This is a genomic window from Edaphocola aurantiacus (assembly GCF_019797745.1).
GTDB classification, from domain to species: domain Bacteria; phylum Bacteroidota; class Bacteroidia; order Chitinophagales; family Chitinophagaceae; genus Edaphocola; species Edaphocola aurantiacus.
In genome coordinates, this window is record NZ_VOSI01000001.1 from 362,270 (window position 1) to 592,955 (window position 230,686).

Here is a 230,686-nt window from a genome sequence, read left to right on the forward strand (position 1 = left end):
CGTTTACATAACCCGTGATGTTTCCATTACGTTTTACGGTAACCGCGATATGATTCCATTTGCCATAATCCAAGGTCATATTCATATCCTTACGGGTACGACCCGCAGCGCGGAAGTTAAAGCGAAGGGTGTTCGTGGCATAACGGCACCAGACGATACCGGTATTGGCCCCACTGGCCCAGTTTTTATTACCCAGGAATACCGGGTCAGAACTATTGCTTCTGACTTTTACCCACATTTCTATGGTAAAGTCAGATTGTGACAGGGAGCGGGATAAGGAGTCGCCCATATTCACATGGCTGCTGCCATTAAAACTCAGTGCCTTTGCAGCACCCTGCCCGTACGAAGACAAGCTTTGCCCCAGACCTATGCTCATAAACAGCAAGGCCAGTACGCGTACCAGTAATTTTGTGTTCATTATGATTTGTTTGAAATGAGCTTAAAGAAAAGCGGATGCCCTGCGACATCCGCTATAAAATGTTATTGTAATACGATTTTTCTTACGGTCTGTTTACCATTATTCATTACCTGCATGAAGTAAATACCTCTTGGCAGAACAGTCAGATCGAACGGTACAACCGTTAAGCCTGCAGTGCCTTGCGTGGTTTTGCTTTGTACCGCTACACCATTCATATTCTGAATGCGGATGTCAATTTTACCGGCAACATCTTTAAAGGCTACTTTGAATACACCATTGTTCGGGTTAGGAAAAATACCGAATTCAATAGCCGCATTGCGTACATCTTCTACATAAGTAGGATTACCGGTTGTATCTGTAGTATCGGTTACCGGCAGCAACCAGGACTTACCGTCAAGATTCCATGCAGGATTCGTTTCCGGGCTCTCGCAGGCAGATCCTTTCATGATGTGTGCCAGTGCGGTAACCGCGATGTCGGTCAGTACGGGAGTATTGTTCAGTAAAGTAGTATCTACAGGATTGGTCGGCATGTAATAGCTGCCCGGATCTGGTCCGGTGATCTGCAGGTGCGGTACACTTGGTCCGGAAGCCACCCACCAGATATGACGCTCTGTGTTTGATTGTCCGCCGTGTGTGGTACCAATACCACCATGATCTGTAGTCAGCAGGATCAGCCAGTCTTCCTGGTTGTAGGTAGGACGCTGGTATAATTTCGCGATCACTTCACCAATCTCAGCATCTACGGTCTGAATAGCATTCATATACTGGGGATTGGCCGGATTGAAGCCTGAAGAGTGGCCCGCTGCATCACATTCATCATAGTGAATGAACAGGATGTCCAGGTTAGGATCATTCAGCTGAATTTTTGCCGCTGCAGTTACCGCACCCTGCCCGTGTGTACCGGCATCGATAGATTGGTTGAAACCGCTGTTGAATACGAATCCGGCAGTGTTATTACTGTTGGTCGGATCATTCATCGGGTCCCAGGTAATGATCTGTACTGCTTTCAGGTTCGGCAGACATTCCTTGGCTCTCTTAGGGAAATACGGATAGTTAGCATAGTTAGGATTGGTATAACTATTGTTGGTCACCTGGTGTTTGGCTTCCCACACACCGGTCATCATTGTAGACCATGACGCACCGCTGGAGGTCGCACCACAATGCCAGGAGTCGAAGGTATACAAACCATGTGCCATCAGGGTATCAATATTAGGTGTATTGGCCTGCAGTAAAGCATCTGCGCGTACACCGTCGATACCGATAAATAATACTTTAGGCTTTTTAGGCGTGCCTGTTTGTGCCGATACGGTTACTGTGGAACCGATCAGTAAAGCGCCGGTCAGTAATTTTTTAATCATTTTCATTTCTGTTTGATTGTATACGTTGTTAATATTTTATATTGAATGGATTAATGAATAAAGATTGATTTAGAAACTATAGCGCAGCCCTACCAATCCTCTCACAGAATAATACTCTGTTTTTAAGGGACGCTCCTTTTGCCCGCGATACATGGTGTATGGTGTATTGGTCAGGTTATTGACCTCTGCGAATAGGGAAAAATGATCTTTAAAACTGTAAGCGAATGAGTAATCCAGCGTAAGGCTACGACCTACATATACATCATAGTCATTGTTCTGGTGCAGGATCAGCATCTTTTCAGAAGCAGGATCTTTTACGGCATACAGATTCAGCTCATACAGATAAGGATCGCGGTAGTTAAGACCTATACGGGTAGTGATGTGTTTGTTCTCGAAGTACAGGGCTACATTCAGCACATTAGGAGATTGTCTTGGTAAAGCCTGCGGCTTGTCTCTGGCTTCAATGCGCATCTGAGAATAGGTATACGAATAGTTGATATTCACCCCCAGGTTCTTCCATATGCCCGGCAGGAAACGCAGCTTACTCATCAGCGATGCTTCTATACCTGTTGCAAAGGCCTCCGGTGCATTCTGAAACTTCTTGGCGATTACCCCACCCGGAATCTGGAATTCATTCGATACACCGTTATTATCCGCACTACTGCTTTCAAATGCCGTGTAGATGTGGTCTTTGACTTGTTTGTAGAAACCTGAAACACTCAGCATACTGGTGGCACTCAGGTAACGTTCATAGGCAAGGTCATAGTTCCATGAATAAGTCGGTTTCAGATTCGGGTTGCCATATACCAGGTCATTATTGGAATAGTTGATGGCAGCAGCACCAGGTTTGATCTCGTTAAAGTTAGGTCTGCGGAATGTGCGGGTTACCGCCAGTCGCAGGTTCTGCTTATTACTAAGGGTATATTTTGCATTCAGCATCGGTAATACAGACCAGTAGCTTTTGCCGGAGCGAACCGGTGTCAACGCAACCGTACCCAGTGCCGGATCTATGGTAATAATACTATCTGCCTCAACAGTAGGACTGGTATACTCTACCCTTACACCAGGCACCAGTGTCAGCTTCGCCACAGGACTCCATTCCGCCATAGCATAGCCTGCATACACAGTTTCTTTGTATCTATAGCTAGACCCGACCATCTGCTGGAAGTAAGGCGTTTGTGTACCGAAAGGAATATGGCGCAAGGTATCGCCCAGGCCGGACACGAAATTATCGATCTGGTCTCCGCTCAGGAAAGGCAATAGCTTACCGGTATACGGACTCCCCAGCTCAGCAAGGAAACCACCACGCTCGTTGAATTGCGCCGGTTTAAATGTATTGTAGAGAATAGACGAACTCAGGTCTTTATTGCGCTCCCACAGCTCCAGGCCTACATTACGGCGACCTTCTTTCATACGCATTTTTCCGCCGAATTTTATTTTTAGGTTACTCTTTGCAGCGTATTGCAGATCGATCTGTGCGGTAATGGGATCTTTCTCCCAGGTATTATTGGTTTCTGAGTAGGCGCGGGTAAAGGCAAAAGAGGTATCGGAAGGATTGACCAGCGGTACATTTTCATAGACCGGTTGTATGTTGCGGTAATGATCTCCATAACCCGGCTCAGGACTATCAATATCCAGGAGTTTCAAGCGGTCATAGGCATTGCGCTCATCCGTTACTTTTCCGTTCTCATCGAGGTAGATAAAATCTTTAAAATTGACAGACTTTTCAAACTCTACTACATGATAACCGTTACGGGGATCTCCTTTTTCAAAAGGCACAGGACCGTACTGAAAATGGTTACTGTAGCTCGCGATGCGCCAGTTGGCCGATAGCTTGGCAGATGGCTTCAGCTCCCCGCCCAGCTCTGCTCCCCAGAAATCGGTGAGCATGATATTGTGGATATTCTGCAGCTTGATCGACTGTCCCCAGCCGGTGCTCCAGTTATACATGGTCTTGCGGTTGTACTCCTCATCTTTCATATGACCATACACCCCTTTGGCATATATCCTGGCACGATCATTAAATTTATACTCCAGTGCAGCATTAGCACCCAGTGTATTTCGCTGTCCTTCATAATCTCTCAGCTCCAGGCGCGATAAAGACTGGTCTATATTGGAACCATAAAACACCTGGTAATTATCTGTAGCCCAGTTACGGCTGTATAAAGAGCCTCCGGCGAAGTACCCGAATTTTCCATTCTTACTGCGGTTCCCAAAAGACAGTGCTGCATTATATATAGGCTTCTGTGCCTGTGCATTGAAACCGGCGCCTATAGAAGCTTGTATCGCTTTTTTAGCCGGTGCATTTTTAGTAATAAAGTTGGCACTCCCCCCGATCGCATCCGCTTCCATATCGGGAGATAAGGTTTTAGATACTACGATATAATCGACCAGGCTGGAAGGAAAAATATCAAAGTTCATAGCACGGGTCTTAGACTCCTCATCTGCCACCGGCATACGATCACCATTGACCAGTGCCGCACTCCAGTCAGAAGGTGTACCACGGAAAGAGATAAAACGCCCCTCACCCTGATCTGATTCCATAACCACACCCGGCAGGCGTTGTACCGCCTCGGCCACATTACGATCCGGCAGTTTAGCCACACCCTCTGCCGATACGATATTGGAAAACACCATTGAAGACTTCATCATATTCAAAGCCTTGGTCTCGGTGCCTTTCATGTCTGCAACAACCGTAACTTCATTCAACTCTTTTTCACTCAGTTCAATGCTGCCCAGGTCTGTATCTGCAGTCAGTACAATGTCTTTCGAATATTCATTATAGCCCATAGACGATACCTTAAGTGTATACTGTCCCAGGGGTACACCTACCAGTGCGAAGGAGCCATCCAGTTCTGTAACCGTATGGTATTGCTTACCGGCCAGTGATATAATAATACCGGGCAGGGTCTCCTGCTTATCTTTCACCACACCCTTAATGGTAGCGGTCTGTGCGATAGCTGCTCCGGGTAAAATACTACAAACAATATATGTAGCTATATTTTTCATTATTACAGATTATATTATTGATGTATTAATTATGTGTATGATCTCCGCCTGCTTCATGATGCTTCGGGTCCGGCGCTTCCGGTCTGGGATGCAGGGCATTTTTATGTGCGATCATCATGCTGGCATATTCCGGTGTTCTGAAATACTGTACTACCGGGATTACACTGATATAAAAGTCCTCTTTAAAGAAGGAGGCTCTTTCCGCTTCCGGCAGAGAAGTATATAATTGTTTATAGGTTTCCATGCAGGATGCAAATACTGTTTCTGCCTTTTCTGTAACCTGTACAGGCAATTGATACTTTTGCACTTTATACAGATCACCGGCAATACCCAAACGATGCTGCAGCATATCTACCTGCACCTCAATGGCCATTTGCTCCCGGTTACTCCGCTTTTCCTGTGCAGCAACCTGAACACCCAATACCGTAAAACTCAGCAGGTATACCAGTTTCTTCATAACACGTTTGAATTATTGTTTTGATAGCGCAAAATTAATAAACACATGTTTACATATGCTTAACTCTTGTTTACCAAATTGTTAATAAAAGAAGTAAACAAATATTTACACAATGGTATTATGCCAAGTAAAAAAGACATAATATCTTTGATGTTTACAGATACTATACATGGAAGGAGCATTTCTACTTGAAGTAAGCCGGAGGATTAAAGAATTCCGATACGAGAAACGATTAACGATACAGCAGCTGGCCGATCGTTCGGGTGTGAGCAAGGGCCTGATCTCCCAGATTGAGAACGGAAGAAGTATCCCCTCCCTGCCGGTACTGTTCAGCATTATACAATCACTGGAGATGGCGGTAAGCCATTTCTTCAGCGGCATAAACCTGCAGACGCCTAATGTAATCGTACAACGTAAAAAAGACTACGAATCCTTTACCAAAGAGGATGCCAAGGGATTTTTATACAAGCGCATATTCGTCAAAAGTCTTGCAGCTTCTACGGTAGACTTTGTGATCCTGGAGCTGAGTAAAAATGCAAAAAGAGAAGAAGTGACCACAGATGCCTTCGAATATAAATATATTATACAAGGCGAATGTGAGTATATGATCAATGGTGAAACGTATTCTTTATCGGAAGGAGACTCTTTATTTTTTGACGGACGACTGCCTCACTTACCTAAAAATACAGGTACAGATAAATGTATTATGCTCATTGTTTACTTCTTCACCCAAAAGTAAACAAATACTAAACATAAATTTAGCATTAAGATAACATAGGGATTTTACCTTCGCAGCGAGATACAAATACTAAACTTTAGTTTAATGAATATCAAGCGCAGACTGGAAGCAAACTCCCTATTTTTTATATGCTTTGCCACACTGGCCTCTTTCCTGACCTATACCGCCATGTACGCGGTACGTAAGGCTTTTGCAGCCGGTACTTACGACGGACAAGCTTTTCTCGGTGTTGATTATAAGATATGGCTGGTGAGTGCACAGACTATCGGTTATACCTTATCTAAATATTTCGGCATCAAAATCGTTGCGGAGAACACACCCAGGCAGCGTCCCCGATATATTGTAGGGCTAATCTTAACCTCAGTGCTCGCCCTGGCACTGTTTGCCCTCATTCCGGCACCATATAATATACTGGCCCTATTCCTGAATGGCCTGCCTATTGGTATGATCTTCGGTTTAATCTTCAATTACCTGGAAGGGCGCAGAAGTACAGAGATCCTGGTTGTCGGATTGACCATTACACAAATTGTCTCCTCCGGTTTTATTAAAAGTATCGGGCAATATTTCATCCATACATTAGGTGTATCCGATATCTGGATGCCTTTCCTGGTTGGGATCTGCTTCCTGCCGGTATTATTACTGGCCGTATGGATGCTGGAGCAGCTCCCACATCAGACTGCAGAAGATATTGCCTTGAAATCGGAACGGGTGCCGATGAGTAAAAAGGAACGCCAGGCTTTTTTCCGCTTCTTCTTTATGGGCCTGGCTATATTCATGGTAAGCTATATCCTCATGACCAGCTACCGCGACTTCAGGGACAATTTTGCGCCGGAGATATGGCGTGGACTTGGATTTGAAGGGAATGCTTCTATTTTCACGATCAGTGAGATTCCGGTTTCGGTCATCATACTCCTGCTCATGATTGTGATGCAGCGCATTCGTGAAAACCTGAAAGCATTTATGTTTATACATGCCATTAGCTTTATCGGTGCCATCATTATGCTGGCCGGAACCCTTGCCTATGGGGCACATATGATCAGCCCTCAGGTATGGATCTGTGCAACCGGTATCGGATTATATATAGCTTATGTACCTGCCAATACCATATTCTTTGAACGTATGCTAGCGGTATTCCGCTACCCGGGCAATGCGGGTTTCATTGGTGTAATGGCCGATTTCTTTGGCTATTGCGGCAGCATCGGTGTATTGTTTTACAAGAATTTCTATGACAGCAAAATGAGCTATGTCGATTTTTTCTACCATACCACCATTTTTATTGCCGTACTGCTCCTGATCAGCCAAACCGCTTCTGCATTGTATTTCCTGCGAAAAGCAAGAGCCGAACGCAAAGCCAATAGTTTACAATTACTAAATAAAAGTTTAGTATAAATAAATATTTGTTTTACCTTTGTATACCATATCAATTTAAAAATTTAATATGCACAACGAATCTATTAAGCTCGCCATTTTTGACATGGCCGGCACTACGGTCTATGATGATGATTTTGTAACCAAAGCCTTATGCAAAGCCCTGGAAACACATGAATATATTGTTCCGCTATCTGCTGCCAATGAAGTAATGGGCATCGCCAAACCAGTTGCCATCAAAATGTTGCTGGACCGCTTCTATCCCGACACGGATCATATCTCTATTGATACACTGCATGCTTCTTTCCTGCAGATCATGACAGACTTTTACCGCAATGCTCCGGATATTTGTGAGATTGAAGGTGCTACAGATACCTTTAGAACATTGCAGGCAAAAGGCATAAAGGTAGGACTGGATACGGGTTTCAGCAGAGACATTACCGATATTATCATCAACAGGCTGGGATGGGAAAGTATCCTGGATGTAAGTGTTGCCAGCGATGAGGTAACTCATGGTCGCCCCTACCCGGATATGATCCTGAAAGCTATGGAACTGACCGGCATACAGGAAGCGCAACAGGTGGCTAAGGTGGGCGATACGCCTGTAGACCTGGAAGAAGGTCACCGTGCCGGTTGTGCACTGGTGGTAGGCGTATTGAGCGGCGCCAATAATAAAGAGGTACTGGAGCAATACCCGCATACCCATATTATAGACTCTATTACTGACTTCACGGGCCTGATCAGCGAGTATGAGCTGGCTACTGTAAAATAATGTAAAGTACCCTTATAGTTTCATTAATCAAAACGGGCTGTGGTGTCTACCACAGCCCTGCTTTTATACTCTATTTTACGTCAAGTTCATTCCACCATTCGGTAAATACCTGTGCGGTATCTCCCAGGTGAACTGGCTCTCCTATACGGGGTGTAACCAATGGTATCTGTCCGGCATTGAGCCTGGAGATCTCCCGCAGGGGCTCGTTCCAGTCATGCAGGGCCAGGGAGAACTTACCGGAGTGTACCGGCATTATTCTTTTCGCATTCAATTCTTTCGCGGCTTTCAGTGTTTCTTCGGGCAGACAGTGTATGGCCTGCCAGGCCACATTATACTGGCCGTTTTCCAGTATCGCCAGGTCTATGGCACCAAATCGCTGGCCAATGGCCTTAAAGCGATCATCATATCCGCCATCACCACCCAGGAATATTTTTACCTTGGGTGTTTCCAGCAGGAAGGATAACCATAAGGTATTGTTGCGTTTGAAGGTGCGGCCGGAAAAGTGACGTGAGCTAAGGGTGTGCAGTTTCATGCCATGCTCCAGCGGTATGGTTTCCTCCCAATCTCTTTCTATGATCTTATCTGTGGCATAACCCCAATATTCGAAGTGGGCACCAACACCAAGACCGCATACAACTTTCTTAACCTTGCCCTTAAGTGCTTTGATGGTTTCATAATCGAGGTGATCGTAGTGATCGTGACTAATGAGTAAGTAATCGATCTCCGGCAGATCAGCTACGGTATAGGCATCTGAGCCTTTAAAGGCTTTTGTAGAGCCTGGTACCGGCGAGGCATTTCCACTGAACACCGGATCTACCAGGAATTTTACGCCATCCATTTGCAGGAAATAGGAAGAGTGTCCGAACCATACCACTATATTACTGTCTGCAGGCAGGTGCTTCAGATCGGTATGTACAGAAGGGATATCCTGGTGTGGTTTCTGATTTGGATTTTTAGAGAAAAGGAACTCCCACATTACCTTTGTCATAGAATAGCCTTCGGTAAGTGAAGGGGTATGGGTTTTGTTTTCAAAAACCCCGTTTTTAAAATTCGGGGACTGCTTCATTCGCTCCAGTCTTGCGCCAGATGGTGCTTTACCGAATTTTGGTTGTTGCATATATAATAATACAGTCAATACCAGCAACAGCAGTATTACTCCTATAATTGCGATCATACGTTTTACTATTTTAAAAAATCTCTTCATTACTATTTCAGGGCTTTGGCCGTTATACTTACCGGGCCAGTGTTTTAATGTCTTCTATTTCCAGTATCTGTTTGGTATAGCCTTTGGTTACCGCATGGATCATGGCCTGCCCTACCTGGTGCAGGCTCAGCGATTTTTTAGGCAGTAATAAAGGAAACAATGCTATTACGGGTTTAAAGAACCAGCGTACATTACGCTGTCCCTTTACGGGTTTCATAAATCCCGGACGGAAGTTGTATTGTCCTGCAAAACCCAGTTGCATCAGGGCCTCTTCGGTACGTCCCTTTACTTTCTGCCACATCTGTTTCCCATTACTATCGGTATGTGCACCGGTAATATAGTTGAAGACCATATGCGGAGCGACCTGCTGCAGCGCTGTAGCAAAACTTACCGTTGTATCATAGGTAATGCTGGTATAGTCTGCTTCATTCATACCTACAGAACTGATGCCGGCACAGAAGAAACAGGCATCATAACCTGCAAGGGCAGCGGCATGTTCTCCCAAATGTTTAAAGTCTTTTACCAGCAGTTCTTTCAGCTTAGGATGCTGCATATCATAATGTCTGCGATTGACCATAAGCACTTCCGATACGGCTTCGCTCTGCAGGCAATGCAACAGTACACCCTCTCCTACCATTCCGGTAGCACCTGTTATAATAACTTTTATCTTTTTCATATTGTCTGATTCAAATGGACTGAATATTCATTCCAAAAAATGATTAAATATTTATTCTTTAATGGCATCCCAAACCAGGCGTAATTGCTGCTCCAGGTGTTGTTTGTGCTTATCCTTGCCGGCGCTGATCATCCAGCGCACATAGGTAGTTACGGTACCTGCCAGGAAATACAGGATAGCTTCCATATCTATATTTTTGATAATACCTTCTTTCTGTCCCTGTTCTATCAAGGCAAAAACGGGTATAAACCCGGCCTTACCCTGCTCTTTGGTACTATCCAGTATCAAAGGAGAATGCTGGAATTGATCCATGAAAGCAAAGCCCTCCGGATGTTTCAGGTAGAAGTTGATAAATGCGGTATAGTAAAACAGGAAGCGGGTTTTTAAGGGTGTTGCTTCATCAATGCTTTTGGATACGAGGTTTATTTCAGAACCTTTAATGTACAGGTATATGGCATTGATCAGCTCTTCTTTGGTGGCGAAATAATTATAGATGGTACCCATACCGGTACCGGCTGCTTTTGCAATAGCTGACATGGGCGTAGCCTGTGCGCCATGCTCAGCCAGCAGTTTCATGGCTGCTATTATAATTTGCTCTTTCTTATCCACAGGGCAAAGGTATATAAATTGGAATGAATATTCCAATTTGTTCACAACATTTTAAGAATACTTCCCTTGAGCCAACAAAAAGAGCAGATCATGAGATCTGCTCTTTTATTATCAGTTGCCCTATCCGGTACCGGAATAAGTACGTTCTATTTAAAGTATTTATTAATTGCTTCGGTACGATTCTTGGCCTGTAACTTCTTGTATATATTATACACATGCCACTTGATTGTCGTTATCTTGATCGTCATTTCGGTAGAAATCTCTTTATAACTATGCCCTTTGGCGAGAAGCTCCAGCAATTCAGCTTCTTTCAAAGTAATAGAATAGGAAACCTCCTCCTCCGGCTTATCCTCTTCCTCTGTGGACTGAGGCATATAGTTCAGTATCTTGGTAGCGATACAGCTGCTTATAGGCATTTCTCCATCATAAACTTCCATGATGGCATCAATGATCTGGTAAGGTTTGCTCTTCTTGACTATATAGGAATTCGCACCGGCTTTCAGTGCTTCAAATATACTGTCGTCTTCTTCATTGATGGTGCATACCATAAATTTGGTATCCAGCCCCAAAGGCTTCAGCTGCCGGATGCATTCAATACCGGAAATATCAGGCAGGCCCAGGTCCATTATAACTACATCAGGTTGTTGCTCTTTGATTACCTTAACAGCTTCCTTTCCATTACGTATAATACCGAGATACTTAAATTTTTCATTGCTCAGCACAATGCTTTTAAAGTACTGCTGATGTTCTGGCTGATCCTCGACAATAAGAATTTTTATCATATGTGTAGTCTAAGTTAACATTTCTATACGGACCTCCACCCTGGTCCCAATCCCGTTTCCTCCATCGGTCCAGTTCACCGTACCAAAGAGGTTTGAAATATTCCGGTGAATATTGGTCATTCCGTATCCCTGACTGCTTTCAGGTGATTTCTTCTTCCTCTGTAATCCTATTCCATTATCACTAACAGCAAAATAATACATTTTATCGGCACAATTGATTTCCAGCGTAACTTTTGTAGCCATGGAATGCTTAACAATGTTATGGATGATCTCTTTAAAAGAAAGATATAATGCCCTGCGCTGAAATGACTGGATCTCGGTGTTTTCATCGCTCACCTGCTCTTCCCAGCTGAATTCAATACCAGCCTGCTCCAGAAAGTTCTTTGCAAACCGGATCATATAATGATTCAGGCTACGCAGGTTATCGTTCTGCACATTCAGGTTCCAGATAATTTCATTGATCTGCTGGTGCAGGCTCTGTGAGCGTTCTTTGACTATGTTTAAATGTTCTTTCTGTTCCGGAAACTGCTCTGCGATTTCTACAGCCATTAATGTTGAGGTCAGCGTAGAACCAAGATCATCATGCATCTCCCTGGATATACGGTTACGCTCTTCCCAAAGCCGGTTGCGGTATTCTGAATCGCGGCGCATCTGTAACTGCATCCAGTACTGTTGCTCGATCAGTCTTTTCTTTCTCTTATAGTAAAGAATAGAAATGGTAAAGCCAAACATGAGGATGGTGATAATGGTGGAAAAAATAACATAATTTTTCTGCCGCTTCATATCATATTCTTTCGATTTGATCTCCAGCTCGTTGGCCATGTATGTCATCTTCGCTTCATAATCAAGCAGCAGTTTATTATTCTCGGCCTGGTACATTTCATCTGTCAGCGCAGCATATCGCTCCTGATATACTACTGCATGCTCCAGTTGATGCTGTTTCCTGGCCAGTAAATAAGCGTATTTGTAATAGGTTCTCAGATCGCGCCTGAAATATTTGGCCGTATCTGTAGAGGTAAGTAACTGCTGCAGCAATACTGCAGCACTATCTGTCTGATCCTGTTTTATGTAGTGGTTAATCAGCATGAGGTAGGACAATTCCGGCTGATTATTTGGTGAAGGATGGTCCTCCATCTCTTTTATGGATAATTGTGCATACCACCGACCGCTATCGCTCTGTTGTTTATCGTAATAATAACTGGCCAGGTTGGTATACAGAATGGGCTTCAATCCATCCAGGTGCAGCGAATCCACTGCATGCTTTGCAGCAAACAGGTAGGTGGTCGCAATATTTTTAATGGAATCTGAGGCTTCTGCAAACCTGCAGTACCCATTCAGAAGAATAACAGCATCTCTCGCCGGATTTTTCAGTTGCAGTGCCTGCCGGATAAAATATTTATAGTATTCCGATGCTTTTTTCAGATTGCCCTGGTAGGCATACAGATCAGAGATGGTACCGTATATGTTGTATAACAGCGTAGAATCAGTTGTATGCTGCAATAGATCCAGCGCTGACAATGCATTATTAACGGCAGAATCGTACAGCTCGCTCCCCTGGAAATAAAGGGCTTTGGAGAAGGCGGTTTTTGCTTTAAGATTATCAGCATCCAGTTGCCCCTGTTTAAGCATCAGAAATTGGCTATCCAGGAACATTCTTGCCGAATCGGGATTTTTCTTAATATTCGAAAGCAGGAATACCTGAGAGCTATAGTAGTTCTGGTTTGCAATAGCAGGATCATACTTTTGCTCTATTCTGCGGACTTGCTGCAGGATGGACGGCACTTGATCAGGTTCATTATACCTGATCTCAAATATTTTACGGACCAAGGAATCCTTAACCAAGGAGTCATTATAAGAAAGATCAAGTACTCTTGTCTGTGGCGAACGGGAACGACAGCTCCCGAATACCATTGTTATACTTATCAATAAAAGTAAAAATCCGCTGCGCATATATCCCCTGAAGCATTATCGGTCAACCACAAAGATACAGCTGAAATGTCAGTGAACCTCCATACAACAAAGCCATTCCGGCATGAAAGCGCCCACACATGTCATCAGCTGCCGTACAACATGGACTGGCAGCCTGTTCAGGAATTATTTATTCCGCTTGAAATAAACATTGATCGCCTCTGTTCTGTTAGCAACATTTAGCTTCTGGTATATATTATGTATATGCCATTTGAGGGTATATACACTGATAAACAACTGTTTAGACATCTCGCGATAATTCAGCCCCTGATGCAACAATTCCATAATTTGCGCCTGCCGTTTAGAAAGCTGAAAATCAACAACTTCTACATTTTGATCTTCTGTTTGATCATGCAGATATTCCCATATATTTTTAACTATACTGCTGCTTATGGGTCTTTCTCCTGCGTACAGGTCCTTAATAGCATCAATAAATTGGTAAGCCTTACTATTTTCCAGTACGAAATAGGCATCCGCGCCGGCTTTTATGGCCTCCAGTGAATTTTCATTTGATTTATACCTGGAGCACACCATAAACTTAACCTCTTCAGATTGGACCTTTATCCGCTCAATACTTTCCAGTCCCACAGACTCGATTACATCAATGTCAATAAGCACAACGTTCACCTGTTGCAATCCGATCATCTCAATGGTCTCTTGTTCATTGCTGGTGCAACCGATGTAATTAAACTCCGGGTCACTTTGTGCAATGGTTTCCAAGAGCAGCCTATTCTCCTCATTGACAGCTACAATTGCTACATTTATCATACAGTCTTCATTACTGATTTTACATTATTACCGATCTGTCATACCTTACAGGAGCTCTACCCATAAGTGTACCATAACAATACAAGCACACAGAACACAACTGAAATTTATGCAATATAAACACAATTCAAACACTGTAGCTTAATGAACCATATGGAATATAAGAAAAAATATTCCCTACTGAGAGATAAATTAAAGTTCCCAAAAAACTACAAAAGCGATTCATCACTCTGAACCGCTTTATATCTGATATTAAAAATTGCTGTACATTAAAGAGCGTCCTTTGTGACATCAGAAGGCAGACAGGTCTGCAGATCCTTTGCTCAAAGCCAGGAAGCCATTTCAACAAAACAGCCGCCTGTATTCAAATTACACATCTCAATTGGATTATACAAACATACGGGTAAAGGCTATTTTTTAACTGATCATCCTGCAACTAACCTGCACATTATAAAGTATATAATTAGAAACGTGTTACACTATAATAATAGCGGCCGGAAGGCCGCTATCTTAACTGACTAATCCGGATTCATATCCCATTATGAACATCCGGCAACAAAAATAGAAGCATTATATAGTGTATGGATTAGGGCGACCCCTAACTTTTGTACTGTTTATTGTCCAAAAACCATACCCTACCCATACTTTTCTGCAAAAACAGAGAATACCCCATACTTTTGTACGGGTACCCCATACATGCAAGAAAGACATTACCCATAACAATCCGTGCAGAAATCACTTATACGCAGCACAGCGCTACACAAGCTTTTACACTGCAGCAAAAGGACATACCAGAGTACAGCACCCGCTGCAATACAAGCCAGCAATAGGTTTCATGTGCAGGCATAAAAAAAGCAGTTCTAAAAAGAACTGCTATCTCCTCTAAATTATACCCTTTAAGTCGGGTAACGAACTAACTATTACTGATATTACAAAGCTATTCAGCAGTCTGCATAAGTTTGCATGACGAGAACTAACTTTTGTACTGTTTTTTCCCATACCAATCTTCATTAGCTGAACGAAAAAGTAAGCACAACAGTGAATGTAAAATCCACGAAACATAGTCCCACACTGCATTACGCACGAATAAAGGGGAAATAAAGGGCTCAAACAGTCAATTCTGCAACTAACTTATGTACTGTTTTTGCCTATCCAATTAAGGATGTACACCTTATTGATATACTTTTGTTCAAATACGTCAGAAATCTATACTACGCTCAAACTAGAGACTTACCCATTACGATCTACACCGTGCATTTATTAAGTCAAACACATTGTTGATTTTTATAATTTTCATGAAAATGCTTACCATTAATTCAACAGAAAAGAAAGCTAAAGTCCTGGACGGGGCATTACTAAAATTGTATTATAAACTCGAAGAAGCGAGAATCAGTGAGAAGCTTACCGCATTTAACATCGTCAGATACCTTCCGCTCAAAAGTGGCTTCCAGGTAAAGATTGGCGGCCTATATGGCTTTATATCCATTGAGGATATGCCCTGGGAGTATGACAAGAGATCATTCTGGAAATCAGCAGCACCACACCTTACCCAGAAAAGATTCAGGGGAAAGATCGCCGAGTTATCATCTAAACCGCTGAGCATCCGCGTGTCTATTGACAAGGGCGAACCGACCAAACCCCGGCTGGCCAGAAAAATATCGTACAAAGGGGTCATACTGCATAAAACACCCCAATACCTGGTTATTGATCTTGGCATGTACACTGACTGGAAATCGGGATCTGTAATCGGTATTGCATACCGGCATTCATATGCCAATGAAAGGATGTTTGACCAGTTGAATATAGGTGATACCTGTATCTCCTCTTTCCATGGGCTTACAAAAAAAGAGACCCCCATTCTGGAAATCAGGCGGGCAGTATAATGCAGTACTTTTCCCATACTTTTTGAAGAAAATCTGTGTTTTTAGCAGATAAACCATACTTAAGATTGTGCCGACGATAACGTTAACTGTAATACATATTCTACTTTTGTATGGAGTTAACCATCGAAAAATTATTTCAAACTCGTTGAGTTCAACTCAATCTCTTCATTACAGCTCAAGAGGCGATCTTTTCTAAGATTGCCTTTATTTTTACCCTGAGGCCTTATGATAGCCGTACCCGTTTAGCAGATAGGCACATGCGGTTTACACCAAAATGAAATATGCGTATATTAAAATCTGTAATTTTTTACTTATTTTTGACAGAATAAGCAAAAACGGAACCATTGCCTGCAAGAAAACACATATTATATTTTCTGTTCATGATCATATTATCATGTGTCCCTTCTTTAATGCAGGCCTGTGGTAAGCACCAGGCAAAATCAGATCCGGCCAAAGCGCTATCTGCAACGCAAACGACAAAGAAAGAAAAATCATGCTGTAAAAAGGCTGCTCCTTACAAGCGTTGTCATCAGTGCTCCCGTTCCGGTTGCGGCAAGACCTGCCATTGTGCTCCTTATGCCCACCAGTTTATTGTACTCACCAATAGTGCTTTTAAAACCCATAGTTACAAGCCTGTTTATGTAAACAATTTCAATCTGTTTACCCACACATTCCTTTCTTCAGACTATTCTTTTATCTGGACACCGCCTAAAATAGGCTAAACAGTACTTGTACAGCCCATATTGCGTTCTGTACTCAATACGCATCAAACTACATGAAGTACAGCATACTTTGCTGCTGCTGTTATATGCTGCCTCAAGACAGGCAGATAATTGTACTATATTCACATAAAATATCACTTATTCAAATGAAAAATATACTGTTCATACTGGGCTTCCTGTGCACCGCACTGATTGGAAATGCTCAGAAAAATATCACCTTAAAGATCAATCACAAACTGGGCAGCAATAGTTTTGCGTTTAACCAGACGGCACAGAATGATCTTAATCAACAGTTCCAGATAACCCGTATTGATTATTATATTTCCAAAATCACCCTGATCCATGACGGGGGAATGACCACGGCCGTTCCAGATCGTTACATCCTGGCCAAAGGCAGTAATACGGTAAGCGAGTTGCTGGGCAATTTCAACATTACTAATATTGAGGGCATCCGCTTCTCTATAGGTGTGGATAGCCCCGCCAATAATGCCGATCCGTCTTTGCAACCTGCGTTGAGCCCTTTGTCCTTCCAGTCTCCTTCCATGCATTGGGGTTGGTCGGCCGGCTATCGTTTCGTAGCACTTGAAGGCAAAACCGGAACTGGCTTCAGTACTGTATTTGAGCTGCATGGCTTATGGAATGCCAATTATTTTGAGCAAACCGTTATGGTAGCTGGTGTAAACAGTGGTAATAATATCAACATTTACCTGGATGCAGATTATACACAGGCGCTGAAAGGTGTGAATGTAAGTACGGGACCATTAGAACATGGTCATAATGGTGCTGACCTGACTGTGCTTCAAAATTTCAGAGATCATGTATTTACAGCTGGCAGCCCTACTGCATTATATGATATGACGCTCGACAAAGGTGTTACCGTATACCCTAATCCGAGTAAAGGTCAGTTCCGCATCAACTATACCCAGGCCAATATTAAAGCCGGTAGCTACCAGTTAATGGACCTGAATGGCCGGGTGATCGAAAGCAATAAACTGTCCCACCAGGACCAGATTACACTTTCCGGAAAATACTCCGGCACTTATTTCCTGGTACTGTTCCAGGAGGCACAACCGGTATGGGGTAAAAAAGTAGTACTGGAATAGTTACATGTATACCCGGTCTGTTATATATACATTTTGCGCTGGCCTCTTGCTGACTGTTGTTGCAGTTAGCTGTAGCAAGACGTCCATACCTGTCGGTTCAGAACCGGCACTAATGGCTATTCCCAAAGGCTTTACCCAGATGAGTATTCCTGCGGATAATGCCTTTTCGATGAGCCGCTGGCAACTGGGCAAACGGCTGTTTTATGACAAAACACTTTCGGTTAATAATACGATCAGCTGTGGGTCCTGCCATAAAGCTTCGCTGGCGTTCAGCGATTCTGTCGCCCTCAGTAATGGGGTGAATGAAGCCGCTGGTACCAGTAATGCCCCTACGCTGGCCAATGTCGGTTACCAGACCTCCTACACCCGTGCGGGAGGGGTACCTACGCTGGAAATGCAGGTACTGGTGCCTATACAGGAGCATAATGAATTCAATACGTCCATACTCGATATTGTGCAGAAACTTTCTGCTGATACTACCTACCAGTCTATGGCACAGGAAGCCTATAGCCGCAGTATAGATCCGTATGTAATTACCCGGGCCCTGGCTTGTTTCGAGCGCAGCCTCATCAGTGGCAACAGTCGTTTTGACCAGTATTATTACCAGGGGAAAAGTAATGCGCTATCTGCCGAGGAATTACAGGGCATGCAATTGTTTTTTTCTGAAAGGACCAATTGTTCCGGCTGTCATAGTGACTTCAACTTTACCAACTATCGTTTTGAGAATAATGGTTTGTATCAGCAGTACAGTGACAGTGGCCGTATGCGCTTTACCCATCTCGAAAGTGACCGTGCCCGATTCAAAGTACCCACCCTGCGTAATATTGCCTTTACAGCACCTTATATGCATGATGGCAGCATCAGCAGCCTGGAAGCGGTCATTGAGCATTATAATTCCGGAGGAGTCGCGCATCCCAATAAGAGTGCGCTGATCAGGCCCCTGCAACTTAGTCCGCAGGAAAAAGCAAGTCTGGTCGCTTTCCTCAAATCCTTATCTGATTACACATTTATCCGTAATAAAAAATTCAAAAATGAATAAGCTTAAAGTACTGCTGTTCATCCTTCTGTCTGCCTTCATTGTATCGGTGAATGCCTGTACCAAAGACAGAGATGATACCGCAAATGAACCCTATACCCTGGCATACGGAAACTTTCCGCCGCCTAACCTACCTGCCGACAATGCGCTGACCAAAGAAGGCGTAAAACTGGGCCGGATGCTGTTTTACGACAAGATCCTCTCCCGCACCAATACCATATCCTGTGCTTCCTGCCATATGCAACAGTTTGCCTTTACCGATACGGCTACCCTGTCTATAGGGGTACGCGGACTGCATGGTAAGAGACAGGCCATGAGTGTATTTAATATGGCTTGGCATAACAATGAATTCTTCTGGGATGGCCGTGCGCATCTCCTGCGCGATCAGTCGCTGATGCCGATACAGGATGAACTGGAAATGGACGAGACGCTGGATAATGTCCTGGCCAAGCTTAATGCCAGCGAGACGTACCGCAAGCAGTTCAAAAAAGCATTCGGCACAGATAATATTAATTCCCTGCTCCTGTCTAAAGCCCTGGAACAGTTTATGCTGACCATCGTCTCCCAAAATTCTAAGTACGATGATTTTATGGCGGGCAAAGCCACACTGACGACTGAAGAAGAGCGTGGCCGCTTCCTGTTCTTTACGGAATACAATCCGGGCTTCCCGAATGCATCCGGTGCGGACTGCCGACACTGCCACAGCGGGGCTGACTTTGAGAATAATCAGTTTATGAATAATGGCCTGGATGCCGATGGCGCCATTACAGATTTCGGAAGAGAGAAGGTTACGCACAATAGTAATGATCGTGCGAAGTTTAAGGTACCTTCTTTACGCAATATTGCCCTGACTGCTCCGTATATGCATGACGGCCGTTTCAAGACCCTGGAGCAGGTAGTGGATCACTATAACCTGGTGACCGGCTCTGCCACACTAGACCCGTCCTTCCTGCAGCAATTGCCCAATGGTTTACAGTTAACCGCTGCAGACAAAGCTGCACTGGTAGCCTTTCTTAAGACATTAACCGATACCAAGCTGACCACTAACCCGGAGTACAGCAGCCCGTTTTAAGTAACAGCAATTTATTTATCATATAAAAGCCCTCACTAAACATAGTGAGGGCTTTTATATGATATACAGATGTATTACTTACAGCCATACACTGTTTCAACCAGACTATCTATACCAGAGTAACTAATGTACATATTTTCAGCAGTACCAAATGAAAAGGTAATAGCACCCCCTATCGGCACAGTACATTTCCATTTATACATATACTATAGCTCATTATCGAAATGGGAGGATGAAAATACATTTGTAATCCCGGGCAAAAAAGGTGAACTCGAGCGTAAGAGACACTATTAATCAGCACATTTAGTAATCTCTCTTGTGTGCAATAAAGTTCATTCATGCACGTATATTGTATCTTTACACCCTCCGCCGGGCATGTTCCGTTGATGGATCCATAATATTAATGCCAATGGGTATAAAATCAACAATAGCTAACTGTTTTATGTATAAACTCATCTTCAGGTTAACCTGCATAATCGCTATATTATTATTTTACAGTTGCAATTCCGATCGATCGAAGGCTGCAATTGTACATCTTTCTCCTATAGATTCTGCACTGGTCGACTCTTTATCAAATGTTTATTATTCCGATCGTTATTCAGATCAGCAAAAAACGCTATCTATATTGCGCGCCCAGAAAGCAATATACGACAAGTACAATCCAGAAGTTAGCCAGGTTGATTTTTATCACAGCATAGTGTCCTATTTTTCTCAAATCGGAATGTTTGATTCGGCAAGAATCTACGTGGATAGTCAATGGCAGTTCTCACAACATAACCATTTGCTGGCAAAAAATCTTAAAGCTGCGGTGTACGCTACTAAAGCGGATTACTTTGCAGGGCAGCAATTGTGGGATTCTGCAATCAGTAATAACCTGCAAGCATTGGCATTACTGAAGGAATGTCCGGATAAAAAACAGTCATTGAATATTGCTGATGCCATTTCTTTAGCATATATGCATCAGGGAAACTTTGAAAGAGCTTTTTATCATTACCGGCCTTATATTGACCGGTTGAATGAACCTGATGCTCCATCCCGAAAGCTTGATATCTTAATGAATATTATCTCGATGGGCATTGAATCTGGAAACGACTCTTTAGCAAAAATTGGAGAAAAATGTCTTTTTATGGCAAAGTCCCTTGCCGACTCTATATATCTGGAGAATGCACAACCTGCACTTGACTACAACCTGGCATGTTATTATTTTGGAATCAATAGTATTGACAGTGGTTTGTATTACAGTAATAAGGCACTTGCCAATATTCAAACCCAAAAAGGAGCTGAGCTTAATCCTGAGCTTATCTATGTATTGATCCTGGAAAACCTTATCCCCAAAGGTCGGTATAAAGAGGCGGAGACTATATATAAAGAAATGCAACAAAATACAGATACAGCAAAGTACTCAAGAGAAAGTAAACATAATTACTATGAATTTGGTTATCAACTGGCTCTAAAAGCGGGTTCTGCAAGTAATGCACTAAAAGCACTACAGAGACTCCAGGCTATTGACGAGGAAATGTATAAATACACGAATAGCGATCAATTGCTGAAGTATGAAGTAGAAATGAAGCGTTTAGCTAATGAGAACTTTGTCAGAGAAAAGGAGTACGAGGCGAAGAACCAGCGGAATTACGTATGGTCCGCTACCATCATTGCTATCCTGGCATTAGGATTCAGCATTTATATATATTACCACTGGAAGAAAAAACGATTACTGGAGCATAAGTATTGGCAGCAGCAGCAAAAGCAGCAGATAGTAGAACATAAAAACCAATTGCTGGAGGAGCGTAACCGAATAGCCAGAGAAATGCATGATGACCTTGGCACTACACTGACTACTACGTTCATGGCAGTGGAAATGGTCGAGCTTTTCCCAGAGAACAAGGAGCATCTGCAAATGATACGCAATACCGCCAATACATTGTATCAGCAGGTAGGCGAGGTGATCTGGAATTTGAATGTACAGAATGATGATATCGGTAGTCTTAATAGTTATATGATTCGTTTTGTCCGTGAATTTCTCTCTACTGCCGGGATAAAACTAAATTGGAATACCCAAATAGACAATATATCAAAGTTTATACCCTCATTTCAGCGGCGGATGATCTATCTCTCTGTTAAGGAAATAATCAATAATATCGTAAAACATGCTCAGGCAACGGTAGTCAACATAAACGTTGTGCAAGATGGTGATTTGTATAAATTAATTGTCGAAGATGATGGAATAGGGATACAGTCCGGTAAGGAGCAGGCAAATAGCAAATATGGAAGCAGTGGGTACGGGATGGCTAATATTAACCTTAATATATCACGGATATTAGGAACAGTGAACTGGCAGCAGGTAAGTCCTGCAGGGGGAAGCCGTGTAACAATAAGTGTATTGATCGCTGATGAGTAGTTGACCAGGGCATTTTAACAGGCGTCAGGAGCGTTAATCACCCAACAATTGAAAAAAGTATAGTATGGTTAATCAATCTGGGTCAAAAACAGTACAAAAGTTATTGCGCTTCTTCTTTTTTCAAGATGCAATATAGACGATATTTACAGTATGATAACAGTAGTAATAGTTGAAGATCAGCCAGATCATCAACATCTCTTTAAAGCTATTATAAACAAAAGTCAATTCTTTAACTGTATTGGCATTTACAGTAATGGGAAAGACGCGATTGAAGGTATTATAAACACTAGACCTAATGCTGTAATAATGGATATTGGGTTGCCTGATATGTCCGGGGTTGAATGTATAAGGGTATTAAAACCATTGGTCGAAGATGTCAAATTTATGATTTGTACCGTGTTTGAAGATGATGCTAGTATATTTGAAGCCTTAAAAGCAGGTGCCGATTCTTATATTGTAAAGGAAAGTAAGTCATATCAAATAATTGATGCTCTATTAGCAATGCACAATGGAGATATGCCCATTAGTAGTTGTATTGCAACTAAATTGCTTAGTTATTTGCCTAAATCCGATGAATCGTCGTTACAAAAACAAATAGAATATTCAATTACGGACCAAGAGGTTACTATTCTTGAACTTCTTGCTGAGGGTTACTGTTACCAGGAAATAGCTGATAAACTAAAGCTAAAACTCCATGTTTTAAAACGGCATATTTATAATATATTTATTAAAATGAAGGTAAAGAACAGAACGACTGCTATTAATAAGTACTTCTCAAACAAAGAATAAAGACCAAATGGGTTGCCTGTTGCAACCCATTTTTAATTGTTATACATATTAAAATACCTATCAAATAATTGCAATTGCAATTATTGTGCCATACGCTCAGAAAAAAGCAGAAACAGTACTTTAGTTATTTTGTGAAATTTATTTCATTAAATACCACTCTCTCGTAAATAACTGATTATCAATAAAAGCATTGTGAAATCTTAAGCTGATAGTCAATTTCATTCTATGAATATCTATCTCATTAACAACCTGTTACGAATAAACAGTACTTAAGTTCTCCAGCACTCTAATCAATTGAGCGCAAGCCTCATATAATTTTGGACAGAATTTTAAATATGATCAAAACCAAATGTTATGAGTAAAATGAACAACAAACTATTTGCGCTTTATGCTATTGGGAGCCTTGCCTTAACAAGCAAAATATATGCTCAGGTACAGCCTATTACTTCTATTGATGCTTACTATGAAACATCATTATCAGGTAATGTATCCTATAATGTAAATTCAAACTTCACCCAATATTTTGGGACTACGGGCAATAGCAACCAGAATGATCTTCAGCTACAAAGCTATATGGCTGGGGGTAAAAACTATGTATTATCTACATTGCTGCCATCTACCGTTAAATTTAGAAGGGTTGACAATGCGAATGCTACCGGAGATAAAATCATCTTATTTTTCGAAATCAATGACGCTATGTATACTGCTCCTGTAGCAGGCAATTGGTTATCGGCAAGTAATAAATATATGAGATCATCTTACATGGACTCAATGGAGCTGGCATTTACCGGACGTACTATTAACCGGGGTAGTGATAATATTTTAGGCAATGAAGGTAATAACCAAGGTAATAATAACAATATTGAACGTATTGATGTAGTATTCGATACGCCAAGGGATATTAAAGCGAATAATGGCAATGGTATTACTTTGTTTGAACGTGGTACTCCGACAAATCATGGTGGCATAAAAGTTGCCTTAATTTTATCGGTTGATGCTCAGGGAAATCCGACAAGTTATAGTAACATTTATACCGTAACAAATTCGGCATGGGGGGCTACAGATATTATTGCAGATAAACCATATGGAATCATGAATAGTACGGCATTTGGAGGTTCCGCAATACCTGCACCGTATCAAATTGCTGCTATTGATGCCGTGACCCAATCTATTGGCGGAGTGTTTATTCCATTTGTAGGCAGCTTTGGCCTTGCAGCAACAAGTACACCAACAGTATACGGCTATTCTATTATGGCCGGAGATGTTACTGCGACAAACAGCAGTGAGATATTAGATTTTACAAATTCCAGCATTTTCCCCACTAATACCGATGGAAATGACAATACCATTGGTGGTATGGATCTGATCGCAGTTACAATGGACTTTGAAGATGCGACTCTTGATCCGGTTACAATAGGCGGGAATGTATTTGATGATGGTAATGGTCTGGCTGATGCCACTATTAATGGCACTCCTGTTAACACCGTTTCCGGCCAACAATTATATGTAACACTATTTGATCGTAATACCGGGTTGGTAATTGCAAGTGTTCCTGTGGCTGCAAACGGTTCATGGACCATGCCGAATATTCCTAAAAACTCGACTTACAACCTTTCAATCGGTACTACACTGGGTACAGTTGGGAGTGCTAATCCCGGAGCAAATATTCCTTCTGACTGGAAGCATACTGCGGAATGGCAGGGAGCAAATGTATCCGGCACTTTCCCGGGTAATGTGCAGGGTGATGGATTCCTTCTTATTACAGTCGGCTCTACTGATATTCTTGACCTTGACTTTGGATTAGACAAAAAGCCTGTTCCAAATTCTCAAACCTATACTTTAGATGCTCCACCAGCAATGAACTCAACCTTAACCTTAAATGGTACTGGTGCTATCAACAGCCCTGCAACACTCAGTGGAACAGATGCTGAAGACGGTGCAAAAGGATCTGGAAGTACTTTTGTAATTACAACTATTCCGGCTCAGAATGAACTATGGTATAATGGTGTTAAGATCACAAATACTGATACTATACCAAACTTTAATCCGGCCTTATTATCCGTAAAATTCACCAGTGGAGGTACAAGTTCTGTGAGCTTTAATTATACAATTTTAGACAATGCAGGTGTTGCTGGTGCGTCGGTACAATATTCTATTACATTCCCGGGTGCTTTACCAGCGATCTTGACTGGCTTTACAGCGCAATTAAAAGGTAAAGATGTACAAGTTAACTGGACTAGTGCATTAGAAATGAATGTTGGTCGTTATTTGATTGAGCACAGTATTAATGGTACTGACTTTGAAGTGATCGGAAGCCAGGTGGCAAAAGGAAATAGTGTAGATGTTAATAATTACAAATTCATTCATAACAACGTAACGAATGGCACTCATTATTACCGCCTGCGTATTCAGGACAATGATGGAAGTAGCGCTTTATCTGCTGTTAAGGCGGTAAGATTGAATTCCGTTGATCAGATCAGTGTTAGTCCAAATCCGGTTTTTGACAAAGCATCTGTTAAGGGATTGAACGAGAAGGATGTTGTTTCTGTATATGATATAAATGGTCGTGTTGTTTATACCTCTGTTGCTAAAGAATCTTCAGTTATTGTAGACTTTTCTTTACTTAATCCAGGAGTATACTTCATCAATATAACAGATGTACAGTCAACTGTAAAATACACAGGAAAAGTGATTAAGAAATAAGAGTGAGTACCTTCATAAACCTCTAATTTTTACCCCTATAAACAAAAAGCTTTCAAGTTTCTACTTGAAAGCTTTTTGTTTACACAATACATAAAGACTGTCAGTTGATAGTTATAATAAATGGATTGAAATTGGTTTCCAACAAAATCCAAATACAGATTACTGGAACATAAAGGAGGAGATACAAGTACAACTTCGAAAACTATTACCACTGGATCATTTAATGGAAATAAAATTGACCAGGGGAATTCCCGGGGAAATTTGACGATAGAGCTATAGCCTCTCAAAGTATAAAACCGCAAATGATGCAAGTTATGCACAACTATTATAATAATATGATGCATGAAGCGGTTGAAGCATACGAAGGTGTGGTAGAGACACAGAGAACAGGCTACCCGGCATTGTCATCTGATATTGATGTAGTATATTACAATCCAAATAGAGGGAAATAGATTATGTTATTGATGATGGAACATAAGCGCCAATTAACATTCAATCCACCCCTTAATTCATAAGCAATGAAATACATCACATTGATTACAATCCTATTTTTTTTATCATGTAATATGACAAAAAGAAATAAACAACCTCTAGAGCATAAACAGCAACATAAGGAAAATGAATATTTAGTAACAAAAATCGATTCTATTCCCAAAGCTTATATCATTTATGTTGAGAGAAATGATTCAATATTTAAATTAGTATCTTTAAAGGAGGGCAATAATTTATGTACAAAAATTATTGCCGGTAATTATTATGAACTTAATTTAGGTTCCTGGCTTAATGCTGACAAACCATCATTAATTCATTCCGATGGATTATATGTTTCTGGGGTAGGTGTATCATTTAGCGATGAAAATATTGTGCAGAATATATTTTATGCAAAGAACTTAAAAGGATTATGTATATCCAAGACTAATTAACTACAATAATTTATATTTTGACGATCGCATTAAGGTATTTCATTTCAGTAAATAATTAAAAGGTTGAGACCTTTAATAGATAACCTATTTTTAATGTTCAATTAAACAAAAATGAAAAACTATACCTTACCCTACTTCGGAACAATAGATTTTGATAACATGGAAAGCGAGTATTACGCGAACATGACATTAAGCAATGACCAGATTGTACTGGAATTAAACCTATTGGATGATACTATAGATTTAGAGCAGTTGGATGCAATTAAAACCTTTTTAAATAATATTGAGCATATCCTTAAAAAGCCCAAAGCTTATATTGAGCATGCAAGTGCGGACGGTTCAGAAGAAGGTGTTGAGATGTATGTCGACCATCATCTGCAGGAATTCAACAATGAAACATTGAAGGAAATACTTGCCTATTCCCATCCCGATACTGATCTCAAAACAGCAATGATCAAAGCCTTAAGGCCCGTTCGTATTAGTATTGATATAGAAGATACAGAGCACGAACCTACAGTCGTCATTGACTATACTATTGACCCGGACAAAACGCAGTATATTCTTGTTTGTGAAACAAAACTTGATGGATCAGTATTATCGACTTCAATGGAAAGTTAGCATTCCTAGCTAAGTTCATTTTTGGATAATCGAAGCAGCGTCAACAGGAAAGCTAATTCATAAACAAGGCCATTGAAATTGCTGTCAAACTCACTATGATATTGGGATTCAGGAAATGTATGGTAAAATGAAATATTACAAGCCTGTCTGGATTTTCTGATAGCACTAAAAACGAAAAAGTCATCCAAATGGATGACTTTTTCGTTTTGTAGGGAAGACAGGGTTCGAACCTGCGACCCCCTGGTCCCAAACCAGGTGCGCTACCGGACTGCGCTACTTCCCTATCCGGTCTTTCAATCTTAATCAAAAGTGCGGTGAGGGGGGGATTCGAACCCCCGGTACAGTTTGACCCGTACGGCAGTTTAGCAAACTGCTGATTTCAGCCACTCATCCACCTCACCAGACCATTAAGAACTTTGTTTCTTTCGCTATCGAAAGGAGTGCAAAGGTATATTTTACTTTTTAGAAAAACAAATTTTTGTTGAACTTTTTTTCTCCTACATCGCCGCCAGCTGCACTTTATGCTGGATTTCAAGGAATGACTCGCGATACTTTTCATCTGTCTTCAGGAAGTCTTCTACTTTCTGTACAGAGTGGATCACCGTAGTGTGGTCGCGCTTACCGAAATGGTCTCCGATTGTCTTTAAAGAACACTTGGTAAACTTCTTCGCCAGGTACATCGCAATCTGTCTGGCGTTCACCACATCACCCGTTCGGGTCTTCGATTGCAGCTTATCATAATCGATCTTGAAATAGGTACAAACCATCTTCTGGATATCTCCTATACCAATTTCTTTTTCCGGCGTTTTGATCAGGTTTTTCACCACACGTTTTGCCAGCTCCAGGTCTATATCTTTCTTCAGTAAAGTAGACTGTGCCAGGATGGAAATAACGGCCCCTCTCAGGTCACGGATATTGTTCTGAATATTGAATGCAATGTACTGTGCTACCTCTTCAGAGATCTCTGTACCCTCATTGCGCATAATCACCTCAAGGATAGCCTTACGCGTTTCAAAGTCGGGCTGCATCATCTCTGCCGTCAGTCCCCAGCGGAAACGACTCAGCAGGCGCTCCTGCATGCCATCAAGGTCCTTAGGTGCCGTATCGCTCGTCAATACAATCTGCTTACCATTCTGGTGCAGGTGATTGAAGATCGCGAACAGCGCATCCTGTGCCTTAGGCGCATTGGTAAAAATATGAATATCATCCAGCAGCAAGACGTCGATCAGTTGGTAGAAATTAATAAAATCTCCTACTTCACGATTTTTGGAATGCTCGATATATTGATTGATAAATTTTTCGGCACTTACATACAACACCGTTTTGTTCGGATGCTGCTTGCGCACTTCATTACCAATAGCCTGCATCAGGTGGGTTTTACCGCAACCGGTACCACCAAAGATCATCAGGGGATTGAATGAAGTTTCGCCTGGTTTTTGTGCGACACGCAGACCGGAGTTGCGGCAAAGAATGTTACACTCTCCTTCGATAAAGTTATCAAAGACCAGATTTACATTCAACTGCGCATCAATCTGCATACGCTTCATACCCGGAATGGCAAACGGATTCTTGATCTTGGAAGGATCCTCTACCATCAGCGGCATGTCTATATAATTACTCTCTTTGCTCGGTCTTGCATGACTGCTTGCAGGCAGTTGCATGGTAGCCGGTTGCTTCTGAGAGTTGTTCTCCATCTGTATGCGGTAAGCAAGCTGACCGGAACGGCCTAAGACTCTTTTGATGGTTTTGGCCAGCAACTCAACATAGTGCTCTTCCAGCCATTCGTAGAAGAACTGGCTTGGCACCTGTATGGTGAGGATATTATTGGTCAAATCAACCGCGCGGATCGGCAGGAACCATGTCTGATAAGCCCTTCTGTTGACATTATCTTCAATGATAGACAAACATCTCTCCCAAGCGATGGCAGGGTCGAGGTGCTCGTGCTGAACGGTAGGTTGAGGTTGATTCATTTAGTTATAATAGAGGTTGCTGATATTCAGAAAAATATGTCTTAAATGCTATTCCTAATTTACAGAGGCGACAAATCCACGTCAGTATGACTATTACTTTTAAAAAAAGTTGCATACTGAACAGTTAATTGGCTTACTAAAACTAGTAAATTGTTTCGCTACTTACCCCTCATTACAAGGGCCGGTCTTCACGGAAGAGTTGTCGAATCTCTCTGCATTTAGGAATTCAAAATTCTAAACAAAATGTGTAAAAAAAAAATTTTTTCCTCTTGTTTATTTGCTCAGAATTACAGTGTGGGCTTTCATGTTTTTTAATTCATTCTTATGATTAAAAACAAAATCTATCCTGCCTAAACGGAGTCCTGCCCAGCCTACCTGGTTGACCAGCACATCCTTGCCCACCTTGTTTTTCAGGCTTACAGGCTCCGGCAAAAAGGTATGCGTATGCCCCCCGATAATGAGATCAATATCGGTTGTTTCTGCAGCTAAAACATGGTCGCTGACTTTGTCACTTTCATACCTGTAACCCAGGTGTGATAAGCATATGATCATATCACAACCTTCTTTATTTTTCAACAGGTGCACCACCTCTTTTGCAGTCACTACAGGATCATTATACCATACCTTTCCGTAATTCTCCCTGGCTACCAAGCCATGAAGCTGGATACCCAGTCCGAATACGCCTATTTTCAACGGTCCCCGGCGAAATACTTTATAAGGTTTTACCTTGCCCTCCAGCAGGGTATGCTTAAAATTATAATTGGCTACCAGGAAGGGAAAGTTTGCATGCGGCAATTGCGCTGCAAAACCCTCCAGGCCTATATCAAAATCGTGATTACCCATGGTGCTGGCATCATAGCCCATACGGCTCATAGCCATTATTTCCGGCTCTCCTTTATACTCATTAAAGTAAGGCGTGCCCTGAAAGATATCACCGGCATCCAGCAGCAGTATATGCTCCCGCTCTTTGCGAATGCGGGCGATCTCGGTTGCGCGGGCTACAATACCACCCTGCCCCGGATAGTTGCGATCATCTTCCGGAAAAGGATCGAGGCGGGAATGTGTATCATTGGTATGCAATATGGTCAGGCTGATATCCTGCGCCGCCAAAGCCTCAAAAGGAAAGCTCTGTGTAGCCAGCAATCCACTGCCTATGGCCACTTTCTTGATAAAATCTCTTCTATTCTGCATTGCGTACTCTGTTTTGAAGGTCCTGGTAAATTGTATTTCCTTTCAGGGCGCCCGAGCGCACCTTATCCATAAGCGCATCTCTCAGGAAAACGGATGAGGGGTATTTCTTGCAGGATTTCAGGAAATCACAATCATCACCCCCATTGGCTATATAATCAGAAACGGCTACTTTATAGACCAGGTGCGGATTTACAGGTTTGCCCTGTACCAGTACCTGCTCTGCCTGCCCATTCCGGATGACATACGCCATACCGCTGACCGGCCATCCTTTTCGTTTCGCCATATGATTGCAGAACTGCAGCAATACCTGACCCGGCACCTCCAGTATAGTCACCATATTATCAAAGGGCATCAGCTCATATATACGACCTTTGGTAATCGCGCCTTTAGGGATAAAAGGAATGCGTAAGCCACCATAGTTCACTACAGAAACCTCTACGCCATCCTGCAGTTTTCGCGCTGCATCCAGCTGTGCGTCTGCTGCAAAATTGCCCATGTTACATTCGGGCAATGCCTTGGTCAGGCTCACATCTGAATAACCGATTACCTGATTCATATTACTGTCCATCTTTTGCTTGTAAGGGCTCAGGAACCTGACCATGCCCGTGTCTGCAGGGATCGTATCAGATATAGTCAGATTTACCGCCTGATGACGGGTATTCAGATACTGTTGTTTCGGGCTGCAGGCTGCGATAAGCGCTACTCCGGCCAGGCTCAGGAAACGTGTTATTTTTTGGCGCATGATCTGCTTATTTGTAATCGTAAAATTGCAGTAATTTATATTAACAGGGATTAAAAAATTTTTACTTTTTGTTTGGAATAACAAGACCGTAACTTTGCATTCCGGCCGGCAAAAAGCTAGTTTGCTATATCGGCATTCCGTATATTTGAACAGCCGAACATTATACATTACATTTAAAATACCATCATGTTACTTTCCGCCATTATACGCTCCCTGTCCCTGCCTGCACTACACTCCGAAACGGATATAGACATACAGGAACTGATCATTGACAGCCGCAAGGTTGTTAATGCTGCACATGCGTTGTTTGTAGCATTAAAAGGGCATAAAAGAGACGGACATGAGTACCTGGACAATGCCTATACAAAAGGCATACGCAACTTCCTGGTATCGGATGCGCAGATAGACACCACTTCCTTTCCAGATGCAGTGTGGATTACAGTACCGGATACACTGGTTGCACTACAGGCAATCGGACACTATAATCGGATACAGTACCAGTACCCGCTGATCGGTATTACCGGCAGCAATGGAAAGACTATTGTGAAAGAGTGGTTGTACGAATTATTATCTCAATGTGCCCCTTATAACCAGCATGCAGGACCGGTGCGCAGTCCGAAGAGTTATAACTCGCAGATCGGGGTACCGCTTTCCCTCTGGATGATGCAGCCTGAGCATACCATAGGCATCTTTGAGGCAGGCATCTCAGAACCCGGAGAAATGGCAGCTCTGGCCGCGATGATTCGTCCGGAGATTGGCCTGCTGACCAATATTGGAGATGCACACAGCGAGCACTTCCGCAATAAGGCGGAAAAGATCCGCGAAAAGTTATTGCTGTTTGCCGAAAGCAAAGTACTGATCTATTGTTCGGACAATGATGAGCTACATGCAGAGGTGGCTGCAATGGTAGCACAAAGACACCAGACCCACCCTTTATCTTTATTTACCTGGTCTTATTACAAAGAAGCAACCCTCCGTATAACCCATACCCGTACAGAAGACCATATAACCCATATTACAGCCTTACACCAGGGAACGGAATTACAGATCTCCATTCCCTATACGGACCGCGCTTATATAGAAGATGCTATTCATTGCTGGTGTACTTTACTGCAGCTGGGCATTGCCGCAGAACGGGCAGCACAGCTGATTCCGATGCTGCATCCGGTAGCGATGCGCCTGCAACTGGTAGAGGGTATCAATAACTGTACCCTGATCAATGACTCTTATAACGCTGATTATACCTCTCTGCAGATCGCCCTGGACTTTCTTAACCAGCAACAGCAACATGGGCGCAAGACCCTGATACTATCCGATATCCTGCAGGTAAAAAAAGACTATCATACCTTTTATGAAAAAGTAGCGGCACTGTTACAGCAAAAAGGCATCAACCGCCTGATCGGGATCGGACCACGGTTGAATGAGCATAAAGCCGCATTCGGCGCATATCCGGAAATGGAGCAACAGTTCTATACCGATACAGATGACTTCCTGAACAAAAGCAATACCGCTATGTTTCATGAAGAGACCATCCTGCTGAAAGGCGCGCGCGAGTTCGCTTTTGAGCAGATAGAAGCCATGCTGGAAGAGAAGAAACACCAGACCGTAATGGAGGTAGATTTATCTGCCATGCACCATAACCTGAAGGTGTACCAGAATATGCTGCAACCGGGTGTAAAACTGATGACTATGGTTAAGGCCTTCTCCTACGGAACCGGTAGCTTTGAGATTGCGAACCTGCTGCAATATGCCGGCGTAGACTACCTTACGGTGGCCTACCTGGACGAGGGCATTGCCCTGCGCAAATCGGGCATTACCATGCCTATTATGGTCATGAGCCCCGAGCTGGCCTCTTATGAGCAGATGATCTCCTGGAAGATAGAACCGGAAATCTTCAGCCAGCTATCGCTTGAACAGTTTATCAGGGTTGCTGCACAAAAAGATGCTGAGGCCTATCCGATACACATTAAGCTGGATACGGGCATGCACCGGCTGGGCTTTAATGAAAGCGAATTGCCCCAACTGGTACAAACCTTACTAAACCATCCGCAGGTCGAGGTTAAAAGTATATTCAGTCACCTGGCAGGTAGCGATGAGGCCCGTTTTGATGACTTTACACAACTACAGGCAGAACGATATACCCGCATGAGCGATTACCTGCTGGAAGCCCTGCCTTACCGTCCCATACGACACTTATGCAATACTTCAGCCATATCGCGATTCCCGGATCTGCAGTTTGATATGGTGCGCCTGGGGATCGGCTTGTATGGCATTGACCCCAATCCATCGACCAGCAGCCTCTTACAGCCTGTCGGATCGCTTAAGACTACCGTAGCACAGATACGTACTTTAAAGGCCGGGGAAACGGTTGGCTACAGCCGCAGAGGACAGATCAACCAGGACAGTACCGTAGCAACTGTGCGTATTGGCTATGCAGACGGCTATTTCCGGAACTTCGGGAATGGCAAGGGGGGAATGCTCATCCACGGACAGTTCGCCCCTACACTGGGCTCTATCTGCATGGATATGTGTATGCTGGATATTACAGGCATCTCTAATGTGCAGGTAGGCGATACCGTAACGGTATTTGGCACCGGGCTACCGGTTACCCGCCTTGCAGGCTGGGCCGACACCATTCCTTATGAGATCATGACTTCGGTATCTCAAAGGGTAAAAAGGGTATACACTAATGAGTAAGTAGAAAATACTGAGCTGTACCCTGCTGAACTCTTGCTGGGCATAGTACAGGTGGACAGCAACAACGAAACTATAAAGATCCATAATAAGAAAGGCCCCGGAAATGTTCCGGGGCCTTTCTTATTATGGTGTACAAACAGAATAGATTATTTCTGATCGTACAGTCTTAATGACTTATCGGCTTGTTCCAGCCATTGATTAATTTTTTTGGTCTCGAATTCTTTCAAACCACTGATCCAGCTCTGGTTGTCGGTTTTCCAGGTACTGATCTTGGCTTTCAGATCGGCCAGCTTAGCGGTTTCGTTCTTTTTAGCAGCAACAACATACTGCTTAAAGTACTGATCCAGCTGTTCCATTTTCTGGTTAGATGCCTGATCTTCAACATAAGGCACGTCCTGTGCATAATGAATGTTGTAAGTCTGGCTGTTTTTGCCTGCCTGCTGGGCGGATACTTGTACGCTAAGGGTGGTAGCAAACAAGAGGGCGAAAGGGAGAATCATTCTTTTCATGTTGAACACTTTGCATACAAATATATAAAAAAATCAATAAATATCAAATTTTAGACAGCAAAAAGTCCTGTACAAAAATTGCACAGGACTTTTTTTATAGTAAAAAACGTTTTGTCTATTCTGACATTTCAAATTTGTAGCCTACCCCTTTTACGGTGGTGATGAGGTCAATACCCATCTTCTGACGGATTTTACGTACGTGTACGTCAATCGTACGGTCGCCTACAATCACATCTGTACCCCATACTTTCTGCAGAATCTCATTACGCAGGAACACACGGCCCGGTTTGGAAGCCAGCAGGTTCAGCAATTCGAATTCTTTTTTAGCCAGGATGATTTCTTCTTCTTTATAAGTAACCGAGAATTTGGTTTTATTGATCACCAGGTCACCGAAGCTGATCACCGATTCTTCATCACGATCTTTCTTCACGCGGCGCAGGGCAATATTCAGACGGGTTACCAGCAGATCCGGCTTTATCGGTTTGGTAATGTAATCGTCTGCCCCCAGCTCCAGACCCATGATCTCTGATTTCTCATCGCTCATCGCTGTAAGGAAGATCACGATAGTACTGTCGAGGCTCGGGATCTGTCTGAGTTCTTTAATGGTTTGAAAACCGTCTTTTCCCGGCATCATTACATCGAGCAGGATCAGGTCAGGATTAAAATGTCTGGCTACACGTACCGCATCATTACCGTTGGTAGAAGAGGATACTTCGTAACCCGCTTTTTCTAAATTGTAACAAATGAATTCTACAATGGGTTGTTCATCGTCTACAACCAGTATTTTACCTTTTGGAAGCATCAGGATTTGTATTTTTAAAATTGTACCGCAATATTAAAGACTCTTAACAAATAATTCATATTATGTTATTGTAAACATCGGGTCCTGTATTTCATTTCAGCTAAAAATATAGACAATTACACACTGTTCAATTGCATTTATTAACCCTTTTGCAACGAAAATGACTCACAAATCTGTGATCAATATACAGATTTTTACCGGTAATCAGCAAGAAATCGATCCAAAAAAATATCTGGTAAATACTAACATACACTTCAGTATTACACAGCGTATTTGCCTTATCTATGCAGGTGTATTTAGAGTGCCCATAATATTATATAGAAACAAAGATTTGCCTTTTTTCTCGAGTTCCTTTTTATGGCTACCTTTTGCCTTGATGCAAAAGGTACCGCCAAAAAATCAAGGCTGTATAAATCCCTGGCTAAAAATCAATGTGTCGGCCGGTCGCAAACCAGACTCGCTGCGCTCAGACAGTGGTTTACGACTTTATCGACCGAGCCAATGATTTTATGAACGCCGGATTTATAAGGCCTTTCGAGCGATCTGTTCTGTACGGATCGCTTATTGTTTTCATCACAGCGATAGCCATTTTGGAGTGGAGCTGCGATCGTTGAGCAGTGAACGCGTCACACGTTAAGCTCAGACGATCAATGCACGCAACGATACAAAATGGCGGTGCCCCGCAATCGCCTTGATGAAAACAAAGGCATTTTTGGTCCTTTTGTTGCCGGACAAAAGGACGAATAAAATAGTTGACTACATGCAGATAGTCAGTTAATCATTATTACAGCGTACATACCCGACAGATAATAACCTTTAAATAGAAAGAGGTACACAATAATTGTGTACCTCTTTCTATTTATTAAAACCTGTATTACTTCAGATAATCATCAAAATAATCAGCGATTTTCTGCATCAGGTGTACCCTGTCTTTACCACCAACATTATGCGGGTGACCAGGGTATACGAAATAGTCCAGCTGTACATTTTTATCTACACAAGCCTTGATAAATTTCATAGAGTGCTGCCATACCACTACATCATCCTGCGCACCATGAATCATCAATAATTTACCTTTCAGATTCTCCACTTTGGTCAGCAGGTTATTATCTGCATAACCTTTAGGATTTTCCTGAGGAGTGTCCATATAACGCTCTGTATACATGATCTCGTACATGCTCCAGTCGATTACCGGACCACCGGCTACAGCTACTTTAAACACACCCGGATGACGCAGCATCAGAGAGGTCGTCATAAAGCCACCAAAGCTCCAGCCATGTACACCCATACGGGAAGCATCTACAAATGATAAACCTTTCAGGTAGTTTACACCCACCAGCTGATCATTCATCTCTACAGTACCTAACTGACGGAAGGTAGCCTGCTCAAATTTCTGACCACGATTACCACTGCCACGACCATCCATAGTAAAGATCACATAACCACGCTGTGCCATATATTCGTACCACAGATTACCGCTGGCCGGATAGTTATCCGTGATCAGTTGTACGTGAGGGCCGTTATATAAATATACAATTGTCGGGTATTTTTTAGCCGGATCAAAGTTTGTCGGGTAGATCAGTTTACCAAACAGCGGTGTACCATCATCAGCCATCAGGGTTACTTCCTGTACTTTAGGACGCTCGTAGCTTACCAGCGGGTCTTTAGCGGTAAGAATATTCTTCACCAGCTTACCATTGCTTTGCACCACATTGATATTACGCGGCGTAGTGGCATTACTGTAACGGTCGATCAGGTAACTGCCGGATTGGCTCAGGTCTACCGTATGCACACCATTACCCTGGTCCAGGCGCTTCATGGCACCAGTACTCAGGTTTACTGCATAAGCATGTTTTTCTTTTGCAGACTCTTTTGTTGAAGAGATGATCACTTCATTAGACTTCGTGAAGCCAATCAGCTCATTCACCACCCATGATCCTGAAGTAACAGCGTTCAGTAATTTACCGCTGGTGTTGTAACGGTATAAATGGGCGAAACCATCACGCTCACTCCACCATAGGAACTCATTGTTCTTACCCGGGATAAAGGTCAGCGGATGCTGCGGTTCTACATACTTGTCATTCTTTTCTTCAAATAATGTTTTTACCAGATCACCGGTACGGGCATCATACTGGTTCAACCACATATGGTTCTGCGCACGGTTCAGTACAGCTACATAAATATGCTGCTCATCAGGACTCCAGGTCACGGCAGTCAGGTACTGGTCCTTAGGCGTGCCGGTTTTCAGGAATACTGTTTTACGGGTAGCAATATTATACACGCCGATAGTCACCTCATGTGATTTACCACCGGACATCGGGTATTTAATGTTTTCATTTTTTGCAGGCGTAACGGCCCAGTTGATAACCGGATAGTCATTCACCATACTTTCATCCATGCGGTAGAAAGCAACAAAGTTCTGCTTAGGTGAAATGAAGATACCACCATCGATACCAAATTCATTACGGTGTACACTCTGACCGTTCTTGATATGTGCGGTCTCCGCATCATTGGTGATCACGTGTTTGTTCTTCTGTGCATCTACCAGTTGCAGGTTATTACCAACAGTATAAGCCACCATACGGCCGCTCACTTTCAGGTTCTCTGCTGCACGATCGATAGAGAATGGTCTTTCTACCAGTAAATTATTGCTGGCATTACCTAAGAAATACAGATCGTTTTTCAGCTGAAAATAAGGCACTTCATTATCCCAGTGTATGGCCGGAATGGTACGCAGACTATCTTTCCCGAATACCAGCTGGTTAAAACTGCTTAAAGAGATCCATGGTGTCTCTTTCATAGAAGGCACTGCCGTTTTGAATACCTGGTTGTTTTTGGTAAACACATAGGCATCTTCATTCGGCAACCAGCTCAGCTGGCTCAGGTTCTCTACCGCAAGATTGGTGCGTAAGCCCAGTACGGCATCATTCATGCTGAACTGTTTGTTCTGTGCCGAAAGACCGAATGCTCCGGAGACAAAACTTAAGAGTAATAAATATTTTTTCATGTATTTAAATCTTTCTGAATAATGATAAAAACAAAATGCTACGACCGATAATGATCGTAGCATTGTATATGGTTGCAAGCTTATTTTACGACCTGCATTTCTTCGATCAGGTTTTTCGCGCCACCCAGTTTATCAATGATAAACAGTACGAAACGAGAATCTACAACGATCGTTCTTTTGTATTGTTTGTCGAAAGCGATATCACCGCTCATCGCTTCCCAGTTACCGTCAAATGCCAGACCAATCAGTTCTCCGTTCTTGTTGATCACCGGACTACCGCTGTTACCACCGGTAATGTCATTATTGGTAATAAAACAGGTTACGATTGTACCATTCGCATTTGCATACTCTCCGTAGTTTTTATCATTGTATAAATTGATAAATTCTTTAGGCAGGTCAAACTCATAGTCATTTGGTTTGTACTTAGCCATCAGACCATCGATAGTTGAATAGTAGTTATAAGTAACCGCATCCTGAGGGTTATAACCACCAACAGAACCGTAGGTTACACGCATAGTGGAGTTCGCATCCGGAGACCATGCTTTTTCTGGCTGCATTTTCATCAGGCCATCGATATAATCTTTAGCCAGTTTACCTTTAGCCAATTGGTATGTTTCCAGTTTCTCTTTAAAGTTTTTATCCTGGTTGTCCATGAAGCTACCCATATATTGTACAGCAGGATCATTTTTCAGCACATCCGCATTCGGGTTGGTTACGAAGAAATCAAATTTCTTGTTGTCCAGTAAAATGGTGTTATCTGCCAGGTACTGTGCATAGTTTTTGAATGCTTCAGCAGGCTTATTGCTGTCAAATTTCTTGAAGATAACCGAATTATAGATAGTCGGCTGCTGGCTTGCAGGAATCTCCATATAATACATCTCCATAGTTTTAGCCAGGATCTCCTGGTCAACCTGTGCAACATAATCTTCCATCAGGCTGTTACGGTATGATTTCAGACCATTTACCGCTTTAGTAATGTCTTCTTTTTTACCGGTTTCAATCACCTTCAGTACGCTGTTTGCTCTGGCAGCCAGTTTAGCCAGTACCGGAGCCGAAATACCTTCTGACAGGTATACGTTTTGTTTCGCGTAAGGGCGGTAAGCCGCATAGATCTTACCGAAATCTGCCATAATGTTTTTATAACCCGGACGGTTTTTAGCAGCCCAATCCGTGAATGCAGCTTCGTTCTTTTGCTTGTCTGCAATTACATTCAGGCGTTTCAGCTGTTCTGTCTGACCGATATAATATTTCCAGTAGTTCGCAATGCTTGCATAGCTGGAAGCCAGTTTCAGGTTCACCGCTTTATCCTGACGCATGTATTTACGCATAATAGCCAGGCGGGCATCACGCAGCTCCACGATAGAAGGGTTCACTTCATTGATCGCCATATCTACACCGTAAGAAGTTTCATAACGGTTAGTACGGCCAGGATAACCCATAACCATAGCATAGTCGGTATTTTCTACACCCTGAATGTTTACAGGTAAGAATTTTTTAGGCTTGTATGGAACGTTATCTTTAGAGTATTTAGCCGGTTTGTTATCCTTGTTGGCATACACACGGAACATAGAGAAATCCGCAGTATGACGAGGCCACATCCAGTTATCGGTATCACCACCATATTTACCTAAAGATTTAGGAGGGGTACCTACCAGGCGCACGTCAGTATATACTTCATACACCAGCAGGAAGTATTGGTTACCGCCAAAGTAAGAAGAGATTTGTGAAGCATATTTACCACCTTCGTTTGCCTCGGCAGTGATATCTTCTAAGATTTTATCGGTTTTCTTTGTTTTCTTCTGAGCAGCTACAACCTTCTCTGTCACATCTTCCATACGTACCAGGAATTTCACACTCAGCCCTGCAGCTGGTAATTCCTGATCCATAGACTTAGCCCAGAAACCGTCTTCCAGATAGTTTTTATCAACAGTACTCAGGTCAGCAATATTACCATAACCACAGTGATGGTTAGTGATCAGCAAACCGCTCGCAGAGATAATCTCTCCGGTACAGCCACCTCCGAAATGTACGATTGCATCTTTCAGGCTAGCCTGATTAATGCTGTATACGTCTTCAGCAGACAGGCGGAAACCCTTAGCTTTCATTGAATCGATATTTTTACCGATCAGCATAGGGATCCACATCCCTTCATCAGCACGCGCACTGAACAAAGTACAGGCAGCGGCAAAGGATAATAAAATTTTCTTCATTATTCTTGATTAGATTTAAAATAGAAATCAACGCAATTTACAACGCTTTTCGCAGGCATAAAAGCATTAAAACAAAAATCCCCCAGAAAGGGGGATAAGTATATTTTTACTGAACAGTGAAAAAGTGGTGTTCGAAATCGTAATCCTTTTCGAGGAACTGCACCAGTTCATTAAAATGTTCATCACTTTCAAAATCAACATTATTCATTTCAACCATCAATACCTTAGAATGTTGCTTCAGGAAAGGCTGGTAAGCATTCTGTACCTTCTCAAGGTATTCTGTACTGATATGCTGTTCGTAGCTACGTCCGCGTTTCTGTATATTCTGCTTTAATTTACTGATAGAAGCATGGAGGTAGATGAGCAGATCCGGTTTCATGACCGGTGGCTTGAGGTTATCCATTACCCGTTTAAACAATTCCATCTCGTGTTGCGTAAGCGTCACTCCGGCAAACAGGTTGGATTTTCCATATAAGTAATCTGCAACAATCATCGGTGCATCTGCGTCCAGTTTGCGTAACTGTTCAAATCGGTCCAGCAGGAAGTGCAGCTCAACCGGCAATGCATATTGTGCCTGATTTTCGTAGAAGGAAGAGATAAATGGATTTTCAGAAAAAGTCTCCAGCACCAGCTCTGCATTATAATGTGCGGCCAGGCGTTTTGCCAGTGTCGTTTTCCCCGAACCTATATTCCCTTCAACTGCAATAAAACGATAATGCGACATCTCTAATTTTCCGAATTTTGGAGCACAAAAGTAACAAAGCAGGCGAGCAGATAAAAAAATAGTTGTACACATTATCATATTTTAATTATTAAGCATCAATACTTATTGGTTTCAGATAATACAATTATTTTTGCCGCCTTGACATCATGCAAAACATTTTTCTACATATTTTCGACTACTTCCAGAAGCACCGCAGCGCCTACTGGATACTGCTGTGCTTTTGTTTTATACTCATTGGTTTCGGCGCCAGCCGCATTCGTTTTGAGAATGATATAAATAAAATGATCCCTCATGATACCCGTATAGAGGCCATGAGCCAGATCCTGAACAAGACAAAGACCGGCGAGCAACTGGTCTTTACCATGCACTTTACCGATACAAGCCTGCAAAACCCGGACAGCCTGATTGCCTTACAGGAAGCATTGGAGCATAAAATGGCTGCCTTACAGCCTCAGTACATCAGTAGCATCCAGAGCCGTAACGATGACAATAAGGAGCAACAATTTTCTGACCTGGCCATGCAGTACCTGCCCTTGTTCCTGACAGAGGAGGATTATAAAAGAATAGACAGCCTTACACAACCGGCACAATTGCGCAGCAGCCTGGACCAGCAGCACAAACTCCTGCTCTCCCCTGCCGGCATGGTAGCCAAAAACTGGATTGCTGCCGACCCTGTAGGCATGATGCCCCTGGCCTTTGCCAAAATGCAAGCCCTGAGTTTTGATCCCAATTACGAATTGTACAACGGATATATATTTAATAGTACCTTAAGCAAACTCACCTTCTTCCTTACCCCCCGATATGCTTCAGGCGAAACCGGAAAGAACAAGCAGTTCATCAGGGAGCTGGATAAAATCATATCTGGTTTCCAACAACAGCATCCCGGCATCGCGACCGAATATTTCGGAGGCGTGGCCGTTGCCGCAGCCAATGCAGACCAGATGCAGCGTGATACGATACTGACCTTAAGCATAACGATTGTGCTTTTGCTCGCCCTCACCTATTATGTATTCCGCAGAAAGCGTACCCCGCTGATTATCATTATACCGGTAGCCTTCGGAGCCTTATTGGGACTGGCTGCTACAGCATTAATCCAGGGAACGGTTTCCATCATCGCGATTGGTGCCGGTGCCATCATATTGGGTATTGCCGTTGATTTTTCGGTGCACTTTATGAGCCATGCCCGTACGCATCCGGACCGGAGAGAGAATGTAAAAAGCCTGACCGCCCCGCTGACACTGGGTGCGATTACCACCATAGGCGCTTTCTTTGCCCTGCGCTTTGCACATGCCCCTCTCCTGAAAGACCTGGGTACATTTGCCGCATTCAGCCTGTTAGGCGCCTCCTTATTTACCCTCATCTTCCTGCCACACCTTAGTCCTAAAGAAAAACCGGTCACTGCTCCGAAAGAAAACCTGATTGACAAGCTCGCCAACCTGCGTCCGGAAGGCAATAAATGGTTGCTGGCACTGGTGATCCTGCTGACACCGGTCTTATGGATCTTTGCCAAAAAAGTACAGTTTGACGGAGACCTGATGAAGCTGAACTATATGAGCCCGAAATTGCAGGCGGCTCAGGAATCGCTGAATAAAGACAATGCCTTTGCACTGAGTTCGGTGTTCCTGGTGGCAGAAGGAGCAACAGCGGAGAGCTCTTCCCGTACCCTGGAAGCACAGGTAAACAGTCTGCAGCAACTGGCGCAAAAAGGCGCTATCCGCAAAACAATTAACCCCGTAAGTATACTACCTTCTGAAGCAGAACAGCAAAAACGCATTGCCCGCTGGCAGGCATACTGGACACCGGAAAAAGTAAAAGCCGTTACGGAAACAGTACGCGCAGAAAGCACAAAGGCAGGCTTCAGTGCAGATGCATTTGACGGACTGGAGCAAACCCTTACCCAAACCTATACGCCTTTTGATACCGCAACGATCAGCTTCTTCAAAAGCATATTACCCAGCTCTTATGCTGAGGATAATGGTAAATACTTTACCATCGCTACCCTTAAAGTAGCTCCGGAACACCGGAAAGAAGTGCTTCAAACATTAGGGCAGCAGAAAAACATTACGGTAACCGATCGTCAATCTGTCTCAGAACGCTTACTGGATCTGCTCCAGAATGATTTTAATAAAATACTGCTGATCTCCGGGAGCCTGGTATTCCTGGCACTACTGATCGCTTACGGACGTATAGAACTGGCTCTGATCTCCTTCCTGCCTATGGCCATTTCCTGGGTATGGATATTAGGCATCATGTCGCTGCTGGGCATCAGCTTTAATATTGTCAACATCATCATTGCGACCCTGTTATTCGGTCTGGGAGATGATTACAGCATTTTCATGATGGACAGCCTTATGGAAAAATACCGTACGGGCAAGAACCATATCCGTTCTGCCCGCTCTGCGGTATACCTGTCTGTACTCACCACCGTTACCGGACTGGGCACACTGATTTTTGCGCAACATCCGGCACTGCAATCCATTGCGCTGATCTCTGTAGTCGGACTGGTCTGCGTAGTATTTATCTCACAGGTATTACAACCGTTCCTGTTCAATTTCCTGATTCAGAAGCGGGCTGACAAAGGCTTTATGCCTTTTACACTCTGGAGCCTTGCCAAGTCTGTATTTTCCTTTTCCTATTTTGTACTGGGATGTATTATTGTGAGCATCTCCGGCTTCTTCCTGATCAAATTGAACATTATCGGTAAACGCCGGGGTAAATATGTATTCCATGCATTCCTGAGTAAATATACCCGCAGTGTAATGTATATCATGACCAATCTCACAAAGATTGTTCGCTTTCACCCGGATATCAATTTCGACAAGCCTGCGGTATATATCGCAAACCACAGCTCATTCCTGGACATCCTGATCACTACCATGCTGCATCCTAAACTGGTTTTACTGACCAATAAATGGACCTATCACTCCCCTATTTTTGGTGCAGTGGTGCGTATGGCTGAGTATTACCCCGTGGCTGATGGTGCCGAAGAGAGTATTACCCCGCTGAAAAGCCTTATTGACAGGGGCTACGGTATTGTTGTATTCCCGGAAGGCACCCGCTCCAAAACGGATAAGATGGGCCGCTTCCATAAAGGAGCATTTTATATTGCAGAGGAATTAAAGCTGGATATTGTACCGATCATTTTACATGGAGTGCATTACTCCATGCAGAAAGGTGATTTTCTGCTGAAGGACGGAACCTGCCGTGTACTGGGCCTGGCCCCTATCCGTTACGAAGACCGAAGCTGGGGAGAAACGGTTAAAGAACGCAGCAAAAGCATTTCGCGTTTTTTCAAAGCCGAATTTGAACAGGAAAAAATCAAAAACGAAACACCGTCTTACTTCCGTGAACAACTGATCCGTAGTTATACCTACAAAGGACCAGTAGTAGAATGGTACTGCCGCATTAAAAGCAAGCTGGAAGGTAATTACGAGGTATTTCATAATTTACTGCCACGCACCGGAACCTTTTATGACCTTGGCTGCGGATATGGTTTTATGACCTACATGCTGCACTGGGCAGCTAATAGCAGAGTATTTACCGGTGTTGATTATGATGAGGACAAAATCGTAACAGCACAACATAACTACAAACGTGACCCAGAACGCATCTGCTTCGAGCATGCAGACCTGAACCAGTATACACTGAATCCTTGTGATGGCATCATCATCAGTGATGTACTGCACTACCTGTTACCGGAACAGCAAGAGGCATTGCTGGATCGCTGCTATGCCGCACTGAATGCGGAGGGTATGCTGATCATCCGTGACGGGGTAACAGAACTGTCGGAGCGACATAAGGGAACAGAACAAACTGAAAAATATTCTACACAGATTATCGGGTTTAATAAAACGCAGAACGAACTTCATTTCCTCAGCCAGCAATCTATCGAAGCATGGGCCCTGGCAAAAGGAATGAGTGTACAGGTCATTGACAATACCAAGCGTACCAGTAACCTGATCTTTGTACTAAGAAAAAGCAATTAATATTTACTGTCTGTCCACATGTAGTCAACTCTTTTATCCGTCCTTTTGTCCGGCAACAAAAGGACCAAAAATGCCTTTGTTTTCATCAAGGCGATTGCATATCACCGCCATTTTGTACCATTGCGTGCATTGATCGTCTGAGCTTAACGTGTGATCCGTTCGGTGCTCAACGATCGCAGCTCCACTTCAAAATGGCTATCGCTGTGATGAAAACAACAAGCGATCCGTACCATACAGATCGCTCGAAAGGCCTGATAAATCCGGCGTCCGACTTTATCAGGATAGTTAAGCAAGTGCTGATACAATCGAAATACCAAGTTCAGACAGTACAAAAAAATAAACGCCGGAGTAGACACTCCGGCGCTTTTTGCATTTACTCCTCTATGTTATGGTCTTTCCCAAAATATTTTGTTACAAATCATACAGCTCCGTCTGATTCTGTAAAGAAGAATACTAAAAAAATTACTTCATACTATAATTAACCCCTATACTTAAATCTGTAAAGTTCACTACTGATTACAATATGATATATGCCAATAGTGTGCCAAAACAAATAACAATTGAAAATCAGTCACTTACAACAATGAAACACTATTATATATTCCATTTTCCGGAAATGGATTCTCCATACCGGAATACCATGACCCGTTTTTGTCCGCAATGGTTGTATAAAACATTAGCGGCCCCAGAATTTGGGGCCGCTAATGTTTTATGTCGTTTCAATATGTTAATCCTGGTAATATTCCCAGACCTTGCCGGCCACTTTCTCCCCGTCCATTGCAGCAGAGATAATACCACCGGCATAACCGGCACCTTCTGCGCAAGGAAATAATCCTTTGATCTGCGGATGCTGCAGACTATCCTCATTTCGAGGAATACGTACCGGGCTCGAGGTACGGGATTCCGTAGCCAGAATCATTGCATTTTCGGTATAATAACCTTTCATCTTTTTCCCGAAACTGACAAAAGCCTTGACCATAGAATTGTATACTTCTTCAGGCAGGATCTCACTCATCAGGGCACTATTGGTACCCGGAAGGTAACTGCAATCCAGTAGCGTATTGGACACTTTATTGCGTACAAAATCAGTCATGCGCTGTGCAGGGGCCACCAATTTTCCGCCACCGGCCTGCCAGGCTTTACGCTCTACCATCTGCTGGAACTGCATCCCGGCCAATGGTCCGGTAAATCCGTAACGGGCAAAGTCCTGTTCGTCGACAGTTACTACCATACCGGAGTTGGCAAAAGTTCCGTCCCGTTTGGATGGAGACCATCCGTTCACCACCAGCTCACCCTCTGTCGTACTGGCTGGAGCTATAATGCCTCCTGGACACATACAGAACGAAAACACACCACGATCCAGCTCCTGGCTAACGAGTCCATAGGAGGCAGGAGGCAGGTATTCGCTCCGCGGCTGATCGACCGGACAATGATATTGTGTAGCATCGATCAGTGCCTGCTGGTGCTCGATCCGTACACCTAAAGCGAAAGGCTTACTTTCAATACTAATATTTTTACGGTGCAGTAATTCAAAAATATCACGGGCAGAGTGTCCGGTGGCCAATATCAGTGCATCAGCCAGGATCTGTTCATTTTCATTAACCATTACACCCTTCAGTGTATCTCCTTCCAACACCAGGTCGGTCACTTTGGTATCAAACAATACCAGTCCGCCACAGGCTTCTATGGCCTCCCTCATGGCTACGATGATATGTGGCAATTTATTGGTACCGATATGCGGATGGGCTTCGTACAGGATTTTCTCTGTAGCACCGAAGTAGTGAAACCATTGCAGGCTGCGGTAAATGCTACCTCGTTTATTCGAACGGGTATAGAGTTTTCCATCACTATAAGTACCGGCCCCACCCTCACCGAAACAGTAATTCGACTCGGGGTTTACGATTCCCTGTTTATTCATGGCAGCAAGGTCACGGCGGCGGTTACGCACATCCTTTCCCCGTTCTACGATGATCGGCCTCAGGCCCTTTTCTATTAATTGTAATCCTGCGAAAAGGCCTGCAGGTCCGGCTCCGGCGACTATTACCGGACGGGCATGCTCTACCTTCTGTAATGCCGGGCTAAAAGCATAAGCATCCTGAAACGGCTCCTCCACAAATACATTTACCTGCATCTGCACCAGGATATTGCGGCTGCGCGCATCAATCGAACGGCGTAAGATCTGGTATGCATTTATACGACGGGGTGCAACATTAAGCTTCTGTGCCAATGCTTTTTTAAACTGCTCCTCGTCCTGGGCCATTTGCGGGCTTACCCTGATGTCTACTTTTTGTGGCATCCTGCAAAAATAATATTATCCTTTCAATCGGCAACGGTTTGAAAATATGCTCCACTTTTCAGTACTATAAATCCCATTTTCCCCTCCTGGCTTTTCACTTTTTACTTCAGAGACGCGCGCTGCTGTGTGCTCTGCCTCATTTTCAGTAACTTCGCAACATGTTGAATAAGGAACAAATAAAGATTGTTTTCCTGGGCACACCTGATTTTGCCGTAGCTTCTTTACAGGCACTGGTAGAAAACGGATTCCGGGTAGTTGCTGTTGTTACCGCACCGGACAAGCCGGCTGGCAGAGGGATGCAGCTGAAAGCATCAGCCGTGAAAGAATATGCCGTAAGCCAGAACATTCCGGTATTGCAGCCGGAAAGACTGAAAAATCCTGAATTCCTTGCGGAACTACGCAGCTACAATGCAGATCTGCAGGTTGTTGTAGCCTTCCGCATGCTGCCGGAAGCGGTATGGAATATGCCTCCTATGGGTACCATCAATGTGCATGGCTCCTTATTGCCTTATTACCGTGGTGCTGCCCCAATCAACTGGGCTATCATCAACGGGGAGACAGAAACCGGTGTCACTACTTTCCAACTGAAACATGAGATTGACACAGGAGACATCCTGCTGCAACATAAAGAAGCCATCTTACCGGAAGATAATTTCGGAACGATGTATTACAAATTAATGCAGGCCGGCGCCCAACTCCTGGTCACAACGATTAACGGATTGATGGAAGGCGGCATTAAGGAGCAGCCACAGCACCTGGTAGATAAAGAGACGCATGCCCCGAAAATATTCAAAGAAACCTGTCGCATTGACTGGAACCAGCCGGTTATGGCTATTCATAACCTGATACGGGGACTGGCACCTGTACCGACGGCATTTACCACGCTCGGCGATAAGCAGCTGAAGATATTCAGCTCCAATGCAGCAACAGCTGCACATGAGGTTGCACCGGGTACTGCAGACAGCGATGGTAAGACTTATCTGAGATTTGCGACACCGGACGGTTGGTTGTCCTGTACTGAAGTGCAGTACGAAGGCAAGAAAAAGATGCCTGTAGCGGACTTCCTGAGGGGATACCGGTTTTAGTATACATAATTAGAAGTCCTATATTTGCGTTTATCAATAGTAAATCACATATTACCTGAATATTCATGTCGCTGATCAAAAAATATAGTTTCCCTTTACTGCTCTGCATCACTGCATGGCTTTGGTTGTACAATAGCTCCTGTATCCGCAGGGACAATTTCCGCACCAATGGCGGCACTATTGCGTTCTCGCAGGATACCCTGCTGTTTGATACCGTCTTTACGGCAATGGGTACCTCTACCCGCAGTATCAAGATTATCAATAAAGAAAAGGAAAGATTGAAAATCGAATCTATACGGCTGTTCAGAGGCAGTTCCTCTCCATATTTCCTGAATGTAAACGGGGTATCCGGAAAATCGGTTTCCGATGTATCTATAGAAGGCAATGACAGCCTGTATGTATTTGCTTCTGTATTCATCGATCCGACCAATACCGACAATCCGTTTATCGTAGAGGATCGTATCGTGGCCCGTGTAAACGGACAGGACTTTACCTTACCGGTACTGGCTTACGGACAGAATGCAATCTATGTGACCGACAGTGTACTGCAAACACAGACCTGGACAAAGAACAGGCCTTATGTGATCATTAAAAATGCTCTTGTGGAAGAAGGACATACCCTGACCCTCAATGCAGGTACAAGAGTATATGTGCATGCCGATTCACGCCTGTTTGTGCAGGGTACGCTGAAAGTAAACGGCACCAAAAACGACAGTGTAGTATTCCAGGGTGATCGTATAGACCGCAGGGTTTATTTTGATGATGAGGACTTCGTCAATGGTGTTGGCGGTGAATGGGGCGGCATCAATCTCCTGAAAACAAGCTATAACAATACGATCAATTACCTGCTGCTGAAAAACGGCGGAGCCAGTACCATGCTGGGTGAAAATGTGATTACTGATGCCAGCCTGCAGGTAGATCCTGATACGGTTAACAATGGCACTCCGAAACTGACGATTACCAATTCTACGATCCGGAATTCGGGTGGTTATGGCTTACTGGCATTTGCTTCCAGCATTAAATCGGAAAATAACCTGTTCTTTGCCTGTGCCAAAGAGAATGTAGCCCTGATACAAGGTGGCCGTTATGACTTCTTCGGCTGTACCATTGCCGGCTTTGCCAGCAGAATCAATACCGCTACAGACAAGCATTACAGCATGGTTGCATTAAACTTCCTCAGCACAGGCAACAATGCATATATTGGTGGCAACCTGTTCCTGACTTTACGTAACTGTATTATTTATGGTAATATGGAGGATGAGTTCTTCCCTAATAAGGTAGATGATTTCACCGCACAGGTGACCCTGGACCACTGCCTGATCAGAAGCAATGCTGCCCTGCCATCCTGGGTGACACAACAAAGTGTACTCCTGAACCAGGATCCTTTGTTTGAAAATACCAATGCCAATAACCTGCACTTTAACGACTATCATTTAAAAACCGGTTCTCCGGCCAAAGGTGCGGGCATTACCTTCTCTGGTATGGCTGGCCTGGATATGGACGGAACGCCAAGAAATAATCCACCAAGTATAGGCTGTTATGAATAACAGCCTATACTTGTAATTATATTTAATCCCTGAAAACAAATACAATCATGATAAAAAAATTACTTTGTGCTTTCTTATTATTCAGTGCGGTACCTGCCATGGCGCAGTACACTAACCAGAAAATAAAAGTAGGTGATCAGGCTCCTGAGTTATCTTTCAGCAATCCTGAAGGCAAGACCCTCAGCCTGAAATCGCTGAATAAAGGCCGTTATGTGCTGGTTGATTTCTGGGCAAGCTGGTGTGGCCCTTGCCGCAGAGCGAATCCAAGCCTGGTTAAATTCTATACTACCTATTCTAAAAAGAACTTCACCGGTGCGAAGAAAGGATTTGACATCCTGAGTGTATCCCTGGACAATAATAAAGAGGCCTGGACCACGGCTATTGCGAAAGATAGCCTGTACTGGAAAAACCACATCAGTGATCTGAAGTCCTGGCAATCGGAAGCAGCCGACATCTACGGTGTGCAATTTATTCCGCAGGCATTTCTGCTGGACCCTAATGGCAAAATCATCGGCACTTACCTGACAGCTGACCAGGCCATTCCCGATATCGAAAAGCTAGTATCTACCCGTAAAAAGAAGAAATTCCTGGGCATTTTCTAAACTGACAAGCACATTATATTTTGAGTAAAATTTTAATTATTACTGCCCCTTCCGGATCGGGCAAGTCTACTATTATTAAAGAAGTATTAAAGTCTTTCCCCCAGATCTGCTTCTCTATATCGGCCTGTACCCGCAGCCCGAGAGGCAGTGAGCAGCATGGCGAGGATTATTATTTCTTAACCGTGGCAGAGTTTGAGCAAAAGATCAAGGAAGATGCATTTGTAGAATATGAAATGGTATATGCCGGCAAGTATTATGGTACACTCAAATCAGAGCTGGACCGTATCTGGCAGGAAGACCATGTACCTTTGTTTGACATAGATGTACAGGGTGCTATAAATGTAAAAAAACAATACAAACAACAGGCTTTATCTATTTTCATACAGGCTCCGTCTGTTGAAGAATTACGTAAGCGCTTGATATCAAGAGGTACGGACCCAATGGAGGCTATTGAAGAACGCATTGAAAAAGCGGCATCTGAACTGACCTTTGCACCGCATTTCGACCATACGGTTATTAACGACACGCTGGAGCATGCAGTCGCAGAGGTTTCCAGGCTGATCGGAAATTTCCTGCATGAGTAAGATGATCTATTAAATAGGAAAAAAGTGAGGCGCTGTTACAGTGCCTCACTTTTTTCTTACCGGGATATAAATATCTTCTTCCGAGGCAGGATCGCCCTGTTTATATTTTGCGCCTAGTATCTCGAAATGAGGTCTTGCATCCAGCGCATAAAAACCATTCTGCGGCAACCATTCCCGGAAAATATAGTCAATCGTACGCATATCGGTATGTGCACCTACATGCCGAAAAACGGCATACAAGCCACCCGGAATGATCCATTCTTCCATATCCGGCAGCAATACCGTTGCTTCGTTCATGCATACCGCCGCTCTGCGCTCAAACAGCTTGCCCGGTTGCATACCCTCAAAAAAATCTTCCGGATAAACAGCAACAGAATACAGGTTATCGTCGGCCGGTAATTGTATTTGCTTCCGTTGTGGCATAAATCGTCCCCATAGTTGTGCCAGGGTATTAACAAGGTAAGATGTCTGAGTACTGTAGCCTCCTATCCGTATCGGTTCCAGCATGACAACCTGGGGTTCCATAAGCATATAATTTTTACGGACGAATGTAACCGTTATCCGGCTATTGGCAAAAAAGAAGTAATTTTCAGCATTCATTTTTACTCATCTGCATGATTCTATGAACGACGAAAGCCTTAAGAAATTTAACCGCATCATTACGATACTGATCCAGTTGCAGTCCAAGAAAGTTGTAAAAGCCAGTGACCTGGCCGAGCGCTTTGATGTGAGCCTGCGTACCATCTACCGGGATATACAGGCCCTGGAAAAGGCTGGTGTGCCGGTGATCGGAGAACCGGGTCTGGGCTATAGTATCATGGAGGGTTATCGTTTGCCGCCGGTTATGTTCAGCAGAGAGGAAGCGATGAGCTTTGTGACAGCCGAGAAGCTGATGCTGCAACTCAGCGATAAAGGCATTGGCCGTCATTATGAATCGGCCATGACTAAAATCAAATCGGTACTGCGCAGTACACAAAAGGAAATGCTGGAAGGGGTATCATCTAACATTGCGGTACACGCACGCAAAGACCGGGCACCAAACACGGTACCCAATGCGCTGGAGCTGGTACTGGAGTGCATCGTAAGCAAAAAGCAACTACGCATGCAATACCGTGCATTTTCGGATAGCGAGACTGAGCGAGTTATTGAGCCGGTGGGTATTTTCTACGAGTACAGCAGCTGGTATATTCTGGGCTATTGCCTGTTGCGGGAAGATTACCGCCAGTTCCGTACCGATCGTATTTTGTCTATGCAGATTACCGAACAGCCCTTCAGCCGGGAACATGGCAAACTGGAGGAGCATCGCCAGGACAATACGGATTGTGCAAAGGAAAAAGTTATTATTGTAGTAGACCGCAATACGGCCAAATACATTGCCCAGGCCAAACTGCACTATGGCTTTGTATCTCAGCGGGAAGTGGCGGATGGTATAGAGATGACCTTTATGATCGGTGATATAGAGCAGCACTTTTCCCGCTGGATGATGATGTTTGCCGATAAAGCAACCGTCATTGCTCCTGAAATTCTGAATACATACCTGCTTAAACTGACGCATAACATTCAGCAGCGCCACGCAAAAGCCGGGGCGTAGAAACACCCCGGCTTTTGCGTGAAATAGTATTAAAAAATATTGCTGTTTATCTTTCCCAGAAGAATGGTGGCTCAATATTCAGGGCTCTCAGGTATACATAACCCTGGCCTCTGTGGTGATTCTCGTTATCGATGAAGTAAAAGATGCTCTGAATGATCTCATTTTTGTACTGACCAAACAGGTTAAATACTTCTGAGAAGCGCTCTGCAGGAATCTGTGCGTAATAAGTATTGATCACCTCCGTTTCTTCATCCCATTTCTGTAATAAAGCCTCTTTGGTATCGCAGGTAAATCGCTCTTCGGTATACGGATTTTCGTCATTCGCAACGATCGCTTGCAGTGAAGGACCGGCAATGCTCAACAATTCTGTAGCCAGTTGTGCAAAAGTACGCATACCACCGATAGAGAAATGGAATAATTCATGTTCCGGGAATTTTTCGATCACTCTGCGGGTCAGGTTACGATGTCCCTGCCAGTGCTTTAATAATGCTTCAGGTGTCAGGATTACAGACGGTTGTGTCAGTGTTTGCTGTGTCATAATATTTGGTTTTAATGTTTACAACACAAAGGTAGAATGGCCCTGTGACAAGGGTATGTCAGCAGTAAAAACGACCCCACAAAATTACGCCACATTATTTCAGTTGTTCCTTTATCCATTGTAGTAATTCCTCCGGATCGATGATTGACCAGGAGTGCGGATGCCGGAAACCTTCTATACGGTAGCCTTTACCAAAAGCATTGATGAATTCGGCCTGTGTATTGCCCATTTGCTGCAAAGCAATGATCATTGCCGTCTGATCCAGTGCATTCAGTTCATACATATCTACTCCACGGTTTTCCATCCACCAGACAGGATCAACGTCGTTATAGATGCGCACTGCAGTTTTATTCAGGAAGCGGGCATTACCACCTTCAGGCTGATCATGGCTATAGCAGGAATAATATACATACCGCTCCGGTACTGCATCCGGCGTACCACCACAGTATTGTTCCAGCTCCCTTATACCATAGGTCGGTTCTGCAGCTCCGGGCTGTTGCTTCAGTTTACGCTGAAAACTGTAATAGATGTTTTTAATATCACAGGGACCGTCACAACTAAAGACTGCCAGAGGTTTGACCGCCGTTTTGCCGGGCTGCTCATTGGCCAGCTCTGTATACCTCAGGCTAAAGAGGCCACCTGCAGACCAGCCGCCCATTACACATTTATCCTGGGGCAATTTAAATTGTATCATCGCATCTGAAATCATGGTATTCATTACGGAGCGTAACTCATCAGTAAGCGTAATCCGCTGATTTACGGAGAGGACAATCACGGCAATACCCTGATCATAGGCCAGCTCACAGATAGCCTTCGCACTGCTGATGAGGTGTTCGGTACTTTGCCAGGTACCCGGCAGCAACACTATAAACCCCTTAACCGTTCCGGCAGGCACCAGTGCATGATAATATAAACGGCGGTCATTTTCGTCTCCGATATAAAAATTAGTTTCATCTTCCACCGGGATGTACTGCTTTTTTAATGCAGCCAGACAGTCCTTTCTTAAATTGAGGAATACCCCTTGTTCAAAATGGCCTTCCAGCTTCAATCCTGAGCCAAAAGTATACACCCCTTCTCCCTGCGGCTTTCCCGACTGCATCATTCCTGTATACTGAGATTTAGGTTCGCCTTGTACAAAGCACTGTAACGTTCCGGGACCCTCTGCCTTACCCTTTGTACACTTACCGCTCCAGCTTATGCTGTCGGTGGCATATTGTGGTGCAATCCATACGGAACAACCACTCCGCTTGTCCTTCATCCATTTCCCGGTAGCATCCTGTGCATAAGACGGGTTGGAAAGGAGTAAGAGTAAACTTAAAATTGCTGATATAATTTTCATGATTTAATCGTAGCACTGGTGATAAAAATAGTCTCTAAGGACAGGTATCAAAAATAGTTTCTATTCCTGTAAATATGTGTAAAACTTGCTGTGCTTTGCGCATAGTTTGGCAAATTTTTCGCATCTTTTTTCCTTACTTTTGGTTTTGGTAAACAGGTAATTATACAATGAACAAAAAGATCCTGATCGGCATTATTGCTGTCGCCGCCCTGGCTGCAGGGGGCTATTTTTATATGCTGCGCTATGCTAATAATGTTGCGCAGAAAGGTTACCTGTATATCCCTACCGGCGCGCGCTTTGAGCAGATACTGGATTCGGTGCAGCCCTTACTGAAAAGTAATGCGACCTTTAAACAAGTGGCCAGGCAGAAGGGGCTGGATCAGCATTTTTATCCGGGACGTTATACCCTGAAACCTGGTATGAGCAATGCTGAGATTGTCAATATGATCAAGCAGGGCAAGCAGGATGAAATAGCCATCCGCATCGGCAACTATGCAAGTATTTATGAGCTGGCCGGAAAAGTGGCCCCATTCCTGGAGGCCGATTCTGCCCAGATCGTGGAGAGCATTGCTACTGCAGCTTATACACAAGGAGTAGACACACCTTCTATGCTCCACTTCTTCATGCCGAATACGTACAACTTTCATTGGAATACTTCCGGTGCTGATTTTGCACAAAAAATGAAAAAAGAATTTGACCAGTTCTGGACGAGTGATCGCCAGGCTAAGGCACAGGCCGCTGGCATGAGTACTGAAGAAGTGATTACCCTGGCATCCATAGTACAACTGGAATCTTCTAAAGAAGACGAGCAGGCAAAAGTGGCTGGTCTTTACCTGAACCGTCTGCGCATAGGTATGAAGCTGGATGCCGATCCAACCATCATCTTTATCAAGAAAATGCAGTCCGGTTTCCGCACTAAAATTTCAAGGGTTTATTATAATGACCTGAAGATCGCTTCGCCATATAATACTTATTTAAACCGGGGTTTACCGCCAAGCCCGATCTGTATGCCTAATCCATCGGCGATAGATGCGGTACTGAATCCGGTAAAGCATGATTACATCTATTTCGTTGCTGATCCACAAAAGCGGGGCTACCATTGGTTTGCCCGTACCCTTGCAGAGCAGGAGCAGAATGCAGCCCGCTATCGTGCCTGGCTGGATGAACACAATATCAAATAGCATACCTTATGAAAACATACACCAAAAGAGAATTTCTCCGCATGATGGGACTGGGCATTGCTTTTATGCCATTCATCTCCTGCTTCGGCAACGGAAATAACAACGAAACCAAAACAACCGGAAAACCCGACCTATCCGGCAGCAAGCTGCCAGAAAAGAGTGAAGAAACCATAGACCTGACCAAGGCTGATCCGGCTGATGTAATCCTGCTCACCCGTTCTGACAAGGATTATGCTGTGTTCAATAAAGCATTCAATGCAAGGGTAAAAAAAATGCCTAAATACATTGCCCTGTGTAAAACAGAAAAAGGGGTAAGCCTTGCCGTAAATTATGCAAAACAGCAAAAAATGCCTGTAGCCGTAAAGAGCGGTGGACACAGTTTTGAAGGATTTTCAGGTAATGACGGCGGTATGGTGATCAATGTATCGCAGATGAAAAAAGTAACCTGGGAGGCGAATGATGTGGTTACAATAGAACCGGGCTGCGTACTGGAAGAAGTACAGGCAGCACTATTTGCTAAAAGACAACTGATACCCTCCGGCAGCTGCGGGACAGTAGGCATCTCTGGGCTTACCCTCGGTGGCGGTTATGGTTTCTTCAGCCGTAAATATGGCCTTACCTGCGACAGCCTTAAAAAAGTGCAGATGGTAGCCGGTGACGGCAAATCCTATACTGCAGATGAGCAATTGCTCTGGGCCTGCCGTGGTGGTGGCAATGGCAACTATGGGGTGATCACTAAACTGACCTTCAAAACACATCCTATGCCGGCAACGTTCACCAGTATTGTGCTGAAATTCCGGAACCTTACACCGGAACGTTTTACAGAAGCAATTTCTACCTGGTTTACGGTTTCAGAAACACTGGCGCAGGAGGCTTTCTCTGCCTTTGTATTGAACGGCAGTACCCTTACGGTGCTGGCGACCACTTATGGCTCGAACAGCAGGCTGGAAGAGGCGATTAAACCAATTGTTGCTATTGCAGATAGTGTAAGCCGTACGATGGATCAGCATCTGCCACAGGCTATGAAACGCTACTATGGCCGCAAAGGGCCTATCCTGTTTAAAAACGCGAGTGCAGGCCTTTACCGCAACTTTGACGACATTAAACAGATAGCCACAAGCATCTTTACTAAAGTGGTACAGAACAAAGGGCTAATCTACCAGATCAATACCCTTGGTGGCGCAATCAATAATACAGCTATGGAGCAGGCATCCTGCTATCCGCACCGGGCGCTGCCCTACCTGAGCGAACTGCAGGCTTACTGGGAGCAACCAGCACGCGAAGCTCCTTTATTGAAAGCATTCCAGGAGATACAGGATATAATACTGGATGCCGGTATTAAGGCACAGTACCGCAACTACCCGGATATTAATTTCAAAAACTGGCAACAGGCTTACTACGGCGACAACTATGCTGCGCTGCAAAAAGTAAAACAACAATACGATCCTGAAAATATATTCCAGTACCCGCAAGCGATTAGCTTACCCTGATAACATAACATGACCCGAAGATTTATTAGTTCCCTGCTCTGCATTACCAGTCTTTTTGCGACCTTACCTGTTCCTGCCCAACAACGCAAAACACAGCAACAACCGGCACCGGAAAAGAAGGTGTATACCGGCAAGTCGGTTTCTGTATCGGATGGTGATACCTTTACGCTGCTGACGGCTGATAAAAAACAATATCATATCCGCCTCGACGGAATCGATGCTCCGGAAAAAGGGATGCCCTATTACAAGGTAGCCAAGCAATACCTGGCAGATCTGTTACTGAACCAGTCTGTCCGCTGTGAGATCCGCAAAACGGATCAGTACAATCGGTTCGTAGCCAGGGTATATATTATGCGGGAAGGAAGGAAAACTGATATTTCTGAGCTGATGCTTCATGCAGGTCTGGCCTGGCATTATATTCAATACAATAAGGAACAGTATCTTGCTGATCTGGCAGCGCAGGCGCGTACTGCAAAGAAGGGCTTATGGGCCGAGCCCAAACCTACACCACCCTGGGTGGTAAGAAAGTACAGGCGCGCGGGCATTTCAGATGCGGAATACCGTAAAATGCAGCAGGAGCGCAATCCGGCGCTGCGCCTGTACCAGGCCGATAAATAACCGGCTTATAATTCTTTTAAAGCTGCCTGTGCAGCGATATGGTTGCGGTTAAATACCAGCGCCTGGTTAAACAGGTTTTTCGCTTCCGCTTTCTTATTTTGTTTCAACAGCGTCAGGCCTTTCTGATAGTATGCTTCTGCACTGTTAGGGGCTACCTCTATAGCAATGTTAAACTGGCGCTCAGCTTTGCTTACAGAATCCTGTGTCAGTAATATTTTACCATACTGGATATATGCATCGGTAAAGTCTTTGTCTACATAAATTGTTTTCACAAAATATTTTTTTGCGGCAGCCAGATCACCTTTTTGCTGATAGAACAAAGCAGCATCATACAGGGGATTAGGATTTAAGGTATCCAGCTTGTAAATTTTATCATACCATTTCAATGCTTCTGCATTGCCGGTTGCGCTGTACAGGTCGGCCAGCTGGTACAATCCGTCAAAGAAGTTAGGGGTTACTTCCAGCACTTTTTTTGCATAATCAATTGCCCGTGCAGTATCTTTCTGTGCAGCTTTCAGACGCGACGCATCCAGTAACACATCCGGTTCTCCCGGCATACGGGCCATCAGGTCGTTCAGGATTATTTCTGCCTTAGCCAGCTCATTACCGGCCATATGCGCTTCTGCTTCCAGTAAGGTATAGGTTGCATTCTTCGGATTTTTCTGCTGTAGTATTTTTACCTGTTCCATAGCCTGCGCAGCCTTCTTCTTATCAATCAGGAAAAAAGTAAGCGATTCACGGTACACTATATTATCAGGTGCCAATGCGACTGCTTTCATCAGATCCTGCAGCGTGAGGCTATCCTGCCCCATTTTATTCAGTTCTACACTACGCTGGTAATATAGTTTTGCATTGCCCGTATCTGCGGCTATGGCTTCTGTCAGCGGTCTTATCATCGGATTGACCAGTGCAGCCGGTAGCTGTTGTTGTTGCTGTGTGCCCGCATCATCATTATCCCCGCAGGAACTCAGTACGACCAGGCATAAAAAAAAATAGAAAATGTTTCTCATGTAACGCAATTGAGTTACAAAAGAACAAATTCTATTTCTTTTTAAAAAGAGTTGTTTAGGAATTCACCTTACTCTGTAAAAAATGTCTGATTTTACGTACATAATCATAGTACCCGGATTGCATCCGTATCATGAATACAATGAAAATAATCACACCCACACCCAACAGGGATAAAGGCACGATAAATGTCTCATCGGGATAAGCTTTCCAGAAATATACGGCTACCGCAAACATAAACACCACAAAGGCTAAGATCAGGTACAAACCGCCGACATCAATCTTGCGGGGTTTGCTGCTAATGGTAATGGTTGTCTCTGCAGTCTGGGGTTGCATTTCGATGTGGGTAATAGGTAATGTTTTTAATCCGTCTATATTTTCAGCATGAGGAATCACTTTCAACATACCGTTAGACTCCAGTACTTCAAAATCTAAATGATGAACCATCACCCTTTGTCCCAGTAATTTATCTTTAATGGCGTCGGGGGAAAACTTTGATTTAATTCGTGAGGTAGTATTAAATATCATAAATAAAATGATTTTAAGCAATTATTAAAAACATACTCCTAACAAATATAATATTTTGAAATAAGAATTGCAATACCCATAATCTTTTTAATCATACAATAACATATTTACCGCATATCCTACCCCGATTCGTATATAAAGATTATATTTACTATCAAATAAATAACGGTCTATGGCCATGAAAATATACACAAAACCCCGATTATTTCTTTTAAGTGCAGGCCTGCTGGGTAGCTCTATTCTGGCTACGGCACAGCAACCGGTATCTTTACGCAACAGAATAGTATCGGTACAACCTGCACGCAACGGACTGGACAAATTATTTTCTGCTACTCCAGCAGGAGAAACGGTGCAGCTATACCTCCAGTTTAAGAAACCACCTTCGCGGGAGAAACTCGCTGCATCAGGCATTCACTTGCAGGAATATATCGGCAATAATACATTCTCCGCAATCGTAACAAAAAGTAAGGACCTGAGTGCATTGAAGAATGTGGTTGAATACTGGGCTGTGGTTGCAGCGGATGACAAGATCAGTCCGTACTTAGCGAGTAAGAACACTAATGAACAGGTCAATGTATTTCTTACACTGGCTGCGGGACAGGATATAAAAGATATCGATGCTGTACTGAAAAGAGCATCTGCAACCGTACCGCCTCAGCAGGACTGGAAGAACCAGCGTAAATGGATTGTTTCCGTTGCTTATAACCAGCTAACGACACTTGCCGCGACTCCGGCGATACTGACTATAGAACCGAAATTTGAGGACAGAAGCCTCAATGATGGCGCCATAGCCGTTGCCGATGCAGAACAGGCCCGGAATATGACAGGGTTTAACCTGACCGGCGATGGTATTACTGTAGGTGTTGGCGATGATAGTCAGCCCTCACATATAGACTATGATGACCGGATAAAGAATTACAATCCGATGCTGAACAGTTCTCACGGACTGCATACTACAGGAACTGTAGGTGGCGGCGGTATTGTAAATGAATCGTACCAGGGTTTTGCTCCAAGGGCAACACTGGTCGATAATTTTTTCAGCCAGATCATTACGCAGGCACCTCGCTATGAGCAGGACTTTAATATGAAGCTGACCAATAACTCTTATGCAGCTATTGTAGGTAACTGTGGCTATGCAGGCACTTATGATGCGGCGTCTCAGTACCTGGATCAACTGGCCTTAAATTCACCCCAACTATTCAACATATTTGCCGCCGGAAATGATGGCTTGCTCACCTGCGGCGCTTATCCCCAAAGCTATGCAACAGTTGGTGGGTCTTACCAGGCGGCGAAGAACACATTGGTGGTGGCCAATACCGGTAAGAACGGAGACATCCTCAGTGCAGGCAGCAGCCGTGGCCCGGCAAAGGATGGCCGGCTGAAACCAGAGATTACCGCTACCGGTGTACAGATTATGTCTACCGTATTCAATAATGGCTACGGCCTGTCGACCGGTACCAGCATGGCTTGTCCGAATGTGACCGGTGCAGCGGCTTTATTGCAACAACGATACAAACAAGTGAACGGCGGGCAATATCCCCCCAGTGATCTGCTCAAAGCAATATTGATGAACAGTGCTACCGATCTGGGTAATCCCGGACCGGATTTCCGTTACGGATTCGGCCGCATGGATGTGGACCAGGCGCTGGAGATCATTAATAACAGTCGCTATATGTCGCAAACGGTTGCACATGCCGCGCAGCAAAATCATGCCCTTACGGTACCGGCCAACCTTTCTCAGCTTAAAATCATGCTGTACTGGAACGATGTGCCGGCCTCTCCGGTCAATGCCAAAGCACTGGTCAATGACCTGGACCTGAATGTGAGCCCACCATCCGGCCCTACCCGATTTCCGCTGGTACTGAACCCGGAAGCGGCGCATGTAACCGATACTGCTGTTGAGGGTGCCGATCACCTGAACAATGTAGAGCAGGTGGTGATCAACAATCCGGCCGCCGGCAATTATACTATCAATGTAACAGGCTTTAATGTACCAACAGGAAGTCAGTCTTACCGTGTGGTCTACCAGTTTGTAACCAATGATATTAAAGTAACCTATCCCGGTCCCGGAACAAAAGTGGAAGCGGGATCCACTATATATGTACACTGGGCTGCTCCAACCGCCACCGGAAATTATACAGTGGAATATAGTACAGATAATGGCGGCAGCTGGAACAGTATTGCCAGTACAACCAATGATAAACGATTTGTAACATGGGCTGTACCAGCGGGTATTAATTCCGGATTATGCAAAATACGCGTAACCCAGAATGCAGGGAGTGCTGTATCCGAAACATTTGCCGTAATTGCCCGCCCTGTTGCGACCTTAGCGACAGATCAGTGCCCTGGCAATATCAGTATTAGCTGGGCTGCGATCGGTGGTGTAAGTAAATATTACCTCTACCGTAAAATTGGGCCTGTGATGGCGGTTGTGGACTCCACAGCTGGCACCAGCTATACATTCAGCGGATTATCTGTAGACAGTACTTATTGGGTATCTGTTGCTGCCAGCGCAAACGGAGCAAAAGGTATCCGTGCACTGGCCCTGAACAGAATGCCTAATGATGGCAACTGTAACAATATCACTAACCACGGAGACCTCGCGCTGACCCGTATTTTAAGCCCTGTAAGTGCCCGTGCCTTCAGTTCAAATCCTATCGGCAATACGCTTACTGTACGCGTGCTGAATATGGATAATGCAGTCGCCAATAACTACCAGGTGGGCTACCGTATAAACGGAGGTTCCTGGATAATCAACAATTTTAGCACCTCCATTAATGCAGGAGGCAATACTATCTTGTCTGTACCGGGATTAAACCTAAGTGCTACAGGCAGCTATACCATTGATGCTTATGTGCGTAACCTTGCCCTTACCGATCCTTTGACGATGAATGATACCCAAACGGTAGTGGTAAGACATGTGGCCAACCCACCGATGAACCTGGCTACGGCATTTAATGAGGGTTTTGAAACCGCTGCTCCTGCGGAAAGTACACAGGCTGTTTTTGCAATTCCAAATGCAGACCGCTTCGACTTTGACCTGAGTGGTATCAATGGTCGTATGCGCACATTTGTGGATGGCGAAATTACTATTGGCGGAAACAAATCGTTAAGCCTTGATAATAAAATAAATCAAAAGGCTGATATTAACGCCAGCAGTGTTAATACACTGGCCGGCACCTTCAACCTGTCTTCTTATAACATAAACAATAATGAGATCCGGTTTGACTTTGACTATGTCCTGCATGGCAAACCAAAATTCTACAGTGATAACAAAGTAATGATCAGGGGTAATGATCTGGCTTCCTGGATCAGCATCGCTCCTTTTGACACCAACTATGTTGGCACTGACCGGAATTATGGTTCTTTATCGATCAATGATCTTTTACTGGCCAATGGACAGACGTTCTCTGCCACGACACAGATCATGATCCAGCAGAAAGACACCTCCCTGATCAGCAGTATGGGCTATGGAAATGGCCTGACGATTGATAATTTCAAATTGTACGAGGTTCAGGATGATATTGCGCTGATCAAAGCCAATAATATTATCAAATTCAACTGCGGATTGAGCAATGCTGTGCCGCTGAGTGTAGATGTGGCGAACCTGGTCAATCATGCGATCAATACAATCAGCATCAGTTACCAGGTAGATCAGCAATCTATCGTGACGGAAACCATTGCAAGCATTAACGCAAAAGATACTATCACGCACAACTTTGCGCAGGCTATGAACCTATCTGCACCGGGCAAGCACCTGGTTAAGGTATGGGTAAGCTATAACAGCGACAATTACCACCTGAACGATACGCTAAGCAATATTGAACTGCACAATCAGCCTGTCATCAGCAGCTTCCCTTATCTGGAAGGCTTTGAGCATAATGATGGCTATTATTACAGCGAAGGAACGAACAACTCCTGGGCATATGGTACGCCAAATGCGATCGGCATTACACATGCAGCGAATGGCACGAAAGCCTGGAAAACGAACCTTACCGGCGCTTATAATTCTAATGAACTCTCTTACCTCTACAGTCCCTGCTTTAATTTAAGCAGCCTCAGCAATCCTATGCTCAGTTTCAGTTTCTTCCGTGAAATTGAAGCTCCTAACGGTGCAGAGATTTTTGACCGCGGGTATATGGAATACTCTACGAATGGTGGCCTGAACTGGCAGAAACTGGGTGCCAGCGGTCAAGGGTATAACTGGTATGACAATGCTACGGAAAACATCTGGGCAACGGCAACCAATAACTACTGGACCGTTGCCAGCATACCCTTACCGGTAGTCAGCAGTATTACCTTCAGATGGGTATTAAAAAGTGATCCGGGAGCGGAATTCGGAGGTCTGGCCATTGATGATATACATATTTTTGACCTGCAGAAAACTGTTTTTGACCAGGATAGCTTTGCTACAGCACCAGTTGTTACGCTTAATGCTAATACTGCATTTGGCACACCAACAGAAATATCTGCCAACATAGATCCGCTGTCCCAATCATTTGCCAATGCAAAATTCCAGTCTTACAAGCATACAGATTATATAAGCCCGGATGCACAGCAGTATTTCCTGCCGAGAAACTTTGCCTTTGTTACGACCAGCGCCCCTACGGCTCCGGTGCTGATGCAGTTATTCGTGAAGGATTCCCTGATGGCTGTAGTACGTAATGCTACAAACTGTACGTCCTGCACTTCTCATCCAAAAGAAGTCTACCAGCTAGGTGTCACAACCTATACAGACAATAATACTGCGGTACTAAACCATACCCTGGCCGATGACACAAACGGTATATTCAGCTACATACCGCGCGACAGTGTATTATGGATTCCTTATGCAAATGGCTATTATGCACAGTTCCGTACCGACAAAGCTGGCGAATACTGGTTTAATGATGGCGGCATTACCCGTAATAATCCGCTACCACTGAATACGCTTACCTTCGATGCCGTTAAAAATGATGAGCGTACGGCGAAGATTCGTTGGTCTAATACTGTGGACACCGATGTACTGCATTATAATGTACAGCGCGCCGGTAAAGACGGTGTGTTCAGAACGGTACATACCGAGGCTGCCATTGCTGTCAATGGACATGAGTACAGTTATACGGACACTCCTGTGCTGGATGCTCCATATGCTTTGTACCGTGTAAGGTATACCAGCTTTGACGGCAGCGTGTTCTATAGTATTGTCAAGAAAGTAACCTGGAGCGGTTTGCCGGTAACCTTTGAGGTATACCCTAACCCGACGCATGATGGTGATATCGTTTTCAAATGGTATAACCCGCAGCAATCAGGCTTCAGCTGGGAATTATATAATGTAATCGGTCAGCGTATCCGTACCGGATGGGTAGACCAGTCTGACTTCAACAGCTCAGAAAAAATATCGCTTAAAAACATGGGAGGCGCATCCGGCATCTATATCATCAAGGTGAACAGCGGTGGCCAGACCCAGGAGTATAAAATCGTTTACGATCCAAGATAAACGAATGTTTCCCAGTGGGATATAATACAGTAATGGTTAAAATTGCCCGGCAATAAGTCTTATCTTTGCCCTGCTTTTTTAACCATTGCTTTTTATATGAGTACGTACAATTATGTTTCAGCCGCAGAAGCATTATCACTCATTCAGAGTGGCGACCGTGTCTTTATCCACGGTAGTGCCTGCACCCCAACCTACCTTTTGAACGAATTAGTACATGAAGCGCCCCGCTTGCGTAATGTAGAACTGGTTTCTATTACACAGCAAGGCAAGAGCGTAGAAATCTACAAACCGGGATACCGCGAATCGTTTCATGTAAACAGCCTTTTTGTATCGGAACCGGTACGCAGTGCTGTAAGCGAGGGTTATGCCGATTTTGTGCCTGTATTCCTCAGTGACATTCCGGACCTCTTCAACAACCAGATTCTCCCCTTAGACGTAGCCATCGTTCAGGTATCTCCACCCGACCGCCATGGCTATTGTTCTTTAGGCACCTCTATAGACGTGGCCCGTTCGGCGGTAAATACAGCTAAAGCGGTAATCGGGCTCATTAATCCGAGGATGCCGCGTACCCATGGCGATGGCCTGGTACACCATACTTATTTTAGCAAAATGGTCTTTCACGAAGCGCCACTACCGGAAGTAGACTATTCGGCAAAGGTTACTGATATTGACCGTAAGATCGGTGCTTATGTAGCCGGACTGATCGAGGACCGTTCAACTTTACAAATGGGCATCGGAACTATTCCTGATGCGGTGCTCAGCTACCTGGGCAATCATAAACACCTGGGAGTGCATACCGAAATGCTGAGTGACGGGGTGATTGATCTTTTTGAAAAAGATGTCATTGATAATCGTTACAAAAACCTGCATCCCAACCGTATTGTGACCAGTTTTGCACTGGGTACCAAAAGGCTGTATGACTTCCTGGATGATAACCCCGGTCTGACATTCCTGGATATAGATTATGTAAATAACCCGACCATTATTGCTAAAAACGATCAGGTGGTAGCGATCAACTCCTGTGTGGAAATCGACCTGACCGGGCAGGTATGTGCTGACAGTATCGGTACATACCAGTACAGCGGTATTGGCGGCCAGATGGACTTTATGCGTGGTGCAGCCCTGAGCAGGGGCGGCAAACCGATTATTGCCGTAAACAGCAGGACGAAGAAAGGGTTGCCCCGTATTGTGCCTACCCTGAAGCCCGGTGCCGGCGTGGTGACTACCCGCGGGCATATACAGTACGTGGTTACAGAATATGGCATCACCAATCTGTTCGGCAAGAATCTGCGCCAGCGTGCCAAAGCCCTGATTGATCTCGCTCACCCAGATGACCGGGCAATGCTCCACGAGCAGGCATATGAGAGATTTAAAGTATTTTTGTAGTTTTTACCCATTAATTACATAGCTCAAAGGCAGTATACAAACAAAACTGTATATTTGTCGCATTATTTTTGATACATAATATGGCCACAAAAAACAAGACCAAAGACATGGAAGCTCAAATCTCGTTTGATGAGATGAAAGGCGAAGTATTAAAAGATTATGAGTTGGCGGTGATGAGCCGTGAAGCCAGTCTTATTGGTAGAAAGGAAGTATTGACCGGAAAAGCCAAGTTCGGCATTTTCGGTGATGGTAAAGAATTGGCGCAGATTGCTCTGGCCAAGACGTTCCAGCCGGGCGATTACCGATCTGGCTACTATCGCGACCAGACGTTAATGTTTGCAACCGGTATGTCTGATGTGGAGCAGTTCTTTGCACAGTTATACGCCAATCCGAATCCGAAACTGGAACCTTCTTCTGCAGGCCGCATGATGAATGGTCACTATGCTACCCGCTGGCTGGATGAAAACGGCGAGTGGAAAAACCTGATGGCGCAACCTAACTCTACCAGTGACATTTCTCCTACCGCAGGACAAATGGTGCGTGCCCTGGGTGTGGCTTTTGCTTCTAAATTATACCGCAACAGCGAAAACCTGAAAGAGGGTTTTGAAAAATTCACCAATAATGGTAATGAAGTCAGCTTCTGTACAATCGGTGATGCCTCTACTTCTGAAGGACATTTCTGGGAGACACTGAATGCCGCTGCTGTATTAAAAGTACCTCTGGCAATCTGTGTATGGGATGACGGATACGGCATTTCTGTACCACGTAAGTACCAGACAACTAAAAATTCAATATCTGAAGCTACTGCCGGCTTCCAGTATGATGAAAAACTGGAAAGCGGTGTAGAAATATATCGTGTAAAAGGATGGGATTATGCCAGCCTGGTAAAATCTTTTGAAGAAGGTATTGCCCGCGTAAGAGAAAATCATATTCCTGCCCTGTTCCATATCCAGGAAGTAACACAGCCGCAAGGCCACTCTACTTCCGGTTCTCACGAGCGTTACAAATCTAAAGAGCGCCTGGAATGGGAAAAGGAAATGGATTGTGTGCGCAAACTGCGCCAGTTTATCCTGGATAATGCTATCGGAACCGAAGAGGAACTGATTGCGATTGAAGAGAAAGCGAAAGATGTAGCCCGCACGGCTAAACAATCTGCCTGGAGCAATTTCATTGAACCGATCAAAGCGCAGATTGCACAAAGTGCACAGCTGATCCAGCAAGTAGTGATGGAAGGTCACGCTGAAGGGCAGCAGATCGCGGCACTTGCACAGGAATTACAAAACATTAAAGAACCGATCCGTAAAGATGTATTCCGTACCGTACAACGTGTACTGAAACTGTCTGGTGGTACAAACAGCCAGGCGGTACGTAACCTGCGTAATTTTTATGATGATCTGGGCAAACAGGCACAGGATACATTCAATTCTCACCTGACCTCTCAGTCTAAATACGCAGTGAGCAATGTACAAGAAGTTACTGCAGCTTATTCTGACAACAGCCCGGTGCTGAACGGATTTGAAGTACTGAACCAATATTTCGATAATTTATTAGCGACTAACCCTGCGGTATTTGCCTTTGGTGAGGATGTAGGTAAGATCGGTGACGTAAACCAGGCTTTTGCCGGTTTACAGGAAAAATACGGCCAGCTGCGCGTAAGTGATACCGGTATCCGGGAAGCTACTATTGTAGGACAAGGATTAGGTATGGCACTGCGTGGTTTAAGACCAATTGCAGAGATCCAGTACCTGGATTACCTGTTATATGGCCTGCAGACCTTAAGTGATGATGTGGCTACGCTGCAATACCGTACCAAAGGTGGGCAAAAATGCCCGCTGATCATCCGTACCCGCGGACACCGTCTGGAAGGTATCTGGCACAGTGGTTCTCCTATGGGTATGATCATTAATGCCCTGAGAGGGATCAATATTTGTGTGCCACGTAACATGGTACAGGCTGCCGGTATGTACAATACCTTACTAAAAAGTGATGAGCCTGCAGTATTGATCGAGTGCCTGAACGGCTATCGTCTGAAAGAGCGCAAACCGGACAACCTGAACGAATTTACCATTCCATTAGGCGTACCTGAAGTAATTCAGCAAGGTGAAGACATAACCATCGTTTCTTATGGTTCTACACTGAGAGTGATCCAGGAAGCGATTGATCTGTATCTGGCTCCGCAAGGTATCAGTTGTGAAGTAGTGGATGTACGTACTTTACTACCATTTGACACGACACATACAATTGTAAAATCTCTGGAAAAAACCAACCGTATTATCTTCATAGATGAGGATGTACCGGGAGGTGCCAGCGCCTATATGTTCCAGCAGGTAATGGAACTACAAGGTGGTTACAAATGGCTGGATGTGGCTCCACGCACACTTTCTGCAAAAGCGCACCGCCCTGCTTATGCAACGGATGGCGATTATTTCTCTAAACCGAATGCAGAAGAAATCGCAGCGGCTATTGAAGAGATGATGGCTGAATAATTTTATTAATCAACTTATTTTATTATACCAAAACACAACATGGAAGAGTTAAAGCTTAAATTAAAACAGCAAATCATCGAATCGCTGAACCTTCAGGATATGAAACCTGAAGATATTGACGACAATGCACCTTTATTTGGTGACGGTCTGGGCCTGGACAGCATCGACTCCCTGGAACTGATCGTATTGCTGGAAAGAAACTACGGCATCAAACTGGAAGATCCTAAAGAGAGCCGTAATATCCTGAGTTCGGTACAATCTATGGCAGAATATATCCAGTCTAAACAACAGGGATAATCTTGTTATTTATTATAAAAGCGTTGTACAATACAACCATTACAACAAGAAACGCACCGTTACCGGTGCGTTTCTTGTTGTTTATTCAATACCCCAAACGTTCTAGGGTAAACGGAATGCAATAGGAATCACGACAGGTAAGGCTTTCACCACCCCGTCTTCTTTACCCGGTGTCCATACCGGCATTTCATTGATCAGTCTTAAAGCCTCTTCATCACAACCCATACCAATACTGCGTACGATCTTGGCATTTTCTATTTTGCCGGTTTCGCTTACCGTGAAAGATACATATACCACCCCTTCTTTCCGGGATGTCTTAGCCTTTTCAGGATAGCGCAGGTTTGCATCTATATAACGTTGTAATTCCGGTTTACCACCTACAAATTCAGGTTCCGGATCCAGGTCTTTTTTGGCCGATTTGGACTGTGCATATATTGTCTGTGTAGCCACTACAGCCGGGAGCAATAATGCACCTATCAGTAATACTTTTTTCAACTTGCTACGATCTAACATAAATTCTTCTGTTTATAATTGTTTAGACTCTATCACTGTTGTAAAGTTAAAGGAATCTACATTAAATAGTCCTTTATCGGTCATCTTTAAAGATGGTATGACGGGAAGTGCCATAAATGACAAAGTCATAAAGGGCGCCGCGAGGGTACTGCCCAGGGCTTTGGCTGCTGTATCCAGCTTTACATATGCAGCTGCTGCTGCATCGGCCTGCATATCGGTAATCAGTCCGGCAATCGGTAAAGGCATGACTTCTGTACGCCCCCCGCCGGTAACGGCGATACCGCCCTGTACCGCAATCAAGGCATTGACAACCTCAGCAATGGCCTCATCATCTACACCGACCACGACAATATTATGGCTGTCATGCGCAACAGTAGAGGCAATGGCTCCGGCCTTTAATCCAAAATTGCGGATAAAACCAATAGCCGGTGGTGCCGGTGCATACCGGTTTACCACAGCAATTTTCAGCACATCCTGCACTGTATCGGTACAGATAACACCATTAGTGACCGCTAAGTTTGCGGTACCTGCAGTGGTGATCAACTGGCCATCCAGGGCTTCTATCACCTGCACCGGTTGCAGCGCTTCTTCTGAGGCTTCGATTGCAAAATCTGCGGCTGCCACGGGCAGACAGTTAAATTGGTTAATGATTTCGGGGACATACACGTTCTCGAAATTAATGCCCCCTTTTACAACCAGGTGACCGTCAATATAAGTTTGCAATACGGTAAAATCGACCAGATCTTCCACGACGATAAAGTCTGCTGCATCTCCGGGACGCAACTGCCCTACTTCTAATTTATAATGCCTTACCGGGGCAATACAGGCTGCAAACAATACATCATACACATCGTATCCTTTGGCCACCGCACGGGCTACCAGCTGATTGATATGTCCCCTCACCAGTTCATCGGGATGTTTATCATCACTACAGAACATCAGCTGATCGGGATGTGTGGCAAACAAGGGCACCAGTGCCTCAAAGTTTTTAGCCGCACTCCCCTCTCTGATCAGGATTTTCATTCCATGACGTATCTTATACAAAGCTTCTTCCAGTGTAGTGCACTCATGGTCGGTGGTGATACCGGCTCCGGCATAGCGGATCACATCATCTTCAGGCATCTGCGGTGCATGACCATCAACTGGCTTACCATAGTATTTTGCCCATGCGATCTTTTTCATCACCTCTTCATCTTCGTACAATACTCCGGGGAAATTCATCATCTCGGCCAGGTACCGGATCTCCTGCATAGCCAGCAGCTCTTTGATCTGGTCTGAATCGATGATTGCACCGGCTGTTTCGAAACCTGTAGCCGGGACACAGGACGGTGCGCCGAAATTAAATTTCAATGCTGCATTACGGGCATTTTCGATCATATAATGCACCCCGGCCACACCACAAACATTAGCAATTTCATGCGGATCGGATACTGTCGCGACTGTACCATAGACCGTAGCTACTCTACTGAATGCGGTAGGCGTAAGCATGGAACTTTCAATATGTATGTGCGCATCTACAAAGCCGGGAAGGATATACTGCGCAGGTGCCTGGGGCACGTGCATTACCTCATGTATCTTGCCATCCAGCACGATTACCCTGGCCGGGTAACAGGTACGTTGTACAAGATCTACAAACTGTCCGTCTATATAAAATGAAGTGTACATATCTGAAATCTTTCGTATTTTGGTGTTACGTATAAAAATAACTTATTTTTGGACGGCATCCTGCCTGCGGGCAGTTTTTTTTCCTGTTATGAGAGAAGGGCATTTTATCAAAATCAATAAAGAACGCTGGGACAGCTACCTGGATGAAACAAATGATCCGGATGAGCTGGCCAAACGCTTTGCATACCTGGTCGATGATCTGGGCTATGCCAAAACCCATTACCCCCACAGCAATACCATTACGTATATCAACAGTATTGCCGCGAAAATCTACTTGTCTATTTATAGGAACAAGAAGGAAAAGGGCAATAAATTCAAACTGTTCTTCACAGAAGAGTTACCGCTGATTATGTACCGCAACCGCAAAACGCTGTTGTATACATTCCTGTTCTTCCTGGTATTTATGCTTATGGGCATATTCTCAGGCTGGAGAGATCAGACTTTTGTACGCGCGGTATTGGGAGATGATTATGTGGATATGACTATGGCCAATATCTCCTCCGGCGATCCGTTCAAGGTGTATAAAGACCAGGGCGAGTTCAGCATGTTCCTGCAGATTACCTGGAATAATATCCGCGTTATGTTCATGTTCTTTCTGGCGGGCATTACCTGTTCTGTGGGTACTATATACCTGCTGTTTAAGAACAGTCTTATGCTGGGTGTTTTTGAACAGATGTTTTTTGCCCATAACCTGGGTTTCAAATCTATCCTGGTTGTATTTACGCACGGGACACTGGAAATCTCCGGTATGATCATTGAAGCAACTGCTGGTATTATTATGGGCAATGCCATCCTGTTTCCCGGTACTTATACCCGGAAGGAGTCCTTTGTGCGGGGAGCCAAAGACGGGATTAAGATTGTTGTCTCGCTGATCCCGATTGTTATTATGGCTGGATTTTTTGAAAGCTATATTACCCGGCATACAGAAATGCCTGTGGTATTAAATTTAATCATACTGGCTGCTTCGCTGGCTTTTATCATTTTTTATTTCATCCTTTACCCCATGAAAGTGGCCAGGAGACTAAATGTTGACCAGATCAGCTTTAAGAAGCTATAAAAAGAGAAGGGGCACTGTATACACAGTGCCCCTTCTCTTTTATGCATATAACCGGGACTATACCCCGATGGTCATTACTTTGGTAGGATCAAGGTTGGCATTACGCATTGCTACATTGCGTGCTACTTTCTTCGCGATCTCAGTAAAGGCATTTAACGATATCGGTTCATCATTCAGTACTGCAGGGAAACCTCTGTCAGCTCCTTCACGGATGCTTTGCACCAATGGCACTTCACCCAGGAAGGGCACTTCAAACTGCTCTGCCAGGCTCTTTCCGCCATCTTTACCGAAGATGTAATACTTATTTTCAGGTAATTCTGCCGGTGTGAAATAAGCCATATTTTCTACAACACCCAGGATAGGTACACTGATATTGGCATTTTTAAACATCATCATGGCCTTTTTAGCATCTGCCATGGCAATGTTCTGAGGAGTGGTCACGATTACCGCACCGGTAATCGGAATAGTCTGTACCAGGGTCAGGTGTATATCGCCCGTGCCCGGCGGCAGATCGATGATCAGGTAATCCAGCTCGCCCCAGTATACATCGGTTACGAATTGTTTCAATGCTGAGGTGGCCATTGGTCCACGCCAGATCACTGCCTGCTTTTCATCTACCAGTAAACCGATAGACATCATTTTTACGCCGAAACGTTCGATTGGCTCAATATATCCTTTACCATCCACATCGCGCATCATAGGGCGCTCACCCTGTACACCAAACATTAATGGTGCAGAAGGTCCGTAAATATCAGCATCCATCAGGCCCACTTTGGCACCTTCTTTCGCCAGTGCAATAGCCAGGTTGGTTGCTACGGTAGACTTACCTACACCACCTTTACCAGAACCTACTGCAATAATATTTTTTACATGAGGCAATACTTCACTGCCATCTGTATTACGTGCACCCAGTACACGGGCTGTCATATTAACGTTAACCTCTGCTTCTTTATCAATAAAGATCTTAACAGCATTGACACATGCTTTATGGATCATATCTTTCATCGGACAGGCAGGTGTAGTCAGCTCAACGGTAAACGAAACTTGCTTACCCTCTACTTTTACATCCTTTACCATGTTCAGGGTAACAATATCTTTTCCGAAATCGGGATCATCTACATTAGATAGGGCCTTAAGCACGTCTGCTTCCGTAATCATATATATAATTATTATTTATAAATTCGCCTGCAAAGTTACACCGTATGAATGAGAATGGTTAGAGATTTAACATACTAATGCTAAATAATGTCATAAAACAAATCTATTTACATGACAATGTAATGCGCGGATTTAACGCAAGGAAATTTCTTATGTGTATATATACAATAAATATGAGGCAAATACAGTTTAATTATGGTTAAAAGCCCTACAAATAATGATGTATAAACGAGATAAAACAGTATTTTTGCTTTATATGAACCGCAACACGTTTACACTTTTCTCCATACTTTTCCTTTGCTTATGCATGGGTGTATATTCTTTTGCGCAGGACAATAAGGACAAACTGGTACAGGTGACCGGTGTGGCCAAGATGTCGGACACCTCTGATGTAATTCCATATATGGGTGTATTTGTAAAAAACAAAAGTACCGGAACATTGACTAACGAGAACGGGGTTTTCTCCCTGCTGTGTTATAAGGGGGATACCTTATTATTCAACCGTATTGGTTTCCGCTCTAAAGAAGTTGTTATCCCGGCTAATCTGGATCAGAATTATTTCTCCACCATACAGTATTTCTTCCAGGATACCTTTTACCTGAAAGAGGCTATAGTACGTCCTTACCTGAATGCGGCAGAGTTTGATTATGCCATGAGGTATAAACAATACGATGGTGATATGTATGATGCGATCAAAGAGAATACCAGCAAGGAAGTGGTGAAAATGATGATGCGCAATATGCCGAACAGTGCCGGTGAAAATGCAGCCTTTATGCAAGGGCAACAGGCTAATAAGGCTACTTATTACGGACAACAGGCTCCTATTGGTTTATTCAATCCGTTCAAATGGGCAGAATTCTATAAAGCAATACAAAGAGGTGATTACCGAAGTGATAAATAAAGACATTACTATAAAAATAAAGGACGAGGCAATGCCTCGTCCTTTATTTTTATAGTAATGTTTAACTGCAATTACTGAATCGCAGCAATACCTGGTAATACTTTTCCTTCGAAAAATTCCAGCAATGCACCACCACCTGTAGATACATAGCTTACTTTATCTGCAAAGCCGAATTTGTTTACTGCAGCAACGCTGTCGCCACCACCAACTAAGCTGAATGCACCTTTTTCTGTGGCTTCTACAACTGCTTCTGCAATCGCTTTGGTTCCTTTCTGAAAGGCTTCCATTTCAAACACACCCATTGGTCCGTTCCATAAAATGGTTTTAGAGTTGGATACTATATTTTTGAAATCTGCTACTGCTTTAGGTCCGATATCCAGGCCCATCCAACCAGATTCAATGCTCACATTATCAGCTTCTTTTGTAGCAGCATCCGGTGCAAATTTATCTGCAATGATGCTGTCTACCGGCAGGTGAATGTTTACACCCTTAGCCTTAGCGGTTTCCAGTAAAGCATTAGCCATTTCCAGACGATCTTCTTCACATAAAGAATTACCGATGTTGCCACCCATTGCTTTGTAGAATGTATACGCCATACCACCACCAATAATGATATCAGTAGCCTTTTCCAGCAGGTTTTCGATGATCAGGATCTTATCAGAAACCTTTGCTCCACCGATAATTGCAGTAAATGGTTTATCTGACTGAGACAGTACTTTCTGTGCTGCCGTTACTTCTGCTTCCATCAGCAGGCCGAACATTTTCTGCTCCGGCTGAAAGTATTGAGCAATCACTGCTGTAGAAGCATGTGCACGGTGCGCCGTACCGAATGCATCATTTACATATACCTCACCGTATTTAGATAGTTGCTCTGCAAATCCTGCATCACCCTGCTCTTCTTCTTTATAATAACGCACATTTTCCAGCAGTAAAACCTGCCCTGCCTGTAAAGCATTAGCTTTGGCAGTTGCGTCCTGGCCCAGGCAATCTTCGGCAAACTGTACCTCTGTACCTAATAATTCAGACAGGTGCGCTACGATGCGGCTAAGAGAGAAATCAGCTTTGGTCAGTTCGGGTTTCTTCGCCATATCTTTTATAGGACGTCCCCAGTGACTCATCAGGATAACACTTCCTCCATCATTCAGTACTTTCTTAATTGTTGGCAGTGCAGCCTTAATTCTGGTATCATCGGTGATTTTACCTTCCTTAATCGGCACGTTAAAGTCTACCCGGATCAGGGCCTTTTTGCCCGAAAAGTCAAAAGTTGAAAACTTGCTCATAGCTTGGAATAAAAAATTTGAGTGCAAATATACATATTTAATATACTCTTAAGGGGAATCCTTTACAATCCGTTATTTTTCAGTTGCTTAACACATCATTTACGATCATGTTTTCACACTTGAGTGAAAACTACTTATATTTGTTTGACTCCAAGAAATATTTAACCTTTGTGTCTAAATCCATTTTACCTAAATGAAAATCCGAGTCCTATCGAAACAAGTATTAGCCGCTACAGTTATAGTCACAGGTGCTGTGACCGTATCCTGCAATTCCGGTCAGAACCGGGAAGGAGGGGGTATATTTGACAATATATCTGAAGCATTTTCTTCAGAAGTAACGCCAGAAACCATCAATAAAATCCTGCAGGAAAAATATCCTCAGTCAAGTGATTCCGCAAAAGCAGATCCGCTGCGTGACCTGAATGCACAAATGCATCGTGTATATGCTCAAAACAGCACCAAACCATTATGGCTGGAGGGCCGAAAATTCGGCAAGCAGGCAACGGAACTGATCAAGGCAATTGAAGACCTGAAATGGGATGGCCTGGACCCTGAAACTTATGGCCTTTCTGAACTTAAAAAAGCAGTTGCACAAAAAGATGCTTCTGACGAAGCGCTGGCCAGTGGTGAACTTGCCTTTACCGCTTCTTACCTGAGTGCGGCCAGAGACCTGACCCTGGGTGTATTGAACCCCGCAGAGATTGACAAGGAATGGCATGCCGACAATGACAGTACGCTTACTGCTGCTGATGACCTGGCTAAAGCGCCTAAGGATATTAGCCTTCAGAAATACCGTCCGGCAAATCCGCGTTATGCCCTGATGCAAAAGGAACTGCAGAAATGGGACAAACTGCGTAGCGATACCACTTACCAGCAAAGTAAAACGGCCATCGGCAACGCAGCTTCCAATGTTGCTATTAGCATTATGCAAAAGGAGCTGGCTTCCTCTGCATCTGATACTGATATGGTTAAAACATATCAATACCTGAACCATCTTTCCAAAACAGGGAAGATAGATGAAGAAACCATCAAAGTATTGCGCCGGTCTCCGGATGAATACACGAAGCTACTCAAGATCAATATGGAAAGGTTGCGCTGGCTGCCTAATACCATGGAAGGTCGTTATATATGGGTAAGCATTCCGCAAACGGAGATTGACTATTTTAAAGACGGCAATAATCTCTTTCATAACCGCTCGGTTGTAGGGGCAAAGATTACCCGTACTCCGACGATTCTGAAACCGATGCAGAATATTGTGATCTGCCCGCCATGGACTTTACCGCTATCTATTGTAGGAAAAGAATATGGTGGTCGTATACCAAGCTACTACGAAGTGTACCAGGGTGGGAAACGTGTACCGAACAGTGCCGTTAATGCTTCTAACTACCGCAGATTTACCGTGCGCCAACCCGCAGGGCCAAGAGCTGCGCTGGGTTACGTTAAATTCAACCTGCCGAACCAATGGGACATTTACCTCCATGACACTCCGGGCAGATATGTGTTTGCCAATAAGAACCGTTATCTGAGCCATGGTTGTGTAAGGGTAAAAGATCCTAAAACACTGGCAGCATTGATCCTGGAGGAAAGCAATGTGGGTGTAGACTCTATTGATGTATTAATTTCCAGAAACCGTACCCGTCAGTTCCCTACGCCTAAAATACCGGTTTACATTACGTATACTACCGTTAATGCAGACAGTGCCCTGCAAAAGGTTATTTACCTGAATGACCCGTACAAAAAGGATTCTGTGATATTAGCCAGATTGAAATAATATACCAATATTTACACATAAAGAAGGCGGCCGCAAATTGCGGCCGCCTTCTTTATGTGTACTCTTAACTGTGCTTATTGAACTGATACTTTATGTGTATATGATTTACCATCTACTACAAAGTTCAGCATATACATACCTTTAGGCAGGCTGCTGATGTCGAATGCATTGCTGCCGTTCTTCACTTGCAGTGTACGTACCTGCTGGCCCAGCGCATTCATCACCTGCATTTCTACTGCTTTATTCAGGGTAGAATTGATATTCAGGTTGCTGCTTGCCGGATTAGGGAATACGTTGATATTGGAGTTGGTTACATCTACGTTGCGGATGCCTACAGGACCGCCTGCGCCTAAACCTACTGCATACCATGCTTCTCTTACATTTTTATACTCTGTAGAGGTAGTATCGTTGTTATACAGATCCAGTACTGCTTGTAAGCTACCATTATAAGCATCTTCATAATCTGCTCTGTTGGTCATGTACTCGGTCAGGTTTCTGTATGTAATTTTCTCTGCTTTCTCCATTCCGATAGCCGTTACATTATAGCTGTAACCATTATCATTGGTACCTGATCCGCCCTCACATAAAAGGTAGAACCATTTGTTTTGCAGACCACTGTTGGTATGTACACCACCGTTATCATTATTCAGATCGGTAGGGTTTACCCAATACTGACCACCATAGGTATCAGGATTGTTTCTCACTTTAGGATTAGGCATAGAACGCATATAATCACCGCTGATATACACCTGCTCACCGATAGTCCAGTTAGCCGTTGCCGGTTTTGCATAGAATTCTACACAGGTACCGAAGATGTCGGCAAATGATTCGTTCAACGCACCAGACTCACCTCTGTAGCGCAGACCATTATGGCCATTGTGCTCTACTACCATATGGGTAAACTCGTGGCCGGTAACGTCGATAGCTACAAATGGATTAGTATAAACACCATCTCCCATACCATATACCATAGAGTTATATGGAGAAGGCATTGCAGCTGCATTGTTTTGTGTGTAAGAACTTGGCCAGATACCGTTTACATAGTTAACTACTGGACCACCGTTGTTATCATAGCTTGTTCTGTTGAACACTGACTGGTAATAGTCGAATGTGCGTTCGATACCCCAGTGTGCATCCAGTGCCGGATTGGCAACATTTGCCGTAATATAACTACCGTTGTTGTTTGATGTATCACTCCATGGGAATGAACCGGTACCGGTAATGTTGATATTGAAGGAAACGGTATCTGTAGAGCTACCGTTGTTCAGGTTTAACTTACCGAACATACCTGTATATGTCTTACCAGCTTCCGGATAAATGAACAGGTTGCGGGTAATTAAAGGTAAAGTGGTAGAGTTGAATTTAATATCTGGCCACGCCGCCATAGTTGGATTGGTCGCTACATCTGACATAACCATACCTGCAGGGAATGCGCCGGTACCCCATCCGATATTGGTAAACAGGTTGCTGCTGCTACCTACATTCTGCAGGCGTACAGTCATCAGTGCAAGTCTTGGAGACCATGTCAGGGAAGTATCACGGTACTCATTTGCCTGAGGGAACAGGTCAGCACCAGTATTGGCATTCTGATTATATTCAGAACCGGCAGCATTCAGGGTAGTAATGTGGCGCTCATTATCAAACAAACGATAATGCGGTCCTACACTGTCCACCACGATATTCTGCTGGCCACTCAGGTATGTATGTGCTACTGCATTTACATCCTGGTGTGCAATCAGGTTTTCTGTTTCCAGAACATCACCTGAATTAGCATCAATATATACATTGCTCATAACGATGTTACCGTTTTTGGAACGGCCATCTACACGTACTTTATATGCCAGCGCATATTGTTCATTACGCTTAGGATCAATGCTCACAATCGTCAGCGGGCTTGGATAAGCACGGAACTGACTTGTAATTTCCATTGCGGTACGGGCAATATCAGCAGCTTTAAACTCATCGAAAGAGCTGTTGGTACCTACATCAGATACTGTAGCCACATAACCGTTGATTGACTGAAGGATACCAGCTTTGCTGTGTACCAACAATAATCCACCATCTACAATCACCCCTCTGAAGTACTGCTGATATGCAGTATGGGTAAACCCAAGCTGGTCAGTCGTGGTCTTTTCTTCTGTAAAGGAGTAACCAGAAGGCAGGTTCAGCAATTGTGTCAATTGCTTTTCCAGTCCCTTTACAGTAACATTCTGTCCTCTGAAAGACGTCAGAACTTTACCATTGTTTACCACGATGGAACTGTTTAATGCAACAGGTGTTTTACCATCCTGGGCATGCAGACTCAAAGTACCTCCGGCAATCATACCAGAGAGTAACAGGAGTGAGGAGATTTGAAATTTCATGTTTACTATTTAAAACTTATGTCTATATAATTGAAGCTCTTTGACAAAAAAGCCTACCAAAGTTAACGTAAATTTAAATAGCTGTACCAACAAATATGTGGAAATGAGGTAAAAAAGCTTAATATAAAGGTTAAAATAAAGCCAAATCAAACCCTGAAAAGATGGCTTTCCAGGATTGTTACTTCATTTTCTGCATTGCGTGCCTCTATCTCAAAACGGTTATTCCGGTAGCCATGCACTAATGATTCCCAGGTATACCAAAGCAGAAAAAGAATCCATCCGTAACGCAGGTATTGTTCTACATGCTTCAGCTCATGCCGCACCCAGCAAGAATCTGAGCGGAATGTAGCCGCATCCGTCTTCCATAAATATATGGTGCATCCAACAGTAATAGCCATACGTTCGCTGCGCAAAACACGGGCGGCTATGCGTGCCAATAAAGCGTTTTCCTTAATTTTGATGTTCATATATTTACCTTTTTACACCATTTACCGCCGAACGAGCATATGCAAATTAAAGATATTATACAGGAGATAGAACAGTTCGCACCACTCCCCTACCAGGAGAGCTATGATAACTGCGGCGTACAGGTCGGCAATATCCAAGAGGAATGTACCGGCGTATTATTAACACTGGATATCACAGAAGAAGTTATTGAAGAGGCGCTGAGCCGGAACTGTAACCTGGTCGTTGCACACCACCCGCTGATCTTCTCCGGCATCAAACGCATTACCGGGAAGAATATGGTAGAACGCTGCATTATAAAGGCGATCAGCCATAACATTACGCTTTATGCAGCGCACACCAATATGGATAATATGCAGGCTGGCGTAAACCGTAAAATTGCAGCAAAACTGGGACTGAACGATTGCAGGATCCTGCGTCCGACAACCCAGAACTTATATAAACTGTACACTTATGTACCCTACGATCACGCAGATACGGTAAGAGATGCCCTGTTTGCAGCTGGTGCAGGACAAATCGGCAATTATGGGGAATGCAGCTTTAACCTGCAGGGAAGGGGAACGTTCCGAGGTAATGAAGCGAGTAATCCAGCTATCGGGGTTGCCGGTGGCGCAAGAGAAGTGGTAGATGAGGTAAAAATAGAAGTACTGGTTCCGGTACACCTTAAACAGGCCATATTAAAAGCGCTGCAACAAAGCCATCCTTATGAAGAGGTGGCTTACGAGCTGATCCAGCTGGCCAATACTAACCAGACTATTGGTGCGGGAATGATCGGAACGCTGGCCGAACCGGCAGACTGGGGTAGTTTTTTCCATCATATTAAGGATGTGTTGCAGGTCAGCTGCATTCGTCATACCGCTATTGTTCAGGAAAAGATCCGTAAAGTGGCAGTTTGCGGGGGCAGCGGCAGTTTCCTCTTACCTGACGCGATTGCAGCAGGGGCCGACATTTTCATCACGGCTGATTATAAATACCACCAGTTTTTTGAGGCAGAACAGAAGATTATTATTGCCGATATCGGTCACTATGAGAGCGAACAATTTACCGTGGAAATATTTGATGCTATTATAAATAAAAAATTTCCTAATTTTGCTGTTTATTTGTCGACAACAAAAACAAACCCGATAAATTATTTTTTCTAATATGGCTACAGTAGCAAAAGACTTCTCTATTGAAGAAAAATTGGTTGCAGTTCTTTCTTTACAAAAAGTTGATTCCAAAATTGACGAATTACAGACGTTAAAGGGAGAATTACCAATGGAGGTGAAAGACCTTGAAGATGATATAGAAGGTTTACAGACACGCATTAATAACCTGGAAGCAGAGGTAAAAACAATCAATGATTATATTACCTCCCGTAAAGATGCGAAAAAAGATGCTGAAGCCCTTATCGCTAAATACGAAAAGCAACAGGATAATGTAAAAAACAGCCGCGAGTTCGAAGCACTTTCTAAAGAAGTGGAAATGCAGAACCTGGAAATGCGTCTTTGCGATAAAAACGTAAAGGATGCACTGGTTGAATTACAGGAGCGTGAAGCAGTACGTAACCAGAACAACAATCTGCTGGATGCAAAAAAAGACATGCTGGCTCAGAAGAAAGACGAATTAGAAAAAATCATCAAAGAAACGGAGAAAGAAGAAACAGAACTGGCAAAACGTTCTGAAGACGCTAAATCTAAAGTTGATGCCCGCCTGTTCAGCGCTTATGAGCGTATTCGTAAAAGCTACAAAAACGGCCTGGCTGTAGTACCTGTACTGAGAGACAGCTGTGGTGGATGCTTTAACGTGATCCCTCCTCAACGTCAGACAGAGATCATGCAGCGCAAAAAAATCATCGTATGTGAACACTGCGGTCGTATCCTGGTTGATAATGACCTGAATGATTCTATACAATCTTAATTTGACTTATTTTATTTAAAAAAGCAGCGATATTTTCGCTGCTTTTTTTAGCTTATTGATAATATTTCGCAAAGGCTTATTGAAGTATCTTTGCACCCAAAACAGAAGGATCTTGGAAGGAAAGAAGAAGAAATTTGACCGCAATTTACTGCTCCGTATTTTATCTTTTGGCAAACCGTATCAGTCTAAGCTATGGCTCAGTATAAGCCTGAGCATTATCCTGGCGGTACTCACCCCTTTCCGCCCCTACCTCATCCAGTATACCATTGATCATTACATAGAGAACAAGCTGCTTCAAGGCCTGATCTTCATCGCTGTGATACAATTCGGGCTCTTACTGCTGGAGACCGCATTACGCTTCATATTCTCGTTTGTCACCAGCTGGCTGGGCCAAACAGTGGTAAATGATATTCGCCGTAAGGTGCATGAAAAGGTAATTAACCAGAACCTGAGCTATTATGACAATACGCCTATCGGTACACTGACCACCCGTACCATCAATGATATTGAATCGATCAATGATATCTTTTCCGAAGGTTTTATTTCTATACTGGCCGATGTACTGACCATTCTCGCACTGATCGGAATTATGCTATATACAGACTGGCGTTTAACCCTGGTCAGCCTTGCTGTATTTCCCCTGCTGCTCTTAGCTACCTACTGGTTCAAGGAGAGTGTCAATAAATCGTTCAAAAGGGTGCGGAATGCGATCTCTGCCCTGAACGCATTTGTACAGGAACACCTGACCGGAATGTATATTGTACAGAGTTTTGCTGCTGAGCAAAAAGAGCAGAAGAAATTTAACGCCATCAACAAAGAGCACCGCGATGCTAATATCAAGAGCATTATGGCCTACTCTATCTTCTTTCCTGTTGTAGAGATTATACTGGCAGTGTCTCTGGGACTGCTGGTATGGTGGGGTGCAACCCGCATGCTCAATTACCAGGTAACCCAGGGTACGATCATTGCATTCAATATGTACCTCAACCTGATGTTCCGTCCGTTGCGGATGCTGGCAGACAAGTTCAACACCTTACAGATGGGTCTTATTGCCGGTGAGCGTGTAATGCAGGTATTAGACAGCGAGGAGTTCCTGCAGGAAAATGGCACCATTCAATCACAGGTAATAAAAGGAGATGTCCGTTTTGAAAATGTATATTTCGAGTATAAAGAGGGCATTCCGGTGCTGCGCAATATTTCCTTTTCGGTTAATGCCGGCGAAACGGTAGCCCTTGTAGGCCATACCGGAGCCGGGAAAAGCTCCATCATATCTATCCTCAGCAGATTATACCCGATCAAAAACGGGCATATTTATATTGATAATATAGAGCTGAAAGACTATGATATCTATTCCCTGCGTAAACATATCGGTGTAGTGCTCCAGGACGTATTCCTGTTCTCCGGAACGATACTGGACAACATTACCCTTAAAGATCCTGCCATCCGCACAGAACAGGCCATTAATGTATGTAAGACACTGGGCATTCATGACTTTATCATGCGCCTGCCTGGTGGCTATCAGTTCAATGTAAGGGAAAGAGGTAATACTTTATCTCAGGGACAAAGACAGCTATTATCCTTTGCCAGAACACTATTATTCAACCCGTCTATCCTGATCCTGGATGAAGCGACTTCTTCTATAGACAGTGAATCGGAGATCCTGATCCAGCATGCGATTGAGCAGATGATCCAGGGTCGTACGGCTATCGTGATTGCACACAGATTATCGACTATCCGCAAAGCAGATAAGATCATCGTACTGGAGAAGGGGAATATTATGGAAGAAGGTACACATGAAAGCCTGCTGGCACAGACTGGTTTATACCACCAGCTTATTCATACCGATCCGGAAATTGCAGCTTCCTAAAAGCTTGCATCACTCTGCATTAAAAATTGTTTTCTCTCTGCCGAAATCGATATATGGATAATCCTTTTCGTATCGGGTAATTTTCTGTAGCTGGCTGCTGCGAAACTTTTCATAGGCCTGCGTCTCCGGGAAACGTACTTTATGATTGGCTGCAGTACTCAGTTCCAGCATCTTTGTCGCGACAGACTGCGCCTCCGGGCTTAAATAAGCTTTATAGAACTGCTCCCACACAGCACCTGTCGCTGCAAAGTTGGGATGCACCATATCAATATCGTAATAGCGGTAATCGCGGAGTACATCTATAATGAGCTCGTAAGCCGGGAAATAATGGCAGTGTGCATATTGCTGTACCATTTCATGCACCGCTTCTATCAGCCTGGCCTTGCTGCGGTTATTCTCCACCACTCCATCACGAATGTGTCGTACAGGACTGATCGTAAAGATGATGTTCAGGTAGGGATTAAACGCCTTTAACTGGCCTATCATTTCTTCCAGCGCAGCGCTGATCTGTGCTATGGATAACAGCTTTTTATCAAACCATTGTCCGGGTGCCCGGTGGCAGTTCGCCACATCACGATCACCCTCATTCAGGAAATACTGGAAGGCAGATCCCAGTGTGATCATAAGCCAGTCCGCCTCTTTCAGGAAGGTATGCGCATTGCGAATAGAAGCATTCATTTCATCCAGCGCCTGCTGCTGGTCTACTTCCGAAAACCGGGTATGAAAATTCCAGTGGTTCCATATTTCATTGAGGTAAAAAAGATCCGAGGCTTCGATCTCCTCTGCATTCATATAGCTTTGTACACTCTTCACCACACTAAGCGGATTGAAGAGAATTCCATTCGGATTTTCCGTTACACGAAACTTCGCATCGCTCAATCGTTTACCTATATGCTCGGTAAAGCAGGATCCAATCAGCATCAGTTTATCCTGATGTTGAATTAAAGGTTCCGGCGATTGGATATGAATGGGCAGTGAAGTGATCAAGATATGGCTGTTTTATTCGTCTCTGAAAATCATTAATTGTCGTGCTGCTTTACGGGCAGGATACAGTGCTGCGATCAAACCTATGCTGAGTACAGTAATCAGTACCAGTATAAAATCTGCCCCTTTAAGGGCCACAGGATAGGCATCCATAAAACCATCGCCCATAGATATAATACCAAAGCGTATCTGGATCAGGGAAATAATTAAACCTAAGGTCATCCCGATCAGCGCACCGGCCAGTGCGAGCAAAAGCCCTACAGTTATAAATATCTTGCGGATGTGTGCCGGGGTTGCGCCCATAGATTTAAGAATGGCTACATCTGTCCTTTTTTCAATTGCCAGCATGGATAAGGAACCGACCATATTGAACGAAGAAATAATCAGTACCAGCAACAGAATGCCATAAATCGCCCACTTTTCGGTTTTGGTAACCATGTACAATGTGGCGTTCTGCTCCAAGCGGCTCTGAACATTAAAATCCTTGCCCAGTATCGCTTTTATCTTATCGATTACTTCAGCTTCCAGCTTCGGGGATGTCAATGATATTTCTACAGAACTATATTGTCCTGCTACTCCGAACAAGTGCTGCGCTGCTGCAATCGGCACCAGGCAATACTGTCCGTCCAGTTCGGGTTGTACATTAAATGCCGCATATGGTGCCAGGTCCAGGCTGGTTACTGCAGCCTCAACATTCATCGCACCCAGACCATCGGCTTTAGGGTAATAGATCCTGATCTTATTAAAGGGATTACTGACCTCAATGCCCATTTCGGCAATGATGTCAACACCTATATTGGAAGGGATGTCTGTACTTTCATTGGGCCAGGCGGCCGTACCTACGGTCATATGAGGGGCCATATCATTGACCAGAAACCAGTTGTTGTCTACCCCTTTCAGGGTAATGACTTTCTGATGATCGACGCCGTCCAGCAGGGCCATATCTTCGGCTGCATAGCCAATATATTTGATGCCGCTTACTTTACCGACTGCAGTTTTCTGAACATCCGTAAATGTAAAAAACTTGCCTTCTTTAGGAGTAATTTTTACTTCAGGATAGAAGGACGTGTACATTCCCTTTACATACTGCTCCAGTCCGTTATAGACCGAAAACAGCACCACCATTGCCGCTGCTGCGAGGGCAATAGCTCCGATACTGATCCAGGTTACGATATTGATCGCCTGTGCAGTCTTCTTTCCCTTAAAGTATCTTAATGCAATATGAAACGCAACATTCATCAGCCGGACTAAGCTTCAGCGTCTGTGTCAGATGAAGGCTTTTTCTCGTCGTTGATCTGCTTGAACAGTTCCTCCATTTTGAATACATAATCCAGGGTATCATCCAGGAAGAATTGCAGCTCCGGTATTCTGCGCAGCTGATGGCGTAATTTATTGCCCAGCGCACCACGCAGTTCACTTGTTTTGGCTTTAATCTCGTCCATCAACACGTCCGGGTGCTCTATCTTAAATAAACTTAAATATATGCGCGCTTCCAGCAGATCGGGGGTTACCGAAACTTTTGAGATCGATACCATACCACCCTTTATCACATTAATACCCTCTTTCTGGAAGATCATGCTCATCTCTTCCTGTATAAGCTGTGCTACCTGCCTTTGTCTTTTAGTCTCTTGCGTCATGTTCAGCGTTGATTTTTATATATAACCGATAAAATTACAGCTAATATCCGTGCTAAAAAAAAGTAGTTTCAAATAACTTAATTTATAATTAACTTTGAAAGCTATAAATTTTATAACGCATATGTTTCAAAAACGTTTTCCTGCGGTTGCCGCGCTTATCGGTGCATCTTTTCTGTTTTCCTGTAAAGAGCAGCCAGTGGGTATCTTTGCAGGTGAGGCTGCTGTAGACTCTACCTATGTTACTACTGTAGAACCACAACAAACCAAGAATTATTATATAGAAGAGTTTTCTGGTGTAAGATGTCCGAACTGTCCTGCGGGTGCGTTAAAGTTAGAGGACCTGATGTCACAGAATCCGGGCAGACTGAAACTGGTTACTATCCACGCCGGTTCTCTTACTTCGCCTAAAGATGGTGTCAGCAAACAGGATTTGCGTTCCGGTATCAACGGAGAGGGCGACGGCCTGCTGATCACTAACCTGATCTACGGTGGCGATCCGGCCAAACCTGCTGCCAGCTTTGACAGAATGCCAGTTGCTTCAGGAAATGCATTGCTGGGCAATAAGGACCAATGGGATGCTATGCTGGCTGCGGCCAAATCTCAAAACAGCAGCACTCCTGTAAATATGTCTCTGACGACCAGTTATGATGCAGCCAAAGATGAATATAATATCCGGATTAAACTGGCCTATACACAAGCGGTTACTGATCCGCAATTCCTGACGATCTACCTAACAGAAGACAAGATTGTTGATGAGCAGATCGAACCTGAGATCCATGACTACGAATACAATCACGTATTCCGCCAGTCTATTACACCGTTTAACGGTATCGCGGTCCTGGACAGCATTCCGAACAAACAGGCTGGTCGTGTATTTGTAACGAATTACAAATTAAAAATCAACAAGGATGATGCTACAAATCTGAAGCAGAAATTCTGGGACCTGGACAATATTCATGTTGTCGCTTTTGTACATAAAAGTACCGGCGGCACTGATAAAAAAGTCTACCAGGCAATTGATGGTAAGTTGAAACCTTAAGTTTTTTGAAGCAGTATCTACAGATACTGCTTTTTCTTTTTCAGAAATAGAAATTAAATACTAAATTTGCAGGACTTTAAAATAATTAGATATGCAATCTGTATTACTGAACTCTTTTTATAAAATCGGTGATAAATTTGGTGATTTCACTTCATTGGCGCTGACTATTTTTGGTGTAATATTATTGATCTGGGTTATGTTCAAGTATTTGGACACCTCTGATTTAAAATAATTTCACCACCAATAGCAACCATTAAGAAAATGGATTCATTTTCAAAAAACATTGCCAATATCAGACAGGATTATTGCCAGGCCACACTTTCTGAAAGTGAAACCGGTAACGATCCTGTTCTTTTTTTTACCAGATGGTTTGAAGAAGCACAGCATGCTGAGTGTATAGAGGTTAATGCCCTGACCCTGGCTACTGTTGATGCAAGTGGCAAACCACATGCACGTATTGTATTACTGAAAGGACTGGAAAAGGGTTCTTTTGTTTTCTTTACTAATTACCATAGCGACAAGGGGCATGAGCTGGCCGCTAACCCACATGCCAGCATGGTATTTTTCTGGCCCGAGCTGCAGCGTCAGGTCCGTATAGAAGGGCTGATCTCTAAAGTAGATCCTGCTTACTCTGATGAGTACTTCTATTCAAGGCCTTTGGGCAGCCAGATCGGAGCTATAGCCTCTCCGCAAAGCCAGCGCATCGCAGACCGTTCTGTACTGGAAGAGTCTCTTGCAGCTGTAGCAGCACAGGGCGACGTGAAAAGACCGGCACACTGGGGCGGATACCAGCTCAAACCGCAAAGAATAGAGTTCTGGCAAGGCAGGGCAAGCCGCCTGCATGACAGAATCGTATTTGAACAAACAGAAGAAGGCAGCTCCTGGACTCAGTACAGGATTGCACCTTAATCACAATATTATACCCGGTAATGAAATCATTATACGCACAACAGGAACTGGATATTACGCTTACCCGTCTGGCGCATCAGCTGATCGAAAATCACCTGGACTTTTCCGATACGGTTATCATAGGCCTGCAGCCGCGCGGCGTATTCCTGTCCGACAGAATACACCAGAAACTGCAACAACTGTTACCGGAGATAAATATACCTTACGGCAAACTGGACATTACTTTTTACCGTGACGACTTTAATTCCGGCGGATCATTACACCAGGCACAGGAAACCCAGCTGGACTTTTCTGTATCCGGAAAGAAAGTGATCCTGATCGATGATGTTTTGTACACTGGTCGCAGTATCCGTGCAGGACTTGACGCCCTGCTGGACTTTGGCCGTCCGGAACATGTGGAACTGCTGGTGCTGATCGATCGCCGATTCAGCAGAGAAGTACCGATTCAACCGGATTATGTGGGCATGTCTGTAGATGTGATCAATAACCAAAAAGTAAAAGTGCTCTGGAAAGAACATGAGGGCAAGGATGAGGTCGTTATGATCGGCACCAAGTAATTTCCGGCACAAGATTTAAGTTTTTAATATCAGCAAACATATTTAGGAAAAATAAATTATGTCATTATCTGTCAAACATCTTTTAGGCATCAAGGATCTGTTACCATCAGACATCGAATTGATTCTTAAAACTGCAGAAAAATTCAAGGAAGTACTGCAAAGACCGATCAAGAAGGTCCCTACCCTGCGTGATACATCCATAGTCAATTTATTTTTTGAGAACTCAACCCGTACACGCATCTCTTTTGAACTGGCCGAAAAGCGCTTAAGTGCCGATACGATTAATTTCGCGGCATCCGGCAGCTCGGTATCCAAAGGAGAAACCCTGATCGATACGGCTAAAAATATTCTGTCCATGAAAGTGGATATGGTGGTGATGAGACACTCTGCCACCGGTGCGCCGCATTTCCTCGCCAATCATATCAATGCCAGTATTGTAAATGCCGGAGATGGTATCAATGAGCACCCTACACAGGCATTGCTGGATGCCTTTTCCATGACGGAAAAGCTGGGCAACCTGAAAGGTAAGAAGATTGCGATCATCGGTGATATCATGCATAGCCGTGTGGCCCTGAGTAATATTTACTGCCTGACCAAACTGGGCGCTGAAGTAATCGTCTGCGGACCTCCGACACTGATTCCAAAACATATCGAAACACTGGGCGTAAAGGTGTCTTATGATGTGCGTAAAACGCTGGAATGGTGTGATGTGGCGAATGTACTGCGTATTCAGCTGGAGCGCCAGAACAAGCCGCTGTTCTCTTCTCTAAGAGAGTATTCGATGTACTACGGTGTCTCCAAATCCCTGCTGGATTCTGTGAAGAAGGATATCGTGATCATGCACCCCGGACCAATCAACCGCGGAGTGGAATTAAGCTCTGATGTTGCGGACAGCAAGCAATCCATTATCCTGGATCAGGTAGAAAATGGTGTTGCGGTGCGTATGGCGGTACTGTACCTGCTTGCAGGAAAGAAGGACAACCTGATTTAAGTTATAAATACTACATAAAAAAAGATGCGCACCAAATTGGTGCGCATCTTTTTTTATGTAGTGGAAACTATTGTAATCCTTTAATAGGTACTAATTCGTTTACCTCTGTACCATATTCAACGCCATCAACACCAAAACCGAACAGGCTCAGGAAATCTGATTTATACCCTTTCAGGTCGCCAATTTCCGGCAAGGTTTCTGTTGTTGCTTTAGTCCATAATGCATCTACTTCGTCCTGTACATCAGTTCTCATTTCCCAATCGTCTACACGGATGCGGCCTTTTTCATCTGTAGGAATGGTACTGCCATTATACAGACGATCATTGAACAGGCGATACATCTGCTCGATACAACCTTCATGAATTTCTTTTTCCTTCATGATTTTGTACAGCAGGGAAATGTACAGCGGAATAACCGGAATAGCAGAGCTGGCCTGTGTCACCAGTGCTTTGTTTACCGATACAATCGCGCGGCCATTCAGAGATTTCAGTTTATCCGAGATCGTAAATGCAGTCGCTTCCAGGTTATCTTTTGCGGCACCGATAGTACCTTTACGGTATACCGGTTCTGTTAGTACTGGCCCGATATAGGAATAAGCTACAGTAAGCGCATTTTCAGCCAGTACACCGGCTTCCATCATGGCATCCATCCACATATCCCAGTCTTCGCCACCCATAACGGCAACAGTATTCTTAATATCTTCCTCATTACAAGGTTCGATTGATATTTCAGAAACGACACCGGTATGAAAATCTACAGTTTTGTTTGTATAAGTTGCACCGATAGGCTTCAGCACCGAACGGTGTGTGACACCGGTTCTTGGATTTGTTCTCACCGGAGAAGCCAGGCTATATACCACCAGGTCTACCTGTCCCAGATCTTGCTTGATCAGCGCTATCGTCTGTTGTTTTATTTCATCGGAGAAGGCATCACCGTTAATGCTTTTGGCATACAGTCCTGCTTTCTCTGCTTCATCCTGGAATGCGGCAGTGTTGTACCATCCCGGAGTAGCGGTTTTTCCTTCCTGAGGGGCTTTTTCAAAAAAGACACCGATCGTAGCTGCGTTAGCACCGAAAGCGCTGGTAATACGCGAAGACAGACCAAAACCAGTTGATGCTCCGATAACCAATACTCTTTTAGGGCCTTCGACCGGACCTTGCGCTTTTACATAATTGATCTGGTTCACTACGTTCTGCGCACAGCCTGCAGGGTGTGCCGTAAGGCATATAAACCCTCTCATTCTAGGTTCTATTATCATAAACTAATTGCTTTAGGTATTTCTATAAAATGTAAAAACAAATCGAGGCCAAATATACGGACAAATTGGCTATAATGCTGTACTAAAGTATTATGGTGTACTGCTTACACAGTACACCATAATACAATTGTTACGTAATCGTATTTTTAAGGCTGCACTTCCTTGATCAGGTAAATATAGGTCGGAAAGTGGTCGGCATAACCATCGATCCATACTCCGTTGGAGAAGGAACGATGCGGATATCCTTTATAACGCCCGAAATTGCTGATGAGGTAAGCAGGTTTGAAGATTTCTGCTTTGTAAAAAGACCAGCCGGCCTCTTTCTTATTAATAAATCCGTAGGACAGGATGATCTGATCGAACAGGTTCCAGGAGTCGCCGTAGCCCAGGGTACCAATACCTTTTTTAAAGAAGGACATCCATGGGTTGTACATGCCACCGGGTTTGATCTTATCCTTATCGCCACCAGCACCGATGATCTCGGCCACGCTCGGACTTACCGGATCATCATTAAGATCTCCCATCAGGATCACTTTGGCATTAGGATTCTCTGCTACTTTCTTATCTATAATGGCCTTACAAACGCTGGCCGCTTTCTGTCTTTTCCAGGCAGAGGCGGCTTCACCACCACTACGGGAAGGCCAGTGGTTTACGAATACCGTTACGGTATCTCCTCCCAGTATCCCGGTTACATACAGTATATCACGGGTATATTGCTGCTTGCCGTTTTCTTTAATATCTACAAATAAAGCCTCTGCATCCAGCACTTTGAACAAACGCGGATTATAGAGCATACCCACATCTACCCCACGGGCATCGGGCGATTCAAAATGAACGATCTTCCAGCCCCTGTCTTTCAGTTTAGGTTGCTTGAGCAGGTCCTCCAATACTCTTTTATTTTCGATCTCCGCTACACCAATCAGCGCAGGGCCTTCAGGTATTTTTTCTGTGGCGATCTCAGATAATACACGGGACATATTCTGCAATTTCTTGGCATAAATGGCTTCTGTATAGTGATTGGCACCTGTCGGCGTAAACTCTTCGTCAAACTTTTTAGGATCATCTTCAGTATCGAAAAGATTCTCCAGGTTATAAAAGGCGACTGCACTGATCTGATAATCTTTCTTCTGGGCATAATCGGTATGGGTCATACCCAAACAGATGAGCAAAGAAAGGGCTACTTTTTTCATTTATCTCAATATTTTAAAACGATCAGCAAAGCAAGAAAAAACAAACGGATTAGAAAAATGTTTAGAGAAAATTAATGACAGCATAACACTTTACCTTATTTTTGTCTCAAACACACCCTGCATTGAATACAGCATATTTCATTGCCGCTAAAATAGCCCGGAACAAACAATCGACCTTTTCATCGTTCATCATCCGTCTTGCGACTGCTGCTACTATACTGAGTGTAGCAGTTATGATCATGGCAGTGGCTATCGTGCAGGGATTCAAGACTACGATCCGGGATAAGATGTTTATCTTCTGGGGACATGCGCAGGTGGCACTTTTCGACCCTAATCCCAGTGCACAGGTTGCCAGTAAGCCCTTCCGTAAAGATCCTGCACTCTTACAACAGATCCGCAGCCACAAAGGTATCCAGGCGGTATATCCTTATATTGTAAAGCCTGGAATCATTAAAGCGAATAACAGCCTGGAAGGTATAAAACTAAAAGGCGTAGAAGCTAATTATCCGCTGAAAAGCAATACGGCGATCGGCTTCTCCGGAAGGCCGATACAGTTTCCGGATTCCGGTTATGCACAGGAGATCATCCTCTCTCAATCTACAATGGACCGGCTCAGGTTGAAGATCGGCGGCACAGTGCTGGTTGTATTCTTTGATCCGGAATCGGAAGTCCCCCCCGTACGTAAACTGACGGTGGTGGGCACGTACCATACGGGAATGGAGGAAATAGACAAGAGCTTTGGCATATGCGACATTCGCCTGCTGAGAAGGGTAAGTAACTGGGCGGCTGATGACATCAGTGCGATACAGATAAACATGACCGATTACAGAACGGCGCAACAGACCGGTGAGGATATTTACCAATCCTATCTGCAACCACCGATGTCTGTATCTACGATCAAAGATATCTATCCGTTTATCTTTTCCTGGCTTGACTTTCAGAATGTAAATACCCGTATTATCCTGATCATTATGGGCCTTGTTGCCGCTATCAATATGGCTACCGCATTGCTTATTTTTATACTGGAGCGTACGCACATGATTGGTGTGCTGAAAGCGCTGGGTATGCCTAATGCAGCCATACAACGGACTTTTAGTTACCATGCTGCCCGCATTGCGCTAAAAGGGGTTTTATGGGGCACCTTGCTGGGTGTCGGCTTATGCCTGCTCCAGCAATACACACACCTGATACAACTCAACGAAAATACCTATTATATGAAGGCCGCCCCTATAGAACTGAAATGGTGGTATGTGGTACTGATTGACCTGGGAACGCTGATTTTCTGCACCCTGATCATGATATTGCCCAGCCTGATTGTAAGAAAAGTAAATATTGTACAAGCCCTAAGATTCCGCTAATATCATGTCACAAAAGGAAATCTATATACGGGACCAGTCCCTGCTGGACCAGTTGCCGGTGTTCTACCAGCCCTGGTGGCTGGATGCGGTGAGTACCCGCTGGGATGTGATTATTATTTATAAAGACGAAAAAGCAGTCCTGGTATGGCCCTATACGCTTGAGAAAAAGTGGATGCTGCAACTGATCCGCACGCCAAGGCTTACTTCAAACCTGGGACCTTATTTCCTGGACAACCCGGTGGATAATACGCTACTGGAGCAGGCTTATCGCCTGTTGCCCAAAGCAGGCTATCATATATTGACGCCACCATTTTCGAAAGATCTGAGTGTTTTTTTTGAGGGGAAAGGATATACTGCTTTTCACAAACGCACTTACCTTATCGATCTGAAACCAGAGCTGGCTGAAATATCGGCTGCGGTGGATAAGAAGCGCATGAAGCTGATTCAGAAAGCAGAAAAAGAACTTTTGGTTGTCGCAACACAACTCAACGTACCTTTGTTCAACCAATGGCTTTCCGGCACATTTGCACGGCAGGGCAATAAATATGCGCTGACGCCCGAATTGATTGCAGCTGTCGACCAAGCGGCACGTCAACACCATGCCTGTCTGTGTCTTGAAGTGAGGGATGCAAGCGGGAATATATTGGGTATACAATGGTTCCTCTACGACCGGACCAGCATGTATTATATGCTGAGCGCCATCAACCCGGAGCTGAAGCACCCATCTGCAGCGGCTTTGCTGTTATGGAAGGCGATCTGTACAGCCAAGGAACTGGGACTGGAATATTTTGATTTTGAGGGAAGCAGTATTCCCGGAATCGAATTTTTCTTTAAATCATTCGGAGGACTGCGCGTAGACTATCCAGTATACAGCCGCACGAGGTCTATGATCTGGAAGTGGAAACAAAAAATATTAGGTTAACAAATTATACATTTATGAGCAAGCAAAAGAAACTGGGATTGTCGGATCTGGGTGGACTGGTTTTCTCGACCAACCCGGAGGCGATGCAATCCGAACCGGAAGAACATATTGATACGCTGGAGCCCGCACAACAAAAGCTACGTGTGCTCCTGGATAAAAAACAAAGAGCCGGTAAGGTTGTAACACTGGTGGAAGGTTTTGCCGGTAATGAAGATGATTTTCAGGCACTGGCCAAAAAACTAAAGACCAAATGTGGTACCGGGGGCAGTGCTAAAGACTGGGTGATACTGATTCAGGGCGATTATAAGCAAAAGATTGCGCAATGGCTGCTCGAATGGGGTTATACAAAAACTAAAACGGTATAAAATTATGGATATAGAATCCATCAGATCATTTTGCCTGAGCCAGGAAAATGTAACGGAAAGCTTCCCTTTCGGAGAAGAAACGTTGGTGTTTAAAGCCAATGAAAAGATATTTCTGCTGCTGGCACTGGATGAACAGCCGGCACGCATCAATGTAAAATGCGATCCGGATCGGGCCATTGAGCTCAGGGAATCCTGCAGTTCTGTGCTGCCCGGATACCATATGAACAAGAAGCACTGGAACACCATAATAATGGATGGAGCACTGGATAATGCCGCTGTAAAGAGCGAAATTCTCCACTCTTATCACCTGGTTACGGCCAAAAAATCAAAACCAAAAAAATCTTAATGCATGACCATATTGCATTAGGACCGGTTTACAGGAAATTATTTTAAAAAAATATTGTTAGTAGAAAATATTATCATACCTTTGCCATCCGAAATTTGAATATTATGCCAAAAGTTAAAACACATTCACGGGCTAAAAAGACTTTTAAAATCACTGGTACCGGCAAAATCCGCCGTTTCAAAGCATACAAAAGTCACCTTTTAACAAAAAAATCAACTAAGCGTAAACGTCACTTACGTGGTAGCACTGAGATTCACTCTGCTAACCTGCCACTGGTTAAGAGAATGTTGAACTTACGTTAAGCCCATTTTTCCCTCTGTAAAAGAGGTATGTTATTAAATTACATTATTTAAAACAGCATTTTAATTTTATAAATTATGCCACGTTCAGTAAATGCAGTTGCATCACGTGCAAGAAGAAAAAGAATCCTAAAACAGGCGAAAGGATTCTACGGTAAGCGTAAAAACGTTTATACCGTTGCCAAAAACGTATTAGAGAAAGGTTTAGGCTACAAATATGTAGGTCGTAAACTGAAAAAGCGCAGCTATCGCGGCTTGTGGATCGCACGTATCAACGCTGCCGTTCGTGAAGAAGGTCTGAGCTATTCCGTTTTCATGCATAAATTAAATGAAAAAGGAATCAACCTGAACAGAAAAGTTTTGGCTGACTTAGCTATGAATCAACCAGAAAGCTTTAAAAGCTTAGTAGCTGAGGTTAAATAAATAATTCTTGTATGGCGAGCTGTTGTAAAATAGTTCGTACATACTGTTTGATGTTCATCAATAAATATAATTTAAAATGGAAGCAGCAATTGCATTTATCCACGAACAATTAACTACAAAGAAAGAAGTTCCTGCATTCAAAGCTGGTGACAATATCACAGTTAATTATAAAATCATTGAAGGTACTAAAGAGCGTATCCAATCGTTCAAAGGTGACGTAATCAAACGTCAGGGTACTGGTGCTACGGCAACATTCACTGTTCGTAAAATCTCTGACGGTGTTGGTGTTGAGCGTTTATTCCCTATCTTATCTCCAAACATCGAGTCTATCGTTGTTAACAAAAGAGGTCGCGTACGTCGTGCGAAACTGTACTACCAACGTGAGCGTTTCGGTAAAGCAGCACGTATCAAAGAAAAACGTATGGCTGTTGTTGCCAAAAAATAATTATACCGCTTCCAAGCGTGTTTATAAAAAACCGGATTCTGTACAGAGTCCGGTTTTTTATTTTGCATAACAGCAAACCAACCGGGCAAAACCTCCTGTCTTTGAAGGTAATATCGATATCCTTCATGAGCCCTAAACCATTCTATCTCAGATTATTATTGCTGTGCTGCTCCTTTATTGCCCCTGCTGCAACAAACCTATTCGCCCAGGGTGAGGACAATATATGGATCTTCGGAGACCATCACGGACTTGACTTTAACTCCGGCGCACCGGTAATCATCAATAATACACCTTTGGCAGCCTCAGAATCGGCAGCATCTGTCAGTGATGAGAATGGCAACCTGCTCTTCTACTCCAACAGTGAGTCGGTATGGAACCGTAATGGCAATGTTATGCCTAATGGTACCGGCATCATTGGCTATACCTGGGGAGGTTCTACCACCCAGGGTACCGGTATTGTACAATCTATCGCCAATCCCGACCAGTATTACCTCTTTGCGATGGAAGACATGTCTTACCAGCAATATAACAACGGCACTCCTACCCTGCGCTACAGCGTCATAGATATGAGCCTGAACGGTGGATTGGGAGATGTAATGCCGGGTCAGAAAAACATCCTGCTGGAAACACATATATCCGAGCAGATGGCCATCCTTCCCCTGGATAACTGTGAGGGTTACTGGTTGGTTGTACGCAACTATAGTACTCAAGAATATAAAGCTTATAAAATTGATGCGACCGGTATTCACCCGCCGGTAGCCAGTCCGCATGACCCTGCCATGGGTGTACATCCTACACAGGGACCGCAGAGCAACGGAGGGGAAATGAAATTTAATCCGGACGGTACAGTCATCGCTTGGCTGAATTTTTATACGCCGCTTATGGAGATGGGTACATTTGACCGGAATACAGGATTGATCAGCAACCGCATCACCATCAATACAACCTGGTGGGGACCCGGTACCGGAAACTGTGGTCTGGCATTCTCTCCCGACGGCACTAAACTCTATCTGCCCGGCGGGTCGTATTATGTGAGGCAATATGATGCTACCCTTTACCCTAATGCGGCGGCCATTGAGGCCTCTAAGACAGAACTGATTCCGAATGGAGGCAGTAACCGGAAATTCATGGGTACACGCCTGGGGCCTGATGGTAAGATTTATATCAGTACCACCTCCCTGAACTTTGCAGACCATACCATGACGGTGATTAATAACCCGAATGCTGCTGGTGCAGCCTGTAATATTGTACCGGATGCCTTTGTTATGCCCTATCATAACAGCTATTCCAATGTTCCGGGCATGAAGGCCGCGGTGCGCAAGAAAACAACCAGCTACTATGTACATAACGCAAATACCTGCACGCCATTGACCATCAGCTCAGGGGTTAGTGCGGACAGCTATACCTGGAGTACGGGTGCCACTACAGCATCTATTACCACCGGTATGCAGGGCACTTACTGGGTAAGAAGCATGTCTCCCTGCACAGTACGAATTGACACCTTCCATATTACCAGGCTGAATGATGCAGCGGCCAATATCCTGGGTGAGGATAAAGCGATCTGCCCGGGTACTAATCTCACCCTGAATGCCGGTACTGCGGGTGCGAGCTATCTATGGCAGGATGGGAGCACACAGGCTACTTATGTGGTGAGCCAAGCCGGACAGTATATTGTACAGATTACGAAAAACGGTTGTACGATTTCTGATACAGTGAATATCTATAACGGCTCAGACTACCTGAGTGTACTGAAGTCCGACACCACGATCTGTGAGCATACCAGTGTAAGTATCCCGGTAGAAACTTCCGTTTCTGAATACCAATGGGATAATGGTGTATTATCTGCACCATTGACCGTATCTGCTGCAGGAACCTATATCGTTACGGCCAATTCGCCCTGCGGAATATTAAAAGACACGATAACCGTAAAAACAATAGACTGTGCCTGTGTTCCGGTGCTGCCCAATGCCTTTACGCCAAATGGTGACGGACGCAATGATCTGTTTGAAGCAAAGGCAAGATGCGCCGTAAAACTGGTGCAAATGACGGTTTATAACCGGTACGGACAAAGAATATTTGAGAGTAATGGTATCAAAGGCTGGGACGGAAATTTCAAAGGCAAAAAAGTGGAAACAGGTGTATACTGTTATTACCTGACCTACACAGACCAATTAGGAAAAACGGCAACACTTAAGGGCGATGTAACATTACTTCGTTAAAACCAAACATACTTTTCTGCATCTTATCGAACCTCATTTACGGCCAAACACTTGCATTTCATCCGAATAAAAAGTAAATTCACGCGTTAAAACAATTCAATTACTTACCTTAAATAACAGCAAGATGAAGTTTAATTTTTACCCCTCCATCAGTGGACGACCCTGGTACGCTCCACTATTGTTACTAATGGTGTCGCTCGGCCTTGCCGGACGATCCAGTGCTCAGGCTCCGTACTGTACCATTACCTATGCAAACCAATGTACTACATGGGGCGTTAACCAGGTTACCATTGGTACATTTACCCACAGTCCTGCATGTAACAGCACTACGAAATACCAGGATTACACCACACAGAACATACCTATAACTGCTGGTGTGGCGACCAATGTAAGCCTTTCTTCATTAGGTTACTGCGGTGTAGGACTTGCAGTCGATTTCAATAATGACAATGATTTTGAAGATGCAGGAGAGCTGCTCTTTACCCCAAACTATGATGCCAGTGCAAGTACTATTGCGTACACGGGCAGCATTACCATTCCGCCTTCAGTAGCAGCCGGTAACTACCGTTTACGTATCTGGGGCAGAGGTGGTAACTCTGGTGGTCCTAATAACGGACTTGTACCTTGCGGTACCGGTTATGGTTATGGCCGGTACATGGATTATAAACTTGTTGTGACTAATGCCGCTACCTGTTTACCTCCATCAAACATTGCATCGGTACCTACATCAAACTCTGCTGCCATCAGCTGGACTGCTTCTACATCTAGCCCTGCAAACTACAGATGGTTAGTGGTAGCAGATGGTGCGAATCCTAATACTGCGCCTGCAGTAGCAACCGGTACAACTACCGGTACGAGTGTAAATGCTACAGGTCTGGCTTCTTCAACTCCTTACGATGCATATGTAAAATCTTTATGTTCTGCATCCGACAGTAGTGCATGGAACCTGGTAAATGACTTTACTACCTTATGTGGTGGTAACCCTGGCGTTGGTGTGGCTTCCTCTTCTGTAGCTACCGTTTGTCCAACGATCAGCTTTAATCTGATCCTGACCGGTATTACAGCTGCCCCTGGTATCACATACAAATGGCAATCTGCTGCAGCTGTAGCAGGTCCGTTTGCTGATATTGCAGGTGGTACAACCACAACTTTTGCGACCACACAATCTGCAGCAACATACTACAGATGTATTGTAAAATGTACGGGCACCGGTGACTCTACGATCTCTAATGTGATCAATGTGGCCTTAACGGCTCCATCAAGCTGTTATTGTATACCAACCTCTACCACTCCTGCTTCGTACTATATTTCCAGCTTCTCTACTACAGGAGGAACTACCAATATTACGAACAATGGTACGGGTAGTGCTTCTTACAATGACTACAGTGCAACGATGTCTGCTTCTGCTCCACTGGGCGGTACAGTAAACTTCTCTCTGACAACCAGCAGCAGTCTGAGTAGTCGTGCGATTTATATCGACTGGAATAAAGATGGTGCCTTTGATGAGGTAACAGAAAAAGTATATTCCGGTATCTACTCTGCGGTAGCTACAGCTACCGTTACCGGCTCCTTTATGGTGCCTTGGTCCGCAACAGTAGGTGCGACCCGTATGCGTGTAAGAAATACTTATTATGGCAATACGATGAACTCTTGTGGTAACATCCAATATGGTGAAGCCGAAGACTATACCTTCAATGTATTGTCTGTAAGCGGTGTTTGCGTAAACCCGATCAACCTGACAACAAGTGGTATTACTTTTACAGGAGCAACGGTAAACTATGCTGCGCCTCCGGTAGGTAATACACCGACAAGCTATATCTATGAACTGCGACTGGATGGTACTGCTCCGGGTTCGGGTGCTACCGGTCTGGCAGCAAACGGTACTACCGCTGCATTCAGTGTGCCATTTACCAACTTATACCAGGGTACGCAATATAGCTTCTATGCACGTACTTTCTGTAGCGTGGGTGACACCAGCAGCTGGACGTCTGTCTCCTTTACTACGTTGACCGATACCCTTACTCCGGTATCTCTGAATGGACTGGCATTTGACGTCATTGCCAATGGTATTGGTAATGCCTCAGCTTCTACCAACAATGATGTGGATGGTGCAGGTTATGCCCTGGTGTCTGCCGATTTCCAGGCAACATCCAGCAGTGCCTTCCCTACCCAGTCTATTCCTGTAAGCCGCATTATCCAGAATACATTCAGAAAATACAGACTGAACCCTTATTCTGCCAATAACTCTCTGCGCCTGACCGGTACCAACAGTGGTACGGTACGCTTCCTGGCTCCGAAAAGAGCGAATAAAGTGTATGTAATGGGTGTAAGCGGAAGTGGTGCGTCTACGCATACTGCAACCGTTTACTTCAATGATGGTACAACACAGACAGCTACTCAAGGTTACCCTGACTGGTTTGCCAGCGGCAACAACGTAGCCTCTACTGTTGGCCGTATTACTATCAGCTCTAATGCTTTAGGTACCGGTGGTCCTTACCTGCATGATTCTGCAATTACCATCCTTACAGCTAACCGCAATAAGCAAATTGACAGTATCTCTTTTGCGCACAGCGGAACCGGTGTAATGAACATACTTGCGGTGAGCGTGGTACCGAATACCAAACAAACATGTCCTCTGCCAGGTATGCCAACAGCCAGCAACGTAACCTGTGCCGGTGGTACCCTGACCTGGACGGGCAACGGAACCAATACAAACTACCAGGTGAGCTATGGCCCTGCAGGTTATTATGCCAATAATGGTACTATAGTACCGATTACGGGTAGTACCGGCGTGAATACTTACGTATTCCCTTATATGGGCCCTAACGTAAACTATCAGCTGTATGTACGTACGAACTGTGGCAGTGGTTCTTTCTCTGACTGGGTTGGACCTGTTGATGTAGCGATCCCGAATATCCAGATCACACCAACATTCACTTTACCACAAACATTATGTAGCGGTGCTACAGCGCCTACGCTGCCTACCACTTCTACCAATAACATTACCGGTACATGGAACCCGTCTACTGTAAGTAATACTACAAGCGGTACTTATGTATTTACTCCGGCTCCTAACCAATGTGCGGTTAACGTAACGCAGAATATTACGGTAAGCGGCCTGATCACTCCGACCTTTACTGCAGTAGCGCCTCTGTGTAATGGTACTACAGCACCTTTATTACCAACGACGTCAAACAATGGTATTACCGGTGTATGGGTTCCATCTACGATCAGTAACACCGCAAGTGGCAGCTATACCTTTACGCCAACCAGTGGTGCTTCCTGTAACACTACTGCGACAATGAGTGTAACGGTATTACCGACCTCTCAGCATACGGAAACACTGGAGATCTGTTCTGAAGAACTGCCCTATACATGGAACGGTCAGTCCGTTGCTACCGGCGGACAAGGTATTGCGACTTACGTAACTCCATCTGCTAATGGTTGTGACAGTACGGTAACACTGAACCTGAATGTAACGGCCAGCAGTGATCCAAGTATTTTCATTACCAGAAATCCGAGCGGCACTATTTACTCTGGTGTGACGACAACCTTTACCGCACTGGTAACAGACGGTGGTAGTAACCCACTGGTTAAATGGCGCAAAAACGGCATCGATATTCCTGGTGCTACTGCAGCAACCTGGAGCGGTGTAGCCGGTACAGATTTCTACCACGGAGATGAGATCTCTGCTTATGCAAGTAATTTCAACTTCTGTGCGGCAAATCAGACCGTATACAGTAATGCTTTAATGATGTCTATCAACCCGAACGGCATTAAAAATGTACCGAATCGTCCGGGCTTCAAAATGTATCCTAACCCTGCTCAGACTTTAATCAATATTGAAGGTCTGATCAAAGGTGATCATTACAGATTATATGATGCCCTGGGCAGAATGCTGGCTGAAGGAGAAACCGATGGCAGCAAAACACTGCAGATCGACCTGAGTGCATTTGCTCAAGGTATGTATATCATCAAGTTCAACAATAACAATGGCCAGGTATGGCAACAAAAAGTACAGAAACTGTAAGGTTTTGACTACTTAAATAAGAAAAGGGCTGTCTTTCGACAGCCCTTTTTAATTACTCAATACTCCACTCATAAAGTCTCTTCTTCCGGCCTATCTTCTGTTGCCGTTATTACGATTATCGTTTGTTCTCACAGATTGCTGTGTGTTACCACGTGTTGTACCGGGATTGGTTCTTACCGTATTATTATTACTATTATTACGGTTCTGATAACCCTGACCTTGTCTGTTGTTTCCAGCCTGACCATTATTTCCTTTCCATTGGTTATGGTTAGGGTGTCCGGCACTCTGATAATATTTATATTCTTTACTGTTACGAATCACAACTTGTGTATGATCGGTTTTGTAACGGGCATATTGTCTGATGTGACTGGCATTGTATTGGTACGGTCTTGGATTGTTGACTACAACCTTATAAGTACGGTACAGATCTATACCACGGTATCTTGAAGGGACATTATTACTGTATATCCAGGCATTATTTGTCAGAACAATAAACTGTCCTCTGATCACATCATAGTAGCAATTCAGCTCCGGTAGGTAATAAAAATCCACATGATCGTAACCAGTTGGACCCCATCCCGGCTGATTTCCAATATTTACTTGTAATTTTGCCTGTGCCTGTGTTGTTGTTGTACCGATCAGACTAAAAGCAATCGCCAATATCATCATTACCTTTTTCATAATCTCAAATTTTATTGTTCTAAATAAATGTTTGGTATTTTGACTGCATCTGAAGGATTCGTTTAATCAACGTAATCCTCCGGAGGCCTTTTGTCGGTAAACAGGTTGAATATTGCGGTATTCACTATTATCACAGTTTAAAACAAGATTATGTTTCGTCGATTATTGGAAAGTGTGCTGTTTCCTCATAAAAAAATAAATAAAACCAGACTCAACAATGCCATTAATGGCAAAACCATTGTTGTGACCGGGGCCAGTTTTGGCATCGGTTCTGAACTCTGTTTACTGCTCTCGCATTATAATGTGCACCTAGTCCTTGTTGCCCGTACCAGATCTGTGATGGAGGAACTGGCGCAAAAGATTGAAGCCAACGGATCTACTGCAGCCATTATTGCCGCAGACCTGTATGATGACGAACAGATAGAACAGTCCATCAACCAGTTATTGCAACTGGAAAGAATTGACTACTTTATTTCCAATGCGGGCAAATCTATTATGCGTTCCCTGGCAAGGTCTTTAGATCGCTACCATGATATTACCCGTACCAATACCCTTAATTATCTGACTCCGGCCAGGATGATCCTCGCCCTCACCCCCCTGCTGGCCAAAAGCAAGGGAACGGTGATCAATGTATCCTCTATGATTGTTTTGTTGTTACCGGCACCGATGTGGTGTGCCTACCAGGCATCTAAAACAGCTTTTGACAACTGGTTCAGGGGTAACTGGGCAGAATGGAAGCATATGGGCATTACGGCTAAGAGCATTTATTACCCGCTGGTTAAAACCAGGATGATCGCTCCGAACCCAAAGTATGCTAATGCACTGGCAATGGAAGCCGATCAGGCTGCTATCCGTATATGCAGGCTTATATACCGCAACAAACCTGCACAAAAACCGTGGTGGGGTGTAGCGCCGCAAGCGGCCAGCTTTTTTGGGAAACGCCTGTGGAATAAGTATAGCTATGTCAAGGTATCCTCGAAGGGATAAATATGCAGCTGCGCCAGAAAATCAAAAAAGCATATACCCTGCTCCGTTCTGTATCCAGGCACGGGCACAACCTCATCAGTCTGCTCGACAGTGTACGACACACCAGGGCTGAAGATGCTTTTATTGATGACGATGAGCAGAAAATCAGCTACCAGGTGCTGTATACACAAGCATTACAAACTGCATACATACTATATCATCAATATCATATTAAGGGCGGCCAAAGAGTACTCCTTGCCTGCCCTAACGGTATTCCTTTTCTGACAATGCTCTTCGCGCTGTCCGCCCTGGGTTGCGACATCGTACTTGCGGGTGCAGAACTAACCGAAACGACACTTAAATCCCGGCTTGCAGGACAAACATATGATGCTGTATTGCTTACAGGAACGTATGCCTCTTCGCTACCTTTCAGGGCAATTGACCTGGCCGAAGTCATAAACAATATACCTGTCACGACTCCCCGATATGCTGCGGCAGGACAAACGAGTCACCTTACCGTACTGAGCAGCGGTTCTCAGGGCCTTCCACGTCCTTATACAAGAGCAACAATGGCATGGCGTTATTATCGCCCGTTTCGTGATATATATACACAACTGCAATTGCAGCAGTACCGCAGCACTTATATCGCTATTCCCTTCTCGCATGGTTATGGTCTGGCCGCGGTGTTATTATCTATTTTCTTAGAAAAGCGTATTTATTGCCATCCGGCTTATGGCTCCGGTCATCTGCATGCCGCATCGGAACGGGAGTCTATTGACTGCTGGATTGTCGTGCCCTCTATGATTCCGGCATTATACCGGCATAAAGAACAATTACTGCGTGGTACACAGGCGATCATTTCGGGGGGAGATCAGCTGGAAAGTACCTGGGCCAAACAAATCCTGCACGATACGGATGTACAACTTTATAACCTGTACGGTACCTCCCAGACGGGTATTTGCGCTATTGCCACAACAGAAATGCTCCGTCATAATCCCGGTACACTGGGCAAACCTATAAAAGGCCTCCGGTACACATTTGTCCATTGTCCGGAACAGGAGGGCAAAGAATTATGGGTAAAATGTACCTGGTCTGCCGGACAACCTGGACAGGAATTTATCGGCACGGGAGATATCATATCGGTTGATGAGGCGGGCTATTGGCTTTATAAAGGCCGGAAAGATCAGATGCAGGTTATTGGCGGATTAAATGTATATCCGGAAGCGATTGCACAGCAGATCAGGAAATTCAGCGCTGTCAAAACAGTGCATGTATTCATTCAGAAAGATGCAGTGCTGAGAAGTCATATCCATGCAAGTATCACCGTGCATCCCGGATTTGATCATGATCTCTTTAAACAATACCTGGCCGATGTGCTCCCCGAATACAACATTCAGACACATATTACCGACTAATCTTTAAGGGATCCGGGCATCAAAAAAGGTTGTATTGCTACAACCCTACTGTACTCTTGCCATTTTATAATTCCACCGCTCATTGCCAACATATTCGCTGGCTCTCAGATAGTTAGAGGTAATGCTACCGATATTCCATACATAGTTTGTATTCAGTCTTCCATCATCCAGGTTAAACCGCAATACATAATTTGTGCTGGTACTGGTTACGCCGTCTTCATCATAGTAATAATCTGTATACTCATTTATTCTCCAGTAACCTGTCAGTCGCTCACCGGTATTGCTGTTGATTGCTGAAATGGTATAATCCCTTTTGAAATCATACGTCCAACCCTCATAATTACGGGTAATGTTTACCGATTGCTGCAGGAAGCCGCTTTTGTGTGTAACCTTTTCAAAGGTCCATTGACCCATTATTTTCTTGTCATAGCTCATAAAGGTATACTTGGTACAAGAGCTTAGACCGGTGATGAGGCCTGCTACTACCAGTAGCAAGGCAAGGGTTCTGGTAAAATGCTTATTCATAAAATTCAGGGTTTAAAGGGATTATAGTGCATAGATACCAAAACAAGCAACAGGTTTAATGCCCTGTTAAAAAAACCGGGTTGAGCACCCATTTCCGGATCAGATCCTAGTGTTCTCTTTGATGATTTCTGCATTTTCTATAAATTGTGTTTAAAACCCCAACCTATGCTCACCACCATTCACCCCAAGCTACCGATGCGGGATAAGGCCGCAACAAAAGATTATTACATCAATAAGTTAGGTTTCAGGAATTGCGGTAGTGCAGACTATGATGGCTATTTAATGGTAGAAAAGGACAATATTGAACTCCATTTTTTTGAGTTCGCAGCACTGGACCCTACAGAAAACTACGGGCAGGTATATATCCGCACAAACGATATCGAAGACTTATATCAATCCTTACTGGACCATGAAGTAGCCATTCATCCTAATGGTCCCTTACAGACAAAACCCTGGGGACAAAAAGAATTTTCATTGCTCGACCCGGACAATAATCTCCTGACTTTCGGGCAAAGTGGAGCGGAGTAAGCAAATATTGGCACTATTTAAGTTACGTGAAAAGAAAATACAGCGATCTTAAAGATCAAAACTGAAAATGAAAGTTAACTTCGACATAATAAACAATTATACCCTTTCAATAGAGGGTAAACATTTAGACCTTCAAAACAATTTTAACTTCGTCGGCTTTGAATATAATATTAGAGACAGAGTAGTCAAACTACTTTGGGAAAAAACTATCGCAGACTGGGTGAATCCTAATGAATATTCAGATATAGTCCTGATACATAAAGGAGTAAACTTTCTACGCGTTATTGAGCAGGATGACCAAAGCAACTACGAAGATGATAGTTGTTTAGGAGAGATTAGCTTTTTCCCTTCAGCCTTAAGAGCAGTCAACGATAGTATTATCCCACAATCAAAGCCAAATGATGGAGACGACATTCTATACTTCTTTGAAAATGGGCAATTAATCAGAATCCACTGTACACAGATTGTTCTAGAAATTAACCCTCCATTGTAAAACATTTCCCATTCACCCTATCGGCCTAAATCCTACATTTGTAGCATGGTACATACATTAAACTGTGGTGGCCGCTTGCTTACACTGGATCAGCCGCTCGTTATGGGCATCCTGAATGCGACACCGGACTCTTTTTTCACCAAAGGAAAAAATAATTCTGTCGGTGGATTGCTGGATCAGGCTGCGGCTATGCTACAGGCAGGAGCATCCATCCTGGATATAGGCGGCGTAAGTACGCGTCCAAAGGCAGATCCGGTGAGTGAACAGGAAGAACTTGATCGTGTGGTCCCGGTTATAGAAGCCATACATAAGGCTTTTCCGGAAGCTGTTTTGTCGGTCGATACGTATCGTGCTGCGGTAGCCCGTGAGGCGGTGGCGAAGGGTGCGGGTATCGTAAACGATATCAGCGGCGGTACGATGGACGAAGCCATGTTTCAAACCATTGGGGATTTAAAGGTGTCTTATATATTGACACATATCCAGGGCACGCCGAGTAATATGCAACAGCATCCGGAGTATGATAATGTGCTTACTGCTGTTATGGATTTCTTTACAGAGCGTATCACTACCCTGGAGCAATATGGCGTTAAAGACATTGTACTTGATGTGGGATTCGGTTTTGGCAAGACCCTGAAACACAATTATACCCTGCTGAAGCATATGGAAGCATTCCGTATACTGAACAAACCGGTGCTTATGGGTGTCTCGAGAAAGTCGATGGTATATAAAGCGCTGGATACAGATACAGAACATGCCCTGAATGGCACAAGTGTTTTACATGCATGGGGATTGGCGAATGGTGCGGATATTTTGCGGGTACATGATGTGCAGGAAGCGGCAGAAGTCGTTAAATTATACCATCATTTACAGCAATCTTAAATAAACGATACATTTTTTATAAATTAATTTTATATTTGAGAACTTAAAAACTAATAATCATGAATATCAGAATTGCTCTTATCGCCTTGTCACTGACCCTGGGCGGTTATACACAAAGCATAGCACAACAAAATAATACTGCTGCAACAGCTACTGTGAGTAAATCTTCATTCACTGCTAATATCACTGCTTACGAGCAGGCAAACGGCGCAAACAGTGATGCTGCTTTAAAAACATTGCAAAGCCAGATGCGTACCGCAATTTCTGCAGCAAAAAGCGAGCTGAGCCAGGGACCAAACGCTACAGTAGAGGCCAAAATGCAGAGCCGTATAAACAAGTATAATACAGTAGTACAAAAGGCAAAAGCGAATGACAAAAGCGGTGCTATCACTGCCCTGAGAGCCTTTGCAGATACTCTGTAAAAATTATTTTACAAAACAGTTGTAGATTGAATCTATTTCTATTAATTTTGCGTGGAATTATTTAGAAATTTATAACATAATGGATCAGAACCATAACACAAATAAAGAAGAGCTTTTAGATAACGATTTGGATATTCAATTAGATAAGCCAAACACGTCCAGATTCTTCTTCGTATTAGGCTTTCTTGGGTTTTTCATTTTCGCATGGTCAGGTTGTTACAACCTGTACAAGCATAAATTTGTAAATCAGAAAGACAACGTTCCTGTTAACGAAAGTTCTTTATACGAGCCTAAGTATAAATAAGACCCATTGTGATCGTTTGTGAATCCAGCACTGCAGTAGTCATTCTTAGCTACAATAGTATAGCGTGGCACAAACTGTTTTTACCTAAAATTATTGAACAGTCGGCATCAGGTTATGATGTCATAGTTGTAGATCATGCTTCACCGGACAATACGTCTGAATTTATTCAGCACGAATTTCCTTCGGTGAAGCTGATTCGTTTAACAGAGAATCATGGCTTTGCATGGGGATATGCCCAGGCCCTGAAGCAAATTCAGGCCGAATATTATGTCCTGCTCAGCTCTGACTTTGAAGTTACAGACAACTGGTTCCCCCCATTGTTGCAGGCCATGCAGCAATACCCTTCCCTGGCTGCCTGCCAGCCGAAAATCCGCTTCTGGAAAGATCGTCCCTACTTTGAATACGCCGGTGCAGCCGGTGGGTTCATGGATAAATGGGGTTATATGTTCTGCCGCGGACGTATTTTCAGCACATTGGAGCAGGATCACCATCAGTATGACAATGACATCGAGGTATTCTGGGCCAGTGGCGGTTGCCTGATGGTCAATGCACAGAAATACCATGAAGTAGGCGGTCTGGATGCAGATCTATATGCCCATATGGAGGAGATTGACCTCTGCTGGAGGCTGAAAAATGCCGGTTACCGGATCGGTGCTATCGGCGGTTCAACCGTATTCCATGTCGGAGGCAGCATTATCTCTTATGGCAGCCCGCAAAAAACCTATTACAATTTCCGCAACAACCTTGTCTTACTCCTGAAAAACGAAAAGGCTTCCCGCCTCTTCTGGCTCATTCCGCTCCGCCTGGTGCTGGACGGAGTAGCCTGTCTGCCGTTTTTATTAAAAGGAGATGTTAAAAATATCTGGGCTGTAGCCAAGGCACATTTCCATTTTTACGGCAGCTTCGGCAAGTGGTTCAAAAAGCGGAAAGCCGCACAACAATTGATAAAAAACCGGAATACAACCGGTATCCATCCCCACAGTATTGTGGCACAATATTTTATAAAAGGGCTCAAAACTTTTGATAAAATTAACGCCGATACGACAACATTAAGTTAACAAATTATTATGTGCTCTCAAAAATATTACTATCTTTGAGGCTATTTTTCAGAAAAAACAAACATGAATATAGTTTTTTTATTGGCTTTGGCGTATATGTTAGGTTCTATACCTACTGCAGTTTGGGTAAGTCAAAAGTTTTTTGGAATCGATATCAGAGAACACGGCAGTGGTAATGCAGGTGCAACCAATACCTTTAGGGTATTAGGTAAAAACGCCGGTATTGCAGTAATGCTGGTAGACATGCTGAAAGGGTTTGTGGCTGTAAAGCTGGCTTATCTTTCCATGTACTCTCATAACGATATGAGTAATGCATTTACAAATCTGCAGGTAGCCTTAGGCCTCCTGGCGGTTATAGGCCACGTATTCCCCCTGTTTGCGGGATTTAAAGGCGGTAAAGGTATTGCCACCCTGTTTGGTATGATCCTGGGTATACAATGGATTGTAGCGGTTTGTCTGGTTATTGTATTTATAATCATGCTTATCCTGACCAAATATGTGTCTTTAAGCTCTATTACAGCCAGCGTAGCTTTTCCCCTTTTATTATTATTTATCTTCAAGGGTCAGGAACCATCATATATGCTGTTCGCTGTGGCCACTGCCCTGCTGGTAGTGCTGACACACCATAAGAATATACAACGATTACTCACCGGTAATGAGAGTAAAGTGAAGGTCAAGCTAAAGAAGAGGAGAAACCGGGAAAAATAAAAGAAATTATAAAAACGCTGCTGTCCTACAACAACAGCGTTTTTTTTAACGTTATAATTTTTGCAAAACCTATGTCTTCCAGTAGATTTGTAACTCCTTATAAAATAAATATTAATGCAATATAAAAAGTTGATCACTGCTGCCATGCTCTTAGCGGTAAGCCCCACAAGCCATGGGCAGTTGCTCAAAAATATACTTAGTACCAATAAAAGCGCAGCTCCGAACAATGAGCCCCTCATACAGGCATTGCGCAATGATGTTTCAGAACTATCTCAGGATAAATATACCGGTAGGCTTATAGGCACGCCCGGATACAATAACGTAACAGCACATATCGAAAAGCGCATGAGTGAGATCGGTCTTACCCGTTATGGTACCATCGGTTATAAATCAGTGTTCAAATATGTAACTGGCCGTAGTGCGACAGTCGAGTCCCGTTTCCTGGTCAACAATAAGAATGTAGTGATCAATACAGATGTGTTACCACTTCCTTTCTGTGCCAATGATGATAATAACTCCTATATTATTCCAGGTACTATTGCCAATTATACTGCCTGGCTGACCCCATTGTTCGATCTGCCTGGTAATCATGAGTTTAATGAAAAAAGCATTCAGCCGCTCATCAAAAAGATCATGAATGCACAGGATCGCGGTGCTACTGCATTATACCTTTATGACGATTCCAACAACGGTATCGACCTGAAGACTATAAAGAGCTATTCCAATCTGCCCATCAACCGGGAGATTACGATTCCGGTATGGATCATATCCAAGTCTGCTTACAATGACTATTTTAAAGGTGTAGACTACTTTACACCGGTATTCAGCAGCCCGAAATTCAGAAATGACTTTAAAGAAGGTTATAATATAGCCGGCACCATCAATAATAATGCAGCCAGCACTATTGTGATCATGGCTGATTATGACCAGTTATATGCCGGTAACAAAGGCGAGGTACTGAACGGGGCCAATGATAATGCCAGTGGTGTAGCAACCTTACTGCAGTTGGCCAGCTTGCTGAAAGCGCCGGAATACAAACAATACAATTATGCATTTGTGGCCTTCTCCGGCAGTCAGATGGGTACCTTAGGCGCACAATCGTTCCTGAATATCCCCAACATTAAATCAAAGATTGCTTATGCCATCGACATTACCGCTGTAGGTAAACTGAATGAAAGAAGCGAGATTTATATCAACGGAGCTGGAACTGCTGCTACCTTTGCCCCGGCCATTAAAGGGATTTCTGCAGAGTACAATCCTAAAGTAGGTGAAGATTACCCGCATACAGCATCTTATACCAAATTCATAGAAGAGCAGATCCCGACCTTATCATTCTCTACCGGTTACAACCAGCAGTTTATTGCAGAGACCGACAAGGTTAGCGGTATCAACTTTGCCGGCATGGCAACGGTAACCCGTTATATCATGAGCGTCATTGGTTCGGTAAATAAAACAGGGGCCCCTTCCTACAGCAGTCAGACTATTGCTGTAACCGACAAGGACCTCTCTGTTGAAAAAGCTGTTGTGGCTTCGGAGCCTGCAACCAAAGCTCCGGTGCGTCCGGTGCAGAAACCGGCTGCCACTACCCCGCCTGTTGCCAGTGCCAAGAAACCAGCCAAGAAACCTTCTGGTCCGAAAAACAATGCTCCTATTACTGATCCTAATTACAGAGGTGCCAAGTCTATTGTAAAGGACGTCCTGGGGCTGGGTATTAACGAACTGGATGCCCGTGAAGGAGGCGCTTATATATACAGTATAGATACTCCGGGCAAGGGGTCCGAACTGGGCTTTAAAGAGGGTGATGTAGTATTGCAGATCGGTAGCATACCGGTATTTAATGCCAAAAGCTATCTTATAACCATACAGAAATTCAAATCCGGAGAAAGAACTTATTTCAAAGTAAAAAAATCAGACGGCCAGACGGCCATGATCAATGTTGATTTCTAAAGAACATTTTTCCTATAAAAGAATGGCGCGCCATTCTTTTATAGGAAAATACAATTAACTGAGTGTCCGCTTAAAGGAAACAAAGATTTGCCTTTTTCCTCGCGTTGATTTCTATGGCTACCTTTTGCCTTGATGCAAAAGGTACCGCCAAAAAATCAAGGCTGTATAAATCCCTGGCTAAAAATCAATGTGTCGGCCGGTCGCAAACCAGAACGCTACGCTCAGACAGTGGTTTACGACTTTATCGGCCGAGCCAATGATTTTATGAACGCCGGATTTATAAGGCCTTTCGAGCGATCTGTTCTGTACGGATCGCTTATTGTTTTCATCACAGCGATAGCCATTTTGGTTGGAGCTGCGATCGTTGAGCACCGAACGGATCACATGTTAAGCTCAAACGATCAATGCACACAACGGTACAAAATGGCGGTGCCCCGCAATCGCCTTGATGAAAACAAAGGCATTTTTGGTCCTTTTGTTGCCGGACAAAAGGACGAATAAAATAGTTACCTAAACGCGGATAGTCAGTTACAATTATATAAAGCGACAATACCCTGCCTTATAAAAGGCCAGTAATACAGCGGTACACACCACCACTCCTTCTATACTGCCTACGTAAATATCGGTAAAGAAATGCTGCCCCAGGTACATACGGGAATAAGCGACCAACAACGCTGCTACGCATAGCAAAATGGCCTTTAATACAGACAGGCTGCGGGACAGTAATGACAATAGAAAAGCAAAGGCAAAGGCGCCTGCCGTATGGCCAGAAGGAAAGGAATGGGCCCGATGCAATACCTCTCCGTTAATGTAATGAAACCATGGCTCGTCTCCATACAAGGCAACCGGACGTGCATGTGCAAATGCAAATTTCATAGCCTGATTAATCAACAAAGAGCCGATCTGTGTACTAATAACCAGCAAGAGAAAATAACGATTACGGTAACGATACCAGAACAAAGCAAGTAATACCGGTATAATCACCACTGCGGTACCAATGGCGGTATAGAATCTAAAGAAAATATCGCCAAGGTGAAAATGATGCGTATGTACCCATTTAAACAGGGGAAGATTGCCGTATGTCAGCAATAGTATACCACCCAGCACGACCCAGGCCAGAAAGCAAAGAATGAAGGTATACACTCCCTTTTTACTGCAGGCAAATGCGCTGTCGGGGGCTACCGGAAGTAAGTCGAACATTTATTTAAGCTGTGCTTGTTCCTTAACAAATATACCTTTGATTTTGCGCCAAAGGTTGATATACGCTTCTTTCTTAAATACAGGTGAGTCATTACGCGCCTGTACCAGGATAATGATCGCAATAGGCATCAGGCATACCGTAGCCAGCCACATACCTTCCAGGGCAGGCATTTTGCCCTGCTTCGCCAGTTTCTCTCCTGTAGAGGACAGGATAAAGTACACTACGAAAAACAGGATAGATATAACCATCGGCAATCCCAGGCCTCCTTTACGGATAATAGCGCCCATCGGCGCACCGATCAGGAACAGTACCAGGCAGGCAAAAGCATAAGTAAACTTTTTATGCCATTGCATATTATACTGGTTCAGTTTGGTATAGTTGATTTCGTTATTAGTTGCATTGATAGACAGGTAGCGCTGTATACTCTGTGCATTATTGACCACCTTTCCGGAAATGTCGTTGCGCTGCTCCCGGTCAAACAGGCTGATGAGGTCTTTGCTGTACACAGGCTTATCGGCCTTCATGGCCGCATTTATTTTTGCATCCAGGTCTTTCAGGTCGCCGTCTTTCTTGTACAGGCTTATATAATAGCCGGTGCTTTTCTTCAGTTCACGGAGGTCCTTTCCTATCAGTTTATATGTACTGTCCACACTCTTGTTCAGCATGGCAATATCCTGCATTTCTTCACTGCTTTTAAACAGGTCTTCGCGGGTACGCGAGAAGCCGAAGCTGGATACATCTATTACTTTATTCCATTTTTTGAAGAACATTCGCTGCTGTTCATACTGCCCTTCGCTGTCCTTTTTAAATTCATAACGCCAGCCATTGTTCAGTTCAAATACCAGGAAGCGCTTATCATTGCTCAGGTACATTTTACCTTTCTCCGCAGCAACCACATTATTATTACCACCGCCCTTGCTGTGATCATAGATCAGCACATCTGAGATGGTACTACCATCTTCGCTTTTACTGCCTATACGGATCACAAAATTGCCCAGCCCGCGGTTAAACACCCCTGGCTTAATACTCATGGTAGGCTTTTTGTTGCGCATATCATACAGCAGGGAATAGGCCTTAAGGTTAGCTTTAGGGATGATGTAGTTACTGAATAGAAACATACCTATAACCACACCTATAATAAATAAAGTAAGCGGTCGCAGAAAACGGAACAGGGAGATACCGGAAGACTTAATCGCTACCAGCTCATAGTTTTCACCGAGGGCACCGAATGTCATGATAGAAGCCAGCAGGATACCCAGTGGCATGGCCATAGGCACCAGTGTAGCAGACATATAGATCATGAGCTCCAGGATCAGCTGTAAGGACAGGCCTTTGCCGATAAGATCATCCATGTACAGCCAGAAAAACTGCATCAGGAATACAAACAGCACAATGAAAAAAGTGACCACATATGGCCCCATAAAGCTTTTCAGAATGAGTTTATCCAGTTTTTTGATCCCCAGGTTCATAAATTATTATCTGTCAGAATAGATGTGCAAATATACTATGCTTACCCTTAGCGATGAAATCCAATAATACGGGTAAACGTTATAAAGAAAGGCCGTCGTACAAGGGCTACCCCTGTATAACGGCCTGTAATGCGATATTAATATTATGATCGGTATATCTTAACTTCCGATACGGTGCTTCAGATCATTAACCTGGCGATTCCATAACTGTTGCTGATCTTTAATATCAGTCTTATCTGCAAAGTCAGTTACCTGCAAAATCGTTTCATTGGTTACATCGCTTTGGGTAATACGGAATTCAAAATATTCATCATCATCATAATAGTCCCAGCGAAAACGTACAAATTCGTTCTCTGCCATTTCAAGCAACTCCGCTTCGTCTTCTACACCCTTCCAGCTAAAGAAAAAAGATTGATCACGTTGATTCACCTCATCTGCAAACCACTCCTGGAGACCCGCTGGAGTTGACAAAAATTCATATAAAATACTAGGACTGCAACGTATTGGTATCTCTATAGTATATTGATTTTTTTTACTCATACAAAAAAATTAAACGCGAAAAATGTTTCTGCAATAAGAATAAAAAAAATGACATAAACAAGTCTTTCATTTATTTTTTTAATTTTTGGAACTTCTCTAACATTTTTTTGCACTGTGATATATTTTTTTTGGAATTACATTAACTAATCGTTAAATTTGGTATCGTAATATGTTAAAAATCCTTTAAATCACCCTTAAAACAGTTCTGTTATAAGATAAAAATATACACAATTATGTCAATGCGCCAGCTTAAAATCACCAAATCGATTACGAACAGGGAGAGTCAATCCCTGGAAAAATATCTGCAGGAAATCGGAAAGGTACAGCTCATTACTCCGGAGGAGGAAGTGCTGTTGGCTATCAGGATAAAGCAGGGCGACCAGAAAGCGCTGGAACGCCTTACCAAAGCCAATTTAAGATTTGTGGTTTCTGTTGCAAAACAGTATCAGAACCAGGGCCTTTCTTTAAGTGACCTGATCAATGAAGGTAATCTTGGTCTCATTAAAGCCGCGCAACGCTTTGATGAAACTAAAGGCTTTAAATTTATTTCCTATGCAGTATGGTGGATTCGTCAGTCTATCCTGCAATCACTGGCAGAACAAAGCCGTATCGTACGCCTGCCGCTGAACAAAGTAGGATTGACCAATAAAATAGGTAAAGCATATACTGCACTGGAGCAGGAATATGAAAGAGAACCATCTGCAGATGAGATCGCCACATTACTGGAGATCGACATCGAAGAGGTGGAAAGTACAATAGGTGTATCTACCCGCCACGTCAGCGTAGATGCCCCGTTCTCCGACACAGAAGATGGTAGCCTGCTGGATGTGCTGGCCAATGAAAATGCCTCATCTGTAGATAACGAGATCACTAACAAACAATCGCTGAAAACAGAGATTGACCGTACTTTAAATGTATTGTCAGACAAACAACGTACTGTTGTAAAAATGTATTTCGGTATCGGGTATGACCATGCAGTGTCACTGGAAGATATCGGCGCACATTTCGGACTGACCAGAGAGCGTGTAAGACAGATTAAGGATAAAGCAATCTGCAAATTGCAGACCAAAGAGCAATGCCACCTGTTAAAATATTTCCTGGGCTAAGTAGAGGATTTTATAAAAATTATTTTAACTTTAGCTTTTGATCCCCGTGGCGGGATCGATGTGGTATGATCAAATCCAAAAACATGAAAAGAATTAAATCTATATTATTAGCCGGCTTTGGTTTCTTTGCAATCGGTGGTATGGTATTAAGCAGCTCTTGTGAGCAGGACCCATGTACTACACTGCTGTGTCAGAACGGTGGTAGCTGTTCAGATGGTCTATGTCAATGCCCTACAGGATATGAAGGTGCAGAATGCGAGATTAAGACAGCAAGCCGCTTTGTAGGTAAGTACAGAGGTACAACCCGTTGTACACACGACAACGTAGTATTCCCTATTACTGCCGACAGCGTAGAGATTAAACTGGTACAGGATCCGAACAAGATCAGCCTGGTGATGTATGCAGGTAATACTTCCATTGCTGGTTTTGAAGGTACTGCCGACAATCCTAACACTACTTTCAATACCTTTAATAACGGTGTGGTGAGCATTCACCCGACGATCCAGATCGATGGTAACCTGATCTATGTATACCTGGAATCTCTGACACTGGCTTCCGGCGAAAGACAGCACTGTAAGTTTACCGGTGTGAAAGATACAGCTACAGCACAGTAAAATATCAATCTTTTTTATACCTAAGCGGGCAATTTCAATATTGCCCGCTTATTTTTTACATAATAATTACCGAATTTTGCAAGCTAAAATATACAAAGGTTATGGTCTCCGTACAATTTAAGGATTTAGGCAATATAGAATATGGCGATGCCTGGGATATGCAGGAGCGGATCATGAAGCAGGGACTGGACATTAAAGCAGAGCGGGTTTCTGCCCCGGAACTGGCTCAGGGCAAGGAAATAGGCCAGCACCTTTTTATCTGCGAGCACCCGCATGTGTACACATTGGGCAAAAGTGGTGCGCTGGAAAACCTGCTGATCAATAATCAGCATATGCAATCGCTGGGAGTAACCTTCTATAAAACCAATCGTGGCGGCGATATTACCTATCATGGTCCCGGCCAGATGGTAGCCTACCCTGTACTGGATCTGGAAGCCTTCAAAACCGATCTGGGCTGGTATATGCGCTCCCTGGAAGAAGTCGTGATCCGCACTATTGCAGAATACGGCATTACCGGCGCCAGACTGGAAGGTGCAACCGGCGTATGGATCGATGCAGACAACCCGGCAAAAGCCCGTAAAATATGTGCTATGGGTGTGCGTTGCAGCCGCTGGATCACTATTCACGGACTGGCGCTCAATATGAATACCGATCTTAACTTCTTTAACTTCATCGTGCCTTGCGGTATTACCGACAAGGGGGTCACCAGTATGCAGAAAGAGCTGAACGGACCTGTAGATGAGGTGGCTGTTAAACAGACCTTCCTGAAGCATTTTGAAGACATTTTCGGTGCGCAACTGCAAAACCAGAACTAATATTACCAGATGAATACTGCTTACCTGCTGATCGGAGGCAATGAGGGCAACCGTGAGGCTACATTATACCAATGCGTACAAATGCTGCGCCGCACAGTGGGGCATATCATAAACCTGTCTCCGCTATACGAAACGGCCTCCTGGGGCAAGGAAGAACTGCCACCGCACCTGAACCAGGCGATACAGCTGGAGACGGAGTTCGATGCCGCAACACTACTGACGCATGTACTGGAGATCGAGCATTTGCTGGGCCGCACCCGCAGCATACAATGGGGCAGCCGCAAAATCGATATTGACATCATTTTCTTCAACCAGGAAGTGATCCATACACCGGATTTGCAGATACCGCATCCGTGGATGCAACTGCGCCGCTTTGTACTGCAGCCACTGGCCGATATTGCAGCTGATTATATGCATCCGGTATCCGGGCTCAGTGTATCGGAATTACTAAAAACCTGTACAGATGACTTATCTGTACAGGTCTATATATCAGAAGATACGGAAGATAGTTTATTGTAAATGCTCTTCTATAATGAAGCGCGGACGGTGTTTCACCTCTTTATACATTTTGGCTACATACTCACCGATCAGCCCTATACACAGTAACTGTATACCACCAAGGAAATACATAGGTATTACGGTAGATGCCCAGCCAGTAGCCGTATGGTGCGTCATATAGGCCACCAGTGCGTAGATACTCAGTAAGATTGTAATTGCAAAAATGATAAAACCACAGAAGGTTACAAAGCGCAGCGGCTTTATGCTCAGGCTGGATATACCATTCCAGGCAAAAGACAGCATTTTACGCAGGTTATACTTACTCTCTCCGGCAAAGCGTTCACCACGCTTATAGTACACGCTGGTCTGGCGGAAACCGATCATGGGTACCATACCCCTCAGGTACAGGTTTGCTTCTTCAAAAGACTTGAAGGCATCCATAGCGCGGCGGCTCAGCAGGCGGTAATCAGCATGGTTATACACAGATTCTACCCCCATCACCGATAATAATTTATAAAAAGCCAGGGCTGTATTGCGTTTAAAGCGGGTATCGGTACTGCGGTCATCGCGTACGCCATACACAACATCATAGCCCTTAAGATAGGCCTGTATCATCTCCTCCATGGCATTAAGATCGTCCTGCAGATCAGCGTCGATAGAGATAATAATATCCGCATCATCGGCATGAAACAGACCGGCCAGCAAGGCATTCTGATGACCAAAATTGCGGGACAATTTCAATCCCTTAAAGTACTGATGTGAAGAGTACAGGCGGGCAATCTGCTCCCAGGTACGGTCTTTACTGCCATCGTCTGTAAACAATACATAACTGTTTGTGGCAATCAATTGTTTGCCTATATAATCATCCAGTAAAACCTTAAGCCTCTTCGAGGTTTCGGGCAATACTTCCTCTTCGTTATAACAAGGTATTACAATAGCCAGACGTGGGGGCATAGTATTCATTTGTGCGCAAAAGTATAAAATAAATTATACATACAGTAGTAGTTATACAAAGCATATACCGCTCCTGCTGTTTCATTGCACTAACGCAAAACACTGGAACTAAATTATGTAGAAAGATAAAACTCAAAATACCAAAAGTAGATATGCCTGCTCGCCTGCAATCATTCCCGTCCTTTCGAGCACAGCGGAGCCCCTTGCTGGCGCACCCGCCCCGCGTGTGTCTTTAATATTCGTTAACCAATCCGGCAGATAGCCGACAATTGAAATATGTTATTTTTAGACTCTAAACCAATATCTATGAGCCGAAAGTATAAGTTTCATAATGGCGATGGCATATACTTCGTCAGTTTTGCGATCGTTTACTGGATCGATCTGTTTACAAGAGAAGATTATAACCAATGTATTGTCAACAATCTTAATTTTTACATATCGAAAGGTATGGAGATTTTCGGCTGGTGTATTATGCCCAGTCATATACACCTTATCTTTCGGGACCCAAACGGCCAACCAGATCAGTTACTTGGTCGTTTTAAATCCTACACATCAAAATCACTACAACAGACCATTATTGAGCATCCGGGTGAAAGCCGCAGAGAATGGCTCTTATGGATGATGAAGCATGCAGCTGCCAATACAAGCAATGTTAGCAATCGTATGTTATGGCAACACCATAATAAGCCACTCGAGTTATTTAGTGCAGCTATTTTTGAACAAAAGATGCATTACCTGCATCAGAATCCTGTTGCAGCAGGTCATGTAACAGAAGCACATCACTGGAAGTATAGCAGCGCTATCGATTATTGTGGCGGTAAAGGATTTGTAAAGTTGATGGGGATATAACAGGCACACGCGAGGGCGCGTGCGCTAGCGGGACAAAATTGCCTGTTCTTAGTGCTCATGAGGAACACTAAGAACAGGCAATTCATTTTTATTATACTTTTGCTGGCGCACGCGCCCCGCGTGTGTCCACAATGCAATACACTAATTAATCCTGCAATACCTGTTCTGCAGCCCGCACCCTGGCTCTTATAGCGCTTAAAGTATCATCTATCAGCAGCTTGCCATCACGAAATACTTCTTTCAGTTCGCCGGTCTGTTCTTCTGCCCAGCTGACTTCATCCTGCAACTGGTATCGGCCATCTGTGCATACAATCTTCATCAGGCCTTTGGCCGATTTTTTGGTACCATCATCCGTAACCGGATCTTTATATATAGCCCGGCCTTCACCGTTTACTTCACCATAGGTAGCTTTCATTGCAAAACCAAAGGTATCGCGGGTATTATACTGGTAGGTAAAGGAACCTATACCTAACACCACATTGGTAGAAGCAAAGCCTTTAGCCTTCAGCCGCTCACAGATCTGTACCGCACGGTCCAGGGTAATGCTATCGCCATATATGGCACCTATCTGCGGCACCAGTTCTTTATATCCTTTATCATTCACCACACCGCCAAAGGTATCCCAGAGCAGCTCTATCACACCTTTGCGAACATGTGCCTCTGTTGCATCGGCTTTACCACAGAGAATATCAACCGGATCTCCGCTATCGGGGCGAATCACGACCTTACCTTCGCGGTCCAGGATCACCTGTTTTAATTGTGGCAGATAGTCCAGCAAGACTTTCCACAGGTCCCAGGTATCGGACACGATAGATACGATGCCGGAAGGGTATATTTCCGTAATGAGGCGCTTAAATGTATGCAGCTCTCCCTCTGTTGTGCCCATGCACATTACAGAGTGTTCGGTTGCGGCAACAGAGCCTCCGATCAGCTCCTGATCTGAATTGGCACCATAGTACTGCTCCAGAAAGTCTATAGCTGGTATGGTATCGGTACCAGAAAAGCTGAGCAGGTGTCCGCTACCGGAAAGTACAGCTGCTTCTATACCAGCCATACCCCGCATAGAGAAGTCATGCCCCTGCCAGTCCACAAAACCGGGTGCAGTAGAGGTCTCTGCGGCATAGCGATCCAGGATACGGCGGTAGGCGCGGGCTATAGTAGCCGAGGTACAGGGCATCCAGACTACAGAAGAGACTAATGTTTCAAAATAATTGGTGAGCCAGAAAAATTCCGGCAGTGTATTGTACATGGTAAACATCGGCACCCGGATTGGTACAGCTGCCCCTTCTGGCAGTGCTTTGATCACCATGGGTATATAGCCCAGGTCGTGCAGAGCGGCTATATGTTCAGTGCCTACGCTATTAGGGCCGAGATAATTATTGATCCTGCGGCTGTACTGTGCCACCACTTTATCTTTTGGCTGACCAAAGAAATCTCTTTCAAAATCCTCAAGAATATACTTCTTGATAAAATACTGCAGCCCGAAGAAGATAACCTCTTCTACCCCTTCGATACGGCTTTTGCGGGGTGTCCAGTTAGAATATACCAGCGTAGTACCTTCGGGATATTGTCTGCGGTGATCTACCTTATACCCATCTGTCATCAGTAAAGGATTCATATAGAATAATTTTATGCTTGAAGAATTATTGTTCGTTAAATGATTTGGCATTGCGGCCCCGCTCATCGGGGTACAATTGTGGTAAAGGATCGCTCTGCCAGAAGTCTTTGGTATCTGCATCTATCAGGCTCAGGCTGCCGTCAAATGCAGATCCCGTATCGACATTCCATACATTGATCGCTTTCATAGGTACACGCTGGTTATAGTTCAGTGTAGGGGTATGGCCGATATATATTTCGTGGTACAGCTTCAGCCGCTTAGGGTATAAGACGGAGTCCAGATCTACCCTTCTGTCCATAACCACAACCATTTCCCACAGCGTACGATCGGTATTAAAAACAGACTGATGTGCCTCATGATCTACACCATACTGTGCTGTGAATCCGGCATGGACAAACAGGCGATTATCCTGATCTATATAATAGGGTTTCATCCGTTCAAAGAACTCCAGGTGCTCCCGCTTTTCTGCATCACTCACCTGCTCATAGCTCTTTATCGTAGACAGTCCGCCGTTCTTGGCCCATACACTCATATCCACCTCGCCGCGCAGCCATTGTTCACATTTTACATCATGGTTGCCTTTGATAAAGATGCAATGCTGCAGTTTGCCGGCCGCCATCAGGAAGCGTACTACCTGTGCCGATTCGCTCCAACCATCTACATAATCGCCCAGGAATATGAGTGTATCGCTTCTTGTTACCGCTGCCCTGTCCATTAGCTGTTCCAGGGCCCGAAGTCCGCCATGTATATCGCCGATGACTAATGTTCTGCTCATAAGTTTACACTATTTTAAATCTTCGATCAGTTGTTGTGTAATCGTGCTTTGTGCCTGTTTAAATTGAGCTCCAATAAACACTTTTATTATTTCTATCGGCCCGACGATAGCCTCATTAAATTGCGTCAGCTCAGCAGCGGGTACCCACAATTCATTATGCATCTCTCCCCCCACATTTTCTACTTTGTACTTTATAAACTCCGACTCCACAATATCAAACCGGGTAACAAAGCCGAGATAATTCCCAAAAGCATCATCAGTATTCCATTGCGAAGCAATCTCACTGGCATATAATTCATTCAGTACCGGATAAAATATTGGTTGCCAATCTAGCCTCGGCGGAAATCGTTTAAATCCGCTTTTTGCAATTAACAGAAGTTCTTTTTCTCCAACAGGTCTGTATAAGGTTATCGTTTTCATAAAATATCTTTTAAGGCAATCTTTACCACCTGTTCATGACTGATGTCCCGGAAAGAATCTGTCGTAAATATCTTTTCATAATACTGTGCCAGCTCCTCTACCCCATGACTGAAAATGCCGTGAGATACCGCCAGGAACAGACGACCTACATGATGCTTACGCAGTTGCTGAGCCAGTCCGAGGAAGGTGCCGCCACCATCGCAGATATCATCTACCACCAGGAAGTCTTTACCCTTCAGGTCCTCTTCTGCGAACACTTCAAAGCCACTCAGCTTACCCGTTTTCACGTCTCTTCGCTTGCTGCACTCTACTACATTAATACCACCAAGATATTCAGAGAGCTTATAGATCTTTTTCAGTGCACCGCCATCAGGGGCTACCAGCTGTACCGGTGTAGTGATGTGCTCCAGTACCTTTGCTACGAACGCATGATTGGGTACAGCTACCACCCTGTCCAGCAGGGCAGGTGTCACTTCAGAATGTGGGTCGAATACCACTACTTTCTGTATACCCATACGGTTAATGATATCGGCATACACCTTTACGGACAGAGACTCTCCCGGAACCATAACCCTGTCCTGGCGGGCCGCAGGAAAATAAGGGATAATCAGTTTGCTGATTACCGCATCCATACGTTGTAAGGCATCTACAGCCAGGCAGAGCATACCCAGTGCTTCAAAAGAGTTCAGCCGATGTGTGATCGTTACTACAGTACCCGCAGGCACTTCAGTAATAATCCTGATATGCGGCTCTCCGCCGAAGAATATTTTGCGCTCTGCTGCTATTTCCGGTCCTGTTACCGGTCTGAATGTACTATCGAGATTAAATATCATATGCATTAGTTTGCGTAATTGTTACACAAATATAAAAACCTTTTTAATTAACTACCAAATTATTTAGCGTAATTTTTACGCAAACTTAATTTCAAAGGAGATTCCTTCTTTCTGAAGCTTCTGGTATTTACGTTTATTGAAGCGAAAAAGCATTGCCGGACGGCCGCTTTGCTGCTGTACCTTTTGCGTCGTTTCCTCAACTACACCCAGACTCAGTATTTTTTTTCGGAAGTTGCGCCGGTCTATAGCCTGATCCAGTATGGTTGCATACAATTGTTCCAGATCAGAAAATAAGAATTGCTCCGGCAGCAGGTCAAAGCCTACTGGCTGGTATTGTAGTTTAGACTGCAGTCGGGCCACTGCCATACGAATGATGTCTGCATGATCAAATGCCAGTGCCGGCAGTCCCTGTATCGGAAACCATTGTGCATCATCGGCATCAGTATCAGCTTTCAGTACCAGCCTGGAAGGGTTGACCAGGGCAAAATAAGCAACAGAGATGACCCGGAAACGGGGATCACGGTCTACCTGGTCTCCGAAGGTATATAACTGTTCCAGGAAGTTGACCGATATACCCGCCTCTTCCTGCAACTCGCGCACCACAGCTGTATCCAGCCCCTCATCATCTTTAACAAAGCCACCAGGCAGTGCCCATTGTCCTTTCAGCTCACCATACTTGCGCCGGATCAGCAATACCATAAGCTGGTTGTGGCTGTATCCAAACACGATGGCATCTACGGCTACTTTAATATTTTGTTTCATATACAAGACTTATGCGTATTGCATACACAAATATAATTGATCTGGCCGCATTCACCGGACAATTTACCGAAAAGGCACACAACTGTGTGACAATTAGTACCATTATCTATATCTTTGTGCCATGTATTCTTTAGCCGAAGAAAATTATCTCAAAGCTTTATACCTGATCGCCGGAGAATCGGGTGCTGTTAATGTCAATGACCTGAGTAAGCACCTGAATATTAAAATGCCTACGGTAAACAGTATGATGAAAAAGCTGTTTGAGAAAAAACTGGTAGAATACGAAAGTTACAAACCCATAAAACTGACCAAAGAAGGGAAAAAGCAGGCTGCGTTAATCATTCGCAAGCATCGCCTTACTGAAATGTTCCTGGTTGATAAAATGGGCTTCGGGTGGGAAGAAGTACATGAAATAGCAGAACAGATTGAACACCTGCACGCACCACTTTTTTTTGACCGGATGGACGCTATGCTCGGCTTTCCGAAAGCAGATCCGCACGGCTCTCCCATTCCTAATAAAAACGGGGAGATCGAGTGGCTGGCTTATATAAACCTGAGCGAATGCAAAGAAGGCGATAAGGTTGTATTAAGCGCTGTAACCCATTCTTCTGACGATTTTCTTAAATTTCTGAATACGAAGCAGATCAAACTTGGCGATTTCATTACCGTGCACCATATAGAACCTTATGATGGCAGTATGCAGCTGACCGTAGGCAGTAATGCACCGGAGACATTCAGCAAAGTGGTATGTGAAAAGCTTTTGGTCCGTCCTTAAGGCAAAATCATAATATTTTGTTATAAACACTTACTCAAAAAGTGTCGAATGTTCAATTTTACATTGAAAATCAATTCCTTACCCAAAACATTTCCTATTCAGGGATAAAATAAATTTGGTTGACATATCAACCAAATTTACCTTTGCGAAAATTTTTGCAAGCGTGAATAGTATTAAGAAAAATTTCCTGGAAGGCCTCGAGAATTCGTTTTTCGGGCAGCTCAGGAAAATATTGGTAGCCTCTCACAGGATGACCAGCAAGTTTATTTCCGAGTCCCAGATACCCATCCAGGTAGATCAGTTGCCGGTATTTATGGCGATCTATCTTCATGAGAATCTTTCTCAGCAAGAGGTAGCCAATACCCTGTGCAGAGATAAGGCTTCTGTAAAGAGAACCATCAGTAACCTGGAAAAAAACGGTCTGGTAACTATCAAACCCAATCCTGTAGACAAGCGTGCCAACCAGGTAAGCCTTACCAAAGAAGGAGAACATGCGGTACACCTGATCAATGAAGTGATCAACAAAGTAGATCATACGCTGCGTGAAATAGCGACTACCGATCTGGACCAGCTGACCAACTCCCTCAAAACCCTGGCCGATAATATGATTGCCGGCCTACCCGATTTACAGTACGATCATCATTGTCAACCTATCAAACATTCATAATTATACCCAATAAGATGAAGCTAACTTTCAAAACCTTACTCCTGGCAGCTACACTTGCCTCCGGAGCCGGCGCATATGCGCAAGAATCCTTTACACTGAAAGAGAGCATTGCATACGGACTGAAACATAACCGCAGCATTACGATCTATAATAATAACCGCCTGCAGGCAGAACAAAAAGCAAGAGAAGCACTCTCTACTTACCTGCCACAGGTAAATGTTAACGCGGGACTGGACGATAACCTGAAACTTCCGGTAACTGTTATTCCTGCCGGAACATTTGGCCCGGGTACTCCGGCCCAGAAGGTAAGCTTCGGTACCCAGTACAACTCTACACATAGTGTACAGCTGGACCAACCGATCTTCAACCAGGCAGCGATTACCGGTCTGAAAGCACGCAAGCCCAATATTGCAATGGCTGCGCTGAACGAAGAGCTGAACCGCCAGGGCGTGATATATAATATTGCTACTGCATATTATAAAATCATCATTACCCAAAAGCAGCTGGATCTGCTGGAGGATAATAAAGAGCGCATGGAAAAAACCTTAACGATCGCACAATTAAGAGCGAAAGAAGGGGTATCTAAAAAGATAGATGTAAAACAGGTACAGGTAAACCTGAACAATACGGAATCTCAGATCTCTGTAACCCGCAACTCTTATGAACTGGCGCTGAACACGCTGAAGTTCCACCTGGGTAAGGCGATGACAGAAGAGCTACTGCTGAGCGATACGGCCAAATGGCTGAATCCGAAAACCGTACTGGCCGGTGGTGCTCCTGGATTTGATTATAAGAAAACGATTGATTACCGACTGAATCAGACGCAACTGAGCCTGCTGGATATCAACCGTAAAAATATCCGTGACGGCCGCTACCCTACCCTTGCTTTTTATGCACGCTACGGGGCTAACGGATTCGGTAACAACGTTGGTGCAGCATATAGTTCATTATATGACTTCGCCGTGGTGGGATTGAAATTCAACTGGAGCCTGTTTACCGGTTTCAGAAGAGATGCCCAATACAAAATGGCGGATATCGATTACAGAAATGCAGAAGAAAACCTGAAACTGAGCGAAGAGCAACAAACGCTGACTTATCAGAATGCAGGTCTGGCTTATAACCGCGCGCAAAGCACTATCGTTACCAACAAGGCTAATATGGACCTGGCAAACGAAGTATATGCCAATGTATCGACCCAACATAAAGAAGGTATCGCTACACTGACTGATCTGCTGAATGCGGAAAACTCTTACCAGCAGGCACAGAATAACTATATACAATCACTGCTGGATTTTTACCTGGCCGAGATAGAACTGAAGAAGGCGAACGGAACCTTAGACGAATATTTTGAGCAACTATAATCAATACTTAAAACAAACAAAACAAATCATCATTTAATTATGAATAAGAGAATCATCCTTCCTGTACTCATCCTGATCGCAGTAGCTGTTGCGATCGGCTGGAAACTTTCTTCGAATAAAAAGAAAATAGACGACAAAAATAAGCCTGAGGTAAAGGCTGAAGTAGCTATTCCGGTTACAGTAGCCACTGTAGCAAAAGAAATGGTAACTGATGCACTGACCAAAACAGGTAACCTGATCCCTAACCGCGAAGCGGACATCATGGCGGTATCCGGTGGTAAACTGGTTTCAGTAAACTTCAACCTGGGTAGCTATGTGAGCCAGGGTGGTACTGTTGCTCAGGTAGACAGCCGTCAGCAAACGATCAACCTGAGACAGGCTGAGCTGACCAAAGCTAAAGCAGACAAAGACTTTACCCGTTACAAAAACCTGCTGGAAGGCGAAGCGGCTACTGAAGTAAACTACCAGGATGCTAAATACCAAAGAGACAATGCAACTACTCAGATCGAATTATTGAACAAGCAGATTGCGGATAATTCTATCAAAGCGCCAATCAGCGGACAAGTAGTAAGCAAACTGAAAGAACCAGGTGAGTATGTAAGCGCCGGTACCCCATTAGGTCATATCGTAGACATCTCTCAGCTGAAAGTAAATGTAATGGTGAGTGAAAATGATGCATACGGTTTAAAAATCGGTGATAAAGTAACCATCACTACTGATATATATAGCGGTCAGACCTTCAGCGGTACCATTACCTTCATCAGCAACCAGGGCGATGCTACGCATAACTACCCTGTTGAGATCCTGTTGCAAAACAACCGCAGCTATCCTTTAAAATCCGGAACTACTGTAAATGTAAACTTCAACAAGAAAGGCAGTGGTTATATGATGCTGATCCCGAGAACAGCACTGACTCAGGGTCTGAAAACACCTAAAGTATACGTAATTGAAAACAACAAAGCGGTACTGAAAGATGTATTAATCGGAAGAGAGATCGGTAACCAGGTTGAGGTGATGAGCGGACTGGACGAAGGTGCACAGGTAATCGTAAGCGGACAGATCAATATCAAGAACGGTTCATTGGTAAAAGCCGTAAAATAGACACAGAAGGGAGCGCTTTGCGCTCAAGAGGCTAACCTATTATAAACAGTGTATAAAAAATAGTCAATGAAAAAATTAACGGAACTCTCCATTAACCGGCCCTTGCTGATCACCGTGGTGTTCGTGGTGCTGGTCCTATTTGGAGCCATATCATATAAAAGTCTTAATTACAACCTGCTTCCTAAGTTTGACGCAAACGTAGTATCCATCGTGACTACTTACCGCGGTGCATCTGCAGACGAGATCGAAACTTCGGTAACCAAACACCTGGAGGATGCGGTATCCTCTCTGGAAGGGATCAAGCGTATCAGCTCATCCAGCCAGGAAGGTGCTTCTCTGATCACTATTGAGCTGAATGCTGATGCTGATGTAAACAAAGCACAGAATGATGCCCAGAGAAAAGTAGACCAGATTGCAGCTACCCTGCCGGATAATGTGGATCGCTCTATTGTAAACAAATTCTCCTCTGATGACGTACCGGTAATCCGTATGGGTGTATCGGCCAATACCGACGACCGTACCTTGTATGATATCGTAGATCAGCAGATCAAACCACAGTTAGGTAATATTCCTGGTGTGGGTCAGATCAACCTGGTAGGTGGTAACGAGCGTCAGATCAATATCAATGCGAATGTAGACAAGCTGAATGCTTATAACATGACCATTGCACAGCTGGCTCAGATCGTAAACTTAGCCTCCCTGTCTACACCTGCCGGTAAGGTAGAAACCAACAGCAACCAGTTCTCTATCAAATTTGATGCGAAATTCAATGATATTGAGCAACTGAAAAACATGGTGATCCTGCGCAGCCCGAATGGTGGTGATGTACGCCTGAAAGATGTTGCCGATGTTATGGATGGTCAGCAGGATGCAACTGCGATCAACCGTATCAATGGTATACCTTCTATTGGTATCCAGGTAATGAAACAAACCGATGCCAATGCGGTAGAGGTAAGTAAACTGATCCGAGTTAAAATTGCAGAACTGGAAAAAACTTATTCTGCCAATAAATTAAAATTCAATATTTCATCTGACCAGAGTACATACACATTGGAATCTGCCAATGCCGTAATGTTTGACCTGGTACTGGCGATTATCATCGTATCGGTAGTAATGCTGCTGTTCTTACACAGTATCCGTAGCTCCCTGTTCGTACTGATTGCCCTTCCGGCTTCTATGATCCCTACATTCATCTTCATGTATGTATTCGGTATGTCTCTGAACCTGATGACGCTGATGGCCCTCTCCTTGGTAGTAGGTATCCTTGTGGATGACTCTATCGTAATCCTGGAGAACATCATGCGCCATATGGAAATGGGTAAAAACAAGCGTCAGGCTACTATCGACGGTCGTTCCGAGATCGGATTTACCGCGATGGCGATTACCCTGGTGGATGTCGTGGTGTTCTTACCTATGGCGCTGACCTCCGGTATGATCGGTAACATCCTGCGTGAATTCGCATTGGTGGTTGTATGTTCTACCCTGATGAGTCTGATGGTATGTTTCACCTTAACACCATTACTGGCTTCCCGTTTTGCGAAAATCGTACACCTGGATAAACGTACTGCATGGGGCAAATTCAATATCTGGTTTGAAAATCAGATCACGAAAATCCGTGATGCATATACCGATTTCCTGCAATGGTGTCTGAAAAAGAAACGCTATGTATTTATCTTCACTATCCTGCTGCTGGTAGGTGCATTCTCTCTGATGGGTGCCGGATTTATCGGTGCATCATTCATCAGTAAGGGTGATAAAGGGGAAATGGTAATCAAGCTGGAACTGGAGCCACAGGCATCTCTGTACCAGACGAGCATGAGCACACAGCAGGCAGAAAAAATACTGCTGAGCCAGCCGGAAGTAATTGACCTGTTCAGTAATGTGGGTTATTCCAGCAATGGTATGGCTACATCCAGCAACAGTAACCTTTCTGAGATCAACGTAAAACTGATCGACAAGAAAAAACGTACGATTTCTACCAGCGAATTTGCCAAGAAAATGTTCGATACCATCAGTACTATTCCGGGCGCGAAAGTAACCGTGAGTGAGGTGGATATCATGGGTAATGCGGCACAGAGTGATGTGCAGGTACTGGTTAAAGGACCTAATCGAGCAACGGTACAGAAAACGGCACTTGAGATGAAGAAACTCATCGAAGAAACACCGGGTACAAAGTATGTAGAGTTCAGTACGAAGAATCCGAAACCTCAGATCGAGATCAGCCTGGACAGACAGAAAATGGCAATCTACGGCATTAATCCTAGTGAAGTAGCCAGTGCCGTTTCCAATGCCTTCCGTGGTAATGATAATGCGAAATTTACCTATGCCGGTAATGAGTATGACATCATGGTGCAGAACGATGCATCGGACCGTAACAATATCGACAATGTACGTAAACTGAGCTTCGTTAATGCACAGGGACTATCCTTCACCCTGGACCAGTTTGCATCGATCAATGAGGTAATGGGAGAATCGGTATTACAACGTAGTAATCGTCTGTCTTCTATCACCATCAATGCAGCGGTAAACGGTCGTTCTGTAGGTACTGTAGGGCAGGAACTGAGCAAGAAATTTGAGAAACTTAAATTCAGCGATGGCGTATCATGGGAGTATATCGGTAACCTGGCTAACCAGGCAGATTCCTTCACCAGCTTATTAGCAGCACTGGGTATCGGTATCCTGCTGGTATACCTGATCATGGTAGCCCTGTATGAAAATGCTATCTATCCGTTCGTGGTATTATTTGCCCTTCCGCTGGCGATGATCGGAGCCTTCCTGGCACTGGCATTGACGATGAATGAGATGACTATCTTTGCAATGATCGGTCTTATCATGCTGATGGGGCTTGTAGCCAAGAATGGTATCCTCCTGGTCGACTTTACCAATCAGCGTAAGGCTGAAGGTGCCGGTCTTATAGAAGCCCTGGTCGATGCAGGTAAAGAACGTTTCCGTCCGATCATGATGACAACCATCGCGATGATCACCGGTATGTTACCTATCGCCCTGGCGAGTGGTAGTGGTGCCGAAGTGAAGAATGGTATGGCATGGGTAATTATCGGTGGTCTGACCAGCTCCCTGCTGCTGACCCTGATCGTGGTACCTTGTGTATACTATGTAATTGATAAACTGATGACCCGTGTTGGTGGACGCAGAAGAAAGAAACTGGTGAAGAAAGTACTGCAACGCCAGATGGATATTAAAAATGCACACTAATCAAATGAATAAACCAAAACTAGTAATCCTCTCAGGAGCCGGCATCAGCGCAGAAAGCGGTCTTAAGACCTTCCGCGATGGTGACGGCCTCTGGGAAGATCACCGGGTTGAGGATGTGGCTACTCCCGAAGCTTTTGCCCGGGATCCGCAACTGGTCCTTAATTTCTATAATTTTCGCAGAAAGGCCTGTGCAACTGCACAACCCAATGCAGGACATATAGGACTGGCCGCACTGGAAAAGGATTTTGAGGTAACGATTATTACACAGAATATAGATGATCTGCATGAACGCGCCGGTTCTACCAATGTGCATCACCTGCATGGGGAGATCTTTAAAATGCGCAGTGTGGGCGATGAGGATACTATTTATGATATCCGCACCGAAATTCAGCTGGGAGATCTGGCCCCGGACGGACATCAGCTCAGACCACATATTGTATGGTTCGGAGAGCCCGTTCCTAAAATATATGAGGTCATGCCCATCGTTCAGCAGGCAGATATATTTGTCGTAATCGGCACTTCATTGCTGGTATATCCTGCAGCCGGACTGGTAGATCTGGTTCCTTACGGCAAACCGGTATTTGTACTGGATAAAAAGTTGCCCCCGATGAAATTCTCTCCCTATCTGCAGGCAATCGAAAAGCCCGCCAGTGAAGGAATACAGGACTTACACAAGGCACTGGCCAAATTCATTTAAAGAAAAATAGTTTTAAAGAAAAAAGCACTTCTTATACAGAAGTGCTTTTTTCTTTTGGAGGATTCAATTTAAATGTAATCCTGTGATATGGTGTAGGACCGATCCTGATCGTTACCCTTTTATGTGCAGGAGTCGGGTAACCTTTATTGGTTTTCCAGTCATACTCCGGGTGCTGATCAGATAACTGATCCATATATTCATCACGGTATGTTTTAGCCAGGATACTGGCCGCAGCAATGCTGGCATATTTGCCATCTCCCTTTACGATACAGACATGCGGTATGCCTACGTAAGCCGGGAAGCGGTTGCCATCGATCAGTAAAAGTTCCGGCCGCATAGCAAGCTTGTCTACACTTCCGTGCATGGCTTTAAACGAGGCTTTGAGAATATTGATCTGATCGATCTCATGATTATCGATAAACGTTACGGCATAAGCCAGTGCAGCTGCTTCTATGATCGGTTTCAGTGCAAAGCGATCCCTCTCGGTGAGCTGCTTGCTGTCATTCAGCAAAGGATGCTCAAAATCTTTTGGAAGGATAACGGCCGCTGCCACTACCGGACCGGCAATACACCCTCTGCCGGCTTCATCGCATCCGGCTTCGATCAGGTCTGTTGTATAGAATGAGGCTAACACTTAAGGTATAATTTGTTCCAGTAATTTATACGGGATATCCAGCAGATCATCCACAGGTTTTAGTTTCTTTCGGGTCTTTTTACCGATGGTAAACCGCTGGGTATATCCCAGCCGCAAATATCCGACATTCGCCGCAAATGCCGGTGCAAAAAAATCTCCGCCCAGCGGGTTCCGGTTGTTTGTAGCCGTCAGTGCAATATTCCATCGCTCAGCATTATACCCTGCCCTGCCCCAAAGTGCATAGGTAAGACTGGAGCCCTGCTCATGCTGTATAGTTCCATCCTCATACGTTTGCCGGCTAAAATTGACCGGTACTTTAAGCCCGGCTATACCGGTCAGGAAGAAGTGTTTCCCGAGCACAAAAGTATGCGCATAACCGGCACCAATACCCACGCTCCAGGTACGCTGTCGCTGCATTCCGGCATAGTAATAGTCTGCTGCAACGGCTTTTGGTATCATCGCACTATCTCCCCGGCTTAAGGCGAAATAAACATCCAGACTGATAAATGGAGTACCTCCGGACTGGCGCTGCCATTGTACCGGCGAGATATTCCCATTAAAAGCAAAGTCTTTCTTAAAACCATAATAAGTAGAAGTACCCAGGAAAATATGGCTCATATCCGGACGCGCATATACTCCGGCCGGCGCCGCTATTGATTGCTGATCGGTAAAAAAACCTTTATAGTATTGTGCATACAGAAAGGAGACTGCCCTTCTGAACAGGAGCTGAGACTGAAAATCAAAGTTCTTCGTCTTGATGGCATCTTTAGGCACATTTCCGATGACACCGTAAGTAGCACTCAGCGCCAGGTAACGATAAATAAAGCCCAATCCAAGGTCTGTACCGCGGTTAGGCTCGTAGGATAAATGCGGTTTACCGGACAATGATTTATAATTCTGCCGGATGTTTTTCTGCTGCAGAAAAAGCGTCAGTCCAAAAGTACGGTCATACAAATTAATCATTGCCGTATCAACATTAGGCTGATACCATTGCTCAGGCGTCTCGGCGTCCTGCTTTAAACCTTCTGCCTGTGCCCAAAGAAAGCATGGCGACAATAGAAAAAAAAGGGTGTACACACAGCTCTTAAAACCCACAACAAAACACACATTATTATTCTCAGTCATATTACTACCAGCCAGTTATCAAATACAAATTTAATCAATATTCAATGTTAACCAATATTCCGTTTCATCCGTATTTAATAAACCGTATTTTTGTGCCTCAAGTTTTTAATCATGAAAAAGTGGTTTGCTTTTTTAATCATCTTTATCCTTACCGGTTTAACCATGTGGCTGACCAATCCCGGTCAGGACAAACATGAGAAGGCCGTGGCTAAAGCCATAACAGAAGCCCTTTCTGAAGAGAAAGTAAGGCTTACAGAAGCAGGTAGTCTTCCGCCTATGCTGAAGGAGTTGAACGAGGATATGCTGGACATGATGATCAGCCCGCTGGTAAACCAATCGGTGACCCGGGAAGATTATGTTGTATACTCACTTACCCGGCTGAAACTCGGTGCTGAAGACCATCGTGTAGGCATTGGCCTGTTCGGCAAAGTATTTATAGCTCCGCAGCTGAAAACAACGATTAAAGACAATATTCAACAATACCTTAAATAAGCTGCTCCCGATATGCAAAATAAAAGATCGAAAAAAATGGTTTCGGTACTCCTCATTATTGTATTTGCGACTGTATTTATACTGATCACCCGCAAAACAACAAAACAAGATCAACCAACACCCGCACATAGTGGCCAGACTGTAATTGCGCCCGACGCACCGCTGCAATATACCAAACATGCACGTTGCCGTATGGATTGTCGTGGCATCAGTGAGGCTGAGGTAAGAGAGGTATTGAGAGAGGGACATATCAATTATCAGAAATCGGACCTCAATGATACGCCCTGCCCTACGTACGCCATCGAAGATCGCGTTGCAGAGGGCCAGGACCTCCGCATTGTATTCGGTATCTGCGATCAGTCTGTAAAGGTAATTACCTGCATTGACCTGAGCGAAGAGCATGACTGTGCATGCAGCTAATTTAATTTTACAGGAACAGAAATAAACATTATTTTTGAGCACTTCAAACTTGAACAATGGGCTTTAATAAAGTTGTACAAAATGCCGAAGAGGCAATAAAAGATATCCAGGATGGCTCAGTAATTATGCTGGGCGGATTCGGATTATGCGGTATTCCGGAGAATTGTATCAATGCTCTGGTAAAACAAGGCACAAAAGACCTGACCTGCATTTCCAACAATGCCGGTGTGGATGATTTCGGTATCGGACTGATGCTGAAAACCAAACAGGTAAAGAAAATGGTTTCGAGCTATGTAGGTGAAAATGCTGAATTTGAGCGTCAGTTACTGAGCGGCGAACTGGAAGTAGAGCTGATCCCACAGGGAACATTAGCGACCCGTTGTCTGGCTGCTGCATATGGTATGCCGGCTATCTTTACACCTGCAGGTGTAGGTACTGAAGTGGCTGAGGGTAAAGAGGTGCGCAACTTCAACGGTAAAGACTACCTGATGGAGATGGCTTTTGAAGCCGATTTTTCTATCGTAAAAGCATGGAAAGGTGATAGCGCCGGCAATATTATTTTTAATAAGACTGCCCGTAACTTCAATGAGGTAATGGCTAAAGCCGGTAAGATTACGATTGTGGAAGTAGAAGAGCTGGTACCGCTGGGCGAGCTGGATCCGAATGCGATTCACGTACCGGGTATTTATGTACACCGCATTTTCCAGGGTACTGATTACGAAAAACGTATTGAACAAAGAACTGTATCTCAATAATACAAACAATACTCTATAAAAAAGCGTGCTGCAATGATGATTGCAGCACGCTTTTTTATAGAGTATACATAGTCTTTAATAGCTTAAGGGATGCCATTCCAGCCAGAAATAAAAAGCTGCCAGCTGAAGTAGTAATAAACTACTGGACAAAATATAGGACTTCTTCACCTTAGGCAATACCAGCATACACCCAACCAAAAATAATGGGAATAAAGCAGCAATATAACGGCTCATAGAGGTTGTACTGCCTGCACACAAAGGCATCATCAGGTTGATCCAGATAAATATATTAAGGCTCAGTGGTAATTTGCGTATGCTGTAAATAGCGAACAGGATAACCAGGATAACATATACACTGTTGAACTGAAGCTCAATTGCCCCTCCGCGGAATAAGGCCAGCAATGGGAACGTGAGAAACTTATTCCAACCTTTTTGTGCGATACTATAAGCATTGAAATAGCCCGTCATTTCATATTGGTAAACCAGGTAAGCAGCAAATATCATCACTGCCGGAACAAGGAACAAGCTATTTTTCAGCATCGCTTTAAAATTGGCCGGACGTAGTGCCACGCCTTTTTGTTCCAACTGATACAACCATACGGGCAGCAGACATATAAGCCCGTTAGGCCTGGTCAATACCAGTACAATCAATGCTGTTGCCGACCACCATAATCGCTGCTGCTGTATCCCGATAAAGGCCATAAGCAAAGCAGACAGGAATAGGGATTCTGTATAATACATGGAAAAATGGTAATGAAAAGGAAAAACGATATACAATATCGTTGCCTTTAAGGCCATATTTTCATCCTTAAGAAAATGTTTTGCAAAGGAGTAAAACAAAGTGAAATGCACTAAAGAAAGCACCAGAGATGTCAAAAATGCTGCCCCATTAAAGGACCAGCCGAATAAGAACATCAGGGATCGGTTGAGCATAGGATATGCCGGGAAAAAGGCCCAGCTACTCTGTATCAGGCTGCCATCCGGTAATCGTTTTCCCAGCTCGTCTATATGGTGTATGCGCGGATAGCCGTTCGTGGCAATATTTTCATACCAGCCGGCATCATTGCGATTAAAAACAGCAATAAGGTCATTCCAGTTGTGTATACCTTCCGGACTGAAAATAGCTCCCATGATAAGGTATAAACATTTAACCAGGAGCGCAACAATAATAATTGTTCTTATAGGGTGTTTCATGAAAATCTAGTGCTTTTGTTTACCAGAAAGCATCGGCACAAAATAAGCTTTTCCGATCACGTCCTCGGTATAGCCTGTATCGGTTTTGACAATACGCTTCATGTGCTGTTCTTCATCACCGACAGGTATAACCATAATACCCCCTACTTTTAATTGCTGTATCAGCTTTTCAGGAACATAAGGCGCTGCCGCAGTGACAATCACTTTATCGAAGGGAGCATAAGAAGGAAGCCCTTCAAATCCATCTCCGTAGAAACGTTTGATATTGGTGAGATTTTTGATGTAGTCAAAACGGTTCATTTGCTTAAACAGCTCCTGTTGCCGTTCTATGGAGAATACTTTTGCTTTAAGCATAGCTAGCACTGCCGCCTGGTAACCGCTGCCGGTACCTACCTCCAGAACTTTTTCAAATGGCTTTATATCCAGTACCTGGGTCTGTAATGCCACGGTAAACGGATGAGAAATGGTCTGGCCTGCCGCTATTGGGAAAGCCCTGTTTTCATAAGCATAACGCTCCAGTGCAGAGTCCAGAAAAAAATGGCGGGGCACTGTATTAATTGCACTCAGCACACCCTCATCAATAATGCCGAGATTGCGCAGTTCTTCTACTAGTTTCTTCCGTAGTCCTTTGTGTAAATATGTGTCTTCTGTCGGTAAATGGTGCATATCCCTGCAAAGATAATTATTCACTTTTTTTCCCTTCCGATTAGTTATTCACGTGGAGACAAAGCGCTATATGAAATAAAAAAGCCGGAAGTTAACACTTCCGGCTTGGTACTGGTAATAATATAATTAACGAACTAATGTTACATTGATTGCATTCATACCCTTACGACCTTGTTGCATTTCGTATTCAACGCTGTCGTTTTCTTTAACTTCGTCAATTAATCCACTAACGTGAACGAAGATATCTTCGCCACCGTTGTTAGCTTTAATAAAACCGAAGCCTTTTTCTGAGTTAAAGAACTTAATTGTTCCTTGGAATTTTTGATTGTCCACTTTTGTACTATTTAATAGAGGTTAATAATGATAAAGGTATAATATAAAAATTACATTTCACGCATTTGTCGAAATTAAATTACAAAATGGGTGTTTTATACTAGTTTAAAAAGGGCATTTTTACCACTGTAGCTTTAAGTGCCTTGTCTCTTACCGCAACAAAAACCTCAGCACCTTCTGCAGCATTTTCTTTCGCTACATAAGCAATACCGATAGCCTTACCTAAAGAAGGGCCTTGTGTACCTGAAGTCACTACGCCGATCACATTACCGGCAGCATCTTTAATATCGTATCCGTGACGTGGAATACCTTTATCTACCATTTCCAGGCCTACCAGCTTTCTTTTGGCACCAGCTTCTTTTACACCCGCAATGATGTCTTTAGCGGTAAAGTCTTTAGTGAATTTGGTGATCCAGCCCAGACCTGCTTCAATAGGCGAAGTAGTATCGTCGATATCATTACCATACAGACAGAATCCTTTTTCCAGGCGCAGGGTATCACGTGCACCCAGTCCGATTGGCTTCAGTCCTTTAGGGGCACCGGTTTCCATAATAGCATCCCAGATTTTAGCAGCATCATCACCTTTGTCTTCGAAGTAGATCTCTACCCCGCCAGATCCGGTATAGCCTGTTGCACTGATGATTACATTTTCAACGCCGGCAAATGTACCAACAGCAAAAGTGTAATATTTCAGGTTAGCCAGCTCAACATCAGTCAGAGACTGCATCAGTTCAGTAGCTTTTGGTCCCTGAATGGCTAATAAAGCGGTTTTTTCAGAAATATTTTCGATGGTTGCATTATTGGTATTATTTTTCACAACCCAATTCCAGTCTTTTTCAATGTTGGATGCGTTTACCACCAGCATGTATTTTTCATTAGGCACGAAGCAATACACGATCAGATCATCGATAATACCACCTTGCTCGTTCGGGAAACAAGAGTATTGTGCCTTACCTTCGGTCAGCTTCGCAGCATCATTAGTAGTAATACGCTGGATCAGATCCAGAGCGTTAGGACCACTGATGATAAATTCCCCCATGTGGCTTACATCAAATACACCTGCAGCATTGCGCACGGTAGCATGTTCATCATTGATACTGGAATAAGAGATCGGCATGTTGTAGCCGGCAAATTCTGCCATCTTCGCACCAAGGGCTATATGTTTAGCCGTAAAAGGGGTGTTTTTCATTTTATATTGATTTTTTATAGAAATTTTAATGCGACAAAGATAATATTTTCGGGTTTACCTTCCTTATTCATATTGAAGCTTTAATTGAATTTCATATCCAGACTGGTTTTTGTTAAATTTACCGGACTGAAAAACCGATTAAATTCATTCATACGAATGAAATATTATATTTGCTATCCATAATTCGGCTCGAGTATTATTATGTTCACATTCCAGCACGGCACATTTCTCTGGTTATTACTGCTTATCCCGGTCATCCTATTCCTGTACCTGCGGTTTCTCCGCTGGCGCAAACAGCGTATACAGTATATGGGCAATCCCAGGCTGATTCCCGGCCTGGTAAAGGGTAAGGTAGCCGGTCGTGGCACGACCAAACTGGTCCTGGTTGCAGCTGCACTATTATTCGGCATCATCGGACTGGCCAATCTGCAGATGGGTAAGGATACCGAACGCATCAGCAGGAAAGGTGTAGACGTTATGTTTGCACTGGATGTCAGCAAAAGTATGCTGGCAAAGGACATTAGCCCGGACAGGCTGTCCCGGGCCAAACTGCTGATCCAGACCATGATTGATAAAATGAACGGTGACCGTACCGGCCTCATTCTGTTTGCAGGAAGGGCTTACCTCCAATCGCCGCTCACTGTAGATTATAACAATACTAAAATGATGCTGAGTACCGCCGGTCCGGATGTAGTGCCTACACAGGGAACTGTACTTGGAGATGCTATTGAAATGGCTGACCAGGCCCTGAGCCAGGACAATAACCGCGCAAAAGTGGTCGTACTGCTATCAGACGGTGAAGACCATGATGAGAAAGCGGCAGAAATGGCTAAAGAAGCCGTTAAAAGAGGAATTATTATCCATACCATTGGTATTGGCTCTGCAACAGGGGCACCTATTTATGATGCTGCCACCGGACGCAATAAGATCGATCAGCAGGGAAATGAGGTGATCTCAAAACTGAATGAACCGGAACTAAAAAGCATAGCCTCAGCAGGAAAAGGTACTTACCAGTTGCTGAACAATAATAACCGTACGGCCAATGCGCTGCTTGAGGCCATCAACAAAATGGAGGCCAAACAATCCGACATGGTTATTTTTGCCCAGTACAAAAGCTATTTTCAGTATTTCCTGCTGATAACAGTTGTGCTGCTGCTGATAGACGGCTTAATACCTTCTGCCGGAAAATCAGTTAAAACCAAAAAGATTACTACAGATACATTGAAAGAAGCCTAGTTATGAAGCGCCTGGTATTTATATTTATGATCATCTGCTCTTTCCATGCTGTATATGCGCAGGAAGTGAAGCACTATAATAACAATTCTCTTATACGGATGGGCAATATCCTGTATGAGCACAATGAGTTTGCCACCGCTGAAAATGCATTTCAGAAAGCATTGGCGGTAAACAGTAATAATCCCATAGGATATTATAACTATGGCAATACCCTCATGCAGCAAAAGAAATATGAGGCTGCCCGCAACAGCTATCAGCAAATGATGGCCCGTACCAACGATAAAATGTTGCAGGCCAAAGCACTCCATAACATCGGCAATACCTATTGTAAAGAAGAAAAATGGAAAGAGGCTGTAGAGGCCTACAAATCGGCCTTGCGTAATAATCCTGCTGATGCAGACACCCGCTACAATCTGGCTTATGCTCAGAAAATGATGCAGAAAGACGAACAGAATAAGGACAAAAACAAGGATAAGAATAAAGATAAGGACAAAGACAAGGACAAGGAAGACAAGAAGGATAAGCAGGATAAAAAAGAACCTCAAAAAGACAAAGAAGATAAGGATGGACAGGACAAGCCAAACCAGCAAAACCCTGACAAGAAAGATAAAGATGAACAGCAAACCCAGGGAGGACAGGATAAGGGACCTATGGAGCAGAAGCAGGCAGATGCCATTCTGAATGCCCTGCAGCAAAATGAGAAGAAATTGCAATCCAATAAGAATAAACAGGGTGTGGCTCCTGTAAAACTGGATAAAGACTGGTAACTAAAAAGCCGGAGGCATGGGCCTCCGGCTTTTTAGTAAGTTTTACATACCGACACGATCAGGATGCCAGAAAGATATAATTGTACAGAAAAAGGGCGACGATAAAGAAAAGACCGAGTGCAAAACCCAGGATTGTGCCCAGGAAAGGCAGTTTTTCCAGCAGCGTTCCGGCTACCGGAGCTACATAACGGTCCCACTCCGCTACCGGAATATCTTTGTACTTCTTCTGCACATGGTTACGTAACATATTAATATATATCTTGTGTACCAGCCAGCCTAGCAAAGCACCAAATACAGGAAAAATAAGGATCAGAAACATATTATCATCAATATTAGGCTGCAAAAATAGGGCTTTCCGTAAAGGAATGTATTTTTCCCGACAAAAGGATCAAATTAACAGGCTACTCATACATTAAAACTGTTTTATTATGTAGCTTTGCACCCAAATTATACGATCCCTTGTACGGCAAAATCATAAACGATCCGGTTTACGGATTCATTCGCTTTTCGGAGCGGGAACTGATGCAGGTAATAGAACACCCCTGGTTCCAGCGCTTAAGGCGCATTAAGCAAATGGGTATGGCACAACTGGTTTATCCCGGTGCAGTACATTCCCGCTTCCTGCACTCACTTGGCGCTACCCACCTGATGGGTATTGCACTGCACGAACTGAAACGAAAAGGAGTAAGCATCAGCCCCGAAGAAGAAACAGGCGCAAAACTTGCCATCCTGCTGCACGATGTTGGCCACGGACCGTTCTCCCATGCCCTGGAACACAACCTGCTTCCTGTATCGCATGAGACACTTTCGCTGCAAATCATGCACCAGCTCAATGACATATTCCGCGGCAACCTGGATATTGCTATACAGATCTTCAATAACTCATATGACAAACCATTCCTGCATCAACTGGTGAGCAGCCAGCTGGATATGGACCGTATGGACTACCTGAACCGGGACAGCTTCTTTTCCGGTGTGGCAGAAGGTACCATTGGCTATGACCGTATCTTACAAATGATCACGGTACAAAACGGTAACCTGGCGGTAGAAGAAAAAGGGATATACTCTGTTGAGAAATTTATCATTGCCCGCAGACTCATGTACTGGCAGGTATACCTGCATAAAACCGTACTGGGCGCAGAACGCCTGATCGTAAATATATTAAAAAGGGCTAAAGAACTGGCGGAACAAGGTATACACCTTTTTGCCACACCCAGCTTCTCTTTCTTTTTATATGAGCAGATTAAAGCAGAGGACTTTGTCAACGACCTGGATATTCTGCAGAAATTCTGTGCCATCGATGATGCAGATGTCGTTTGCAGCATTAAAGAATGGATGAACCACAGCGACCCTATCCTCTCCAGATTATGTACCATGCTTACCTCAAGAGCATTGTATAAAGTTAAACTAAGTAATGACAGTGATTTGACGTCTTATGAAGAACTGAAGGAAAAGGGATTGCGCCATGGATTGATTACGGAAGAGACCATGCCATATTATCTGTTTCATGGCACAACCACTAACAGCACGTATAAAATCAATGATGACAACATCAATATCATGCTGAAGAATGGTGAAACAATAGATATTTCTGCTGTTAATAACAGCCTGATAGGCAATACCGTATCCGGAGAGACCAAAAAACATTTTATCTGCTATATACCAGAACTGAAATCGGTTCGTTAGAATTAACAACGTAATACACTTATATGCAATTTACGGCAGCACAAGTCGCACAACTCCTGCAGGGTACCGTTGAAGGTAACCCTGAAGCCATTGTGAGTACCTTTTCCAAAATCGAAGAAGCGGGACCACAATCACTTTGCTTCATTGCCAACCCTAAGTACGAACAATACCTTTATGAAACAGCGGCAGCTGTGGTGGTAATCAATACCGATTATACCCTGACCGCTGCGGTAAATGCTACCCTGATCCGCGTGCCTAATGCCTATGCAGCATTTGCACAATTACTGCAGTTATATGATGAGATCACTAAAGGGCAACGAAAGCAAGGCCGGGAAGCACAATCTTTTGTGGCAGAAAATGCTACAGTTGATGAGACCGCTTATATCGGTGCCTTCGCGTACATTTCTGAAAACGCTGTAATCGGAAAGAATGTACAGATCTTCCCTAACTGCTTTGTAGGAAGCAATGTGCATATTGCAGACAATACAATTTTATATCCTTCAGTAACAATATACAAAGATTGTCAGGTGGGCGAACGTGTGATCATCCATAGCGGTACCGTTATCGGTGCTGACGGATTCGGATTTGCACCTAAAGCCGACGGCAGTTACGATAAAATACCTCAGATCGGGAATGTGGTGATCGAAGATGATGTCGAGATCGGAGCCAATACCTGTATCGACCGTGCGACGATGGGCTCAACCCTGATCCGCAAAGGAGCCAAACTGGACAACCTGTTACAGATCGCACATAATGTAGAGATCGGTAGCAGCACCGTAATTGCTGCCCAGGCTGGCATTTCCGGCAGTACAAAAGTTGGCGACCGTTGCCTGATCGGCGGGCAGGCTGGCCTGGTGGGGCATATCCAACTGGCTAACGGAACAAAAATCAATGCCCAGAGTGGTGTGTCCAAATCGATCAGCAAAGAAGATATCGCGATCAGCGGTTCTCCCGCATTTGATTATAAAAGCGAAATGAAAAGCCAGATTGTCTTCCGTAATCTGCCCGATATGCTGGACCGTATTAAAAGTTTAGAGGCGAAAATTCAGGCCTTGGAACAAAAAAATGATTAAGTTTGCCGTTAGATTTTTTCAGGCATGATGAATGCTGCAAACAGCATTCAAAATTTTTATAAATGACTCAGGAATTTTATCAACACACACTCAAAGGAACGGGAAGCCTCTCCGGAATCGGATTGCACACCGGTAAAAACACTACCATTACCTTACATCCTGCTGACCCAAATTTCGGATACCGCTTTAAACGCGTAGACCTGGAAGGACAACCGGTCGTAAAAGCTGATGTAGACTTTGTTACTGATACCTCCCGCGGTACCACCATCGAAAACAAAGAAGCTAAAGTAAGTACCATCGAGCACCTGCTTTCTGCTTTTGTCGGATTGGGCGTAGATAATGTGCTGATAGAAATCGATGGCCCTGAAGTGCCTATTATGGACGGCAGTGCCAAACTGTTTATTGAACTGATCGAGCAAATCGGTATCGAACAGCAGGATGCAAAAAAGACGGTATATACCTTACCGGAAAACCTGCATTATTACGACCCGGTTAAAAATGTGGACATGATCGCCATCCCTGCGGATAAATATAAAATTACCGCAATGATCGACTTCAATTCACAGGTGCTGGGTACACAACACATTTCCCTGCAGCAAATGGATGATTTCAAAACGGAAATCTCTGCCTGCCGCACATTCAGCTTCCTGCACGAACTGGAATATCTGCTGGACAATAACCTGATCAAAGGTGGTGACCTGAACAATGCAATCGTTGTAGTAGATAAACCTATCTCTGAAGAGACACTGGCCAAACTGAAAAAAGCATTTAATAAAGACAATATCGAGGCAAAACAAGAAGGTATACTGAACAATCTGGACCTGCACTTCCCTAATGAACCGGCCCGCCACAAGCTGCTGGACATCGTAGGAGACCTTGCCCTGAGCGGATACCATATCAATGCGCATGTGGTTGCCAGCCGTCCGGGACATGCCGGTAATGTAGCCTTTGCTAAAGTTATTAAAGAATATATCAAGAAAAATAAGGCGGCACTGGAAGCTCCTCATTACGACCCTTCCCAGCCACCGGTTTTTGATATCAATCATATTGAAAAAATATTACCACACCGTTATCCGTTCCTGCTGGTAGATAAGGTTATCGAACTTTCTGACAAGCATGTCATCGGCGTAAAGAATGTAACGATGAACGAACCTTTCTTCCAGGGTCACTTCCCGGGCAACCCGGTCATGCCGGGTGTACTGCAGATAGAAGCATTGGCTCAATGCGGTGGTCTGCTGGCATTAAGCAATATGCCGGAAGTAGAAGGCGGATATGATACTTATTTTGTTAAGATCGACAAAGTAAGATTTAAGCAAAAAGTAATGCCGGGCGATACCCTGCTGCTGAAAATGGAGCTGATCGCCCCGATCAGACGCGGATTATGTGAAATGCGCGCGACAGCCTATGTAGGTAATAAAGTAGTTACAGAGGCCGAGCTGATGGCGCAGGTGACTCCAAGTTCAAAAAGATAATATTTACACAGTATAAATGATACATCCTTTAACATACGTTCATCCGGAAGCTAAAATCGGAAAAGATGTAAGAATTGATCCGTTTTCTACTATTCATAAGAATGTTGAGATCGGAGACGGAACCTGGATAGCCTCTAATGTAACGATTATGGAAGGTGCCAGAATAGGTAAGAACTGCCGTATTTTTCCTGGTGCAGTAATCTCTGCTATACCACAGGATCTGAAATATAATGGTGAGGATACCCTTACTATTATCGGTGACCGTACTACCATCCGTGAATGTGTAACCATTAATAAAGGGACCACAGACAAAATGCATACCAAGATCGGAGACAACTGTCTGATCATGGCTTACTGCCACATTGCGCATGACTGTGAGATCGGCGACAACTGTATCTTCTCCAACAGCACGACCCTTGCAGGACACATCACTGTCGGCAATAATGTTGTATTGGCGGGATTGGTTGCAGTGCAGCAATTTGTGAATATCGGAGCGCACAGCTTCGTAACAGGAGGTTCCCTGGTACGTAAAGATGTGCCACCATATGTAAAAGCAGCACGTGAGCCATTGTCCTACGTTGGCGTCAATGCAGTCGGACTGCGCCGTAAAGGCTTCAGCCCGGAGCAGATCAATCATATCATGGATATTTACCGTATCCTGTATGTAAAAGGATATAATACTGCAAAAGCAATCAGCATTATTGAAGCAGAAGTTCCCTTCTCTGAAGATCGCGAAATGATTGTTAACTTCATTCGGGAGTCCAAGCACGGCATCATGAAAGGACTGACCACCAGTAAAGTTCATGATGAAGATTGAGCTGCATCATATCAGCAAAAGATACATAAATCATTGGGTCTTCAGAGAGGTACATAACGTCTACGAAGGCCCAAATCAATATGCAATACTGGGTGCAAACGGATCAGGAAAGTCTACCCTGCTCCGTATGATCGCAGGGATGCAAAGCATCAGCAAGGGGCAGGTTACTTATGAAATAAACGGTAAGACTGTTGATCCCGAGCATATCTTCAAATATGTAAGCTATTGTGCCCCGGCAATGGAAGTGGTAGAAGAAATGACTTTAAAAGAATTTCTCGACTTCCATTTTCAGTTTAAAAAGCTGCTTCCCGGCTGGACTGTTACCCGCATCATAGAAGCGATGGAACTGCAACGCGCCGCTACACAGTTTATTAATGAATTCTCTTCGGGAATGAAGCAAAGGGTAAAACTGGCTCAGGCTTTCTTTTCCGACACCCCTATCCTCTTACTGGATGAGCCCTGTAGCAACCTAGACCTGAAAGGGGTAAATCTCTATCAGCAATGGTTACATGAACTGGCAGGCAACCGACTGGTGATCATCGCTTCCAATGATGAACGCGAATACACCGGTGCCATATCTACTTTAGACATTCAGGCATTTAAGTAAAAAGAAAAACATTACGATAAATAGAATGGCCGGCTGTTTTACAGCCGGCCATTCTATTTATCGTTAAAACATATAACTTTTAATCGTCCAGTTTCAATACTGCCAGGAATGCCTCCTGTGGTACCTCTACGTTACCGATCTGACGCATACGCTTCTTACCTTCTTTCTGTTTTTCCAGCAGTTTACGCTTACGGGAGATGTCACCACCATAACACTTGGCGGTTACATCCTTACGCATCGCACTGATGGTCTCACGCGCTACAATCTTCGCACCAATGGCCGCCTGGATGGCGATCATGAACTGGTGTCTGGTCAGTAATTCTTTTAATTTAGAACACAGCTTTCTACCGAAATCATGCGCACGGCTGCGGTGAATCAAGGCACTCAGTGCATCGACTTTCTCCCCATTCAACAGGATATCCATTTTCGCGATATCGCTCTCACGGTAATCCAATGGCTGATAGTCAAATGATGCATAACCACGTGTATTTGATTTCAACTTATCATAGAAGTCAAATACGATCTCTGCCAGTGGCATATCAAAGATCAACTCTACACGGGTAGGCGTCAGGTAATTCTGGTTAACCAGGATACCACGCTTGCCCAGGCAAAGGGTCATAATATTACCGATATATTCCGGCAGGGAAATGATCTGTGCGCGGATAAACGGCTCCTCTACACGATGCAAACGACTAGGGTCCGGCATCTCAGTAGGGTTATTTACAATAATTCTTTTTTCCGGCTCACGGGTAGTATAAGCATGGAAACTTACGTTCGGAACGGTAGTAATTACCGTCTGGTTGAACTCACGTTCCAGGCGCTCCTGGATGATCTCCATGTGCAGCATACCCAGGAATCCGCATCGGAAACCAAAGCCCAGTGCCTGTGATGTTTCCGGTTCGAAGGTCAGAGAAGCATCGTTCAACTGTAATTTTTCCATACAGTCACGCAGCTCTTCGAACTCATCAGTGTTTACCGGGAAAATACCGGCAAATACCATTGGTTTTACATCCTCAAAACCATTGATCGATTCCTTACTCGGATTAGCAACTGAAGTAATCGTATCCCCTACTTTTACCTCGCGGGCATTTTTAATACCGGTAATGATATAACCTACATCGCCGGTCATCACCTCTGGTTTAGGCAGCAGCCCCAGGCCCAGTGTACCGACTTCGTCGGCATCATAGTCCTTACCGGTGTTCAGGAAGCGTACCTTCTCTCCTTTCTTGATAGAACCGTTCAGTACACGGTAATAAACGATGATACCACGGAAAGAGTTGAATACAGAGTCAAAGATCAATGCCTGCAGCGGAGCTTCAGGATCGCCTTCAGGAGCAGGAATGCGGTCTACGATCGCACTCAGGATCTCTTCAATACCAATACCGCTCTTACCGCTGGCCAGGATAATATCTTCCGGCTTACAACCAATCAGGTCTACAATCTGATCGGTAACTTCCGGTATCATAGCACCGTCCATATCGATCTTATTGATCACCGGGATGATCTCCAGGTCATTTTCGATGGCTAAGTATAAGTTTGAAATGGTTTGTGCCTGAATACCCTGTGATGCATCGACCAGCAGCAGCGCACCTTCACAGGCTGCTAATGCACGGGATACCTCATAAGAGAAGTCTACGTGGCCGGGAGTATCGATCAGGTTTAAAGTATACGTTTCGTTTCCTCTGGTATAAGAAGCCTGGATGGCTTTACTTTTAATAGTGATTCCTTTCTCACGTTCCAGGTCCATATCATCCAGCACCTGATTTTGCATCTGGCGCTCGGTAATGGTCTTGGTATGTTCCAACAAACGATCGGCCAGGGTACTTTTACCATGGTCGATGTGGGCAATAATACAGAAATTGCGAATATTCTTCATATATATAAACTGTCTGCGAAATTACGATTAATATTAATAACAGCGAAAAGATGTTGCGCGGCCTGCGGCCGCGCAACATCGCAGGCATATTCCATTCCGAAAATAGTCATATCTTTGTCATCTAATTATTTTTGCTTTGGTATCTATAGAAGACATCCTGATCAGTGATGACATTTTCGACAAAAAATTTGTCTGCGACCTGAACAAATGTAAAGGTGGCTGTTGTGTAGAAGGTGATGCCGGGGCCCCGATTACCCGCGATGAGGCGAACCTTATCGAAGACCTCTACCCTATTCTGAAACCCTATCTGACTCCGGCAGCCATCGAGCTGATCGAGGAAGACGGTGCCTATACTTTCGATGACGAGTTTGATATCGTTACCCCTACCATTAATGGCGGCATCTGCGTATACGGTTATTATGACCAGAATGGCATGGTGAAATGCGCTATTGAACAAGCCTATTATGACGGAAAAACCGATTATAAAAAGCCAATCAGCTGTCACCTGTTTCCAATCCGTGTGGTAGAAAACGAAAATTTCCATGCGCTCAATTACGAGCCGCAACCTTCTTTATGCAGTCCTGCCTGTACTTTGGGCGAATCATTGAAAGTACCTGTATACAAATTCCTAAAAGAGCCCCTGATCCGGAAATACGGTGAGGAATTCTATGAAGACCTGGAATACACTGCAGAGGAATACTATAATAATAAAAATAATCCACAAGCTTAATACAAGCGCTGCCCTTGTGCAGCGCTTTCTATTTATAATCCTTATATGCCTATAGAAGGGCAAAAACGTTAAAATCCTCGCTATCAGTATCGTTTTACGGTACTAATCCCGAAATTTGTTTATTGAAAATCAATACCTGAAGGGCAAAAGATGACAAATATTATCTTTTATCTAGTGTAATGGCTTTACATTTGTCATACCAATTCTCAAAATTACAAGCAATGAAAATAGAACAGATTTATACCGGCTGCCTGGCACAGGGAGCATATTATATTGTTTCTGAAGGTGAGGCCGCAATCATCGACCCGCTGAGAGAGATCAAACCTTATACAGACCGCCTTGCGAAAGACGGTGTAGCCTTAAAATATATTTTTGAAACACACTTCCATGCCGACTTCGTTTCGGGTCACCTGGACCTGAGTAAGGCAACAGGAGCCTCTATCGTATACGGACCTACGGCACAGCCGGCTTTTGAATCCACTGTAGCAACAGACGGACAGGTATTTAATATCGGTAAGGTAACGATTACGGCATTACATACTCCTGGTCATACGATGGAAAGCACAACCTACCTCTTAAAAGATGAGAGCGGTAAGGATGTGGCTATTTTCAGCGGAGATACGCTGTTTTTAGGCGATGTAGGCCGTCCTGATCTGGCGCAGAAAGCAGCCAGCATGACACAGGAAGACCTGGCCGGAATGCTCTATGATAGCCTGACCCAAAAGATCATGCCTTTAGCAGATGATGTTACGGTATACCCCGCACATGGTGCTGGCTCTGCCTGTGGTAAAAACATGCAGAAAGAAACGGTAGATACCCTGGGCAACCAAAAAAGAACAAACTATGCGCTTAATCAACCCGATAAAGCGAGCTTTATACAAGCAGTAACAGAAGGACTGTCTGCACCTCCGGGATATTTCGGCATGAATGTGGCGATGAATAAACTGGGTTATGAAAGCTTTGATGCCGTTATGGCGAAAGGTAAAACAGCACTCTCTCCTAATGCTTTTGAAAGTGCAGCAGAAGAAACTGGCGCACTGATACTGGATACGCGAAACAGCGGCGCATTCAGCCAGGGCTTTATCCCGAACTCAATCAACATAGGCCTGAAAGGCGATTTCGCGCCCTGGGTTGGTGCGATGATCGTGGATGTAAAACAACCTTTACTGCTGGTAGTAGAAGATGATACTATTGAAGAAACAATTACGCGCCTGAGCCGTGTAGGATTTGACAATGTGATCGGCTACCTGGATGGCGGACTGGAAACATGGAAGCAGGAAGGTAAAGAAACGGATACTGTAGATCGCATTACTGCTGCTGATTTTGCAGCACGCATAAATGAACAATCAACGATCATTGATGTACGCAAGGATGGCGAATACGCTGCTGAGCATGTGGATGGTGCATACCATCGTCCGCTGGCGCTGATCAATGACTGGATCAAGGATGTAAACCCTGAGGAGCACTTCTTTGTACACTGCGCCGGTGGTTACCGCAGCATGATCGCTGCCAGCATTTTACAGGCCCGTGGTTACCGTAACTTCAGTGAAGTAGATGGCGGATACAATGCTATTGCAAAAACGGAAGTACCTAAAACGGATTTTGTTTGCCAGACTAAAGTACTGAAATAATCATGGAACAGGATCAAAACAAACACCTGGATGCAAACTATTGGAATAACCGATGGGAGCAAGGTACATCTGGATGGGATATAGGATATGCATCGCCTGCCATTGTAGAATATATGCAACAATATCCGGATAAGGATGCTGCCATACTGATCCCGGGCTGTGGCAATGCCTATGAGGCAAAAGCTTTACTGGATATGGGTTTTAGCAATATTACCCTGATCGATATTGCCCCTCTTGCAGTGGAGCAGTTGCGCTCCCGTTACAGCAATGAGCCAAGGATTAATATTCTTCATCAGGATTTTTTCACGCTGAATGGGCAGTTTGATCTGATCATCGAACAGACTTTTTTCTGTGCACTGAATCCTGAATTACGCCCTGACTATATTACCAAAACATATTCCCTGCTTGCGCCGGGAGGAAGGATAATCGGACTACTTTTTGACACGGAGTTCGAGAAACAAGGCCCTCCTTTCGGTGGGTTTAAACCGGAGTACGACGCATTATTTGCACCATATTACATGGTACATACGATGGAGCGCTGCACCAACAGCATTCCTCCGAGAGCGGGTACTGAATTATTCATCAACCTGCAAAAGAAAACACATGAATAAACCATTGCTTTTCGGCTGGACCCTGAGAAGGATACTGTACTTTGTACTTGGAACCTGGGCAGCGATACAATCCGCGCTGGATCAGCAATGGCTGTTAATGGGTGCTGGACTGTATTTTGTGGCAATGGCCATATTCAGACTGGGATGTGCCGGAAACCAATGCTCTGTTCAAACTACTAAAAAAGATAATTATGCTGGATAAATTTCAAGAACTGATTAATGATAACAAGCCGGTACTGATCGACTTTTTCGCTACCTGGTGCGGACCGTGTCAGGCTATGGCTCCGGTACTGGAGCAGGTAAAAGATGCGGTTGGTGAAGGAGCACGAGTAGTCAAGATTGATGTGGACAAATTTCCGCAGATTGCGCAGGAATACCAGATCAGTAGTGTACCTACATTTATGATCTTCAAAAATGGCCAGTCTGTATGGAGACATAGCGGCACTGCTCCAAAAGCAGAGCTGGTGCGACTGTTACAAGCGAATGCCTGATCTTAATTTTATAAAATAAAAAGCGCGCAGTTATACTGCGCGCTTTTTTTATGTGTATGATAACAATGATTTATCCTCTGGGATGCAGTTCCATTAAGGCTTTGGGCAGATAGGCGATCAGATCTCCGGCAATCAGGCTTTCCATACCCAGATCGCGGCGGGCCAGGTCTCCGGCATGTCCATGCAGCCATACACCCATCATCGCGGCCTCTTCAGCACTGTAGTCCTGGGCCAGCAAACCGGCAATAATGCCAGAAAGCACATCTCCGCTTCCGGCTGTAGCCATACCGGGATTACCACTACTGTTGAAGTATGTACGGCCATCGGGCAATACAATTGCTGTATGTGCACCTTTAATAATCACGATCAGTTTATATTGCTGGGCAAACATCCTGGTACGATACCATTTATCAAAATCATTATCCCAGCTGCCGATCAGCCGCTCCAGCTCTTTGGGATGCGGGGTAAGGATACTGTAATCCGGCACAGAACCGAGTAACTGAGGGTGCATAGAAAGAATGTTCAATCCATCAGCATCAATGACCAATGGCGGCATTACCGCATACTCATCTCGCAGCCATTTAGCAAGCGCAGCTACCGTTTCATGCTCCTGCCCTATACCCATACCAATGGCAATGGCAGCATACTTTTTGGCCCGGGGCAGATCGGTAATGCAATCCAGTGCAGGATCTGTGAGCACCATAGCTTCGGGAAAAGCTGTCTGCATAATGCCATAACCACATTGTGGTGTATAGGCGGTAACCAGTCCACAACCCGCACGCAGTGCAGCTTTACTACTCAGTACAATGGAGCCAATTTTCCCATAGCTTCCTCCCGCAACAAGCACATGCCCATATGTGCCTTTATGACTAAAATGCTCCCTGGACTTCCAGTGTTGCTGTAGCATAGCAGGACTGATATACTCATACGGTAGCTCTTCGCGGTTCACCGCATCTCCCGAAAGTTGTATATCGACGACTTTCATAGCCCCTACACGTTCCTGGTTTTCGGGAAACAGTAAAGCTATTTTGGGAGCATGAAAAGTGTATGTATAATCAGCATGCACAACCGGGGCAGTCTCCGGCGTATGCTCATCGGTCAGTAAGCCGGAAGGCAGGTCTACCGCAACGATCGTTGCTGCGGTATTGATCATATCGATCAATGGTTGCCAGTCGGAGTCCAGTGTATGCTGCAGGCCGTAGCCGAAGAGGCAGTCAACCAGGATGGCTACATCCGGTATGCGCCAGCGATCCTGCTTGCGAAAGAAATGTATAGGTATGGCCAGGTCGCTGAGCAGCTTCTGGTTATGAAAATTATCTTTGGAGTACTTGTTGTCTTCCAGCAGGTAGACCAATACTTTACGTTGGGCTTTGTGCAATATCCGGGCTATGGCCAGGCCATCTCCACCGTTATTGCCTTTGCCGCAGATGAGTACAAAGGGCTTCTCCTCAGAAAAGCGCAACAGCAATTTTTTAACTACAGCCTGTGCGGCCCGTTCCATCAATTCCCAGGAACTGATTTGCTGCACCTGTACTGTATGCTCATCTACTCTCTTCATTTGTGCTGCAGTATAGATAAACATCTCCCCCTCCTTTTTACTACAAAATTACGGTAGATACTGCATAAAAAAGCGCGGGGAATATACCCCGCGCTTTACATAATTTATGACCACCTGATTAAGGTTGTACTTTTTGCATAATAGATGCCGGTACACCTTTTTTATTCAGCAGAATGCTGGTGGTTTTATACTGTACATATGCTTTGGATACGTGCAGGAACCCTTTATAATCGTTATCCTCACCCCATGAGTTTTTCACGATATAGTACTCTTTACCGTTCTGATCTTTAGACATACCTACGATGTGCATACCATGATCATCAGTTGTTGCCTGGTTGTCCAGTCCTTGCTGACGCAGTTCAGGAGTGATCTCCATTTCTTTTTTTACGGTAGCGAACAAAGCTTCTTTATCTTCTTTTTTCATACGCTTAGCATCCATGAACTGTGCACTGTCCGGAACGAATGCAACACCATTAGGCCAGCTGAAGTAAGGCTCTGATACATCTGCACCCCATGCAATGGTATAACCGCTTTTCAGTGCGTTATCGATCACAGCAGTCATGTCTGTCATAGGAATGTTGTTGATCCACTGGAAAGACCAGTTATCCGGAACCATCATCATTGCTTTTTCCCAGTACGGGGTATTGGTCTGAGAGATGAATTCGATATAATCATTAGCGTTCAGTCCTACTACTTCGTTTGCGAAGGTTTTCGGAGTGTATGATTTACCCTCGTAAGTGAATGTTTGTGGTACCGCACCCAGGTAACCGTCTAAGGCGCTGCTTACCACGTTTTTCCATACCGGAGAGATTGTACCGTTTTTATTTGCTACCACACCTTTCAGGATACCTTCAATTACCGCTTGCATTTCACCGAAATTGTTGCGGGTAGCACCGTTCTGTAAACCGGAATACGCCTCTTTAGGCATAGCACCGTATTTACCATACAGGTGTATCACATCATGCGCTTCACCGCCATCGCCCCAACCGATGTTACCGCTCATGCGTACATAGGTTTCCGCTTTATCTTCATATTGTTTTCTGGCGTGGAAGATTTTAGACAATTGTACCGGCTTGCGACCTGCTTTGATCATTTCTGATTCCAGGAAAGAACCTGTGGAATAACTCCAGCAAGTACCTGAACTACCCTGGTTTTCTACAGGAGTACGATCCAGATTGATAACATCTGTAAATTTATACGCTTTCTTTTTGGCGTCGATCTTTGTACCGCTAGCTGTTTTTACCAGATTGTCCTGTGCCTGTGCAACTTGCATCATGCAAGCAATAGCTACAATGCTTAATGTGATTTTTTTCATTATAAAAATTAAATAATTGCAATTTTAGCCAACAAATATAGTTAATATAAAAACAATATGCTTGCGGGTATCCACATCATTGAATAACTTTATTTTTCATGACTAATCTCCCATAAACTATGGCAAAAGTGATACTGGCCGGCGGATCCGGATTTATAGGCCATTACCTCAAAAAGAAATTCACCTCGGAAGGGCACCAGGTATTGATTATATCGCGTAACACCTCGGAAGGGCATACCGCCTGGTCTGACCATAAAGCTTTGCTGGAGGCACTGGAGCAGAGCTGGCTGCTGATCAACCTTGCCGGAAAATCGGTCAACTGCAGGCATACAGAAGCCAATAAAAAGGCGATTCTGGAAAGTCGTACCCGCACAACGGCAACGCTCAATGAGCTGGTACGCCAGTGTAAGCAGCCACCGCAATTCTGGTTCAATGCCAGTGGTGCAGCCTATTACAAGGCTTCAGAAGATAAGATTATGACCGAAACAGATTATGAACCGGGCACATCTTTTATGGCTGAGGTCAGTGAACAGTGGGAGCAGGCCTTATTTGCACATGAAATGTATCATACCAAACGTATTGCGATGCGCACGGCAGTGGTTATGGGTAAAGGCGGTGGCCCGCTCAAGCCCTTAAGTACCCTGGCAAGACTGGGTCTGGGTGGCACCCAGGGGAGCGGCCGGCAGATGGTGAGCTGGATTCATATTGAGGACTACTACCAGATCATCCGTTTTCTTGCGAATAAGGGTGATATTGAGGGTCCTATCAACTTTGCGGCTCCGGAGCCCGTCAATAACAGGGTATTTATGCAAACGATGCGCCAGGTGGTACATATGCCTGTCGGCCTGCCTGCACCGGGGTTTGCCATAAATATCGGTGCGCGTATTATCGGCACCGAGCCGGAACTCTTACTGGCCAGCAGCAATGTTATTTCGGAGCGGCTGCAGCATGCCGGATTCCGGTTTAACTACCCCAGCCTTTCCTCTGCGTTAAATAATCTTTTATAGTACTTATGTGAACATATGGTCATTTATAGGGTAAGGTGCACACCTTTCAATTGATTTTACTATTTTCGCCAATAGTTTTTTAAAACCGACATAATAAAATCAATAACAAATGAGTTCAAAAATTAAAGTAGCCAACCCGGTTGTGGAATTAGACGGTGATGAAATGACCCGGATTATCTGGAAGTTCATCAAGGATAAACTGATTTTACCTTACCTGGAAGTTGATATTAAATATTATGACCTGGGTATGGAGCATCGTGATGCTACTGATGATCAGGTAACTGTTGATGCGGCTAATGCAATTAAAGAATATGGTGTAGGTATTAAATGTGCTACCATTACTCCGGATGAACAACGTGTACAGGAGTTTAACCTGAAGCAAATGTGGAAGTCTCCTAATGGAACGATCCGTAACATCCTTGATGGTACTGTATTCCGTGAGCCTATCGTTTGTGAAAACGTTCCGCGCCTGGTTCCGAACTGGACTGCTCCGATCTGTATCGGTCGTCACGCATTCGGCGATCAGTACCGCGCTACTGATTTCGTAACTAAAGGTAAAGGTAAACTGACGGTTAAATTTGAAGGTGAAGATGGTACTGTTCAGGAATATGAAGTATACAACTTCAAAGGTGATGGCGTGGCACTGACTATGTACAACACTGACGAAAGTATCATGGGTTTTGCCCGCTCTTGCTTCAACCAGGCATTAAGCAAAAAATGGCCTCTGTACCTGTCTACTAAAAATACAATCCTTAAAAAATATGATGGTCGTTTCAAAGATATCTTTGAAGAGATTTATCAAAATGAATTCAAAACTCAGTTTGAAGCAGCAGGTATTACTTATGAGCATCGCCTGATCGATGACATGGTTGCTTCTGCTCTGAAATGGAATGGTAACTTTGTATGGGCTTGTAAAAACTACGACGGTGACGTTCAGTCTGATACCGTAGCTCAAGGTTTCGGTTCTCTGGGTCTGATGACCTCTACACTGGTTACTCCTGATGGGAAAACCATGGAAGCTGAAGCGGCACACGGTACCGTAACCCGCCACTATCGTGAGCACCAGAAAGGTAACCCTACTTCTACTAACCCGATCGCGTCTATCTTCGCATGGACCAGAGGTCTGGAGTTCAGAGGTAAACTGGATAACAACCAGGAGCTGATCAACTTCTGTCATGCACTGGAAGCAGTTTGTATCGAGACTGTAGAAAGCGGTAAAATGACTAAAGATCTGGCTGTATGTATCTATGGTAATAAAGTGAATCACGGTGAGCACTACCTGTACACTGAAGAATTCCTGGATGCTCTGGATCAAAACCTGAAAGCAAAACTGGCTTAATTCAATCCGGTTTTAATCATAAAAAAGGCTCGCAATTTGCGAGCCTTTTTTACTTAACGTACCAGGTAATAGGTATACCCATTCCCAGTCAGTAATACGGTATCTCCCCGCCTTTGTATTGCTACAGGTTCAGCGTTTTCCTTCGCATTATAGACCCATAAAGAATCCTGTTTGCGGGTATATTTCATCGCCTCTGTAGTGATACTGTCTTTGCTGTGCAGGACCATTTTAAGGCTATCCTGTTCAAAGCGCATACTATCCGGGAAAACGCCTACCAGGGCCATTACCAGCAAACCCATATCTGCACTGCTGTCTGTAGTTTTCAGGTCGGCTACTTTCCAATCGCCCAACAGGGTATTTTTACTTTTAGGCGGATCATAGACACAGGAAGCGGCTACAATATTCAATCCTGCAACTATAGCCAGGCATTTCATTATATTTTTCATGATCAGAAATATTTAAGGTTTCACAACAGGTTTTACGGTTCTGTATTTTCTTATAACAACTAATACTACTCCACCGATCAGTATAAAGACCCACAGGTTAGCGATACCAATCAGCAGCTGTTTGATCAGCCACCAGCCATTCTGCACGGCTCCCTTCAGCTGATCTCCGAAGTGCGGTTTTACCATATTATCAATATTCGGAATAAGGGTTACTGTTACCTTTTTAGGCTGGTACAGGTCAACGGTAAGTGTTGCATAACGCACCTGGTCATTAATACTGAGATTCTCCAGTTTTCGGTTTATATTCTGTTCCGTTTTTGTATCTATATAGTCAACATTATCGACATTTTTAGGAGCGAGATTGTTCGCCTTTGAAGCATCCTGTTTTAATTTATTGCCGACATATTGCAGCGTAAGGTCTTCCAGTGAAAGGTTGCGGCTGTTGATAAACTCAGACTGAGCAACCAGCACATTCATAAAGGTATCCAGGTATTGCACGGGCACTTTCAGGGTCAGTGTAGATGTGGGCACGTAAGTCTGTATTTCTTTCAGAGAGTCGTTTGTAAAGGCCTGTGTGTATGTACCCTCTTCTCTGTTTTCCAGTTTAGAGTTCATCACTATGCCCCCTACTTCTTTGGTCACACGCTCCAGTTGTGTGGTAGCTGCCAGCACATCTTTTACGCGGGAACGTACATCGGCCTTTTTGGCCATTTTCCGCTCATCATTATTAATTCCGTCTGAGGTTACAGAAGGTTCGGAAGTAGCATTAGAGGCTACTTCGGATTGTGCTCCGGTTTCGTTTTCCATAGAAGGGGCACGTCCGCAGGAAGCAAGACAGGAGCCGGCTATAGTCAGGGCCAGCAATACTTTAATCGTTTTCATATCAGATCTCTTGGTTATGCTTTTTATGCCCCAAAACGATAAAAGGTAATCCTGCTTAACAAAAAATTTACAACTGGCCACAAAAAAGGAGGCCGTCATAGACAGCCTCCTTTTACATAATCTGTATCGTTTTATTTCCTGACATAGCCGAACATCATATTAATGTCCAAACCCAGGTAACTATTGTATTTATTGACATTTCCGGAAAGGTAAGTACTGATGCCAAATCCTTTCCGAAAAGGAAAAACAAGCCCTGCCTTTAAAGCCAGCCCCACAGCATTTTGCTTAAGAGTATCGTAGCTGTAATTATCATCTCTGAAAATCGTGAGCCAGCTTCCTGATGAGGTAGGCTGTGGCTGAAAATGCGCTGCATTGCTTACTGTAGCTATATTAAGGCCCAACTGGGCACTGAAATACATTTTCCCCGAATTAGTATAGAAATTCCGTTTCAGGTAAATGTTCCATTCATCTATATGATCTGTAGGATAGATATCATCATTCGTAAAGAGATTATCTCCCGGTTGAAAATCAGCAGGCATATGTTTTGCCGTCCTCATTTTAAGCCGATACTCTAGCGCAATACCATACTCCATATAGTCAAAATTGAAGCTGACATTGGGTTGCAGTAGAAAATTGCCAGCATTCCTGATCCTTGTTGAGAAGATATAACTGTTCAGTGGACTTATACCTGCATTGATGTATATGCGCGGAAAATCTTTGGTGGTGTATTGCGAAACCTTTTCCGGTGCTGCATCCTGTGCCACTGCAGACAGGGGTAACCCCGTCAGACAAAATATTACAAGCAACCGAAACTTAAATGAACTGTTCATACAATACAACCATATTGTTTACTGCAGATTATTCTGCATCGCAATCATCTTCAATGCTGCGATCATTGCTTCCTCACCTTTATGACCATGCACTCCACCTAAACGTTCCCAGGCCTGAGCGTCATTATCCAGCGTTAATACACCAAAAATAACCGGAACCGGCAGTGTAAGGTTTAACTGGAGAATGCCTTCTGTCACGGCTTTACACACATAGTCAAAATGTGGCGTACCACCGCGGATCACCGCGCCGAATGCAATAATCGCATTTGGACCATCTGCATCATTTACTGTTTGCTCATACAGTGCTTTACAGGCATAAGGAATCTCGAAACAGCCAGGCACTTTCACCAGGTTAGAAACAGTATTTCCCGTCTGCTCAGCAATGCGTTTTGCACCTGCAATCTGCTCATTAATGATTGCATCATTCCATTCGGTATATACGATACCTACCTTACCGTTTCTCAGGTGCATAATCTCCGATAGGTCCAGCAGTGTATTGCTGTCTGATGATAAAGCCATAGCTATAATATCTTATTTTGTTTGTTCTAAAAATTGATGGTGCAAATGTAAGACTTGTTCGATTAAAGAATGGCTGCCGTCATTGTATATTACAAAATCACAGCGACTCATTTTCTCATCTTCATTCATCTGCTTGTCGATGCGCTTCAATATGGCTTCACGGGTAGCTCCATCACGCTTCATGGCCCGCTCTATACGCTGCTCTACGGGGCTGAATACTCCGATCATATAATCCATATCTGTATAGCTGCCACTTTCAAAAAACAGGGCAGCTTCTTTGAGTACATATGGGGCATGCTGCTGCTCCATCCAGGCAGTCCCATATTGCTTTACCGCCGGATGCACAATACCGTTAAGCCGGTTCAGGTGCACTGGATCATTAAATACCAGTTGGGAAAGAAAGGCCCGGTTTAACTGACCGGCATCAAAGACTTCCTCTCCGAAAGCTTCGATCAGGTCCAGCCGTACTTTATCATTCTCTGCCATAAGTTGCTTTGCAAAAGCATCCGCATCCAGCACAGGTATACCCAATGTCTGGAAGATGTGTGCCACTATACTTTTCCCGGAGCCGATGCCCCCGGTTATTCCTATTTTAAGCATAAGGTAAAGTTACTTATTTCCACAAAACAAAAACGCCGGAATCCCTATGGATTCCGGCGTCTGAAATTATTTTCCGAACGAATTAAGAAACAACTTTAGCAGTAGTATCTGCACCAGTTTTCTTCAGGTATGCATTGGTCATTTCCATTGATACTGCCTGGCGTTCTACTGTAATATTGGTATTTCTGTCGATTTCGATCGTTAAAGTACCATCATCATTAGTGCGGACAATGCGACCGTGAATACCGGAAGTCATTACTACTTTTTCACCTGCCACTAATTTTTCAGCAAATAATTTTTGCTCTTTGGCTTTCTTTTGTTGAGGGCGGATCATGAAGAAGTACATCACTACAATCATACCGATCATGAAAATCGGCATAAATGCGCCACCCGGTTGTTGTGCTTGTAACAAAACGTTTGTTATCATAAAACTTATTTTTTTCTTTGCGAAGTGCAAAGGTAATTAAAATAACATCAATAAAGTGCTAAATTCTTATTTGTCCCAGCGCACTTCAGGGGGTAAAAACTGCGATACATCTCCGTGGTGGCGGATCACATCGCGCACCAGTGTGGAGGATACGGTAGAGTATTCCGGAGAACTGGTAAGGAATATGGTTTCTACATTTTTGCTCAGCATACGGTTCATATCCGCAATACCCTTTTCATACTCAAAATCGCTTACATAGCGGATTCCTCTCAGGATAAAACTGGCATCAAACTGCTTACAGAAATCAATCGTCAAACCTTCATATGGAGCAACGGACACACTGGGTGTATCTTTAAAGATCTCCTGTATCCAGCTTACACGCTGCTCTACAGAAAACATGGGCTGCTTGGTAGAATTAAGCCCGATACCGATTACTATTTTATCAAATAAAGGGATGGAGCGTTTGATTACATCCACATGGCCCAGTGTAATGGGATCAAATGTACCGGGAAAAACGGCTATACGCATAAAATTATTTTATATTTATTTAAAATGGGCTTTCAAACTCATTAAAGGCAACAAAAGAACGGTCACGCTCTGATACTATAGGAAGATTACAGTCCCAGTCAATACCTAGGGTATCAAATCGAATACCGGTATCACTTTGGGGGTGATATACAGAGGAGACCAGGTAATAGGTGATGCTATCCTGCTCCAGGGATTTAAATCCGTGTGCGAAGCCTTCCGGAATATAGAAAGCCTGGTGATTGGCTTCAGACAATACCCTTGCCTCATAGCGACCATAAGTTGCCGAACCTTTGCGCAGGTCAACAATAACATCCAGTATAGCTCCTTTAGGACAAAAAACAACTTTGGCATGCTGGTGCGGTGGCAGCTGGAAATGCATACCCCTGATCACATCTTTTTCTGAATAGGAGAAGTAGCTCTCTTTCAGCTCAAAGGAAATGCCATTCTGTTCAAATAAATCATTGTGGAATGTTTTGACAAAACTGCCCCTGTTGTCCAGAAAGCGGGGTAAAGTGATCAGCTGTGCATCAGCCAATGATAATGGGGTAAATTCCATTCCGGTTGTTTTTGAGTTGTCAAAAATAAATATTTATCGTGGCCCGGCCAATGTATATTTCAGTGGTTTTATGTTTTTTTTCACTTCTGCTAATAAACCTTTAGAAACAGACCCGGTCTTATATTCCAGAAAAAGCTTACTAACTTATTTTAAATTTTAATTTTATGAAAGGCAAAGCATTAGGATTAATCGCACTATTAACGATCATTTTCAGCTTAAGCACAATTGACGCCAATGCGCAATACAGAGGCAGACATCATCATCGTCACCATCGTGTATTACCCCCTCCTCCCCCACCACCGCATGTAGTAATCCATCATGGCTACCATCCACGTCCGGTAGTGGTACACCAGAGAAGAGCGGCTATACACCACAGACGTATGGCTGAGAGACACAGAAGAGCCGCAATGCACCACAGAAGAGAAGCACAACGTGCAAGATACTATGGCAACTACCGTTAATCGGTATTTGAACAACAGAACTAGAATTCAGAATATAATTAAAAATAGCCATTGGTATTCCAATGGCTATTTTTAATTATCCTGCCCAATGTTCCCGGTCCAGGCTTCGGAACTGTATGGCTTCGGCAATATGCTCGGCCTTTATGTTTTCGGCACCCTCCAGATCGGCAATGGTGCGGGCTACTTTCAGGATACGATCGTAGGCTCTTGCAGAAAGGCTCAGCTTTTTCATGGCCACTTTCAGAAGATTGGCACTAACCATATCCAGTACACAATATTCCTGCAATTGTTTATTGCTCATCTGTGCATTGCAATACACATCTGTTCCTTCAAATCTCGCGGTCTGTACTTCTCTGGCACGAATCACTCGTTCCCGGATGGTATCGCTGGATACGGCCATACGATCTGCCGATAGCTCTTCATAAGGCACCGGCGTAACCTCTACATGCAGGTCTATACGATCCAGTAATGGTCCGGAAATTTTATTCAGGTATTTCTGTACCATTTGCGGAGGACAGGTACATTCTTTATCGGGATGGTTGTAATACCCGCAGGGGCAGGGATTCATAGAGGCCACCAGCATAAAGCTTGCCGGATAGTCGATGCTCACCTTTGCCCGGGCAATAGTTACCCTTCGTTCTTCCATCGGTTGCCGCATGACTTCCAGTACCGACCGTTTGAACTCCGGCAATTCGTCCAGAAATAATACGCCATTATGTGCTAGGGAAATCTCACCTGGTTGCGGATTGCCTCCTCCCCCGATAAGGCCTGCATCTGAAATGGTATGGTGCGGACTTCGGAATGGCCTGTGGGCTATAAGCGAGGCATGCTCGGGTAATTTACCGGCAACGGAATGAATCTTGGTTGTCTCCAGTGCTTCATGCAAAGTGATTGGGGGCAAAATAGAAGGTAACCTCCTGGCCAGCATAGTCTTTCCCGCACCAGGAGGACCTATGAGGATTACATTATGTCCGCCGGCTGCGGCAATCTCCATTGCTCTTTTAATATTCTCCTGCCCTTTGACTTCATTAAAATCATAGATAAAGTCTTCCTGAGCCTTTGCAAATTCTGCCCGGGTATCAACGACAGTCGGCTTTAATGATGACTGTCCCTCCAGGATTTCAATCACTTCTCTTAAAGTACTTGCTCCGTACACCTCCAGGTTATTGACCATGGCTGCTTCACGGGCATTCTGTACCGGTACAATCATTCCTTTAAACCCTTCCTGCCGTGCCTGTATCGCCATGGGCAAAGTTCCTTTAACCGGTCGGAGTGTACCATCCAGCTGTAGCTCTCCCATGATCACATATGAGGCTAACAAAGAAGATGTCAATTGTTCTGTGGCCGCCAGCATACCAATAGCAATCGGAAGATCGTAGGCTGAACCGGCTTTTCTGATATCTGCAGGGGCCATATTGATGACCATTTTATAACGTGGACTTTTGTAATCATTATTTTTAAAGGCGGAGAGGATGCGATCTACACTTTCTTTTACAGCATTGTCCGGTAATCCGACAATAAAATACCCGCTGCCGGGAATTGTGTCTACTTCTATGGTTATGGTCATTGCAGATACGCCATAGACGGCGCTGCCAAATAGCTTTACTAACATATCTTGATTACTTGGTCGCAATTTATCACTATTCCGGACAATTTTGCTCCTGGTCAAAAAAATCTATATTGTGTATCAGGCAACTATTTTTTCCCGGCAAAGCAAGCTGCAATATCATTGCTTTGTTCTGTAAAATCTGTCCAATCCTGTCTCTGTAAAAAATATGTAAAATTCAGTTGCTTTTGCTTAAATTTGCGCCATTATGTCTACATTACAATTCCACGATTTAGTCGTAAAAGATATCCGCCAGGAAACCCCGGATTGCGTATCCATTGCACTGGAAGTTCCTGAATCTATACAATCTGCATTTGACTATCTGCCTGGCCAATACCTGACATTCAAGACTATTATTGACGGACAGGAAGTAAGACGCTCTTACTCTATCTGCTCCGGCAAATGTGATAATGAGCTGCGTGTAGCTGTAAAGCGTGTAGTGCCGGAAGGGAAATTCAGTTCCTGGGCTAACAATGTGCTTAAGGTAGGAGACACACTGGCGACTATGCCGCCACTGGGAAAATTCACACCGAAATCTTCTGATAAAACAAATAGAAACTATCTTGCTTTTGCGGCCGGAAGTGGTATTACCCCTATCATGAGCATCATGAAGGATGTATTATATAACGAACCGGAAAGCACCTTCACTTTAATATTTGGTAACTACAATCGTAGTTCCATTATTTTCAAAGAAGAGCTGGAAGCACTGAAAAACCGCTTCATGAACCGTCTGCGCCTGTTCCACGTATTTGATCGTGAGCTGCAGGAAGCAGAGATGTTCAACGGTATGATTACGGTTGAGAAGGTGAGATCTTTCAGTAATAAGCTTATTAATTTCAATACGATTGATGATATTTTCATCTGTGGGCCAGAGCCGATGATCATTGCATTGAAGGATTATTTCCTTAATGAAATGAAGAAGCCGGAAGACAGTGTTTATTTTGAATTGTTCTCTTCTCCTGACCAACCTAAAACGGTTAATAAGGAGTGGGAAGCGAAGCAGCAACAAATCGACAGAAGCAAACTGAGCCGTGTTACGGTACGCCTCGATGGTTCTGCATTTGATATGGACCTGCCATACGGTGGTGAAAATATACTGGATGCTGCATTACAACATGGTGGGGACTTGCCATATGCCTGTAAAGGTGGCGTGTGCTGTACCTGTAAGGCGAAGCTGATAGAAGGAGAGGTAGACATGGAAGTGAATTATGGTCTGGAGCCTGATGAAATTGCAAACAACTTTATCCTTACCTGCCAGGCGCATCCGAGAAGTGAGCGTGTAGTGGTCGATTTCGACATTAAATAATTTAGAAATTCATTTTGTTTATTTCATAAACAATTCTTATTTTTGCAACCCGTCACTAACACAGTGTTTGTTAGTACAGGATGGACCGGTAGCTCAGCTGGATAGAGCATCAGCCTTCTAAGCTGAGGGTCATTGGTTCGAATCCAATCCGGTTCACAAAAGCCTTTCACATAGTGGAAGGCTTTTCTTTTTCAGATCAATATTGAAAGACTTCTTTCCCAAAGCGTCGAAGTACAGCCTCGGAGCATTCCACACTATAATTACGTAATAAAGAAAGCTGTCCGTTTCCAGACAGCCTCCTCTTCATCTACACAAATATCGTAACGGGTAATTCCCCGTATGTAGCAAGATTTATACACACAACACTATTGCACTACTAGCTGCCTAATGTGCAACAGTCAGTACATTTCTATATATTGTATTACCACTGCTTAAGTCAACATAATAGTTGCCATTGGCAAAATGGGATGTATTGATGTTAACTGATGCTTCTTTAATGTGTTCTTGTTTATATACTAAGTGCCCCATAATATCCCAAACCAGCAGGGTTTTCCCTTGTTGTACATTATTAATCGTCACATAATTGGTACAAGGATTAGGGTATAGTTGAAGTACTTTTTTAGTCAGTGCCATATCTCCGATACCGGTAAAGGTTGCGGTCTGATTTTCATAAGCGCCAATATCAACAATATCTACAACCCGGTTGTTGCCCATAAAATCATATGCTCCAGTATAGGTTCCTGTAGCTACACCTCTGTTCACACAAACAGACTGATCCTGTAACGAAAAATCTTTTTGCAAAGCATCGTATACAATACCGGCTGCTGTGGTTGGATTGACAAAATCGACAGAATTGGTCATCATATTATTGGGTGTATCGGCAGGAAGCGTTGTATAGTTGTAGTAGACTTCCTGACTGATGGAAGATTTGAATGTATTGCGTTCTAACCTGATGTCGTTGGTTCCCCAGATACCAATTGTTTGCTGAAATGTACTCTCCGTCTTATTTCCGCTGAAAATATTATTTTTTGCAGTCACCTTTGTCAGACTGAGATTAAGCCCATTGGAAAAAACGAACAGGCCCGATCCATCAACAGCGACCAGGTTATTGACCAGGGTATTGTTATTAAAAGCGACTTTGGCATGTGCAATATAAACAGTACCATGACCGTTACGGTTGTAATTGTTCGCAATGACATTATTCCGTACGAGATAGTCCAGGGTATCTGAATGGTTACTGAATACGGTCAGAAACAATGCTGCACCACCATCATTACTACCGCATTGCTGACTGGGGCCTGTGTTACTATTATTAGCAATCAGGTTGCCTTCTATCAGGCCATTGCCTCCTGTACAGGTTACCACAGAGTTGCCTGAAGACTGGTTTTTATAAAATGTATTTCCACGGATGGTTGTCTTTCTGGAATCATTATCGATAACTGAGTACACAGGATAGAAGGAATAGTTATCAGAAAGATTATGATGGAAATTACAGTTCGTAAAAGTTGACTCTGAATAATGGGTACTAATCAGGTAGGTAGACTGATTTTCATAGAATTCACAACGGTTCATTTCAAAATTCCGTGCAGAGTTCTGGAAAATGAAGCGCTGGTTATTGCAGTTATTATGATAGATCTTGCAGTTGTCCATCACCATTTTACTCTCTACAAAAAAACCATAAGTTGTCGCACTCTGATTGTAGGGCTTTTTAATGTCCCTGATCGTACAATAGTTGAGTATGGCCCGTTCGCCAACAAACTCAAGGCCGCTCCAACCGCCATTCTGTACCTGATTATTGCTCCAGCCGGTAGTATCTACCGCACGAAACATAATGCCTCCATCCGAACTGCCATCAGCCAATACACTACCATGAAAAGACATCTTACCAGAAGGACCAAATAAAAAGACGACACCAGGTTCAATATACACGCTATCGTAATAGCTCATCGGCGTGGTAATAGTATAAGGGGAATTCTGAATGGTAAATACCTGGGTTGCAAATGCAGCAAAACTGCCCAGCAGCACCATGAATAAAATGGATAACCTGGTAAATATTGTCTTCATAATAAGAGGGTTTTAAATAAAGACAGTAAAATATTAACAATAGATAGTAAGTGTTCCCGCGTGCAGATGGCAGGATCTGTATAAAATCCAATTAAATCATCTGAAAATGCAGCAGATAGCACCCTCTACAAACGTACAAGGCACTCATAAAGAGTGCCTTGTACGTTTGTTTTTACAGCTTATGCTTTTCCGATTAATTTATAATTTTTAAACCCTCCAAGGGTTCTGCCACCCAAAATTCTATTTTCTATGAAATTGATTATCCTGTATTTCAGTTTAAATTTCTTTCTCATATTTGAAGTGGGGGCTCCAGTATACTGCAATACATCTCCCCAATCCATATTCTTGATGCGGGGTTCCATAAATTTGGGATGCTGACCTTTAAACAACGGAAAGTAGCTCAGGTTGCCATACTCATATAGCTCCGTTTTAAAATGTTCAGCTACCGTTCCATCATGCATGGTTTTCTGCTCTACAATTTTCTTTCCTATTTTCCGGGGATCCCTGCTCCATCCGTAATGATACATGTACGCATCAATCTGTAAGCAATTAAGTTTGCGTGTCCCTTCCTTCTTCCCGTAACTGATTCCATCAAAATCTGTTATACTACGGAAGGACTGTGCATCTTTCCAGGAATGTGTCTCCGGCAGATTACGGACAATACGTACTTCTTTCGGATAGGCAAAGTGCAGCGCATCTATATAATGGTCATAGTTACCGTAGAAATGAACATACTTAAACACAAAACCCTCTACCCTGCTATCATTCAGATACTGCGTACAGGCATTCCTGATTGCCGCGTAGCCATTTTCATGCAGTACTTCATCGGCCTGTATATATATGCACCAATCTCCGGTGCAGGCTTTTAAGGCCAGATCCGTTTGCTGTGCATAGATATTCCCATCAGCATTAAACGTTTTTGTATCCCATTCTGTATTAATGATCTTTAGCTTGGGAGAATTGATTGACTTTACCAGGTCTGCAGTGTTGTCCTGACTATCTCCCATTACAACAATAAACTCATCCACAAGCGGCAATACCGAACTGATACTCTCGATTATAGGGAAGTCATATATTGTTGCATTGCGAATTATTGTGAATCCGCTGATCTTCATAAAAGAATATTTTTTGAAGGGCAAAGGTAATAGTATTATACCGTTCAATCATTATTCAGATATATTCAAAGAACAGAGTTTTATTCAAAGCTGGCCATATGATTCAGCATCAGCATAATCATTGCGGGTGTCTGCCGCACGTGAATTCTGTCTCCGAGGTGGTTTATGATGCATGTTTTTATAGCCGCAAGCGGGTTTGCATTGATCAACCAGAAAGACATTATATTCTGAATATTCAAAGCATATGTCATTCCATTTTCGAGATTGAGTTTTATAAACCTTTCCATATCACATCGTTTTAGTACTAACAAATTTATAATAACAATTCAATAACCAAAAGTTAATATAATCATTATGCTAATATCACAATACCTCAACCTGCACTTAAACGATGTGCCTTCAATTCAATCAAAGTATACGATCGAACGTTTATTAAATATCTAACAACTATTCCTGTATCATTTCCTTTATTTTTGCAATTCATTTATACACAGATATGAAGATTTCCAAAGTATTATTAACGCTTGCAGCAGTTTTGAGTATACATATCAGCTATGCACAATTCAGCCCGGTTGCCAATCCGGCGAGCGTGCAACAGGTACTGGCAGGTAATGCGGCTAAAACACAGACCATCAGCAGCGATTTTACTCAGATCAAGAATATGAAAATGCTGAATGATAAAGTCAGTTCCAAAGGCAAATTCTATTTCAAACAGCAGGATAAAGTGCGCATAGAGTATACTCAACCATTTCAGTACCTGCTCGTGATGAGTGGCGGAATGATTACGGTTAAAGAGAACGGCAAAGTATCCAAAATCAATACGCGCAATAGCCTTACCATGCAATCGGTAAATCGGGTTATGATGGATTGTATGCGGGGTACGGTATTCAGTAATAAAGATTTTTCGGTAAAAGCATTAGCTTCTACCTCTCAATATTTATTGAAATTGAGCCCGGTAAATGCTTCTATGAAAAGCCTGTTTAAACAAATTGATGTGTATATCAATAAAGCGGACAACAATGTGAGTAAGCTGGTAATGACTGAAAACAATGGTGACTATACCGAAATGGTCTTTTCTAATAAGAAATTAAACACAGCCCTTTCTGATGCGTTGTTTTCTGTACGTTAGTCTGCTCTGCTTGCTTTCATCCTGTAGGGTAAGAGAGTACCAGAAGGCTGTAAAAGCTCCGGAAGCAGTCCAAAATATGTTTTCGGATCAGTCAAAATCATATCAACCTGTATTCGACAAGGTATTATATAACTGTGTTGTGGATGGAAAGACACCTTTGGGTAAGCGCTATCATCTGAGCGGACTGCTTTTTATCAAACAACTGGAAGAAGGGAAGAGAGTTGTATTTCAAAACCAGATGGGTATTACCTATTTCGATTTTGGCTGGGATAATAATGGCAATTTCTCTGTGCATAATATTATGTCACAGATGGATAAAGGACCACTGATCAAAACACTGAAAAAGGATTTTGAGTTGCTGCTCTTCTATAATCTGCCACAAAAAAGCAATGGGGTATATGCATTACCAAAATATCCTGAAGATCATTATCTTAAATTTGATTTGAGTAAAGGTTTTGTCTATTATATCTTTGATCAGCAGCTGCTGCTGAATCGTATAGAAAATGCCGATGATCGCAAAAAGGTGACTGTTATGCAGACCAGCCCTACAAAAACGGGGAACCTGCCGGAAACGATTCATATTAATCATCTTAAGGCGAATTTCACTATTCAGTTACAGCAATTGAACACTAATAATTTACAAACAACAGAAGATGTTATTACAGAGTAAGTTTTATAATATAAAATCCTTTGCTGTTGCAGAACAGGATATACAGGCCATTATCAATATTAATCCCGCACATGGCATCTTCGAAGGACACTTCCCGGGGCAACCGGTAGTACCAGGAGTATGTATGATACAGATTATTAAGGAGTTGACCGGGCAACATTTAGGGACAACACTTAAACTTAATTCGGCCTCACAGGTGAAATTTTTACAGCTATTGGTTCCAGAAGCAGATCAAGACATTCAGGTACAGATCAGCATCAAAAATCCGGAAGAGAATGAATACAGCATTGCTGCCAGTTTATTACAATCTGGTAAAGCCATTATGAAAATGAATGGCCGGTTTTCTACTGCAATACATTAATATATCTATTCTTAAACCGAGCTTAAATATAAGAGGGGCACTATCATGATAGTGTCCCTCTTATATTTATAATAAAATACATTTTCGCATTTGTGCAATTGCCCGTTGCAAAAGACAATTCTATTTTCCCCTACCCTGAAACAATACGATAAGGGTAAAAATCATAATCTTAAAATCCAGCATCAAAGAACAGTTCTCTACATAAAGCAGGTCATATTTCATGCGCTCAATCATCTGGCTCACATTCTCTGCATAACCAAATTTCACCATTCCCCAAGAGGTAATACCAGGTTTCACACGATGCAGAAAACGATAGTGCGGATGAGTCTGGGTAATGATATCAATAAAATGCTTTCGCTCTGGTCTTGGTCCTACCAGCGACATATCTCCTTTCAATACATTAAAGAACTGAGGTAATTCATCAAAACGCCATTTGCGCATAATCTTGCCCCAGGGAGTAATACGTTTATCATTATCACTGGATAGTGCCGGTCCGTTCACTTCTGAATCAGTATACATAGAACGGAACTTGAGGATGTGAAATGGAGCTCCATTGAGTCCGATACGCTCCTGCTTATACAATATCGGTCCTTGTGAGGAGCGACGTACCATAATAATATTAAGTATATAAAGGGGGCTTAGAATAAAAATGGCAAATACTGCAGCAATTACATCAATCGTTCTTTTCAGTACTTTTTGCCAGTTGGGAATCAGCTCAGGTGATATACTGAGCATAACATTATCAAAAACGTTAGAAGTACGTACTGAACCAGAAATAATATCGTACAACTCCGGCATTACCTTTACCTCTATAGGTCTATAACTCAGTTTTACCAGGATGTTCTCAATCAATCTACGCTCCGAGGCTTCTAATGCAACGACCGCTTCTTCTACCTTATGCTCATCAATAATACGTTCAATATCATTTATGACGCCCAGGTAAGGTAGATTAGGAATAATCTTTTCATCATTTAACTCATGTCCATCTGCACTCACCAGGCCTACGATTTTGTGCCCTATAATCTTGGGATTATCGATCAGCTGGCGGTATACTGAGTTCGCCTTTCCATTACTGCCTATTATGATGGTATTTACCCAAACCTTCTGATCAACCAATTGTTGCTTGGTACGTCCAAAATAATATGTTCGGACAAACAATAATACCAATAAGTGTACAAGGAAATACCAGGCCGTTATTTCAAAAAAGTATTTAAAACTACCTGTATCATCTGCAAATATATACAGCCCGATAAGGGTAACGCCAATAAAGGCACTAATTACACTACGGAACATCTCCTGCAGCCTCGATTTCTTAAAGACATCGAAATAAGTACCGGAAAGCCAATATATAATAAGCCAAAAGATGGGTATAATAAGGATAGTCAGTAAATAATCTCTTGGAGAGAATACATCACTGTAATAAATATCAGGGAAATCTTTTTTTAATATTCTATGTCTGTGAAACCAGAAGACTATCCACGCCAATACAGCGGTAAAATAATCTAATACCACTAAAACCCTCAATGCAGTTATTCTTTTCTTATTGAGATCCAATCTTAAGATTCTATTTGTTTTACAATTTCTGAGGCCAGCTCTACAGAATTTATGGCATCAAATATAGTCACTTTCGTAACGTTATCCTGCTGAATATCAGAAATAAATGAATTTAATGCCGCATTTACTGCTGCTTCCGGGATATAATGATGTTTATCCTGTGTAACTTCTATTTCTGAAACATAGCCTATACCATATAACGACAAAATATGCTCCAATCGTATTGCACTACTGTTCAATAATATATCTCCGATTGCTCCGTTATCGAATTGCATACGGATATTGACCAAGTCTTTAATATTATCTTCTACGGCAACACTGTTTGCAAATATTTTGCGCACATGAGATTTCAGTAATTTTAATACTATATCAATGTGATTATTGACCAGTTGCTGCCACTCCAGCATCAGATCTCCTGCCTGATAGGCACATTTGATATCAATAAATTTCAATGGAGCAGTATGTAAATCAGGTTGCAATTCCTTTAAGAATCTCAGGTACAATCCAACCTGACATTTAATCTTTGCCTCCTGAATAAGCTTTGCTATATGCTGCAGAGAAGGTGTATCTAAAACAAAAGGATTGTGCAGGAACAAATGTTTCTGAAAATGAATAGCCTCATAAATGTACTCAATTTGCTGAGCATTTTCAGAAACGATATCAATTATATCAACAGCCTGGGCAAGCGTGGAAAATTCAATAAAGTTGTAGAATCCAGGAACAGTGTCAGAGCTATGATTGCCGGCAAGATGATATCCAACCACTTGCACGCAACCAACCATCCCCCATTGTTTAATACGGGACAAAACGTTTTCCTTATTTCCGACTATTCCAACCTTTAGCATAATACCAAGACTTTATGCAAAATACAGCATAGTAAAATTTATTCTTAGTTTTAGGCATAAAAGTTATCCCCCGAAAATCCACAACTTATAATAATCCCTGATCGGCAAAACTAAAATACCCCTGATCAGATATAATCAAATGATCAATCAATTGAATATCGAATAATTGACAGGCAGCTTTGACTTTCTGCGTGGTATTCTTATCCGAAGCAGATGGTTTCAGATTACCTGAGGGATGGTTATGCGCAATAATTATCTTGGTAGCCAGGTGTTGCAGCGCATTACGCATAATAAGCCTTATATCAACAATAGTCGATGTCAGGCCACCAGAACTGAGAAATTCCTGGCAAACAATAGAATTGGCATGATTGAGGTATAACACAAACATTTTTTCCTGCTCCAGGTCTTTCAGTAAGGGCACTAAAAACACCGCAGCCTCAGTACTGGACTGAATAATTTTCCGTGCCAATACATCATTATATTGCCTCCTTTTACCCAATTCCAGAGCTGCAATCAGGGTTACAGCCTTCGCCGGTCCAATACCTTTAAATTCTTCTAATTGTTTAACCTGTAGTTTTCCAAGTAAGTGTAAATTATCCTCTGCCTTTCTCAGAATCGCACGAGCAAGATCTACAGCGGAGAATGCCTGATGTCCACTTCCTAAAAGTATGGCAATCAACTCTGCATCAGATAAAGCCGCAGCCCCTTTTGAGACCAGTTTTTCCCTGGGCTTATCATCATTTTTCCAATCTTTAATGGATATACTTTTTGCATTAGATGTATCTTCCATAAGATTTATGCACAGTTTAGTTTGTAGCGTTTTCCTGGTAAGACGGTTACGATATCCTGAAATTCCAACTGAAGTAATAAATTAGCCAACTGGCTATCATCTATTCCGCTTTTTAATTGCAGTTCATCAATATGCATGGTATTCTTGTATCCGATCAGGTCGATTATTTTATGCTCTTTCTCATTACAATGAGTAAATAATCGTTGCTGTATACTCCTGGATGAAGTAATATCCTCATCATTCCAGTTCATTAATTGCAATACATCTTCCAGTTCTGTGACCAGGTGAGCCATTTGTGTTTTGATCAGGTAATTACACCCTGAAGATCGGGCATCCTGCACCCTGCCTGGAATAGCCATCACATCTCTGTTATAACCCACCGCAAGTTTAGCAGTGATCATAGCGCCACCTTTTACATCGGTTTCTACAACAATCGTCGCATCTGTCATACCGGCAACAATACGATTACGCATAGGAAAATGTTGACGTTCCGGAATTGTTTGTGACTTAAACTCAGTGATCAGTCCTCCCTTCGCAATCATTTCAGAAGCCATCCGCTCATGCACATTAGGATAAATACGATCTAAACCATGGGCAAGTACACCTATAGTTGACATATTGCTTTTCAGTGCCTGATTATGAGCTACACTATCTATTCCATAAGCCATTCCACTAACAATGGTTACATTATATGGTTTAAGTGCATCAACTATGTATTGTGTCCACTCTTTCCCATACGCGGTTAACATGCGCGATCCGACTATGGCGAGTTGCCTTTGACTGTTCAGTGCGGCTTCATTTCCTTTGAAAAATATCAGATACGGTGCATCTGGAATGCTACGCAGCTTCTGTGGATAGCGCTCATCCAAAATCGAAATCGGAATAATTTCATTTCTGAGCATAAAGTCCAGCTCATTTTCAATACTGGCGTCATTTTCAGAACAGGAGAGAATATTACGAGCCTTGGTTGTACCGACTAGTGTACTAAGCTCCTTAAAGGATGCACCAAAAATTGCTCGCGCGTTGAGAAAATGATTTAATAATTGGGTGGCATAGGCATCCCCTATACCTTCTATCATGCCCAATTGTAACAGGGAATAGGTTTCGGTATTCATTGGTTTTAGTTTTCACCAATAAATTTACGTAGTTCATACAGAAAAAAATGCACTCTCATCGAGAGTGCATTTTTTTCTGTATGATTATCAATAAACTTTTTATTTGTTCAATACTGAAGCCATTGTTTTACCGATATCTGCAGGGCTAGCTACTACGTGAATACCACACTCACCCATAATTTTCATTTTAGCTTCTGCTGTATCATCAGCACCACCAATGATTGCACCTGCGTGGCCCATACGGCGACCCGGAGGCGCAGTTTGACCAGCGATGAAACCTACTACAGGTTTACGCATATTATCTTTCAGCCATGTAGCTGCTTCTGCTTCCATGTTACCACCGATCTCACCGATCATGATAATACCTTCAGTTTCAGGATCATTCATTAACAGTTCAACAGCCTCTTTGGTAGTTGTACCGATAATCGGATCACCACCGATACCGATAGCAGTAGAAACACCTAAACCAGCTTTAACAACTTGGTCAGCAGCTTCATAAGTTAAAGTACCAGATTTAGATACGATACCGATTTTACCTTTTTCAAATACGAAACCTGGCATGATACCAACTTTTGCTTCACCGGCAGTAATAACACCAGGACAGTTAGGCCCGATCAGGCGAGAATCTTTTCCTTTAATATATTCGCGGGCCTTAACCATATCTTGCACTGGAATACCTTCTGTAATACAGATAATTGTTTTGATGCCAGCATCAGAAGCTTCCATTACCGCATCTGCAGCAAATGCAGGTGGTACAAAAATGATAGATGTATCAGCTCCGGTAGAAACTACAGCATCTTTTACGGTATTGAATACAGGACGGTCTAAATGCGTCGTGCCACCTTTATTTGGTGTTACACCGCCTACAACGTTTGTACCATATTCAATCATTTGTGTTGCGTGGAAAGTACCCTCTGTACCGGTAAATCCCTGTACAATTACTTTAGAGTCTTTGTTGACTAATACAGCCATTGCGATTATTTTTTGATTTTAAAATATTATTTTTTCTTTTTTTGCTTGGCGAAAGTACAAAAAGATTGACAAACCTAAAAATTAGGCTTCTCCTTTCTTTTCCTTTGCTGCTTTAACGAATGCCACAAATAACGGATGCGGATTCAGCACAGTACTCTTATATTCTGGATGGAATTGCGCGCCAATGTAGAACGGATGATCTTTCAACTCGATCGTTTCTACCAGCCCGCTTTCCGGATTCTTACCAGAAGCAATCATACCAGCCTCTTCAAACGCCTGTAAATAGGCATTATTAAATTCGTAACGATGACGGTGACGTTCTTTGATTTGTGTTGCTCCATATGCAGCAGCAAGCTTAGTTCCCGGCATTACATCACAGTTGTAAGCACCCAAACGCATCGTACCACCTTTCTGAGATACATTTTTCTGGTCATCCATCAGGTGAATTACAGGATGAGCTGTATGTTCGTCCATCTCTGTAGAATGTGCATCTTTATGACCCAGTACATTTCTGGCAAATTCAATTGCAGCACATTGCATACCTAAACAAATACCAAAGAATGGAATGTTATTTTCTCTTGCATATTGAATGGCAGTGATCTTACCTTCAATACCACGGCTACCAAAGCCTGGTGCAACCAGAACACCATCCAGCTCCTGCAGTTTATCACTAACATTCTCGTCAGTAAGTAACTCGGAGTGAATATTTTTCACGATTACCTTGCATTCATTCATTGCTCCTGCATGAATAAAGCCTTCCAGGATAGATTTATAAGCATCCTGTAATTCAACGTACTTACCAATCAAACCGATGGTAACAGTTGATTTAGGATATCTTAATTTATTCAGGAACTCTTTCCAGTTGGTCAGATCAGGATCATTACCTAAAGATAGATTCAGTTTTTTCAAACAGATCTCATCCAGTTTTTCCTTCATCATTTCCAATGGTACACTATAGATACTATCTGCATCCATAGCTTCAATTACCGCATCGGTAGTAACATTACAGAACAAGGCAATCTTGCGTTTCAGATCTTTATACAAAGGATGCTCTGTACGACAAACCAATACGTCAGGATGCACCCCATTCTCACTCAATAACTTAACAGAGTGCTGTGTAGGCTTTGTTTTCAGCTCTTTAGCAGCGCTTAAGTAAGGAATCAAGGTAAGGTGTACCACAATACAATTCTCATCACCTAACTCCCATTTCAGCTGACGTACAGCCTCGATATAAGGTAAGGATTCGATATCACCGGCAGTACCACCCAATTCAGTGATCACTACGTCATATTCGCCATTCTCACCCAACAGACGCATTCTTCGTTTGATCTCATCAGTGATATGAGGAATAACCTGTACTGTCTTGCCTAAATAAGCACCTTCACGCTCGCGATTGATGACATACTGATATACACGTCCGGTAGTAACATTGTTGGCCTGAGATGTCGGCACTCCTAAAAAGCGCTCATAGTGACCCAGATCAAGATCGGTTTCGGCACCATCATCTGTAACATAACACTCGCCATGCTCGTAAGGATTCAAAGTACCCGGATCTACGTTAATATACGGATCGAACTTTTGAATGGTGGCTCTGTAACCACGCGCCTGTAACAATTTGGCTAATGATGCGGCAATGATACCTTTACCTAAAGAAGAAGTAACCCCACCGGTTACAAATATATATTTAGTATTCATAATATATGTTATATCAACCGGCAAATAAAAAAGAAACGAAGAAGAGAAAGCGTTTCGAAAATCGGTCGTGCAAAGATAAAGATTTTTAAGAAACCAGAAAGAATCAGTTTTTTAGTTTTCCACATCAAAAAAAACAATGCACAAAAGATTTTTCTGAATAAAAAAAAAGCCCTACATTTGCAGCCGGCAAGTCTTATACGACCAGCTCCTATTGAACTTCCCCAGGGCAGGAATGCAGCAAGGATAGATGGTTGAGCGGTGCGATGTAAGTAACTTGCCTTTTTTTATGCCCTGACATTTTGAAAATCTCATGAATAAAATCACCTGTTTCATCACTGCAGGCTTGATATGCCTGATTGCCGGTACAGCAACCGCGCAAGAACCAACCCCAACCTCTCCAGCATCCCCAAAACTCTATATCGGACCCGGTATCGGTATCACATATGGAGGTATTGCCGGAATTAAAGCAGAATATGTTTTTGTTAAACATTTCAGCGCATTTGCCGGAGCCGGATATTATATGAGTGGGCTTGGCTACACTTTCGGTGCCACCGCTAAATTATTGCCCACCCGCAGATTCAGTCCATTGATATACGCAATGTACGGCAGCAATGCTGCAATTTATGTTGATGGTGTCCGTCAGTATAATAAAATATATGCTGGTCCCAGTGCGGGAATCGGAGCAGACCTGAAAGTAGGTCGTGGCGGCAACAAACTATTCTTCGGTATACAATACGGGATCTGGCATCCGGACTTCAAAAAAGACTGGGAGACGGTAAAGCAGCACCCTGGCATCGAACTATATAACGAGCCTATACCAGTTGGCTTCAACTTCGGTTTTAATTTCGCCATTAAAAGCTCAAAAAGCAGTCGCTAATAAATACTAATTACATAAAACAGATAAGGTGACCGGAAATCCGGTCACCTTATCTGTTTTATGTAATTTATTATAACAATTATTATTGTGCCCCTCCAGATAAAATTTCCACACAAGACATTCCAGCTTTCTCCATCTTATCTCCCAGTTCTTTTTCCGGCTGGTCATTTTCACCTAACTTCTCCAGTGTTTCTACTTCTTTATCTGTCAATACTTTCATAATATTATCAACATAACAGTCGCAGAATTTAGTGGCGATCTCTTTAGTCAGGCCTTCTTTAAGCATATCAGCACTACATTCTTCTTTAAATTTTGTTGCAGCTGCAGCTCTTTTATCATCACCTGCATTTGCAGATGCCGCCTGTGCACAGATTAAAATCGTACTCAAAACCAGGATCATTTTTTTCATGAAGATTGTTTTTAAAATGTTATCAATTGAAACACAATTATAAATCATTCACATGAATTATGCTTTCCTGTTCACAATAATTAACATTAAAATGTATTATCCTTATTGTTCTGCAACCGGTTTTGCTTTCTTATTTTTCAACATTCCGATAATAATCGGCAGCACCGAAAGCAGGATGATTCCTAATACTACCTTTTCAAAATTGTTTTTAATCACCGGAATATTACCCAGAAAGTATCCTGCAAGCACAATACCCAGTACCCAGACTGTCCCTCCGATGATATTATAAGTCAGGAAAGTCACATATCGCATCTTTCCTACACCTGCCACAAATGGCGCAAAAGTGCGTACAATGGGCACAAAGCGGGCTATAATAATCGTTTGGGGGCCATGCTTCTCATAAAACGCATGGGTTTTATTGATGTATTCCGGTTTGACCAATTGCCTACCGAACAGGCGCATTTGCACAAAACGCTCCCCTAAATATTTACCAATAAAGTAATTACAGGCATCTCCCAGAATAGCAGCTACAAGCATTATACCAATACTGGTATAAATATCCAGGGAACCCATTGCAGAGAACATGCCTACAGCAAACAATAAAGAGTCGCCCGGAAGAAAAGGCATGATAACCAAACCCGTTTCCACAAAAATGATCAGAAACAGGATCAGGTATATCCACTGGTTATAATCCCGGATCAGCGTCAGCAGATGCTGATCGATATGCATAATAAAGTCTATTAAACCCATGTCTTTCTATAATTAAACAGGACAAAAATAGTTTTTATTTCCACGAATGGGGATACAAATGGCAGAAAATGTTTTGTAAGGAAAAAAGTAACTTTGCATCGAAATTAAATCCGCACCTTCAATTACATTTAATATTTTATGAAAGCGTTAAGCGTTACAGAATTCGAACAAGCAAAAAAAGAAGATATAATTATAATTGATACCCGCCCGTCAACAACCTTTACTTTAGGTTTCGTTCCAGGCTCGGTAAATATCGGCAACAACGGGCAATGGGCACAATGGGCAGAACAACTGATCTCTAAAGACAAACACATCCTGTTCATTACCCCTAAAGGTGAGGAGGCTGCAACAGTGAAGGCATGGAAAGCATTGGAATACATCCATATAGATGGCTACCTGAAGGGAGGATATGACACCTGGCAGGAGGCAGGAAAACCGATAGACATGATCATTGATATTACAAGTGATGAGCTGGCGCTGGATATTCCTTTCGATGATAAGTTATCTATTATAGACGTACGTAAAGAAGACGAATTTGATGCGGCTCACGTTAAAGATGCAGAGAACTTTCCTCTGGCAAAGCTGACCGATACCTTCCAGATTGCTCAACTGGATGATGAGGCCAATATGTATGTATATTGTGGTGGCGGATACAGAAGTGTTATCGCCTGTTCTATTATGAAAAAAGAAGGGTTTCATAATGTACGCAATGTACTTGGGGGCTTTACGGCAATCAAAGACACTCCTAACCTGGCCATCGAAGTGCCTAAAAAGAAGAAGTAATTCATGGGCTGGATAATACTCTTAGCTGTATTGTATCTTTTTGCACTGACCATGAAGGTCATTGCCTTATCTCTACTGCTCTGCATTATTATCCTGCTCTACTTTCTGGTGCGCAAGCTGGCGAAACGGAAAGAAACAGATCCGGAATACCGCTTTATGCGCACCTATCTTAATGTATATCGCAAAATACTGATGATATTGTTAGTTCTTGCTGTTTTTGGAACCTTTGCCATCGTTCTTCCGCTCAACCTGACGGAAGAAAGTCCGGGAGGAACGGCATTTTCTTTCTGGGGAGCACTTACCGCGACAATCTCTTTAGGAATTGCCTGGGTGCGTACAGCAAGGCTGAGCAAACGCCCGGCTTCCAAACCCGGAGATAACCAAATAGGCAATTACGCATTGTGGATCAAGCATTTAATGATCTGTGCCCTACTTTTTGCCCTTGCCTTGTATGCTCCTTTGGCCAAAATTTACCTGATGCAACTTATGCATTATGGTAATTAAAAAAAATGTAGTTTTGATCAATGTCTGAAGCCTATTTTATCAAATTACCCCAATTCGAAGGCCCTTTCGACTTATTACTGTTCTTCATTGAACGGGATGAGCTGGATATTTATAATATTCCGATCAACCAGATCACTAAGGATTTCCTGGCGTTCATTCATCAGATGGAAACCTTAAATATTGAGATGGCCAGTGAATTCATCCTGTTTATTTCCACCCTGATGCGCATCAAAGCCAAAATGCTTTTGCCACGCAGAGAACTGGATGCTTCAGGTAATGAAATAGATCCGAGACAAGAACTGGTAAACAAACTATTGGAGTATAAGAGATTCAAAGAGGCTTCTGAGCAAATGGCAGCGCTGGAAGCAGAACGCCTGCTGAGACAAAAACGCGGTAATATCAAACAGGAACTGGATGCACTTGGACACCAGCATGCGGAAGGCACAGAGATTCAGACCGTTACGCTCTACAAACTAGTCAATACTTTTGAGCGGGTTATGAAACGCTTCCTGGAAAGACATAACAAACCGCAACATGTGATTGTGAAATATAATTATTCTATGGAGAGCCAAAGGGCCTACCTGAGCGAATACTTATTGCAGAGCGAAAAATCATCTTTTGAAGAACTTTTTTCGCAGATGAATGACCGTATACAAGCCATTTTCACCTTCCTCGCTTTACTGGAAATGGTGCAGCAAAAGATGATCAATCTCCTGGTGGGAGAAGGGCGAAACAATTTCATCTTCGAACGGAATGATGAAGGCGGAACCCCGGAAATTATATTGCCGGAAGCAACAGAAATGTAATATTTATGTTATAATATATGTACATGTCCTCAGATTTTTGGGATATAAAATTAATAATCATAATTTCGTAAACTTACTATATCATTATTTTAAATGAACACAGATATACCTCCCTCGGTATTTTTAACTACAACCCCGGTACACTCTTGGGAAATTCTTGTAACCCTATTCCTTGTTTTACTTAATGGCTTTTTTGTAGCAGCCGAGTTTGCTATTGTTAAGGTACGCGTATCCCAGATTGAAGTGCGTACTGACCTGAGCAAGAGCATGGCAGGCGTTGCCAAATCCATTGTAAACAATCTTGATTCTTACCTTGCAGCCACTCAATTAGGTATTACACTCGCCTCTCTTGGCCTGGGTTGGGTGGGAGAAGAAGTTATGACAGCACTCATCAAAAACCTCTTTGATGCATTAAGCCTGGACATTTCCGAAGCCGCTGCCAACAAAGCTGCCGTACCTGTTGCCTTCGCAATTATCACTGTTTTACATATTGTCTTTGGAGAATTAGCTCCTAAATCACTGGCGATCAGGTATCCGACAAATACAACTATCTATGTCTCCTGGCCATTGAAAATATTCTATTTTATTTTCCGCCCCATCATCTGGATGATGAACGGACTGGCGAATAGCATCCTGAGACTGATCGGTATAAAGCCAATGCATGGCTCAGAAATCCACTCGGAAGAAGAGCTGAAAATGATCATTTCAGAAAGCCAGGAAGGTGGTGCTATCGAACAGACAGAAAGAGATCTTATCCAGAATGTATTTGATTTTGACGACAGAAGGGTATTCCATATACAGACACTGCGTAAAAATATTTCCGCCATTGATGTAGACATGAGTGTAAAAGAGGCATTGGATTTTGCCATTAGTGAAGGGTATACCCGTTTTCCTGTATACCAGGAGACGATGGATAACATTAAAGGAGTTGTATATACCAAAGACCTGGTTAAAAGATTGCTTGCCGGAGAAGAGGATGCCAATATTGCACCATTCTTAAGAAAAGCTACATTTATTGCAGAAACAACCAAAATCAAGAATCTGCTGAAAGAGTTCCAGAAAAAACATATCCATATGGCTGTCGTGACCAACGAAACAGGCGAACTATCTGGTATTGTAACTATGGAAGATATCCTTGAGGAGCTCGTTGGAGAAATTCAGGATGAGTATGACAACGAAAAGCCTATTGTGGAAAAAACCCCGCAAGGTACTTTTATTGTTGATGCACACCAGTCTATTATAGATATCAATAAATATATTCCGTACAAATTCGAAGAAAGTGAACACTTTGAAACGCTGGCGGGACTTATTTCCGAATTCATGGAAGGAAATGAGTGTAAAGAAGGAGATCACTTCGATATTAATGAATACGAGGTAATTATCCTGAAAATGTACCGTAACTCTGCCGAAACAGTAGAATTACGCCTACTAAACGACGAAAACTAAAAAAACAAAAAGGATGGTTATGATACCATCCTTTTTCATTACTGATACATTATATATAATTATGTCATTATTATTCTCCCCTCTTACTATAAAATCCATTACCCTTAAAAACAGGCTGGTGATGTCGCCTATGTGCATGTACAGTGCCATAGACGGTCTGCCCAACGACTGGCATTATGTCCATTATACAAGCCGTGCTATTGGCGGTGCCGGCCTCATCATCCAGGAAGCGACTGCTGTAAATCCTGAAGGGCGCATCAGTTATGCAGACCTGGGTATATGGAGCGATGCACATACAGAGCAATATAAGCCAATCGTTTCTGCAATAAAAAAATACGGATGTGTACCAGGTATCCAGCTGGCACATGCCGGCAGAAAAGCCAGTTGCGAAGTATCCTGGAATAAAGGATGGCAGATACAGGAAGGTCCTGATAGCTGGCAAACGGTAGCCCCCTCTCCTATTCCTTTTCATGAAAGAGACATTATTCCTCATGAATTGACTATAACAGAAATCCAGGCACTGGTTCAGGATTTTAAAGCAGCTGCACAAAGAGCCGTCGAAGCAGGTTATGAAGTTATTGAGATTCATGCTGCGCATGGCTACCTGATTCATGAATTCTACTCCCCCTTATCTAATCAACGTACGGATGAGTATGGTGGTAGCTTTGAAAATCGCATACGTTTCCTCCTGGAAATCATTGCTGGAGTTCAGGAAGTCTGGCCTGCCGACCTGCCATTGTTTGTCCGCATATCAGCAACCGACTGGATGGGCACTGAAGGCTGGGATACACCTGATTCTGTAGCATTAGCCAAAATCCTGAAAGCAAAAGGCGTCGACCTGATCGATTGCTCTACTGCCGCCAATGTGCGCCACGCAGAGATCCCTGTGGGTCCTAACTACCAGGTTCCATTTGCTGATGCTATACGTAACCAGGCTGGCATTATGACCGGAGCGGTGGGGCTGATCACAGAAGCCGCTCAGGCAGAAGAGATTCTCCAGGCAGGTAAGGCCGATCTCATTTTCCTGGCCAGGGTATTGCTGCGAGATCCTTATTTCCCGCTCCATGCTGCTTCTGAGCTGAATGCACCGGTGGAGTGGCAGAAGCAATATGAACGCGCAAGACCTGTTTAAGTAACCCGAAATATCTAATAATTCAATTATAAACATCTGAATAGCAGCAATATGCCCTATTTATGGCTAAATATGTAGCGTCATAGCTATAATCTGGCACAAATAGGCTATTTTTGTAGGTTATTCATTATTATTAATTCACCATCTTATTTTAAGAAAATAAGGTGTCTCTATAAATATCATATATGGGATGTGGAAGTTGTGGTGTATCCACCGACAACGGAAAACCCTCTGGCTGCCAGAGTAATGGCGGATGCAGTTCGGGTGGATGTAACCGTTTAAATGTATTTAATTGGCTGGCAGAAATTCCATTGAGCGATTTCGGAAAGCCATATAACATAATAGAAGTCAGCTTTAACCAGGGAAGCCGTAAAGACTATTTCAAAAATAACACCAATACTATTTTCCATAAAGGGGAAATGGTCACTGTAGAAGGCGTTGGTGGTTATGATGTTGGCGAAATCAGTCTGACCGGAGAATTGGTCAAGCTGCAATTAAAAAAATACTCCGTTACAGAAGAGGCTGTCGAAAAGAAAGTCCTGAGGGCTGCTACTCCTTCTGATCTGGATGCTCATCATCATCAGAAAGCGACAGAGAAAGAAACACTGATCCGTTCCCGCGCTATTGCCAAACAGGTAAACCTGGAGATGAAAATCGCTGAAGCGGAATGGCAGGCAGACGGGAAAAAAGTTACTTTTTTCTACACTGCCGATGCCCGTGTCGATTTCCGTGAGCTCATCAAGGTATACGCGAGCGAATTCAAAGCTAAAATTGAAATGCGCCAGATCGGTGCCCGCCAGGAAAGCGCCAAAGTTGGTGGTATCGGTTCCTGTGGACGCGAACTATGTTGTAGTTCATGGTTATCAGATTTCAAAACAGTCAATACAACTGCTGCCCGTTACCAGAACCTTTCTATCAATCAGACCAAATTATCCGGACAGTGTGGCCGCCTGAAGTGTTGCCTTAACTACGAGCTGGATACCTATATGGATGCCCTGAAAGGGTTCCCTCCAAATGCGGAGAGTATTGAACTACAGCAAGGCAAAGCATTCCTGCAGAAGAAAGATATTTTCAAAAACCTGATGTGGTACAGCTTCTCCGGCAGCAATAAACAATATCCGCTGACGATTGAGCGTGTACAGGAAATTTTGACTCTGAATGCCAAAGGTGAAAAACCAGAAGAACTGGAAGCAGTAGAAATACAGGTGAAGAGCAAAGATCCGGAGAAAAGTGTAGATATGGGCTTTGTTAATGATGTAGGACAGATCAAACTGTCTTCGTTAAAAGGCAATAACAACAATAAAAAACGTAAGAAAGGCGGACAAGGATCTGAGCAGAAAAATAAAGCCGGCGAGCAAAATAACCGCAATAATAATCCGAAAGGAGAAGCGAAAGCCGGACCAAATCAGAACCAGAATCCAAACCGGAATAACAATACGAATAAACCCAAAGGCAATAAACCTAATCAGAAACAGGCCCAGGGTAATAATAATACCAATAATCCAGAACAAGGCAGCCCAAAACCTGCTCCTCCAAAACAGCAAACTGCCCCACAACAGCAGAAAACTAATCAGAATCCGGAGGGGCAGAAGAACAGGAATGCTGATGCCCAGCAGAAAAGAGAAGGCGGACAACCTAAAAAGCAACATAAGCCCAACAGGCCAAAACCGAATCCTAATCCTGGACCAAACCCTAATCCTAACCAGGATAACAGTAACAAATCATCTTAATCATTAATTTTATAACCTTTAAACAAACATTAAAAACTTGCTAGTTTACAAATTTGGTGGCGCATCCATTGCCACTCCCGAGAGAATGACCGAATTGCTTCCTATTATCGCGGAAGCCAACAAACCACTTTTAGTAGTTGTGTCTGCCTTAGGTAAGACCACTAATGCTTTAGAAGACGTTGTCAAGGCCGCATTCAAGGGAGATAAACGAAAGACCAGCGAGTTGATAAAGCAGTTAGAGGATCAACATGATGAGTACTGTGCAGCCTTACTGCAAGGCGAAGCTCTGGACACAGTAAAGGCGGAACTACACCTTATTTTTACCGAAATGCAGTGGGCGGCAGATACGGCAACCCAATACGCATTCGATTATGTATATGACCAGATCGTATGCCTGGGAGAGCTATTGTCGACTACTATCTTCAACAGCTTCCTTAATAGCCGTCAGGTGCCAAGTGCCTGGGTAGATGCCCGTGATATTGTACGCACAGATAATACGTACCGTGATGCACAGGTTGATGAAGCGTATACTACAAAACAGGTAAAGGAGAAAGTCCTGCCCCTGTTTCAGCAATACCAGGTAGTCGTTACTCAAGGCTTTATCGGTTGTACAGATGAGAACTACTCTACTACCCTGGGTCGTGAAGGTTCCGACTATTCAGCTGCATTATTTGCCAGCATGTTACCGGCCAACAGCGTTACCATCTGGAAAGATGTAGAAGGTTTATTAAATGCCGATCCTAAATTATTTGCCAATACAGAGAAGATCCAGCAGATCAGCTTCTATGAAGTGATTGAAATGGCCTATTATGGTGCACAGGTTATTCACCCTAAAACCATTAAGCCACTGCATAATAATGGGATACCATTATATGTAAAATGCTTCCTGGACAGAAGCCTGAAAGGCACTGTTATCAAAAATGAAGTAGAAACGGCTTATCCACCGATCATTGTATTGAAGAAAAACCAGATCTTACTGAAAGTAACCAGTAAAGATTACTCCTTCGTTACAGAAGACAAACTGAGTGAATTATATACAATCTTCCACCAGCATAAAGTAAAAATCAATCTTTTACAGAATGCTGCGATCAGTCTGATTGCCTGCGTAGATAATAATCCGGCTAAGATCGAACCATTGATTTCCGATCTTTCCCTGAATTACCAGATCCGCAGAAACGAGGATGCCGAATTGCTGACCATCCGTCACTATAACGATCCTACGTTTGAGCGATTGACTAAAGACCGCAAAGTATTACTGGAGCAAAAATCCAGGATCACCGTACAAGCGGTAATGAGTAATTTCTAAAGAAATATATCTTATTATTATACATAAAGAGGGCTGTCAATGACAGCCCTCTTTATGTATAATAACTCGTTTGATTTTACTTCAACACTTCCGTGATCGGCGTACCAATGCTGGCATTCGGTGCCTGAATGTGTAACAGAGCAGCAATAGTAGCAGCAATATCCGTCATATGATACGGTTGTACACTAGCCCCTTTCTTAATACCCCAGCCATAAAACACCAGTGGAATATGTGCATCATAAGGGTTCCAGCTACCGTGTGTGGTACCAGTACCACCGTAGCCGCTGTAGTGGCCCGGCTCCAGGATCACCTGCAGGTCTCCGCTACGTTTACGGTTATAGCCATTTACGGCCATCTGCCATAATGGTTCCGGCAGCACATGTCCGTCCCTATCTTTCATGTCCAGGACATAAGCAACATGCTCTACCTGCTCCATAATATGCTTAGCAGCCTCACTCACTGCTTCAGCATCCAGCTTATGACGTGTGATAACCGCCTCATTGAAGTATACCTGGTAGTTCTCAAATACAGCAATGCTATCAGCATTAAAATGCTTTTTCAATTCCTCATTCAACAGTTTACCCACTTTTCGGGAATCAAAGTTCTGGCCCGGTATACGCTGATCTTTTAAGAAGGTCACATTATGCGCCCCCCCATGATCGGCAGTCAGGAATACCGTGTAATTACCTTTACCTACCTGTTTGTCCAGGTATTGCAGGAACAATTCCAGCTCCTTATCCATACGTAGGTAGCAATCTTCCACTTCGATCGCATTAGGTCCGTACATATGTCCTATATAATCGGTACTGGAAAAACTGATTGCCAGGAAATCAGTGATATCATCTTTACCCATCTGCTCACCTGCAATGGCCGCCTCACCCATTAACCGGGTCAGCGTATTGCCCCATGGTGTGGTACGGATAATACCACGATCCTTACCGGAAAATTGTGCCAGTTTATGCGGGAACACAGGAGCAGTTCCCCCTTTCAGATTCCCTTCATAGGCGTTATTATCAGCAGTACTTTGCACATAAGTATTTATAGGATATAGCGTGCTCCAGTCCTGTAGTAACAGGCTATCCGTACAGTTCCGTCCATTAAAAGCTTCTACCCAGGCCGGTAATTTATCTGTATAGAAAGTGCTGGTAATGAATTTTCCATCCTTACCATCAAACCAGTAAGCACCCGAAGCGGTATGTCCTGCAGGCAGGATCGAGCCTCTGTCTTTCAGCGATACCCCCACTGTCTTCGCACGGAAATTGGTAGCAAGTCTTAATTCATCTGTAACCGTTGTGGCCAGCAGATTTCTAGGGCTCATTTTACCGGCATCGCTCTGGTTACCGACACTGCTTACCGCATCATCATCAGTACAATAAACCTCCTTACCAGTACGTTTATCGATCCATTCGTTAGCCGCTATACCGTGCAGCGCGGGTACAGACCCGGTATAGATACAGGAGTGGCCTGGCGCAGTATATGTGGGTAGGTAATTGATGGTAGTATTTTCACAGGTAAATCCTTCAGATAACAGACGCTTGAAGCCCCCTTTACCATAACGGTCTGCATAACGGTATAGATAATCCCATCGCATCTGATCCAGTACAATACCAACAACCAGTTTGGGTCTCGGTGGCTCCTGAGCCATGGCCGGTTTCACGATGGCAGAAGCCAGCACAGCAGCAACTAATATCTTCTTAAAATTCATGTTCAGCTAATTAGGCTGCAAATTTCCGAAATATTTGGCTACCGTGAGTATTATCTAATTCTTAAAGCAACTGTAAGAACATTTGCCTGATGTCCATTTAACACTTATTTTCGGCATAAATATTAATCAAATAATGCCCGCACCTAAACGTTTGAAGATCGGAGAAGGAAAGATCAGTGGATTTGTTTCTATTTTTCTGTCTATACTGTCCCTCGGAGGAGTCTTATGTTTCCGCTTCCCAGAAAGACTGACCACACCTGAATTCAGGGAATTATATACAGGAGAAAGCATGGCAACCCTCATAGCAGCTGTAATTATCGCTTCCTTTTTCTTTGCCTTGCTAAGCCTGGTATTGAGTAAAAAGATAAAATGGCCGCTCATAGGTTCTTCCATTGCCGGCCTGGCCGTATTGCTCGGCGCTTTTGCCGTAGAAGGCAGGGCTGTAGATAAGACGGCATGGCATTTCGGACTAGACTGGATGCTGCTGGATCTGTTATTGATGACCGTTATTTTTATTCCTTTGGAATTATTTTTTCCTAAAAGAACAGACCAGACCAAATTTCATGAAGAGTGGCGTACCGACCTGGTATACTTTGTCATCAGCCATTTATTCATACAGTTTTTCGGAGTCATTACCCAAAAACCAGCCGTACTGTTTTTCGGGTGGATAGGCTTGGACAAGGTACACCTCTGGGTACAAAACCTGCCTTTCATAGCCGGCTTATTTCTGGCGTTTTTCAGCACAGACCTCTTCCAGTACTGGGCACATCGCATATTCCATAACCATGTGTATTTATGGCGTTTTCATTCCGTGCACCACTCCACCAAAAACATGGACTGGCTGGCAGGAAGCCGTACGCACTTTATAGATATTTTCTTTACCCGCGCCATGACCTTTATTCCTTTATATATACTGGGGTTTCCGGAATCGGTATTTAATGTATATATTATTTTTGTGGCCATCCATGCAGTATTGATCCATGCCAATACCCGCATCAATTTTGGCCCGTTGAAATATATTTTTGCAACCCCGCAATACCATCACTGGCACCATTGTGAAGATCCGAAACATTACGGAAAGAACTTTGCAGCCATCTTCCCTTTTATTGATATGATATTCGGAACCTATTATCTGCCCGGCAATAAATGGCCCGAAAGTACCGGTGTGCTGGAGGGCGAATATCCAAAAGGGTTCATCAAGCAAAGCGTTTATCCTTTTACGAAAAGCCCATTTGATAATGATCTGAACATGTCTGAGCGTAGTGAACGCTAAAAGGCAAAAAACAATACAAATAAAGAGGCCTTCGATCATGATCGAAGGCCTCTTTATTTGTATTGTATATAAATCGCTTTAGAAGCGTTTATTTCATTGGTTCTTGTTGTGCCAGCTGCACATCACGCTCAACCACTGTATGCTCGCCTGTGATTGCTTTACCATCCTTATCCAGCAGTTCCAGCTTCACTTTCATCGTGCCCATAGGAGCATTCTGAATGAATTGCGGCTCCCAGCTATTGATCATAAAAGTATTGCCATTAATAGTAGCTCTTACTTTATCACCAGCTTCAGATAAGGTCGTATTGTACACATAGAAATCCAGCAGTACATTCTTCGTATCATTCCCTACATAATCTCCTTTAGGTCGGCTGTAGAAGATCATTGGAGTAGTCGGATTTTCCAGTTTCTTATATGTCCCTTTCGCATCAATCGCAAAGCGCAGCAGGATACCTGCATTTTTACCTTTTACAGACTCATGGTAAGAGCGGGAAAGGAAAGACATAACATCATGCTGAGAATTTACCGCAACGGTAAAGGTATGCTTAGGCTCATATAAAGCTGTGTATGGCTTATTATCCAGGATAAAGTGAATATGCTGACCCTGGGCAGAATTGTTACACTCTTTAGATACAGCAGCTTCAGTTTGTTTTTTCAGTTCGTAATTCGCTACGGTATAATTAATCGTAACTTTTACAGAATCCTTGCCCACCGGCTCTGTGCTTACATCTTTGATCGACAATGCCGCATCAGGAAAGTCTGGAGAGGCCGGCACCGGTGCAATCTTAACGGTTTTCTCTGGAGTAACGGTTTCCACCGTATCCGCCGTCTTTGCATCAGTCTTATCGGTTTCTCCTCCTTTACAGGAAGCCAGCAGCATAAATCCTAATGATAAACATGTGGCAGGCAGTATGTAATATTTTCTCATAACAACATATAATTAGTGGTTAACACAAAAGTAAGTGAAAAGTATACTCCATTATCTTTAAATATTTGTAAATATAGCCATTCGGAAATTTGTAATGCTTATAATAATTTGAGTACTTTTGTTCCTCAAAACATAGTACACATATGATATACTCCATGACCGGCTTTGGTAAAGCAGAAGGACATACAGGAAATAAAGAAATTATTGTAGAGCTGAAATCGCTGAATGGTAAGCAATTTGAGATTACGAATAAATTAAACCCATTATTGAAAGCTTACGAAGCAGATATCCGGAAAATCGTTTCCAGACAACTGAAGCGTGGATCTGTAGATATCGCCATATTTGTAAAACAGGATGGCGCAGCCAAGCCGATGAAAATCAATACCAGCCTGGCGCAGTCCTACTATGCTTCTATAAAAGAAATCTCATCTGCACTAGGTCTTGCTGAAGAACAGATATTACCTACACTAATGCGCCTGCCGGAAGTAGTAGCGCCGGAAGCGGAGAGTGTAACAGAAGAAGACTGGGCTGTGATTGAGCGCCTGGTAACCACTGCTGCAGACCAACTGGTGAATCACCGTATGGTTGAAGGAAAACCTATCGGTACCGATCTGCTGGAGCGTATTGATCAGATCGAAAAATTACTGATCCAGGCCGAGGTACATGAGCCAAGACGTATCGAGCGCATTAAAGAGCGCCTAGTTACTATGCTGGAAGAATGGGTGGGTAATGACAAATGGGATGCTAATCGCCTGGAGCAAGAGCTGATCTACTATATTGAAAAAATAGACATTTCTGAAGAAAAACAAAGACTGAGAGCCCACTGTAATTACTTCAAAGAACTGGCTGAAACAGCAGGACCTGAAGGCATTGGCAAAAAACTGGGATTTGTACTACAGGAAGTAGGTCGTGAAATCAACACCCTGGGTTCAAAAGCCAATGATGCAGCTATGCAGCAGATCGTTGTACAGATGAAAGATGAGCTGGAAAAAGCGAAAGAACAGGTATTGAATATTGTATAAAATCAAGGACATGAAATTATTGCTGCAAAAATATTTTAAATCATTACCGGTCATTGCGATTACATTGCTGGCAGCCTGTGGAAAGCCTGCAGAAACAGCTTACCAGAAACAGGTAGGTATTCCCGGGGCTAAGTGGGATTATAAATTCCAGCCGGAATTCCAGTTTGATATACCCGACACAACGGCAAAATATAAAGTATACCTGATCCTGCGTCATGATGCGGCCTTCCCTAATTCTAATATATGGGTAAGGTTTAAAACCAAACAACCGGAAGCAAAACAATTTGATGCAGGCATTCGCATAGAAGCGCCGCTGGCAGCAACAGACGGCCAATGGCTGGGCTCAGATATCGGCTCTATCTATGAACATAAAATATTGTTGAAACCAGGAAAAGACTATCCGAAGTTTTCTAAAACGGGAACGTATACGGTAAAACTGGAACAGATCATGAGAGAGAATCCGCTACCCTCCGTGATTAACATCGGGCTGCGTGTCGAGCGGCTGGATCTTAAATAAACCATAGGCGATACTGCGTACGGTCTCATCAATATCATTGATCACCAGCGTAGTAGACGATACAATACGTTTTCCATCAGCATCGGTAACTGAATAAGTTACCGATTTTTTATTGCCCGCAGCAGTAAAGTTCAGAGACACCAGCGGCAAAGCTGCATCCTGCTCATCCAGGTCAATATTATACTTTTTCAATGCAGATAATACTGCATTGTTATTACCGGAAACCTTCAGGCGGAAGTGCATTTTAAATTCTGCATATGGCATTAACTGCGGGTACAAGCGGTACATATTGACCAGGCTGCTTTTCCACATTGCATCCTGATCATTTTTATCAGCGCAGATAATCAATGCCTCATAAACCCTTGCCAGGAATAGCTTTTCATAATCCTCTTCAATATCTTCTGCAAACGACAAAGTACGTACCAGTCGCTCCTGGGCACGCTGATAATGCCCCTGCTCCATATCCAGGCGCGCGAGGTACAGGTTGAAATACTTATATACCTTAGGTCTGGGATCAACCTTTAACTGACTTTCGAATTTATTATAAAAATATGCAGTACTGTAGCCGCGGATCAGGTACCAGATCTCATCCCAGGAAATAGTACTTTCTGTCGAGAACAGCTTGTAGACTACATTTTCCCGCTCAGGATTAGCCGCCAGCTGGTTGGCTACCAGGTACTGTTGCAGATAAGCCTCACCTTTCAGCATAGCAATACTCCACAAAGCACGCGGATGCCAGCACCAGTTTCTATCTTCGAACTGCTGTTGCCGAATCTCCTTTTTCTTATTCATCAGCCGCAGCAGGTTTATGCTGAATTCATAATGAGATTCACCCAGGGTAGTACCGATATGTACTTCTTTAAACTGCGCTGCTTTATCCAGAAAGCGCTGGCTTTCTGCCAGATTTCCTTCATAACTGCAGGCGCGTGCCAGGGCTATGTTATACCATCCGAATCCGGGAGTAGAACCCACCGAATGTATGATATCCCTCATGCTGATCGCAGCCTGCATAGGCATGCCTTTATAGATATCTACAATGGAGCTGTAGTAAGCCCATTCCTGCAGGCGCTTATCTCCGGCATCCTGCATACTGGCCACTGCATAGGCCTCTTCTGCTTCACTGAACTTAGCCTGTATAGCACAAAAGGTTCCATAGTTATTGTAAGACATCAGCCCGCCGTTCTCCATAAGACGGAAGTAGTACAAGGCAGAATCTATACGCAAATGATAGGCATGGAGAATGGCTTTATAATGATATACATTTTGCAATTCATACTGCAGAGAAGACTCGGGAAACACCTGCCTGTTTACTGACTGATTTGCTTGTATGCGTGCCAGGGAGCTATCCAGGAAGCGATCCGACAATACCTCATTCTCCTCTAGGTTGCCCTTCAGAAAATCGTAGGTACGGTATGTGTAAAAACGATTGCGGTGTACAATCCAGGAAAGCATGTTATAACCATTCAGCACAATCTCTTTCTGCATATTCCATTGCTGTATCCTGCGCAGCAGTTTATAACTGTTTTCATTCTGCTCCACATTCTGATAAGCCTGAAACAGATAGTTGGCCGTATTGCTGTAATCCGCATGGCGCTTATACAGCTTTACATATTCCAGGGGATCGGCCGTACGGGTGCGCAATATAGTTGCATAATCCCGCTCTATTAGCGTCAATGCCTTTTCAAGAGGGGCAATTGCCAGCTTATAACCATTATAGTCCGCCGCCCGTTCAGCATTAAAAATGCCTTGTATCATCCAGCCAACATAATAAGTACTATCGATACGGATAAACTCACGGGAAGCCGGCACCGCCTCTTCACGTGTCATATCCACCCCCTGCCGCTTCGCATCTATTTCATAGCGCTTGGCAGCATTAAGGTCAGCAAGAGACTGAGCAGGTACTGATGTAGTACCTGCTCCGACTAATGCAATAGCTATTATTATATTACGTGGGTTAAATATCAAATTTATATTAGTTAATCTGCGTTATATCTGCAGCCCCGCTGATATCCTTCACGATAGTTGGTGTACCCTTGTATTGTACATTACCTGCTCCAGAGGCATCAATATTCAGGTATTTAGCAGCATACACTTTTGCTTCTCCCGCACCTGATGTTTCTACGCTTACCGAGTCAGAGATACACTCAAGTGCATTTATATTTCCGGCTCCGCTGATGTCGATATCCAGCGATGGTGCCGCACCTATCAGCTTTACAGCACCTACCCCGCTAGACTCTACGGTACAGGAAGGTACTTCCACATGCATATCCACATCACAGGCACCTGATATATCAATCGCCAGTGGTGTAGTTTGTTTAAATACGGTCTGGGACTGTATTACCCCTACACCGCTCGCTTCAATCTTATCCAGGTTAGGCATGCTGATATAGACTGTAACTTCTTCAGAATCATCTCCGTCAAATATATCGAAGGTCCCGGTACGCTCAATCAGCAAGGTTCCGTTTTCCATACCAATTTTCAGTGTACGTAATGCTTCGTTGCTTCCTTTGGCCACTACACTGAAGACGCTGTCCTGCTTCAGGTAAATCTTGGCATAGCCATTCAGCTCAATGGTGCGGAAGTTATTAAAGGTATATTGTTTTGTGCCTCCGACAACAGGTGTATTGTCTTCGAAATTGTGATCAGAATCTTTGCTGATCGTAACATTATTACAAGAACTGAACAGACCTGTTACAGTACCGAGTGCTGCAGCCAGAGCGAAGAAGAGGAATATTTTTTTCATAACAAACTATTTTAAATTTTATTCAAAAGTAGCCTGCCATCACGCTTCTTCCATGGCTCTTTCGGTAGATTGGTTTATTTACTCGGTAAATGTCGCTTAATATAATTTTAATGCCTGTAGTCTTTGCATCTCAGCCGCAATCAACTCCTCCAGGACACGCGTTCTGGCCTCTTTACTACGGAAGATCAGGCGGTGCACCAGTACCGGGTTAGCGATATACTGCACATCATCCTCAATAACAAAATCTCTCCCCTTAACCAGTGCAAAAGCTTTCAGACATTTAATAAACGTAATACCGGAACGGGTAGATGCTCCCAGACTTATATCCGGATGATTTCTCGTTGCCCGCACCAGGTTCGCCACAGACTGCACGACCTCAGGGTGAATATACACCTGTTCCGCGGCCTGTTGCAGGTCCAGTATATCCTGCAGCGACAGAATCTGTTTCAATTGATTCAGGTTGTCATTGATCTGCAGGTACTGCTGGTATATTTCCAGTTCTGTTTTTTCATCAACATAGCCGAAATAGATTTTCATAAAGAAACGATCCAGCTGTGCTGTAGGCAAAGGATAGGTACCCTCTGTCTCTACCGGGTTCTGCGTAGCAATCGTAAAGAAAGGCTGTTGCAGCTTTACTGTTTGCTCCCCTATTGTGATCTGTCCTTCGGCCATGCTTTCCAGTAAAGCAGACTGCACTTTCGGAGAAGCACGGTTGATCTCATCGGCCAGCAGGATATTACAAAACAAAGGGCCCTTTTTAAAAATAAAATCCTTGCGCTGATCATCAAAAATATACGCACCGATCAGGTCCATAGGCAAGAGGTCTGGTGTAAACTGTATCCGTTTGAAGACCGCATTTCCTTCTCCTGTTCCGCTGATTGCATGAGCCAGGGTTCTGGCCAGCACCGTTTTACCGGTACCGGGATTATCTTCCATCAGGATATGACCCTTTGCCAGCAGACAAGTAATGACCTGTTCTACCTGTTGTCTTTTCCCCCTGATCACCGTTTCCATTTCTGTGATCAATTGCCCTATCTTACCCTGTGCCGCAACTGTTGCTTCCATCTGATCTGTATTTATAAAAGGTCCTGTATGATATCTTCTCAAAACTACATTATTTGTAAAATATAACGCCTTTTTTAACGGAATTTATCGGATGAATGATTGTATTTTTGAGTTAAAATAATCAGAAACATACATGTTGCATTATACAGTAGCGGGAACCGGTCAGCCGATTGTCCTGGTTCATGGTTTCCCTAATGACGGACGCAACTGGAATACGATTATTCCTGCCCTGTCACAACAATACAAGCTCATTATTCCTGATCTTCCGGGAGCCGGCAAAAGCGCCTTCCTGCCTAAACTTACTTTAGGCAAAATGGCTGATGCCCTTATTGCAGTCCTGGACAAAGAACAAATCGATCAGGCCGTCTTTGCTGGCCACTCTATGGGAGGCTACACCTGCCTGGAACTGGCGACTTTATACCCTGACCGGGTAAAAGCCATATCCCTGGTGCATTCCCTGGCCTCTGCCGACAATGAAGAGAAAAAAGAAACCCGCAGAAAATCAATCAAACTGATACTGGGTGGCCCTATAGGACAAAAGACTTTCATTAAAGCCATGGCAGAAAACCTGTTTGCTGCAAGCTACAAAGTAGCGCATCCGGAAGGCATAGAGGAGATCTGGCAAAACGGAATGCAGCTTAGTCCTGAAGCACTGGCAGCATTCTACCAGGCGATCATGGACCGAAGCGATAAAACCGAATGGCTTAAAGCCAATAAGCGCATACCGGTGCAGTGGATCATTGGTGAGGAAGACAATGCCACACCAATGAAAGAAGCCCTGGCGCAGTGCCACCTGTCACAAAGAAATGATGTACAACTCTACCGTAACTGTGGCCATATGAGTATGATGGAGTATCCGGAGCGTCTGACAACAGACCTTGCGGCATTCGCATCATTTGTATACAGTATGTAAAAACCGAATTCAATTATGAAGTTTAATCTACAGGCACCATACAGCCCCGCCGGCGATCAGCCCTCTGCCATAACACAGCTGACCGCTGGCGTGAATGAAGGAGATGCTTTCCAAACCTTGCTGGGGGTAACAGGATCGGGTAAAACATTTACCATGGCCAATGTCATCCAGAATGTTCAAAAGCCAACGCTAATCCTTACCCACAACAAAACACTGGTGGCCCAGCTATACGGAGAGTTCAAACAATTCTTTCCGGATAATGCTGTTAACTATTTCGTCTCTTACTATGATTATTACCAGCCGGAAGCTTATATGCCGGTAAGTGATACCTATATTGAAAAGGATCTTGCGATCAACGAAGAGCTGGAGAAACTGCGTCTGCGTACCACCACAGATCTGTTAAGTGGCCGAAGAGACATACTGGTCGTGGCTTCGGTATCCTGCATTTATGGTATGGGTAACCCTACTGAATATGAGAATGGGATTATCCGCATTGAGCAGGGACAGGAAGTATCCCGTAACGGATTCCTGCACGCCCTGGTCAATTCTCTGTACAACCGCTCCCAGGGAGAGTTTGCACGGGGTACCTTCCGTGTGAAGGGCGATACAGTAGATATTAATCTGCCCTATGTTGATTATGGATATCGCATCACTTTCTTCGGAGATGAAATCGAAGAGATCGAAAGTTTTGATATTGAAAATGGCAAACGTATCGGTAAGATTGAGGCTGCGGCCATCTTCCCGGCAAACCTCTATGTCGCACCTAAAGATCAGATGGGCCAGATTGTACGCGAAATACAGGATGAACTGTTTGCACAGGTAGAGTATTTCAAAAGAGAAGGCAAGCATATCGAAGCGCAAAGGATCAAAGAAAGGGTAAACTATGACCTGGAGATGATGCAGGAGCTGGGTTATTGCAGTGGTATCGAAAACTACTCCCGCTTCCTGGACCGCAGAAGACCGGGCACCCGCCCCTTCTGCCTGCTGGATTATTTCCCAAAAGATTTCCTGTTGTTTATTGATGAGAGCCACGTAACTATTCCACAGATCAGTGGGATGTATGGTGGTGACCGTTCCCGTAAAATGAACCTGGTTGATTTCGGCTTCCGCCTGCCTTCAGCACTGGACAACCGTCCTTTGAATTTTCATGAATTTGAAAGCCTGTTGAACCAGGTGGTATTTGTCAGTGCGACTCCGGGCAACTTTGAATTAAACGTAACGGAAGGTCTGGTCGTAGAGCAGGTTGTACGCCCAACAGGATTACTGGATCCTCCGATAGAAATACGTCCTAGCCTGAACCAGATCGATGACCTCCTGGATGAAATAGATCAGAGAGCCAAACGCAATGAGCGCATACTGGTAACCACACTGACCAAACGTATGGCCGAAGAACTGGATACCTATCTGAAACGCATCAATATCAATTCACGCTATATACATAGTGAGGTAGATACGCTGGAACGCGTAGAGATCTTAAGAGATCTGCGCCTGGGCAATATTGATGTACTGGTAGGTGTAAACCTGCTCCGGGAAGGATTGGATCTGCCCGAAGTAACACTGGTGGCTATCCTCGATGCCGATAAAGAAGGCTTCCTGAGAGATGAACGCTCTCTGACCCAGATGGCCGGTCGTGCAGCCCGTAATGCGGATGGTATGGTTATTTTTTATGCCGATAAAATTACGGACAGTATGCAGCGCACGATCGATGAAACACAGCGAAGAAGAGAGAAACAGATTGAGCACAATACAGCACATGGTATCACGCCAACTACCGTACGCAAATCGGTAGAACAGATCATGAAGCAGACCTCTGTACTGGATATCAAAAACTATGACGAAGACAGTCCGTTAGCGATTGAACCGAACCAGGATATTGCCGCTGAAGAATTTGTCGAATATAAATCTAAAGCTTCTTTGCAAAAGGCTATCGACCAAACGAAGAAGTCTATGCAGAAAGCAGCTAAAGATCTTGACTTTATGGAGGCAGCCCGTCTTCGAGACCAGATGTTTGCTATGGAACAGGAGCTAAAAGCTATGTAATGATATTTACCCCGGATCGTACATTGATCCGGGGTATTTTTTTCATGACCTTTCTATCAAAATCATTTCAGAACACTCCGCCTTTCTATCCGCCAACCCAACAACCGGACACCCTTTCAAACACATTTAATATATTTACATAAAATATACCCCAATAAAATTCAAGCACATGAAATATATAAGCCTGCTATCAATCGCCATATTATGTTCCGGTAGTGTACTGTTTGCACAAGGTACAGACAGTGCTGTTACTGTCCCTCAGGTATCAGAAGTAGCTGATATTTTTACACCTGCACCCAGTGTAAGCAATACCGGCGGCAATACCACCATCACTTCAGAAGAAATCAGCAAACGCCCTGTGAATAATGTTGCCAGCGCTATGGAAGGTGTTGCTCCCGGAGTGGAAGTCAGCGGAGGAACGAATGATCCGCGCATTATAATCCGTGGGCTAGGCACATTAAATGGAGGTTCTGATCCGCTGATTATAGTCGATGGTGCCCCCTACTCCGGCTCGCTCAGTACTATTAACCCTAATGATGTAAAAGAAATAAAAGTCTTGAAAGACGCAGTGTCCAAAGGACGCTACGGTGCACGCGGTGCCAATGGTGTAGTAGTGATCACCACAAAGACATATGAACCACGTCCAGAAAGTGAAGCACCTCCACGCACAAAGAAAAACAAAAAGGACAAATCCAAATAGCGTATTACCTTTAATCAAAGACAGCACAGCCGGCTGATATAGTTATCCGGGCGGTAAGCCTGCATATGCTCAAAAGTATATGCAGGCTTTTTATATTATCTTAGGCCAAATTTTTTCTACACTATTCCAACCTTTAGTTATGCAATTGCATCCTTAATACAAAAGCGACTGACTGTGATCAACGAATCCCTGATAAACGAATGTAAGCAAGGCAACCGGCAGGCCCAGCGAGGCTTGTACGATTACCTCTCGCCCAAGCTATACAGCACCTGCAAACGATATTTAAAACAAGATGCCGACATTGAAGATGTACTCGCAGAAGTATTCGTCGCCATCTTTACCAAAATCCATACGTTAAGAGAAGCTGCTGCTATTGTCTCCTGGGCCAGAAGAATCGCTGCCAATCAATGCCTGCAGGTATTGCGTAAGCAGATCAACTTCAACCTCACCCTGGATGATGTCAAACAGGAACCGGTTTATGACCGTGCGCCGGATCATCCGATAGAGCACAGGGATCTGCTACAGCTGCTGCAGCACCTGCCGGATGGTTGCCGTTCTGTATTCAACCTTTTTGCGATAGAAGGTTTTTCGCACAAAGAGATTGCTGCCATGCTACAGATCTCAGAAGGGACCTCGAAATCACAGCTGAATGTTGCCAAAAACAAATTGCAACAATTAGTAAATGTTCATTACTATCAAAATGCTACTAAAAATGGAATTGCAAAATAACATATTTGATGAGTTCAAAGCGGCTGCAGACGGGGAAGAGGAAGTACCCTTCAAGGAGCAGCTCTGGTCGCGTATAGAATCACGCCTGGACGAGGAACCGGAAAAACGCCGTGCATTTGTGCCCTGGGTAAGATATATGGCAGCCTCGGTTGTATTGCTGGTAGGATCTGGTATTGTATGGCAGCTGAGTCGTGATGAAAATACGACACCGGCAACAGAAGTGGCGCAGCATACAACACAGCAGCAAGCAACTGAAATACTGGTAACAGATGCGGACAGCAACAAAACGATAACCGAACCTTCTAAAACGGGCATTATTGCGGTGGCACCTAAGGCGCCGGTTAAGCAATACAGCACTGAAACGCCAACAGAAAATACTGGTCAGCATGTAGCTGCCACCTCCGCAAAGCACAGCACTCTTGTGCAGTCGGAACAGGCTGACAAGGATCCGGTTAAGGAGCATACAAATACACATGTAGCCTCCTCCTATGTAACGGACAGCATCTCAGTACTGGCGCACGCAACAGTACAGGCTGAACAGGCAAATAATACTATTGCCGCCAACCCTGCATCTAATAAGGCCTTCCTGTTTAACAGTGTGGTTATTGATAAGGATATGGAAAGCATCGTTGGTGCCGTGATACAATTAAAAGGGACTAACCAATCGGTAATGAGCGATGATGAGGGGAAGTTTAGTATGCAGGTTCCAGACAGTAATGCAACATTGATTGTTAGTTCATTCGGAGCAAAAACAAAAGAGATTAACTTAAGGCAGTTACATTCAAAATGGATTACTCTTGGCGATAATAGTACTTCATTGGATGAAGTAGTCGTTTATGGTGCAAAGCTTGATTCCAGATCCTATGTCGGTGCAGTCAGTACCGTTACCGCAAAGGAAATTGCCAAAAGGCCCGTAACCAGTGTAGCAGCTGCCTTGGACGGAGCAGCACCTGGTGTATTGGTAACCAAAGGCGGCGGACAGCCGGGTTCCAATCCGGACATTATGGTACGCGGTATGGGTTCATTAAGTGCCAGCAGTGCCCCCCTGATTGTACTGGATGGCGCTCCGTATTCCGGTGCATTGAACAGCATCAACCCCGGAGACATAAAAGACCTTGTTATTTTAAAGGATGCAACTTCTAAAGCCGTGTATGGTGCCCGCGCAGCCAATGGTGTCATCCTGGTTACCACTAAAAGAGGTGAAGAAGATGGAATAAAAGATGGCAATCTTTTTGACAATGTTTTCAAACGTAAAAATAAACGTAAAAAAACCGAAGCGCCAACAGAACAACAACCGCCTGCAAGAGCCGAAGAGCAGGCCCATAAAGAGGAGCAAACCCGCAATGAGGAAGCATATGAACTTTTTGAAGAGAATAAGTTTGAAAGTCCGCTGAACCAGCCGCTGTCGACCTTCTCTATTGATGTGGATAAGGCTTCCTATGCCAATATCCGTCGATTTATTATTAACGGAGCAAAAGTACCTAAGGATGCAGTTCGCATCGAAGAGATGATCAATTATTTCTCTTATAAGTATCCCCAACCTGAGGCTGGCAAGCCGTTTTCCATCAATACGGAATATAGCGATGCCCCCTGGAATCCACAGCATCGCTTGCTGAAGATCGGGTTGCAAGGCCGCATTATTCCACAGGACCAGATACCGCCAAGCAATCTTGTATTCCTGATCGATGTGTCCGGATCTATGAGTGATCACAATAAGCTGCCTTATGTACAAAAATCTATGGAGCTGCTGACACGCCAGCTGCGTAAAGAAGATCATGTCGCGATTGTAGTATATGCGGGTGCGGCTGGTCTGGTATTGCCCTCAACCAGTGGCGATCAGAAAGAGAAAATTATGGATGCGATTAACCGTCTGAATGCAGGTGGCAGCACAGCGGGAGGCGCGGGTATAGAGCTGGCCTACAAGGTGGCGAAGGAAAACTTTATTCCCAACGGCAATAACCGCATCATACTGGCTACAGACGGAGATTTCAACGTAGGTGCCTCAAGTGATCGCAGTATGCAGGAGCTGATCGAGGAGAAAAGAAAAGACAATATCTTCCTTACCTGCCTGGGATTCGGAATGGGTAATTATAAAGACAGTAAAATGGAGATCCTGGCGGATAAAGGGAATGGTAACTATGCTTATATCGATAATCTGGCAGAGGCTCAGAAGACCTTACAGAAAGAATTTGGTTCTACGATGTTTGCCATTGCAAAGGATGTAAAAATACAGATTGAATTTAATCCTGCTCTGGTACAGTCTTATCGCCTGATCGGTTATGAGAACCGTAAACTGAATGCAGAAGATTTTGCTAATGATGCTATAGATGCGGGAGAGTTGGGCAGTGGACACACCGTTACGGCTTTATATGAGATCATACCCAAAGGAGTCTCCAGTCCTTATGCCGTCGCGGCTATAGACCACCGGTATACAACTGCTGTTGCAGACAGTTCTCTGTCTCAATCCAATGAGCTGGCCCGGGTACAATTCAGGTATAAAGAGCCGAATGAAGAGACCAGCAAATTAATGACCCAGCTGATTCCAAACAACCTGACTCCGGCAAAATTAATATCCAAAGATTTCAGACTGGCTGCAAGTGTTGCCTGGTTGGGATTACAGCTAAGAGACTCTAAACTGGTTCCGGATAAATCATTAAACCATATTGCTTCATTTGCAAAAGAAGCAATTGACAAGGATAATAAAGAAGAAACAGAATTGGTTAAATTAATAGAAGCCACAAAATAAAAGGGATTGTTGATACTGGCTTCTGTAAAGAAGGCGGGGCAATGAGTAACTCATTGCCCCGCCTTTGATTTTATTATAACCATAATCTTATATCAGTCCTTCTTTTACCAGGTCGTGCAGGTGCACCATACCGGCATAAGCTCCATCTTTGGTCACCAGCAATTGTGTGATATTATATTGGCGCAACAGTTCCATTGCAGCTACAGCCATTTCTTCTTCGGCAATTGTCTTAGGATTCTTAGTACAGATATCCAGAGCCCTTAGATTGGTCAGATCCATATGCTGCTCCAGCATACGGCGCAGATCTCCGTCAGTAATGACCCCTAACAATTGTGTACCCTGCAAAACAGCCGTCGCCCCGAGGCGGTTTGCAGAAATTGATACAATCACTTCCTTGATATTCGCATCTGCGGCTACAGCCGGACGCGGGTTCTGTGCACTCAGATCTGACACGCGCAGGTACAGTCTTTTTCCCAGTGCCCCACCCGGATGGTATTTGGCAAAATCACGGGCAGTAAAGCCTTTGAGCTGTAACAAACATACAGCCAGCGCATCTCCCATAACCAGTTGTGCCGTTGTGCTGGTTGTCGGCGCCAGGTTATTGGGACAAGCCTCCTGGTCAATGGTAGTATCCAGTAAATAATCAGCCTGGGTAGCGAGATAAGAGGATACCTTACCGCAGATGGCAACAATTTTATTTCCAAAGTTGCGGATGAAAGGAATCAGGGCTTTAATCTCCGGGCTTTCGCCGCTTTTAGAGATCAGCACGACAACATCATCCTGTTGTATCATACCCAGATCGCCATGAATAGCATCTGCTGCATGCATAAACAAGGCCGGTGTACCGGTTGAATTCATGGTCGCCACTATTTTCTGTGCAATCACGGCACTCTTACCGATCCCGCTGATCACTATTCTGCCGGTACAGGCAGACATCAGGCGAACAACGGCTTCAAAATCGGCAGAAATAGCTGCCTGCATTTTCTGCAAGGCTTCTATTTCATTGGCAATAGTATCTTGTGCTACTTTAAGTATATTTATATCTGTCGACATCTTCGATTTAAGCTTTTAATTGATCATTGGCATTCTTTCTACGGTACTGCTCCAGTTTTTTACCGATCAGCCAGAAAGATAAGGCCAGTATGGTAAAGAAAATACCTTTATTGGTCACATCCCAAAAGTATTCAAAATACCGGGTGTACAGGTTGAGCAACAGGAAGAGCAAAGCCGTATCCCGCAAAGCATTGTCCTTTCGCTTGATGGCATATACCAGGATACCCGCCAGCAACAGTGTATAACCTACGGCCCATACCAGTACTTTACTCTGTCGGAAAGCGGTCCACTCCTGGAAGGAATAATTTCCTGAAATAGATAATCCCCATGCCGCAACCAGGAACAATATCCAGCCCATAAAAAAACTGACTATCCCAAATTCTGAAAGGGCTTTAATCCTCTGTACGAGCCAGGCAAACGCTATTGCGGCTAATCCGAACAAGGTTAAGCGCAAGGGCATATTCATTCCTGAAAAATAAGGACCATGATGTGCCGCAGCATCTGTATAGGCGGCCCACCAGCCTCCCAATGTAAGCATCATAGCACCCCATAACATCCGCGATTTGACCACATAGGCCAGGCCTCCCAAAGCAATAGCCACGGCAAAGATAAGCCAATAATACCGGTCACTGTTCACCGACAATCCTTTGCCGAAATAGGCAACGGAGACGCAGGCACTCAGACCCAATAGTATACTCAGGGATTCGTTGGCCCAGACGGCCTGTATAAATTTTCGCTTCCGTTTACAGATATACCAGGCCAGTACGGCTGTACAACCTGCAAAGATAAGCCCGATCGTAATTTCGGAGAATGCGAAATAGCGCCTCATGCGCTCAATCCATTTCTCATCCAGCACCAGTGCCCCAAAGGCTAATAAGGCGCAGGACACCGCGGCGATAAAAGCATAAAAAGTCAGTGCTTTATAGTCTCCTGCATTTGATTCATAAGATGCCTTTAGTTTCTGAGCAGTAGGGCCGTCGATCAGGTCCTCCTCCTCCCATTTTTCAATAGCGCGATCCAGCAGGGAGGCCTCCTTCTGATTCAGTTTCATATGGGTTTCCGGTTGTTTCCGTTCAAAGTTAATAATTCTGAATCATTGATGTTTAGCGTTACAGTAATTGTAACATATGCTTTATCTTTGGGAAAACAACTAATCATATTATGAGTTTCATACTGAAAACAGTGAGCGACAATGTTGCTTTCATTACCCTGAACAGACCCGAAAAATTCAATAGCTTTAACAGAGAGATGGCCCTGGCATTGCAGCAGGCGCTGGATGAGTGTATGCGTGATGATGAGGTGAGAGCGGTATACCTGACTGCTGAAGGAAAAGCATTTTGTGCAGGCCAGGACCTGGGCGAAGCTGTAGACCCGGACGGACCAACGCTGAGAAGTATTGTACACGGACATTATAATCCTATTATCGAACGCATTCGCAACATTGAAAAGCCTGTAGTATGTGCTGTTAATGGTGTTGCTGCCGGTGCCGGTGCTAATATTGCGCTGTGTTGTGATATCGTTGTGGCTACAGAACAGGCTACATTTATTCAGGCATTCAGTAAAATCGGGCTGATTCCTGATTGTGGCGGAACTTTCTTCCTGCCACGCCTGATCGGCTTCCAGAAAGCATCTGCACTGATGATGATGGCTGACAATATCGACGCGAAAGAAGCAGAACGACTGGGCATGATTTATAAATATTTCTCTGCAGAAACCTTTGTGGAAGAAAGTAAGAAAATTGCATTGCACCTGGCTAAAATGCCGACTAAAGCATTTGCTTATACAAAACTGGCACTGAACAAAACGGTAACCAATAACCTGGCGCAGCAACTGGCTGTGGAGGAAGAGTACCAGGCTGCCTGTGGCGAAACTGAAGATTTCGATGAGGGTATCCAGGCATTTCTGGAAAAGCGTAAGCCGGAATTTAAAGGTATATAATTGCATTCATATTCATGGGTGTTGCGCGCCTGCGGCGCGCAACACCCATTTTAAATTTTAAATAAACAGGGCATGAAACTGCGACATCTATTAGTGATCCTGGTACTGATTGCCGGAATCGGCTTTGCTGCTTATTATATAGGGAAGCAAAAAGGTACGACACAGATCACACAGATCGCCACAAATGAAGTGCTGATCAAACAGATTGCCGAGCTCTCCAGTCTGGAGGTGCAGGGCAATGCCTCTATTACCGAAAGTAATGTAACCAATGACGGTAGCTGGACCGATGCCTTAAGAAAACTGTTTGTTGAAAACACTATACAGATCACGATCCCTTATATCGCTAAATATGGAGTACGCACTGACTCTAATGATTTGCGTATAGTCCAGGAAGAAGACATCATTCACATCTACCTTCCGGAACCACAATTATTGAGTTTTGAAATGCGCCTGGACAAAGCCAGCAATGGCAACAAACTGGGCTGGATGCAATCGGAAAGCAATGCGGCCTATAACCAGGTACAGAAAAAACTGTATGCACAGACCCGCAGCCAGATGGAGCAAAGCTCCAAGAATACAGAACAGGCCAAAGCAAAAATCATTGCTATCCTGAAACAATATTACCAGCCGATGCATAAGAAAGTCGAGGTAACATTCGGCAAAGAAAGTGGGCTGCAACTATTCCCTTCTTTGAATTAATCATTCACATATAATCTTATTTCTATGATGTACCGCTTATTGCTTTTCACTGCTTTGATGGTGGCTATGTGTACCCGGAATGCAGCCGCGCAGACCAAGAAGATACAGGCATTTAGTTTTGCACAAGGTATTATATCTAACGATACCTCCTGGGAATACCTGGATTCTACCCGCATCTACAACCGCAACGGTTATACTATGCCTGATCCGGCAAAACTAATGTTAACAGGTCCCATTTCAGAAGGACGGGCCAGTGAATATGAAGGATATTTACTGGACTATGTAAATCTTTACATTAAGGAAAACCCTCCCCTGCTCTTTTCACTGGATAGTCTGTGGCTATATACCAGGTTCAATGGAAAGGACTACGGGTATATTAATAAATTCAGTCCCGGAAGAGTGCAAACTTTCGGTGGAGATTATGACTTTACGACACTGACGGTTGACAAAAAAGAGCATATAGACTTTGTACTTAATGCTTCAGGAAAAACGACCTTGCGTACGGTTAGTGATGTAGATTATGACTTATATCCCATAAGCTACGATATTATACCACGGTTCGATTATACTTACACTTACGACAATCTCGGGCACATTACACAAATGATCAGCAGAATATGGGATATCAGTAACCCTCTCGCGCCGCCGCAGTATTATGAAAAGGAGACCTGGGCATATAACAATGATCAATTACTTACCCACAAAAAGTTTGGTTACGAAAATCAGGGTATCTGGTTGGAAATGGAGGTGCAAAATTATTTCTACACTACGGGTAAACTCAGCAAAATCACCTTAATCCGGCACAATGATTACCAGGAGGAATTTTCTTACCAATACAACCTCAACGGTCAGGTGGCGAAGGTGACTAAGCAAAAAGCCTATCCTGGATATCAGCTGGCATATGACAGCTACAAGCAGTACAGCTATACCGGCAATAATGTAGCTGAAGAAATTGATTCAACAGTAGACTGGTTTAAGGTATACCAGAATGAATATGTCAATAGTCTTTTAATGCAGACAACCTGCAAGAAAATAAATCTGACCACTAATGATACATTGAATATATGGCAGCTGACGATAGAGCGGGATCAGGATAATGATATAGTATGCATGATCCATAACAATTTTGACAATCAGCCTCCTTATACCAATACAGATTACCGAACTAAAATATACCATACTTTTGTTACAGACACTACCCCACCCAATAATATAAAACATGTTATAACGCCCCTACAGGTTACAATCTATCCTAACCCGGCTTCTGATCATCTGGCACTTTCTTCAGATAAAGATCTTCACCATGCGCAGGTCTCTATCAGCAGTATTGATGGAAGGCTGATCAAGCGTTTCGTTAACCTGCATCAGAACAGAATAGATATTGCAGACCTCCCTGCAGGCAGCTATATCCTGAACGTGAACATGGAAAACTATTCCGGAACGGTAAGATTTATTAAAGGATAAACAAAAAATATGATCTCCGCATCATCTGCACATATCTAGACTATAAAACAACGAAGCATCCCAATGGGATGCTTCGTTGTTTTATAGTTGGAACATACTCGTGTTATAGCTGAGCGCCTTCGAGGAAGAATTTCACATCGCTCATATTGCGGATGTTGTTTACCACTAAAAGGAAAACGGTTCCCATTTGTTTCATCTTTGCCTGGTTGGTTCCGATCTGTATATAATCCATAATTTTATGGAAGGTCTCACTCTCATAATAAGGTGAATCCGGGTTATTGATAAAATACAGACGCATCACTTTATTTTTAATGATCAGCTTCTCAAAGCCCAGTTCTTTAGCCATTTTGCGGCAACGTACAACCGTAAACAGATCCTGCACCTGCTGTGGCATCGGACCAAAACGGTCGGTCAGCATATCGGCAAAAGCAGTCAGATCTTCTTCTGTATCCAGGTTATCCAATTGCGTATATAAAGAGAGACGCTCGGTAATGCTGGACACATACTCTTCCGGAATAAGGATCTCCAGATCAGTATCAATTGTACAGTCTGTAACAAACTCTTTCTTACGATCCAGTTCGGCTGCAAATACATCTTTAAAGTCGCTGGATTTCAGTTCCTGTATAGCTTCGGCCAGGATCTTCTGGTACATTTCAAAGCCGATATCCGCAATAAATCCACTCTGCTCACCACCCAGTATATTACCGGCGCCGCGGATATCCAGGTCGCGCATGGCAATCTGGAAACCGCTACCCAGCTCATTGAATTGCTCCAGTATCTGCAATCTTCTGCGGCTGTCATCCGGTAGCGTCAGCAAGGACGGTGCTACGAGATAACAGAATGCCTTTTTATTGCTTCTACCTACACGACCTCTCAGCTGGTGCAGATCACTTAATCCGAACTGGTGTGCATTATTGATAATAATGGTATTCGCATTACTGATGTCTACTCCGCTCTCCACAATATTACTGCAGCAGATCACATCATATTTATAGTTGATAAAGTCCAGCAGGGTTTTCTCCAGTTTTGCGCCTTCCATTTGTCCGTGTGCTACGGCAATCTCAAGATCAGGACACAGTGCTTTCAGCTTCTCTGCCATAGCCGGTAAGCTTTGTACGCGGTTATGAATGAAGTATACCTGGCCGCCTCTTTCGGTTTCATAGTAAACAGCATCACGGATAAACTCTTCATCAAAGCCGATCAGTTCGGTGTGTACCGGCTGGCGATTTGGCGGAGGAGTATTCATGATACTCAGGTCACGGGCACTCATCAGGGAGAACTGCAGTGTGCGCGGAATAGGTGTTGCGGTAAGGGTCAATGTATCTACATTCAGTTTACGCTCTCTTAATTTTTCCTTCGCAGCTACACCAAACTTCTGCTCTTCATCTACAATAAACAGACCCAGGTCTTTGAACTTGACATCCTTGCTGAGCAAGGCATGCGTACCGATCAGGATATCTATCTTACCCTCTTCTAATTTTTGCAGTGTTTCTTTTTTCTCTTTAGCCGATTTGAATCGGTTCAGGTAATCTACCGTACAAGGAAATTCTTTCAGGCGATCTTTAAACGTCTGAAAGTGCTGATAGGCAAGGATTGTAGTAGGAACCAATACGGCCACCTGCTTGCTATCTGCTACTGCCTTGAATGCGGAACGAACAGCTACTTCAGTTTTTCCGAAACCTACATCTCCACAGACCAGACGGTCCATAGGATTAGGTGCTTCCATATCACGCTTCACATCTGCGGTAGCCTTGGACTGATCTGGTGTATCTTCATAGAAGAATGATGCTTCCAGCTCGGTCTGCAAATAGCTGTCCGGACTGAAGGCAAAACCTTCTGCTGCTTTGCGTTTGGCATACAGCCTGATCAGATCAGCTGCAATATCTTTAACCTGTTTCTTGGTTTTGTTTTTCAGGCGCTCCCAGGCATCGCTACCCAGCTTATGCACCTTGGGTTTCGTACCTTCTTTACCGGTGTATTTGGATATTTTATGCAGGGAGTTAATGCTTACATACAGTACATCATTGTCCTTATATATAATTCTGACTGCTTCCTGTGCAGCACCGTTTACATCAATTTTTTGTAAACCACTGTACACCCCTACTCCATAATCGATATGGCTTACATAATCGCCCGGTTGCAGTTCCCTTAAGGATTTGATGGTAATGGCCTTTCCTTTGCTGTAGGCCTGTTTGATCTTGTATTTATGAAAACGCTGAAAAATCTGATGATCGGTATAGACCAGTATCTTATGGTCATGATCGATGAATCCATTACTGATGGATACCGGAATCGGCACAAAGCTGATCTCGGCATTGGTATCTTCGAAGATAACCCTTAAGCGCTCCAATTGTTTTGCATTCTCTGCAAATATGTATGCGGTATATTTATCAGCAGTCCACTTTTTCAGGTTGCTGATCAGTAAATCAAAATTACGGTTGAATGTTGGTTGTGGTTCTGTATTAAAGTCAATAGCCACGCCACCTGCCGGTGCAGGTTTATTCATATGTATATGATGGAACTGCTTTAATTTTTCAGCCCAGTAGCCGGCATCTTCAAAATCATCCGTGGTCACTGTTCTGGTCTCCTCTTCATCATCATGATGCACCCTCATCCCATCTCCACCGGCCTGGCTCAGCTGCTCTTCCAGCTTTACCTGGAAATAGGCAAGTTTATCTTCCAGCAACTGCTGGTCCTTGAACCAGAAGACCGTATTAGCCGGCACAAAATCAAGGAAAGAAACCTTCTCTCCTGTTTCAAAGCTGGTCTCAATATTAGGCAGGATGGATACCTGTAGCAGTTTTCGTTCGGATAACTGTGTTTCCGGGTTAAACAAACGGATGCTGTCTACCTCATTTCCAAACAACTCTATGCGATATGGATGCTCATTACCGAAGGAGTAAATATCAAGGATACCTCCACGTATGGAGAACTGTCCCGGCTCGTACACAAAGTCTTCATGCCGGAAGCCCAATCCTGTCAGGCGTTCGAGCAGGCTCTTGACGTCGAGGTTGTGATTAACCACTATCTGGATCACATTTTTACTCAGGCTTTTTGCCTGCACTACTTTTTCGAACAGGGCATCGGGATAGGTAACCAGTACTTTTTTATGTACCGATGTACCGCTCCACTTGTTCAGCGCTTCGGTACGCAGCATGATATGACTGCTGTTTGCTGCGGTGTATACACCTGTCTTTTTATAGGAATCCGGGAAGAAAAATACATCCAGGGCTCCGCTCAGGTGTTCGAAGTCGTTGTGAAAATATGCAGCTTCATCCTTATCATCCAATACGAATACATGATTCACATCAGACTGCTGCCAGACCGCTTCTGCTATAAAAGATACAGCATTGGCCTTGACATTTTTAAGGATAAAATCTTTGGGTTGGGATAAACTAAGGGCTGCCGCTAATTCTTTCAAGCGGATATCGGAATGATATAAGCCTTGCAATGTTTGCAGGTTCATAAGAATGCAAAGGTAATTAAATTCAGTATTCAGACATAAAAAGCACCGGCCATATGACCGGTGCTTATATTAAAAAAATGCAAAAAGTAATTTACTGACTCACTTTCTGGAACCTGATCGTGCCTTCATGGCGCCGGTCTCCTCCCAGGCTGTACATCAGGAAATAAGATCCGTCCGGCAGCAGACTCACATCTACGGCCAGTTTGTTCAGACCGCGTTCCAGTTTATACTGCTGTTTAGCCGATTCATTCCCGGATATACTGTTATAGATCCGTATATCAATGGTCTCCGCCCGGTTATCATTATAGAATTCCATATACAGATATCGGCTGGTAGGGTTAGGATACCACACCATTGTTCCATCGCGGCTGTAGATGACAAAGCGTACGGCACTATACTGTACACTTCCGTCCTGGTCTACCATACGCAGACGGTAAAAGTTGTAGCCCTGCTCCAGCCTGTCATCTGTGAATTCATAATCTTTGGGTCCCTGACCATTGACCGGAACTACTGTTCCCAGGTATTTAAAAGTCCTTCCGTCAGTCGACTCTTCTACTTCATAACGTGCAAGACCATCTTCCCGGCTTACTGTCCAGTTTAATAATGCCTTATTATCCTGATACAGTTTTGCGGTAAAATCCAGCAAAGTAACGGGAAGCGGATCACCTCCGCAGTCAAAATGCACCGCCATATCGGTATAGCAGGATCCGTTATGTGCCCTGAACACCGCATCTGTAATACCATACACATTGAAGAAAGTGCCGGTATTATTAGTGGGTATGGGGGCAACAGGAGGAACGGTACTCTGTATGGAATAGACTACAGGAGCGATCTGGTTAGAGACATACACCTGAATAGGCAGGCCGCCAGAACAGTGATATCCGACAGAATCTATGACAGGTGTTTTCAGCACCAGTACACTGGTGCTGGCAATCTGTGCCCGCAGCTGTAGTGGTACTGAAAACAGCACACTACAGCACAGGCAGCAAATAACCTGAATGATATTTTTACTGGTTCGTTTCATCTGTTTGCTTCTGTAAGCCCTATGGCGTTACAGGATTGGTACAGCCATTGGCATCTGTAATCTTCATCAGATCGTAAGTATGCGAGCCCTGGCTGGTCGGAGTTGGTGTAATGGTAATGCTACCACCGTTAGTTACCCCATTATATGTTTGGTTTGGTGTTGCACCGTCTTGTCTGATCTCTACATTGAACGGACCGGTACCACAGGTCGCTGTATAGGTCAGCTGTACTGCAGTGCCCTCACACAACTGTCCGTTGGCTGCGGCAAGCGTTGCATTTGGCGTAGGATGTACCCTTACTACGAATGTATCCGGAGTACCGTTACAGGTCTGACCGCCATTTGTATAGATTGGTGTTACGACTACATTGGCAACCGCATCTGTACAGCCTGCATTGGTGGCCGTAAACGATGGGATAGAACTGGTCGTACCACTTGCAGCAATACCTACAGAAGGGTTATCATTTGTCCAGGAATAGGTTACTGTACCACCGGTAGTAGGACTGCTGAATGCAATAGCAGAAACGGTATTGCCATTACACTTAGTGATGTCACTGGTCGCTACCATAGCAGCAGTCGGGTTAACCGTAATGGTGAACGTCACAGTTGCACCCGGACAACCGTTTGCGGTTGGCGTAATGCTGATTGTTGCCGTTACCGGAGCAGATGTAGCATTGATCGGTGTGAATGAAGGGATCTGAGTCAGACCACTGGCATTTGCCAGACCGATACTTGCACCACCACTGATCGCGTAAGTCACACCGGTAGGTGTACCGCTTAATGGAATCGCAGTAGTTGCTGCGCCCGCACAATAAACCTGGTTAGCAGGTGCTGTAACGGTTGGAGTCGGATTGATGGTTACGGTTACCGGTACACATTTTGTAGTGTAGTTACAGAAGCCACCTTCTGCACGTACATAATATGTTTTGGTAATCGGTGTTGTACCGGTATTGGTCGGCGAAACGGTGATGGAAGCACCGGTACCAACTGGTGTAGCTGCACCTGTAGGACAGGCATCAGCATACCATACCCATTGCGCGGTTGGTGTACCAGAGCCCAAACGTCCGCCGGTAACACTTAAGGTTGTACTGCTACCGGTACAGAAACTGGTAGGGTTTGCCGCAGTAGTGGCGGCAGTGGGTAAGGTAATGGACGAGGAGTCATTTACCGTTACCGTAACACTGCTGATCTGCGCAGCACTTTGCATCGTACTGCCCAGCAGTATGCCTGATACCAGCAACAGCAGCAGGCTAAAAAATCTTAATGTGTAATTGTTCTTGTTCATCTTTTTGCACTTTAAATTGTGATAGATAGTGGATTGATTTCTGATTGTTATTGTTGATTTGTTTTAAGGATTCTGAAGTATACATCCATTGGCGTCGGTTATTTTAGTAAGGTTGAATGTTGTGGTCGTGATTATATTGGGCGTCACATTGAATGCTGTACCGCTTGTGATACTGTTATAGGTTGTACCGTTGATAATAAGGCTGAATGGTCCCGTTCCTGCACTGGATGTAAATCGTAGCTGTGCTTGTGTTCCTGCACATATTGGTGTTACAACCGTAGATAGCGTTCCGGCCGGATTGGGCCTCATCGTGATGAGCACTGAGCTGGAGTTTGCTGAAGTACAGCTCCCGTTCTGTACCACCGCACGGAAATATGTATTTACAGTAAGATTACCAATATTGGCACTGGTTAGCGTAGTGCTGGTGATGGCTATATCTGTAGGACTGGTAAATGCGGCATTAGTGGCCTTTTGCCATTTGACAACGTTACCGGTATTCCCGGTCAGGGTAAGGTTAGCCGGGCTGGTACCACTGCAGATGGTTTGCGCGGATGCAACCGTCCCTCCTACCGTAGTGGAATACAATGCAAAATCAGCAGAGTTACCGCTGCCGCTACCTAAAATTCCGCTATAAGATATTTTGAGATGTCGTGCCGTACCGAAAATACCGGCTGGTGTACCGGGTATGACGACTTTAATACTGAATTGCCCGCCGCCAAGGTTGAGCAGTCCCGTTCCGGAATATAAAGTAGTCAGAGAAGTATTGGCAGAGTTGGCTATATCAATGGTGGTGGTAGGCACCAGACTTAAACCGGCAACGGTAAATGTAACCGTTATGGAGTCACCCTGGCAATAGGATGTCGCATTAGGACTTAACACAATGTTGGTTACCTGCGCCCTGCTCTTCGTTGCTACACTTAGCAAGAGGAAGAACAGGCACACAGCTACGCATAGAAAGCTGCGCTTTCCACGTTGGTGCAAACCAGGATTGAGTTGTTTCATTTCTCAGAAACAAATGTAATATATTTCAGCGTTTCATTCATATTTAAGTGATTTTAAATGAATTATTAAATCACCAGTAAGGGAATATTAACAATTATAGGTTAACAAAAAAGCACCGGCTAGAAAGCCGGTGCCTGTTTATATAGAAAAATGCAAAAAGATTTATTGACTCACTTTCTGAAACTTGATGCTGCCTGCCTGCTGACGGCTACCTTCATAACCATACATCAGGAAATAAGACCCATCGGATAACAAACTAACATCTATCGCCAGTTTATTCAGCCCTTTTGACAATTTATACTTCTGGTCTACCCATTGTGTACCAGCAATACTGTTATATACTTTTACAGAGAGGTTTTCTGCGCCATCTTCATTATAGAATTCGAGGTACAGGTAATGGTTGGTAGGATTAGGATACCATACCATGGCTCTGTCACGACTATAGATTACAAAACGCACTGCACTGTACTGCACACTTCCGTCCTGATCTATAATACGCAATCTGTAAAAATTATAACCTTGTTGCAGGCTTTCATCGGTATATTCATAATGCTCGCTGCCGCTGGCTGTTACGCTACCAAGGTAAGTAAAGGTCCTGCCATCTGTAGATTCCTCTACTTCATAACGGACAATTCCTCTCTCCTGTGTCACTTCCCAGTTCAGTAATGCCTGGCTGTTTTTATACAGTCTGGCACTGAAATCCTGCAGGATAACCGGGAGTGGCATACCGTTACAGTCAAAGTGTATGGCCTGATCTGTATAACAAGATCCGTTATGCACCCTGAAGACCGCATCGGTGATTCCTGTTATATTATAGAAGGTGCCAGAATTATTGACCGCCAGTGGAGTAAAACTCGGCTGCGCCGGGATAGTAGTGACAATCGAATATACACAAGGCTTTATCTGGTTAGAGACATAAACCTGGATGGGTATACCGCCGTAACACTTATATGTAATAGAATCTATTACCGGGGTATTCAGCACCAGCACACTCGCAGTCGATATCTGAGCCCTGCCGGGAACCGGAGTGCAGAGCACTCCGGTCCATAACAGGCCGACTAAATATGGGACTATATGTTTGATTATCTGTTTCATGTTGTTCTCTGTCAAGAACTATAACCTCATTACGGGGTTACAGGGTTAGTACAGCCGTTCGCATCAGTGATCTTCATCAGATCATATGTATGAGCACCCTGGCTGGTTGGGGTTGGTGTGATCGTGATATTAGAACCACTGGTTACACCATTATAGGTTTGGAATGGAGTAATACCATCTTGTTTGATCTCTACATTGAACGGTGCTGTTCCACAGGTAGCTGTATAAGTAACCTGTACTGCAGTACCCTGACACAGCTCGGCGCTAACCGCAGCCAGTGTTGCGTTCGGCGTAGGACGTACTCTTACTACAAATGTATCCGGAGTACCGTTACATGTTTGTCCGCCGTTGGTATAGATTGGGGTAACTACAATGTTTGCTACCGCATCGGTACATGCTGCATTAGTTGCAGTGAATGATGGGATAGAACTTGTTGTACCACTTGCAGCAATACCTACAGATGGATTATCATTAGTCCATGAGTATGTTACTGTACCACCGGTAGTCGGACTGCTGAATGCAATTGCAGAAACGGTATTACCATTACACTTAGTGATATCATTGGTAGCTACCATAGCAGCAGTTGGGTTAACCGTAATAGTATAAGTTACCGCAGTACCAGTACAGCCATTCGCAGATGGTGTAATGCTGATCGTTGCAGTTACCGGTGCTGATGTAGCATTGATTGCGGTAAATGAAGGGATCTGTGTCAGACCAGTAGCATTAGCCAGGCCAACACTTGCACCACCACTGATCGCATAAGTAACGCCGGTTGGAGTACCGTTCAGCACGATAGCAGCAGCTGTAGCATTAGCACAGTATACCTGGTTAGCAGGTGCTGTAACGGCTGGAGTCGGATTGATGGTTACGGTTACCGGTACACATTTGGTAGTGTAGTTACAGAAGCCACCTTCTGCACGTACATAATAAGTTTTCGTGATCGGTTGTGTACCCGGGTTAGTAGGAGATACGTTGATAGAAGCACCGGTACCTACAGGGGTAGCAGTTGCCGTAGGACAAGCATCGGCATACCATACCCACTGAGCAGCAGGAGTACCTGAACCCAGGCGACCGCCGCTGATGCTTAAGGTTGTACCACTACCGGTACAGAAGCTGGCAGGACTTGCCGAAGCTGAAGCTGCTGATGGTAAGGTGGTAGAAGAAGAGTCATGTACCGTTACTGAGGTACTGCTGATCTGCGCGGCACTTTGGGTCACATTGACCAGTACCAGGCCTGATACCATTGCCAGTAGCAGGCTGAAAAAACGTCGGGTGTAATTACTTTTGCTCATCTTTTGCATTTTTAATTTGATAGATTATTGTTTATATAGTTTTTAGGCTTAAGGATTCTGCAGAACGCAGGTATTGGCATCTGTTATTTTGGTCAGGTTGAATGTTGTTGTACTGTTTATATTAGGCGTCACATTAAATAATGTACCGCTGGTAATACTGTTATAGGTTGTTCCGTTAATAACCAGGCTGAACGGACCTGTACCGGCACTGGATGTAAAGCGCAGCTGTACCTGTGTACCCTGACAGACTGGTGAAGCACCGGATGAAAGTGTACCGTTGGGTAAAGGCCGGACAATTACAGAAGCCGATGCACTGATACCGGTATTGGTACAGTTCGGAGCTGTTTGATAAGCTACGCTGTTGGCAACATAGCTAAACGTACCGGCAGTACCGGTAGGTACAGAGACATTTGTACTACTGCTGGCCGCAATATTTACGGTCTGGTTAGTACCACCGTTTATTTTATAAATTACAGTGATGGCTGTGGCTTGCGGGTTGGTAAAGGTCAGGTTGGGTGCTGTTGCATTCAGACATACTGATGTACCGCCTGTAATCGTGACTACGGGGGTAGCCATAATTGTCACTTTTACCGAATTGCTCTCGTCCGGTAAATTGAATGCACTGGGCATACCATCATTTGTACGGCTTACATTCGCTATACGACGGAAATAGTATACACCAGCTGCAGTAACTGTTGGAGTATAGTTCTGGCTGGTCGCTCCTGAGATATTGGAAAAGCTGACATTATCTGAAGACTGCTGCCACTGGTAGGTAATGGTAAAACGTGCATCACTGGAAACCGGTGCTGCAGTAAGTGTATTTGTGGCAGATAAGGCTGTAATACTGCCACCAAAACAAATGGTCTGATCTGCAGTACTAATGGTATTGGAAACGCGGCTGAAGTTCGTAAATGACAATTCATTTGCTCCTGCCGATTCATAGTACTCCAGCAGTAAACTGCTGGTCCCTGTAAGCGCGAAAATTTCTTTTGTATAACTGGTAACACCCTGTTCCTGCCAGCGATTGAACACCAGTGTTCCGTCAACTGTTAAGCGTACACCATCATCAGCCGCCATATCGGCCAGATATACGCCTTTCGCTTTAGTAGAATTCATTCTATAACGAACAGCAAAATAAGAATTGAGATAGGTTGAGCGTTGTGTGCTCTGAGAATATACCGGATTACAGGTTACATCATCACCACCTCCGAAAGTAGAGGTAAAGGTTTCAGTCTGGCCTGAAAGAGAAGTACCCAGGTAACGGCCAAATGCATTAGCATCGCTAGGCGCTCCGGCAGTTGCATCAAGGCGTTTGTAAAAATGTTCAACCCATGCATTAGTACCTGCATTGGTTTGGGCATCAACAGAGTTAGATCCGCCGGTGACACCTACGGTCATATTGGCGTTCTGTGAAGCACAGTTATATATTCTTACCTGGCCGGAAAAAGATGGAGAAAATACCAGATTACCACTCGTAACGAACCCTACAACGGTTGCGCCGTCAGCAGTTCTGGCTGTAATACCATTACGATTTGAGGTAACTGTATAAGAAAGGCCCCCGATAACGTTCACCAGATAATAATTGTTCTGGGGGACGGTACTGAGAGATATGGTGCCATTACCCACGCATATATAGCCAGCGGTGCCCTGGCTACTGGAGCCAGTACATTGTGCTTTACTTACATGCGCATACAGCAACAACACTAACGTGGTTAGTATCGCAAATATGCTCTTCATTTTTGCTACAGCTGCCTTCCGAACATCATAAAAGATGAGTCATATCCGTATATACTAAAGCATATACAGTATGTACCAGTTCCGGTTAGCTATTTTAAATCTTGAATACTCTTTCTTTCTAAGGGTAGGTAGGTATTGAAAGGAAATTAGTAAACTCTTCGGACACAAAACTAAACATAGAGAAATTAATATGAAAGCTTTTTTAATATTTTTTTTCTTAATAAGTAGTTAATGGTAAAATTGTTCAATCTGATTCTGTAAAGAAGAATACCTAAAAATTACCTTATACTATAATAAGCCCTATATTAAATCTGTAAATTTTATTACCGATTACAATAAGTTATTTGCAAATAGTGTGCCAAAACAAAAAATAATTGAAAATCAAACACTTACAATAACAAAACATTAAAATATATTCCATTTTTCGGAAATCAATTCTCATTACAAGAATAAAGTGCCCTTTTTTTGTCCCTAATGCTATACTAGTATATGTCGCTTTAATATTTGCTAACTATCCGCATATAGTCAACTATTTTATTCGTCTTTTTATCCGGCTACAAAAGGACCAAAAGTCTTTGTTTCCATCAGGACGAGCAGAGCACCGCCATTTTGTACCATTGCGTGCATGGATCGTCTGAGCTTAACGTGTGATGCGTTCGGTTGCTTAGGCTCCCGAAGCACCAACCCAAATGGTTATCGCTGTGATGAAAACAATAAGCGATCCATACTATACAGATCGCTCCAAACGGCCTTATAAATCCGGCGTCAAGAAAATCATTGGCTCGGTCGATAGAGTTGCAAACCACTGTCTGAACGAAGTGAGTCTGGTTTGCGACCGACCGACACATTGATTTTTAGCCAGGGATGTATACAGCCTTAATTTTTTGGCGGTACCTTCCTTTTGCATCAAGGCAAAAGGTTTCAATTGATATAAGATACTTAAATCATAATGCCAGACTTTGCTTCCTTTAAGCAGATACTCAATTTGTCTAAATATTCCAGAAACGGTTATCTTTGCAACCTATGGCGAATGAAAATACTTTACAGGCAATAATTGCCCATGCAAAAGAATATGGTTTTGTCTTCCCTTCCAGCGAGATTTATGATGGTATGGGAGCAGTATATGATTATGGTCAGTGGGGCGTGGAATTGAAAAGAAACGTACGCGAGTACTGGTGGAAATGGATGACCCAGATGAACGAGCAGAACATTGTCGGTATTGATGCCGCAATCTTCATGCATCCTACAGTATGGAAAGCAAGCGGACACGTAGATAACTTCAGCGATCCGATGATTGATAATAAAGACAGCAAGAAACGTTACCGTGTAGATCACCTGATCGAAGGATATGCAGAAACCCTGTCTAAAGAAGACGGCGAAGCATTGATCGCAGCAATGGAAAAGCATATTGCTGCTGATGATTTCGTTGGTTTAAAAACATTGATCGAAACAAATAAAATTGCTTGCCCGATCAGCAAAACCGTTAACTGGACTGATGTTCGCCAGTTTAACCTGATGTTCTCTACAGAGGTTGGTTCTGTTGCAGAAGAAGCCAGTAAGATCTACCTGAGACCGGAAACGGCACAGGGTATTTTTGTAAACTTCCTGAATGTACAGAAGACCGGTCGTATGAAAATACCGTTCGGTATTGCACAGGTGGGTAAAGCATTCCGTAATGAGATTGTGGCGCGTGGATTCATCTTCCGTATGCGCGAATTCGAACAAATGGAAATGCAGTTCTTCGTACGTCCGGGTTCTCAGAAAGAGTGGTACGAATACTGGAAAACAGAGCGTATGAAATGGCACAGTACCCTGGGTATTGATCCGGCTAAATACCGTTTCCATGATCATATCAAACTGGCGCACTATGCAGATGCAGCCTGCGATATCGAGTACGAATACCCTATGGGCTTTAAGGAGCTGGAAGGGATACACAGTCGTACTGATTTCGATCTGAAAAATCACCAGGAACTGAGCAAAAAGAAATTACAATATTTTGATGCTGATATCGATCCTGAAACCGGAAAGGCTTATGGTAACTACATTCCGTATGTTGTTGAAACGTCTATAGGTCTCGACAGAACGATATTGATGTTAATGAGCGAAGCCTATACCGAAGAAGACCTGAGTACAGAAGAGAAGCAAGATAGCCGCGTGGTACTGAAGTTCATCCCGAAACTGGCTCCTGTTAAACTGGCGATATTACCATTAATGAAAAAAGATGGCCTGCCGGAAGTTGCGAAAGCCTTACTGGATGAGTGTCGCCCGCATTTCAAATGCTTCTATGAAGAGAAAGATGCAATCGGTAAACGGTACAGAAGAATGGATGCAATCGGTACTCCTTTCTGTGTAACCATCGATCACCAGACCAAAGAAGACCAGACCGTAACCATCCGTTATCGCGATACTATGGTGCAAGAGCGCATTCATATCAGCGCAGTAAAAGACCTGGTATTAAAATCCCTGTAATACAGCGATCAAACTTATATTATTAAAAGAGCTATGGCCTGCGCCATAGCTCTTTTAATTTGCTTTTACTGTTACACCTGTGTTTTTACCATTAACTAAAGATCTCTAAGCCGCTATACATCTCAACGCTTGCTAACAGCAAAAAAAAAAGTCTATTTATAGTGACCTTTTATCCGCTCCCCTACTGCAAAGTTCATCACACAAAAGAGAAGTAATATATCTATAATATTGTTAATGTACGCAAAACATATTAAACAAAAATTATTTTTATAAGAAGAAATGCATTTACTTTTGTTCTACAGAAAAAGCAAAGCGTATGGAATGAAGAAAGCAAAAAGAAAAACCGTGATAATGATTAAGATCATTATTCTTTGAGCTGGATAAAAGACTTTCTCAATATCACGAACAACATCATTTTTGAGTTACAGAAATATGTTCCCATAATTCAATATTCATTAGGTGTTGATGATTGTAATTTCCACCCTGTCACTATTACATGATTCCATAAAACAACTTTGAGCTAAGTAGCTTTTATGATAATCTGTATTTCAAAAGTAACTGAATTCTATTTTTAGAATTGACATCGCTAAAAGGTCCATCGTAGGGAATTCCGATCATAATAACGGTTTTTAAATTGACTGTATATGAAGAGAGATTCTACCCTCCGCTGGGTTGTGGCACTTAGTGCCCTGCTGTCAAGTCATGCACTGACAGCCCAAACCCCATTAACAGATGTGACCACAGCGTCCACACCTGTTTCTTTAAGTTCTGGAAGCGGCGCTTCCAACATTCTTGACAATGCATCTGATAGCTACGGCAGCATCTCTGCAAGTGCCACATTTCGAGTCGATCTGGGTACTGCGAAGGTGATTACCGGCTACAGCCTGACCAACCAGGACAACAACACCAATCTCCCGACCAATTGGCGTATTGAGGCTTCTAACAGCGCAACTACGGGCTATGTAACACTTGATACACGTGCCGGTAACAGCTGGGAAAAAACGGAAGCTTCCCGTAAGTTTTTTGCGATCAACAACAACACCGCATATCGCTATTACAGGATAGTAAACTTATCCATAGTCAGTATGCGCGTGACCGAAATGGAACTATTTGACAACTTCTATATTAGTGGCAAAGTATTCAAAGATTACAACCTGAACAATGTAAAAAGCGGTGATGAGCCTGCTGTTCCGGGTGTTAAAGTATGGATTAAAAAACTATCTACAGCAGCACCTGTAGCCATGACGACATCAGGAGAAGACGGCACGTATCTGTTTGATGCTTCTGTACTGAACGGCTTAGAAATCTTTGCTGTAGCTGCGGCACCATCCGGAAGCCTGCAACCAAGAACAGAGCCTATGCCGCAATCGGGCTTAAACTTCCCTTCATTAACGGCTGATGGCAGCTTCCTATTTTCTAACATCAATGCTAATCAGTATAGCCAGTCAGGAGAAATCAATTTTGGTTTTTTAGACCCCAAAGTAACCACTGATGGCCCTGTATTAGAGAATCCGAATCTTGTTACAAATGCCTTTAATGGTACATTTGGTTCATCTGATTCAACCGGAAACAATTTTGTACTGAACCATCCGAATGCGAAATATTTTTCTTTAACTGCTTCACACCCGGAATTATATTCTAATGTGACCGGATATACTACAGGAAGTAATTATGGATACCAGGGCGGAAGCAACTATGGTACAAATGGTTTCCTTTGGGATGAAGGTAAATACCTGGTTACGGACTTCTTAGGCACCGTATTTTTAGAATCCGGCAGTACAGATATGGAGTTAAAAGGAATCCTTAATAATGCCAGTTTCGGATGGAGAATATCTACCGGCGCAACAAGCGGCGCATGGAATGACCGCTTCCTGGCCATCAATGGTAGCTCCCTCCAGGACAGCAGTCTTAATGCCAGAATATTTGCCGATACGGTTACCCTGGATGCCGGTAATACCTACTCCATGGGCTTCTATGGTAAGTCAGCAAATAAATGGCAACAGGGTGCCGCAGTGGCCAAACCTACGGTAGTAAAATATTTTGTAAAAAGAATATCTACAGGCGATACGGCGGCTTTAGGCTCTATTTCGGTAGTACCAACCACCAGTAATGCTACTGATAGTGTGAACATAGGATGGAATAAAGCATTCACCGACTTTATTGCTAATAACAGCGGCAGCTACGGCGTTTACTTTATTGTTACTTCATCTGATGTTGCCGGTAATGATGCATATTTTGACAACTTCTTCCTGCGTAAATCATCATTCAAAATAGCGGGCAGAATTTATAACGATGCCAATGGTCTGGAAAATGGTCTGGTAGATGGTTCCACCATCAGTACCTTCTCCGGATCTGCTATTTATGCTTACCTTATCGATCCTGAAGACAATCATATACTGGGTAGCACTACAGTGGCTCTCGATGGTTCTTTCAGTCTTTTTGCACCCTCATATGCCGAGTATAAAGTTGCGATCAGCAGCAATAGTATGATCAATGGTTCTGTATACAGTGCCGGTTCTTTACCCTCCAACTGGGCCTTTACCGGAAGCAATTCAGGCACCAATAACCTGTCCGGAAGCAACATCATTGCCGTCAATCCGATGATCACCGTTTCACCGGTAAATACAACTACTGATGTTACACAAATCACGTTCGGATATGATCGCTTACCGGAAAGTTATAACCGGAATAAAAATGTCAGCGGGGCTCCGGTATACAACTCCTTTGTGTCCTTAAGTGATGTACCCTTACAGGGTTCTGACATGGAAGATAATGCAGGCGTTCAGGTAAACTGGAATACTAAAAAACTGAAAATAGTTACCCTGCCTACCGCAGCATTTATCCTGAAATATAACGGTTCTGCATTGGTTGCAGGAAGTATCATTACTAGCTATGATCCTTCATTATTATCTATCGCACCATCTCTTTCCACTCCGGGCGGTACGTTGAATACTTCATTCACTTATGTCACCTACGATGCTGCAAATTTACCAGATGCAACCGCAGCTACATACACTGTTACCTATACACAGCCATTGCCTATAGAACTGGCCTACTTCCGAGCCACTGTAGAAGATTGTAATGCAATCTTAAGCTGGGCTTCAAACACCGAAATACAATTCCGCGAGTTTGGAGTAGAAAGAAGTAATGATGGTAAAACCTTTACTGAAATAGGTACTGTGTCACCCACAGGATCCAATAGCAAGTACATGTTCAAAGATGTATCTGCTGAAGGAAAATTGTACTACAGACTTAAACTGGTGGACAATGACAGAAGCTTTACCTACAGTACAATTGCAAATGCATTTGTAAACTGTATGAAGGAAACGCTGATCTTCCCGACAGTAGCTAAAAATGTAATTTATATCCAGAATGCTACGATAAACAGTAAAGTCAGTATTTACAATATAAATGGCAGCATGGTTAAAGAACTGACCATAAACAGCAATATGGAACAGGTAGACCTGACCGGACTGGCTGCAGCCAATTACCTGGTGACCGTCAATGACAATGGCAAAATAACCAGCGCTAAAATTGTAAAAGAATAAGAAACATAATGTTGTAAAGTTCATGTTTTGAACCCGGCACTTTGAGTCTTCAAAGTGCCTTTTCTTTTATCATTGATGAAGGTAATTTGGCTACGATTTCCAATGATGATACATTTAACATCATCGCCTCAAATCCACAACTGTATTGAATAGCTGACGAAAAAATAAATCAAATGAATATGCAGCATACTGTATATTCCCCAACCTGTTAATTATATTTTAATTATCACAACACAAAAGCATTAGCCTATATATTTGTCCTTATTCCTCTATATTACTCATTACAAACAAGAACTATGAACAACAGAAAAATGATTATGATGGCTGCGGTTGCAGCATTTGGTGTACTGGCTTTTGCATCCTGCACAAAAGATAAAGCGACCACACACAGAGTACAATTCAAAGCGGAAGCATCTGCCGGCAGTAATATTTCCGTAGCAGTATACGGTATCGATGGCAATACAACTTCTGCTTCCAGTCTCAGTGGCAATACCTGGATTAGCCCGGAGATTACAGCACCAGCAGGATCCATAAGCGCCAATGCTGCCGTTAATGCCAATGGAGCAAATGCTTCTTCTACCCTGAAAGTACAGATCTATGTTGATGGTAAATTGGTACAGGAAGGCACTTCCAGCGGACAGTACTTAAGTGCATCTGCAGGACATCAATTTTAATTTTACAATATCAGAAAAGAAAACGGAGTTGCACCTAATGGTGCAACTCCGTTTTTATATGCAATTATGAATGTAATAACAGCGTCAACTGCTCAATCAGCTCCAGTGGTGGCTTTACGGTAAATATACCTGAGCGGCTATTACTCCTTACTCCTCTGAAAAAGACATAGATCACGCCTCCAAAATGTGTGTCATAATCGTATTCATTGCCTATGCGTTGCTGCAGGTATTTATGTACGGCAACGGTATAGATCAGGTATTGCAAATGATAGTTATGCTCCGTCATGGCATCATACAATAAATCGCCTTCATAATCTTCAAGATGGCAGCCCAGATAGTTCGATTTCCAGTCCAGTACATAGTATTGCCCTTTATGCGCCAGCAGCAGATCTATCTTACCATTCATCATCCCCTGCAGACTGAAATACTTATCATTCATAGTCGCCCCAAAGGACTCCAGTACCGGGATCAGGCGGTTCTGAATGGCAGCGGACTGTACCGGAAAATTAAATTCCAGCTCATTAAGCTTATACTGATTAGCAATTTCGCTTAATTGAAACACACCCGTCCCTATCGCAATCTCGGCCTGAACAATATGTGCTACCAATTGTCTCATCCAATCTGTACAATCAATTTTTATTTCATCCTTACTGCGTACATTAAATACAGAAAGCAGCATTAATTCGTATCGATTCAGTTGCTCCAGGCTGCTGTAATCACGTGTAAAATCAAGCTGTTCCAGCATTTCATGCAACTGTGTTCCGGCATCAGCCCCACGAGGCAATTCATTAAACACAAAATGATCATAGCCTGTCAGCTCCTGGCTACGTGCCTTAGGAACATGCTCATGCTTTACATTCAATGCAGAATAGCTGACCATAGACCAGGGAGAACGGCTGCTCAGTATTTTTGATTCTTCGAAGGTAACCGGGGTCAGTACCAGCTGATCATGCACTGCATGATAGGCCTGCACTTCTTCCGGGCTCTCATACTCCGGCAATATACCTTCTGCCCCATTCAGTTGCTGTACAAACCTTGCCAGTCCCGAATCTTTATATCCGGTCTTCGCAAAATAAATATAACATTTGTAGACCGCACGTGTCAATGCTACATAGATCAGGCGTCTTTGTTCCTGCTCCGCCTGCTTCAGGATGCGGGCTTCCTGTTCTTCATTTAACTGCTCTTTTTCTGCAAAGATCAGCTGCCCATCGGTATCTTTAAACTGGTTATAGCCCGAACGTAATCCTTCCTTAGTATGGATTCCATAGACAAAGACAATATTATATTCCAGCCCCTTGCTTTTATGAATAGTGACGATGCTTACCGCATTTTCATCACTCTCCAACTGCACCTCATAAGTATCTCCGGCCACTGCCGCGGCATCGGGGTTCTGTAACCAGACGAGAATATCTTCCGCCTGCATATTGCGCCGGTATTGCTGCTGATGTACTAACTGCACTAACTGTAACAGATTAGTCAGCGAACGCAGGGATCGCGTATTTCGGGACATGTTTTGCGGTATACTGAAATCGCTAAACAGCTTCTGAAAAGCCTGGTAGATCTTTTGGTCCATTACCAGTTGATGGTATTCCCGGAACAGCGCCATCATCGCAATCTCATCAATATACTTCCGCTGTAACAGTACACCCTGCTCCTCATAAAACAGGGTATTCATAAAGCTCAGGTACAATGCAGTGGCGATATGTTGTGCCGTAGGCTCTATCATCGCCTGCAACAGCAGTACAATATCCCTGGCCTCTGCGGTGCGCAATACACGTGTATCGTCAATCGGTACTGCAAGAATATTATAACTTCTCAATAGTTTTTTGATCTCAGCGCCATCTTTACCACTGCGTACCAGGATACCAATATCGCTGGGCTGTACAGGGCGCATACCACCGTCCTTATCCGGATCTCCGATCATGCATCGATTTGCAGGGTCCAGCAGCCAGGCAATCTCACGGGCAATAGCTGCTCTTGCGGCCCCGGTTTTATCATACCCGGAAAGTACCAGTGTATTTTGCTCCGGCCGGCCATTACAGTACATTGTTCTGCGCTGGTCTTTACTCTCTACAGGGATATAGGTAATCCTGCTTTGATCCGCTGCATCATATCCGAATGCCTGGTCACCGAGTGCGCCGAAGAAACGGTTTACCGAACCGATCATGGGTGCGGTAGACCGGTAGTTTATATTCATGGAGTACAGCTGCTCTACCTTCTCACGGGCCGACAAATAGCTGGCGACATCTGCACTGCGAAAAGCATAGATACTCTGCTTGGGATCGCCGATCAGGAACAGTATCGTATCATTAGTCAGGGTACGTTCCATAAACAGCCGTTCAAACAGGGAGAACTGTACAGTATCCGTATCCTGAAATTCATCTATAAACACCGCCTGATAGCGGTTTCGGATCAGCTCTATCAAATGATCATTCTGCTCTGTCACCACAATCCGGTGCAGGTCCTGTATCATTGCGTCAAAGGTGAGGATACCGTTTTGCTGTACATAATCAGTTACCTGCACTGCATAATATTTCAATACATGGTAAGAAAGATAGGTCCTGAATGCAGCTCTTTTTGCTTCCAGTTCCTGTTCTGCCGAAACGATCTCCCGGAGGGTTTCCCAGAACGGGCCTTCCAGTTTCTGTATATAACCGGTTCCTTTTCTTGCAGCACTTAATGCGGCTTCTGTAAATGCAGGCCTGTCTCCCAGCAAAGGTTCCAGGGACTTGCGTGCATAGCCATTGGCCGCAACACTCTGTGCCGTTATTTCATAATGCGTTTCTAATAAATGGCTGAGTTGTACACGTTGCGCTTCCAGTCCGGTATGAATCTGAGCGAGGTTAAGATAGGGCTCAAAATCATTGTATTCTTTTTCCGGATCAAAGGCTGCATACCGTTGTCCGCTCAGGTGTTTCTGTATCAGTAAAGGCAGCAGCTCTTTAAACGCC

Annotated in this window: 203 protein-coding genes, 3 tRNA genes and 1 other RNA gene (2 of these 207 cut by a window edge); 114 read left to right on the forward strand and 93 right to left on the reverse strand. The window is 43.8% G+C overall.

Annotated elements, in window-relative coordinates; genetic code table 11:
- The 4 genes from FTD44_RS01510 to FTD44_RS01525 form a co-directional block, all read right to left on the reverse strand.
- Window positions 1–418, reverse strand: the beginning of a protein-coding gene (locus tag FTD44_RS01510) for a LamG-like jellyroll fold domain-containing protein (RefSeq protein ID WP_222164846.1). The gene continues 3,242 nt to the left of window position 1, outside the view; the window shows 418 of its 3,660 coding nt (coding positions 1–418); it begins with the start codon at window positions 416–418; the stop codon falls past the left edge of the window.
- A gap of 62 nt (window positions 419–480) precedes the next feature.
- The gene (locus FTD44_RS01515; protein ID WP_222164847.1) at window positions 481–1,776 is read right to left on the reverse strand and encodes an alkaline phosphatase family protein; all 1,296 of its coding nucleotides are present in this window, start codon (window positions 1,774–1,776) and stop codon (window positions 481–483) included.
- Between the two features lie 69 nt (window positions 1,777–1,845).
- Entirely contained in the window at window positions 1,846–4,785 is a 2,940-nt protein-coding gene (locus FTD44_RS01520) for a TonB-dependent receptor (RefSeq protein WP_222164848.1), read from the reverse strand.
- Window positions 4,786–4,810: 25 nt separating this feature from the next.
- Window positions 4,811–5,242 (reverse strand): hypothetical protein, encoded by a 432-nt coding sequence (locus FTD44_RS01525; protein ID WP_222164849.1) that lies wholly within the window; start codon window positions 5,240–5,242, stop codon window positions 4,811–4,813.
- 169 nt (window positions 5,243–5,411) lie between these two features.
- Here FTD44_RS01525 and FTD44_RS01530 point away from each other — a divergent pair, with 169 nt between their 5' ends.
- From FTD44_RS01530 to FTD44_RS01540, 3 genes are all read left to right on the forward strand, one after another.
- Window positions 5,412–5,981 carry a helix-turn-helix domain-containing protein gene (locus FTD44_RS01530; RefSeq protein WP_129020996.1) on the forward strand — a complete coding sequence of 190 codons (570 nt, stop codon included), beginning with the start codon at window positions 5,412–5,414 and terminating at the stop codon, window positions 5,979–5,981.
- Window positions 5,982–6,065: 84 nt separating this feature from the next.
- Window positions 6,066–7,370, forward strand: coding sequence for a DUF5690 family protein (locus FTD44_RS01535; protein ID WP_222164850.1), 1,305 nt, complete (start codon window positions 6,066–6,068; stop codon window positions 7,368–7,370).
- A gap of 49 nt (window positions 7,371–7,419) precedes the next feature.
- A complete protein-coding gene (locus FTD44_RS01540) occupies window positions 7,420–8,121 on the forward strand; it encodes an HAD hydrolase-like protein (RefSeq protein WP_222164851.1) in 702 nt (233 codons plus the stop codon).
- 70 nt (window positions 8,122–8,191) lie between these two features.
- Here FTD44_RS01540 and FTD44_RS01545 read toward each other — a convergent pair whose 3' ends face one another.
- The 6 genes from FTD44_RS01545 to FTD44_RS01570 all read right to left on the reverse strand — a co-directional run bounded on the left by FTD44_RS01545 (window position 8,192) and on the right by FTD44_RS01570 (window position 14,128).
- A complete protein-coding gene (locus tag FTD44_RS01545; protein ID WP_246625307.1) occupies window positions 8,192–9,295 on the reverse strand; it encodes an MBL fold metallo-hydrolase in 1,104 nt (367 codons plus the stop codon).
- A gap of 58 nt (window positions 9,296–9,353) precedes the next feature.
- Window positions 9,354–10,001 (reverse strand): NAD-dependent epimerase/dehydratase family protein, encoded by a 648-nt coding sequence (locus tag FTD44_RS01550; RefSeq protein WP_222164853.1) that lies wholly within the window; start codon window positions 9,999–10,001, stop codon window positions 9,354–9,356.
- A gap of 51 nt (window positions 10,002–10,052) precedes the next feature.
- Window positions 10,053–10,655 carry a TetR/AcrR family transcriptional regulator gene (locus FTD44_RS01555; RefSeq protein WP_317196820.1) on the reverse strand — a complete coding sequence of 201 codons (603 nt, stop codon included), beginning with the start codon at window positions 10,653–10,655 and terminating at the stop codon, window positions 10,053–10,055.
- A 101-nt stretch (window positions 10,656–10,756) separates the two neighbouring features.
- Window positions 10,757–11,392 (reverse strand): response regulator, encoded by a 636-nt coding sequence (locus FTD44_RS01560; protein ID WP_222164855.1) that lies wholly within the window; start codon window positions 11,390–11,392, stop codon window positions 10,757–10,759.
- Between the two features lie 9 nt (window positions 11,393–11,401).
- Window positions 11,402–13,303, reverse strand: a complete 1,902-nt coding sequence (locus tag FTD44_RS01565) for a tetratricopeptide repeat-containing sensor histidine kinase (RefSeq protein ID WP_222164856.1) — start codon at window positions 13,301–13,303, stop codon at window positions 11,402–11,404.
- A gap of 183 nt (window positions 13,304–13,486) precedes the next feature.
- Complete coding sequence (locus tag FTD44_RS01570) at window positions 13,487–14,128, reverse strand: response regulator transcription factor (RefSeq protein WP_222164857.1); 642 nt, start codon at window positions 14,126–14,128, stop codon at window positions 13,487–13,489.
- A 1,301-nt stretch (window positions 14,129–15,429) separates the two neighbouring features.
- Here FTD44_RS01570 and FTD44_RS01575 point away from each other — a divergent pair.
- From FTD44_RS01575 to FTD44_RS01625, 11 genes are all read left to right on the forward strand, one after another.
- Window positions 15,430–16,011, forward strand: a complete 582-nt coding sequence (locus tag FTD44_RS01575; protein WP_222164858.1) for a hypothetical protein — start codon at window positions 15,430–15,432, stop codon at window positions 16,009–16,011.
- A 380-nt stretch (window positions 16,012–16,391) separates the two neighbouring features.
- Window positions 16,392–16,733 (forward strand): hypothetical protein, encoded by a 342-nt coding sequence (locus FTD44_RS01580; protein ID WP_222164859.1) that lies wholly within the window; start codon window positions 16,392–16,394, stop codon window positions 16,731–16,733.
- Between the two features lie 146 nt (window positions 16,734–16,879).
- Window positions 16,880–17,836: an MbnP family protein gene (locus FTD44_RS01585; RefSeq protein WP_222164860.1), complete on the forward strand. Its 957-nt coding sequence runs from the start codon at window positions 16,880–16,882 to the stop codon at window positions 17,834–17,836.
- Window positions 17,837–17,948: 112 nt separating this feature from the next.
- On the forward strand, window positions 17,949–18,875 hold the full coding sequence (locus FTD44_RS01590) for a cytochrome-c peroxidase (RefSeq protein ID WP_222164861.1): 927 nt from the start codon (window positions 17,949–17,951) through the stop codon (window positions 18,873–18,875).
- Window positions 18,868–19,944, forward strand: coding sequence for a cytochrome-c peroxidase (locus FTD44_RS01595; RefSeq protein ID WP_222164862.1), 1,077 nt, complete (start codon window positions 18,868–18,870; stop codon window positions 19,942–19,944). The genes FTD44_RS01590 and FTD44_RS01595 overlap by 8 nt, the downstream gene beginning before the upstream one ends.
- 442 nt (window positions 19,945–20,386) lie before the next feature.
- Window positions 20,387–22,342: a sensor histidine kinase gene (locus FTD44_RS01600; RefSeq protein WP_222164863.1), complete on the forward strand. Its 1,956-nt coding sequence runs from the start codon at window positions 20,387–20,389 to the stop codon at window positions 22,340–22,342.
- 150 nt (window positions 22,343–22,492) lie between these two features.
- A complete protein-coding gene (locus FTD44_RS01605; protein WP_222164864.1) occupies window positions 22,493–23,131 on the forward strand; it encodes a response regulator transcription factor in 639 nt (212 codons plus the stop codon).
- Between the two features lie 354 nt (window positions 23,132–23,485).
- A complete protein-coding gene (locus tag FTD44_RS01610) occupies window positions 23,486–25,834 on the forward strand; it encodes a T9SS type A sorting domain-containing protein (RefSeq protein ID WP_222164865.1) in 2,349 nt (782 codons plus the stop codon).
- Window positions 25,835–26,136: 302 nt separating this feature from the next.
- Complete coding sequence (locus FTD44_RS01615) at window positions 26,137–26,286, forward strand: hypothetical protein (RefSeq protein WP_222164866.1); 150 nt, start codon at window positions 26,137–26,139, stop codon at window positions 26,284–26,286.
- A gap of 66 nt (window positions 26,287–26,352) precedes the next feature.
- Window positions 26,353–26,757, forward strand: coding sequence for a hypothetical protein (locus FTD44_RS01620; protein WP_222164867.1), 405 nt, complete (start codon window positions 26,353–26,355; stop codon window positions 26,755–26,757).
- Between the two features lie 111 nt (window positions 26,758–26,868).
- Complete coding sequence (locus FTD44_RS01625; protein ID WP_222164868.1) at window positions 26,869–27,375, forward strand: DUF2004 domain-containing protein; 507 nt, start codon at window positions 26,869–26,871, stop codon at window positions 27,373–27,375.
- Between the two features lie 209 nt (window positions 27,376–27,584).
- Here FTD44_RS01625 and FTD44_RS01630 read toward each other — a convergent pair.
- The 5 genes from FTD44_RS01630 to FTD44_RS01650 form a co-directional block, all read right to left on the reverse strand.
- Window positions 27,585–27,658, reverse strand: a tRNA-Pro gene (locus FTD44_RS01630).
- Between the two features lie 29 nt (window positions 27,659–27,687).
- Window positions 27,688–27,776 (reverse strand) — tRNA-Ser (locus tag FTD44_RS01635).
- Between the two features lie 96 nt (window positions 27,777–27,872).
- On the reverse strand, window positions 27,873–29,345 hold the full coding sequence (dnaA, locus tag FTD44_RS01640; RefSeq protein WP_129020981.1) for a chromosomal replication initiator protein DnaA: 1,473 nt from the start codon (window positions 29,343–29,345) through the stop codon (window positions 27,873–27,875).
- Window positions 29,346–29,618: 273 nt separating this feature from the next.
- The gene (locus FTD44_RS01645) at window positions 29,619–30,536 is read right to left on the reverse strand and encodes a bifunctional metallophosphatase/5'-nucleotidase (RefSeq protein WP_129020980.1); all 918 of its coding nucleotides are present in this window, start codon (window positions 30,534–30,536) and stop codon (window positions 29,619–29,621) included.
- Window positions 30,526–31,278: a 5'-nucleotidase C-terminal domain-containing protein gene (locus FTD44_RS01650; protein ID WP_222164869.1), complete on the reverse strand. Its 753-nt coding sequence runs from the start codon at window positions 31,276–31,278 to the stop codon at window positions 30,526–30,528. The genes FTD44_RS01645 and FTD44_RS01650 overlap by 11 nt, the downstream gene beginning before the upstream one ends.
- 186 nt (window positions 31,279–31,464) lie before the next feature.
- Here FTD44_RS01650 and FTD44_RS01655 point away from each other — a divergent pair, with 186 nt between their 5' ends.
- Window positions 31,465–33,975, forward strand: coding sequence for a bifunctional UDP-N-acetylmuramoyl-tripeptide:D-alanyl-D-alanine ligase/alanine racemase (locus tag FTD44_RS01655; protein WP_222164870.1), 2,511 nt, complete (start codon window positions 31,465–31,467; stop codon window positions 33,973–33,975).
- A 146-nt stretch (window positions 33,976–34,121) separates the two neighbouring features.
- On the opposite strand, the gene FTD44_RS01660 is transcribed toward FTD44_RS01655, so the two are convergent.
- From FTD44_RS01660 to FTD44_RS01680, 5 genes are all read right to left on the reverse strand, one after another.
- Complete coding sequence (locus FTD44_RS01660; RefSeq protein ID WP_222164871.1) at window positions 34,122–34,484, reverse strand: hypothetical protein; 363 nt, start codon at window positions 34,482–34,484, stop codon at window positions 34,122–34,124.
- A 115-nt stretch (window positions 34,485–34,599) separates the two neighbouring features.
- Window positions 34,600–35,286: a response regulator transcription factor gene (locus tag FTD44_RS01665; protein WP_129020975.1), complete on the reverse strand. Its 687-nt coding sequence runs from the start codon at window positions 35,284–35,286 to the stop codon at window positions 34,600–34,602.
- An 874-nt stretch (window positions 35,287–36,160) separates the two neighbouring features.
- Entirely contained in the window at window positions 36,161–38,293 is a 2,133-nt protein-coding gene (locus tag FTD44_RS01670; protein ID WP_222164872.1) for a S9 family peptidase, read from the reverse strand.
- A gap of 80 nt (window positions 38,294–38,373) precedes the next feature.
- A complete protein-coding gene (locus tag FTD44_RS01675; RefSeq protein WP_222164873.1) occupies window positions 38,374–40,503 on the reverse strand; it encodes a S46 family peptidase in 2,130 nt (709 codons plus the stop codon).
- 106 nt (window positions 40,504–40,609) lie between these two features.
- The gene (locus FTD44_RS01680; protein WP_222164874.1) at window positions 40,610–41,227 is read right to left on the reverse strand and encodes a deoxynucleoside kinase; all 618 of its coding nucleotides are present in this window, start codon (window positions 41,225–41,227) and stop codon (window positions 40,610–40,612) included.
- Between the two features lie 146 nt (window positions 41,228–41,373).
- Here FTD44_RS01680 and FTD44_RS01685 point away from each other — a divergent pair, with 146 nt between their 5' ends.
- The gene (locus tag FTD44_RS01685; RefSeq protein ID WP_222164875.1) at window positions 41,374–45,213 is read left to right on the forward strand and encodes a trifunctional MMPL family transporter/lysophospholipid acyltransferase/class I SAM-dependent methyltransferase; all 3,840 of its coding nucleotides are present in this window, start codon (window positions 41,374–41,376) and stop codon (window positions 45,211–45,213) included.
- Between the two features lie 727 nt (window positions 45,214–45,940).
- Here FTD44_RS01685 and FTD44_RS01690 read toward each other — a convergent pair.
- Entirely contained in the window at window positions 45,941–47,509 is a 1,569-nt protein-coding gene (locus FTD44_RS01690) for an NAD(P)/FAD-dependent oxidoreductase (RefSeq protein ID WP_222164876.1), read from the reverse strand.
- A 158-nt stretch (window positions 47,510–47,667) separates the two neighbouring features.
- Between FTD44_RS01690 and fmt the strand changes: the two genes are divergently transcribed.
- From fmt to gmk, 4 genes are all read left to right on the forward strand, one after another.
- Entirely contained in the window at window positions 47,668–48,594 is a 927-nt protein-coding gene (gene fmt / locus FTD44_RS01695) for a methionyl-tRNA formyltransferase (protein WP_222164877.1), read from the forward strand.
- Window positions 48,595–48,659: 65 nt separating this feature from the next.
- Window positions 48,660–50,141, forward strand: coding sequence for a right-handed parallel beta-helix repeat-containing protein (locus tag FTD44_RS01700; RefSeq protein ID WP_222164878.1), 1,482 nt, complete (start codon window positions 48,660–48,662; stop codon window positions 50,139–50,141).
- A 47-nt stretch (window positions 50,142–50,188) separates the two neighbouring features.
- A complete protein-coding gene (locus tag FTD44_RS01705; RefSeq protein WP_222164879.1) occupies window positions 50,189–50,743 on the forward strand; it encodes a TlpA family protein disulfide reductase in 555 nt (184 codons plus the stop codon).
- A gap of 20 nt (window positions 50,744–50,763) precedes the next feature.
- A complete protein-coding gene (gene gmk, locus FTD44_RS01710) occupies window positions 50,764–51,327 on the forward strand; it encodes a guanylate kinase (RefSeq protein ID WP_246625308.1) in 564 nt (187 codons plus the stop codon).
- A gap of 45 nt (window positions 51,328–51,372) precedes the next feature.
- Here gmk and FTD44_RS01715 read toward each other — a convergent pair whose 3' ends face one another.
- The gene (locus tag FTD44_RS01715) at window positions 51,373–51,852 is read right to left on the reverse strand and encodes a GyrI-like domain-containing protein (RefSeq protein WP_222164880.1); all 480 of its coding nucleotides are present in this window, start codon (window positions 51,850–51,852) and stop codon (window positions 51,373–51,375) included.
- Window positions 51,853–51,949: 97 nt separating this feature from the next.
- Here FTD44_RS01715 and FTD44_RS01720 point away from each other — a divergent pair, with 97 nt between their 5' ends.
- A complete protein-coding gene (locus FTD44_RS01720; RefSeq protein ID WP_222164881.1) occupies window positions 51,950–52,918 on the forward strand; it encodes a helix-turn-helix transcriptional regulator in 969 nt (322 codons plus the stop codon).
- A 46-nt stretch (window positions 52,919–52,964) separates the two neighbouring features.
- On the opposite strand, the gene FTD44_RS01725 is transcribed toward FTD44_RS01720, so the two are convergent.
- Complete coding sequence (locus tag FTD44_RS01725) at window positions 52,965–53,456, reverse strand: DinB family protein (protein ID WP_222164882.1); 492 nt, start codon at window positions 53,454–53,456, stop codon at window positions 52,965–52,967.
- Between the two features lie 94 nt (window positions 53,457–53,550).
- Window positions 53,551–54,795 (reverse strand): MORN repeat-containing protein, encoded by a 1,245-nt coding sequence (locus FTD44_RS01730; RefSeq protein ID WP_222164883.1) that lies wholly within the window; start codon window positions 54,793–54,795, stop codon window positions 53,551–53,553.
- 167 nt (window positions 54,796–54,962) lie between these two features.
- On the opposite strand from FTD44_RS01730, the gene mltG reads away from it, so the two are divergent.
- Genes mltG through FTD44_RS01745 form a run of 3 tightly spaced genes read left to right on the forward strand, consistent with a single transcriptional unit; the run spans window position 54,963 to window position 58,084 of the window.
- On the forward strand, window positions 54,963–55,976 hold the full coding sequence (gene mltG, locus FTD44_RS01735; RefSeq protein ID WP_222164884.1) for an endolytic transglycosylase MltG: 1,014 nt from the start codon (window positions 54,963–54,965) through the stop codon (window positions 55,974–55,976).
- 8 nt (window positions 55,977–55,984) lie between these two features.
- Entirely contained in the window at window positions 55,985–57,466 is a 1,482-nt protein-coding gene (locus FTD44_RS01740) for an FAD-binding oxidoreductase (protein WP_222164885.1), read from the forward strand.
- 9 nt (window positions 57,467–57,475) lie between these two features.
- Window positions 57,476–58,084, forward strand: a complete 609-nt coding sequence (locus tag FTD44_RS01745; protein WP_222164886.1) for a thermonuclease family protein — start codon at window positions 57,476–57,478, stop codon at window positions 58,082–58,084.
- A 5-nt stretch (window positions 58,085–58,089) separates the two neighbouring features.
- Here FTD44_RS01745 and FTD44_RS01750 read toward each other — a convergent pair whose 3' ends face one another.
- Window positions 58,090–59,094 (reverse strand): tetratricopeptide repeat protein, encoded by a 1,005-nt coding sequence (locus FTD44_RS01750; RefSeq protein WP_222164887.1) that lies wholly within the window; start codon window positions 59,092–59,094, stop codon window positions 58,090–58,092.
- 55 nt (window positions 59,095–59,149) lie between these two features.
- The gene (locus FTD44_RS01755; protein WP_222164888.1) at window positions 59,150–59,620 is read right to left on the reverse strand and encodes a hypothetical protein; all 471 of its coding nucleotides are present in this window, start codon (window positions 59,618–59,620) and stop codon (window positions 59,150–59,152) included.
- A gap of 178 nt (window positions 59,621–59,798) precedes the next feature.
- Here FTD44_RS01755 and FTD44_RS01760 point away from each other — a divergent pair, with 178 nt between their 5' ends.
- The 4 genes from FTD44_RS01760 (at window position 59,799) to FTD44_RS01775 (ending at window position 69,268) form a co-directional block, all read left to right on the forward strand.
- Window positions 59,799–65,099 carry a S8 family peptidase gene (locus tag FTD44_RS01760; RefSeq protein ID WP_222164889.1) on the forward strand — a complete coding sequence of 1,767 codons (5,301 nt, stop codon included), beginning with the start codon at window positions 59,799–59,801 and terminating at the stop codon, window positions 65,097–65,099.
- 96 nt (window positions 65,100–65,195) lie between these two features.
- Window positions 65,196–66,485 carry an acetyl-CoA hydrolase/transferase family protein gene (locus FTD44_RS01765; protein ID WP_222164890.1) on the forward strand — a complete coding sequence of 430 codons (1,290 nt, stop codon included), beginning with the start codon at window positions 65,196–65,198 and terminating at the stop codon, window positions 66,483–66,485.
- 107 nt (window positions 66,486–66,592) lie between these two features.
- Window positions 66,593–68,971 (forward strand): alpha-ketoacid dehydrogenase subunit alpha/beta, encoded by a 2,379-nt coding sequence (locus FTD44_RS01770; protein ID WP_246625309.1) that lies wholly within the window; start codon window positions 66,593–66,595, stop codon window positions 68,969–68,971.
- Window positions 68,972–69,010: 39 nt separating this feature from the next.
- Complete coding sequence (locus tag FTD44_RS01775; RefSeq protein ID WP_129020952.1) at window positions 69,011–69,268, forward strand: phosphopantetheine-binding protein; 258 nt, start codon at window positions 69,011–69,013, stop codon at window positions 69,266–69,268.
- Between the two features lie 102 nt (window positions 69,269–69,370).
- Here the strand turns inward: FTD44_RS01775 and FTD44_RS01780 are convergent, their stop codons facing one another.
- Window positions 69,371–69,781, reverse strand: a complete 411-nt coding sequence (locus FTD44_RS01780; RefSeq protein WP_129020951.1) for an energy transducer TonB — start codon at window positions 69,779–69,781, stop codon at window positions 69,371–69,373.
- Window positions 69,782–69,793: 12 nt separating this feature from the next.
- On the reverse strand, window positions 69,794–71,446 hold the full coding sequence (ade, locus tag FTD44_RS01785) for an adenine deaminase (protein WP_222164892.1): 1,653 nt from the start codon (window positions 71,444–71,446) through the stop codon (window positions 69,794–69,796).
- Between the two features lie 88 nt (window positions 71,447–71,534).
- Between ade and FTD44_RS01790 the strand changes: the two genes are divergently transcribed.
- A complete protein-coding gene (locus FTD44_RS01790) occupies window positions 71,535–72,503 on the forward strand; it encodes a stage II sporulation protein M (protein ID WP_222164893.1) in 969 nt (322 codons plus the stop codon).
- Between the two features lie 57 nt (window positions 72,504–72,560).
- On the opposite strand, the gene FTD44_RS01795 is transcribed toward FTD44_RS01790, so the two are convergent.
- Window positions 72,561–73,661, reverse strand: coding sequence for an Mrp/NBP35 family ATP-binding protein (locus FTD44_RS01795; RefSeq protein WP_222164894.1), 1,101 nt, complete (start codon window positions 73,659–73,661; stop codon window positions 72,561–72,563).
- Window positions 73,662–73,968: 307 nt separating this feature from the next.
- Between FTD44_RS01795 and FTD44_RS01800 the strand changes: the two genes are divergently transcribed.
- A complete protein-coding gene (locus FTD44_RS01800) occupies window positions 73,969–74,562 on the forward strand; it encodes a carboxypeptidase-like regulatory domain-containing protein (protein ID WP_222164895.1) in 594 nt (197 codons plus the stop codon).
- 71 nt (window positions 74,563–74,633) lie between these two features.
- On the opposite strand, the gene FTD44_RS01805 is transcribed toward FTD44_RS01800, so the two are convergent.
- The gene (locus FTD44_RS01805) at window positions 74,634–75,842 is read right to left on the reverse strand and encodes a phosphoglycerate kinase (RefSeq protein WP_222164896.1); all 1,209 of its coding nucleotides are present in this window, start codon (window positions 75,840–75,842) and stop codon (window positions 74,634–74,636) included.
- Window positions 75,843–76,035: 193 nt separating this feature from the next.
- On the opposite strand from FTD44_RS01805, the gene FTD44_RS01810 reads away from it, so the two are divergent.
- Complete coding sequence (locus tag FTD44_RS01810; RefSeq protein WP_222164897.1) at window positions 76,036–77,613, forward strand: L,D-transpeptidase scaffold domain-containing protein; 1,578 nt, start codon at window positions 76,036–76,038, stop codon at window positions 77,611–77,613.
- A gap of 74 nt (window positions 77,614–77,687) precedes the next feature.
- Here the strand turns inward: FTD44_RS01810 and FTD44_RS01815 are convergent, their stop codons facing one another.
- Both FTD44_RS01815 and FTD44_RS01820 read right to left on the reverse strand, forming a co-directional pair.
- A complete protein-coding gene (locus FTD44_RS01815) occupies window positions 77,688–79,976 on the reverse strand; it encodes a M4 family metallopeptidase (protein WP_222164898.1) in 2,289 nt (762 codons plus the stop codon).
- Window positions 79,977–80,122: 146 nt separating this feature from the next.
- Entirely contained in the window at window positions 80,123–80,443 is a 321-nt protein-coding gene (locus tag FTD44_RS01820) for a DUF4157 domain-containing protein (RefSeq protein WP_222164899.1), read from the reverse strand.
- Window positions 80,444–80,482: 39 nt separating this feature from the next.
- On the opposite strand from FTD44_RS01820, the gene FTD44_RS01825 reads away from it, so the two are divergent.
- The 3 genes from FTD44_RS01825 to FTD44_RS01835 all read left to right on the forward strand — a co-directional run bounded on the left by FTD44_RS01825 (window position 80,483) and on the right by FTD44_RS01835 (window position 84,207).
- Complete coding sequence (locus FTD44_RS01825; RefSeq protein WP_222164900.1) at window positions 80,483–81,583, forward strand: Nif3-like dinuclear metal center hexameric protein; 1,101 nt, start codon at window positions 80,483–80,485, stop codon at window positions 81,581–81,583.
- A 1-nt stretch (window position 81,584) separates the two neighbouring features.
- Window positions 81,585–82,340: a zinc ribbon domain-containing protein gene (locus FTD44_RS01830; protein ID WP_129020941.1), complete on the forward strand. Its 756-nt coding sequence runs from the start codon at window positions 81,585–81,587 to the stop codon at window positions 82,338–82,340.
- Between the two features lie 112 nt (window positions 82,341–82,452).
- Entirely contained in the window at window positions 82,453–84,207 is a 1,755-nt protein-coding gene (locus FTD44_RS01835; protein WP_246625310.1) for an ABC transporter ATP-binding protein, read from the forward strand.
- A 9-nt stretch (window positions 84,208–84,216) separates the two neighbouring features.
- Here the strand turns inward: FTD44_RS01835 and FTD44_RS01840 are convergent, their stop codons facing one another.
- From FTD44_RS01840 to rbfA, 3 genes are read right to left on the reverse strand one after another with little or no spacing between them, the layout of a single operon-like run.
- Window positions 84,217–85,194, reverse strand: coding sequence for a GSCFA domain-containing protein (locus FTD44_RS01840; protein ID WP_246625311.1), 978 nt, complete (start codon window positions 85,192–85,194; stop codon window positions 84,217–84,219).
- Window positions 85,195–85,206: 12 nt separating this feature from the next.
- Window positions 85,207–86,430: an FtsX-like permease family protein gene (locus tag FTD44_RS01845; protein ID WP_222164901.1), complete on the reverse strand. Its 1,224-nt coding sequence runs from the start codon at window positions 86,428–86,430 to the stop codon at window positions 85,207–85,209.
- An 8-nt stretch (window positions 86,431–86,438) separates the two neighbouring features.
- Entirely contained in the window at window positions 86,439–86,828 is a 390-nt protein-coding gene (gene rbfA / locus FTD44_RS01850) for a 30S ribosome-binding factor RbfA (protein ID WP_222164902.1), read from the reverse strand.
- A 121-nt stretch (window positions 86,829–86,949) separates the two neighbouring features.
- Between rbfA and FTD44_RS01855 the strand changes: the two genes are divergently transcribed.
- From FTD44_RS01855 to FTD44_RS01870, 4 genes are all read left to right on the forward strand, one after another.
- Window positions 86,950–87,867 (forward strand): Omp28-related outer membrane protein, encoded by a 918-nt coding sequence (locus FTD44_RS01855; protein ID WP_222164903.1) that lies wholly within the window; start codon window positions 86,950–86,952, stop codon window positions 87,865–87,867.
- Between the two features lie 261 nt (window positions 87,868–88,128).
- The gene (gene pdxH / locus FTD44_RS01860) at window positions 88,129–88,776 is read left to right on the forward strand and encodes a pyridoxamine 5'-phosphate oxidase (RefSeq protein WP_222164904.1); all 648 of its coding nucleotides are present in this window, start codon (window positions 88,129–88,131) and stop codon (window positions 88,774–88,776) included.
- 20 nt (window positions 88,777–88,796) lie between these two features.
- A complete protein-coding gene (gene pyrR, locus FTD44_RS01865; RefSeq protein WP_222164905.1) occupies window positions 88,797–89,333 on the forward strand; it encodes a bifunctional pyr operon transcriptional regulator/uracil phosphoribosyltransferase PyrR in 537 nt (178 codons plus the stop codon).
- A 58-nt stretch (window positions 89,334–89,391) separates the two neighbouring features.
- Entirely contained in the window at window positions 89,392–90,324 is a 933-nt protein-coding gene (locus FTD44_RS01870; protein ID WP_222164906.1) for an aspartate carbamoyltransferase catalytic subunit, read from the forward strand.
- A 67-nt stretch (window positions 90,325–90,391) separates the two neighbouring features.
- Here FTD44_RS01870 and fabV read toward each other — a convergent pair whose 3' ends face one another.
- The gene (fabV, locus tag FTD44_RS01875; RefSeq protein WP_222164907.1) at window positions 90,392–91,582 is read right to left on the reverse strand and encodes an enoyl-ACP reductase FabV; all 1,191 of its coding nucleotides are present in this window, start codon (window positions 91,580–91,582) and stop codon (window positions 90,392–90,394) included.
- Between the two features lie 146 nt (window positions 91,583–91,728).
- A complete protein-coding gene (locus FTD44_RS01880; protein WP_222164908.1) occupies window positions 91,729–92,772 on the reverse strand; it encodes an endonuclease/exonuclease/phosphatase family protein in 1,044 nt (347 codons plus the stop codon).
- Window positions 92,773–92,894: 122 nt separating this feature from the next.
- Here FTD44_RS01880 and FTD44_RS01885 point away from each other — a divergent pair, with 122 nt between their 5' ends.
- The 9 genes from FTD44_RS01885 (at window position 92,895) to FTD44_RS01925 (ending at window position 103,179) form a co-directional block, all read left to right on the forward strand.
- On the forward strand, window positions 92,895–94,130 hold the full coding sequence (locus FTD44_RS01885) for an ABC transporter permease (protein ID WP_222164909.1): 1,236 nt from the start codon (window positions 92,895–92,897) through the stop codon (window positions 94,128–94,130).
- A 4-nt stretch (window positions 94,131–94,134) separates the two neighbouring features.
- Complete coding sequence (locus FTD44_RS01890; RefSeq protein ID WP_222164910.1) at window positions 94,135–95,052, forward strand: GNAT family N-acetyltransferase; 918 nt, start codon at window positions 94,135–94,137, stop codon at window positions 95,050–95,052.
- 14 nt (window positions 95,053–95,066) lie between these two features.
- The gene (locus tag FTD44_RS01895; RefSeq protein ID WP_222164911.1) at window positions 95,067–95,417 is read left to right on the forward strand and encodes a translation initiation factor; all 351 of its coding nucleotides are present in this window, start codon (window positions 95,067–95,069) and stop codon (window positions 95,415–95,417) included.
- A gap of 4 nt (window positions 95,418–95,421) precedes the next feature.
- A complete protein-coding gene (locus FTD44_RS01900; RefSeq protein WP_222164912.1) occupies window positions 95,422–95,763 on the forward strand; it encodes an MmcQ/YjbR family DNA-binding protein in 342 nt (113 codons plus the stop codon).
- Window positions 95,764–95,867: 104 nt separating this feature from the next.
- Complete coding sequence (rpmI, locus tag FTD44_RS01905) at window positions 95,868–96,065, forward strand: 50S ribosomal protein L35 (RefSeq protein WP_129020928.1); 198 nt, start codon at window positions 95,868–95,870, stop codon at window positions 96,063–96,065.
- A gap of 75 nt (window positions 96,066–96,140) precedes the next feature.
- The gene (gene rplT / locus FTD44_RS01910) at window positions 96,141–96,485 is read left to right on the forward strand and encodes a 50S ribosomal protein L20 (RefSeq protein ID WP_129020927.1); all 345 of its coding nucleotides are present in this window, start codon (window positions 96,141–96,143) and stop codon (window positions 96,483–96,485) included.
- Between the two features lie 76 nt (window positions 96,486–96,561).
- Window positions 96,562–96,930, forward strand: coding sequence for a 50S ribosomal protein L19 (gene rplS / locus FTD44_RS01915; protein ID WP_129020926.1), 369 nt, complete (start codon window positions 96,562–96,564; stop codon window positions 96,928–96,930).
- 101 nt (window positions 96,931–97,031) lie between these two features.
- Complete coding sequence (locus FTD44_RS01920) at window positions 97,032–99,149, forward strand: gliding motility-associated C-terminal domain-containing protein (protein ID WP_222164913.1); 2,118 nt, start codon at window positions 97,032–97,034, stop codon at window positions 99,147–99,149.
- A gap of 124 nt (window positions 99,150–99,273) precedes the next feature.
- Complete coding sequence (locus FTD44_RS01925; RefSeq protein WP_222164914.1) at window positions 99,274–103,179, forward strand: GEVED domain-containing protein; 3,906 nt, start codon at window positions 99,274–99,276, stop codon at window positions 103,177–103,179.
- A gap of 90 nt (window positions 103,180–103,269) precedes the next feature.
- Here FTD44_RS01925 and FTD44_RS01930 read toward each other — a convergent pair whose 3' ends face one another.
- Window positions 103,270–103,860: a hypothetical protein gene (locus FTD44_RS01930; protein ID WP_222164915.1), complete on the reverse strand. Its 591-nt coding sequence runs from the start codon at window positions 103,858–103,860 to the stop codon at window positions 103,270–103,272.
- A 150-nt stretch (window positions 103,861–104,010) separates the two neighbouring features.
- Here FTD44_RS01930 and FTD44_RS01935 point away from each other — a divergent pair, with 150 nt between their 5' ends.
- Window positions 104,011–104,847, forward strand: coding sequence for an SDR family NAD(P)-dependent oxidoreductase (locus FTD44_RS01935; RefSeq protein WP_222164916.1), 837 nt, complete (start codon window positions 104,011–104,013; stop codon window positions 104,845–104,847).
- 2 nt (window positions 104,848–104,849) lie between these two features.
- Window positions 104,850–106,241, forward strand: a complete 1,392-nt coding sequence (locus FTD44_RS01940) for an AMP-binding protein (RefSeq protein ID WP_222164917.1) — start codon at window positions 104,850–104,852, stop codon at window positions 106,239–106,241.
- A gap of 45 nt (window positions 106,242–106,286) precedes the next feature.
- Here the strand turns inward: FTD44_RS01940 and FTD44_RS01945 are convergent, their stop codons facing one another.
- Window positions 106,287–106,766, reverse strand: coding sequence for a hypothetical protein (locus tag FTD44_RS01945; protein ID WP_222164918.1), 480 nt, complete (start codon window positions 106,764–106,766; stop codon window positions 106,287–106,289).
- A gap of 165 nt (window positions 106,767–106,931) precedes the next feature.
- Between FTD44_RS01945 and FTD44_RS01950 the strand changes: the two genes are divergently transcribed.
- The 8 genes from FTD44_RS01950 (at window position 106,932) to FTD44_RS01985 (ending at window position 113,606) form a co-directional block, all read left to right on the forward strand.
- On the forward strand, window positions 106,932–107,294 hold the full coding sequence (locus FTD44_RS01950; RefSeq protein ID WP_222164919.1) for a bleomycin resistance protein: 363 nt from the start codon (window positions 106,932–106,934) through the stop codon (window positions 107,292–107,294).
- A 67-nt stretch (window positions 107,295–107,361) separates the two neighbouring features.
- Window positions 107,362–107,787, forward strand: coding sequence for a hypothetical protein (locus FTD44_RS01955; protein ID WP_222164920.1), 426 nt, complete (start codon window positions 107,362–107,364; stop codon window positions 107,785–107,787).
- A gap of 45 nt (window positions 107,788–107,832) precedes the next feature.
- Window positions 107,833–108,666, forward strand: coding sequence for a dihydropteroate synthase (gene folP / locus FTD44_RS01960; RefSeq protein WP_222164921.1), 834 nt, complete (start codon window positions 107,833–107,835; stop codon window positions 108,664–108,666).
- 59 nt (window positions 108,667–108,725) lie between these two features.
- Window positions 108,726–109,088, forward strand: a complete 363-nt coding sequence (locus FTD44_RS01965; RefSeq protein WP_222164922.1) for a hypothetical protein — start codon at window positions 108,726–108,728, stop codon at window positions 109,086–109,088.
- A gap of 312 nt (window positions 109,089–109,400) precedes the next feature.
- Window positions 109,401–110,450 carry a glycosyltransferase family 2 protein gene (locus FTD44_RS01970; protein WP_222164923.1) on the forward strand — a complete coding sequence of 350 codons (1,050 nt, stop codon included), beginning with the start codon at window positions 109,401–109,403 and terminating at the stop codon, window positions 110,448–110,450.
- A 63-nt stretch (window positions 110,451–110,513) separates the two neighbouring features.
- Window positions 110,514–111,158, forward strand: coding sequence for a glycerol-3-phosphate 1-O-acyltransferase PlsY (gene plsY, locus FTD44_RS01975; protein ID WP_129020915.1), 645 nt, complete (start codon window positions 110,514–110,516; stop codon window positions 111,156–111,158).
- A 114-nt stretch (window positions 111,159–111,272) separates the two neighbouring features.
- A complete protein-coding gene (locus FTD44_RS01980) occupies window positions 111,273–113,105 on the forward strand; it encodes a M28 family peptidase (RefSeq protein ID WP_222164924.1) in 1,833 nt (610 codons plus the stop codon).
- 132 nt (window positions 113,106–113,237) lie between these two features.
- The gene (locus tag FTD44_RS01985) at window positions 113,238–113,606 is read left to right on the forward strand and encodes a hypothetical protein (protein ID WP_222164925.1); all 369 of its coding nucleotides are present in this window, start codon (window positions 113,238–113,240) and stop codon (window positions 113,604–113,606) included.
- A gap of 33 nt (window positions 113,607–113,639) precedes the next feature.
- On the opposite strand, the gene FTD44_RS01990 is transcribed toward FTD44_RS01985, so the two are convergent.
- The 3 genes from FTD44_RS01990 to FTD44_RS02000 all read right to left on the reverse strand — a co-directional run bounded on the left by FTD44_RS01990 (window position 113,640) and on the right by FTD44_RS02000 (window position 116,315).
- The gene (locus FTD44_RS01990) at window positions 113,640–114,305 is read right to left on the reverse strand and encodes a phosphatase PAP2 family protein (protein ID WP_222164926.1); all 666 of its coding nucleotides are present in this window, start codon (window positions 114,303–114,305) and stop codon (window positions 113,640–113,642) included.
- Window positions 114,306–115,775, reverse strand: a complete 1,470-nt coding sequence (locus FTD44_RS01995) for an LptF/LptG family permease (protein ID WP_222164927.1) — start codon at window positions 115,773–115,775, stop codon at window positions 114,306–114,308.
- A gap of 159 nt (window positions 115,776–115,934) precedes the next feature.
- Window positions 115,935–116,315: an START-like domain-containing protein gene (locus tag FTD44_RS02000; RefSeq protein WP_129020911.1), complete on the reverse strand. Its 381-nt coding sequence runs from the start codon at window positions 116,313–116,315 to the stop codon at window positions 115,935–115,937.
- A 239-nt stretch (window positions 116,316–116,554) separates the two neighbouring features.
- On the opposite strand from FTD44_RS02000, the gene FTD44_RS02005 reads away from it, so the two are divergent.
- The 4 genes from FTD44_RS02005 to folK all read left to right on the forward strand — a co-directional run bounded on the left by FTD44_RS02005 (window position 116,555) and on the right by folK (window position 119,369).
- Window positions 116,555–117,421: a sigma-70 family RNA polymerase sigma factor gene (locus tag FTD44_RS02005; protein WP_129020910.1), complete on the forward strand. Its 867-nt coding sequence runs from the start codon at window positions 116,555–116,557 to the stop codon at window positions 117,419–117,421.
- Between the two features lie 83 nt (window positions 117,422–117,504).
- Window positions 117,505–118,035: a calcium-binding EGF-like domain-containing protein gene (locus FTD44_RS02010; RefSeq protein ID WP_222164928.1), complete on the forward strand. Its 531-nt coding sequence runs from the start codon at window positions 117,505–117,507 to the stop codon at window positions 118,033–118,035.
- A gap of 101 nt (window positions 118,036–118,136) precedes the next feature.
- Window positions 118,137–118,850, forward strand: coding sequence for a lipoyl(octanoyl) transferase LipB (lipB, locus tag FTD44_RS02015; protein WP_222164929.1), 714 nt, complete (start codon window positions 118,137–118,139; stop codon window positions 118,848–118,850).
- Window positions 118,851–118,859: 9 nt separating this feature from the next.
- The gene (gene folK / locus FTD44_RS02020; protein WP_222164930.1) at window positions 118,860–119,369 is read left to right on the forward strand and encodes a 2-amino-4-hydroxy-6-hydroxymethyldihydropteridine diphosphokinase; all 510 of its coding nucleotides are present in this window, start codon (window positions 118,860–118,862) and stop codon (window positions 119,367–119,369) included.
- Here folK and FTD44_RS02025 read toward each other — a convergent pair.
- A complete protein-coding gene (locus FTD44_RS02025; RefSeq protein ID WP_222164931.1) occupies window positions 119,361–120,302 on the reverse strand; it encodes a glycosyltransferase family 2 protein in 942 nt (313 codons plus the stop codon). The two genes, folK and FTD44_RS02025, sit on opposite strands and share 9 nt — an antisense overlap.
- A gap of 306 nt (window positions 120,303–120,608) precedes the next feature.
- Here FTD44_RS02025 and FTD44_RS02030 point away from each other — a divergent pair, with 306 nt between their 5' ends.
- Window positions 120,609–121,151 (forward strand): REP-associated tyrosine transposase, encoded by a 543-nt coding sequence (locus FTD44_RS02030; RefSeq protein WP_222164932.1) that lies wholly within the window; start codon window positions 120,609–120,611, stop codon window positions 121,149–121,151.
- Between the two features lie 145 nt (window positions 121,152–121,296).
- Here FTD44_RS02030 and FTD44_RS02035 read toward each other — a convergent pair whose 3' ends face one another.
- From FTD44_RS02035 to FTD44_RS02055, 5 genes are all read right to left on the reverse strand, one after another.
- On the reverse strand, window positions 121,297–122,769 hold the full coding sequence (locus FTD44_RS02035) for a nicotinate phosphoribosyltransferase (protein WP_222164933.1): 1,473 nt from the start codon (window positions 122,767–122,769) through the stop codon (window positions 121,297–121,299).
- A 25-nt stretch (window positions 122,770–122,794) separates the two neighbouring features.
- The gene (locus FTD44_RS02040) at window positions 122,795–123,544 is read right to left on the reverse strand and encodes a metallophosphoesterase (protein ID WP_222164934.1); all 750 of its coding nucleotides are present in this window, start codon (window positions 123,542–123,544) and stop codon (window positions 122,795–122,797) included.
- 9 nt (window positions 123,545–123,553) lie between these two features.
- Entirely contained in the window at window positions 123,554–123,964 is a 411-nt protein-coding gene (locus FTD44_RS02045; protein WP_222164935.1) for an ADP-ribosylation/crystallin J1, read from the reverse strand.
- Entirely contained in the window at window positions 123,961–124,797 is an 837-nt protein-coding gene (gene prs / locus FTD44_RS02050) for a ribose-phosphate diphosphokinase (RefSeq protein WP_222164936.1), read from the reverse strand. The genes FTD44_RS02045 and prs overlap by 4 nt, the downstream gene beginning before the upstream one ends.
- A 75-nt stretch (window positions 124,798–124,872) precedes the next feature.
- The gene (locus tag FTD44_RS02055; RefSeq protein WP_222164937.1) at window positions 124,873–125,559 is read right to left on the reverse strand and encodes an NUDIX hydrolase; all 687 of its coding nucleotides are present in this window, start codon (window positions 125,557–125,559) and stop codon (window positions 124,873–124,875) included.
- A gap of 121 nt (window positions 125,560–125,680) precedes the next feature.
- On the opposite strand from FTD44_RS02055, the gene FTD44_RS02060 reads away from it, so the two are divergent.
- The 6 genes from FTD44_RS02060 (at window position 125,681) to FTD44_RS02085 (ending at window position 133,373) form a co-directional block, all read left to right on the forward strand.
- Entirely contained in the window at window positions 125,681–126,334 is a 654-nt protein-coding gene (locus tag FTD44_RS02060; protein ID WP_222164938.1) for a metal-dependent transcriptional regulator, read from the forward strand.
- 163 nt (window positions 126,335–126,497) lie between these two features.
- Window positions 126,498–127,001, forward strand: a complete 504-nt coding sequence (locus FTD44_RS02065) for a MarR family winged helix-turn-helix transcriptional regulator (RefSeq protein WP_222164939.1) — start codon at window positions 126,498–126,500, stop codon at window positions 126,999–127,001.
- Window positions 127,002–127,015: 14 nt separating this feature from the next.
- Entirely contained in the window at window positions 127,016–128,362 is a 1,347-nt protein-coding gene (locus FTD44_RS02070) for a TolC family protein (protein WP_222164940.1), read from the forward strand.
- A 39-nt stretch (window positions 128,363–128,401) separates the two neighbouring features.
- A complete protein-coding gene (locus FTD44_RS02075) occupies window positions 128,402–129,463 on the forward strand; it encodes an efflux RND transporter periplasmic adaptor subunit (protein ID WP_222164941.1) in 1,062 nt (353 codons plus the stop codon).
- A gap of 66 nt (window positions 129,464–129,529) precedes the next feature.
- Complete coding sequence (locus FTD44_RS02080; RefSeq protein ID WP_222164942.1) at window positions 129,530–132,676, forward strand: efflux RND transporter permease subunit; 3,147 nt, start codon at window positions 129,530–129,532, stop codon at window positions 132,674–132,676.
- A gap of 4 nt (window positions 132,677–132,680) precedes the next feature.
- Window positions 132,681–133,373 carry an SIR2 family NAD-dependent protein deacylase gene (locus tag FTD44_RS02085; RefSeq protein ID WP_222164943.1) on the forward strand — a complete coding sequence of 231 codons (693 nt, stop codon included), beginning with the start codon at window positions 132,681–132,683 and terminating at the stop codon, window positions 133,371–133,373.
- A gap of 31 nt (window positions 133,374–133,404) precedes the next feature.
- Here the strand turns inward: FTD44_RS02085 and FTD44_RS02090 are convergent, their stop codons facing one another.
- Both FTD44_RS02090 and FTD44_RS02095 read right to left on the reverse strand, forming a co-directional pair.
- Window positions 133,405–134,007: a ribonuclease HII gene (locus tag FTD44_RS02090; protein ID WP_222164944.1), complete on the reverse strand. Its 603-nt coding sequence runs from the start codon at window positions 134,005–134,007 to the stop codon at window positions 133,405–133,407.
- On the reverse strand, window positions 134,008–135,132 hold the full coding sequence (locus FTD44_RS02095; protein WP_222164945.1) for a DUF4421 family protein: 1,125 nt from the start codon (window positions 135,130–135,132) through the stop codon (window positions 134,008–134,010). It lies immediately after the preceding gene.
- 111 nt (window positions 135,133–135,243) lie between these two features.
- On the opposite strand from FTD44_RS02095, the gene FTD44_RS02100 reads away from it, so the two are divergent.
- Genes FTD44_RS02100 through FTD44_RS02110 form a run of 3 tightly spaced genes read left to right on the forward strand, consistent with a single transcriptional unit; the run spans window position 135,244 to window position 136,799 of the window.
- Window positions 135,244–135,624, forward strand: coding sequence for a DUF4359 domain-containing protein (locus tag FTD44_RS02100; protein WP_222164946.1), 381 nt, complete (start codon window positions 135,244–135,246; stop codon window positions 135,622–135,624).
- 12 nt (window positions 135,625–135,636) lie between these two features.
- Window positions 135,637–136,044 (forward strand): DUF4258 domain-containing protein, encoded by a 408-nt coding sequence (locus FTD44_RS02105; protein ID WP_222164947.1) that lies wholly within the window; start codon window positions 135,637–135,639, stop codon window positions 136,042–136,044.
- 56 nt (window positions 136,045–136,100) lie between these two features.
- Window positions 136,101–136,799 carry a CoA transferase subunit A gene (locus tag FTD44_RS02110; RefSeq protein WP_222164948.1) on the forward strand — a complete coding sequence of 233 codons (699 nt, stop codon included), beginning with the start codon at window positions 136,101–136,103 and terminating at the stop codon, window positions 136,797–136,799.
- 75 nt (window positions 136,800–136,874) lie between these two features.
- Here FTD44_RS02110 and FTD44_RS02115 read toward each other — a convergent pair whose 3' ends face one another.
- From FTD44_RS02115 to gcvT, 4 genes are all read right to left on the reverse strand, one after another.
- The gene (locus FTD44_RS02115) at window positions 136,875–137,993 is read right to left on the reverse strand and encodes a hypothetical protein (RefSeq protein WP_222164949.1); all 1,119 of its coding nucleotides are present in this window, start codon (window positions 137,991–137,993) and stop codon (window positions 136,875–136,877) included.
- Between the two features lie 6 nt (window positions 137,994–137,999).
- The gene (locus FTD44_RS02120) at window positions 138,000–138,659 is read right to left on the reverse strand and encodes a protein-L-isoaspartate(D-aspartate) O-methyltransferase (protein WP_222164950.1); all 660 of its coding nucleotides are present in this window, start codon (window positions 138,657–138,659) and stop codon (window positions 138,000–138,002) included.
- 126 nt (window positions 138,660–138,785) lie between these two features.
- Window positions 138,786–138,992, reverse strand: coding sequence for a cold-shock protein (locus tag FTD44_RS02125; RefSeq protein WP_129020887.1), 207 nt, complete (start codon window positions 138,990–138,992; stop codon window positions 138,786–138,788).
- 100 nt (window positions 138,993–139,092) lie between these two features.
- Window positions 139,093–140,181: a glycine cleavage system aminomethyltransferase GcvT gene (gene gcvT / locus FTD44_RS02130; protein ID WP_222164951.1), complete on the reverse strand. Its 1,089-nt coding sequence runs from the start codon at window positions 140,179–140,181 to the stop codon at window positions 139,093–139,095.
- A 201-nt stretch (window positions 140,182–140,382) separates the two neighbouring features.
- Here gcvT and FTD44_RS02135 point away from each other — a divergent pair, with 201 nt between their 5' ends.
- Entirely contained in the window at window positions 140,383–141,417 is a 1,035-nt protein-coding gene (locus FTD44_RS02135) for a vWA domain-containing protein (RefSeq protein WP_246625312.1), read from the forward strand.
- A gap of 2 nt (window positions 141,418–141,419) precedes the next feature.
- Entirely contained in the window at window positions 141,420–142,184 is a 765-nt protein-coding gene (locus tag FTD44_RS02140) for a tetratricopeptide repeat protein (RefSeq protein WP_222164952.1), read from the forward strand.
- A gap of 58 nt (window positions 142,185–142,242) precedes the next feature.
- Here FTD44_RS02140 and FTD44_RS02145 read toward each other — a convergent pair whose 3' ends face one another.
- Window positions 142,243–142,431, reverse strand: a complete 189-nt coding sequence (locus FTD44_RS02145; protein ID WP_222164953.1) for a hypothetical protein — start codon at window positions 142,429–142,431, stop codon at window positions 142,243–142,245.
- 212 nt (window positions 142,432–142,643) lie between these two features.
- On the opposite strand from FTD44_RS02145, the gene FTD44_RS02150 reads away from it, so the two are divergent.
- The 5 genes from FTD44_RS02150 (at window position 142,644) to FTD44_RS02170 (ending at window position 147,839) form a co-directional block, all read left to right on the forward strand.
- Window positions 142,644–143,870, forward strand: coding sequence for an HD domain-containing protein (locus FTD44_RS02150; protein ID WP_246625313.1), 1,227 nt, complete (start codon window positions 142,644–142,646; stop codon window positions 143,868–143,870).
- Between the two features lie 23 nt (window positions 143,871–143,893).
- A complete protein-coding gene (gene lpxD, locus FTD44_RS02155; protein ID WP_222164954.1) occupies window positions 143,894–144,943 on the forward strand; it encodes a UDP-3-O-(3-hydroxymyristoyl)glucosamine N-acyltransferase in 1,050 nt (349 codons plus the stop codon).
- Window positions 144,944–145,005: 62 nt separating this feature from the next.
- A complete protein-coding gene (locus tag FTD44_RS02160; protein WP_222164955.1) occupies window positions 145,006–146,415 on the forward strand; it encodes a bifunctional UDP-3-O-[3-hydroxymyristoyl] N-acetylglucosamine deacetylase/3-hydroxyacyl-ACP dehydratase in 1,410 nt (469 codons plus the stop codon).
- 16 nt (window positions 146,416–146,431) lie between these two features.
- Window positions 146,432–147,232 (forward strand): acyl-ACP--UDP-N-acetylglucosamine O-acyltransferase, encoded by an 801-nt coding sequence (gene lpxA / locus FTD44_RS02165; protein ID WP_222164956.1) that lies wholly within the window; start codon window positions 146,432–146,434, stop codon window positions 147,230–147,232.
- A complete protein-coding gene (locus FTD44_RS02170; RefSeq protein WP_246625314.1) occupies window positions 147,219–147,839 on the forward strand; it encodes an ABC transporter ATP-binding protein in 621 nt (206 codons plus the stop codon). The genes lpxA and FTD44_RS02170 overlap by 14 nt, the downstream gene beginning before the upstream one ends.
- Before the next feature lie 79 nt (window positions 147,840–147,918).
- Here FTD44_RS02170 and lepA read toward each other — a convergent pair whose 3' ends face one another.
- Window positions 147,919–149,715, reverse strand: a complete 1,797-nt coding sequence (lepA, locus tag FTD44_RS02175) for a translation elongation factor 4 (protein ID WP_222164957.1) — start codon at window positions 149,713–149,715, stop codon at window positions 147,919–147,921.
- Window positions 149,716–149,851: 136 nt separating this feature from the next.
- On the opposite strand from lepA, the gene FTD44_RS02180 reads away from it, so the two are divergent.
- The 5 genes from FTD44_RS02180 to trxA all read left to right on the forward strand — a co-directional run bounded on the left by FTD44_RS02180 (window position 149,852) and on the right by trxA (window position 153,178).
- Window positions 149,852–150,445, forward strand: a complete 594-nt coding sequence (locus FTD44_RS02180; protein WP_222164958.1) for a DUF3109 family protein — start codon at window positions 149,852–149,854, stop codon at window positions 150,443–150,445.
- Between the two features lie 221 nt (window positions 150,446–150,666).
- Window positions 150,667–152,076: an MBL fold metallo-hydrolase gene (locus tag FTD44_RS02185; RefSeq protein ID WP_222164959.1), complete on the forward strand. Its 1,410-nt coding sequence runs from the start codon at window positions 150,667–150,669 to the stop codon at window positions 152,074–152,076.
- A gap of 2 nt (window positions 152,077–152,078) precedes the next feature.
- A complete protein-coding gene (locus tag FTD44_RS02190; protein ID WP_222164960.1) occupies window positions 152,079–152,687 on the forward strand; it encodes a methyltransferase domain-containing protein in 609 nt (202 codons plus the stop codon).
- Window positions 152,680–152,889: a hypothetical protein gene (locus tag FTD44_RS02195; protein ID WP_222164961.1), complete on the forward strand. Its 210-nt coding sequence runs from the start codon at window positions 152,680–152,682 to the stop codon at window positions 152,887–152,889. Before FTD44_RS02190 ends, FTD44_RS02195 begins: the two co-directional genes overlap by 8 nt.
- Window positions 152,879–153,178: a thioredoxin gene (gene trxA / locus FTD44_RS02200; protein ID WP_202616022.1), complete on the forward strand. Its 300-nt coding sequence runs from the start codon at window positions 152,879–152,881 to the stop codon at window positions 153,176–153,178. The genes FTD44_RS02195 and trxA overlap by 11 nt, the downstream gene beginning before the upstream one ends.
- Before the next feature lie 70 nt (window positions 153,179–153,248).
- Here trxA and FTD44_RS02205 read toward each other — a convergent pair whose 3' ends face one another.
- A complete protein-coding gene (locus tag FTD44_RS02205) occupies window positions 153,249–154,760 on the reverse strand; it encodes an NAD(P)H-hydrate dehydratase (RefSeq protein ID WP_222164962.1) in 1,512 nt (503 codons plus the stop codon).
- Window positions 154,761–154,854: 94 nt separating this feature from the next.
- On the reverse strand, window positions 154,855–156,051 hold the full coding sequence (locus tag FTD44_RS02210) for a C1 family peptidase (RefSeq protein ID WP_222164963.1): 1,197 nt from the start codon (window positions 156,049–156,051) through the stop codon (window positions 154,855–154,857).
- A 119-nt stretch (window positions 156,052–156,170) separates the two neighbouring features.
- Here FTD44_RS02210 and FTD44_RS02215 point away from each other — a divergent pair, with 119 nt between their 5' ends.
- Entirely contained in the window at window positions 156,171–157,058 is an 888-nt protein-coding gene (locus FTD44_RS02215; protein WP_222164964.1) for a TIGR01777 family oxidoreductase, read from the forward strand.
- A gap of 109 nt (window positions 157,059–157,167) precedes the next feature.
- On the forward strand, window positions 157,168–158,397 hold the full coding sequence (locus tag FTD44_RS02220; RefSeq protein WP_129020871.1) for an NADP-dependent isocitrate dehydrogenase: 1,230 nt from the start codon (window positions 157,168–157,170) through the stop codon (window positions 158,395–158,397).
- A 53-nt stretch (window positions 158,398–158,450) separates the two neighbouring features.
- Here FTD44_RS02220 and FTD44_RS02225 read toward each other — a convergent pair whose 3' ends face one another.
- The 8 genes from FTD44_RS02225 to rfbC form a co-directional block, all read right to left on the reverse strand.
- Window positions 158,451–158,843, reverse strand: a complete 393-nt coding sequence (locus FTD44_RS02225) for a hypothetical protein (protein WP_222164965.1) — start codon at window positions 158,841–158,843, stop codon at window positions 158,451–158,453.
- A 12-nt stretch (window positions 158,844–158,855) separates the two neighbouring features.
- Window positions 158,856–159,725: a DUF4349 domain-containing protein gene (locus FTD44_RS02230; RefSeq protein WP_222164966.1), complete on the reverse strand. Its 870-nt coding sequence runs from the start codon at window positions 159,723–159,725 to the stop codon at window positions 158,856–158,858.
- Between the two features lie 131 nt (window positions 159,726–159,856).
- Window positions 159,857–160,555 (reverse strand): hypothetical protein, encoded by a 699-nt coding sequence (locus FTD44_RS02235; protein WP_222164967.1) that lies wholly within the window; start codon window positions 160,553–160,555, stop codon window positions 159,857–159,859.
- A gap of 18 nt (window positions 160,556–160,573) precedes the next feature.
- Window positions 160,574–161,074, reverse strand: coding sequence for a 6,7-dimethyl-8-ribityllumazine synthase (gene ribH / locus FTD44_RS02240; RefSeq protein ID WP_222164968.1), 501 nt, complete (start codon window positions 161,072–161,074; stop codon window positions 160,574–160,576).
- A 12-nt stretch (window positions 161,075–161,086) separates the two neighbouring features.
- Window positions 161,087–161,674 carry a dephospho-CoA kinase gene (gene coaE / locus FTD44_RS02245; RefSeq protein WP_222164969.1) on the reverse strand — a complete coding sequence of 196 codons (588 nt, stop codon included), beginning with the start codon at window positions 161,672–161,674 and terminating at the stop codon, window positions 161,087–161,089.
- Window positions 161,675–161,756: 82 nt separating this feature from the next.
- The gene (yajC, locus tag FTD44_RS02250) at window positions 161,757–162,101 is read right to left on the reverse strand and encodes a preprotein translocase subunit YajC (protein WP_129020866.1); all 345 of its coding nucleotides are present in this window, start codon (window positions 162,099–162,101) and stop codon (window positions 161,757–161,759) included.
- A gap of 66 nt (window positions 162,102–162,167) precedes the next feature.
- Window positions 162,168–162,629: a pantetheine-phosphate adenylyltransferase gene (gene coaD / locus FTD44_RS02255; protein ID WP_222164970.1), complete on the reverse strand. Its 462-nt coding sequence runs from the start codon at window positions 162,627–162,629 to the stop codon at window positions 162,168–162,170.
- A 19-nt stretch (window positions 162,630–162,648) separates the two neighbouring features.
- Complete coding sequence (rfbC, locus tag FTD44_RS02260) at window positions 162,649–163,185, reverse strand: dTDP-4-dehydrorhamnose 3,5-epimerase (RefSeq protein WP_222164971.1); 537 nt, start codon at window positions 163,183–163,185, stop codon at window positions 162,649–162,651.
- Between the two features lie 164 nt (window positions 163,186–163,349).
- Between rfbC and FTD44_RS02265 the strand changes: the two genes are divergently transcribed.
- Window positions 163,350–163,646 carry a hypothetical protein gene (locus tag FTD44_RS02265; protein ID WP_222164972.1) on the forward strand — a complete coding sequence of 99 codons (297 nt, stop codon included), beginning with the start codon at window positions 163,350–163,352 and terminating at the stop codon, window positions 163,644–163,646.
- 76 nt (window positions 163,647–163,722) lie between these two features.
- On the opposite strand, the gene FTD44_RS02270 is transcribed toward FTD44_RS02265, so the two are convergent.
- Window positions 163,723–165,258, reverse strand: coding sequence for a YifB family Mg chelatase-like AAA ATPase (locus FTD44_RS02270; RefSeq protein ID WP_222164973.1), 1,536 nt, complete (start codon window positions 165,256–165,258; stop codon window positions 163,723–163,725).
- A 202-nt stretch (window positions 165,259–165,460) separates the two neighbouring features.
- Between FTD44_RS02270 and FTD44_RS02275 the strand changes: the two genes are divergently transcribed.
- Window positions 165,461–166,558, forward strand: a complete 1,098-nt coding sequence (locus FTD44_RS02275) for a 2Fe-2S iron-sulfur cluster-binding protein (protein ID WP_129020861.1) — start codon at window positions 165,461–165,463, stop codon at window positions 166,556–166,558.
- A gap of 82 nt (window positions 166,559–166,640) precedes the next feature.
- A tRNA-Arg gene (locus FTD44_RS02280) sits at window positions 166,641–166,714 on the forward strand.
- Window positions 166,715–166,942: 228 nt separating this feature from the next.
- On the opposite strand, the gene FTD44_RS02285 is transcribed toward FTD44_RS02280, so the two are convergent.
- The 3 genes from FTD44_RS02285 to FTD44_RS02295 all read right to left on the reverse strand — a co-directional run bounded on the left by FTD44_RS02285 (window position 166,943) and on the right by FTD44_RS02295 (window position 170,024).
- Window positions 166,943–168,622, reverse strand: a complete 1,680-nt coding sequence (locus FTD44_RS02285) for a right-handed parallel beta-helix repeat-containing protein (RefSeq protein ID WP_222164974.1) — start codon at window positions 168,620–168,622, stop codon at window positions 166,943–166,945.
- A 179-nt stretch (window positions 168,623–168,801) separates the two neighbouring features.
- On the reverse strand, window positions 168,802–169,737 hold the full coding sequence (locus tag FTD44_RS02290) for a glycosyltransferase family 2 protein (RefSeq protein ID WP_222164975.1): 936 nt from the start codon (window positions 169,735–169,737) through the stop codon (window positions 168,802–168,804).
- 80 nt (window positions 169,738–169,817) lie between these two features.
- On the reverse strand, window positions 169,818–170,024 hold the full coding sequence (locus tag FTD44_RS02295; RefSeq protein WP_129020859.1) for a hypothetical protein: 207 nt from the start codon (window positions 170,022–170,024) through the stop codon (window positions 169,818–169,820).
- A 209-nt stretch (window positions 170,025–170,233) separates the two neighbouring features.
- Between FTD44_RS02295 and FTD44_RS02300 the strand changes: the two genes are divergently transcribed.
- Genes FTD44_RS02300 through FTD44_RS02310 form a run of 3 tightly spaced genes read left to right on the forward strand, consistent with a single transcriptional unit; the run spans window position 170,234 to window position 171,897 of the window.
- Entirely contained in the window at window positions 170,234–170,866 is a 633-nt protein-coding gene (locus tag FTD44_RS02300) for a LolA family protein (RefSeq protein WP_222164976.1), read from the forward strand.
- A complete protein-coding gene (locus tag FTD44_RS02305) occupies window positions 170,844–171,536 on the forward strand; it encodes a hypothetical protein (RefSeq protein ID WP_222164977.1) in 693 nt (230 codons plus the stop codon). The genes FTD44_RS02300 and FTD44_RS02305 overlap by 23 nt, the downstream gene beginning before the upstream one ends.
- Window positions 171,520–171,897 (forward strand): hotdog family protein, encoded by a 378-nt coding sequence (locus tag FTD44_RS02310; protein ID WP_222164978.1) that lies wholly within the window; start codon window positions 171,520–171,522, stop codon window positions 171,895–171,897. The genes FTD44_RS02305 and FTD44_RS02310 overlap by 17 nt, the downstream gene beginning before the upstream one ends.
- Before the next feature lie 120 nt (window positions 171,898–172,017).
- Here the strand turns inward: FTD44_RS02310 and FTD44_RS02315 are convergent, their stop codons facing one another.
- From FTD44_RS02315 to FTD44_RS02340, 6 genes are all read right to left on the reverse strand, one after another.
- Complete coding sequence (locus FTD44_RS02315; RefSeq protein ID WP_317196827.1) at window positions 172,018–173,409, reverse strand: sugar transferase; 1,392 nt, start codon at window positions 173,407–173,409, stop codon at window positions 172,018–172,020.
- Between the two features lie 44 nt (window positions 173,410–173,453).
- The gene (locus tag FTD44_RS02320; protein WP_222164980.1) at window positions 173,454–174,296 is read right to left on the reverse strand and encodes a Gfo/Idh/MocA family oxidoreductase; all 843 of its coding nucleotides are present in this window, start codon (window positions 174,294–174,296) and stop codon (window positions 173,454–173,456) included.
- Window positions 174,297–174,381: 85 nt separating this feature from the next.
- A complete protein-coding gene (gene radC, locus FTD44_RS02325) occupies window positions 174,382–175,086 on the reverse strand; it encodes a RadC family protein (RefSeq protein WP_222164981.1) in 705 nt (234 codons plus the stop codon).
- A gap of 5 nt (window positions 175,087–175,091) precedes the next feature.
- A complete protein-coding gene (gene dprA, locus FTD44_RS02330; protein WP_222164982.1) occupies window positions 175,092–176,201 on the reverse strand; it encodes a DNA-processing protein DprA in 1,110 nt (369 codons plus the stop codon).
- A 99-nt stretch (window positions 176,202–176,300) separates the two neighbouring features.
- Window positions 176,301–177,173: a succinate--CoA ligase subunit alpha gene (gene sucD, locus FTD44_RS02335; protein WP_129020851.1), complete on the reverse strand. Its 873-nt coding sequence runs from the start codon at window positions 177,171–177,173 to the stop codon at window positions 176,301–176,303.
- A gap of 81 nt (window positions 177,174–177,254) precedes the next feature.
- Window positions 177,255–178,868, reverse strand: coding sequence for a CTP synthase (locus FTD44_RS02340; protein ID WP_129020850.1), 1,614 nt, complete (start codon window positions 178,866–178,868; stop codon window positions 177,255–177,257).
- Between the two features lie 184 nt (window positions 178,869–179,052).
- On the opposite strand from FTD44_RS02340, the gene ffs reads away from it, so the two are divergent.
- Window positions 179,053–179,151, forward strand: an RNA gene (gene ffs, locus FTD44_RS02345) — signal recognition particle sRNA small type.
- Between the two features lie 27 nt (window positions 179,152–179,178).
- The gene (locus FTD44_RS02350; RefSeq protein WP_222164983.1) at window positions 179,179–179,745 is read left to right on the forward strand and encodes a hypothetical protein; all 567 of its coding nucleotides are present in this window, start codon (window positions 179,179–179,181) and stop codon (window positions 179,743–179,745) included.
- A gap of 82 nt (window positions 179,746–179,827) precedes the next feature.
- Here FTD44_RS02350 and FTD44_RS02355 read toward each other — a convergent pair whose 3' ends face one another.
- On the reverse strand, window positions 179,828–180,154 hold the full coding sequence (locus FTD44_RS02355) for a hypothetical protein (protein ID WP_222164984.1): 327 nt from the start codon (window positions 180,152–180,154) through the stop codon (window positions 179,828–179,830).
- Window positions 180,155–180,256: 102 nt separating this feature from the next.
- Complete coding sequence (locus FTD44_RS02360; protein WP_129020847.1) at window positions 180,257–180,904, reverse strand: DedA family protein; 648 nt, start codon at window positions 180,902–180,904, stop codon at window positions 180,257–180,259.
- A gap of 138 nt (window positions 180,905–181,042) precedes the next feature.
- Between FTD44_RS02360 and FTD44_RS02365 the strand changes: the two genes are divergently transcribed.
- The 7 genes from FTD44_RS02365 to FTD44_RS02395 all read left to right on the forward strand — a co-directional run bounded on the left by FTD44_RS02365 (window position 181,043) and on the right by FTD44_RS02395 (window position 188,611).
- Complete coding sequence (locus FTD44_RS02365) at window positions 181,043–181,687, forward strand: rhodanese-like domain-containing protein (protein WP_222164985.1); 645 nt, start codon at window positions 181,043–181,045, stop codon at window positions 181,685–181,687.
- Between the two features lie 3 nt (window positions 181,688–181,690).
- The gene (locus tag FTD44_RS02370) at window positions 181,691–182,191 is read left to right on the forward strand and encodes a hypothetical protein (RefSeq protein WP_222164986.1); all 501 of its coding nucleotides are present in this window, start codon (window positions 181,691–181,693) and stop codon (window positions 182,189–182,191) included.
- Between the two features lie 20 nt (window positions 182,192–182,211).
- A complete protein-coding gene (locus FTD44_RS02375; protein WP_222164987.1) occupies window positions 182,212–182,997 on the forward strand; it encodes a segregation and condensation protein A in 786 nt (261 codons plus the stop codon).
- Window positions 182,998–183,090: 93 nt separating this feature from the next.
- Window positions 183,091–184,443, forward strand: a complete 1,353-nt coding sequence (locus FTD44_RS02380; RefSeq protein ID WP_222164988.1) for a hemolysin family protein — start codon at window positions 183,091–183,093, stop codon at window positions 184,441–184,443.
- Window positions 184,444–184,504: 61 nt separating this feature from the next.
- Window positions 184,505–185,575: an NADPH dehydrogenase NamA gene (namA, locus tag FTD44_RS02385; RefSeq protein WP_222164989.1), complete on the forward strand. Its 1,071-nt coding sequence runs from the start codon at window positions 184,505–184,507 to the stop codon at window positions 185,573–185,575.
- Window positions 185,576–185,760: 185 nt separating this feature from the next.
- Window positions 185,761–187,305 carry a regulatory iron-sulfur-containing complex subunit RicT gene (gene ricT / locus FTD44_RS02390; protein ID WP_222164990.1) on the forward strand — a complete coding sequence of 515 codons (1,545 nt, stop codon included), beginning with the start codon at window positions 185,761–185,763 and terminating at the stop codon, window positions 187,303–187,305.
- A 37-nt stretch (window positions 187,306–187,342) separates the two neighbouring features.
- Window positions 187,343–188,611, forward strand: a complete 1,269-nt coding sequence (locus tag FTD44_RS02395; protein WP_222164991.1) for an aspartate kinase — start codon at window positions 187,343–187,345, stop codon at window positions 188,609–188,611.
- A gap of 76 nt (window positions 188,612–188,687) precedes the next feature.
- Here FTD44_RS02395 and pafA read toward each other — a convergent pair whose 3' ends face one another.
- Window positions 188,688–190,316 (reverse strand): alkaline phosphatase PafA, encoded by a 1,629-nt coding sequence (gene pafA / locus FTD44_RS02400; RefSeq protein ID WP_222164992.1) that lies wholly within the window; start codon window positions 190,314–190,316, stop codon window positions 188,688–188,690.
- Between the two features lie 133 nt (window positions 190,317–190,449).
- Between pafA and FTD44_RS02405 the strand changes: the two genes are divergently transcribed.
- On the forward strand, window positions 190,450–191,589 hold the full coding sequence (locus FTD44_RS02405; protein WP_222164993.1) for a sterol desaturase family protein: 1,140 nt from the start codon (window positions 190,450–190,452) through the stop codon (window positions 191,587–191,589).
- An 88-nt stretch (window positions 191,590–191,677) separates the two neighbouring features.
- On the opposite strand, the gene FTD44_RS02410 is transcribed toward FTD44_RS02405, so the two are convergent.
- Complete coding sequence (locus FTD44_RS02410) at window positions 191,678–192,517, reverse strand: hypothetical protein (protein ID WP_222164994.1); 840 nt, start codon at window positions 192,515–192,517, stop codon at window positions 191,678–191,680.
- Between the two features lie 143 nt (window positions 192,518–192,660).
- On the opposite strand from FTD44_RS02410, the gene FTD44_RS02415 reads away from it, so the two are divergent.
- Together FTD44_RS02415 and FTD44_RS02420 are read left to right on the forward strand one after the other, a co-directional pair.
- Window positions 192,661–193,539 (forward strand): YicC/YloC family endoribonuclease, encoded by an 879-nt coding sequence (locus FTD44_RS02415; protein WP_222164995.1) that lies wholly within the window; start codon window positions 192,661–192,663, stop codon window positions 193,537–193,539.
- A 10-nt stretch (window positions 193,540–193,549) separates the two neighbouring features.
- Window positions 193,550–194,056 (forward strand): gliding motility lipoprotein GldH, encoded by a 507-nt coding sequence (locus FTD44_RS02420; RefSeq protein WP_129020836.1) that lies wholly within the window; start codon window positions 193,550–193,552, stop codon window positions 194,054–194,056.
- Here the strand turns inward: FTD44_RS02420 and FTD44_RS02425 are convergent.
- The 3 genes from FTD44_RS02425 to FTD44_RS02435 all read right to left on the reverse strand — a co-directional run bounded on the left by FTD44_RS02425 (window position 194,003) and on the right by FTD44_RS02435 (window position 197,864).
- Entirely contained in the window at window positions 194,003–196,021 is a 2,019-nt protein-coding gene (locus FTD44_RS02425; RefSeq protein ID WP_222164996.1) for a hypothetical protein, read from the reverse strand. The genes FTD44_RS02420 and FTD44_RS02425 overlap by 54 nt on opposite strands.
- A 7-nt stretch (window positions 196,022–196,028) precedes the next feature.
- Window positions 196,029–196,799 carry a head GIN domain-containing protein gene (locus FTD44_RS02430; protein ID WP_222164997.1) on the reverse strand — a complete coding sequence of 257 codons (771 nt, stop codon included), beginning with the start codon at window positions 196,797–196,799 and terminating at the stop codon, window positions 196,029–196,031.
- 96 nt (window positions 196,800–196,895) lie between these two features.
- Entirely contained in the window at window positions 196,896–197,864 is a 969-nt protein-coding gene (locus tag FTD44_RS02435) for an AAA family ATPase (RefSeq protein WP_222164998.1), read from the reverse strand.
- A gap of 133 nt (window positions 197,865–197,997) precedes the next feature.
- On the opposite strand from FTD44_RS02435, the gene FTD44_RS02440 reads away from it, so the two are divergent.
- The 5 genes from FTD44_RS02440 (at window position 197,998) to FTD44_RS02460 (ending at window position 204,992) form a co-directional block, all read left to right on the forward strand.
- A complete protein-coding gene (locus tag FTD44_RS02440; RefSeq protein WP_222164999.1) occupies window positions 197,998–198,777 on the forward strand; it encodes an alpha/beta fold hydrolase in 780 nt (259 codons plus the stop codon).
- 15 nt (window positions 198,778–198,792) lie between these two features.
- Window positions 198,793–200,817, forward strand: coding sequence for an excinuclease ABC subunit UvrB (gene uvrB, locus FTD44_RS02445; RefSeq protein ID WP_222165000.1), 2,025 nt, complete (start codon window positions 198,793–198,795; stop codon window positions 200,815–200,817).
- A gap of 169 nt (window positions 200,818–200,986) precedes the next feature.
- Window positions 200,987–201,517: a TonB-dependent receptor plug domain-containing protein gene (locus FTD44_RS02450; protein WP_222165001.1), complete on the forward strand. Its 531-nt coding sequence runs from the start codon at window positions 200,987–200,989 to the stop codon at window positions 201,515–201,517.
- Window positions 201,518–201,691: 174 nt separating this feature from the next.
- Window positions 201,692–202,246: an RNA polymerase sigma factor gene (locus FTD44_RS02455; RefSeq protein ID WP_222165002.1), complete on the forward strand. Its 555-nt coding sequence runs from the start codon at window positions 201,692–201,694 to the stop codon at window positions 202,244–202,246.
- Window positions 202,230–204,992 carry a VWA domain-containing protein gene (locus tag FTD44_RS02460; protein ID WP_222165003.1) on the forward strand — a complete coding sequence of 921 codons (2,763 nt, stop codon included), beginning with the start codon at window positions 202,230–202,232 and terminating at the stop codon, window positions 204,990–204,992. Before FTD44_RS02455 ends, FTD44_RS02460 begins: the two co-directional genes overlap by 17 nt.
- 87 nt (window positions 204,993–205,079) lie before the next feature.
- Here the strand turns inward: FTD44_RS02460 and FTD44_RS02465 are convergent, their stop codons facing one another.
- Window positions 205,080–206,045, reverse strand: a complete 966-nt coding sequence (locus FTD44_RS02465; RefSeq protein WP_222165004.1) for a KpsF/GutQ family sugar-phosphate isomerase — start codon at window positions 206,043–206,045, stop codon at window positions 205,080–205,082.
- Window positions 206,046–206,052: 7 nt separating this feature from the next.
- Window positions 206,053–207,096 (reverse strand): DUF2157 domain-containing protein, encoded by a 1,044-nt coding sequence (locus FTD44_RS02470; RefSeq protein ID WP_222165005.1) that lies wholly within the window; start codon window positions 207,094–207,096, stop codon window positions 206,053–206,055.
- A 110-nt stretch (window positions 207,097–207,206) separates the two neighbouring features.
- Here FTD44_RS02470 and FTD44_RS02475 point away from each other — a divergent pair, with 110 nt between their 5' ends.
- The 3 genes from FTD44_RS02475 (at window position 207,207) to FTD44_RS02485 (ending at window position 210,146) form a co-directional block, all read left to right on the forward strand.
- The gene (locus FTD44_RS02475; RefSeq protein WP_202616021.1) at window positions 207,207–207,983 is read left to right on the forward strand and encodes an enoyl-CoA hydratase-related protein; all 777 of its coding nucleotides are present in this window, start codon (window positions 207,207–207,209) and stop codon (window positions 207,981–207,983) included.
- Between the two features lie 72 nt (window positions 207,984–208,055).
- Window positions 208,056–208,682, forward strand: coding sequence for a DUF4230 domain-containing protein (locus FTD44_RS02480; protein WP_222165006.1), 627 nt, complete (start codon window positions 208,056–208,058; stop codon window positions 208,680–208,682).
- Between the two features lie 24 nt (window positions 208,683–208,706).
- Window positions 208,707–210,146 carry a T9SS type A sorting domain-containing protein gene (locus FTD44_RS02485; protein WP_222165007.1) on the forward strand — a complete coding sequence of 480 codons (1,440 nt, stop codon included), beginning with the start codon at window positions 208,707–208,709 and terminating at the stop codon, window positions 210,144–210,146.
- Window positions 210,147–210,249: 103 nt separating this feature from the next.
- Here the strand turns inward: FTD44_RS02485 and mfd are convergent, their stop codons facing one another.
- The 7 genes from mfd to FTD44_RS02520 all read right to left on the reverse strand — a co-directional run bounded on the left by mfd (window position 210,250) and on the right by FTD44_RS02520 (window position 221,044).
- Window positions 210,250–213,612, reverse strand: coding sequence for a transcription-repair coupling factor (mfd, locus tag FTD44_RS02490; protein ID WP_222165008.1), 3,363 nt, complete (start codon window positions 213,610–213,612; stop codon window positions 210,250–210,252).
- A 91-nt stretch (window positions 213,613–213,703) separates the two neighbouring features.
- Window positions 213,704–214,636, reverse strand: a complete 933-nt coding sequence (locus tag FTD44_RS02495) for a T9SS type A sorting domain-containing protein (protein WP_222165009.1) — start codon at window positions 214,634–214,636, stop codon at window positions 213,704–213,706.
- A 19-nt stretch (window positions 214,637–214,655) separates the two neighbouring features.
- Window positions 214,656–215,918, reverse strand: coding sequence for a PKD-like domain-containing protein (locus FTD44_RS02500; RefSeq protein ID WP_222165010.1), 1,263 nt, complete (start codon window positions 215,916–215,918; stop codon window positions 214,656–214,658).
- A 63-nt stretch (window positions 215,919–215,981) separates the two neighbouring features.
- Entirely contained in the window at window positions 215,982–216,920 is a 939-nt protein-coding gene (locus FTD44_RS02505; protein ID WP_222165011.1) for a hypothetical protein, read from the reverse strand.
- 162 nt (window positions 216,921–217,082) lie between these two features.
- Complete coding sequence (locus FTD44_RS02510) at window positions 217,083–218,015, reverse strand: T9SS type A sorting domain-containing protein (protein WP_222165012.1); 933 nt, start codon at window positions 218,013–218,015, stop codon at window positions 217,083–217,085.
- Between the two features lie 29 nt (window positions 218,016–218,044).
- Window positions 218,045–219,307 carry a PKD-like domain-containing protein gene (locus tag FTD44_RS02515; RefSeq protein ID WP_222165013.1) on the reverse strand — a complete coding sequence of 421 codons (1,263 nt, stop codon included), beginning with the start codon at window positions 219,305–219,307 and terminating at the stop codon, window positions 218,045–218,047.
- Window positions 219,308–219,355: 48 nt separating this feature from the next.
- Window positions 219,356–221,044, reverse strand: a complete 1,689-nt coding sequence (locus FTD44_RS02520) for a hypothetical protein (protein ID WP_222165014.1) — start codon at window positions 221,042–221,044, stop codon at window positions 219,356–219,358.
- A 1,023-nt stretch (window positions 221,045–222,067) separates the two neighbouring features.
- Between FTD44_RS02520 and FTD44_RS02525 the strand changes: the two genes are divergently transcribed.
- The 3 genes from FTD44_RS02525 (at window position 222,068) to FTD44_RS02535 (ending at window position 227,735) form a co-directional block, all read left to right on the forward strand.
- Entirely contained in the window at window positions 222,068–223,513 is a 1,446-nt protein-coding gene (locus FTD44_RS02525; protein WP_222165015.1) for a glycine--tRNA ligase, read from the forward strand.
- A 644-nt stretch (window positions 223,514–224,157) separates the two neighbouring features.
- On the forward strand, window positions 224,158–227,061 hold the full coding sequence (locus FTD44_RS02530; protein ID WP_222165016.1) for a T9SS type A sorting domain-containing protein: 2,904 nt from the start codon (window positions 224,158–224,160) through the stop codon (window positions 227,059–227,061).
- 296 nt (window positions 227,062–227,357) lie between these two features.
- Window positions 227,358–227,735, forward strand: a complete 378-nt coding sequence (locus tag FTD44_RS02535) for a hypothetical protein (RefSeq protein WP_222165017.1) — start codon at window positions 227,358–227,360, stop codon at window positions 227,733–227,735.
- Window positions 227,736–227,799: 64 nt separating this feature from the next.
- Here the strand turns inward: FTD44_RS02535 and FTD44_RS02540 are convergent, their stop codons facing one another.
- Window positions 227,800–230,686: the 3' portion of a UvrD-helicase domain-containing protein gene (locus FTD44_RS02540; protein WP_222165018.1), read on the reverse strand. It continues 533 nt past the right edge of the window; 2,887 of the gene's 3,420 nt are visible here — the last part of the coding sequence; its start codon lies off the right edge, out of view; its stop codon occupies window positions 227,800–227,802.

Bases quoted from the DNA above. Each gene is read 5' to 3' on its own strand.
- FTD44_RS02195 (WP_222164961.1), top strand. From the start codon at position 152,680: ATGAATAAACCATTGCTTTTCGGCTGGACCCTGAGAAGGATACTGTAC.
- FTD44_RS01935 (WP_222164916.1), top strand. From the start codon at position 104,011: ATGTTTCGTCGATTATTGGAAAGTGTGCTGTTTCCTCATAAAAAAATA.
- FTD44_RS01605 (WP_222164864.1), top strand. From the start codon at position 22,493: ATGATAACAGTAGTAATAGTTGAAGATCAGCCAGATCATCAACATCTC.
- FTD44_RS01755 (WP_222164888.1), bottom strand. From the start codon at position 59,620: ATGATATTTAATACTACCTCACGAATTAAATCAAAGTTTTCCCCCGAC.
- FTD44_RS01550 (WP_222164853.1), bottom strand. From the start codon at position 10,001: ATGAAAAAGATAAAAGTTATTATAACAGGTGCTACCGGAATGGTAGGA.
- FTD44_RS01545 (WP_246625307.1), bottom strand. From the start codon at position 9,295: ATGATCGCAATTATAGGAGTAATACTGCTGTTGCTGGTATTGACTGTA.
- FTD44_RS02040 (WP_222164934.1), bottom strand. From the start codon at position 123,544: ATGAGCAGAACATTAGTCATCGGCGATATACATGGCGGACTTCGGGCC.
- FTD44_RS02070 (WP_222164940.1), top strand. From the start codon at position 127,016: ATGAAGCTAACTTTCAAAACCTTACTCCTGGCAGCTACACTTGCCTCC.
- mfd (WP_222165008.1), bottom strand. From the start codon at position 213,612: ATGAACCTGCAAACATTGCAAGGCTTATATCATTCCGATATCCGCTTG.
- FTD44_RS01620 (WP_222164867.1), top strand. From the start codon at position 26,353: ATGAAATACATCACATTGATTACAATCCTATTTTTTTTATCATGTAAT.
- FTD44_RS02505 (WP_222165011.1), bottom strand. From the start codon at position 216,920: ATGAAACAACTCAATCCTGGTTTGCACCAACGTGGAAAGCGCAGCTTT.
- FTD44_RS01680 (WP_222164874.1), bottom strand. From the start codon at position 41,227: ATGTCGCATTATCGTTTTATTGCAGTTGAAGGGAATATAGGTTCGGGG.
- FTD44_RS02365 (WP_222164985.1), top strand. From the start codon at position 181,043: ATGAAAGCGTTAAGCGTTACAGAATTCGAACAAGCAAAAAAAGAAGAT.
- FTD44_RS01575 (WP_222164858.1), top strand. From the start codon at position 15,430: ATGCTTACCATTAATTCAACAGAAAAGAAAGCTAAAGTCCTGGACGGG.
- rplS (WP_129020926.1), top strand. From the start codon at position 96,562: ATGGAAGCAGCAATTGCATTTATCCACGAACAATTAACTACAAAGAAA.
- pdxH (WP_222164904.1), top strand. From the start codon at position 88,129: ATGGATTCATTTTCAAAAAACATTGCCAATATCAGACAGGATTATTGC.
- FTD44_RS02055 (WP_222164937.1), bottom strand. From the start codon at position 125,559: ATGAAACAAAATATTAAAGTAGCCGTAGATGCCATCGTGTTTGGATAC.
- pafA (WP_222164992.1), bottom strand. From the start codon at position 190,316: ATGAATTTTAAGAAGATATTAGTTGCTGCTGTGCTGGCTTCTGCCATC.
- lepA (WP_222164957.1), bottom strand. From the start codon at position 149,715: ATGAAGAATATTCGCAATTTCTGTATTATTGCCCACATCGACCATGGT.
- FTD44_RS01565 (WP_222164856.1), bottom strand. From the start codon at position 13,303: ATGGTATTCGGGAGCTGTCGTTCCCGTTCGCCACAGACAAGAGTACTT.
- rbfA (WP_222164902.1), bottom strand. From the start codon at position 86,828: ATGACGCAAGAGACTAAAAGACAAAGGCAGGTAGCACAGCTTATACAG.
- FTD44_RS01770 (WP_246625309.1), top strand. From the start codon at position 66,593: ATGGAAGCTCAAATCTCGTTTGATGAGATGAAAGGCGAAGTATTAAAA.
- FTD44_RS02525 (WP_222165015.1), top strand. From the start codon at position 222,068: ATGGCGAATGAAAATACTTTACAGGCAATAATTGCCCATGCAAAAGAA.
- FTD44_RS02115 (WP_222164949.1), bottom strand. From the start codon at position 137,993: ATGAAACACCCTATAAGAACAATTATTATTGTTGCGCTCCTGGTTAAA.
- FTD44_RS01730 (WP_222164883.1), bottom strand. From the start codon at position 54,795: ATGAAAATTATATCAGCAATTTTAAGTTTACTCTTACTCCTTTCCAAC.
- FTD44_RS01570 (WP_222164857.1), bottom strand. From the start codon at position 14,128: ATGATAAATGTAGCAATTGTAGCTGTCAATGAGGAGAATAGGCTGCTC.
- sucD (WP_129020851.1), bottom strand. From the start codon at position 177,173: ATGGCTGTATTAGTCAACAAAGACTCTAAAGTAATTGTACAGGGATTT.
- fabV (WP_222164907.1), bottom strand. From the start codon at position 91,582: ATGATAATAGAACCTAGAATGAGAGGGTTTATATGCCTTACGGCACAC.
- FTD44_RS02470 (WP_222165005.1), bottom strand. From the start codon at position 207,096: ATGAAACTGAATCAGAAGGAGGCCTCCCTGCTGGATCGCGCTATTGAA.
- FTD44_RS01855 (WP_222164903.1), top strand. From the start codon at position 86,950: ATGTTTCAAAAACGTTTTCCTGCGGTTGCCGCGCTTATCGGTGCATCT.
- FTD44_RS02290 (WP_222164975.1), bottom strand. From the start codon at position 169,737: ATGAAGATCAGCGGATTCACAATAATTCGCAATGCAACAATATATGAC.
- FTD44_RS01990 (WP_222164926.1), bottom strand. From the start codon at position 114,305: ATGTTCGACTTACTTCCGGTAGCCCCCGACAGCGCATTTGCCTGCAGT.
- folP (WP_222164921.1), top strand. From the start codon at position 107,833: ATGGTACATACATTAAACTGTGGTGGCCGCTTGCTTACACTGGATCAG.
- FTD44_RS02190 (WP_222164960.1), top strand. From the start codon at position 152,079: ATGGAACAGGATCAAAACAAACACCTGGATGCAAACTATTGGAATAAC.
- FTD44_RS02185 (WP_222164959.1), top strand. From the start codon at position 150,667: ATGAAAATAGAACAGATTTATACCGGCTGCCTGGCACAGGGAGCATAT.
- FTD44_RS02105 (WP_222164947.1), top strand. From the start codon at position 135,637: ATGCAAAATAAAAGATCGAAAAAAATGGTTTCGGTACTCCTCATTATT.
- FTD44_RS02450 (WP_222165001.1), top strand. From the start codon at position 200,987: ATGAAATATATAAGCCTGCTATCAATCGCCATATTATGTTCCGGTAGT.
- FTD44_RS01515 (WP_222164847.1), bottom strand. From the start codon at position 1,776: ATGATTAAAAAATTACTGACCGGCGCTTTACTGATCGGTTCCACAGTA.
- coaD (WP_222164970.1), bottom strand. From the start codon at position 162,629: ATGCGTATAGCCGTTTTTCCCGGTACATTTGATCCCATTACACTGGGC.
- FTD44_RS01560 (WP_222164855.1), bottom strand. From the start codon at position 11,392: ATGATAAAAATTCTTATTGTCGAGGATCAGCCAGAACATCAGCAGTAC.
- FTD44_RS01800 (WP_222164895.1), top strand. From the start codon at position 73,969: ATGGGTGTATATTCTTTTGCGCAGGACAATAAGGACAAACTGGTACAG.
- FTD44_RS01725 (WP_222164882.1), bottom strand. From the start codon at position 53,456: ATGACACAGCAAACACTGACACAACCGTCTGTAATCCTGACACCTGAA.
- FTD44_RS01665 (WP_129020975.1), bottom strand. From the start codon at position 35,286: ATGCTTCCAAAAGGTAAAATACTGGTTGTAGACGATGAACAACCCATT.
- FTD44_RS01745 (WP_222164886.1), top strand. From the start codon at position 57,476: ATGACCCGAAGATTTATTAGTTCCCTGCTCTGCATTACCAGTCTTTTT.
- FTD44_RS01595 (WP_222164862.1), top strand. From the start codon at position 18,868: ATGAATAAGCTTAAAGTACTGCTGTTCATCCTTCTGTCTGCCTTCATT.
- FTD44_RS02000 (WP_129020911.1), bottom strand. From the start codon at position 116,315: ATGAGTAAAAAAAATCAATATACTATAGAGATACCAATACGTTGCAGT.
- FTD44_RS01925 (WP_222164914.1), top strand. From the start codon at position 99,274: ATGAAGTTTAATTTTTACCCCTCCATCAGTGGACGACCCTGGTACGCT.
- FTD44_RS01830 (WP_129020941.1), top strand. From the start codon at position 81,585: ATGGCTACAGTAGCAAAAGACTTCTCTATTGAAGAAAAATTGGTTGCA.
- lipB (WP_222164929.1), top strand. From the start codon at position 118,137: ATGGTCTCCGTACAATTTAAGGATTTAGGCAATATAGAATATGGCGAT.
- FTD44_RS02295 (WP_129020859.1), bottom strand. From the start codon at position 170,024: ATGGAAAGGTTTATAAAACTCAATCTCGAAAATGGAATGACATATGCT.
- FTD44_RS02340 (WP_129020850.1), bottom strand. From the start codon at position 178,868: ATGAATACTAAATATATATTTGTAACCGGTGGGGTTACTTCTTCTTTA.
- FTD44_RS01780 (WP_129020951.1), bottom strand. From the start codon at position 69,781: ATGTTAGATCGTAGCAAGTTGAAAAAAGTATTACTGATAGGTGCATTA.
- FTD44_RS02145 (WP_222164953.1), bottom strand. From the start codon at position 142,431: ATGTTACGTAACCATGTGCAGAAGAAGTACAAAGATATTCCGGTAGCG.
- FTD44_RS01520 (WP_222164848.1), bottom strand. From the start codon at position 4,785: ATGAAAAATATAGCTACATATATTGTTTGTAGTATTTTACCCGGAGCA.
- radC (WP_222164981.1), bottom strand. From the start codon at position 175,086: ATGGAAGATACATCTAATGCAAAAAGTATATCCATTAAAGATTGGAAA.
- FTD44_RS01845 (WP_222164901.1), bottom strand. From the start codon at position 86,430: ATGAATGTTGCGTTTCATATTGCATTAAGATACTTTAAGGGAAAGAAG.
- FTD44_RS02215 (WP_222164964.1), top strand. From the start codon at position 156,171: ATGGCAAAAGTGATACTGGCCGGCGGATCCGGATTTATAGGCCATTAC.
- FTD44_RS01700 (WP_222164878.1), top strand. From the start codon at position 48,660: ATGTCGCTGATCAAAAAATATAGTTTCCCTTTACTGCTCTGCATCACT.
- dnaA (WP_129020981.1), bottom strand. From the start codon at position 29,345: ATGAATCAACCTCAACCTACCGTTCAGCACGAGCACCTCGACCCTGCC.
- FTD44_RS01900 (WP_222164912.1), top strand. From the start codon at position 95,422: ATGGATATAGAATCCATCAGATCATTTTGCCTGAGCCAGGAAAATGTA.
- lpxD (WP_222164954.1), top strand. From the start codon at position 143,894: ATGCAATTTACGGCAGCACAAGTCGCACAACTCCTGCAGGGTACCGTT.
- FTD44_RS02035 (WP_222164933.1), bottom strand. From the start codon at position 122,769: ATGAATCCTTTACTGATGACAGATGGGTATAAGGTAGATCACCGCAGA.
- FTD44_RS02230 (WP_222164966.1), bottom strand. From the start codon at position 159,725: ATGAAAACGATTAAAGTATTGCTGGCCCTGACTATAGCCGGCTCCTGT.
- FTD44_RS01655 (WP_222164870.1), top strand. From the start codon at position 31,465: ATGTTACTTTCCGCCATTATACGCTCCCTGTCCCTGCCTGCACTACAC.
- FTD44_RS01535 (WP_222164850.1), top strand. From the start codon at position 6,066: ATGAATATCAAGCGCAGACTGGAAGCAAACTCCCTATTTTTTATATGC.
- FTD44_RS02060 (WP_222164938.1), top strand. From the start codon at position 125,681: ATGTATTCTTTAGCCGAAGAAAATTATCTCAAAGCTTTATACCTGATC.
- FTD44_RS01880 (WP_222164908.1), bottom strand. From the start codon at position 92,772: ATGAAAAAAGTAGCCCTTTCTTTGCTCATCTGTTTGGGTATGACCCAT.
- FTD44_RS01585 (WP_222164860.1), top strand. From the start codon at position 16,880: ATGAAAAATATACTGTTCATACTGGGCTTCCTGTGCACCGCACTGATT.
- dprA (WP_222164982.1), bottom strand. From the start codon at position 176,201: ATGAATACCGAAACCTATTCCCTGTTACAATTGGGCATGATAGAAGGT.
- FTD44_RS01985 (WP_222164925.1), top strand. From the start codon at position 113,238: ATGCAAAAGGTACCGCCAAAAAATCAAGGCTGTATAAATCCCTGGCTA.
- FTD44_RS02170 (WP_246625314.1), top strand. From the start codon at position 147,219: ATGATGAAGATTGAGCTGCATCATATCAGCAAAAGATACATAAATCAT.
- FTD44_RS02380 (WP_222164988.1), top strand. From the start codon at position 183,091: ATGAACACAGATATACCTCCCTCGGTATTTTTAACTACAACCCCGGTA.
- FTD44_RS01540 (WP_222164851.1), top strand. From the start codon at position 7,420: ATGCACAACGAATCTATTAAGCTCGCCATTTTTGACATGGCCGGCACT.
- FTD44_RS01650 (WP_222164869.1), bottom strand. From the start codon at position 31,278: ATGCGCCAAAAAATAACACGTTTCCTGAGCCTGGCCGGAGTAGCGCTT.
- FTD44_RS01690 (WP_222164876.1), bottom strand. From the start codon at position 47,509: ATGCCACAAAAAGTAGACATCAGGGTAAGCCCGCAAATGGCCCAGGAC.
- ribH (WP_222164968.1), bottom strand. From the start codon at position 161,074: ATGGCTTTATCATCAGACAGCAATACACTGCTGGACCTATCGGAGATT.
- gcvT (WP_222164951.1), bottom strand. From the start codon at position 140,181: ATGAAAAACACCCCTTTTACGGCTAAACATATAGCCCTTGGTGCGAAG.
- FTD44_RS02275 (WP_129020861.1), top strand. From the start codon at position 165,461: ATGTCTACATTACAATTCCACGATTTAGTCGTAAAAGATATCCGCCAG.
- FTD44_RS01825 (WP_222164900.1), top strand. From the start codon at position 80,483: ATGCAAATTAAAGATATTATACAGGAGATAGAACAGTTCGCACCACTC.
- FTD44_RS02440 (WP_222164999.1), top strand. From the start codon at position 197,998: ATGTTGCATTATACAGTAGCGGGAACCGGTCAGCCGATTGTCCTGGTT.
- rpmI (WP_129020928.1), top strand. From the start codon at position 95,868: ATGCCAAAAGTTAAAACACATTCACGGGCTAAAAAGACTTTTAAAATC.
- FTD44_RS01675 (WP_222164873.1), bottom strand. From the start codon at position 40,503: ATGAAGAAAATTTTATTATCCTTTGCCGCTGCCTGTACTTTGTTCAGT.
- FTD44_RS01720 (WP_222164881.1), top strand. From the start codon at position 51,950: ATGAACGACGAAAGCCTTAAGAAATTTAACCGCATCATTACGATACTG.
- FTD44_RS02075 (WP_222164941.1), top strand. From the start codon at position 128,402: ATGAATAAGAGAATCATCCTTCCTGTACTCATCCTGATCGCAGTAGCT.
- FTD44_RS01765 (WP_222164890.1), top strand. From the start codon at position 65,196: ATGAGTACGTACAATTATGTTTCAGCCGCAGAAGCATTATCACTCATT.
- FTD44_RS01775 (WP_129020952.1), top strand. From the start codon at position 69,011: ATGGAAGAGTTAAAGCTTAAATTAAAACAGCAAATCATCGAATCGCTG.
- FTD44_RS01590 (WP_222164861.1), top strand. From the start codon at position 17,949: ATGGCTATTCCCAAAGGCTTTACCCAGATGAGTATTCCTGCGGATAAT.
- FTD44_RS02375 (WP_222164987.1), top strand. From the start codon at position 182,212: ATGTCTGAAGCCTATTTTATCAAATTACCCCAATTCGAAGGCCCTTTC.
- FTD44_RS01890 (WP_222164910.1), top strand. From the start codon at position 94,135: ATGTCACAAAAGGAAATCTATATACGGGACCAGTCCCTGCTGGACCAG.
- FTD44_RS02025 (WP_222164931.1), bottom strand. From the start codon at position 120,302: ATGCCCCCACGTCTGGCTATTGTAATACCTTGTTATAACGAAGAGGAA.
- FTD44_RS02530 (WP_222165016.1), top strand. From the start codon at position 224,158: ATGAAGAGAGATTCTACCCTCCGCTGGGTTGTGGCACTTAGTGCCCTG.
- FTD44_RS01705 (WP_222164879.1), top strand. From the start codon at position 50,189: ATGATAAAAAAATTACTTTGTGCTTTCTTATTATTCAGTGCGGTACCT.
- FTD44_RS02420 (WP_129020836.1), top strand. From the start codon at position 193,550: ATGAAATTATTGCTGCAAAAATATTTTAAATCATTACCGGTCATTGCG.
- FTD44_RS02235 (WP_222164967.1), bottom strand. From the start codon at position 160,555: ATGAACAGTTCATTTAAGTTTCGGTTGCTTGTAATATTTTGTCTGACG.
- ade (WP_222164892.1), bottom strand. From the start codon at position 71,446: ATGTACACTTCATTTTATATAGACGGACAGTTTGTAGATCTTGTACAA.
- FTD44_RS01980 (WP_222164924.1), top strand. From the start codon at position 111,273: ATGCAATATAAAAAGTTGATCACTGCTGCCATGCTCTTAGCGGTAAGC.
- yajC (WP_129020866.1), bottom strand. From the start codon at position 162,101: ATGATAACAAACGTTTTGTTACAAGCACAACAACCGGGTGGCGCATTT.
- FTD44_RS02225 (WP_222164965.1), bottom strand. From the start codon at position 158,843: ATGAAAAATATAATGAAATGCCTGGCTATAGTTGCAGGATTGAATATT.
- FTD44_RS01940 (WP_222164917.1), top strand. From the start codon at position 104,850: ATGCAGCTGCGCCAGAAAATCAAAAAAGCATATACCCTGCTCCGTTCT.
- FTD44_RS02045 (WP_222164935.1), bottom strand. From the start codon at position 123,964: ATGAAAACGATAACCTTATACAGACCTGTTGGAGAAAAAGAACTTCTG.
- pyrR (WP_222164905.1), top strand. From the start codon at position 88,797: ATGAAATCATTATACGCACAACAGGAACTGGATATTACGCTTACCCGT.
- FTD44_RS02110 (WP_222164948.1), top strand. From the start codon at position 136,101: ATGGGCTTTAATAAAGTTGTACAAAATGCCGAAGAGGCAATAAAAGAT.
- FTD44_RS02495 (WP_222165009.1), bottom strand. From the start codon at position 214,636: ATGAAACGAACCAGTAAAAATATCATTCAGGTTATTTGCTGCCTGTGC.
- FTD44_RS01685 (WP_222164875.1), top strand. From the start codon at position 41,374: ATGCAAAACATTTTTCTACATATTTTCGACTACTTCCAGAAGCACCGC.
- FTD44_RS02515 (WP_222165013.1), bottom strand. From the start codon at position 219,307: ATGAGCAAAAGTAATTACACCCGACGTTTTTTCAGCCTGCTACTGGCA.
- FTD44_RS01530 (WP_129020996.1), top strand. From the start codon at position 5,412: ATGGAAGGAGCATTTCTACTTGAAGTAAGCCGGAGGATTAAAGAATTC.
- FTD44_RS01760 (WP_222164889.1), top strand. From the start codon at position 59,799: ATGAAAATATACACAAAACCCCGATTATTTCTTTTAAGTGCAGGCCTG.
- coaE (WP_222164969.1), bottom strand. From the start codon at position 161,674: ATGCTTAAAATAGGAATAACCGGGGGCATCGGCTCCGGGAAAAGTATA.
- FTD44_RS02285 (WP_222164974.1), bottom strand. From the start codon at position 168,622: ATGAAGACAATATTTACCAGGTTATCCATTTTATTCATGGTGCTGCTG.
- FTD44_RS02520 (WP_222165014.1), bottom strand. From the start codon at position 221,044: ATGAAGAGCATATTTGCGATACTAACCACGTTAGTGTTGTTGCTGTAT.
- FTD44_RS01645 (WP_129020980.1), bottom strand. From the start codon at position 30,536: ATGCAGAATAGAAGAGATTTTATCAAGAAAGTGGCCATAGGCAGTGGA.
- rfbC (WP_222164971.1), bottom strand. From the start codon at position 163,185: ATGGAATTTACCCCATTATCATTGGCTGATGCACAGCTGATCACTTTA.
- FTD44_RS02430 (WP_222164997.1), bottom strand. From the start codon at position 196,799: ATGAAAAAAATATTCCTCTTCTTCGCTCTGGCTGCAGCACTCGGTACT.
- FTD44_RS01870 (WP_222164906.1), top strand. From the start codon at position 89,392: ATGTCATTATCTGTCAAACATCTTTTAGGCATCAAGGATCTGTTACCA.
- FTD44_RS01945 (WP_222164918.1), bottom strand. From the start codon at position 106,766: ATGAATAAGCATTTTACCAGAACCCTTGCCTTGCTACTGGTAGTAGCA.
- FTD44_RS02415 (WP_222164995.1), top strand. From the start codon at position 192,661: ATGATATACTCCATGACCGGCTTTGGTAAAGCAGAAGGACATACAGGA.
- FTD44_RS01895 (WP_222164911.1), top strand. From the start codon at position 95,067: ATGAGCAAGCAAAAGAAACTGGGATTGTCGGATCTGGGTGGACTGGTT.
- FTD44_RS02300 (WP_222164976.1), top strand. From the start codon at position 170,234: ATGAAGATTTCCAAAGTATTATTAACGCTTGCAGCAGTTTTGAGTATA.
- FTD44_RS02500 (WP_222165010.1), bottom strand. From the start codon at position 215,918: ATGAACAAGAACAATTACACATTAAGATTTTTTAGCCTGCTGCTGTTG.
- namA (WP_222164989.1), top strand. From the start codon at position 184,505: ATGTCATTATTATTCTCCCCTCTTACTATAAAATCCATTACCCTTAAA.
- FTD44_RS02120 (WP_222164950.1), bottom strand. From the start codon at position 138,659: ATGCACCATTTACCGACAGAAGACACATATTTACACAAAGGACTACGG.
- FTD44_RS01930 (WP_222164915.1), bottom strand. From the start codon at position 103,860: ATGAAAAAGGTAATGATGATATTGGCGATTGCTTTTAGTCTGATCGGT.
- FTD44_RS01670 (WP_222164872.1), bottom strand. From the start codon at position 38,293: ATGAAAAAATATTTATTACTCTTAAGTTTTGTCTCCGGAGCATTCGGT.
- FTD44_RS02085 (WP_222164943.1), top strand. From the start codon at position 132,681: ATGAATAAACCAAAACTAGTAATCCTCTCAGGAGCCGGCATCAGCGCA.
- FTD44_RS02360 (WP_129020847.1), bottom strand. From the start codon at position 180,904: ATGGGTTTAATAGACTTTATTATGCATATCGATCAGCATCTGCTGACG.
- uvrB (WP_222165000.1), top strand. From the start codon at position 198,793: ATGAAGTTTAATCTACAGGCACCATACAGCCCCGCCGGCGATCAGCCC.
- FTD44_RS01525 (WP_222164849.1), bottom strand. From the start codon at position 5,242: ATGAAGAAACTGGTATACCTGCTGAGTTTTACGGTATTGGGTGTTCAG.
- plsY (WP_129020915.1), top strand. From the start codon at position 110,514: ATGAATATAGTTTTTTTATTGGCTTTGGCGTATATGTTAGGTTCTATA.
- FTD44_RS02355 (WP_222164984.1), bottom strand. From the start codon at position 180,154: ATGAAAAAAATGATCCTGGTTTTGAGTACGATTTTAATCTGTGCACAG.
- FTD44_RS02135 (WP_246625312.1), top strand. From the start codon at position 140,383: ATGTTCACATTCCAGCACGGCACATTTCTCTGGTTATTACTGCTTATC.
- FTD44_RS02160 (WP_222164955.1), top strand. From the start codon at position 145,006: ATGACTCAGGAATTTTATCAACACACACTCAAAGGAACGGGAAGCCTC.
- FTD44_RS02480 (WP_222165006.1), top strand. From the start codon at position 208,056: ATGAAACTGCGACATCTATTAGTGATCCTGGTACTGATTGCCGGAATC.
- FTD44_RS02460 (WP_222165003.1), top strand. From the start codon at position 202,230: ATGGAATTGCAAAATAACATATTTGATGAGTTCAAAGCGGCTGCAGAC.
- FTD44_RS02270 (WP_222164973.1), bottom strand. From the start codon at position 165,258: ATGTTAGTAAAGCTATTTGGCAGCGCCGTCTATGGCGTATCTGCAATG.
- FTD44_RS02435 (WP_222164998.1), bottom strand. From the start codon at position 197,864: ATGGAAGCAACAGTTGCGGCACAGGGTAAGATAGGGCAATTGATCACA.
- FTD44_RS01955 (WP_222164920.1), top strand. From the start codon at position 107,362: ATGAAAGTTAACTTCGACATAATAAACAATTATACCCTTTCAATAGAG.
- FTD44_RS01580 (WP_222164859.1), top strand. From the start codon at position 16,392: ATGATCATATTATCATGTGTCCCTTCTTTAATGCAGGCCTGTGGTAAG.
- FTD44_RS02535 (WP_222165017.1), top strand. From the start codon at position 227,358: ATGAACAACAGAAAAATGATTATGATGGCTGCGGTTGCAGCATTTGGT.
- FTD44_RS02010 (WP_222164928.1), top strand. From the start codon at position 117,505: ATGAAAAGAATTAAATCTATATTATTAGCCGGCTTTGGTTTCTTTGCA.
- FTD44_RS01950 (WP_222164919.1), top strand. From the start codon at position 106,932: ATGCTCACCACCATTCACCCCAAGCTACCGATGCGGGATAAGGCCGCA.
- FTD44_RS01795 (WP_222164894.1), bottom strand. From the start codon at position 73,661: ATGATTACGGAAGCAGACGTGCTTAAGGCCCTATCTAATGTAGATGAT.
- fmt (WP_222164877.1), top strand. From the start codon at position 47,668: ATGTTGAATAAGGAACAAATAAAGATTGTTTTCCTGGGCACACCTGAT.
- rplT (WP_129020927.1), top strand. From the start codon at position 96,141: ATGCCACGTTCAGTAAATGCAGTTGCATCACGTGCAAGAAGAAAAAGA.
- FTD44_RS01805 (WP_222164896.1), bottom strand. From the start codon at position 75,842: ATGAGCAAGTTTTCAACTTTTGACTTTTCGGGCAAAAAGGCCCTGATC.
- FTD44_RS02080 (WP_222164942.1), top strand. From the start codon at position 129,530: ATGAAAAAATTAACGGAACTCTCCATTAACCGGCCCTTGCTGATCACC.
- FTD44_RS02140 (WP_222164952.1), top strand. From the start codon at position 141,420: ATGAAGCGCCTGGTATTTATATTTATGATCATCTGCTCTTTCCATGCT.
- lpxA (WP_222164956.1), top strand. From the start codon at position 146,432: ATGATACATCCTTTAACATACGTTCATCCGGAAGCTAAAATCGGAAAA.
- FTD44_RS02005 (WP_129020910.1), top strand. From the start codon at position 116,555: ATGCGCCAGCTTAAAATCACCAAATCGATTACGAACAGGGAGAGTCAA.
- FTD44_RS02465 (WP_222165004.1), bottom strand. From the start codon at position 206,045: ATGTCGACAGATATAAATATACTTAAAGTAGCACAAGATACTATTGCC.
- FTD44_RS02220 (WP_129020871.1), top strand. From the start codon at position 157,168: ATGAGTTCAAAAATTAAAGTAGCCAACCCGGTTGTGGAATTAGACGGT.
- FTD44_RS02320 (WP_222164980.1), bottom strand. From the start codon at position 174,296: ATGCTAAAGGTTGGAATAGTCGGAAATAAGGAAAACGTTTTGTCCCGT.
- FTD44_RS01625 (WP_222164868.1), top strand. From the start codon at position 26,869: ATGAAAAACTATACCTTACCCTACTTCGGAACAATAGATTTTGATAAC.
- folK (WP_222164930.1), top strand. From the start codon at position 118,860: ATGAATACTGCTTACCTGCTGATCGGAGGCAATGAGGGCAACCGTGAG.
- FTD44_RS01810 (WP_222164897.1), top strand. From the start codon at position 76,036: ATGAAAATCCGAGTCCTATCGAAACAAGTATTAGCCGCTACAGTTATA.
- FTD44_RS01715 (WP_222164880.1), bottom strand. From the start codon at position 51,852: ATGGAACCCCAGGTTGTCATGCTGGAACCGATACGGATAGGAGGCTAC.
- FTD44_RS02265 (WP_222164972.1), top strand. From the start codon at position 163,350: ATGAAAGGCAAAGCATTAGGATTAATCGCACTATTAACGATCATTTTC.
- FTD44_RS01740 (WP_222164885.1), top strand. From the start codon at position 55,985: ATGAAAACATACACCAAAAGAGAATTTCTCCGCATGATGGGACTGGGC.
- FTD44_RS02310 (WP_222164978.1), top strand. From the start codon at position 171,520: ATGTTATTACAGAGTAAGTTTTATAATATAAAATCCTTTGCTGTTGCA.
- FTD44_RS01750 (WP_222164887.1), bottom strand. From the start codon at position 59,094: ATGAGAAACATTTTCTATTTTTTTTTATGCCTGGTCGTACTGAGTTCC.
- FTD44_RS02030 (WP_222164932.1), top strand. From the start codon at position 120,609: ATGAGCCGAAAGTATAAGTTTCATAATGGCGATGGCATATACTTCGTC.
- FTD44_RS02405 (WP_222164993.1), top strand. From the start codon at position 190,450: ATGCCCGCACCTAAACGTTTGAAGATCGGAGAAGGAAAGATCAGTGGA.
- FTD44_RS02485 (WP_222165007.1), top strand. From the start codon at position 208,707: ATGATGTACCGCTTATTGCTTTTCACTGCTTTGATGGTGGCTATGTGT.
- FTD44_RS02370 (WP_222164986.1), top strand. From the start codon at position 181,691: ATGGGCTGGATAATACTCTTAGCTGTATTGTATCTTTTTGCACTGACC.
- FTD44_RS02205 (WP_222164962.1), bottom strand. From the start codon at position 154,760: ATGTTTATCTATACTGCAGCACAAATGAAGAGAGTAGATGAGCATACA.
- prs (WP_222164936.1), bottom strand. From the start codon at position 124,797: ATGATATTTAATCTCGATAGTACATTCAGACCGGTAACAGGACCGGAA.
- FTD44_RS01615 (WP_222164866.1), top strand. From the start codon at position 26,137: ATGATGCAAGTTATGCACAACTATTATAATAATATGATGCATGAAGCG.
- FTD44_RS02210 (WP_222164963.1), bottom strand. From the start codon at position 156,051: ATGAAAAAAATCACATTAAGCATTGTAGCTATTGCTTGCATGATGCAA.
- FTD44_RS02095 (WP_222164945.1), bottom strand. From the start codon at position 135,132: ATGACTGAGAATAATAATGTGTGTTTTGTTGTGGGTTTTAAGAGCTGT.
- trxA (WP_202616022.1), top strand. From the start codon at position 152,879: ATGCTGGATAAATTTCAAGAACTGATTAATGATAACAAGCCGGTACTG.
- ricT (WP_222164990.1), top strand. From the start codon at position 185,761: ATGGGATGTGGAAGTTGTGGTGTATCCACCGACAACGGAAAACCCTCT.
- FTD44_RS01965 (WP_222164922.1), top strand. From the start codon at position 108,726: ATGAATATCAGAATTGCTCTTATCGCCTTGTCACTGACCCTGGGCGGT.
- FTD44_RS02305 (WP_222164977.1), top strand. From the start codon at position 170,844: ATGCGTTGTTTTCTGTACGTTAGTCTGCTCTGCTTGCTTTCATCCTGT.
- FTD44_RS02350 (WP_222164983.1), top strand. From the start codon at position 179,179: ATGAATAAAATCACCTGTTTCATCACTGCAGGCTTGATATGCCTGATT.
- FTD44_RS01790 (WP_222164893.1), top strand. From the start codon at position 71,535: ATGAGAGAAGGGCATTTTATCAAAATCAATAAAGAACGCTGGGACAGC.
- mltG (WP_222164884.1), top strand. From the start codon at position 54,963: ATGAACAAAAAGATCCTGATCGGCATTATTGCTGTCGCCGCCCTGGCT.
- FTD44_RS01610 (WP_222164865.1), top strand. From the start codon at position 23,486: ATGAGTAAAATGAACAACAAACTATTTGCGCTTTATGCTATTGGGAGC.
- FTD44_RS01600 (WP_222164863.1), top strand. From the start codon at position 20,387: ATGTATAAACTCATCTTCAGGTTAACCTGCATAATCGCTATATTATTA.
- FTD44_RS01820 (WP_222164899.1), bottom strand. From the start codon at position 80,443: ATGAACATCAAAATTAAGGAAAACGCTTTATTGGCACGCATAGCCGCC.
- FTD44_RS01815 (WP_222164898.1), bottom strand. From the start codon at position 79,976: ATGAAATTTCAAATCTCCTCACTCCTGTTACTCTCTGGTATGATTGCC.
- FTD44_RS01660 (WP_222164871.1), bottom strand. From the start codon at position 34,484: ATGAAAAGAATGATTCTCCCTTTCGCCCTCTTGTTTGCTACCACCCTT.
- FTD44_RS02100 (WP_222164946.1), top strand. From the start codon at position 135,244: ATGAAAAAGTGGTTTGCTTTTTTAATCATCTTTATCCTTACCGGTTTA.
- FTD44_RS02510 (WP_222165012.1), bottom strand. From the start codon at position 218,015: ATGAAACAGATAATCAAACATATAGTCCCATATTTAGTCGGCCTGTTA.
- FTD44_RS02475 (WP_202616021.1), top strand. From the start codon at position 207,207: ATGAGTTTCATACTGAAAACAGTGAGCGACAATGTTGCTTTCATTACC.
- FTD44_RS02410 (WP_222164994.1), bottom strand. From the start codon at position 192,517: ATGAGAAAATATTACATACTGCCTGCCACATGTTTATCATTAGGATTT.
- FTD44_RS01995 (WP_222164927.1), bottom strand. From the start codon at position 115,775: ATGAACCTGGGGATCAAAAAACTGGATAAACTCATTCTGAAAAGCTTT.